Here is a 225,989-nt window from a genome sequence, read left to right on the forward strand (position 1 = left end):
AGCTTTTGGATTAAATGTACTTCAAGATACCAAAAGATGTCAAATGGGTTCTATAGAGGATGCAAGCGCCACCATCCTTACTTATAAACTTACTTACCGTCTTAGCAAGACCGGACTTTAAAAACGTTCTTTGTGTTTATAGAGTACAGCACAACAATTAATTAACCACTATTTTAGTATTGATAAGTTTATCAGTTAATTTTTGCTGTGAATATTGCAACAGGAGCAAATGAAAACTTTAGCGGAAGAATTACTAGAACAACTAATGCTGTTCAAACGTTTCAAACATCTTGATGATGAAGCATTAAAAAAGATCATGAATAATCCAGATTCAGTAAAGGAATTGAACAAAACCAACAGCGACAACCTCGCCGCCTAATATTGTCACTGACTTAATGAATTTTTTGTATAATTTATTTTTTACTGACTCTTTCATAGTTTTGTAGAATCTGGCATCAGAAAAAAACTGCACAAATTCTTCTCGCTGTTCTACCAAAAAAGTAGTTGAGTCAATATTATTGATCTGATGCTGCTGTATCTGTAATTTAATTTTTATAATCGCCTCCTCAATCGCTGCGTTAGGAGGTAATTTTTGTAGGTTTTTTAACGAGGACTTTAATTCAATAACGGACGCTGATTCTGGTTGTTTTGCTTGTTCTTGGCTGCTGATCATAAAATCTTTTAGTGCGATCGCCTTGTCGGTAAGCGCTTTATCTACAGTATCAATAACGGTTATTAGATGGATAGTTTTCTTGTTCTTGCAAAAATCCGAACCATACATTCCACGCTTCTTACAGTAAACCGGCATATAGGGCTTGTTATGGGCATACATCTTACCTCCGCAGTCGCCGCAAAACATTTGACCAGATAGTAAACCTTTACCAATTTCACTGTTACCCTTATAATTCCTTCCCCAGCGCCGACTATTTTCTGCTAATAGTGCAAGTATTTGCTCGTAAGTTTCATTGGTTATTAACGGTTCATGGGTGTTATATCTAATATCCCAATTTTCCGGATTTTTGCGATTCTTCTTCACGCCATACCTTGTATGACCTCTGAGTACCGGATTATGCAACCAATTCGTTAATCCCGTAGTAGAAAACTTGACATCGTATTCTTTTAAAAAATATTGAATTGTACCTCTAATACTGCTTTTATTGCCTAACAAATATTTGATAATCTCATGTGCGATCGCCCAATGAGTTTTACCTACTTTATGCAAAGATAAGTCAGGCGCGTATTTTTCATCAATTCTCTTATATCCAAAGGGTACGTGTGGAGAAGCTTTACCTTGTTCGCGAAGGTGATTGTATCCGTGCTTAACTCGGTTTTGAAGTAAATCTAGTTCAAATTCTGCTAATGCACCCATCTGGTTAAGCGAAAATTTAGCAAACGGATTTTGTAAATCATCAACGGGTGAATCCAGAATTATCAGCTTGATGCCCATTTCATTGAATAATGCGATCGCCTTATTAATTGTGACAATCGCCCTTGCTAATCGGTCAATTCGGGTAATAACTATCTCTGAAATATCGCCATTGCGACAAGCTTCTAAAAGTTTGTTAAATTCTGTGCGGTTATCGGATCTCCCAGACTTAACATCTGAGAAAATCATAGCAACACCTGCTTTTTTGATTCTCTCAGTTTGCTGAATCAACGCCTCCTCTTGTTCCCCTGTGGACACCCGAACATAGCCAACACGCATACGCCACACTCTCTGAAATCAAGTCTAGGGCTAGCATACCATAAATATATAGCGTTGTTCGTTCTTTCGGTGTAGGAATGGTGAGATTTTTGTTGTTGATGATTTTGTCAGCTAAGGTAGCGTATTCTTTAGCTTGCTTGCTGTCAGGAGCGTACTCGTTAACAGTCATACGACGCAATTCAGCGTGCTGTACAATGTTGTCGCGAGGTACGAAGTGAATCATTTGGGTGTTCAAACGTGCAGCCAAAGTTTCGATCAAGTCGGTTTCTCTATCAACGTTACGGCTGTTACAAATCAAGCCGCCCAAACGTACACCACCACTGTGGGCATACTTGAGAACACCACGAGCGATGTTGTTGGCTGCATACATCGCCATCATTTCACCAGAGGTAACGATGTAGATTTCTTGTGCTTTTCCTTCGCGGATAGGCATAGCGAATCCACCACATACAACGTCACCAAGTACGTCATAAGATACGAAATCTAAATCCTGGTAAGCGCCATTTTCTTCCAAGAAGTTAATGGAGGTAATAATACCACGACCTGCACAACCTACACCAGGCTCAGGACCACCGGATTCTACGCAGCGAACGCCGCGAAATCCTTCGAGCATTACTTCTTCAAGTTCTAAATCTTCTACTGCACCGCGCTCAGCAGCCAAGCTAAGTACGGTTGTTTGTGCTTTGGAGTGGAGCATCAAACGAGTGGAATCAGCTTTTGGATCGCAACCTACGATCATAATTCTTTTACCCATCTCAGCCATTGCTGCAAGAGTATTCTGAGATGTGGTGGACTTACCGATACCACCTTTTCCGTAAAAGGCTATCTGTCTGATATTTTCGTCAGTCATTTATTTTCTCCTGCGATTAATTGGTTTATTGAGTGGGTGCAGTGGTTGTTGCTAATTGTCACTCCTGTGAGGAGGGTGACTTGCTTATAGAACGTCGCGGGTGGCGCACGCTCTACAACTATTTGCTGTAGATTCATGTTTTAGTTGTTGCTTGTTAGTTATTAGTTATTAGTTATTAGTTATTAGTAGATATTTATCGATTTTCTACTATCTGTTAACTGCTTACTGATTCAACTGTAATGTTATCGCTGATACGTTCTTTTAATTTAGCTTCGATGGCATTTTTGAGAGTTGCCAAGCTGCTAGAACAGGAACCGCAAGCGCCTTGAAGTGTTACTTTTACGGTATCGCCTTCTACGTCGTAAAGTTCTACATCTCCCCCATCGGCGATCAAAATGGGTCTTATTTCTTCGTCCAATACTTTTTGTATAAGTGCTATTTTTTGCACTGGTGTTAGCGGTTTTTCGCTAATCTTGCCGTTTGTATTACCGTTGCTGGATGTTTCCTGAGCGGTAAAATGAGAATTTCTTTGGTTTTCGATAATTATGTCATCAATGGTTGCCAAACAAGTTCCACATCCGCCACCAGCTTTAATGAAGTTCGTAACTTCTTCTGCGGTTGTAAGCTTGTTTTCTTTTACAATACGTTTTATTTTAGGCTCGGTGATGCCGAAGCAGGTACAGATGATAGCTCCTTCGTCATCTTCATCATGAGCCGCAATCGGAATACCTTTATAGTTAGAGATTGCCGCTTCTAAGGCTTCTTGCCCCATTACCGAGCAGTGCATCTTTTCTTGAGGTAGTCCGCCTAAAAATTCTGCAATGTCTTTGTTAGAAATATTCAGGGCTTCATCTACAGTCTTGCCCTTTACTAATTCTACCAGAGCTTCCGAAGATGCGATCGCACTTGTGCAACCAAATGTTTGAAATCGAGCATCAAGGATTTTGTTTGTATCTTCGTCTACCTTGAGATGCAATCGCAAAGCGTCGCCACAAGCAATACTACCGACTTCTCCGACAGCAAGTTTAACTCCTGCTTCGCCTGTATCTTCTAGAACACCCTGATTTTTTGGATTGTAAAAGAATTCTAATACTTTATCTGTGTAGTCCCACATAGCTGTATTTTCGCTCCGGAGTAGTGAATTATGAATAATAAATCGTGAGGAGGTGGGAGTTTTAGGGAGAGTAGGATCAATTCTTTAACTCCTCACTCTTAACTCCTAAAACAAAACTTTTAATGTTGAGCCAATGCTTGTTCTTGATCTTTGAGCCAAGCCGCATCATCGTTTTTGAAGGGTGATAGCTCGCGCAGACGGCTTACGATGGAGGGTAATACTTCTAAGACTGCATCAATATCAGCATCTGTATTGTAACGAGAAAGGCTAAAGCGAATAGAACCGTGCAAAATTGTGTAGGGTATTCCCATCGATCTTAAGATGTGAGAGGGTTCTAAAGAACCGGAACTACAAGCAGAACCGCTTGAGGCACAAATCCCGTGCTGATTTAGTAATAGTAAGATTGCTTCGCCTTCGATATACTTAAAACCAATGTTGGAAGTGTTAGGTAATCTCTGCGTTCCGCCACCATTGATTTGACATTCACCAATTGACTCTATTATAGCATTTTCTAGGCGATCGCGTAAACTTTTTTGTCTTTTTCCGGCTGATTCTAAATGTAACAGTTCGAGTTCGGCAGCTTTACCTAAAGCTACGATTCCGGGTACGTTTTCGGTTCCCGCACGTCTGCCGCGCTCTTGCCCTCCGCCAATTACCAAAGGACGGAATCTGACTCCCTTTCGCACGTATAGTGCGCCAATTCCTTTGGGTGAATGCATTTTATGACCGGAAAGCGTGAGCATATCAATCGTGCTGTCTTTCATATTAACGGGAATTTTCCCTACAGCCTGGACTCCATCAACATGAAAGAGTGCGCCATATTTTTTAGCTCGCTTGCCAACTTCTTCTACCGGGAATATCACGCCGGTTTCGTTATTAGCATACATAACGCTTACCAAAACGGTATCATCAGTCAGCGCTTCTTCTAATTCATTTAAATCTAGCTGTCCCTGACGATTCACCGAAAGATAAGTGACTCTATAACCTTGCTTTTGCAGTAGTTTGCAAAGGTTAAGTACTGCGGGATGTTCTACCTGGGTTGTAATAATGTGTCGCTTATCAGGCTGTGCTTGGAGTGCAGCCCGGATAGCAGCGTTATCTCCTTCTGTTCCACCACTATTAAAGACAATTTCAGAGGGTTCTGCACCAAGCAAAGCTGCAACATTTTCTCTAGCTTGCTTTACTGCTCTACCGACTCCTCCTCCAAAGGTGTGCATACTCGAAGGATTGCCGTAATTTTCGCTTAAGTAGGGCAACATTGCCTCTACAACTTGCGGATCTACTTTAGTAGTAGCGTTATTATCTAAGTAAATACAGTCTTTTTGCATAATTTTAATATCTCTAAGAATACTTCAGAATAAACGGTGTTTTTTTTACTGTTTTATTAATAAGGGTAGAGGGGATAGAAGAAGGAGAAATAATTATTAATTTCTAACCTTTGATATGCAGACCTCTAACCTTTGACCTGACTCACCGCTCACTGTTAACTGTTAACTGTTTTATGTTCGGAGTATTTCTGGGAATAAGTCTTAAACCAGTTTTCCCAGTAATCAGTTTTATTAGTAACTTGTGATATTACATTTTTGTAATTTTTAAACCAGTTTTCCCAGTAATCGGATGTTATTTCTACGCAACCGTCAAATGTGGGGCAACCCGCTTTACATTGAGGTACTGAATAAATACTATCAACGCAGTTTGTACAAAGTTCGGGGTCAATCCACGGGCGATCGCCAACTATTTTAATTGCGTTGCTGGGACATATGGTTTTACACAAATCACAGGAAATACATTTGTTAGTAATTGTATAAGCCATTTTTTTCAGCTTTATTAATGTAATTGAATTGAGGTAATGGCATTGGGTAATGAATGATTTTGGATTTAAGATTTTGGATTGAATCCAAAATCCAAAATCTTAAATTATTAATTATCAGAAGAATTATTAATTGCTTCTTTTTTGTAAAACTCTAAAGCAACTTTATCAATTACGTCGTAAGCTTCAACAGCCTTTATTCCTGCTTTTTGAAGTTCTTCTTTGGGACAATCCCCAATTTTGGAAACCAATACTGCTCGACAATCAGCAAGTGTTTTAATGATATTTTCTAAAGTCGCTTCCTCACCGTATCCATCCTGACAGAAGTGGTCAACTTTGCGATGGCCGATGAATTCTGCTTTTCTACCATCAACTTCGTAAATTTGAAACTCTTTAGCGTGTCCAAAGTGTTGGTTAACTATACCACCACCTTTGGTTGCTACTGCTAGCAACATTTTTTCGCCAGTAAGTTCTAAATCGAAGGTTTCAAGTCCTTTTTTGGCTGCTTCGAGTTCTTGTATATTTTTCTCGATGCCTTGATGAACTTCTTGACGCTGCTCCAGATTATATTCTGGAGTCATTTCCATGAATTTTTCTTTGCTAAATTCTTGGCTGCGGTCTTCTCCTAATAATCCTACTGCGTCTGCACGACACTGGCGACAATGACGCATCATTTTCATGTTACCAGAACATTTGTCTTGTACTTCTTTTAATTCTTTGGAAGTAGGACCGCGTTGTCCGGTCAAACCAAAGTGAGTACCGTGTTCTGGAGCGCTAATCAAGGGCATAATATTGTGAATAAATGCGCCTCGTTCGCGTACAGCTTTGTTTACTTCGGGAAGATGATGGTCGTTAACTCCTGGAATCAATACAGAGTTAATTTTACAGAGAATATCTGCTTCGCGAAGGAGTTCTAAACCTTCCATCTGTCTTTCGTGCAGAATTCTTGCTCCTTCAACTCCTCTGTAACGCTTGCGCTTGTAGTGAACCCAAGGATAAATCTTTGCTCCGATTTCAGGGTCAACCATGTTTATTGTAATAGTCACATGGTCAACGTTTAATTCCTTGATCCGATCTACATAGTCCGGTAGCATCAAACCGTTGGTTGATAGACACAATTTAATGTCTGGTGCTTGAGCATGAATCTGCTCAAACGTGCTAAAAGTCTTATCCGGATTTGCTAAGGGGTCCCCAGGACCTGCGATTCCTAACACTGTCATTTGAGGAATCTTACCTGCAACTACCAGAACTTTTTGTGCTGCTTCTTCTGGTGAGAGTAATTCGCTAACTACTCCGGGACGACTTTCGTTAGCACAGTCGTACTTCCGGTTGCAGTAATTACACTGAATGTTGCAGGCAGGAGCTACTGCTACATGCATGCGAGCGTAGTGGTGGTGCGCCTCTTCGCTATAACAAGGGTGCTTTGCAATCCGCTCTTTTGTTCTCTGATCGATTTCGATGCTGGGGCTGCTATTATCGTCGCAGCCAGTTCCACAACCACCTTTTTTCGCTTTCGCTGGTGTAGCTGTAGATTCGCTTTCGGAAGGGGTGAAGATTCCTGTTGGTGTAGACGGTGATGTCATGAAGGTTTCGCGTTCAGTCACTGGACAAATTGCCTAGTGGGAGATGCCATCGCTACTGCTTGAACCCAGGAATCGAAGTAACGGCGGGTTTGAGCTTTACCCGAAAAACTCGCTATCGTTTTGGAGCGTGAGTTAATCGAGGGGTAAAATCCCGGTTTCTCGGCTGGTGTGTGTCAACGCTTGAGATAACTGGAATTACCTTTTTCGAGCTACTAACCGCCGCGACTTCTATTTACAGGGCATGGTGCTATCTCATCATCCCTCCACTCACCAACCGTGTCGAATGTGTGTTTGACTCGCTTGGTGTTTGGCGATGTCTAAGTTATATCAGGCGCTTTTTCGTTCGGTTAAAAATCTCGTCGCCTTGGATTTATTAAGTTGATTAATTTTGTACTCAAATCTTAGAACCCTTGCTCTCAAAGAGTTATGAAGTTTTAATTTTTTTTTTCGGGTAGGGGTACTGGTATTATTCCACTGGGGTTCTGGTATTAATGTAACGAGGTACTAGTACTGCTGCACTCGGTTCAAAACAAATACTAGCAAGAGTTTCAGCTATTTTCAGCATTCGTACCATCATCCACTTTACTGTACTCGAAACCGCTTTAATTACTTTTTGAAACGCTTCTACATATATAGAATTAAAAGTTGGAAATTCGGCTGATGAACGCAAAACTCAATTCTGTAACTAACATATCACTTTTTTTTGAACAGAAAACGCAAATACTATTTTCTTAACTTTTGCTTCATAAAGTCATCTGAATTGCCCCAGAAGTAGACTACACAAGAGATAAAGCCGAATCCCTTTTTTGCAGTTAGTGAGAATTATTTGCTATAAGTTGGGATTTCTTCTTATATTCTCATAGTTTGCTTGTTATTGCAATCGCTGTTCGGGAAGAAAAAATGTCAAACTAAATTTAGAGAAATATAGCTCACTCAGGGTGGTGGAACAATTATGAAAGCAGTAGTCATCTACGAATACGGTAGTGCCGATGTCTTGAAGTATGAAGAAGTAGAAGCACCAATCATCAAACCCGACGAATTGTTAGTGAAAGTTCATGCTGCGGGCGTTAATCCAGCTGATTGGAAGATTCGCAAGGGAATGCTCAAAGTAATCACCGGGAATAAATTTCCGATAATTCTGGGTTTTGATTTAGCTGGAGTTGTTTTGCAAGTGGGTTCTCAAGTCACTGGTTTCCAGGTGGGAGATGAGATTTATGGCTCGCTTGGCGTACCTGGAGGCGCTTATGCAGAAATTGCAGCAGTGCCGCAAAAAGTTGCTGCTGCTAAATCAAAAAATATCAGCTTTGAAGAAGCAGCGGCTTTACCCGTCGCAGCCCTTACCGCTTTACAGTCGCTACGAGATAAAGGCAACCTTAAGCCATCGCAAAGCGTACTTATTAATGGAGCTTCCGGTGGAGTGGGTATTTTTGCAGTCCAAATCGCTAAAGCTTTGGGAGCAGAAGTTACTGGAGTTTGCAGCAGTAAAAACCTAGATTTTGTTAAGTCACTTGGAGCCGATTTGACTATTGACTACACGACTCATGACTTTACCAAAAATCAGGTGCAGTACGATATTGTTTTCGATGCAGTTGGTAAGCAGACTTTTGATAACTGTAAAAAAGTCCTTAAATCCAACGGCATCTATATTACAACTTTGCCGAATTTACAAAATATTGTGGCGATCGCCCTAACAACAATCTTCGGCAGTCAAAAAGCTAAATTCATTCTTGCTCAACCCAACACTGCCGATTTACTTTATCTCAACGAATTAATTGATGCGGGTAAACTGCGAGTGGTTATTGACTGCACTTATCTTTTAAAAGAATTAGCAGCAGCTCATATATATAGTGAAAGCGAGAGAGCCAAAGGTAAGATTGTGATTCGTAATATCTCTTAAATTTTTAATCATCCATATCAGTTAATCCGTTTGAAATCAAAACGTTGATGTTGGGTTGAAGCCGCTTGTAAACTTTTCACATTAACATACATTATTTGTGTGCCTTTAACCCAACCTACGAGTTCTATTATTGTTAAGCATAAACAAAATCTAAAATAAATATAAATAAGTGGTTTGCTCTTATATTCTTCGCAATATAATAAGACGGTAACTGCATATACAAAAAGCTGCAATATGTAGCTTGACAATTGATATTTTTGAGTACATTTTAATTGCTGCTTTATAGTTACATATTTTTAATCAAAACCGCTTCAAACTATTGCTGCATAAAGGTATTGCTATGAGTACAAAAATAATTGTACCTTTAACTAATAAATACTAGAACCTGTTACCTATAAATACCAGTCCCCATACCCCTTAAATATATTGAAGTCATTTTAGAATAAGGGATAGAGCCTGGTGAGTACAAAATTAATAAAATTCAATAAATTCAATCGAGACTGCCACAACTAGTATTAACAATGTCATCTGATATAAGCAGAAAATAGCAGCTTAGCTTAAATAATTTAGATATTACCGATGCCAGAATCGGATGAACGTATCAGTAAATATCAATTCGCAGAAAACGCAGATGGTGCAAACACCTCTGTAAGCGAAAATCAATCTGAAGCAAATTTCATAACGCTTCTACGCCATGATTTTCGCATTATTTTCGAGCGCGATCCAGCAGCACGTAACTGGTTAGAGGTTTTATTCTGCTATCCAGGATTTCACGCTTTATGTTTGCATCGTTTAGCTCGTTGGCTATACCGTCGCAAAATTAGTTTGATTCCTCGTTTGATTTCCCATCTCGGACGATTTTTCAGTGGAATTGAAATTCACCCCGGCGCACAAATTGGCAAAGGTGTATTTATCGATCACGGTATGGGAGTAGTCATAGGTGAAACTGCTATCGTCGGAGACTACACGTTGATTTATCAAGGTGTTACTCTCGGTGGTACTGGTAAGCAATCGGGAAAACGCCATCCGACTATCGGTAAAAACGTTGTCGTCGGTGCTGGTGCTTCGGTTTTGGGCAACATTCACATTGGCGATCGCGTTCGTGTAGGAGCGGGTTCGGTTGTGTTGCGAGATGTTTCTTCAGGCTCTACGGTTATGGGAATACCAGGCCATCCAATTTCAAGAGAGCAGGATATTAGTCTGTCACCTTTGGAACATGGAAAGCTTCCAGATTTAGAGGCTACCGTAATTTGCTCGTTGGTGCAACGGGTAGAACAACTAGAGGATGGGTTGCAAAACTTAAATCAAAACCTGAATATTGATGCACCAAAAAAAGAAATTTTGACCAAGGAAGGTTGATAATGTTACCGCCCGATGGTTTTAATGTTCTGCATCAAATAGTCCACGTTCCCTATCATCAACGCTGGCAAATTTACCATCGCTTGCAAGAGTTAAATATTCCCTGCTGTTGTAGCGAGGATGGTTCGTTGCAAGTACAAATAAATAATTGGATTGCGGCAATTCTGCTTCATTCTACCGTGATTCAATTTACAGCATCGCGCCGGTCATTAATCAATTGGCTGGAAAGATGTTGGCATTATTAATTACTTTTTACCTACCTGGTTTATACTGTGACAAAAAATATAAACCATCTAGGAAAACCAAGTTTAGCGATGAAGGTTTCCTGAGATATAAAAGGTAGGTAACAAGGTTTCCATTTACGATAAAAATAGTCCGTTAAACTAAGCCGTGAATATATTAATTATAGAGGTTTGTTGTTCTATGATGCTAACACCTCACAGCGATACCAAATTTATCAATTTCTTAAAAAAGGAGCTTTTACTAACTAATTGTGATATTGCTGTAGCAGTGCGAAAAAGCAGGTTAGATAAAGGACCGTTACCAATGCTGCTTTGGCAGTATGGTTTAATTGATATAGAGCAGCTAGAAAAAATTTTTGATTGGTTAGATTCACAAAATTGAAATACTTATAACTCCGTTTAATCGTGTATTTACCGCAAACAGAAATAACTAAAAAAGAATATTATTTTTCAGTAATTACAAAATCTGTTTTAGAAAAAAGTTACATTTATCTGTAATTTTATTCATAAATCTAAGTATTTCGATTAATTTACCAATTACTCATTCCCCATTACCCATTACCAAATATTATGTTTACTACCTTAATTTATGGAATTAGTCTATTAATTTTTACCACATTAACGACAAATTACTGTAGCTCGATGTTACTCGAATAAATCCAAAATCTTCCGGGTGAATAAAATTGTTAGTTTATACCAAATTCTAGTTCTTTCTCATACAGAAAGACTCGGTTTATTGAGTAAGAATAATCAAGGATGAATGTGGAATGCCAGAAAATTATGATAATTATAATCATGATTTATCATATTTCATAATTTATCAAAATGATTCGTTCCTTGCCACTGCCGTTTACTAATATTTATTTTAAGTTAAAACCAAGATCGTTCAGGGGAGTTAAAAAAAATCCCATAGAGGTATTTTTCACAGATGAATCAACCAGCTGTCTTAATTAATGACACAACACTGCGCGATGGCGAACAAGCCGCAGGTGTTGCTTTCAATTTAGAAGAAAAAGTTGCGATCGCTAAGTTTCTTGATGCTGTTGGAGTACATGAAATAGAAGTCGGTATTCCAGCAATGGGCAAGGAAGAAACGCGGGCTATTAGAGCAATTGGTGAGTTGAATTTGCGAGCAAAACTCCTAGCTTGGAATCGTGCTGTAATCTCAGATATACAGGCTTCTATGGCTTGTGGATTGAAGCGGGTACATATTTGCATTCCTGTTTCCGGAGTTCAAATCAGCACTAAGTTTCAGGGGCAATGGCGCATTACTCTACAACAGCTTAGAGACAGCGTTAACTTCGCCTTAGATAATGGACTTTGGGTTTCAGTCGGTGGAGAAGATGCTTCGAGAGCCGATCATAATTTCCTATTAGATGTAGCTTTATTTGCTCAGGAATTGGGTGCTTCGAGGTTCCGTTTCTGCGATACGGTAGGAATTCTCGATCCTTTCGCTACCTATCATCGAGTTAAGAAGCTGGTAGAATCGCTATCGATTCCTGCGGAAATCCACACTCACAATGATTTTGGTTTAGCGACAGCTAACGCTCTTGCTGGTATCGAAGCAGGGTGTTTAACAGCGAATACCACGGTAAATGGCTTGGGAGAAAGGGCTGGAAATGCAGCTTTAGAAGAAGTTGTCATGGCTTTAAAACGCATTTACGGCTTGGATGTAGGTATCGATACTCGAAAATTGCTCGATTTATCTCGGCTGGTAGCAACTGCATCTTGTTCTAACGTACCACCTTGGAAAGCAATCGTCGGCGAAAATACTTTTGCACACGAATCAGGTATCCACGCTCATAGTGTATTGCAAAACCCAACAACTTACGAGCCATTCAGCCCCGAAGAAGTTGGTTGGGAAAGACGTGTAGTAGTAGGTAAACATTCTGGCAGACACGCGGTAACTCAAGTTTTAGGTGAGCATGGAATCAAGCTTAACTCAGAGGAAACCAAATCTGTTTTAGATGCAGTACGTCAAGAGTCGGTACAGAAAAAACGCAGCCTTACTACTCAAGAGGTATTAGATTTAGTACAAAGCGGTAGATATTCCCATGCCATCAGATGAAGAAGAATTAGAACTTGATTTACCACCAATTTACGAGCTTGCCGATAAAGTTAGAATTACCAGCCTAATTAAAAACGACGGTACTTATCCCGGTAAAAAATTAGGAGAAGTTTTAATTGATGTCGGAGAAGAGGGTTATGTGATAAGTATAGGCACCTATTTACAGAGAGCTTATATTTATGCAATCCGCTTCATGGATAAGGATATTGTCATAGGTTGTCGAAAAGAAGAATTAGAACTTATAGAAAGAGGGGATCAAAGTGAAAGTAATGCTACGTAAAAACGGTGCCGGTGTTTTAGTCGTATATGTTCCGAAAAAAGACTTAGAAGAAGAAGTTGTTAAGCAAGAAGATGGGGAAGGTGGTAAAGTTTTGACACTAGCAAACGGTTGGGAATTAGAATTTCCTGATATGCCAGATATGCAAGACTTACCTAAAACTGTAGAAGCGAAAAGACTTTCATCATAATTTTATTTAAAAGTAATTTTTATGAGAGATAAGGAGATAAGGGGAATCAGAGTTTCTAATTTCTAATATTAATTCCTAATTCCCGCACTCCTATTTTTTAAGTAGATTTTAGAATTAAATCAAAAATCTACCCTCATGTTGTAAATCCTAAAAAATGAAAATGCATAATCCAAAATCTAAAACAAAAGCATCCGTTGTTAAAATCCAAAATCCAAAATCGAAATGGTTGATAATTACCGAACTTTATCCGAATTTAATTTGAAAGGTGAATTTATTGGTTTTGATGGAGATAATCTGAAAAAGCCTAAATATTTAAAACTGATAACTCAGAATGGAGAAATCAAGCTTAAACTTCCGAAAATATTACGAGAATCAGCAGCTTCATTTTTACAACCTGGAAAACAAATAAATGTTTTCGGAGTTAACAAATTAAATTTACGTACAGGAAAAACAAAATTAAAAGTATATGGAATAAAACCAATAGAAACCTGTCCCAAACAAAACATGGAAACTAAAAGTAAACCCAAGATTTTAGTATGTAAAAAGTCGGGTTGCCGCAAAAGAAACAGTCAAAATGTATTACCAGAATTAGAAAAGATTTTGCGCGAAAAAGGACTTTATGACAAAGTTGCGATCGAGCATACTGGCTGTTTGAAATGTTGCAGTTCGTCTAATTGCGTATTGAAATTAGGTAAAAAAGAATATAGAAAGATTAATCCTGAAGCGATCGCTCAGATGTTAGAGAATCATTTAGGCTAAATTTAATCTAGAATTTTCTGCAAAAATAAATAGCTCATGTAGAGACGTAGCAGTGCTACGTCTTTTACAGTGTTTAAATATAATTGGTATACGGCAATGTGTTTTAACCGCATTCTCAACCGTACTGGTCATTTTTGGGAAAAGCGTTATCACAGTACGGGTTTTGCGAATACAGATACCAAAAGAGCTTTAAATACTTTGCGTTATATCCATGCAAACCCAAAAGCTGCGGGTGTCCAACAAGGGTTTTTTTATGATTTTAGTAATTATGGTAAGTAAGTCCGCAGAAATAAAACCAACTACAGCACTTCCCGGTGTTATGAGGTACACCTTACTTTAAGGCAGAAGGCAGAAGTCTAAAACTAAGAAGATTGGACTGTACCTCATAACAGAGGAAACCGCTGTATGTAACGAAAAGTAAAAAGCTCGAAACGGCTGGGATTGCTTCGTCGTGCCTCCTCGCAATGACAAAACACAGTTATGTTTAATTACGCTCACCTACTTACCCATGACAGATTAAGCGATGATGGCATTACCCAATGGCATCCAGCTTTTCTATCCTTGGGAAATACTTTAGAAGAATGTGCGAGGAAATATCGCGGTTTTTGCAAAAAATATCGTCCTAAACCTAAAGCAGAAAATCGCAACTCCTGGGGAAGCAAGTTACTAACAGGATTAAAAACAAAGGGAAAACGCAAAAAATCTTCCCCCTGACAAATGCGCTTACCTTGGGATAACTGGGAAGCTAAAAACGAAGAAGTCGAAGAAGTCGCAACCAAATTCATTTTTGCAAATTGCTATAACCAAAAAGTTGCAGGGGACATACTACAAAAACAAAAAACACCGATGGGCGATAATTCTAATTCCCGGTGCCAGGTATCGGAAACCCAGAACCCGCAAGACTTCGTGGAAAATGATTCGTTTACAAATATTAATAAAAATCTGTAACCCTTATATGTTACATTTTACAAGTCTCGACGCGAGAGAAGAAAAACACAAAATCAACCACCAAAAAACTCTATACTCTTCAAAAAACTCTCACATCCTCCCCACCTCCAATACAAAAATCCTAACCCTTCCCCTTCCCATAAACTCCCTCTCATTTCGATCTGCACCGGGAGGTGGGCTTCTGGTGCTGTCAGTGTAAAAGTAATATCATTATAGTGCAACCAGTTGTCCTCCTTTCTCCAACCTACGCGATCGCCGAAAGCTTCCCAAATTTTTTTGTCGTATTTTTTTGTTCCACCGAGGCTCTGATAAATGCGCTTCTGCACGCTAAATCCAAAGTGTCCATTGCTGTATTTTACCCATAGTTGGTCAATAGTGCGAAGGTCAGCGCAAGGAAAGTTATTAATTGAATTAACATCTAGGTAGCCAGCTTCTTCTCGGTTAGCGACTTTAAGCATTACTCTTTCTGTTTCTTGATCTGCTTCTCGCCAGTTTTTCGCTTTGAGTAAATTTCTCAATGGGGTATAATCTACGCCTTTTTCGGAAACTAAATCATCCTGATAATTATTCTTATATTTCTGTTTTAAAGAAGGAGGGTTAGGATTATTTTGGTTAATAATATTCAGCTTTTCATGTATTGGTTGAACATCTTGATCCCGTAGTTTAAGACTTTCCTGAAAGCGTTTTAAAATATTCCAACTTCCATCACTCAGAACAGGTTCATCTTCTAATGCTTCTAGCAAATTTTGCTCGTATTTTTGCAAACTTAATTGAAATTCTCTAATTGGCTGAAGAACTTCCTCTTCTACTGCTTTTGCTTCTTCTGGATTTAATGGAAATTCTTGTTGTTTAAAATTTAGATGGTTACGTGCAATTCTTTTAAAACGATTTTTTTCGAGTAAAAAAGCATCATTTTTAACGCAAAGCTCTACTTCCTGACGATATTTTAACTTGTTATCATCAACGGGAGCTTGAGCCAACTTAATTGTATAACCTTCCCGCACTGCGAAGATTTCCGGTTTCATCGCGGGTTTTGCTTCTTGGACCTTGCGTTTTGCATATTCATCTAGCTCCGCGACTGTAATTACACCATCATTATCTGTATCCGCTGCACCCTTTTCAATTCCCTCTACTAAATGACGAGTATAAATTCCTCCCCCAATTCCATCTTCAAAGGAAACTTGTGTCGCTGTAGAAGAAGTTAAAATCGCTCTACCTTCACCACCCAATTGTCCAGCAAGATCAACTGTTTCAATTTCTAAATCTTTTGCGCTCATCCCTTCCGCAAAAGCACCGCTAAAACAACAATCTAGAATTAACACCTGTCGTCCAGCTTGACTGCGGTTCATGCATTCTTCCTGAATAAATCTAGCAGATACCGCATCTAATACTTGATTTTGAGAATAAACTCTACTGTTGTTACTCAGAAAATATAAAAATCTATTTGCATCTCTCCAGCCATGTCCAGAAAAATATAGCAAAGCGATATCATCTTCCTGGCATTTTTCAATAAATAAACGCTGGATTGCTGACTGAATAGTTCCGCTATTTGGATCGGTTAAAAGCTCTACATCATTAAAGCCACCTATCTCAGGTTGCTGTAAAATCCGTTGCATTGCTTCAATGTCTTTACGGACACCAGGTAAGGAATTTATTTTGTTTGATTCATAATCGCTAACTCCGATGAGCAATGCGTATTTTGCCATCTTGCTTGCCGATACAAACGTTTATATCTAAATATACAATAATTTTACAGAATTCCTTTAGCTAGAGGTTTGGGAACTCCAACGTATATCGATGACATAGAGCAGATTAATCCAAAAATTTTATTACTTGCTCAAACGTAGCAATGACTATTTTAGCGTCACGCACCAACAAACAATTATAACAATATCGTAAGTCTTATGAATATGATTAGCTACTAAAGAATGTCCGACATAGGACTATATTCTCTTTAGTAATAAAAATTAGTAATTTGAATATGAAACAGTTCTTCTACACACTCTTCATAAGTGTATTTTGTTTCGTACTAGCTCAACCTAGTGTTGCTCAAGAAAATCTTACAGAGAAACAAATCGATCTCGATAAAAAAGAAAATTTGGTTTCTAAAAATACTGAAAAATTAACTTCAAATACTTCTCAATTAAATAATAACAAAGTCCAAGCAGCGCTAACAGAAATGTTCGCAAACAGCGATAGTAATTTCTTTAACTTAGGTTTAATCCCCTCTTCAGACATCGAACCCACCGTTACGGCACAAAAACTAACTCAAGAGCAGGAGCTACCCTTAAGTTCAACCGCGATTTCCGATGAGGAAGTCAGAGAGTTTTTAATCAATTATTTAGAAGAAATCGCTAAAAAAATTGCTAAATATAACTATTCGCCAAAGTATGAGCGGGGTAATGAGTTAAGTAACTATATTATTATGCAGGGATTGAATAACCCCAAATTTCTTACCCCTCAAGATAGAGTAGCTTTTTATATCGATGATATTCCAGTTGACTATAATAACCTCTTTCTTCTCTCTTCTCCTGAATTAGACAGAGTACAAGTACTGGGAACTCCTCAAAGTAGTATAATTGGTAAAAATAGTTCTGGGGGTGTAGTTAATGCTATTCCTCGTCAAGCGAATTCAGAACCAGAAGTTATAGTTGGCGCAAGCTATGGTAAATATAATAGCCGCGAACTGCAATTTTCTCTGAATGATGCTTTGGTTGAAGATAAACTAGCGTTGCGAATTGCTGGAGTTTATAAAGGGCAAAATGGATTTATTGAAAACATCGCTACAGATGAAAAAATAGGTGAAAGAGCGCGATTTGCAGCACGAGGACAGCTTTTATGGACACCTACATCAGATTGGAAAATATCTTTTAATAGCTACAACACCTTTATAGACGATGGGCATCCCGCTTTCAACAAACTTAATCCTTCCGAACCATTCGAGGTTGATATAAATACCGAGGGGTACAATAAGTACAGTACAAATACCCAAGCTTTGAAAGTTGGTTACAAAGGTAAAGGTTTTCGAGCAACATCAATTACAGCCCGTCGTTTTAGTCAGCAAGCATTTCTGCTTCCTGGAACTACAGGAGCGACACAGACTATTGATGATTTGACACTAAAATTATGGACGCAGGAATTACGCTTCCAATCTCCCGAAAGTGCTAAAAATTTTCAATGGTTATTAGGTGCTTACTACGAATATCAGGATTATATCGTTGATGATGCTCGAGTTGACCTTCCAGGAATGCCAAAAGTTCGACGTTTCGGAGAAGATTCTCGCCAAACTTATGCGGTATTTGGACAGTTAGATTACAAACCTATCGAGCCATTAACCCTGTCTGCTGGTTTGCGTTACGAATCTAGCAATGCATCTTTAGATAGTACTTATGATTTAGTAAATCCTGACGGTAGTTTGAGTCCAATTCGTTCAGATATTGAAGATGCAAAAGTCAGCGATGAGGAATTGATTCCTAGCTTCAGTTTGAAATATCAACTCAGTCCTAACATAATAGGATACGCTAATATTGCCAAAGGTTATAGACCGGGTGGATTAAATTACGGTGCCGATATTGAAGATACCCTACAATTTGCAGAAGAAAAAGCTTGGAGTTACGTAGTTGGTTTACAATCAATTTGGCTGAATGGTTATTTGATTGCTGGTTTGTCATTCTTCCACAAAGATATAAATGACTATCAAGTATTGCAGTTTGATCAAAACGGAATATTAGGTGATATTAATAATATTGATTTAAAAGCGACTGGAGTTCAATTTCAACTAATAGCAAAACCAACACCTGGACTTGATTTAATTGCATCAGCTGGTTATGCGAACAGTAAATACGAAAACTATATAAATACAGAAACTGGTATAGATTTAAGTGGTAATCGAGTTCCTTTTCTACCGGAATTTACCTATAATTTAGCCGCTCAATATCGTACTTCGGGAGGTTTATACGCACGTGCAGAATTGCGCGGTTATGGTCTGACTTACTTTGATGATGATAATACAATCAAGCAAGAACCATACGCTTTGGTAAATGCTCGTATCGGTTATGAAGCTGAAAAATACGGCATTTATCTATATGCAAATAACTTATTTGATACTCGCTACCTGACTTCGGGATATATATTCCCCGTACCAGATGGAACCGCAGAATTTGGCAACCCCGCGATGTATGGTATACAAATTAAAGCAAAATTTTAGTTTTATTTTTGTACTCTTTTATTTTTACCTACCCTTAAACATCAAAACTAATATTAATTCCTAAATCCTTGTTTGACAGGCTGTCGTTTGACACAGGTATTTAAGAAGTGAATAATACTACTTAAAGTATAGATTGTGGCATTGTGAATAATGCTGCAATTTCTTTTTGTCTATATTTATATATTTACTTATTTAGTGTTGTGTGAGGATGTTTTGAAGTTGAAATTTTGGTACGCAGGAATATTAGGTATATTTTTTTTAGTGCTATCTCAACCAGCTTTAGCACAAGTAGAGCAGACTAAGATAGATAACATTAAAGATAAAGCTTCTTCAAATATTCCTCTAAGTGAAATTCAATTTCCAAAAACCAGCGCTTCTTATCTGCTGACACAGGAAAATACAACTGCTGTAATTGTCCAGATAACGAGTGTAAGATTACAAACAACAGACAATGGTTTGGAAGTTATTTTAGAAACACCACAAGGAGATTTATTACCACCGACGACAAAAACAGAAGGTAATACTTTAATTGCAGATATTCCGAATGCGGTATTGATTCCCGATGGTGGATTTGGGGAAAATAATCCCGTAGAAGGGATTGCTTCAATTACCGTGAGGCAGTTAGATAATAAAGTACAAATACGAATAACTGGAGTAACAAATGCGCCAACTGCAAACTTTGTAAATGGCGATCGCCGACTAATTCTCAGCTTAGATTCTTCTCCCAGAGCGGATATCGAACTTACCGTTACAGCACAAAAACGACCGGAAGAAGAACAAGAAATTCCTTTGAGTTTGACTGTAATTCGTCAACAGCAAATCGAAGATGCTCAAATTGATTCTTTTCAAGATATTGCTGAAAATACCCCTAACTTTAGCTTTGCTCCCACATCTTCGGGTGGTACTGAATTTAGTAACTACAGTATGCGGGGAATAAATAATGCGAATTTTCTTACCGCTCAGGATAGCGTAGCTTTTTATATTGACGATATTCCAGTTGACTATAACGGCTTTTTAGACTTAGCTTTTACTGACTTAGAAAGGATAGAAGTACTCAGAGGATCTCAAAGTACTCTTTATGGTAAAAATAGTTCGGCTGGTGTAGTTAACGTTATTTCTCGTCAAGCAACTTTTGAACCAGAAGTCACATTTGGTTTGGGTTACGGAAAATATAACTATCGCGAATTAGAATTTTCTCTTAACGATGCTTTGGTTGAGGATAAATTAGCATTGCGAATTGCTGGAGCTTATAAGGGACAAGATGGATTTATTGAAAATCTGGCTACGGGTGAAAAAATAGGTGAAAGAGCGCGATTTGCAGGCAGAGCGCAACTTTCATGGACACCAACATTGGATTGGAAGGTATCTTTTAATAGCTATAACAGCTTTACGGATGATGGAAATCCGACTTACAACACCATTAATCCTGAATATCCATTCGAGGTTAATTTAGAGACTGAAGGTTTTAATAAGCTCAGTACTAATACTCAATCCGTGAAAATTGGATATGACGGTGAAGGTTTTCGAGCAACTTCAATTACAGCACGTCGTTATAGCCGTCAGGAAAACGTAGTTCCTGGAAACACGGGAGCGGTACAGATTATTGATGATATTAACTCAACAACATGGACGCAGGAATTACGCTTCCAATCTCCGGAAACAGCCGAGCGTTTTCAATGGTTATTAGGTGGTTACTACGAATCTCGCGACTTTAAAGTTGATGATGCTCAAACCGATTTTCCCGAATTTGGACGATTTCGACGTTTTGGAGACGATTCTCGGACAACCTATGCAGTATTTGGGCAGGTAGATTACAAACCCATCGAACCATTAACCGTATTTGCCGGTTTGCGTTACGAAACTTCCGATGCATCTTCAGATAGTAGCTATGAATCGATAGGTGCTAACGGTAGTTTAACTCCATTGCGTCCGGAATTTACAGATGAAAAAGTCAGTAATGATGAATTGATTCCCCGTTTTGGTTTGAAATATCAACTTAATCCCAACTTAATGGCTTATACCACAATTGCCAAAGGTTATAGACCTGGTGGATTAAATTACCGTGCTGGTAGTGAAGCAGAATTGCGATTTGGAGAAGAAAAAACCTGGAGTTACGAAGCGGGTTTAAAATCTTCTTGGTTGGATAATCGTTTGATTGCCAACTTATCGGTATTTCATAACGATGTAAATGACTATCAAGTATTGCAATTTGACGAAAGTGGATTTTTTGGAAGTGTGAGTAATATCGATCTCAAAGCCACTGGCGTTGAATTTGAATTAAAAGCAAAACCGGCTAGAGGATTAGATTTAATTGCATCAGTTGGTTATGTAGATAGCAAATACAAAAACTATTTAAACTCAGATACCGGAGTAGATTTAAGCGACAATCAAGTTCCTTTTGTACCGCAATTTACCTATAATTTAGCCGCACAATATCGCAGTCAAGGAGGCTTATTTGCTCGTGCTGGATTGAGCGGTTATGGTATCACTTATTTTGATGATGATAATCAAATCAAGCAAGAACCTTACCTTCTCGTAAATGCTCGTATTGGTTACGAAGCCGAAAAATACGGCATTTATTTATATGCCAATAACCTATTTGATACTCGCTATATTACCTCTGGCTTCTTATTTCCAGTACCAGACGGAACCGCAGGATTTGGAGATCCGGTTACATACGGAGTCCAATTTAAAGCGACATTGTAATATTCATTGTTTGTAGTAGCGCTTTAGCGCCTCATGATTCGGAATTCGGAGGCGCTAAAGCGCTACTACGAGCCTATTCGAGCTAAATTACGAATAATTATCTCCGTGCTGCCATGTTCTCTAAACTAATCCTTCTCGCTGCACTTTACACCGCTCAATTTATTCCCACAACCTTTTTTATTCAAACCGTACCTATTTTTATGCGACAGCAAAATATGTCGCTAGATGCAATCGGTTTCTTAAGTTTTCTGATTCTTCCTTCAGCATTAAAATTCCTTTGGTCTCCATTTATCGATCGTTATCGTTTACCTAAGTTAGGACATTATCGCGGCTGGATTATTGTTTTTCAATTATTGTTAGCAATTGTCACATTTGGATGTGCATTTATTGATATTGGGGAGAATTTCAATACTTTAGTTGTTTGTATGTTCCTCGCTTTTTTATTTTCCTCCAGTCAAGATATTGCCACCGATGCATTAGCAGTTAATTTACTCAAACCCCACGAACGCGGAATTGGTAATGCAGTTCAATCTGGAGGAAATGTTTTTGGAGCTATTATTGGCGGTGGTGGAGTATTAATTTTATTAGATAGAGTTGGTTGGAAATACAGTTTAATAATCATGTCAGTCACGATGTTGCTGACTTTAATTCCAGTAATTTTATATCAGGAAAATAATAAGAAAACCAATCGTAAACCCAAAAAATCAAACTTTTTTAAATCTTATTTTCGACCTTTTATTAGTTTTCTATCCCGTCCAAAAGCATTGCCGTGGCTTTTAGTTTTAGTGCTGTACATGGGAGGAGAAATGATGTCAGGTACAATGCTGCGTCCGCTTTTTGTTGACAGAGGCTTATCGCTGTCAGAGATTGGCGTGATGTTAGGAATTGTGAGCTATAGCGTTCGTATTATCAGCGCTTTAATTGCGGGAGTTTTAATTAGTCAATTAGGAAGAATCAATTCGTTAATTTTATTTGGTTTCGCAGCAAGTATTGCAACAGTTTTGTATATAATACCAGCAATTGGTGTCAGTAGTTTGCCCGTGCTATACGCAGTCACAATTACTGTTAATGCATTGCAAGGTATGGCATATACCGCTTTACTAAGCGCCATGATGGATAAATGCGATCGCCACACAGCCGCGACTGATTATACCCTGCAAGTTTCGGTAGTGTATATCGGTGGAGTTGCTGCTTCAATCCTCAGTGGTAAAATTGCCACCGCTACGGGATATGCTGGAATGTTTGTTATTAGTGCTGCGGTAAGTTTATTAAGCGTATTAGTAATTTTTCAATTCTTTGGTAGAGCAGCAGTTGAACATACATAAGTAAACCATTTGATTTCTATATTATCAATAAATTATGAGTTTTTCCGACATCACTGTAAAACAGCTAAACAAAGAAGCCAAAGCGTTAAAAACCTTTCTGGTTTACGGATTTGTTTTATCTCTAATGCTACATATTGGGATAATAGCTGCTGTTGTCTTCAACTTGCTATCTAAGAAAAATCAAGTTGAAGAGAAGCCAATTGAAATAACTTTTATTGATATGCCGATTCAGGAAGAAGTCAAGCCAGAAAATCCTAAATCAGATATTGAAGAAAAGCCTGTTAAACAAGAAGTAAAAATTAATGATGAATCAAATAGTTTAAATGAAACAAGAAATATTAATTTAGACAATATTCCTGTATTTAACTCAACGCCACAGCAGCAGAAGATTCAACAACCTTCCAAAAGAGATGATTCAGTTGCCAAAGCCCTAAAGAAAATTGAACTATCAATATCAAAACCATCCGTACAGCCCCATAAGAAAACCGTAACTTTTGACTCAATCGGAAGGAGTTTTTCAGTTTCGGAATTCATATCTATTTAATCGTCATATCTGGCAGCATTATTAACACCGTTCACAATTCCGCCTTGGAATAAATTCCCAGGCTCATAGTCAAAGTCTACTAAAGTAGACTGGGAAAATATTTTAGTGCGTTTTAACGTACTTTGTATATTAGCCTTGAAATTTATTTCAAGGTGATGATTTGGCTTACCGAGATTGTTATAACTCATAAATTACCGCAATCAACCCTAACATCCGATGGTGCGTTACGGCATCATTTAATTGATAATTAAAAATCAAAATTACGAGCGCCTTAACACACCCTACAAAATATTTTTAATCAAAAGATGCACCTAATATAGCCCACGCAGGTGGGCTTTGTTTCTGTAGCCCCACTCTTCGAGAGTGAGGGCGATTTAGCGAAAATCAACTAACTTCCCTACAAGCCCGATACAAATCTTTCCAATCATCTCTTTCTTTCACCACAGTTTCTAAATACTCTCGCCAAACAACTTTATCCTGCACTGGATCTTTTATCACTGCTCCAATGATTCCCGATGCAACATCTGAAGCGCTCAAACTACCGTCGCCGAAATGCGCTGCTAATGCCATTCCACTATTAACTACCGATATTGCTTCTGCGGTACTTAAGGTACTTGTAGGAGATTTAATTTTAGTTTTTCCATCTTCAGTTACCCCACTTCGTAATTCCCGAAATACCGTAACAATGCGACGAATTTCTTCTAAAGCTGGAGGCTCTGCTGGTAATTCTAATGCCCTTCCTAAGCTTTCTACACGCCTTTGCACAATATCGATTTCTTCTTCTACTGTCTTTGGTAAAGGTAAAACTACTGTATTAAAACGCCTTTTCAAAGCGCTGGATAAATCGTTAACTCCTTTATCGCGATTGTTAGCAGTTGCTATGACGCTAAAACCTTTATTAGCCTGTACCTCTTCCCCTAATTCAGGAATCGGCAGTGTTTTCTCGGAGAGGATTGTAATTAATGTATCTTGTACGTCTGCGGGAATTCGGGTTAATTCTTCCACCCGTGCCACTTTACCATCTTCCATTGCTCGCATCAACGGGCTGGCAACCAAAGCCCCCATCGAGGGGCCATCAGCCAGTAATTTCGCGTAATTCCAACCGTAGCGAATCGCTTCTTCACTGGTTCCCGCAGTACCTTGAATTAATAATTTAGAATCTCCAGAAATCGCCGCTGCTAAATGTTCGGAAACCCATGATTTTGCAGTACCCGGTACACCGATTAACAGCAAACCTCTGTCAGTTGTCAAAGTTGCGATCGCAATCTCTATAATTCTCTTTTCACCAATATACTTTGGCGACACCTCAAACCCGCTATCCAACTTCCCACCCATCAAATAAGTCATTACAGCCCAAGGTGATAAATTCCAATTTGGCGGGCGTTGACGCTTATCAACTTTGCCTAATTCTTCCAACTCTTCAGCAAACTGATTTTCAGCGTGTTCCCTGAGTAAATTTGTATTTTTATTTGTATTATCTTTCTTTTTAGCCATATTTTTCTCCTATGATTTCAAATTGCTCATACTGATTTACTATATTCTCTTGTGGTACGGGCATCCTTGCCCGTTTTAGCTGTAAAATTTAAACACGAATATTTAATTAATCTGTCTTATAACCTAAATTCTGGAGACGTAGCACTGCGGAGTCTCTACATTAATATTGCTTGTCTCATTTCAAATCTAAACTGTAACTGTGTTAAAAATTTATCAATAGCTTCAATCACAGATTTATGGATATTTTCAGATTCTTCAAATGTTAAACTCTCGGCGGCTTGATGATATATCGAAGGTGCAATTTTTACAGCAAAACGTCCTAAAGCTGAACCAAACTGCCAATTATTAACTTGATTATTGTTTTCAATACTGCTTTTTATCCTGGTTATGACTGCCTGACTAATTTCTTCATTCCAGGTATATGGAGTATGAATTAATAGTGGAAAAGCTGGGCTAGCAGAATTAAAAGGTGGTGTATTAGAGGATTGTTGCAAAACGTCTAAAGTTAAAGTTTCAACCTGAGATTTAGGTAATATTTTGAGAAAATTTACAATCGAATTATCGATATGATTTAATTTTTGATATAGCCTTACAGATGATTTCAGCAAAGCTTCAGCCCAAACGATATCTTTACTTCTAACTGTAGCCGTTGCCCAAGCTTCTAAAAATAATTTTTCCCATTTACTATCTTTTATAATTTTGATTAATTCACCAGGAGTCTTTTTCCAATCATAGCTCCATATACTCGGTGGAATACAACCAAGCATTTGTAATAGTAAACTGGCTTTTTCTCCCAAAGAAGGGATATATTTAGATTCATCAATCCCGTCTTGAATCATTTCTAAACTACACTTATTTGGTAATATAACTTCTATACCTTTGCTATCCAAACTTAATAAAGGGCGGACTCTTTCTACCATTCTTTGAACAAGCTTTGATTCGGGAATTTGTGCGAGCAATCGCGCAGCAACATCTCGTACCAGCTTGCTTTTATCTTGAAGCGCATCTTCTAAAAACGGCTCGTCGTCAATACTTAAACCAACTTCCAGCGCTTCTAATAAAATTGCTCTTTCTTGCGCTCTTTCCTTACTCCAAATATTTTGTAATTGAATACGCCCTTTTTCTGGTTCAAATTGACGTAATTCTTTTAACAAATTTTTCCTAACTTCCAAACTACCATTCTTCCAAATTTTATCTTCATCTTCACCACTTACATAATTCCATTCTGGATTTTGGGCTGCTAACCAAATTCCCCGTTTACCCAAAACAGGTAAAATATCCTTTCGTAAATGATTGTTCCTTTTTCCTAACGCCAACAATTCGGGTAAATACTTTGGCGAAACAACTTTTCTATTTTCAGCTAATAATTTTAACCACTCCGGTAAAAAAGCACTGTACTCACTATTAAACATCATTCCCAAATGTTGCTCTGATATTTGGCTGCAATATGGTAAATCATCTAATTCGCAAGTTTCTAAATTTTTACTATCAATTGCAGTTAATTGTCCAGCTTTTTGATAAAGAGAAATCACCCCAGCAGCCTTAAGTAAACTTCCTTCCTTATCATTAATATCCAGACAATTTAAAACCTCACCTAATTGATTATCTTGTTTAACGATTTTCAATTGTTGTCTTCGAGTACCGACAACCGCCGTTTTTACTAAATATTGCCAAATGTTCATTTGTAAAAAGAGGGAATTGGGAATTGGGCATTGGGCATTGGGAATTAGAAATTGGGAAAATATTTAATCCAAAATAAATACATCTGTTGTTAAAATCTTAAATCTTATAATTCGGAATTACTAACTTCTAACTCCTAATTCATAACTCCTAACAACTAACAAAGCTTTCGTCTATCCATAAACTCAAAGGTAAAAAGTATTCTCCATCCCATTCGCCGAAAATATCTATGGGATATCCGCCGCTAAATGCTAATAGCTGCCAGTTATTTTTAAATATTGATTTTAAAGGAAGTAAACGTTTTTCTTCATCGCGTACAAACCAGCTATCGTTTTGTTTAATTGGAATTACTCCACGTATTGGGGCAGGAAATTGTTCTATCCAAGGATTTTTGGCAAGGGCTTGAGAATATTCCCCCACCATAGTTGAGATATTACTATATCCCGGCATTGCATCTACTTGAGTGACTGCCTCTTGACGAGTTTTAACTATTGCTCGCAAAGGATAAGCGCTCTCAAAAAATACTAATTCTGCATTTATGCAACTTCCAGGTACAAGACTGGTATCTAATGGCTGACTACCATGAGCGAAGTTAAGAATTAATGCTTTTTGTTGCGTTTGTTTGCCCCAAAGCCAAGTACGCTGTATTTTTAAACGGTCTTCTTCTGTTAAACTTTGCCCTAAAATTAACCAACAATCATCAATTCCTTGTTGCGTTGACAATTCTTGTTGACTTTGAGAAAAACCAATTTGAGTACGAATATCTGTTTGCACTTGTTTAGGTAAAGTCTCCAAACGCTTGAAAGCTTCAGTTAAGAGAGATACCTGCCCTAATTGCGATAATAATCTTTCATGAGCGCCCGCACCCGAATGAGAAATACTTGCCATCTCCTTTACCAAACGTGCTACACCTGGTGCTTGTGCGTCTACTAACCGCGAGAAAGCATCATCCCAAAAACTGTAAGGTTTTTCCTGGGCTGCTGCCAACCCGTTACTTACCAAATCCCGCAGCCACACTTCTAAATCCTGCATTCCCGCAGTAACTTTATCTAAACGCTTAGCTGCACGTTTTGCTTGTGCGTCGGGGTTTGTCGCTGTTTTTGTACCTTCTGTTTTTACTTTTTCTGATTTTTCTTCCTTCTTAACTTGTCTTTGGCTGCGAGCTTCCAGCCATTGATTTACCCACTCCGGGGGAGAATTTTGAGTAAATAATTGTTTTTCGTTGGTGAATAAAAGAAACAGACCAATACCGTGTTTGCACGGAAACTTACGACTGGGACAACTGCATTTAAAAGCAGGCTCAGTCATATCTATTTCCGTTAAATAGGGATTTTTACCGCTTCCTTGACACTCACCCCAAGTAGCTTTTTCATTGCAACCCAATGATGACCACTTACGGGAAGTAGCCAAAGTTTTACCATTTTTGGCCGAACTTGCATCTGGTGCTAGCGCCAAAATTTGTTCCTGCGTCCAAGTTGCAGACATTAATGCAATTCTCAAGAAGGCAATTAAAACAAATTAGATGGGAATTTATACCCCAAACAATTGTACAGAGGGAAGAGGTAAGAGGGAAGAGCGAACACAGGAATCTTCTGGAAAAATATAACTACATACGGTGCTTTGTCCGAATCATTTCCTTTCTTTCTTCATAAAAACGGCAACCATCGCAGGGGCCATTAGGATTAACGGCACATCTGATATAACCCGAACGAGCATTGTATTCACAGGTAATGTCACCGACAAGATAACCCACCCCTTCCAAATAGTAGCGATCATCTTGGGCGCGGTTTTCGCCTTCGCCGCAGCCAAGCAGAGCCGGATTATCTATTCTATGGTTATGATTTTGGCTTCTTGCCTGTCTGGGATAACTTGTAACCGCAGCCCGTCGCAGAAGCGTGCGCGTTCTAGCTTTGTTTCTACGCATTAACCACAGGGAGAATAGAGACGGTAAAAAACCAATGGTAATTACCAAAAGTGTCTTTAACACGTTACTTGTTACCTCCGAATGTGTGTAATGGGTGTTAAAAAGGGTTTTGACTCTCCGTTTAGAAGCGGATCATTTACCCCAAAGCAATTATCTAATAATTACTACACTCTATGTAAAACAGGATAACTTCAATAATTAATTAGCGTGGATTTTACTCCAATTTTTATAATAATTTTTAGTATAAATTGCGTAATTGTCTCAAATTTTGTTTAATGCAGCCAAATTTATTTTATCCAAACCAGAAACAAGTATAGTAAGTAGAACTATTGTACTAAATACGGCAAATTATAATTTTGCAATATCAATTAGGTGTGGTTAAACGCTTTTTTTGTCATTCTCCATTCTTCCAAATCTCTTATCGAAACTGATTTAGTAGTCACATTTATATTATTTCCGCGCCAGTCGATTTCAGGATCTGTCGTAAAAACACCACATTTTAATTCTTCCACTTGAATATTCCAATACTGACCAAACCGGTTTTTTAAAGTTATCACCTGCTCAAAAACTTTATTTCGATGCTTATTTCTTCTTTTTCTTTCCGTTGCTCCCGATGCTGTCGTATCAATAAATTTAGTTTCAATTAAAAACAGCTTTCTATCCGCAGTTAAATATACAAAATCGCACTTACCCAAATCGGTATAATCAGCGATTGGAGACTTTTCAAACAATAGCAACTCCGAACAATTCGGAAACAATCTTTTAATATTTAAATGCAAATAAGCCTGTAACAGAAGTTCCTTGTCATAAGGAAATCCTATCACACCCTCGAAAAACCTTTTTATGTCTTCTGGACTTTGAGGTTGAATCATTTTGCAGTATGAAACAAACTGATCTAAACCCTCAAGCGTCATTAAATTTTTACTCCTCACCCTGCTTGCCGCTATAAAGAATATGGCATTAAAACATACCAGCTTTTCAAGCGAACTATCATCAGCAAAAGCAACCAAAAAACCATGAATGCCCTATTGCGGTAAGCCAAAATACTGTTGACGATTTGAATCATGCAAAGTAAAACAGTTAAACCGCGAAGTCTGTATTAATACATTAATACTTGGGTGGGACAAGGGGAGATGGGGAGAGGGGGTAGAGGGGGTAGAGGGGGGAGAAATCTAAAATCTCTTAAATTCTTCATTACCCGCTCACTACTCACTACTCCCTACTCCCTACTCCTAACTCCTAACTCCTAACTCGTTACTCCTCACTGGTAACTGTAAGCGGTTGAATGCGGGCATTGAATCTACCATTATGCAAAGCCATAATTGCGCTTCTGGAATCTTGCACCCAGTATTGTCTACCAAAGCGAACTAGTTGACGTGAATTTTCAGTTTTAATAATTCCGATAACGGGTATTTTCCCTTTTTCTTTTTCCCCCGATTGTTCTTTTAAATCTTTTAAAATTGTTCTCAAGCGATGATGTTCTTCGATGGTACCTGCTTGTTGAGGAGTCATTTCTATGGCGATTAATTCGATATTTTCTACTGGTTCTGCATCGTCAACTAATAATTGAGCTTGGTCATCTTTTTTATCAACTTTTCCCCAAATAATTAATTTAGCATCTACTTGCAAAATTTCGTTAATTCGCTCATAAGTTTTAGGAAAAACAACAGCTTCCCCCGTTGTAGTTAAATCCTCTATCTGTAATATTGCCATCGGATCGCCTTTTTTGGTTATCACCTTTTTGACGTTATTAAGCATGACAACCACGCAAACATTTGCTTCTTCTCGTTGATTTTTCAACTGTGCCATATTTACTGGGGAAAGAATCCGCATAGATTTACCTATGGATTTGAGCGGATGATCCGATACATAAAAACCTAAAAGTTCTTTCTCCATTCGCAGCTTTTCATGAGGAGGGAAATCTTCAACTTCTTTAGCTTTAGGAGGACTTAATATTGCATTTCCAGCTATATTATTTGCATTTGCATCGCCACTCCAAGCACCACCCAATAAGTCAAATAAATTTCCTTGCCCGCTTGCTCTATCCCTAGCACGGGATTGCGCCCAATCGTATACGAACTCTAAATCTTGAGTTAACTGATTGCGATTATTGTTAATTTTGTCGAAAGCTCCGCAATATATCAACGACTGTAAAGCTCGACGATTTACCGTACCCAAATCAACGCGATCGCAAAAATCAGCCAGCGAGTTAAATTTTTCTTCAACTCTTGCTTCTAAAATACAGTTTCTCGCGTTTTCTCCCACATTACGTATTGCTGACAAACCAAATAATATTTTCCCATTTGCAGGAGTAAAATCAAGTTCTGAAGAATTGATATCGGGTGATTCTATTTGAATACTCATATTCATACAGGTTGCAATATATTTTTGCACCTTATCTTTATCGCCGCTATTAGCAGTCAACAGCGCCGCCATATACTCCAAAGGATAATTGGCTTTTAAATAAGCAGTTTGATATGTTACATACCCGTAGGCTGTAGAGTGAGATTTATTAAAACAGTTAGAAGCAATTAAACCATCTTTAATCAAAAAATTATGGTCGCTTTCTAACCCAATATCATATACATTTTGAGTATTTAGAGCTTTTCGAGATACGATTTTAACCATAATTTCCACCCCAGCAAGTCAGCTAAGTAAGTTTAATCTATATAGTTTGATTTAGTGCAAATTGTTTTTACATAAATTGATAAAGGTAGGGAGCAGGGAACAGGGAGTAGGGAACAGGGAACAGTTAGGAGTTAAGAGTTAAAAATATTTTCTATACCAACTCTCAATCCAAAATCCAAAATAAAAACATCCGTTGTTAAAATCCGATGCCCAATTACCAATTATTAACAAGATGTACTAAAATCAAACATTTGAGTGATTTAGTAAATTGGGAGCAGTGATGCATGGCATCCATACGCGAATTGCACAATCAGTTAGTTAATAAAGAACGCTCTGCGGTTGAAATCGCACAAGTTGCTTTGAATCGCATCGAAAAATTGGAGCCGAAAGTTCACAGTTTCTTGCACGTAACCCAAGAAAAAGCCTTGGAGCAAGCGCGACTCGTGGATGCCAAAATCGCCGCAGGGGAAGAAATTGGTTTGCTCGCTGGAATTCCCATTGGTATCAAGGATAATATGTGTACCAAAGGAATTCGTACTACCTGCGCTTCAAAGTTTCTGGAAAATTTTATACCACCCTACGAATCAACCGTTACTCAAAAACTCATCGATGCAGGCGCTGTCATGGTGGGTAAAACCAACTTAGATGAATTTGCGATGGGTAGTTCTTGCGAAACTTCTGCCTATGGAACTACAGCGAACCCGTGGGATTTATCCAGGGTTCCCGGTGGTTCCTCTGGTGGTTCTGCGGCGGCTGTAGCGGCTCAAGAATGTACTGTTTCTTTAGGTTCCGATACCGGAGGTTCAATTCGTCTACCCGCATCTTTCTGCGGTGTAGTAGGAATGAAACCAACTTACGGGCTAGTTTCTCGTTATGGGTTAGTAGCCTTTGCTTCTTCCTTAGATCAAATCGGACCATTTTCTCGCACTGTAGAAGATGCAGCTATACTTTTAAGTGAAATTGCAGGACATGACCCCAAAGATTCTACTAGTTTAAAAGTTTCTATACCTAATTATACGGAAAGTTTAAGACCCGATCTAAAGCCCAGAGGAAAACTGCGAATCGGTATTATAAAAGAGACATTTGGTGAAGGATTAGACTCACAAGTTGAAGCAGCAGTCACCAAAGCCATAGATACCTTACAAGAATTGGGCGCAGAAATTCACATAATTTCCTGTCCTCGCTTCCGCTACGGTTTACCCAGTTACTACATAATTGCTCCATCCGAAGCATCAGCAAACCTGGCTCGTTACGATGGTGTTAAATATGGTTATCGCGCCGAAGAAGCAGATAATCTTTTATCCATGTATACTCGCACCCGCTCTACAGGCTTCGGTGCAGAAGTAAAACGCCGTATTATGATTGGTACTTATACATTGAGTGCGGGTTATTACGACGCTTATTATTTAAAAGCTCAAAAAGTTCGTACATTAATTAAACAAGACTTTGACAATGCTTTTAAACAAGTAGATGTATTAGCTTGTCCCACCGCACCAATCGCAGCATTTAAAACAGGGGAAAAAACATCAGATCCCCTCAATATGTACTTAACCGACTTAATGACAATTCCCGTAAACTTAGCTGGTTTACCAGGTATAAGCATTCCTTGCGGTTTCAACGACGAAGGAATACCAATCGGACTGCAATTAATCGGTAACGTACTTCGAGAAGATCAGCTATTTCAAGTCGCTTACGCATACGAACAAGCTACAGACTGGCATTTACGTACACCAGCTTTAATCAGTGAACAGTGAACAGTGAACAGTTAGGAGTTAGGGGTAATTAAGGTCAAAGGTTAAAGGTTAAAGGTTAAAATTCTCCTTGTCCCCTTGTCCCCTTGTCCCCCCATCTCCCCATCACCCCATCACCCCCTCTCCCTCACTCCCCACCGTTGGGTGTATAAGTAACTGTCTTAGGATTATTCGGGGAACCGAGGGGGACTGGTTCGTTTTGATTTACGGAAACAAGTACTGCACCTGCATTACCGGAACGTATTTCTAATTTTTCTTTGGCATTAAAGCTTTTTTTATCTCCTTTCTGCAATGTTCCTTCAAATACTTTTTTACCGTCGGTTATTACTCTTACCCACGATTCGTCTTTTACGTCTAAGCTAACTTTTACACCCTCAATGGGTTTTGGTGTTGGTGTTGGTTTTGATGTTGGTGTGGGTTTTAATGCTGCCTCTGTTGTCGAAGCTTTCGGTTTCGACTGGGTTTTTTGTTCCGAAGCGTTCGATGAATATTGACTTTGACTAACAGTTTGTTGTGCTGGTTTGGGACCTAATACGTAAAATAACCCCAAAGAAGCACCAATTATTAATAAAACGTAAGGTACTGCTAAAGGTATATATATATTTGATTTATTGCTTACATCGTTGTTGTCTTGAGGTTTTGGTGGAGGGCAAGCAATAGCCCCAAATTCTTGACTTATAGCCGTACCATCAATTCCTATAGCGTCTCCATAGCGACGGATGAATCCTTTAATGTAGACTGCTTCGGGTAATTCTTCAAATCTTCCTTCCTCTAAAGCATTTAAAAAAACAGGTCGGACAAGTATTTTGGCTGCTATTTGCTCTATGTCTATGCCTTTTTGTTCTCTTAACTGCTTTAATTTTGTAGTTATCTCTTTCAGTTTCTCCCCTTGTTCTTCGTTTAACAGATTCACTGTCTTCTCCCAGTAGTCTTTAATGTCTTATATTCAATAGAAAAATTACTGAACAAGATGTATTTAATACAACTTTTCACTCTAAATTATCAAAAATTATTTTTCAATAATACATTTTTATCGCCACGCTGCTTGCCTAAAAGCAGGTTGCGATCGCAGCATCCAAACTTTACATATCTTGCTTTTGCTCGCTTTTGCTCGAAATAGTTCTATGCCTTTGTGCCCAAGAAACTTAATTAAAAAACCTACACTTTACTTTGGACTAAAATACACTAATATGGCGATCGCCTGTTTTAATAATTTTTAATTTTCAATTGATAATCAACCAAAATTCAGAAACGCTTGTTGCAGTTAACTAAGAGATTATAGGTAGTTTGATAACTCAAATCTAATACAATTCTTAACAGATATAAGAATAAATTAATCCTAATGGTAGATGTCATTATAGCTTTTATTGGCTAATTTTTAAAATCAATTATCTCAACAATAGAAATCACATATTTTTTTAATATTTCAGGTAAGAAATGTTAGCTGAATTATCTAGCTAGCAATATAAACCAGATCATTTTCTAAGAAAAATTGTCATCCCTCTGAGGTAATACTTGTATCTAATATAAAACAATTTTCTTGAATAAACAATTTAGATGGTTATTTTTTCTAACTGCTTAGGATAATTTAACGTTCAATTAATAATCAATGGCTACATCAATCAGTTTTTCGATTCCTAGGTACAATAGAGAAATAAAATATACATTAAGCCTATTAATAAGGTAGAGATGGGTTTCTTGTAATGGTAGTAATTGCAATAATTGTGCAGAAATTGGGAACAAAAAAATACTTATGAAATCTAGACTATTAATGACGGATGATAGCAAAAAGCTTCTACTCTTAAGGTTATAATTTTTTTTTAAAGTATATAGGGTTTATACGCAACAATCCGGAAATGTCAATAAAAGTGAGAATAAATTACACAGGTAAAATTACGTTCTTGCTTAAGCACCCTTCATTTACTTTTGTAATTATGGTCATGACATCTATGTATTCTCTATCAGTTCCCGGACAATCCACAATTGAAATTTCTCAAGATGAATTGCGCTCGCTATTAAGTGAAATAGAAACAGAGCTACACAATAGTAAAGTTTATCGTCGTGCGATCGCGACAGTACAGAAGTTGCTCGGTCCTTCATCCGATCAAGCAAAGCTGCTGTTTAAAGCAATCGGCAGAGAAGCGATTGGTGTAGCTTTTCGTCAGCTTTCGTTACACAGTCAGACAGTTACAAATACAACTCCAGAAGTTGAAGAAGTTGAAGAAGAGATTGAAATAGAAATAACTTCGGAGCCACCAAGTAGCGATTTATCTAAATGTTTGACAACTGTCCCAGCATCGAATGCTACCGATATTGTCAAGCAAGAAGCTTGTTTCTCGAAGGAAACTGCAATAACAAGCACAATAGCAGCAAATCCTCAAATTAGCTCGAAAAAGAGTAATCCTTTAAATTGGCTCAAATCTGGAAAACCGAAACAAGCAGAAATTGCCAAGCAAGCTAGAGTTGAGCAGCGCTTAGAAAAGTTTCGCGAAATCGGTCAACAGTTAAAAAAAGGTAGAGAAGCGCGAGGACTTTGTATGAACGACCTGCAAATGTATACTCATATTCCGGTACGTCAGATGGAAGCTGTCGAAAAAGGTGACATGGAATCCTTACCAGCAGAAGTATATGTTCGCGGTTTCATTCGCGTTATGGGTAATGCTTTAGGATTTAACGGTACAGCAATAGCAGCATCTCTACCATCATCGGAAACACAAGAATCTCTGGTTCCTTCATTGTTTCAGTCCAATAAAACTCCAAAACTGGGATTAGATATCAGCCCGGTGCATTTGTATGTCGGTTATACAGCACTTGTAGCTGGTGCCGTTGGAGGATTATCTTTAGTACAACAAACCAAGGCTGAGAAACCAGTAGACAATCAGGTAACTCCTGCTTCCCAAGTCTCCGAATCATCCAAGCACAAAGAAATCAGTGCAAAACCAGGTATAAAGTCTAGTAATGCCGGGATAACTATTGGTTCTGATATTGCTCCACCAGAAGCTCTTTAATAGTTGGAAATTATTAGAACTTAATGGCGAATAATCCAACAGGTGATTGCGTGCGATCGTAGATTTAAAAATTTATGCTCAAAATTTATTCGTTCTACAGTCCACGCAATCTCAAATTACCGCGTTTTTTGCTTAATTTTTATGGTTAGTCGTCAAAGAGGCAATAGGGAACGGGGAACAGAGAAAAAAGGCGATATTAGTAATTGTCAGAGCGTTATTGAAGATAGCAATCGTTGTATACTAAGGGTTACAACCGTTTTGCTTCGATACTTCGGCATACTAAGTATTGCTATAAACTTATTTATTAATTTTAAAAAAATAGGACTTGCAATTCTATTGAAGTCGGCACAAATAAACGATATGTTACAAAATTTCAATTGACTGCAAAGCCTTACCTCTACTTTCTGTTCCCTATTCCCTGTTCCCTATTCCCTGTTCCCTTAATCTTAATTTATACCCAATTCACTATAACTCCCAAATTGTCATGCATCTTGGGAAGTATAAACTTGATCGTTATCGACGAAATTTACCGAAATATTAGTAATGCCTCTGGGGTGATAAAATTTGTTGAGGAATGTTTAATAATAACGCAGGTTTATCAAGAACAATCCTCATGCAACAAGCACCACCAGATAGAAATACATCCGAAGAAGAACGTTTTGAAGATGACTATTATTCATATTTAGAGTCACCTGAAAATACACCAAGATATAAACCCACAGTTTGTTTTTTAAATGACGCTTTTCCCCAAGAATCCTTCTCTTTATTAGATTTGGGATGCGGTAATGCAGCTTTGTGTAAATATTTGCCAGAACGCTGCGATTATTTAGGTATCGATCATAGCGATTTAGCAATTGAACGTTGTTCAAAGCTTTTTCCTCAAAATAAGTTTTTAGCTGCGGATTTATCGGTAATACTGCCTCAAATGGTTGAAAAAAACCAAAAATTTGATGCAATTGTTATGGCTGGTTTGTTATTTCACAGCACCGATAAAAATACTTTAGAAAAAAAAGACGACCAAGAAATCATTGAATTTTGCTTACAAAAGTTAGTCAGCGATCGAGGCTACTTAGTCATAATCGTGCCTTTTTGTTACGGCGATCATCCGAATCATACTTTATTTGCTCGCGCCGAGTTGTTGCAAAAATTGGTCAACTCAATGGTAGAAAAGGCTCAAGGAAACATGGTTTATGGGAATATTTCTTTGCTTACCGGCTTAGATGAAAGGGTTCGACAGCAGAAAACTACACCCGACTGGTTTGTAGCAGATAGCAATGCTGACTATGCCAATATCTATGTTGGAACATACATGGCAGCTTGGACATTTATCAGTTCGCTTCAAGCTGGGGTAAATCCTTATTCTTAATTCCTCAAGTAATGTAAGAGATATTGTAATTAAAGGAGAAAGATTTAAAATGCATAGCAGTACTGCACTTCCAATTACTGACATAAAAACGAAAGCAGCGATTAACTACGATAAAACCGAAAAACAATTGATCGAACTATTGTCAACGGAAGATTTAGATAATCGTTTAGAGGAACTGCATTCAGTAGTAAATAACGTCGAAAAAACCACAGACTTTGCCATAAAAGCAGCTTATCAAACAGCGTCGGGGGATGATGCTGCACATCTATTTTTGCAAAGGATACTTTATCGCATCAATCGTTTGAAGCTGTTTTGGTTCGATGATTTGCAAAGTTACGTAAACGAAGATTCCTTTTACCTGCAAAAGCTACGGTATCGAATTGAATCAGTTTGGCAACGATGGGAAATAGCTCAATTAGATGTAAAATCCTTTAAAGGAATAGATGTCAAAAAAGCATTGCACGAAAAAGTTGCAGCCGATATCGAACCACCTTTATCTGAAGATAATCTGTATTATCGCGACGAATTAACTATGGCTGGCTACCGTCGTTTGGTAGCAATTCATTCTCTCGATGGATTAGTGGAAGCGAGTCAAATTTCTCGGACTTTAGGTGGTGTAAGTAATGAAATCCACGCTGTATTGACGCGGTTGTTATTAGAAGAATACGGTGGCGGTCGTCTTGCTCGCAAGCATTCTTCTTACTTTATAACAATGCTGGAAAAATTGGGAATGGAAACTCAGCCAGAAGCATACTTTGATTTGGTTCCTTGGCAATTATTGGCAACAATCAATCATATGTTTGTGGTTACAGAACGAAAGAGCCATTTTCTACGCTACATCGGCGGACTTTTGTACGGAGAACTTTCCGTACCGTCGGGGTTACGTCCCTATCAAGGAGCCGCAAAGCGACTCGGATTATCAGCAGAAGAAACGAGTTACTGGGATATCCATATCAAAGTAGATGAACTACATGGAAAATGGATGTTAGATGATGCAGCCTTACCTTTAATTGATAAGTATCCGCAAGATGCTTGGGAAATACTGCTTGGCTACGAACAACAAAAGTTATTAGGTTCTCGCTCTCGTAAAGCCGTAACTCAAGCAGTGAGAGAAGCCGATAGGGAATAGGGAGATGGGGAGATGGGGTGATGGGGAGATGGGGTGATGGGGAGACAAGAAGACAAGGAGAATTATAACCTTTAACCTTAATGACTCCTAACTCCTAAGTCTCCATTCCCCACTTTCTTTCACAATGAAGTCATGATTTGAATTAGTTCAGAAGATAAATCAACCGTCGTTTGATTGCGAGTGAATAAAACTCCAGCCAAAAGATAGATGTTTTCTGAATAAAAAGCCAAACCTTTTTTCTGCATTTCCAAAATGGTGCTTTTGACTTTTGGTTCGGAACTGTAATAACCAAAGTTCAAGGGTGAAATCATAAAATTCCCAGTAGAATAACCCTGGGATATTGCATATTCAATCAAGCTTTGCGGATTAGAATAGCTAGACACCATCAGCAATACATTTTCATAACTCAAAGATAAAAGCTTTCTGGCAATTTCTGAACCATCGATACCACCATGCAATAATGGCTGATAAATATTATTATCTATTGCAGGAATATATGGTGGGTTTGATATCAGATACTCAGCATTCTTATTCAACGAACTAAAAAAGCTTTGATTTTTAACTATGTATTTACTATCTAGTTCGTGTTTGCGAACGTTAGATTTAGCTACTTCATAAGCTGATTCGTTTAATTCAAATCCATAGATTTTACCTTTGAAGTTCGTTTCAAGTAAAGAATTAATGACTGGAGTACCATCACCAGAACCAAATTCGACAAGAATTTCAGTGTTATTGCATTGTTTGAGTATTAGCTCTTTAATGCATTGAGAGTAGAATTCAGATTCTTCCGGGCAATAAAAGACTTCTTTTAAACTTTGTTGGGTAAGCATTAGAGCTATTAAAAAGCTACAAAAGATAATTTAATCTTTCATGAGTTATACTCACATCTACCCCAAGGAAGTTGTACCTATACATTAAAGAATAGAATTAGTAACTTAACAGAATATTTTTCTATATTTATTCAATAATACTGTTGCTAAATTGCACAAAATAATATATTTTAACTTGACTGTTGATTAACTATAAAAAATTTTAAAATTTTTAAAATTAATTAACCTAAATAAAAATCTTGTTCCCCGTACATTTAGTAATTTCAATTAAAAAACATTCTTTTCCCTCTGTTCCCCGTTCCCTATTCCCTGCTTTCTCTTTTCAAATCAGAACTAAATTATCCCGATGTACAACAGTTTCCGCACCTTGATAACCCAAAATTACGGGGATTTCACTCGAACGTTTTCCGCGTATTTTTTCTAGTTCGCTGCTACTGTAATTAACTAATCCTCGTGCGATTTCTTTACCATCGCGATCGCACAATTGTACGGCTTCGTTTTGCTCGAATTCTCCTTCTACTACTGTAATTCCCGCAGCTAACAGCGATTTTCCCCCACCAGAAATTGCTACTATCGCACCTGCATCCAAATATAATTTACCTTCTGGAACTAAGCCGTATGCTATCCACCGTTTGCGGGCTGAAGTTGGTTCCGGTTGCGGTTCAAACTGCGTACCTATCGATTTTCCCTGTATTATTTTTGGAATATTTGAGGGTTGTTTGCCATCGGTAATTACCGTTCTCACCCCGGCAGCAGTGGCAATTCTCGCAGCAGAAATCTTGGTTGCCATTCCACCCGTACCCCATTGAGAACCCGAAGATCCTGTTTCTACCTGTAATTTAGTCAATTCTTCAATGCTGCTCACCAAAGTTATCGGTTTAGCGTCAGGTACAGAGCGAGGATCGGCAGAATAAAGTCGATCTACATCCGTAAGTAAAAATAACCAATCTGCACGTACTAAACTAGCAACTAAAGCTGAAAGAGTATCGTTATCGCCGAATTTTAATTCTTCTACCGCTACGGTATCGTTTTCATTGACTACTGGAATAACGTCCAGCTTTAGTAATTCTTGAAAAGTATTGTAAACATTTAGATAGCGACTGCGCTGTACTAAATCGGTACGGGTAAGCAAAACTTGAGCTATGGGTTGTTGCAAACTGGTAAATAAATCGTCATAAACCCGGATTAATCTTCCTTGCCCAACTGCTGCAACCGCTTGTTTAACGCTAATAACTTTAGGGCGTTCGCTCAAACCCAGTCGCGCACAGCCTACACCCACAGCACCAGAAGAAACCAAAATTACTTTGTAATTATTTCGTCTTAAATTGCAAAGAGTTTCAGCCAAACTCGCAATTGTAGAAAGCGCTAACTGTCCGGTTTCAGGACGAGTCAAGCTAGAAGTGCCAATTTTAACAACAATTATTTTATTCATTTTTTACTATCATTTGTTACCCTGCGCTTTTTAGGAGTAATAGAGGCTCCCAAAATTTCGGATATCAAAACTTCAACATTACGTATGGGGTGAATACGCATAGCAGTATCGGGATGAATAATAGGTTCAACTAAAATAGAAAACATATCCAAACGATTCCCGACAACTACATCAGTAAAAAGGCGATCGCCAACCATTGCAACTCGATCTGCGGGTAAGTCCATCTGTTGAAGCGCTTGTCTAATCTTGCGTCGCGAAGGTTTCGCAGCACTAATATAGTAAGGTAAGTCAAGGGAACGAGCAATGGAGCCAATTCGGTTTTCGCTGATATTGTTACTTACCAGCCAAATTTTCACTAGAGGACGAATTTGATTTATCCATTCTTGTAGCTCATTAGAAGCAAAAGCTACAGTAACGGGTACAAGAGTTTCATCTACGTCTAACACTAATCCTTTGAGTTCATACTGCTGAATTATTTCTGGTGTCAGGTTTAAGATAGAACCTTCCAAAATCAAGTCGGGCTGCAAAAGTTTATTCCAATTCATAGCCAATATTTGACACATTAATGGCAATTATAGGGAATTAGTAATTATAAATGATTAATTACGATCGCAAAAAGAAACCAAAAAATAAAAATTTAAGATTAACTGCTCACTGTTCACTGTTCACTGTTAACTGTTCACTCTTCCACTGGTAAACCCAATACCACCAGAAAATCTTCATCGTATATTGCCTTATCCCAATTAGCTGCTGATTTAACTTGTTCTTCAGTTAAATTTTGAGCGTTGGTCAAATTAGTGCCGCTAAGGTTAGCATTCTTAATATTGACACCATCGAGGTTAGCATTGGTAAGGTTTGCATTTCTAAGGTCGGAACTATTAAGTTTTGCGTTGGTTAAATCCGCATTACTAAGGTCTGCATCTCTAAGATTTGCGTATCTAAGATTAGCATCCTTGAGGTCAGTATTAGGAGCAATTAAATAAGTTTTGAAACCAGTCATAGAGAAATTTTGAGGAAACTTAGTTTTCTCGTCGTACAAACAACCTTTAATGTATGCTCCTCTAAGGTCTGCACGAATCAAATTAGTACCCCTGAGATTGGCACTAACAAGATTAGCACCTCTAAGATCCGCGTCGCTAAGGTTGGAACCTCGCAGGTTTGCACGAGCTAAATTAGTATCTCTAAGGTTGGCGATCGTTAAATGGGCACCGCTTAGATGAGCATTCACCAAGTCAGCATCTTGAAGATTCGCATTAGGAGAAATCAGGTACATCAGATGATTGCCAGGTGTAAAATTCTTGGAAAACTTGGTTTTTTCGTTATATAAACAACCTTTAAGATTAGCACCAGCGAGTTTAGCATCTCTAAGATCCGCACCCCTAAGATTGGCACCAGCAAGTTTAGCATCTTTTAGATCCACACCTCTAAGGTCTGACTTTCTCAGATCCGCATTAGTTAAATCGGCACCGTTGAGATTTGCATTACTAAGGTTGGTATCCCTAAGATTGGCATCCCTAAGCTTGGCATGGGCAGAAATGCGATACATATTATAATCGTCGGGATTAAAATCTTCAGGAAATTTAGTATTTTCGTTGTATAAACTACCTTTAAGGTCGGCATCTTTAAAAATCGCGTTTTCTAAAAGAGCGCCTCTAAGACTAGTACTTCTAAGGTTGGCACTGCTGAAGTTTGCACCTCTAAGGTCTGCACTATTCAAATTTGCACCTTCAAGGTTAGCATTATTGAATTTAACGCCTTTAAAAATGGCATTACTTATATCAGCATCGCTAAGGTCAGCGTAACTCAGATTAGCTCCTCTAAATTTAGCTTCTCTAAGATCGGCACTACAAAGGTTAGCACTTTTCAAATTAACTTGACTCAGATTTATTTGTTGTAAATCTGTGTTTTCTAGATTTAATCTTTCTAAAGAAATCCCATAATCTTTTAAAAATTCTAAAGCTCGAATTCTTGCATAGCTTGTTGAAACTTTTGCTGCTGCGGCATGATCAATTACTTGCCAAGCTTCATATATTCTGGTTCTGATGCGTTCTGGGCTTTCTAAAACATACAAAAACGCTGCGGATAATATACTAAAACCTTGGACGTATTTTACTTGAACTACCGAAAATACTTGAGAACAAACTGATTGTGGATTATCACAATTAACAGCCTCCCAGTTTTCAAATCGATAAACTAATAACATTACTGCAAAAGCAATACTAAGAGCAAGTAATATACGCACGCAAACAGCTACAATTCTTCTTCCCCAAGAAAAAGATAATCCATCCATCCCTTAAAACTTCCCTACATTTCTACCCAGGCTCTAAATAAAGGTAATATATATTTATATATAATGTGTGTTGATTTACCTACAAATGCCCTTCGTATTTACAGTTTTATACTAATGGCAGGTTAAAGGTCAAAGGTCAAAGTTCAAAAGCCAAATAATAAACAACAGTTAGATTCTGATTGCTTTTGTATGTACGGCAATACTTTAATCAGTTATAAATCGTTAATAAACGTAATCTTTAAATCTGCTTTGATTGCTATAAAACTACGAAAATAATATATTATTCCCCATTACCAATTACCAATTACCAATTACCAATTACCTACACCAACCTTTTCTCGATAATGCGGCTCTAAAAGATTGGAAATATCGGGACCCAAAGGAATTATACCTCCCGGATTGAGCGGAAACAAATTTCCGTAATAATCTTGTTTGACGCTTTCCAAATCGCAAGTTTGAGCAACTCCTTTAAGCTGATATAAATCGCGTAAATAAGCTCCTAAATTTACATAATCCTGAATTCTACGGCGATTACATTTGAACAAACTGTAATATACTACATCAAAACGAAACAAGGTAGTAAATAAACGCACGTCAGCCAAAGTTAGCTGTTCGCCACATAGATATCTTTTATTTTCTAAACTTTTGTCAATCTCATCTAAAACAGTGAATAATTCATCGCAACATTTATCGTAAGCTTCCTGACTTTGAGCAAACCCGCAGCGATAAACACCATTATTTACAGCATGATATATTTTGTCATTCCACAGTTCTATTTCTTCTTTTAACTTCTCTGGGTAAAGATTGAATTCGGGATTGTTCGCAAACTGATTTAATTGAGAATTTAAGATTACGATAATCTCGGCACTTTCATTATTAACTATCGTGTTTGTTTGCTTGTCCCATAATATTGGAACCGTAGAGCGTCCTTGATAGCCCGGTTGAGCAACTTGATATAGTTCTGGAACGGTTTGACAATTTTCTTCTGGATTATTTAAAACCCAGATTCCTCGATCGGGAGAAGGATAAACAATCGATACTTCCACAGCATCTTCAAGTCCTTTCAAAGCTCTAACTACTAAAGTTCGATGCGCCCAAGGACATCCTAAACCAACATACAAGCGATAACGTCCCGCAGAAGGATAATAAAGATTATTTTCTTCCACACCTAGGTCATTGCGAAACTGACTTGAAGGGCGGATATATTCTCCTTTATTGTTACTAGGTGCCAGCTTGGACATCATAATCTGCCACATAGTAGTCCAGACAAATTTTCCCAGCTTAATAATTAACCCCGAAGGCAGCGATTTACCTTTTTTCTTAACTTCAAAAGTAGAGTTTTGAGACTTGTTCCGATCCACGTCTTCTTTTGGAGAAGTTATAGGCGCTGACATCGCAATATACCCTGAGTTAGATTTTTATTTATATTTTTTATTTTAATAATTTTCGGGAAGCTTAAACGTAAAATGTATTGAAAAACTATAATTTTTAATTTTAATTGACCGAAACTGCTCTTAATAATTCTTTCTACAGGCATAGAAACAAATCTTATCTGCGATGGAGTTTAAAACAAACGAAATGTAGTAATCTGGAATTGGACATTGATTGCTCAAAATTGAGTTAATTAATTCATCTGTAACTACATTAGGTCAAAAATTCAATGATAAATTTTAAAAATTTCTTAAAGCAATTAGGAGGAGTAGTTCTAAGCGGCGCCCTTGTAGTTACCATTTGGCTGGGAAGCGTACCTTCAGCCCAAGCAGCTATTTCCGGCAATTCAGTAGTACCCACCACTGAAAATAGCAGAATTCAGGCGATCGCCAGTTGCTTACCCGCAAAACTAACCATTCAAGAAAAAGACGCGGGCAATCGCATCGCCAATGCCTTGTCAGAAATGAAAAACGACCAGTTAGAAAGGATATACGACGTTACAGATAACCCTAAATTAAGTCAGTCAGAAATTGAATTCAAAAATTGTTTGCAGCAGAAAGGTTTTACACCCCAAGCAGATATTCAACGCTAGATCGATAAGTGGGAGATGGGGAGATGCGGGGGGACAAGGAGACAAGGATAATAAATAAAACCATTATCTTCATTCCTAACTCCTCATTTTCAATCCAAAATCTAAAAGAAACGCATCCGTTGTCAAAATCTAAAATTATTAACTCCTAACTCCTAACTCCTAACTATTCATTTGCATCGCTTGTCGCTACAATTTTCTGTGATGCAGAAATAAAAGGTTGGCTAAAGTTGCGGCAAGTCACAAGACGGCAAGAAAATCTAGCTGGATATCTTTTCCTCGCACCAGCTATTTTGGTTTTGGGAATTTTTGTGGTGCTACCCATACTTTATGCTGTATTGCTCTCTCTACAAAAAGTGCAGCTTCTGGGTGGTATTGAATATGAGTTTGTTGGTTTTCGTAATTTTAGTCAGTTAGTTGAAGATGAACGGGTGTGGATTGCTCTCAAGAATACAGCCGAATACGTGGCAATTGTCGTACCTTCGCAAACCATATTGGCTTTATTGTTAGCAGTTACTCTTAATTCTGGCATTCGCGGTAAAACTTGGTGGCGAGTTCTTTTCTTTCTACCTACAGTTACTTCTTCTGCGGTTTTAACGCTGATATTTATGTGGATTTACAACACCAACGGGCTGCTGAATGATTTTTTAAGCGCCATTGGGTTTCCGACATATAACTGGCTCGGAGATCCCGCAGTTGCTCTCAAAGCCATTATGATTATGAATATTTGGTCAACTGCACCGTTTTTCATGGTGATTTATTTAGCTGGTTTGCAAGACATACCTAAATATCTTTACGAAGCAGCAGAATTAGATGGTGCAAATGGATGGCACAAATTTATTCATATCACCATTCCCATGCTCAATCCAGTTACCTTTTTTGTGGTAGCAATGGGAATTATCGGTACATTTCAACTATTTGACCAATCTTACATATTTTCCCAAGGTACTGGCGGCCCAAATAATGCCACTTTAACCGTAGTTTTACTGATATATCAAGCCGTATTTCGGAACTTGCAAATGGGATATGCAGCGGCGATCGCTTTTCTTTTAGCAGTAGTAATTATAGCTATAACCTTGATTCAGCGACGACTCTTTGGAGGCGGAAGTTGAATAAAATCAGCAATATTGCTTGGTTAAAGGTACTGCTTTACTCAGTTTTAACTCTGTATGCAATTATTACTTTAATTCCTTTTCTGTGGGCGCTTTCAGCATCGTTTAAACCGTTAACAGAAATAGTTGCAGGAGAACCAAATTTTCTACCGAAGAACTTTACTCTCGATAATTACAAGCAAATCTTTATAGAAGAACCATTATTTTTACGTTGGTTTTTCAACAGCGTAATAATTGCTATTAGCGTCACCATATTAAACTTAATATTTAACTCAATGGCAGGTTACGCTTTAGCAAGACTGAGATTCCGGGGCAGACGCTTTTGGTTTTTTCTAATTTTGGCAATCTTAGCCGTACCAATACAAGTTACACTCATCCCCACATTTTTAATTTTAAAAACATTTGGCTGGTTAAACTCCTATCAAGGGATGATTATTCCCAACATGGTAAACGCCACATTTATTTTTATGATGCGGCAATTTTTTATTAACTTTCCCAGAGAATTAGAAGAAGCCGCAGCCTTAGATGGTTTAACTAGCTTGGGAATTTTCCGTTATATCGTACTTCCCCTAGCCAAACCAGCACTAGCAGCCCAAGCAGTATTTATCTTCATGAGCAGCTGGAATAACTTCTTGCTTCCCGTAGTTATATTATTCGATCCAGAAATGTTTACCCTACCCCTCGGACTAAACAGCTTCAAAGGTCAATATATCAGTTATTGGAACTATATAATGGCTGCCTCAATGGTATTTACCTTACCAGCCCTGCTCATTTACGCCTTCTTCAATCGCTACTTTATTCAAAGCGTCTCGTTTACAGGAAGTAAACAGTGAACAGTGAGCAGTGAACAGTTACCAGTTACCAGTTAGGTTTTATTCCCCTTGTCTCCCCCTCTCCCCATCTCCCCCTCTCCCCATTCCCCAACTGGCAACTTCAAAAAGTAGTTAGGGGAACAAATTGCACGCTTAGAGTGATAATTGTATTACAGCAGCGATTATCTTATTGTCTGAGTTAACGACCATTATGGGTTTTACAAGCCGGTGGAATCGCGGATATCACGGTTTATTACAGCTTAAAAAGGCTGAAATAGGCTTTCAAAGTACGTCTGGGTGGGAATAATTTACAAATATTTATAAAGTATTTATAAGTTCCTGCGTTATGACGTTTGAGAATACCGCAATTTATTTATTTTCTAATTTTTGTCTGAAAAATTCCCGCCGTATCGGTGCCTCGTTTTGAATTAAACCGAAGTTACCAATAATAAGCGGGTTAATAGCAAAAAACACTTTTTGTGTTGACTTTCAGCAATAAGAAATTAAGCATCGCTGTCTTAAGCTGTGTTGAGCATTAGAATCTTTGAGGGGAAACATGATAACGAGATTAATTAGCATTTTTATTGCTGGTGCGTTCCTAAGTTTTCAGTTGTTTGTCGGTAGCGCTTCAGCAGTAGAACTCGATCAAGCTACTCGCACGGTACCTTTGAACGAACAAGGCGATAACTATGTACTGAGCTTAAAAGAAGTTCAAAAAGGTAAACGCCTATTTAACGATACTTGTGCCCAGTGTCATGCCGGTGGTGTTACTAAGACAAACCAAAACGTCGGATTAGATCCTGAAACTTTGGCATTAGCAACTCCACCCCGCGATAACATCGAGGGTTTGGTGGACTATATGAAAAATCCCACTACTTATGATGGAGAAATCGAAATTTCTGAATTGCATCCTAGCTTAAAGAGTGCGGATATTTACAAAGAAATGCGTAATTTGACTGAGGAAGATTTAGAAGCGATCGCCGGTCATGTTCTCTTGCAACCTAAAATTGTCGGTAAGAAATGGGGTGGTGGTAAGATTTACTACTAAATCCATCGTAATTTTGTAGTCAGTACTTAGTCATTGTTCTGTAGTTGGTAAATCAAAACTGATGATTTGCTAACTATGGAGCAATGATTATTCCATTTTTGCTGACCTAATAAAGAGCAGGCAATAGGAAACAGGGAATAGGCAACAGAGAAAGAAGAGTGGATTAATTATTGTGATTATTCTTGCCGATAATCCTTGTATAAAATTCATCCCAACAGTTTTCGCGAATATTTATTTAAGCATCCCTTATACGGCTATAACCAAATAATTGATTCCTTGAAGTTTTTTTCACACTGTTCCCCATTCCCACACTTTATACAAATCGCGTTGTTTATTTACAAAAATTTTTATCTATGACATATTGTCGTATTTGGTCGCAATTTTATTTAAAATAGAAGAAAGATAATAAAAACTGTTGTTAGGAGAATTCAATGGAATTGATTGCATCCACTTTACGCCGTTTCGGCTTAGCTGCTCTGACTATGCTGTTAGTTGTCAGCAGTTTCGTGGCTTTTGCCCCTAGTGCTGCGGCTGAAACATTTACTGTAAAGTTAGGTAGCGACAAAGGTATGCTGGCGTTTGAACCATCTAAGTTATCAGTTAAACCGGGCGACACCATTAAATGGGTGAACAACAAAGTTCCTCCCCATAACGTTGTATTTGATGCTGCTCAAAACCCTGCAAAGAGCGCTGATTTGGCTAAACAACTTTCTCACAAGCAGTTGGTAATGAGTCCCGGACAAGAATTTACAAGCACTATTCCAGCAGATGCGCCTGCTGGTGAGTATACTTTCTACTGCGAACCTCACCGTGGTGCTGGTATGGTCGGTAAAGTTGTTGTTGAATAGAAAAGTTGAGCGTATTGCTCGCGCCCAAATTTTAATTTAGGTGGCGATAAAGATATAAAAAAGTAGAGACTTAGCATTGCTACGTCTCTACTTTTTTATCGCAGCGCTATTTTCCTTAATTGGAATTTTCTCTACGCTCTTGAATTTTACGTAGTCGCTCAATTAGCTTCTTAGAATCATCTGAAGATTCTTCTTTAACATTTCTCAGCCTTGAAGAAAGTGATGGTTTAGAAGTAGCTTGTGGTGCGGGTTCCTTGACGTTAACTCGCGCCTGGGACTTTGGTGTTGATGGTACCTTGGGCATTTCCTGACTGTTTCTCAGTCGCACTTCTACAGGTAGCTTGTCGTTGTTTTCCGATGCAGATTCGGGCTTCTTGGTTCTAATTTCAACTTGCGGCTTGATGTTGACTGGGGCTGAACTCTGAGTAGGAACAACTACGGCACCGGGAGACGGTTGTACATCAATTTTTACCGGAGCCGAACTTCTAGATAAATTTTCCGGCTTTTTCTGCGTTGGCTCATCTTTAGCATCCCGCAAGCGATCGACTAATTTATCTTGAGGCTTGGAAAATTCAACCGTATTACCTACGTCAGACTTGAAGTCAAGAGCAAAAGCGTATGCTTTAGGTGTACCATTTTTTCGGATGCTATCGCGATTTTCCTTAATATACTTTCGGAAATAATTTCTAGTTTCGTTGTCTAGCTTAGAGCCAACTGACCGATCGACATATTGAAAATAGTCAACTTTCCCGCGAGAATCAACAACTATAGTACCTTCTACTTTTCCTTCTTTTCCTGGCTTTGTCTTAATTACCTCAGAAATTGGTGGTTTGGTTTCAACGTTATCAAAACGTTGTTTAACTTCTGAAAACTGTTTTGCCAGAGCTAACTTTGATGGATTCTTAGGTGATAATTGGCTATTTTGAGGCGCTGTAGTTGTACTTGCATTTCCTGATGGTTGGTTTGGTAGCACAATTCTTCTGCTGGCAGATGAGTTTTGCCCCCATTGCTGCACGTTTTGTCCTGCGAAGGTTAGGTTATCGCCGGGTTTAGGAATATTTCTGTTAGTAGGAGCAATAAAATCTTCGGGACGAACTCTCCTCGGTTGATTTACAGCACCATTATTAACCCCTGGGTTAATTAGTGGATTAATCGCCACGCTATTACCAGTACTAATGCCGGGATTCTCCATTGGAGGAAGAGGTGGTGGTGCTGGCATATTAGCAAAATCTGGCACTGGTGCCGACTGTATCGCAGGTACGTTAGGAGGAGCCGCCGGGATTCTTGCGGGCGTGCTTCCTCTAGAAACCAATGGTGTCGGGTTTCCTAAGTTAATTTTTGGATTGTAAGGACGATTTTTAGCGTTAAATGAAGAGTTGAAATTTGGCCTCTGAAGTATCGGTAAAGAACCACTTCTAGGTAAAGCTGAAACATTCGGACTTGATGACTTAGGTAAAGGTGGTAACATCACCTTTGTAGAGTCAGGACTCACTGGTAGTTCTGTTAGCGGAGTCGGTTGAGTCGCAAAGTTTGGTAAAGGAATTCCAGGCTGTAAGGGAACTTGGGGTAAAGCTGAAATCTGAGGACGCTTTGTTTGAGGTAATCTATTTTGTTCTGCCTCAGATAACTCCAAGATTCCGACACTTGCCGTCTCTGGTTTTTGGTTTGGTTTGGAGTCAACGGGCATCAAAGGCAGGATGAAAGCAATAGCTCCGTGTATGCCGACGGATGCTATGGCTGCTATTCCAGCTGGTTGGCTGAGGAATTCGGGTATATTTTTGAGTACTGAGACGTAAGACATGGTTGTTATCGCTTACAAAGACGAAGGTTGCGGTTGACTAGCAATTTAATATATCAGGCAGTAATTTCAGGCAATAATTATTTGATTGCGGCAAGCCCTTTCAGATGCGTCCTTTTAAAAATAATAACTTTTTGTGGCAAGACTAATAATAGCAATATTGCCAGTTGCAGGAACGGTTGATTGATGCAAGCCGCGAAAGTGTATTAAAAAAATGCAAACCTATTGCCTCACAGGAGTAGTGATTGCGGTATTAAAGGATGAAAAAAAGGATCATCTTAAAACTATGCGAAAACTCTATCTTTCAGTTTGATGGTAAAATTAATCTAAGCATATATACTAGTTTTGATGAATTACATATATCTTTTTTTTACAAATTATCTACCAGATTCCGGAACTTTTTTCTTTATTTTTATCATGGATTACCTCTAGCTATTGTCTGTCAAAGAAAATTAATAATCTAACAGGCACTCTTTAGCTAATTTATAGCCAAAGCCGGACAAATTATCTTTTTCAGAACAGAAGTTGAAGCTACTATCTCAAAAAATACTTTTCAAGCAGTAAGGCTGAGACAATCATTAATTATAGATTATCTAGATCCATTAGCAATGTTCGCATAATACGGTAGGAGAAGTATCTACTTACGTATAAGTTATACCTAACCGTTTTTTTTTGGCAAGTATTAACTCTCAAATTACGATCCTAAAAGTACCACTATGCCTTTACCTATAGTTATTTTACCCGGATTTTTTGAAAGCGCCGAAGCTTACTATAAATTAGAAAAATCATTACAAAATTTAGGTTTTCCTACGGTTACGGTACCGCTGCAACGACGCGATTGGATAGCTACTTTAGGAGGAAGGGCTGTATCTCCGATTTTGCAACAGTTGGACTGCACGGTAGAGCATATTTTACAGCAAAAGGGTGTTTCTCAAATTAATTTAATCGGTCACTCCGCAGGAGGTTGGATATCGCGTATTTATTTGGGAGATGTACCTTATGGCAAAAGCAATCTTAATTTACTGACGTGGAAAGCTCATCCAAAAGTTGCCACTCTTGTAACTTTAGGTACACCTCATACTAGCTTGGAACGTTGGACTCGTTGGAATTTGGATTTTGTCAATAATAATTACCCCGGTGCATTTCATCTTCATGTTGATTACGTTTGTGTTGCCGGAAAAACAATTTTTGGTAAAAGAAAATTTGGAAACTGGCTGGCTTACAGCAGCTATAAATTAACTTGTGGCAACGGTAACACTTGGGGAGATGGAATTACGCCTATCGAAGCCGCTCATCTAGAAGGAGCAAGAAATTTAATTATTGAGAATGTGATGCATTCTCCTAGAAGTTCCTCTTGTTGGTATGGTTCGCCACAATCTTTATCAATTTGGTCGCAATACTTAGCATAAATGTATACTTTATTTTGAATATTTTAATATTTCTTAGTTAAAATTGTAATAAATGTAAATCTTTTTTAAGAAAGGAACATTCTATGCTTGCTCAAGAAAATCGATTTGATATTGTGATGCGACGGACGGCGACGATTCTATCAGTAGTGATTATTACTTTCAGTTTGATTGCTGCTAGTACGGGGATTCTGCTTTCTATTTATTACGAACCAGCTTCGGGTAGGGCTTATCAGTCATTAAAGATGATTACCGAAGAAATTCAATACGGCTGGTTATTCCGTAAAGCTCACCACATTGCTGGTAATGGAATAATTGTTGCTGCTTTGATTCAGATTGTAGTGATGTTTTTGGGTAGAAAATTTACTAAAAGCTGGTATACAGCCTGGGTTAGTGGAATATTCTTGACATTAACCGTAATCGGATTAAGCTGGACATCGATGATTTTGGGCTGGGATCAAGTTGGCTTTTGGCGCTTTAATATCGAATTAGGAACCATTGAAGTAATTCCTTTTATCGGTCAGCAGTTAAGAGAAATTCTGACTGGTGGTAGTGGCGTTAGTACCTTGACAGTTCAGCGTCTGTATACGATACACAGCTATATTCTCTCTACTGCTGCGATTATTTTGTCCGTAGTGCATTTAGTCAGCGTGCTGTGGGTTGAAAAACAAGTAAGCAGCCCGCAAGAGCTAGTTCAAGGTGTTGGCGCATCAGTAGCAGAAAGTTGAGATAATTTTGCAATGGGAATTTCTTCTACTTCTGGTAAATTTTCCAAAGAAAGACGAGTAGATTGATTACCACCAGACAAGCGTTTCAGCAGATCCGGTCTGGGATCGTGCAACAAATAGATTAGGCGATCGTCAATTTGCCAAGTTTCACCACTGGCAATCAGATTGATTTTATCGTCTCTTTCTACAAATAACGGTAGCAAGTCGCCAGTCCGGATCAATGCTTGTAATTGAATTTTTTGTAAAGAAAAGCCAGGATCTTTCAAAGTCATAGTTCCTAGTTTGACTTGTTCGTCATCGAGATGTTGATTCCAAATTTTGAGCTTGAAATCGGCAAGAAAGGCTTGAAGAACTTTACTGTTGTTTTTGGTACGAGTTCGAGGATCGCGAGGATAAATTGCTAAAACACGAGGTGGATCGAATTCTTCTGCGGCTCGTTGGGCTAGAACAAAATTAACTTCACCGTTTTTAGTCATAGCTAGAAAAGTACCCACCGAATCAAGTCCAGCTTCTTCTAAAACATTGGCATCTAAAGCACTGCTAGTCAAAACCCTTAGATTTTCCGCTTGTGCCTGCTGAGAAGCTTCTGGATCTGTATCAATCATGACTACAGTTTCACCGCGTTCTTGAAAGAAGCGGGCAATCAAAATACTTAAAGGATTGCAACCGACAATTACCGCTCCAGTTGCTTGTTTCAAGGTAATTTGCAACAATTTTGCAACCCAACCTGCTGTAAGTCCTTGACAAAATACCGTCATTAATATTGTCAAAAACACCAAAGCTTTAATTGCGTCACCACCGTTGATTCCGCGCTGCGTTAGCAAGATACCGAATAATGAAGCAACTGAGGCTGAAACAATACCCCTCGGTGCAACCCAACTTAAAAATATCTTTTGTCTCCAGTTGAGGTCGCTGTTCCAGGTACATAAAAGAATATTAATCGGTCGCACTACGAACATTAGCGCTAAAACGGTGAATAAACTACCCCAGCCCAAAGCGAATACACTGGCGATAGATAAATCCGCCGCGAGCAAAACAAATAATACCGATATGCAAAGAATCGTTAGCTGACCTTTAAAATGGCGCAACAACCGTTCTTCCGGTACCGATGAATTAGCAAAAACAGCTCCTGCCATTACAGTTGTCATTAGTCCCGATTCGCTGCGAATCATCTGCGCCAAAGTAAACAAGCCCCATACAGAGGCAAGTACTACCAGATTTTTTAGTTCAAATGACAAAATATTGGCTCGCTTGAAAAATAGCGCTAACAGCCACCCGCCTACTCCACCGATTAACGCGCCAATACCCAAACGCACAAACAAACCTGTAATAGCGTTTAAAGGATCTGCGTCGCCGTTCAAAATAGTATCGAGAACAACAACCGCAAGAATTGCTCCTACAGGATCGATTAGAATCCCTTCGCCTTCTAAAAGCGTCGAGACTTGCCGGTCTACTTTTATTTGTTTGAGCAGTGGAGTAACTACTGTCGGACCTGTTACCACCACAATCGAAGCGTAAAGAAAAGCGATTGGCCAAGGAAACTCTCCCAGCCAATGAGCCGCCATGCTTCCGCCCACCAATGTAATTAAGGTTCCTAACGTTACGAGCAATTGCAGGCTAGTAGAAACCTTGCCTAATTCTCGTAATTCTAGGTCTAGTCCGCCTTCAAACAGAATTATTGCCGTTGCTAGAGCAACAATTACTTCTAATCCAATGCCTAACAAATGGGGATGTAATAACCCAATGCCATCCGCTCCAAAAAAGATACCAAACAGCAGTAAAAAAACAATGCTAGGCACTTTAATGTAGGCAGCCAGCACTTGGGCGCTAATGCCTGCGACAACAGCAATCACCATTTGCAGGGTGATGTCAAAAGATGCTTCCATATTGGAGATTTTGAGCCTTGTATTTCAAAATCTATTGTTAAGAATAGTCGATATTAAATTTGATTGATCAAGGGTTTGTGCCCCTTAAAAGTTGTTGAATTAATAGTTTTTCCTAGAGTGGTTATATTACAGCATTTTCCTAGTATTTGTACAATAGCCGCGAAATGCATAGGCGTTTATTCAAGTGCTGCGGGCGGGAATTGTTGCAAAATTATTGAAAAATAATAGCCCATTATCTATGTTACTTTCCACCACTTTAACAACAACGATCGCAATATGGGGGAGTCAATCGCGCGTGAATATTTTTTTTTGAACACAGGTATTGACAAATCTCGCGAAAGTCGCTAAATTTATAAAAGTTAAGAACACAGGCCCCCATCGTCTAGAGGCCTAGGACACCTCCCTTTCACGGAGGCGACAGGGATTCGAATTCCCTTGGGGGTATTAATTATTTAGATATTTTGAAAATAAAAAGGGTAGCACTTAATAAGGCTAACCCTTTTAGTTGTCTAGCAATTTTCCTGTCAATTCTTCCACACGTTCGCGAACGGCTAAAAGATTTGACTGCATATCTTGAGAAAGACGAGGTTCGATAATTCTTATTGGCATAGTCAGTTTAGGCCAAACTTTTACCGTATAGCAAAGTAAGGTACCCGTCTTATCGTCTAAGACACAGTTATTTAAACGCCAGCTACCCGAGAAATCTTTGAAATCTCCTTCCACCATTTGAAAGCTAATCAGATCGGGAAAAGATTCTTCTAAATCTAGAACTACTCGTGCCGAAAAATTCAGCTTGAGCAAGCGTTGCGAACCAATTTGTTCTAAGCGGATACCTCCACTAGGATGTTCTAATTTCTTAGAAGAAGCTAGACTGGGAACAAAATCAGATAAAGCTTGATAATCGGTTAGCACCTGCCAAACTTTTTCTACTGGGTGAGGAATTTCAATTTTAGCCGTAATTTGTCGTTGACGTTCTGTGATTTTTTCGACTTCGACAGTTACGGCTTGTAAATTCGGATTTTTGCTGTTAAGCGTCGAATTTGAATCTTCTTGGGGAACGTTTTGTTGTTTAATCATGAAGTCTCCAAAGCTTCGCTATCATCAGAAAATTGTGGGAAAGTTAAAGTGAATTTTATTAGGCTTAACTCGGAATCTTCAATAGAAGTACTTTCTACGCTTATTTCTCCATTCAGATGCTGTATTAAAGACTTAACCAAAGCTAAACCTAAGCCAGTACCTGGTGTCCATCTACCTTTACCTCGACGGAATTTGTCAAATATAAAGGTCGCTTCTTCTTCAGATATACCACGTCCAACGTTGATGACCTGAATTTGTAATTGGTCAGTTTTAGTCTCTGTTTGGCAAATCTGGGAAACTAGCAACTCTACACAACTATCGCGTTCGGAATACTTACAGGTATTTGTGAGCAATTCTTGAAGAATGCGGTCAAAACTTTCAACTTCAGTTTGCAGTTTGAGCGGTTCTGATGGTAAGAGTAGGGCAATACTCAATCCTTTTTCTGCTAATTTTTTATCAAAAGCAGCTGCTGTATCTTGAATTTTAGTATTTAAATCAATTGTTTCAAACTGCGGACGTTCTTGATGAGTTTCCAACTTCTGGAGCGTAAGTAAGTCATTAATCAAATTAATTTCCTTAGTACATTCCTGCTCCAGAATATCCAAATATCTGGCTTGGCGATCTGCGTCGATTTGGGGTTGTCGTAAATTACGTATTGCCATACGCATATTAGTTAGAGGATAGCGCAGGCGATCGCTCATGTTGCTCAAAAACTCATCTTTGAGTTCGTTAAGTTCGCGCAACTGCTCGACGTATTGTCGCGTTCTTTCGTATAGCTTAGCTTGAACTTCCAAACTGCGCTGTAATTGAGCCGTGCGTTCGTCTACAAGAGTTTGTACTTGCTTGAGAGTTTGCGTCTGAATAATCGCATTGCTGATTTGAGCGCAAACCATTTCTACGATATTTAATTCAGCTTGCTGCCAATTGCGGCGTTGCTTCTGCTGTAATACCAAAAATCCTAAGACTTTACCTTGGCTTTCCAAAGGCATTAACAGCGCTGCTGGTAATTTGTCTAAAACAAACACGGGAGCAATTGTAGAAGTATCTTTACGCCGATCTGAATTATCATTTATGGCTACAGGCTTAGACGCTTTAAAGGCACGCTGGGATATACCGCAATCTGCCAGCGAGTAAGACTGTTCTAGAGATTGTAATTGCTCGCAAAGCCCAGATTCTTCCCTACACCATTCACTAACAACAGTAGCTTTAGCTTTGGGAATTTGCGTTTTAGCACGAATCCGGAATAAAGGATCTGAGTATTTTAATAAAATTAATAAACCGCGATCTGCCCCTAAAGCTTCTGCTGTAGAGGAAACAACCAACTGGAGCATTTGGTTAAACTCTAAGTTGCTGCGGTTGAGTATAGTTAATTGCTGAATCAAGCTTTGGTGCTGTTCGCTTTTTCGCACCTGCTGTTTTTGTAAAGAAATTGTCTGTGCTTGTGCGACTTGAGCAAAAGCAATGGCGCAGCAAGATTCCACAGTTCTTAAAAGTTCTTTCTCTGTATCGCTCCACTCATAAGGCTCGCATTTGATCAGACTAATTACGCCGTTATTTTCACCACCAAAGCGAGTCGGAATAGCTAATACAGCTTTTATTGGTAAAGGAAAATTTTGACACCCTATGACCAAACTTTCCTGAATTGTGGAAATATCCTCAATAGTAAATGGCTCCGCTGCACATTCGACTACTGGTAATTCCAATTGTTCTATTGAAAACGCTTCGTGCTGGTGGTTGGATAAACCAAGATAATCTTTTTGGGCACCCCAACTAGCACTCAGAACCTCTCCGAAATCTTGCGAGGTTACTAAACAGCAGTAATCGACCTCGAAAGCACTTCCCACTAACCGAGCAATTTCTTCCAGCATACGGTCGGGAGGCGTGCAAGAGGAAGCGATAATTTGATTGATTTCATATACCAATCGATGGGCAGGTGTAACAGGATGCTGCATCAGCTTAAATTGGTATTTTTCTAGGTCTTCTTGTTCATCCGGGCGCTGCTGCGGCGATGTTGTTATACGCTTTTTCATTTGTGGCAAACTCTTGGATAATGACCTCATTGTCGTTTTACCCAACCTCCTGGTACTTTATTTACCTTGTTTTCTGTAACTGCACCCTGATGAACCGTAAAGGGTTCTAAAAATCAATTCTTTCACCTGTTATAGCCCCTTTATTTAAAAATGACTTTCGTCACTGGTATATAAAAAATCTTTCCGCGAGCAAAGAAATATTATTAGTATACTGAATTGCTTATAATACTTTAGTAATTCACTTCGGATACCAGTCAGTATTTTTTGCTTTTCTCAGACCCAGAATATCCTCATCTACAGCCTCAGACAAACCGTATTTTCTCTAGAGTAGAGTCAAATAGTCGGCGAATATTATCCGCATTACCACTTAGGTGCAAAACTACAATATTACTATTTATTTTGACCCAAAGAAGCTCTTTAAAAGTAATTTTCTATCGGTCGTCAGATAATTTAATTTTGCTTGAGGACAGGTTAAGAAAAAAATATGCGTGACGGGATGGTTGATTAATTTTTGACTCCTATTCTTATCGGTCACTTACTTATTAGGCTCAAGGTTTGTATCTGTCAAGTACTGTCATACCCCCTATAAATCAAAAAATGCAACTCCCAACGGCTTTATAAGTTACATAAACCTCTTGACTAGAAGAATAAAGTGCAAACCATTAAATATATCGCGATCGCTTTTTATGTCACAAATTTTAATAATTATTTTAATAAAAATAAGGCTGCCCAATGATTGGGGAAAATGGAATCATTGGGCTGTGCTGTTTAAAGAAATAATTAGCCAGCTAAACTCTCTATACTTAGAGGAACCATATCCCCAGTTTTCGTAAGTCCTAGCAGCATTGGTTCCTGGGCTTGAATAACTTGTCCGGTAAGTACGCAGCGTTCTTCTTGCTGGGATGTCGCTGCTATACTTGCTCGAATATCAGCACGCGAAAATCGCGGCTTCCACTCACCTGATTTTTGCTGGACATAATTCCATAAAATATCTCGAATTAACGCTTGATATCCTTGATTGCCTGATAGTTCCTTCAACTTGTCTTTTAGCTCCCGTTCCAAGCGGATGCTAGTTACTTCCATTTCGGTGGTAGGTGTGCGAGCAATTGTATGCATGAAAATTCTCCTTAAAACTGTAGACAGGATAGTAATACAAGTGTAGTATGTTTATAGAAATGTTCAACAAGTCAAAAGTTCTTAGTTTCGTTTCAACTCCAAGAATGAATTCAGGAGCTTGTATTAAAGGCATTTGATCGATTTCAATTCTTGACTTCCAACATAGGTGAAATTTTCTGTGATATTTACAGCGTTCTACTCCACTTCCCTAGCTATTTCCAACTGTCCAGCCAGTTTGGAATCGGCTGACTCGGGAGTGGAGTATTTATTTATGGGCGGATGTAATTGGAGTCACGGGCAATCGGCACAAAATAATCGAGATTATGAATATATCAGAATCATTTATTTACTCAATCAACTGAAACCAGATAAAACAAGCGGGAGGTACTGGCAAGACAGATGTCGTACCACACATTAAATCAAAGACTTCAAGTCAACATTTAACCCCCGCCTCCTTGAACAAAGAAGCGGGGGTTTTTTATGAGGAGCCAAGCTGCTATGAGCATTATGCAAGTACTCGAAAAATCTGTAGTAGTGTTTTCGCAAAATTATTTGCCTCTGTGTCGCGTGAACATTAAGCGGGCAGTCGTGCTGTTAGTAACCGAGAAAGCAGAGCCATTAGATATTACTACGGAAAGCGGATGGCATATTAGCTCTCCCAGCTTGGTCGTTTACGTACCGAAGCATATCCGCTTAAAAATTGCTTCTCGCGAACGAATGTGGAAATTACCCCCAGTAAATCGCCGGGGAATTTTACGTAGAGACAGCCATAGCTGCCAATACTGCGGTACCACTAAAAACCTCACCCTAGACCACGTAATCCCCCGTTCTCGCGGTGGTCGTCATACCTGGGACAACGTTGTAGCTGCTTGCTCTGTGTGCAACTCTCGCAAAAGTAACCGCAGTCCCAAAGAAGCTGGGATGCCACTTCGTACAAAACCAAAAGCACCCGTACATCCAACCGTTTCTTTTGCGGAACAGTTTTGGAAAGGTATTGTGCAAGCAAACCTGGAATAACAGGAGAGCATGAAGAATGCTGAAATTAACTTATACAGAAAACAGTTTTTACTTAGAGCTTTTAACTGAGTCCGTTGAAGAATGGATACAAGCCCGAGTAATACTAACTTTACGAATCGGTCAAAGCTTGTGCGTCGAACCCAGCACGGCAACATTTTTGCTTCCTGTTAATTTACCAGGGCTGGCACAATTACACACTCAAGTTGAGCAACTGGATAACCGCGAAGTTATAGAATTATATGCTTGCGATACAGAATTTTTAGAAGTTTCTTTACGGGGTTATTGGCTATCAGCAAACGGGCAAAGCATGAGCGGTGGTTTTGTTACTACTATGAGTCAAAACACTGAATTCTTCCTCCACAATCTCTGGTTGGAAGCTCGTAAAAGCGCCTCCTTTGCAATCGAATGAACGCTTTAATACGTGATTAAAAGCTATTAGCTCCACCGCTGTTAGCTGTTAGCTGGCAATGTTCATTGGGGATTTAAACCCCAACTAATTGCTTGCACGCCAATTGACGGTGGGGTATTAAACCCAGAGACGGCTAAAAGCTAAAAGCTAATAGCTGAAAGCTGGATAATTAGGCAATCTAGACGAGGAAAAGTTTACTTATATAGGACTTAATAGCGCCCCCCAATTTAGCGGGGGGTTGGGGGGATCTTAAATGTCTGAAACACGCTCCTGCACCGTTGTGGTTGCGTAAGTCCTGTTATGTCTGGTCTGGTTTGTCTATTTATTTTGGATTTTAGATATTGGATTTTGGATTGCGAAATTTATAAAATAAGTTTTTTATAAAACCTCTTGACGCAACCTGTATTATAAATGTAGTATAAACCAATCAAGCGAAATACAAAAATTTGAAATTTAACAAGTTTGTGTTATAAAGTAGCCTGAATTGGCTAAAAATGGAAGTGTACCATGTCCGTTCAAATTTTAGAGATGATAGAGCAATTAAAATCGTTAAATTTAACTGAAACTTCTGAATTAGTTAAAAAAATAGACGATATTTTTAATATGAATGCTTGTCGTACTCAAGTTAATTTAACTGTTGTAATTAACCCAATTGCAGATGACGGAGAAGCTGAAAGTCAACAAACTGAATTTGATGCAATTTTAGAAAAACTTCCTTTTGATAAAAAGGTTGCCATTCTTGAATTACTACGAGGGATAACTGGTTTAGGATTGAAAGCAAAAGATGTTGATTCCGTACCTCAAGCTGTTTCTGGAATTACAATTGCTGAAGCCGAAGAGATTAAACAACAATTGGAAGCAGTAGAAGCGAAAGTTTTTCTAAAGTGATTGATGATGAGTGGTGAAAGTATTCGAGTTCGTCGGGTTGTGAGATTTGTGCTTGGGGAAGATATAGGGAATTAACCTCACCCCAACCCTCTCCTTAACAAGGAGAGGGAGTTATTTATTATTTTAGTCACACCAATATAAAAAAGATATTTTTAAGATTAAATGAATAACTAACATGCAAATTGCTTATTTTTCATGTTCAGTAAAAACACAATTGTCCCTATGATTATCCAAGAGTATCTTGAAAATAGATAGTTGTTAAATCAATTTTAAAGGGCTTGCCAAAAATGTCTTATCAAAAGAGTTCTTGGGACATCGAAATTGAACGTGAACTGAAACAAATGAAAGTAGAACTAAACCACAAAGGTAATATTTGCTCAAATGCAGGTGAAGGCTTAGAGGTTGTTCTAGATAAAATAAATAATCTTGTGGGTATGCAGAATGTGAAAGATGAGATGAAAACTCTTAGCAACTTTCTGAAAATCCAAAAATTAAGACAGGAAAAAGGACTAGGCAGTATTTCAGTCACTTTACATTCTGTATTTTGTGGTTCTCCCGGAACAGGAAAAACTACAGTTGCTCGTTTGATGGGTGAAGTATACAAAGAATTAGGAATACTTTCTAGTGGTCATTTAATTGAAACAGATAGGTCGGGTTTAGTTTCAGGTTATGTTGGTCAAAGTGCAATCAAAGTAGATAAGCTTGTAGAGTCAGCCCTAGATGGGGTACTTTTTATTGATGAGGCTTATGCACTTAAACCAGAAGGCTCGCGAACTGATTTTGGACAAGAAGCTATAGACACCTTACTTAAAAGAATGGAGGATTTTAGAGACAGATTAGTAGTAATAGTTGCTGGCTATAGCAACGAGATGAAGAGATTTATTGATGCAAATCCAGGTTTGGGGTCAAGATTTAATAAGTATTTCTATTTCGATGATTATAAACCAGAAGAATTAACAACGATATTTACAAATGTTTGTAATGATAATAATTTTAACATTACAAATGAAGCAAAAGAAAAACTATTGAATGAGTTTACTTGTTTATATACTAAGAAAGATAAAAACTTTGGAAATGGAAGATTAGTAAGAAATATCTTTGATAAGACTGCTGAGAAGCAAGCTAATAGATTAGTCAATATTTCTCAACTCACTAAGGAAATGATGATGAATATTCTACCTGAAGATATTCCTGAAAGCCAAGATTACCAATTTATTCTTTCCCGCTGCTTTTATTGATTTGACACGGTTACATATATACTACAAAAAAACTACATTGATAAATAATCTCCTCCTAACACAGATTCAAAATTAATCAATTACCTATAAATAGATTTATTTATAGCCTCGTAACTTTCCAAGAGAGGTGAAACATGAGCATATTTAAAGTCGAAGTAGTAAAAATTAGTAGCGTTGATTCTCATCCTAATGCCGATAGATTAGATATTATTTCCATCAGCGGAATGGGATATCAAATAATTTCAGCCAAAGGCAATTTTCAAACTGGAGATTTAGCTTTTTATTTTCCTATAGATAGCGTGATTCCCGAAAAGTATGTAGAAGAATTCGGCATAGGTTCTTATTATTCAAAAAGATTGCGTGCGGCAAAACTACGAGGAATATTTTCGGAAGGTTTGTTGATTCCGGTTGGTGAAGATTTTACAGGAAATATTGGAGATGACTACACAGAAAACTTCGTAATTACTAAATATGAATATCCAATTCCTAAAACAATGAATGGGGATATGGAAAATCATGTCGGACATTACAAATTCCCGGCTCCACAGCACCTCAAACGCTATCCAGATATGTTCGCAGAGGGAGAAGAAGTAGTAGTTACCGAGAAAATACATGGAACTAACTTTACTGTTTTAGCAGATGCTGATTCTACAGTTCGTATTGGCAGCCATAATTACTTCTGGAAAGATAATGAGACTAATAAAAATTTAGTTTACATTCGCGCTTATCACGAAAACGAAGCTTTGCAGAAACTTCCACCAGATACTCAAGTTTTTGGAGAAATATACGGCGTACAAGATATTAAGTATGGCTTAAAAAACGGCAAAATCGGTATTGCTTTATTTGCTGTACGTCGCGGTAAAGATTTCCTTAATTACAATGATTTCGTTGGTTTCTGCCAAGAATTTAATTTACCAACAGCACCTTTGCTTTACTTTGGTGCTTACAGTCAGGAAATAGTTTCTAATTTCAATAATAAAGATAGCGCACTTTCTTCAGATTGCATGATGGAAGGTGTAGTGATTCAACCCACTATAGAAAGAACTCATCCACTTTTTGGAAGAGTGACTTTGAAATTAATTAGCGATAGATATTTGCTTCGTAAAGGTGGAAGTGAGTTGCATTGATTTGATTGATAGTACCCTCAGACTGTAAGTCTGGGGCTACACAAACAAAGCCCACCTTACGGTGGGCTAATATAGCAGTTTTCAGTTGAGAAGAATACAATATGAGTGGGATGGACATCCTTGTCCGTCCGATTTGTACCAATTTACTCTGTATTCTACCCAAGTGAAAACCGCTATCTCCCAAATTTCATTTGAGTTAAGCACATTTTTGTGAGATGGGCATCCCTGCCCGTGTTAATTTGATCAACTTTGCGAATCTTTGTAATATCCAATATTTTAAATCTTATTAACTAAACTTTTAAAGGTATAATTTATAAACTATAATTATCCATCCTTTTGTTTTTCTTCGTTTAAAATCTAAAATCTAAAATCTAAAATCCTAAAATGGTATAAGCTTCCTAAAATAGAAAGCTGAAAACGTCCTTAAACCTGCAAATATGGAATTTGACTATTTCGGACAAGATAACTCTCGCGGTAACAATAATCGCCAAACTTTGCTGGCTAGCGGTTGGCGACCTTTTTATAGAGAATTAAATTGGGAATATTTGTGGCAATTATTATCTAATGATTCTCAGGAATTAACTCAAAAAACATTAAACTTAACTAGCAGCTTAACTGAGACGTTAGGAAGAAATCATTATGCTTGGTGGGCAAATTTAATGAGTCTTACTTCTGAAGATACTCGCTACGAAGTTGAGAAGTATTGGAATTATGTAACTCCAGATCCGTTGACACCAGACCATCGATATAAAGACGTTTTAAGTACAGAAACGCCGATAGTTCAATTTGTTAGCCGCAGCAGCATTCCAATTGATTATCTTTTAAATAGACTTCAAGAAATTGCCGTTTTTCGAGTTCTTAGCTTATTAGATGTTCCCGATCTAATTACTCAGTACTATCAGGAAAGAGATTTTTATTTGCCTATCGAAAAATTTAAAAGTTGGGAACGTTTGGAAGTTATCAATACGGTTTATGGTTACTGGTCAAAATACGATGTTTGGCTGCAAATTGAACCTTACGAAAGAGGAAGAAGACAATATACTTTAATGGCAAAGGATTTAACGCCATTAATTAACAAATCGATTTACGATTTAGCAGTAATGCTGAGTGGATATCAAAGTCGGGTAGGGAAAGTTAATACTCAGTTTTCTATAAACAGTTTTCCTGCGGATATTCAAAATTTTACTGATGACGTACAGCAAGCAGTTTTAAATCAAACTCAATTAGCAGTATTGGTACATGGGGAACCCGGTACTGGTAAAACAGTGTGGACTCAAGCAGTTGCCAAAGAGATTCTTGTACCTCTTGGATACGTGATTTTCATTTTAGATCGGGATGCTGTTTCTAACTTTGTTCCACCAAGCTATTTAGAACGGATTTGTATCATCATTAACGAAGCTGATAACTTAGCGCAAGATCGAGCTAGTGAAGTTGCACAATACGGCAATAAAACCGAACATATTTTAAGTTTGCTGGATGGAACCTTATATCAAAGCGTGATTGATGACTCTAGGTTTCAAATTCAGCAGCGCTTAGTTATATTAATGACTTGCAATACTACAGAAAGATTAGATCCGGCTATGTTGCGGAAAGGTAGAGTCGATTTAATCTATGAATTTAAGCATAAATATGTTTAAGTCAAAGGTTAAAGGTTAAAGGTCAAAAGTCAGAGATAATCAATTTATTCGGAATCTTGCTTTTAACTACTGTTGAAATTCTGAAAGTAAATTGTTTCTATAATTCATGCGAAAAACAAAGTCTTGTGGTGTTATTGTGATGAGAAAGCAACCCCAGATAGGCTTTCTCTTAATGCTTAAAAACCCTAAGTCTAAACACATCTATGATATCCCAAAAGGTCATATTGAGTTTGGGGAAGATGAAGTTAGTTGTGCTTTAAGAGAATTATCTGAAGAAACAGGAATTGCACTCAAAGATATAGATTTAGATACTAATTTTCGATATACCGAAAGTTATCACACTAGGTATAAACGATTTAAAGGAGAAAAAGTCGAGAAAACATTGGTGATATTTTTGGGATGGCTGAAGCACGAAGTTGATTTAAAACTTACCGAGCATAGCGGCTATCAATGGATGAATTGGAATCCACCACATAGGATTCAGAAAAAAACAATTAATCCTTTATTGGCGCACTTAGAGAAGTATTTGTTTATTTGATTATTTATTTGCTGATTTGCTTCTAAGTTCAAGATATAAATTATGAAACTTCATCGATTTGAAAATATCAGTCTATTTTATACGAAAGCAAAAGATTATTTATTGAATGATGAAGCATTACATAATTTACAGTTGGGAATTTGCAATAATTTAATTAATAATCCAGAAATATATAAAATTAAACCTTATTTAGCAGCAGTAGAACAAAATGGAAAGATTATTGCAGTTGCGATGATGACACCTGTTCATAAATTACTATTGTCAAAAATCAAAGATTAAACAGCAATAGGTATTATTATTCAAGATTTGCAGCAGGAATATGAATTATTAACGAATGTAAATGCACCTGTAGTTGAAGCACAAGCTTTTGCAGAAAAATGGTGGTTATAAACCTGTAGCTGATTGGAATAATTATTCTTTTTATTAAAGATTTCAACGTAGCGAATCTTGATTTTGTTTTACAGCATTTTCAAAAATCTCGATGTACTATAAATGGTGCGTTACGGCATTTTCAACATGGTAATTTCTAATCCAATATATTAGAGCCGTAACACACCCTACATTGATTGTTAATTTTACTGCGGTTCTTGAGGTATATTTAAACGTCTCCCGAATCTGTCATAAACTAAAACATCCCATTGTCCGTTCAAAGTATACTCAAACGCAATCCTGTTACCGTCGGCACTAATTGTTGGATTGCGGACTTCTGCTTGCAAATTACCCGTCAAATTGCGCGACTGACGAGTTTCCTTATCGTAAAGAAAAATATTGCTTCTTCCCTCGCGAGAAGCAGCAAACACAATATATCTAGCGTCTTGAGAAACCGAGGGATGACTGGCGATCGCATCAAATGAATTCAGCCCAGGTAAGTTAATCAAATTGCGAGTCATCCGATCGAACATATAAACATCTTGGCTGCCCCGGCGATCGCTCGTGTAAACAATATATCTATCAGAAATATGTGGATTTAACTCCGCAGCACCAGAATTAAGACCTCTACCACTATTATCAAATGGGTAACTTAATATACGCGGAGAACTACAAGCACCCAGCAAACTAAAACTGATAAATAAGCAAATTGAAATTAACTTTTTGGGCATTGGTAATTGGGCCGAAGGGCATTGTAAATTAGTAATCTGAAATTTATAATTTATAATTTATAACTCCTAACTCTTAACTCTACCCCCTCTCTCCTTGTCCCCTTGTCCCCTTGTCCCCCCATCTCCCTACTCCGGTGGCGTACTCACTGGCGCACCATTGGGAATATCTAACTCTACATTTGCTCCGCGATCGAGGACTTCAATATCCCACTGACCGCGAATTGTTGTTTCAAATACAACATACCTGCCATCAGGGCTGACGCTAGGGTTTCTTACCCAGCCGTTGTAAGTGGGGGTAAGGATTTGGGACTGTCCGACGGCGCGGTCGTAAAGCCCAACGACTGGTCTACCACGGTCGCTGGTGCTGTAAACTATGTAACGTCCGCTGTAGCTGAGGCTGGGACTTTCGGCGATCGCATTACGTCGATTCAAACGCGGTGTGGGAATCAACTTTTGCTGCTCTAAATCGTACAGTAATAATTGCTGAGTACTGCTACGATTTGATACAAAGGCTAAAAAGCGACCGTTTCCACTTAAAGCTGGTTGTTCTTCGGTGTTACGAGTATTTAAGGAATTAGAACCAATGGGAACGTCGTTGTAACTACAAGATACAAGTAAACTAACCAAACAAAGACAAAGACTCCAACGTATTTGTGATTGGAGCCGAAATAAACCGATAAATTTTTTCACCTTGAACTAATATTATCTGCTGCCAATACCAATTTTTAGCTATTCGTCATCCAATTTTACTTCCGGTGGTTCGTTCTCGTCTTCTAAACGAACAATTGGGTTGTATTCTTCATAATCGGTGGGTATCACCTCATCCATTCCCCCCCGTTCTCTTCTGGGATCTGAATTCCTGGGACGACGTTTTTTTGCAGTTCTTGGTTGGATAGGTTGGATAATATCTTCGTCGCTTTTTCTACGGGTAGTAGATGGTCTTTCGTTACTGCGACGAGGTGTTCTTCTTTCTTCAGTACGGGAATTATCCCAATCATCTACTGGTGGAGGATTTGAACCCCAATCACTTTCTTCAAGTCTTGGTGTGCTACGGGTGGTAGTGCGTCTGCTGGAAGTGGAACTGCGACGACGAGGTGGTCTGTCATCTTCAATTCTTTCTACATCGTTACGACGTTCCGGACGACGGGGGGCTGGATCTTCGTAGTATTCACTGCGAGATGGGCGAGTGTCCCTACTTCCTCGAATTTGAGGACGCGAGGTGGAACGTTCGTCTTCATAATATGGATCGTAAGGTAAAGGCTCCCGGTCATAATCTTCTACCTCAGCACCATACTTACCGCGATCGTCATAGTCGTAGCGATCACTGACATCTCGCTCGCGATCTACAATCGGAGTGCTGCGCTTGGCCTGCTGAGTAGCTATACCGCGCAGACGAATACTTTCATAAGCAAAATATACGGTAGTTCCCACCAAAAGCAACTGACCGAATTGCAAAATAGGGTCTAATCGCCAACCTTGAAAAATAAAAATAAAACCGCACAATAAGCCGACAGCGGCAAAAAATATATCTTGGTCCCGCGAAAGCTCCGGACGTACAGTACGAAGAAAATATAGTCCCGCTCCAGCAACAGCTAGAAAAATTCCTAAAATACTAGCCGGGTTAGTCCCTATATTTACCTGAGCCAGAACGCTGGCTGAGTTCAGCCCATAAGTTAGCATTGTTCTTTCATCCCGATATCAAATCTATATTAACGACTCGCAATTAAAATCTCTACAGCAAGCAAACACAAACATACAGCAAAGACGCGAATTGTCTGACTCCAAACCGGAGTTATTCAATACCGCGTCTTTACATTGTTGCTTAAAGTTCACAAGACTGGGCGTTTGTGTTAAGTATAACTTGTCCTCTGTGGGAGGAATAGTTAAAACCCGGTCAAGTTAATCATAAGCTGACCATAAATTGTTGTTATCTTCAAGAAACCGGCGTTGCCGTTGTTTTCTTAATCAATCCTAAAAACGTTGGATTTTATCTCTTTGACTGATGAAAATTAAAGCTACTGTTGCGGGGATAACAAAAATCGCAGCACCCCAGGCTAAGCTCCAAAGAAAATTTGCTAAAGAGGGAGTCATGGTTACAACCTTTTTTTTTACATAGTCCTTTCTAATATTTTAATACCATGAAACGAATCGCAATAAGTCTTAATCTTTAATTGGATGCTTATCATTTTATATCTAGTAGTTTGGCAGAATCGGGAGTAGAAAGGAGGGAGTAGGTATTAGAGATGCTTATTTTTGACGATTAAGATAGTATCTCTAACTTGGCTTCCGATAAAATAAGATAAAGACTTTACAAATCTTAAACATTTTCTTCAGATAAACAGTAAATTCAAACCATGAGTACCCTTAACGTTACCAATTTGATTCTCAGCCTTGTATTAGGGCTAATGACGTTTTTATTTATTTTCCGAATTATTTTGACTTGGTATCCCCAAGCCGAACTGAATCGTTTTCCCTTTAATACCATTGCTTTTCCAACAGAACCGTTTTTAGTAGTGCTGCGAAAGCTAGTACCTCCCATCGGTGGTGTGGACATTACGCCAATTATTTGGGTGGGTATATTCAGTTTGGCACGAGAAATCCTATTAGGTCAGCAGGGATTGCTGACCATGTTGGCTCGCACCAATTAAAGTGAATTTTTTATTTCCTCGATGAAATTGGTATAGACATTACCTTCCAAAAACTGCGGAATATCCATCACTTTTTGATGAAAGCCAACGGTGGTAGTCACTCCAGTAATCGCACATTCCCTTAAAGCTCGTTTCATCCGCTTGATTGCGGTAGGACGGTCGGGTGCCCAAACAATTAATTTTGCGATTAACGAATCGTAGTAAGGAGGTATCTGGTAATCGGTGTAAATGTGGGAATCGATCCGAACGCCGGGGCCTCCAGGGGGAAGATAGCCGCTGATACGTCCGGGACAAGGGCGAAAATCATGGTCGGGATCTTCTGCATTGATGCGACATTCTATTGCATGACCCCGCAAAACAACTTGGTCTTGAGTAACGCTGAGTTTTTCTCCCATCGCAACGCGGATTTGTTCGACAACCAAATCAATCCCGGTAATCATTTCCGTGACGGGATGCTCAACTTGAATCCGGGTATTCATTTCCATAAAGTAGAAATCACCTGATTTGTCCAGCAAAAACTCCACCGTACCCGCACCAGTATAATTAATGAACTTAGCGGCTTTTACAGCAGCTTCTCCCATTTTAGAGCGCAATTCGTCATTAAGCGCCGGACTTGGGGCTTCTTCCAAAAGCTTTTGATTGCGTCGCTGAATCGAACAATCGCGCTCGCCTAAATGAATTACATTGCCGTAATTATCAGCTAAAATTTGAAACTCGATATGACGGGGACGTTCGATAAATTTTTCTAAATAAACCCCACCATTGCCGAATGCAGCTTCCGCTTCCCCTTGTGCGGCTCGAAAAGATTTAGTGAATTCTTGAGGCGATCGCACTAATCGCATACCTCTTCCACCACCGCCAGCAGTGGCTTTAATCATCACCGGATAGCCGATTTCCGCAGCGCTTTTTAATCCTTCTTCCTCAGAACTCAGCAAACCATCGCTACCCGGTACTGTAGGAACACCCGCTTTTTGCATGGTTTCCTTCGCAGTGGATTTATCCCCCATAGAGCGAATTGCTTCGGGTGAAGCACCAATAAAAGCAATATGATGGTCGGCACAAATTTCAGCAAAACGGGCATTTTCAGCCAAAAACCCATAACCTGGATGAATCGCGCTGGCATTGCGCGTTAACGCAGCCGCAATAATATTAGGAATATTTAAATAGGATTTACTGCTTGCAGCATCACCGATACAAACCGCTTCATCAGCAAGCTGTACGTGAAGAGCATTACGGTCAATATTTGAATGTACTGCAACAGTAGCAATCCCCATTTCCTCACAAGCGCGGAGAACGCGAAGTGCTATTTCCCCTCGATTCGCAATTAATATTTTGTCAAAATTCATCTTGGTAATTTGTATATCGTTGCTGTTTATTGACATTTACCCTTACCAAATTTGGAAAAACACTTTCGCTATGTTTCAAAATTTGACAAGATATTTATACGCTTTGTTTGTAGAACCACTTGGCTAGAATGAACTACCCATAAGGCATTGTAAATATATTGTTTGCCTAAGTTGACGCAAGCACTATTAAGAAATAACTCAGCCGGTTAACAATTATACGCATCCCCGACCGAATTCGAGAAATTTAACTTGAGTTACCATAGTCGTGACCGTTTTTAATATGACTTGTGTTTTATTAAATTTCTGTCTGCCACTTATCCCAATCTGGCAATTATATGCAACTAAGATAATTATTTTAAGGCGGAATTTCGTAAGTTATTACTATATTTTTTTTGTTGTGCTATACTTCACTTCTAGATAAATAAAAATCTATCATGCGGATGTGGCGGAATTGGTATACGCGCACGCTTGAGGGGCGTGTGGCCTTGGCCTTGCGAGTTCGAGTCTCGCCATCCGCATTTTTTCATGGGAAAATTGGTATAAAATCAAAGGTTAAAGATTATTTCTACCCCCTCTTTCCCTCTCCTTGTCCCCCCATCCCTACTCCCTACTTCATATTTTGTGCTTTCATAGAAGTAGGTAAAGTATTGTAAAGAGCAGAGTTTTGACTGCAACTTTTTCAGAGAAAGAAGATTTTACTTTACCTTGCTCGTGGCATAGATTAGATGCTATTTGGCAGGGTGGAGAAGAGGTAGTTCAACAAGGTTTACCTCATAATAGGCTAGCTCCGAGTTGGCAGTTATTGCTGTTAGGTGATGGTTCTCCTACGCGACACTTGAAGTTATTGACAGGCGAACCAACGGAAGTAGATGTGATCGATATGTCATTAATTGGCATGGATTCCGATGACGCTCCCGATTTGATGCAGGTAGTACCGGGGCCGAGACTGCGGAGACAGGTTTGGTTGCGTACTCCTAGCGGTCAAATTTTGGCTTATGCAACTTCATGGTGGGAAGCGTCTCATGTGGATGAATATTTACAAAATCGTTCCTTACCGATTTGGGCAAGTTTAGCGCGTCTGCGTACTGAGTTGTATCGGGATGTTCAAGGAATTTACTACGGTTATTCTCCCGCTCTAGAATTAGGGTTTAACCAAAAAGGCCCTTTTTGGGGACGACACTATTTATTTTGGCATCATGGGCAGCCATTAACGTTGATTTATGAAGTGTTTTCGCCTTATTTAACTAAGTATTTGGGAAGTACTAAAGTTTAACGGTTGCCATCTTTTATTCTAGGTACAGACTTGAATTCTTTTTAGTTTTTGTATTTAGGACTAAAGTTGGCACGGGTTCTCAATTTTTAAATATAGAACTAAGTTCTGATTTGACGAAATACTAATTAGTTATTTTAAGTTGAGCTAATATGGCAATTTAGTAGGGGGTGTCGCCCCAGATTAAATAGTAGCGAGTCAGCAGTAATTTGGCGGCACTAAGGCGTGAGCTTAGTCTAACGACTCACTGCGTGTTCAGCGCGGCACGACCCGTTAGGGTAAGGCTTAACGGCAATGTTTATCAAGCATGATTTTTTCCCAAAAACTAGGTTATGGCTTTAAGATAGGGAAACTCGAAAAATATTTGCTCAAAAATTAATTATTCCAAATGTTAAAATGCCTGCAACTCTGCTTTTTTTGCGGAAGCTTGTATAATTCCTGAAATAGATAGAAAAGGTATGAAAATACTGGGAGTATGTCAAAACAGCATATCTAAGTAGCAGTGTTTTCGGTTATTTATAGTATCTTATCTAAGGTAGTGCAAAGGACTTTCCCCAGCATCGGAGTCTTGTACTTGCTTTAAAGACTTCGATCTAAAAATTAATTTTAATATGACTGAAAACATGATTTTCTAGGCATTCTAAACTATGGTTCGGCATCAAAATAAATCATCAAGCAACCGAGCAAGTCAATCCATATGGTAAGTAATTTTATCTGACATTTTTTCAATAGTGGTAGTGTTTGATTTTATAGATAGTGTTAAACTTGCTGCGGAGGTCGATTTAAAGCGTGGAATTACTACAGTTAAGGGAAACAATCGAGATTTGTACTTCTGACTACATTTTTTGTAGTTGAATACAGATAAAGCCTGCAAACAGAACAATAGTGGTTTGATTGTAAAAGTACTAATGCTATTAGTAAGATTAATTTTCGAGCGTGTAATCGGCAACCCTAAATATCAAGAAGAATATGCAGGTTAGCTGTCTCAATAAAGTAATTGAAAAGTTCCGTTTTATGAGGTATTGGTTTCAATGACACTGCCTGTCGTGTCTATTTCTGGTAAGAAAAAAAAGAAACCGTCTTTAGTTTTGACGCTTTCTGGAGCGGGTTTACTAATAGGTGGTGGGATAGCAGCTTACTGGCTTTTAACTCAGGGAAAACCTTTGTCCAGAGATTTACCTGTAGGTGCTAATATTATTCCCCAAGATGCCCTATTTACGGTTTCTTTAAGTACGGATTCTAGTCAATGGGAAAAATTGCGTTCTTTTGGAACTAAAGAAAGTCAAGCCGCATTAGATAAAAATTTAATTCAGTGGCGCGATCGCTTTCTTGCAAAAGAAGGTTTTGATTTCAAAAAAGATGTCAGCCCTTGGGTTGGAGATCAAGTAACTATTGCGATTTTAGCCCCTAAAGCCCCAGTAACTGCATCTAAACAAGTAGCTAGCGATGGAAAATTAGCCACCGTCGAACAGTCGCTGGTAATGGTTTTTCCAATTAAAGACCAAAACAAAATTAAAACAGCCTTTGCACAACCCAAAGCCCTGAAAGGAAAGTGGGATGAGCGAGAGTACGAAGGCATTACAATTAAAGAAGCACAAACAAATTCGGGAGAGAAATTATCTACAGCAATCATAGAAGAACGTTTTTTAGTTATTGCAGATAATCCCAAAGCTACAGAAAGAACGATTAAAGCTTACAAAGGTAAAGCAACTCTGGCTAACAGTAACGGTTTTGCCAAACACTTACCCAAAATAGCTACTTACCAGCCCCTTGCTCAATTTTACGTTAACGTTCCCTCTGCGGCCCAAATAGCAAGTACAACTTCTGCCAAACGTCGTTTACCAGCGCAAGTTTTAGCACAATTAAAGAACAATCAAGGTTTAGCGGGAACTGTCAGTTTAGAATCAGAAGGATTGCGTTTAAAAGGAGTATCTTGGTTAAAACCTAGCAGCCGAAAAGTTTTGGCGGTGGAAAATAAAGCTACTACCATGACAACTCGTTTACCAGCAGAAACTCTGATGATGTTTTCTGGTGGAAACCTGCGTAGAACCTGGGCTGATTACGTTTTAACTGCTCAGAAAAATCCCCTTTCGCCTGTTAAACCAGAAAACTTAAGAGATGGATTTAAGAACATCACTAGTCTTGATTTAGATCGGGATTTACTTAGCTGGATGGGAGGTGAATTTACAGTATCTGTTGTTCCTCAAATCCCTAACAAAGAATTTCCTCAAGATGTTCGCGCTGCTTTAGTATTTATGGTACAGGCTAGCGATCGCCTTAAAGCGGAAGCATCTTTAAAGCAGTTAGACGAAGCGATGAGAACTCAGTACCAGTTCAAAATTAAAGACGATAAAGTCGGCGAAATACCCGTTACGAGGTGGGTTGGGCCTTCAGGAACATTAACTGCTACTCACGGTTGGTTAGATGGAGATATTGCTTTTTTAACCTTGGGAACTCCCATAACCGATAAAATTATTCCCAAACCAAAAAATATTTTAGCTAAGGCTGCTTCATTTCAGAAAGCAGTACCATCAGAACTCGATCCGATAAATTCTCAGTTTTTCTTAGATATGGAAGGCGCGGCGAAAAGTTTGTCTTTACCAGCTTTATTTCCCGATCAGCAAAATTTTCTTAATGCACTAAATTCAGTAGGTGTAACAACTGCCGTTACCGATAGTCGTACTACTCGTTATGATATTTTACTGAAGCTCAAGAAAGGCGAGAAACCAGTGGTGCTTCCGACTCCCAAAGAAAAGAAAGAGTAGGAGAGTCGAAGACAAATAAAGATAAGCTAGAAGAGGGCGGAAATCTTAAAGCATTACTGCCTCTTCTGGGTAAGACTTGGAAAAACAGTAAGATAAAAAATTATAGTAATTTTAATGGGGATAACACTTTTATGGATTTAGTTGTACTCCAAAATTGGCTTGATAATGCTTCCTTCCTCGTCCTATTTCTCACCATGTTGATTTATTGGGTAGGAGCAGCTTTCCCTAATATCCCAATGTTGGCTGGTTTGGGAACTGCGGGAATGGCGATCGCTAATTTGTGCATGGCAACTTTGCTTGGTGCGAGATGGTTGGAAGGTGGATATTTCCCTCTGAGCAATTTATATGAGTCTTTGTTTTTCTTGGCTTGGGGAATCACCACGGTTCATTTAATTGCTGAATACAGCAGTCGCAGTCGTTTGGTAGGAGTTGCAACTTCCCCCGTAGCGATGGGAATTACAGCTTTTGCGGCTCTAACGCTTCCTTCAGATATGCAAGTTTCCGAACCATTAGTACCCGCACTCAAATCAAACTGGTTGATGATGCACGTCAGCGTGATGATGTTGAGTTATTCGGCTTTGATGGTAGGTTCTTTAATAGCCGTAGCATTTCTGATAGTTACAAAAGGGCAACCAGTGCAGCTTCAAGGTAGTTCCGTTGGTAACGGTGGCTATCGTACTAACGGTTATCGTTTACATAAGGCTGGTGAACTTGTTACCGAACCTAATGCATTTGCTTTTGAAAATAACGGCTTTTCTCCAGTTCAAACTAATAGTAACGGTAACGGTAAAACTGCGACAGCAGTTGCACAGCGGATAGAAACTTCTTCATCTAGTATAAATTCTGAAGAAACCCTTTCTCCACAACGGTTAAGTCTTGCCGAAACCTTAGATAACATCAGCTATCGCATTATTGGGTTGGGTTTTCCCCTCTTGACAATTGGCATCATAGCTGGTGCAGTTTGGGCGAATGAAGCATGGGGTTCTTATTGGAGTTGGGACCCCAAAGAAACCTGGGCATTGATTTGCTGGTTGGTATTTGCAGCTTATCTCCACGCTCGGATTACTAAGGGTTGGCAAGGTCGTCGTCCGGCAATTTTGGCTGCTACCGGGTTTGTGGCGGTTTGGGTTTGTTATTTAGGAGTGAATTTGTTGGGTAAGGGTTTGCATTCTTATGGGTGGTTTTTTTAGGATTGGGTAGGGCGGGCAGGGATGCCCACCCCACAAGATTATTTGGCGGTTGATTGTTTAATCCGGCGGTTGAAACCGCGTCTACACATAGCAAAACCCGCCTGCGCGGGTTAAGAAATTAATTTTAAATGCTCTTTTCCATAAGTTGGGAAGGAGTTTTTTTTATCGAAGTTAAAGAAAATCGTAGGTTGGGTTGAACGGAGTGTAAGCGAAGCTTTCTCGTAGAGTAACCCAACAAAGTCTTCATAATGTTGGGTTTCGTTCCTCAACCCAACCTACTAATGGTTGATCAAAATACTAAATTAAAATTTCTAAAGACATTGAGTAACGGTGATAACATTTAGTATCTTTAAAAATTATTTTTTATGTAAAAATACTAAAATACAAAATTCGTATGCAATCATAAACAGGAAAAGGAATTGTGTCAACTTTAAACTTAGACTCAGAATATAATTTTATTGATAAAATTATATCCAATATTTGTTTTGAGTTAGTAAATGAAGATGAAACAATCACAGGCTTGATGGCTAATAGTGGTTGTTCAGGTTGGGGATTTGATGATTATTATAGTGATTTAGAAGTTTGGCGAATCAGAACTAAAGCTGAATATTTTGGTTTTTTTGTTAACATACATTTATCGGGTACTCCAAATGATGAAACAGGAATTATTGCAACTTCAATGCTTGTAAAATTACAAGGAAAGTTTCTTAAAGACAAAGAAGCATATGGTTATGAAGAGAATGATGACTATAAAGTATTAAGCTATGAAGTTCTAGAAGCTGACTTAGATTTGCTTGATGATGACTATGATGACTATATAGATGCAATACTTTTTAATACTGAATTTAATAAAACTTTATGTAAGGAAATATCAAGTTTAAAAATATTGAATAATCTTGAAGTTTCAGACAACAATGCACAAAAAACGCTTAAAAAACAAATATATCTTGGTGCTATAACGTGCCTTGAAACTTATCTTTGTGATGCATTTATACATACTGTTTTATCAAATAGAAAATACCTCAAATGTTTTTTTTATAATTTTATAGATTTTCAAAAACAAACAATAAAAATGCGAGAGGTTTTTGATTATTCCGAAAATATAGAGGAAAAGGCGAAGGAAACAATGTCAGAAGTTATTTATCACAACTTAAGTAAAGTGAGCAAGATGTATCAAAGCATACTAAATATAAGCTTTCCTGGATTATCTAAAATTAGTAAATATATTTCAATCAGGCATGATTTAGTACACCGAAATGGAAAGAATAAAAAAGGTGAAGAAATGAAGCTTGATAAAAAAATAGTTAATGAAGTCATCGACGATATTCAAGTTTTTATTAATGAGATTGACGAAAAACTGATAAACAGCCAGTTGAATGATAGTTTTGGAGCATAAGTATTAACAGAACAATGCTTAGATGATTTTATGTTTAATTTGACAATTACTCCTCAACTTCCCAGAGTTTGTTTCTAGCACCAAACAGTAACCCTGCGTAGCTTCATCTCCAACTTGGATATCTGACAATATCAAATGCATTGCAATGGCGGCTTCAATATCGTCGAATCATTGATATAGCAAATTTAAAAACAGATATAGGAGTAGAAAACCTACTTGAAAGCTGAACTTGGTGATTTTCAAACCCCTCCTGCATTAATAGCTGAAATATTAAAATGTTTAAGTAAAAATAACAAATATTGGGAAAGAGTATTTGAACCCACTTGTGGAAGAGGGAATTTTATTTCTGGTTTATTAGCACTCGATCAACCTCCAAAAGAGATTCAAGCAATTGAATTTGATACAGAATATTTTCAAGCTGCAAAAAGCATTTATAAAAAGACTGATTCAACTCATGTTGTTATTCAACAAGCGAAAATATTTGATTTAGATTTAGGTCAAAGTTTGAAATGGAGTGCAAAAGGAAACTTATTAGTTATAGGTAATCCTCCTTGGGTAACAAATTCTCAACTTGGAAGCTTGGGAAGCAATAATCTGCCAATTAAAACGAATTTTAAAGGTTTAAAAGGACTTGAAGCTTTAACTGGAAGTTCCAACTTTGATATTACAGAATATATTTGGATAAAGCTGATTCAAGAACTTGTTTATGAGAAACCAACTATTGCATTACTTTGTAAAACTGCTGTAGCGCGTAACGTGCTGCAATTCGCTTTCGACGCTCAACTTAAAATTAGTAATGCATCAATTAGGTTAATTGATGCAAAAAAATGGTTTAAAGCTTCTGTAAGTGCTTGTTTGTTTTGTTTAGATATTGGTGTGGATAAACCAAGTTATCAAGCCGATGTTTATTCTAATTTGTCTGCAAATCAACCAGAATCAACGATTGGAATTATTGATAACAAATTGGTTGCAGATATTAAAGCTTATCAAAAATCAGCTTTTCTGAATGGAAGTAGTTCTTTAACCTGGCGACAAGGATTAAAACATGATGCAGCATCAGTAATCGAACTTACTTATATTGCGGAAGGTGTTTTTCAAAATAAATTTAAGCAAATAGTTGATGTTGAATCAGGTTATATTTACCCTTTACTAAAATCTACCGATTTATTTCATGGAAAAATAGAATCAAAGCGAGGTGTGATAGTAACTCAGAAAAGAATCGGTGAAGATACAAATATTTTGCAGCAATCAGCGCCGCGACTTTGGCAATATCTTGAAAGTCATTCAAAGCAATTCGATAAAAGAAAATCGTCTATTTACAAAAATAAACCCCCATTTTCGATATTTGGAATTGGTGATTATTCTTTTTCTCTTTACAAAGTGGCTATTTCTGGTTTACACAAGCAACCTAGATTTAGAGTTGTTCATCCAATCAATAATCGTCCGGTAATGCTGGATGATACTTGTTATTTTATTCCGTGTAATTCTATGGAAGAAGCAGTACTTTTAGCTTGCTTATTTAACAGCGATTTATGTTTAGACTTTATTAAAGCAATAACTTTTTTAGACGCAAAAAGACCTATTACAAAGAAATTACTCCAATCTATAGATTTGGATGCATTACTAAATAATATTCCGCAAGAACAGTTAATAGAGCAAGCAATTTCGGAATATCAACGCTTTAAAGCATATTCAGATAGAAAAATAGAATGGTTATCAACTTTAGAATTGCTATCCAAAAATATTTCTACAGTAAGCGCGTCAGTTCAAAGCCACAATAGACAACTGATAATTGTTAATTGATAATTGATAACTGATTCACAAAATCATTTCCTTAACCATCTGGGCAGTTGCAGGAGCCAACAAAACCCCATTGCGATAATGAGCGCTAGCTAATATAACGTTGTCATATCCTGGAAGTTGCTCGATAACTGGTGCCGGACGATTTTCCGGACGAGGACGCAAACCCGACCAGGTGCGGATTATTTCAGCTTTCGCTAACTCCGGACAAGTTGCGATCGCGCTCTTCAAAGTAGCGTCTAAAAGTTCTTTGTCGGCAAATATTTCACCACCATCTTGGGAAAATTCCACCGTCGCACCTACCCAATAATCCGTAGCTGGATACACCCCCGCACCACAAGGAACTATATAGGTATCGTTACTGGTTATTGCTGGTTGAAATTCTGATTTTCCTAAAGGATGCCCCAAACGAAAATGAATTGCTTGCCCTAATACCGGACGAATATCAACTTTTTGATTTAATTTTTCTGTAAGAAGAGATGAACCAAGTCCGGCTGAGATAATAAACTTGTCTGCTGAAATTACACCATCTGTTGTTTCTAATTCATAAGCTGAAAAACCTCTCTCCAAACCTCTCTCCTGCAAGGAGAGAGGCTTAAAATTCTCCCCATTCCCTGATAGGGAAGGGGGCTGGGGGGTTAGGTTTTCTAAATTCTCCCCATTCCCTGATAGGGAAGGGGGCTGGGGGGTTAGGTTTTTCGACTTCATCCCCAAAGCACTTACACCAAATTTAAAATCGACACCGTTGTGTTTTGCTGCTTCTACTAAAGCTAATGTAAACGCTGTTGGATCGATTTGCCTATCTTGGGGAGAATGAATTGCTCCGATATATTCTTGCGATTTAACATCTACCTGGGGACATATTTTCTCCAGTTGAGCCTTATCTAAAATCTCTAATTGCCAACCTTGATTTTGACGAGTTTCTCGAAGTTTTTCCCAGAAAACTAAATCGTCAGTTGTTACTTGAGGTGATGGTAACAACATTAAAATTCCTTGGCGGTTGAAAGGGATGCGTCGATTTGTTATCGCTTCTAATTCTGGAATTAAAGTTTCATAACGTTGGATGCTGGTTTGGCGCATCCGCCAAGCTTTACCCTTTACCTTGTGGCTGATAATCCCCATTAAAACGCCTAAAGCAGCACCTGTAGCGGCTTGTGCTGGGGTTTGCTTGTCAACAACCGTAATTTTTAATCCTTCAATTAAACTCAGTTCGTAAGCTAAGGTTGCTCCAATAATACCACAACCGATAATAACTATATGATTCATAGATTGGTGGAAACATATAATGTAGAGACGTTGCATTGCAACGTCTCCAAACATCAACAATTCAAACGTACAACATCAGATTTTAACCGCTAAATCTCAACTAAATTGTTTACCGATGACTGGAAAAGCGCTAATCCCATCAGATACAGTCTTTGCTGGGATTAAATCCAAAAATTGGTTAATATCAGCGAAAGCCGCATCATAAGCAGTTAAAGCTTTTCCGGAATTAGCTTCCTTCGCAGCTTGGTCAATTTTCACGAGATTATTAAACATATCTCGGACAATTTTGCGTGCTTGTTTTTGTTGCTCTGGCAAAAGGTTAGAAACAATAAAGTTCATATTCAACCTTGCCTCTGCCATCGGGCCATGTATAAAAGTATCAACATCCCCCCAATCATTGTTTTGAATAAGTTTTTGCAATTCAGAACCACGTTCTTGTACGGCTACGATATCGGGAACGTATTCCTGAATTTTCTCTATTTGCGATGGAGTATAGGTTGGAGGTGCTACAGCGACATTAGGACCGCCGCAACTGATAAGTAATGTTGCTAAAGATACTAGTATTAACGAAAAAACGGGGCGTAGACGCGACATATCGAACTTATTTATCTGGCAATTAACACAGTAATTTTAGCTTGCTAAGGTAATTTATCATTACCGATTACCGATAGATTTTGATAAATTTTTGTACTGTAATCTATTTTTTGAAAAGAACAAAGATTTTATTTTTGAGGTTTTCTAGGTACAATTGCCCCATCATCATTTTTTAACTCCTCACTCCTAACCCCTAACTTTAAAATAAAAAGTTGCATCTATTGTTGCTTTGATCGAAAAAGGCTTGATAAGCTGAACCATTAATAAGTCAGCCTTTTGGCTTTCAAAATAATCGTAATCTTCTTAACAATATCGCTGCTTTATTGCAAAGGGGAGTATTTTCGTGAACGCATCTGAAATGGCAACAAATTTGGAATATGCAAGTAAAATTGCTGCGGTAGTTAATTTATTTAAGTTTGAATTTCCTGACGCAAAGTCAGACTTAAAGCCTTGGAGAAGTGACGAACAAACAATGGAATTAGTAGATCCAGACTCTATAGATATCGGATTCCATTTTCCCGGTGTCAGTAAATCTTGGCAAAGTCGCAGTATATTGACTCAAATTCGTTTTTATCAAGATCCTGTTAATGGGTTGCGTCGTGCAATTGGTGTGGAAGTCGCTGGATTCGATCACCGGGGGGAACAGTGGAAGGTTTCTACGGTGGAAAATTGGAATTTTGTCGGCAAGCTTAAACCTTCTGAAGAAAAGAGAGACAAATTAAAAGATTTTTGTCGTCAAATTCTAGAAGTGTTTAATAGTGATTCGGAAGCAGAAAATAATTAGTTGGTGCTGCTAAATAGTTTTGCAATTTCCATCATTACAGTAAGAAGATTGATATGTACTATCGCGCTTGCCGAAAATTGTATAGCGGTTGTCGCGGATTTGTTCGTAGAATCTATCTCCAGCCCATTTTAATCCCGGTAAAGCGCGATAGGCATCAACAAATACACTACCTGCTGGTAATAACCGTCCAATTTCTTCTGCTGCTGCACTACCTTGCCAGCGTCTTTGGGGATTATCTGCATCAATCAAAATCATTCCTAATTCGCAATCGGTTGATGTAATATTCCACTTTTGCAGTGCTTGTTCATCCTGCATGGGAATGTAATTAAATAATTGTCCCTTGTCTAAATTCTCTAAAATTTGTACTAATGTCACGCAAAGATTGCAGTTGCCGTCGTAAATAACTTGGTAGGTCATAACTAAATAGAAATAGATAAATTAATAGGTTTCTAGTTTAAGTGTTTTAAACAATACCACCTTCCGATCTAATATAACTAGAAATTGCTTAAGGGGGATCGCATTTCTCGATCTGGATTAACTAGAACATATCAAAAAAGACTAACCACTATATCTTTTGCACATAACTTTTAAAATTCTTGTTCCCTCTATCAATAGAAAGTATTACCTTTTAAATAATTCAGTCGATAGAAAGTTTTAAAACTAAATGCATAACCCTAAACTAGAAATATACCGAACTTAAAGAGAGATGCATTATCATGGGCGACACAAACGGAAAACTCGCTTCACGTCTTTATCCGTCTCATATTGATATTCCTGCGAATGTGCGGAGCCAGGTTGTTACACTCCTCAACCAAAGCTTGGCTGCAACAGCAGATTTGAAAAGTCAAGTTAAACAAGCACACTGGAATGTGAAGGGAACTGACTTCTATCAGCTTCATGAGATGTTTGACGAAATTGCAGCCGAGATAGAAGAATACGTTGATATGGTAGCCGAGCGCGTTACCGCTTTGGCTGGATATGCTTGCGGTACAGTTCGTATGGCTGCTGCTGATTCCATATTGCCAGAATATCCTACCGATATTTTGAGTGGAATGGAACACGTAACTGCTTTAGTTGAGCGCTTTGCAGCATATGGCAAGCATTTGAGAGAAGCTATTGACAAAACTGACGAACTCAACGATCAAGACACCAACGATCTTTACGTTGAAATTTCTCGTACCATTGACAAGCGACTTTGGTTTTTAGAAGCTCATATCCAGGTTTCTGAAGTTAAAGCAGATGGTGGAATTAAACAGAAAGCTAGCGTTAACTAAATTTAGTTAATTGTTGAATTTTGTTTGTTATAACGTTCTGAAATAATTTTTTATCAATAATAAACCCGGTTTTTTTGAAAAACCGGGTTTATTAATATTTTAATCTTAAAAATAATGGCTCTTCATTACATAGTATGCTAAATTATGAGCAAGAAATCGCTGCAAAACTTACTATGCAAAGACTTTGACTATTATTTACTTGATTTCTTCCTAAAATCGTTTTTTTTCCCTTCTGCCTACAGCAAAGCTGCCTTCTGCCTTTTTACGATTATTTAGTTAGCATACCAAGTGCTGAAGAACCAAAATAATTTAGGATTTTTATAGGAACTTTTTGGTAAGTATCCTACTTTTAAGTGCGTACTTTTCATTTTATGGATGCATACTTTACTATTAAGTAGTAGCAAGTTAGAAAAGCTATTTTTGGTGGTTTAAATATTATTTTGACGGACAAAAAATAATGGTTAACTAAAACAGCAAATTTTTATAAGTAGGTAGGCGTAATTAAATCTAAAAGGTCATTGCGAGCAACGAAGCAACCTTAATTCACATCTTGCACCATTGTCAACACCACCGGGGGTTGCAAACCCCCAACTAATAGCAAAAGTCCTATAAATAGGACTGGGTAAGTGTTTCAGTCTACTTAAGTAGACTTTCGCTATTAGACTCGGAATTGATTCCGAGGCGGTTATGAAGGCTAATTGAAACTGGTACAAGATATCAGTTAAACAACTACTGCGATGAGCCGCAGCGCAGCACGAATGCTTCGTTCCTCGCAATGACACAGCATATTACATTTATTTGTACTCATCTACTTATAATCCAAAATCTAAAAGAAACGCATCCGTTGTTAAAATCCAAAATCCAAAATTAAAGTGAGGTAAATCTATGACTCAAGCTACTAAAACTCATCTTATTCATGACAGAAACGCTCGCGGTAGAACTCAAATAGGTTGGCTCGATAGTTCTCACAGCTTTTCTTTTGGTGGTTTTTACGATCCAAATCGTTTAGGATTTCGCTCTTTACGAGTAATAAACGATGATAGAGTTGCACCTGGGGCTGGTTTTCCTACCCACGGACATCGAGATATGGAAATCCTCACCTACGTTTTAGAAGGAGCGTTGGAACATAAAGATAGTTTGGGAACTGGTTCGGTAATTCGTCCCGGTGAAGCACAAATTATGAGTGCTGGTACTGGGATTATGCATAGCGAATTCAATTATTCCCAATCGGAACCCGTTCATCTTCTACAAATTTGGATTCTTCCAGATAAGAAAAATTTAAAACCTAGATACGAACAGAAAGCTTTTTCTAGTGAAGAAAGAACCGGACAATTACGTTTAATTGCCGCACATGATGCCAGAGATGGTGCTGTAAAAGTATATCAAGATGTGGATTTATATACTTCAATTTTGCAACCTGGAGACAAGATTAATTATCACGCTCAACCCCATCGTTACACTTGGCTGCACGTAGCTAAAGGTATTGTAAATCTAAACGGTGAAGAATTAAGAGCGGGTGATGGAGTTGAAATTAGTGGCGAAACACAATTGGAAATGACTACCAATGTAGGTGGAGAAATCTTACTTTTTGATTTGGGTTAATCTCAATCTTTAACTTTTTAAAGCTTTGTCAAAAACAGGTTTTATTAGCAACATCTCAATCGAATAAATCTGCATGATGCGTCAACATTACTGAGGCACCATGCAGATTTTTTGATTATACATAATTCATATACCATACATTGGCTATAATTACAACTGTCTTCAGATTGAAGAATAGATAATCATTTTCCACACCAATATCTTTCAATTTAATCAAAACAAGAAAATTTTCTGCAACAATTTAAAATTGAAAATACATTAATAAAACAGTATTGTAAACTGTTACTACTATTATCCTTTAGGTAGAGTAAGCATTTAAAATAAGGGTGTATATTAGTTAAAATGTATAAACATACGGATAAATGCTGAACCTAATTGTAATATAGGTGATTTATAGTATTTGCATAGGTTAAGTTACAAATCAAATTAATTTATTTTCGATCTGAAGTAAGTTGATTCCGAAGGGAAACGTAAGAGAATCTGTGAAGTAGTAAATATCCTTTTAGTTTAAAAAATCAGGTAAAAAATTGAACTATAAGAATACGATTAAAGCTTTATTTAAGGATTGTTTATCTTTGTGTAATTCCGTAGTTAATCATGACATCTCTACCACCAGAATCTCTACCGCCAGAATCTCTACCGCCAAAAAATCTAATTGTAGATGACGATAACAAACCAAAAGAAACTCCCGAACCACCTCGTAAAAAGCGGTGGTGGTTTTGGTTGTTACTTGCCGCACTGCTGTTAGGTGGTGGCGGCTTTTTCGCTTGGCGGATGATGTCTGGAGGAGAGCAAAAACCTGCCGGACAAAATCCTCAAAATCAAAAGGTACCAGTAAAATTAGCTACAGTAAACTCTGGGGTAATTGAAGATAGAGATGAATACATTGCTAGATTAGAATCGCGGCAATCGGTAACTCTTCAACCTCAAATACAGGGAAGAATTACGAAGATTTTCGTCAATTCAGGAGATGACGTGCAAACTGGTAATCCAATTATGCAGATTGATTCGAGGGAACAACAAGCAGCAGTTAACAGTGTTGATGCCGCCGCACAAGCTGCTCGATCTCAATTACAAAATGCGATCGCCACCCTAAAGTCTTTGCAAGCTGAGAGATTATCTAATGTTGCCGATGTTAATTTGAATCAGCAGGAATACGAAAGATATACAAGTTTGGCAGCCCAAGGAGCGGTATCGCAACAAACCAGTCAGCAATATGTGAATAGACTTGCGACAGCAAAGGCTAGGTTGAATGCAATTGATGCTCAAATACAAGCTCAGCAAGCTTCAATTAATCAAGCCGAAAAAGCATTACAACAGGCTCAAGCAAATACCAAACAACAACAAGTCCAGCTTCAGTACTATACTGTTTCTGCTCCGATTCCAGGTCAAGTTGGTGATTTGCTAGTTAAGCAGGGCGATGTTGTTAATACTTCTTCGCAGCTAACTAGTATTACCCAAAATAATCCTTTACAAGTTGAGATTTCAATACCTCAAGAGCGTGCAGCAGAATTACGTAAAGGAATGCCTGTAGAATTAGTTGACAATCAAGGTAAAATTTTGGGTAGGAGTCAGGTATTTTTTATATCTCCTAACGTCAATCAAAATACTCAGTCAATACTTATTAAAGCACTTTTTCAAAACTCTAATAATCAATTAAGAGCAGACGAATACGTTCGCGCCAGAGTAATTTGGCAGCGTCGTCCTGGTGTCTTAATTCCAGCAACATCAGTAGTACGTTTAGCTGGAGAAACTTTTGTATATGTTGCCAAAAAGCCAGATGATTCACAAGCAAACCCAGAATTTATAGCTAAACAAAAGCGCGTAAAATTAGGCAATATTCGCGGTAATAACTATCAAGTTTTAGAAGGATTGAGACAAGGGGAAAGAATTATAGTTTCCGGCATTCTTAATTTAAGAGATGGAGCGCCGATAATGCCTGAGTCTAAATGAATATGGGGAATTGGGCATGGGGGATAGGGCATAGTGAGTAGTTAGGAGTGAAGAGTTAATAGTTATAAATTAATAGTTGTTTCCAATTGATTTACGTAGTGGGGGCATCTTGCGGACATTGCGTCGAGGGAGCAAGATGCTCCCACTACTAACTGTTTTTTATTAAAAATAACTATATTGCTAACTCATAACTTTTAAATCCCAACTCCCAATTCCCAACTCCCAATGCCCAATGCCCAATTACCCATTCCTAACTCCTAACTCCTAACTCATTATTATGTTTGCCGACTTTTTTATTAAGCGACCTGTTTTTACTAGCGTCTGCGCGATTATTGTTCTGTTGGTAGGAGCTATTAGCATTCCAACGTTACCTACAGCAAGATATCCAGAGATTAGTCCGATTCAAATCAATGTTACTGCTAACTATGTTGGTGCGAATGCTGAAGTTGTTGAAAAGACGGTAACAACTGTTTTGGAACAGCAGCTAAATGGTGTGGAAGGGCTGAAGTATATGTCTTCGAGCAGTAGTAACAGCGGCACCAGTCAAATCACTGTGACTTTTGATTCGTCGCGTAATAAAGATATTGCCGCAGTTGACGTGCAAAATCGAGTTTCTTTGGCAGAACCGCAGTTGCCGGAAGCCGTACAGCGAACGGGAGTTATTGTTAGTAAGGAATCAAGTAACATTCTCTTGGCGATGGGGCTTTATAGCGAAAACCAAGAGTTTGAGAATGTATTTTTAAGTAATTATGCTGACCTTTATATCAGAGATAATCTACAGAAAATCGATGGTGTGAGTCGAGCGCAAATCTTTGGGGAACGTCGTTATGCTATGCGTTTGTGGCTCGATCCCAATCGTCTTGCTAGTCGCAATTTAACGGCTCAAGATGTAATTAATGCCCTCAACGAGCAAAACGTACAGGTGGGTGCGGGACAACTCGGACAGCAGCCGTCACCGCCAAACCAGATGTATCAAATTGATTTACGCGCTGTTAGTAGACTGCAAAATGTCTCGGAGTTTGAAGATATTATTATCAGAAGTGGGGAAAATGGCGTTTTAATCAAGTTGAAAGATGTAGGAAGGGCGGAGTTAGGAGCGGAAAATTACAACTCGTTTTTAAGATTTAAGGGTAATGAAGGGGTAGGTGTGGGAATATTCCCTACTCCTGGAAGTAATGCTTTGGAAGTTGCTGCTGCTGTTAAAGCGGAAATGGCTAATTTAGCTAAAGATTTTCCGCCGGGAATGCAGTATCAGGTGGCGTTTGACACGACTGCTTTTGTGGAAGAATCGCTTTCAGAAGTTATCAAAACGCTGTTGTTATCTATTGGTTTAGTTGTTTTAGTAATCTTTATTTTCTTACAAGATTGGCGAACAACAGTAGTACCAGTTATCACAATACCTTTGACGTTAATTGGTACTTTTGGTTTTGTGAAAATTTTTGGATTTTCAATTAATACCTTAACTTTATTTGGTTTAACTTTAGCAACGGGGATGGTTGTTGATGATGCAATTGTAGTGGTTGAAGATATTTCTCGCTTGATTAATCAAAAGGAAATGTCACCAAAACAAGCTGCTTCAGCAGCAATGCGTGAATTAACTGGAGCGGTAATTGCAACTTCTTTAGTATTGATGGCAGTATTTATTCCGGTAGCATTTTTCCCAGGTTCTACAGGTAAGATTTATCGTCAATTTGCCTTAACAATTGCCTTTGCTGTCGCGATTTCCACATTTTTAGCATTAACTTTGACTCCTGCTTTATCGGGATTATTATTTAGAAGAAAAACTAGAAGTAGCGGTTTTTTAAATAAAATTTTCGATGCTGTTAACTGGTTTTTGGATTCGTTGCGAGATGGATACGAATGGATTTTGCAACGTTTGACGCATCTTAAATTTTTAGTATTAGTGGTATTTGCTGCACTATTAGTAACTACTGGTTGGCTTTACACCATAGTTCCTCAAGCATTTTTACCGGAAGAAGACCAAGGTTATTTTATTACGATTATTCAAGGACCGGAAGGGGTTTCGCTTAATTATACGAGTAAAGTAATGCAACAGGTAGAACAGCAAATCCTGGAATTACCGGAAGTAGTGGGTACTTTTGCGATCGGTGGTTTTGGTTTTAGCGGCAGTACTGCTAACAACGGCGTAATTTTTACCACTTTAAAACCTTGGGGAGAAAGAACTGGAAAAGGGCAATCTTCTTTAGAAATTATTGGTAGATTAATGCAAAAGTTTGGTGGCATTACCGATGCAAGAGTTTTAGCAGTTAATCCCCCATCGATTCAAGGTTTGGGTAGTTTTAGCGGCTTTCAATTTCAATTGCAAGATAGAAGAGGAAACAGCAGCTTGAATGTAATGCTGCAAGAAATGGGAGAATTAATAGGAGCAGCCAGTCAAAGAGAAGAAATAGCAGCTGCTTTCAGTACTTTTTCGGCGAATATGCCGCAATTATTAATTGAAGTCGATCGCAATCGAGCCAAAGCATTGCAGGTAGATATTGACGATATTTTTAGTACTTTGCAGACTTATATAGGTTCGAGATACGTCAACGATTTCAATTTAGAACAGCGGACTTATCGAGTTTACGTGCAAGCAGATGCTCAATATCGTTCCAATCCAGAAGATATCGGTAAATTATACGTTCGCTCCCAAAATAATCAAATGATTCCTATGAATAACTTAGTAACAGTTACTTCAACCACTGGAGCGCAAACTATCAATCATTACAACCTATATCGTTCGATTGAAATTAACGGACAAACAGCACCAGGTTATAGTTCTGGACAAGCTTTAGACGCAATGGAAGAAGTTGCAAACCAAACCTTACCGAGAACTTTTGGTTACGAATGGGCCGGAATTTCAGCAGAAGAGAAGGAATCGGGGGGACAAGCACCGTTAATTTTTGGTTTGGGACTTGTTTTTGTATTCTTAGTATTAGCAGCGCAATACGAAAACTATATCGATCCTTTAATTATCATGCTTTCAGTTCCTTTAGCTATTTTGGGGGCGCTGTCGGCACAGTATTTAAGGGGTTTAGAAAATGATGTTTTTTGCCAAGTTGGTTTAGTAATGTTGATTGGTTTGGCTTCTAAAAACGCCATTTTAATTGTAGAATTTGCCAATCAATTAAGAGAAGAAGGACTTGCGATTAGTAAAGCAGCAGTACGTGCAGCAGAAGAAAGATTACGACCTATTTTGATGACAGCTTTATCAACTTTATTAGGAATTTTTCCTTTATTAATAGCGAAAGGTGCTGGTGCTGGTAGCCGTCAATCTTTGGGTACTGCTGTCTTCGGAGGAATGTTTGTTGCCACGTTTTTAAGTTTGTTTGTAGTTCCAGTTTTGTATATTGTAATTGTGTCTTTACGAGAGCAATTATTGCCTTCTAAAAAAGAAGATGAAACAGTGGAATCTGTGGAAACAAATGGTAAAGTCCCGGCAATTCGGGAATAGAATTGGGAGTCCGCAGTTAGGAGTTAACTTAAACAGCCCTGTTTCCTACTCCCGATTTCCTATTTTCTCTTAAATGTCAACCTGCAATTTATGTCAAATTTTGTTACGAGTGTGTAAGTTCTACAAACAAGTGTTTACCGCTTTGGGCTTTAATGACAATAATGGTTTTGTGGATATGTAAAACCCCATAAAAGCTCCCAACCTGACATGGAAGTTAATTAATGCAGTTCTCGCGGGCGATTGGTATTGCTAAATGGATTGCACCATGTCCATCAGCGCTAATTTTACGCCTTAGTGCTATCGCTTTGCACCAAGCATATATTTTTAGTTTGGGAGTTTTAGCAATTTACGTCTATTTATCGATGGCTCCAAAGTTTTACTTCAGTTAAGAGACTGCAAAAAATAACTTCCGGAGCGATTACCGCAATTTTTAATTATAGCAATTGGTATTTTACTAACTGCATCTGCTGTTTTCTTGAGGTTTAATTCATGAAAAGAACATTTTTTATTGTTGTACTAGCTATTTTCTTCACTTTCGATATATTTTTCGCTATATCAAGTGCTGTAGCGGAGAATCTTAAGGGTTCGTCAAATGTGGAAATTGTAAATCCCAGCGAAGGTACAAAAGCAATTTTTACAGATACTACTGACGATAATAGTCAAACCGAAGCAGGAGCGTTGATGCGTAACTAATAACCCTGCAAAGAGGGATACTTGTTAATTCCCGATTTCAAGAAATTTATATTGTGTTTCTCGCAAAAGCATTAATTTAGTTGATTAATTGATTATTTTCTGAAGAAAACACCGTTCTTAACTAGCAATCATAAAAGTTAAAAATACTACTATCGGTTTGCTTAATAAGGTTTTTGACTAAAAACTTGAACCTATTTACCAAACCGATATTATTTATGAACCTATCAATTGTTCGGAAGTCACAGATAAATATCAGAAAAAAAACTATTTTTTATCAGAAAATTTCAGCAATTTTTATTTAATCACCGAGTGATTTAGGAGATGGGGGACAAGGTGACAAGGAGAAATTAACTGATTACTGATAACTGCTCACTGATTACTGTTCACTGTTAACCGCATTATGGTAGTTTAAATTTAAACAATAAATAATTCTTATCCTTATGGCTGGAGTGAAATCTTGGGTGTAGAACTACGCAGTTATGTATATCTCGATAATTTGCAACCTCAACACGCAGCGTATATGGGAACGGTAGCCCAAGGTTTTTTACCACTGCCAGGAGACACTTCTTTATGGATTGAAATTTCTCCTGGGATCGAAATCAATCGAATTACCGATGTAGCGCTAAAATCTGCTTCGGTTCGTCCGGGGGTACAGATGGTAGAAAGGCTGTATGGTCTGCTGGAAGTACATTCTAGCTCTCAAGGAGAAACTCGCACTGCGGGACAAGCTATTTTAGCGGCTTTGGGAGTTAAAAGAGACGAAGGGCTTAAACCCAGGGTGGTTTCAAGTCAAATTATTCGCAATGTTGACGCTTATCAAACACAACTGATCAATCGAACTCGACGGGGACAGATGTTATTAGCGGGACAAACTTTGTATGTATTAGAAGTTGAACCTGCTGCTTTTGCTGCATTGGCTGCAAATGAAGCCGAGAAGGCTGCTGCAATAAATATCCTGGCTGTTAACGCTGTGGGTAGTTTTGGCAGACTTTATTTAGGGGGACAAGAACAGGATATACTTGCAGGTGCAGATGGAGCGTTAGCAGCAATTGAAAACGTAGCTGGTAGGGTAAATTCCCACAGTAAGCGTCAGCAGTAAAGATTAATTATGGCAAATTTAGAGCATCTAACTTTACTTAGAACTGGTACTTTTAAAGGGGATGAATGGAGAAAGAAAAATCCCCAAGTTGAATTAGATTTAAGTTCGGCAAATTTATATGGATACAACCTTGCAGGTGCAAATCTCCAAGGTGTGAATTTAAGCCATGTAAATTTGGAAAATGCTTGGTTAATACGAGCAAGTTTAATTGAAGCTAACTTTAATAGCGCTAATCTTAGCAATACAAATTTTCAAGAAGCTAATTTAATCAAAGCTAATTTTAGTTTAGCCAAACTAAATAATGCAAATCTTACAAAAGCTAATTTAAGTCTTGCTAATTTGATTGGGGTTGATTTAACTTCGGCGAATCTGCAAGATGCTTTTATGAGTGAAGCTAACTTGATTGGCACTAATTTAACAGGCGCTAATCTCAAAGGTGTAGATTTAGGGGGAGCAAAGCTAAACCGCGCTAATCTTTGGAGAGCAGCTTTACATGATGCTAACCTGATTGGTGCTGAACTGAGAAACGCCAATTTGTACGAGGTGGAAGCAACGGGCGCTTATTTCTATCAAGCTAATTTAAGCAAAGCAAATTTAACCAAAGCTCACCTCGGTGGTGCATATTTATTGCAAGCTGATTTGAGCGAAGCAGATTTGAGAGGTGCCGATTTAAGGTGGGCAAACCTTAAAGGCGCTAACTTTACAGGTGCAAATCTTAGGAATGCAAAACTTCAAGGTGCTAATTTGCTCGGTGCTAATTTTGATCGAGCAATAGTTGATAATTAGCAACAATAGCAAAAATAGCAAAAGCTCGATCAAAAGCTGACTGCTTTTGCTGCGGAATATAATGCTGTTTTAATAAAATCCGTATTAACACTATCAGTAAATGTTACATAGATAGGACTTACACAATCATAAATCGTCATTGCGACCGGAACGCGGTGTAGGGAAGCAATCCCAGCACATGGGAAGATTACTTCGCGCAGCGAATAATGACGCATTTACGTTACCTTTGCATAAATCCTAATAGAATCAAGATAAATATTAGCTATTACTTTTTATATTTTTTATAGAATATTTACTAACTATTTACCATTTTCTGTTCAACTGGAAATTATTAATAACCATAGAAATAATTTAATTTGACTAAATTTTGACTAAATTTTGACTAAATACTAAATTGGCTGAAAATTAAACTATTAATGTTATAAAATCTCTATTTATTGAAATTTTCTTTTAAAAATGAAATTTAAGCAAAAAAATCGGGAATACTAAATTTACCAAGATTATTTACAGGGAGCAAGCGGTCGATGCAAAAAAATAAATTGAATCCAAGTTTAAAAAATACACTTCCTTTACATATACCCACTGAATTTATCAAAATAGATCGAGAAGAGTGCGATCGCGCTATGCCAGAAGTTGATGAAGCTCTACAGGCAGAAGTTCCGTTTAAGGATGAAGAAGAGTCATTTGAAGCATCCGATTTGTTAAAGCAGGGAATTGAACAGCAACAAGCTGGAGACTTCAATGCTGCAATCAAAGCTTTACAGCACTCTAGTGCATTATTTCAAGCCTATGGAAATTTTGCGTCACAGGCTCAAGCACTTTTTTATTTAGCGCTAGTAGCTTATTGCTCTGGCGATTATAAAAGCGTTATATCTTACGCTCAACAATGCTTGTCTCTGGCTAAAGAGACTCAACAGGAACAGTTGCAGATACAAGCGCTTTCACATTTAGGCAACGCTTATCGTCATTTAAAACAACACTCTGAAGCTATTGAATTTTTACAAGAATGTTTGGAAAAAGCTCAAGAAATACAAGATAGTCGCTCTGAAATAGCAGCACTGAATAATTTAGGATTAGTTTATAAAGCTTTAAATAATCTTTCTCAGGCAATAGAATATCAAGAAAAAAGTTTAGAATTAGTGCGAGAACTTCAGGATAATTGGGGAGAAGAGCAAATATTAAAAAATTTAGGTAATGCTTGGTACGCTTTGATGAATTACTCTAAAGCAATTAATTACTACGAAGATTGTATAGTTGTATCTCGCTTACTAAAAAACAATCGCACTAGCATTCAAGTATTAAAAAATATTGGTAATGCTTGTTATGCTTTGGGTGAGTATAAAAAAACAATTATTTACCATCAAGAACGCTTTCAATTAGCAAAAGAAACTCAAGATACACGTGCCCAAGAACAATCTTTAGGTAGCTTGGGAGTTGCTTGTGAAGCTTTAGGAGATTACCAAGGGGCGATGTCTTATTATGAAGAACTTTTGCGAATAGCGAAAGAAATCAAAGATCGCCGCAGCCAAGATCAAGCTCGCGCTAGTCTGAAAACTGCTTGTTATGCTATTGGCGACTACGCTAGAGCAATGAAATACGATTAAAAGAGTAGTTAGGAGTTAGGAGTTAGGAGTTTTGATTAATTGATTCTCCTAATCCCTAATTTTCAATTCCCAATGCCCAATACCCAATGCCCTATTCCCCGTTCCCTCTTACTTCTTAACCGATTGCTGCTGAAGATATTCCAAAGCTTCTTGGGTTTCGATTTGAGGAAATTCTACATAGAAATTACTTACGCTTAAAAAGGATTCTGGTGCTGCTAAGGCAATAACTTGCTCGCCCCATTTATGCAGCCAAGGAATTAAACTTTGAGGTGCAACCGGAGTACACAACCAAATTTGTGAGGGATTTAATTTTCTCAGAGCGGTGGCTGCTGCTGCTATAGTCATACCCGTAGCAATGCCATCATCGACTAAGATAATAGTTGCTTTCTCAACCGTTACTTGAGAACAAGCAGGATTTAACTGTGCCTCTAACGATTTAGCACATTCTATTGCTGCATTTAAACTTGCCTGCCGTTTTTCTCGCGAGTAAAATTTGAAGCGAAACATCCGATTATCCGCCCAAATTACACTTCCTGAAGCAGTCACTGCACCGATGGCTAATTCCTCATTTTGCGGATGACTAATTTTTTTCGCGACTTCTATTTTTAAAGGACAATCAAGCAAACGCGCGACTGGCAAAGCAACTGGCAATCCCCCTCTAGGTAAAGCATAAACAATTGGTATTGGTTTTAATCCAGATTCAACCTGTTGTTTGTTTAACTGAGAACGAATTGCTTGCGCTAACTCCTCACCAGCAGTTTCGCGATTTTGAAAAAGTGGGTTGTATAACATGATTTACTAAACACTTTACAACGGCATTGGCTTGAATTTTGCTATCGTCTACTCGAATTAGCTGATATAATAAAGGGTTATAGATACAAGTATTACGCAAAAAAAGCGTACCCGAACCGATCTTTTTAAAGATTATTTTCTCAAAAGCAAGTTTAATTCAAATGAGCAGCGAAAATCAGTTAAGTCTTTTTGAGGACTCAACTCTTAATCAAAAAGATGCTATTCCAAAAGATGCTAAAGTTCCTATTCCTCCAGGTACTTATCAAACCATGAAGGAATTGGCAGAACATTGCAATAATTGTCAGCGTTGTGAACTTGGAAAGACTCGTCAAAACGCCGTGGTAGGAAGAGGAAATCTTCAAGCACCCATCATGATTATTGGAGAAGCACCCGGTCAAAATGAGGATGAAACCGGACTACCTTTTGTAGGAAGAGCGGGACAACTTCTTGAGAAAATCTTGGCTTCGGTAAAACTTGATAGCGAACAGGATATATATATAGCCAATATTAATAAATGTCGTCCTCCTGACAATCGCAATCCAACTGTTGAAGAAATCAAGGCTTGTAAACCATACCTTTTAGAACAAATTAGGCTGGTTGACCCGAAAATCATCCTTTTGACAGGTGCGACAGCCCTCAAAGGTTTACTCGCAGAAAAACGTGGAATTACCAAAATTCGCGGACAGTGGATAGATTGGGAAGGCCGTTTATGTATGCCTATTTTTCATCCTTCCTATTTGCTGCGTAATTCTTCTCGCGAAGTCGGTAGTCCCAAATGGCTGATGTGGCAAGATATTCAAGCTGTTAAGGCAAAATTTGACGAAATTCAGAAAAGTTAATTTTGTATATTGTTTCCTGAAATAGCGGAGACGTAGCAGTGCTACGTCTCTACATGATTGTTTTTCTAAAATCCAAAATCTAAAATCCGTCTTGAAAAGTTTGCTCAACGGGGGGAACCCCCGCACCGTAACTTTCCGCAAAATCCAAAATGTTAGATTTTTGTTCTATCAGTTAAAATCTCATATCCAGTTTCTGTAACTAATACAGTATGCTCAAACTGTGCTGAATAAGAATTATCTACAGTTACCGCAGTCCAACGATCGGATAAAGTTTTACAGAATTTAGAACCAGCATTTAAAATTGGTTCGATTGCTAATGTCATTCCCTTACGCAATTTGACATTAGGCATTTCACGGGTGCGGTAATTAAAAACGGAAGGTTCTTCATGCAAGTTTCTGCCAACACCATGTCCCGTAAAATCTTCAACTACGCTAAAACCATTAGCTTTTACATGGTCTTCAATCGCACCAGCAATATCCATTAAATAGTTGCCAGCTTTGACTTGCTCAATACCTTTGTAAAGAGATTCTTCAGCGATACGAATTAATTTAGCATCTTTATCACTGACCTGCTCAACGGCAATTGTGATACAGGAATCACCGTGAAATCCCTGGTAAAAAGCACCAGTATCAACCTTTAAAACATCTCCAGAACGAATCACTTTCTTCGCACTGGGAATACCATGTACCACTTCATTGTTGATGCTTGAACAAATAGAACCGGGGAAACCGTGATATCCCTTAAAGCTTGGTGTTGCACCCATTTCACGAATGCGTTTCTCAGCATATGCATCCAAATCCGCTGTAGTCATTCCTGGCTTTACCAACTCAGAAATTTCTTTTAATACAGTGGCAACAATTTTTGCCGATTCACGCATAATTTCAATTTCACGCGCTGATTTGATTTCAATTCCCCTACGCTGTCTTTTAGGGCGACTTTCTTTGGCTGGTTGAGAAAGCAGGTTACTTAAGATGTTCATAAAATTAAAATTATTCGCGTGTTGCCGCTTAAATGTAAATTGATTGGCGAGGTTAATTGAGAAACAATACTATATTTAAAGTTAACTTATTTTGTACCAATTGCCCCGTCAGGGGATGGGGAGAGGGGGGGGATGGGGGAATGGGACAGGGAGTTAGGAGTTAGGAGTTAGGAGTTAGGATTTATTAATTGATAACTGATAATTGACAACTGTTCACTGTTTTTGGTTTGCGAATACGAAAGGGCCTGCGGTAACAACTACAATTTTGTCTGGATGAAGTAATTCGCGTGCTGCTTGATTTACTTGTTCGGGGGTAACTACTTGAATTTTCTCTGTATAACTACGTAATTCTTCTGTATTTAAACCTAATACGTTATTTCTGATGATTCTATAGGTTAGTTCGTCGGGAGAAGCAAGGGAAACATTATAGTTGCCCGTTAAATTACGCTTGGCATTTTCAACTTCCGCAGCCGTTACACCCTTTTTATGTAAATCTTCTAGTAGTTGGCGCGTGCTGGCGATCGCCTTGGTGGTGTCTTCTGGACTGGTTTGCATTTCAATCAAAAACGTTCCAGAATTTTTACCAGCGAGGAAGTTACTATAAATACCATAGGTTAAACCCAAGCGATCGCGTATTTGAGAACCTAGTCTGCTCGATAAAGTATCGCCACCTAAGATATGATTTAAAACTGTTGCAGCATAATATCTGGGATCTTGACGATTAATCGCTTTGCTACCCATAAAGGTGATTGCTTGGACTTTACCAGGAACTACTGGGTTAAAGCGAACAATTGACTTGGGTAAATCTACGGCTGGATATTTGGCTTCGGGCGTTTCTCCTGAAACTTGCCAATCTCCAAATTCTTTTTCTATCAGCTTCTTAACTTGGGCTGGCTGAAAATCACCAACTAAAGCTAGTACTGTGGTATCAGGACGATAATGTTTTTGGTGAAAGTTAACTACATCGCCACGAGTAATTTGCTGCAAACTTGCTTGTGAAGGAAAACTATAATCCGGATGTGTTTTGGGAAAAACTGCTTGTGAAAAAGTTTTTTGGGCAACTTCTTCTGGATCGTCTAAATCTTGCTTGAGCGCCGTTAAAGCTTGTTGACGTGTTAGCTGCAATTGATTGCGGGGAAAAGTCGGATTTTTAATTACATCTCCTAAAGTTTTGACTAACACCGATAAATCGTCTGACAAGCTGTTACCTTCAAAGTACACGCCTTCGCGATAAGTTTTGATATCTAAACTTGCACCACAATCTTCTAAAGTTTTAGCGATACTTAAAACGTCTTTATCTTTAGTTCCGTTCATTAAATTATCTGCAACCAAAGACGCTAAACCTGCTTTGTGATTTGGATCGAATTCTGTACCAGCTTTGATATAGCTACCCAGAGTTACTGTAGAAGTGCTTTTATCTGGTAACAGCAGAATTTCTAAGCCATTAGGTAAAGTAAATTTTTCGGGTATTATCCGACTTGTTGAAGTGATAGTCGAATCTACTGGTGGTAGATACTGAACTAAATCGGCATTTCTAAGAGTGCTTTTAGAAAAATTCTGGCTGTTTTCTGTGAAAATTTCTTTATTATCGATTTTTTCTTTAGCTGCTAAATCGGTTGGTTTAAAAAAGCCTACTGTTTGCTTTTGCTGTTGTAAATATTTTTGAGCTACCTGTTGCACGTCTTCAACTGTGACTTTTTGGATGGCAGCTAAATAACGATCTGTATAAGTGTAATCGCCTGTAGTTGCTTCATCATTACCTAACTGCATTGCCAAAGAGGTAATATCGCGATTGCTTAAAATTACTGAAGCTTCTAATTGAGCTTTTGCTCTACTTAATTCTTCTGCTGTAATTTCTGATGAGGTTAAATTAGCAATCTCGCGATCGATTATCGATTTAATTTTAGATAAATTATCAGCGGAATTTGCCGTGACTAATAATTCGTACCAACCTGCATCTTGTAAGCTAATGACACTTGCCGACACATCACTAGCAATTCCTAAATTTACTAAAGCTTGATAAAGACGCGAATTTCGTCCTTCTGCCAAAATATAATCCATTACATCTAAAGCTGGTATATCCTGATGTTTTGCTGAAGGTAGGGGATATACAGCTTGAAATAATGGTGCAGAACCGGGTTGTTTTAATACAATTGGCTCGGAGAAATTAGAAACGTCTTTATTTATATTATTCTCGACATTCTCGACAACTTTATCTTTTAAATTTGTATGTTTATTTACTGGTATTTTGCCAAATATTTCTTTTACAGCCTCAAGAGTTTTGTTAGTTTCAATGTCACCGACAATTACTAACACTGCATTATCAGGGCTGTAAAAATTCTGGTAATACTGCTTGACTTGTTCTAGAGTAAACTTCTCGACATCTTGCTCGGTTCCACCAACAGGTAGTCCATAAGGATGATTGGGAAAAGCAGCCCGCATAACCGCTCGATTCAAACGATACTCCGGGCTATTTTCGTAACCCTTCAACTCAGAAATTACCACCCGCTTTTCACTATTTAACTGCTTCGTCTCAATAACAGCATTCTGCATTCTGTCTGCTTCTAAAGTCAAAAGCGCCTTTAACTTATTCCGTTCGGCAGTACCGTAATATACTGTTTGATCGTGACTGGTGAAAGCATTTGAATCGCTACCCAAAGCACTAAAAAGTTTGCCAAATTGTACGGGACGGCTTTTTGTGCCCTTGAACATCATATGTTCCAACTGGTGAGCAATACCATTTACACCCTGTTTCTCATTGCGGGTTCCGACTTTATACCACACCTGTACGCTTACCACTGGTGCGGTATGTACTTCCTTTGTTATTACTGTTAGACCATTTTTTAAAGTGGTTTTACGAACGTTTTCTGCTACCGTCAGTATTGTATTTTCTTTTGTCACTAATTCCTTGCGATTATTTACGCATTTTGAAGCAGCTAATAACTTGCTGCTATCCGATTCACCACCAAGAAATAGAAGTAGGATCGGTACTAGCCCTAAAAGTAAAGACGGAAAACGACAAATACGCAAAAATGTAAAATATACAGGCATTTATTTGCTTGATCTATCTGTAATTTTAATTACAAATTTTTATTTTGAATATAGTCTAATCTGCTATCGGAATCTGTCGCCTCGGCAACACTACAGAGAATGTTTATTCTACAGACAAAAGTAATTAATTACAACTATATAGATCCGTTTCGATTTCTAAGTAACTCGTAGGGAACGGGGAAAAGGGAACGGGGAATAGAAAAAAGCAATTCTAAATTTAGTCAATCGTTAAATTACGAATAAATTCCAACGGTAAATTATCTGTATCGGCGATGAAAGCAACTTCATAGATACAGTTGCCGATTTGCTGTTGAGTTGGTTCTAAAAGTACTTTCAGTGGTTGGATTATTTCAGGTTGCTTGTGGGATGCTTCGGCAAAATTTTCTTTTATGTTTTTTAACCAACTGGGTAAATCGGGTGCAGCCTCAGTGATATCGAAAGATAGATGATAATATCCCACATAATGTTCGTCATTGAATGCATCTGGAGCGGATTTCGGTTCGGGAATTTGAATTAACTCAATTCTTCCTCCCAATCCTTCCATCCAACAAGCCAGAGTATAGCCCGTCGTGAAGCGATCGCATACCGTAAAACCCAATTGTTCGTAGAAGGCGATCGCACGGTGGATATCCGCAGTACGAATAGAAGCGTGATGCATTTTTTATATTTTTTTTGCTAAATATTACTCAAATGTTTATAAACAAAGGTTAGGAGTTATAACACAGAAGACTCCTAACAAATTAATGATTAATCATAGTTACAACTATTCAAACAATCTAAAGTAAGGGTAGCGTACCGGAACGCCGGGTTCCTTATCTAAATCAAAATTTATTACTTCCCAGCAAGCATCGTCACTAGTTTCGGGACTAAAATCTACTGGTAAGCCGTACAATCGTGCAGAAGTAACTTCTGAATTTTGTCCCCCGCGCCACGGCGAACTACGTTCCAAATAACCGCCCATTAATTCCTGATAGCGGCGAGCAATAATCACTTTAGTAGCGCGATAGCCTTGAGTATATAGTTTATCAAGCGCCTCGTGAATTTCAAACCTGATTCCATCGGGATGAGTATGCTGACGATACCATTCATCCTTCCACCTCCGCCAATGTCGCCCAGATTGGAGGTGAATTAATTCGCTTGTTTTCGGATTCGCTTCAAAAGCTCCGTGGCGGGGACATAAATAAGTATCAGTTAATGTCAGTGCCGGAATAGTTTGACGACAATGAGGACATTGAATTTCTGGCCCAAACATGGGGTACTGCAAGCTTAGATTCATCATGAAGTGTATATAAACATCTTTATTCTGAATGGGATTATTTTGTTTAATTTTACACTTTCAATACAACTCATCTAAGTAGACGAACGCGCAAAATTTTAATTTATCGGACTTATATCGGATTTATCTCGGACTTATAAATTTGTTTTACTTAAAAACTATATTCATTAGTAGAACATAAGTGAGATAAATAAATCAGTTTTTTTTGGACATAAATTGGACATCAAAAGGGCGATTGATATTTCAGTTTTTATATTCCAACGATCGTTGAAATTTTGAAAAATCACCTAAACCTAATGATATTCTAGTTATACTTTAAGCTTCTATAGTCTCGAAGCAAGCTATGCAGTTCAAGATTTCATAATTAATATTCTATCGTGTCTAGCACTTCCTACTGGTCTTCTCCCGATATTTCAGCAGCAGCTTTCGTTGCAGCGAATGCTGTGGTAATGGGTTCGGTTAGCGTTGCAACAAAAGCAAGCATTTGGTATGGCGCGGTGGTCAGAGGTGACGTAGAGCGCATTGAAATTGGTGAATGTACCAACATACAAGACGGAGCAATTCTCCACGGCGACCCCGGTCAACCTACTATTTTAGAAGACTACGTTACCATTGGACATCGAGCCGTAGTGCATTCGGCATACATCGAACGCGGAAGTTTAATCGGTATTGGCGCAATAATACTTGATGGAGTCCGTGTAGGAGCAGGAAGCATAATTGGTGCAGGTGCGGTAGTAACCAAAGACGTACCTCCCTCATCTTTGGTAATTGGAGTTCCTGGTAAAGTAATACGTCAAAATTCCCCCCAAGAAGTAGCAGAACTAATCGAACACGCCAAACGCTACGAGAAATTAGCTTTAGTTCACGCTGGGAAAGGCACGGATTTGGGGTTTGTTTAAGGGTGAGGGATGGGGGGATGGGGTGACAACGGGACAAGGGGACAAGGGGCGATTCTTTAAGTAGCGAGTAGCGAGTAAAGAATGAATATTACCAATTACCAATGCCCAATGCCCAATGCCCAATTACCAATTACCAACTTCTAACTGTTCATTGATAACTGAATTTGTAAACATTCTTTACACGTAGGGGTAGAAAAATTTGCCTTCTTCAGCTAAGAATAAAAATGAGAGTAGTTGATAAAACTTAAAATTTTACGTAAAAGAGGAGTTCTAGATATGGGCATTGATACTCGTATATTGATCGTTGTAGCACCTTTAGCTATTGCTGCTGGTTGGGCATTATTCAATATCGGCGCTGCTGCAATACGACAGTTGCAAACTTTTTTAAATAGAGAAGCGTAAATTTTTCATAATTATCGCGCTAGGAACCGGCTGTTTTCCTTTACGGAACAGTCGGTTTGATTAATTTGGGCATTCGGGACGGGGGAGATGGGGAGATGGGGAGATGGGGGAGATGGGGGAGATGGGGAACTTAAGCTTTGACCTTACTAACTCCTAACTCCTAACTCCTAATTCTTAACCTTTAACCTTTGACCTTATCAAAATGGATATGGATATAGATTCTTTACTACAGCCTCGCAAACGCTTTGGCGTTCATTTGGGGTTGGAACGCATTGAGAAGCTTTTGGCGAATCTTGGTAATCCACACTATCAAGTTCCGATTATTCACGTTGCTGGGACGAATGGGAAGGGTTCTGTTTGTGCTTATTTATCTGCGGTTTTAACGCAGGCTGGATATACTACCGGACGCTATACTTCTCCTCATTTGATTGATTGGACGGAACGAATTTGCTTGAACGAACGGCAAATTTCAGAAACGGAACTTGGTAATTTATTGATTGAGGTGCAGGAGGCTATTAATCCTCAAGAAGAATCACCGACTCAGTTTGAAGTATTTACTGCTGCTGCTTGGCTGTATTTTGCTCGTTATGCGGTTGATGTGGCTGTGGTAGAAGTTGGACTGGGAGGGCGTTTAGATGCGACAAATGTTTGTGCAAAACCAATAGTAACTATTATTACTTCTATTAGCCGCGACCATTTGCAACAGTTAGGTTCTACTCTATCGGCGATCGCCAAAGAAAAAGCTGGTATTCTCAAGGCTGAATGTCCGGTAATTATTGGACAATTACCATTAGAAGCAGAACAAGTAGTACGGGAATATGCCTCGCAATTGCAATGTCCGATTATTAAACCCGAACCGGCAACAGAACTTGATGATAATTGGGCTTGCGTGCAGATAGGGAGAGAAGAGAAAACTATAAAATATTCTTTACCCCTGAAAGGTGAAATACAGTTAATTAATTCTGCTTTGGCTATAGCTGCTTTAGGAATTATCCAGGAGCAGGGTTGGCAAATATCTGAGAAAGCTATTGTTGAAGGTATAGCAAAAACCCAGTGGTTGGGAAGAATGCAGTGGACTACTTGGAATGGACGCAAATTACTACTTGATGGCGCTCATAATCCAGCCGCAGCAGAAGCATTACGAAATTATGTTGATACGTTAGTCGATGTGGAGGATCGAACTCAGGTTGGGGTGACTTGGGTGATGGGAATGCTTTCAACTAAAGAACACGATCGAGTTTTCCAAAGTTTATTACGACCAAATGATCGATTGCATTTGATACCTGTACCAGATCATAGTTCGGCTGACGAGCAGGAATTAGCGCAATTAGCGAAGAATATTTGTCCGGAATTAAGTCTGTGCGATACATATCCTGACTTATCAACAGCGCTTTCAACAGCTTTTAGTTCGGATCGTAATTTGGTTGTTTTATGTGGTTCGCTTTATTTAGTGGGGCATTTTTTGCAGAATCAACACTTAGAAATGTAGTTGAAAGTTTTACGTAACCTCACCCCGCCTAAAAGCACCGCCTCTCCTGATTTATGGCTAAGGTGTACAGATGAGTTTTCTAATGTTTTATAGCGTTTTGATTTCCCCTAGCCCCCCTTAAAAAGGGGGGAATTGGAATTAAAGTCCCCCTTAAAAAGGGGGATTTAGGGGGATCGGAATGTGTGTACACCGAAGTTACTAAGGAGAGGAGAAGGGTTGAGGTTTTAGTTATGTAGCTAATTTAAGAGAAAACACGTAGATAACAAAAATATATTTTATCTAGTTAGCAAAAATACTTATTCTGTGATGAGTTGATAAAAATTTGTAAATAAGTTACTTAATTATTTTTATTTTATTTAATTGCTAAATAATTGTTTGTGGTGAATTAGTAATCAAAACTCCGCAGAACTACTAACATATTTACAATATCTATACTTAAATCTTCATAATTATCAAATTCAATAGTCAAACATACTGACCTAGTTACCGCTGCAAACTTTGCTGTATATTTATGAATCCAGTGTTAGCACTGAGTACATTCATGATAGATAATTGTTTTAATTAATCGATGTTATAACTAATTAACTGCATGATGAAATATTGGGATATGTCATATTTATCGCTGAAAAAAGCATAATGTTTTTTACGTCTTTTATGAGAGTAAGGATTGCTTAAGTTGAGATTAAATGTTCTCTAGATAAGCATTTTGACCGATTAAATAAAGATTGACTTTTACGGTGATGGTTGTAGATAAGTGACATTAGTTATGCAAAATTAGCTGTCATACAAGTAACAGCTATTTGTTTGAACAAATGAATTTTAATAGCCATAGAAAATAATCTTGAACGGAAATCGGTGTGAGAAACGCTATGTAACATTTTTAAAGCAATTAAAGCAAACAGTAAAAATAACAACGATCATTTATCGCCAGATATCAAGAGCAGTTTTTAGTCACATTTGGACTTTGATTTTTTAGTATTTCTACGAGCAAAACAGTGGTGAAAGGCTTAAACAGTCTATTTGGTAAATCCAAAAGCGGGGTTGGCATCGAGCTTGCACCACAACGAGTGAATGTAGCTCAGTTACGCAAGCAGCGCCAAGGTTTGAAATTGGATGTTTTAACATCAGTGCCGGTTCCAGAGGGGATTTTTGTTGATGGGCAAATCGTAGATCCGCCAACCATGGCGCAAATCATCCAAGAGGCGCTTTTAGAAAGCAAAATAAAAGCGAATCGTGTTGTAACTGCGGTACCCGGACGAGGCTCTATTGTACGTCTCATTCCCGTACCGGCAGAATTAGACGATAAAGAATTACGGGAAATGGTACTAAACCATGAAGCAGGTTTATATCTACCTTATCCCCGTGAAGAAGCGGATGTGGATTATCAAAAGTTAGGATACTTTGTAGATGAAGATGGCATCGAAAAGGTACAAGTGCTTTTAGTTGCTACTCGTAAAGACATTACAGATACTTTCATAAGTACTTTTGAACAAGCAGGATTGCAGGTTGATGTTTTAGAGATTAGTAGTTTTTCTTTAATTCGCACAATCCGCGATCAATTACGTCAGTTCGGCCCCCAAGAGGCGGCGGTGCTGGTAAACATTGAATATGACAGTACCGAATTTGCCATCGTTGTTAACGGAGTTCCACAGTTTTCTCGTACCGTTCCCATTGGTACAGAGCAAATGCAAGCAGCTTTATCTAGAGCAATGAATTTACCTACATCTAGAGACATGGAACTATTGGAGGGAATGACTATTCCAACTTCCCCGATGGAAAATGGAAAAACAGGTGTTACAGAGGTGAATCCCGGTATGGCTGCGATGTTAAGAGTGTTAGGAGAACTTACCGATGAACTGCGTCGTTCCGTCGATTTCTATTTGAATCAGTCTGAAAATTTGGAGATAGCGCAGATATTGCTTGCAGGTTCCGGAGGTGGGCTGATACAGCTAGATGAGTTTTTTACCCAGCGTCTAAGCTTACCTACTACCCAAATAGATCCCGTACAGGCTTTATCGCTGCAAGTAGATGATGAAGATTATCCCTTTGTACAACGTCCTGGTTTGGGTACGGTACTTGGTTTAGGAATGAGGGCTTAAGCAAAATGTATAGCTTAGATATTAATTTTCTAAAAGATCGTCCGGGTGGCTCAGGCCCGAGTAAACCAGACGGAATCAAAAGGCCTCCAATTCCTCTTGGAAGTATGACACCGATTTATATTGGTGCTGCCGTAGCTGTAATTCTTCCTGCTTTATTAGGAGCAGGTTTGTTGTACGTGCAGGGTCAAAATGCCAGTATTGATGAGGATATTGCGAAATTAGAAGGTGAAAAAGCACAGTTAGAAGCTAAATTGGGCGATATCAAGCAAAAAGAAGCGCAAATTGCCGCAATTAAAACCGAAACCCAAGCCTTAGTTAGCGTTTTTGACCAAATTCGACCTTGGTCGGCAATGTTGCAAGTTTTGCGCGATCGCATTCCTCAAAGAGTGCGAATTGAGAACGTCAAACAAACCCCACCAGAAAATGGAGGGCAGGATGGCTCAACAGCAAGTTCCGCTGGTGGTATAGAAATCAGCGGTTATGCTCGCTCCTTTAACGATGTCAACGATTTCTTACTTTCCTTGCAACAATCTCCCTTTTTTAAATCCTCAACAGGAAAAATAGTTACAGCTCAATTAATTGATGGCCCATTACCTCGAAACATTCCAGATGGAGTAACAATAGAGCCTCCAAAAATAGTTAAATATACTATTGTGTCTCAGCTAAATGATGTTCCGGCTTCTGAATTAATGCGGGAATTGGAACAAAAAGGCACGGTGGGATTAGTAGCTAGAATTCGCAGTCTGCAAAGAACGGGAGTCTTTGAAAAATGACCTTTAGTGATGAGATGAATTTTGAAGGCTCAGAGCTTGAAGAAGAATCTTCGGCTTATCCCGTAGTCTTTGGTATCACTTTTACTCCTACCATCAGCGGTATTTTAATTGGGGTATTAGGAATTGCAGGAGCAGCTTATATGTTCTCAAGTTTCCTGAAGCCCGCTTGGGACACCTTTACAGAAAAACAAGGTACCAAAGCACAGCTAGAAACAGAGATTCAGAGTAAACAAGCTAGGCTGCAAAGCATCGATCAACTCAATGCAAAATTAGCGCAATCCAAAAGACAGCAATCCCAAGTATGGGCTGTATTTGCTAACGAAAAAACTTTGGATACCTTGTTGATAGATTTAAACCGCTTAGTTGAAGCAGGAAACGCTCAATTAAGTAGCAATGCAGTCAAAGCCAAATTACAGAAATTTGCTCCAGATTCTCAAGGGGCACAACCTGTTACCGATGGTTCTTTAGGTGCAGAAGTTAACGGAAAACTTAAACGTAGCAGCACCGATATTACAGTTAGCGGTACCTACGAACAAACACAATCAATTCTGCGAAACATAGAGCGTTTGCAGCCTTTATTAATAGTTAAAGATTATCAATCAACATTGGTAAACGAAACCATCGAAGAAGGCAAACCCGCCAGAGTTGGGCCAACACCAATAACTACATCATTCAAGTTAGAAGCGTTAGTCCCAATGAATCCACAAGAAGTTGCTGCTACTCAAAAAGAAGCTAAACAATAGTTAGTGGTTAGTGGTTAGTAGTTAGGAATATGAGATTCATCAACCATCAACTAAGAGGATGTTTTTAAAGTTTTTAAAGTCATATTTAATACCAACCTGGCGATTTAAATCGCGGCTACACAAGCAAAACCCACCTTCGTGGGTTAAAAATCTACTAGTCCACGGAGGTGGACTTCGCCTGTGTAGTAGCGGTTTTAACCGCCGAATACTTTTAAAACATCAACTACCAACTATCAACTACCAACTACCAACTAACAACTAACAACTAACAACTAACAACTAATAACTAATAACTAATAATTATTTAAAGTGAGGAATGAACTGTGAAACTTCACGGTAGTAGTTTTATATTTGGAACCGCTGTTTCTGTATTGTTGGTATCTCAGCCAGCTTGGGCGCAATCAACAACACAAATTACAGAAGTAAAATTAAATCAAGCTGATGGTGGAGTAAATTTAGTATTAAAAACTTCTGATGGCTCTCGTCCCCAGGTTTTTACCACTAAAAGAGGTAATGCTTTAGTCGCAGATATTATTAATACGCAGTTACGTTTACCACAAGGTAATAGTTTCCGTCAGGATAATCCCACAGATGGAATTGCTTCGGTTTCCATCGGTCAACTTGATGCAAATAGCGTTCGGGTGATAATAACCGGGAGCGGTAGCGCTCCAGATACCAAACCTGTAGAGCGAAAGCAAAACGGACTTACCTTTGCTTTGATGCCTTCAATGGGAAGCAGTGCGGATGCTGCAATGGAACAACCGGAGCCAGACGATCGAGTAGCCCAATCGGCTCCCGCACCCAACCCCGACGTTAACCTTGAAACTACCCCCGCACCACCTGCTGGCCCCGGACAATCGATGAATCAGGCTCCACCTTTCTTACCAAGAGCCGTAGCCCCTCCCGTAGGAGATATTTCTATATCTAATACTGATGCTTCACCGAGCGTCATCGATTTAGGAACTCAACAGCGCGTACCTCGCTTGGTTTTGAGAGATGCACCAGTACGCGAAGTTTTGTCACTTTTGGCACGGGCTGCTAATTTAAACTTGGCTTATACCGCAGGAGGTGGAGGTGCTGCTCCTGCGGCTGGTGGTGGCGATGGCCCAACAATTTCTTTAGATATTGAAAACGAGCCAGTCCAAGATGTGTTTAATTATGTCTTGCGTTTGAGCGGTTTAGAAGCGAACCGCAGCGGCAGAACTATTTTTGTCGGGACTAAATTACCGAATTCCACCCGCGATACGGTAATGCGGAGCTTGCGACTCAATCAAGTTGATGTGGGTGTGGCTCTTAACTTTTTAGTTGGTTTGGGTGCAGAAACTGCCGTCAGTAGGGAACGCCAAGTTACCAATGTTAACGCTGTACCTGTAGGTCAAGGAGCCGCTCCTATTACCCAAACACAAACCACTACAGAAACCAGAGTCGAAACTCAACGGATTGACTTTAAAGACTCCGCACCTTTACTTAGAGGTTTACAAGCATTAGGAGACGAGCGGACTAATTCTGTTACCTTAATTGGCGACCCAAGAACAATAGAGATAGCGATGGCTCAATTAATGCAGCTTGATATTCGCCGCCGTCAAGTAGCAGTTAACGTCAAGATTGTTGATGTAAACCTTCTAAAAACAAAAGACATTAATACAAGCTTTTCTTTTGGAGTTGCTGACAACTTCTTTAGCGTTGATGGTGGTTCGTTAGCTGCAAATACTGGCGGTGTAAATCCACCTTCTGCTTCACAGACGGCTAATAGTTTAAATACTCCAACAGTTATTCCAAATCCTTATACCGGAACGCCTTTTCTGGGAGATGGTTTTTTTAATCCTACAGGCAGACCATCGGCCAATTCTCCTTTAGATCCAGGTGGTAATCCTTTAAACCCAGGTATTACAGACTTTACTCCGCCTACTCCAGGTACTTTAGGTACTCCAGCAACAACTAGTCTTGAATCTGTCCCAGTTGAGTTCGATCCGACCACTGGTGAACCCACAAGGTTTGAAACTAGGCAAGTGATAACGCCTGGAACGGCTGCAACTCCTTCAACTCCAGCTACATATACATTCGGTCTTCCTTCTTTATTCCAATATCCCAAACGTTTCCTCGCTTCTTTACAAACTCAAGTCACCAACGGTAACGCTAAGATTTTGACCGATCCAACCTTAATTGTTCAAGAAGGTCAAACTGCTAACGTCAACTTAACTCAGGAAGTAGTAGGAAATTTCAACAGAGAAATAACTCGCGGTGATGGAACTTCCGTAGAAACAATTACCGTTGACAAAGAAAATGTAGGTTTAACTCTAGCTGTAAAAGTTGACCGAATTGACGACAACGGTTTCGTTTCTTTATCTGCGGCTCCTACTGTCAAAGCACCCCAAGCCCCAGCTAGTATTAGTTTAGGAAACGGTAGCAGTCAACAAATCTTCTTGGTATCCGAGCGATCGCTTAATTCCGGTTTAGTCCGCTTGCGCGATGGTCAAACTTTGGTTCTCTCCGGTATTATTCAGGAAACAGACCGAGTAAATGTGTCAAAAGTACCCATTTTGGGCGATATTCCCATCATTGGTTCTTTATTTAGAAGTACTAATAAGAATAGTCAGCGTAATGAGGTAATCGTGTTGCTGACACCTCAAGTTATGGATGATTCGCAAAATTCTTCCTACGGTTACAACTACAAACCCAGCCCTGAAGTACGCAGAATGTTGCAGAATCGCGGGTTGAAGTTGCCTCAGAGATAATCAACGGGGATTTGACAATTTATTTTCACCTTTGTAGAGACGCGATATATCGCGTCTCTACATTTTTTGTTGGATGGTGCAAATTTATTGTTATGGCGGTTGTCAGTTTGGTGCAGTGAATTCTTACCTCTCTCCAAACCTCTCTCCTACAAGGAGAGAGGCTTTGATTGAATCTTACTCCCCTTCCCTTGTAGGGAAGGGGTTGGGGGTTAGGTTTTTATTTAGCACAACTACAAACCTAATTAATATTATTCTCCGAACAAAAAATATTGTTTCAATCCAAATTTGCTGCCCAATATCCACAGCATCATATTAAAAGAACTCAAAACTTTACAAATCTTATAACTAAATCTGTTGTTTTTTCATTAATTAGATAAAGAATTTAAAACCTTTATTTGACAGCGATCAAAAGGAAAAACAAAATATTTGTCTGGATAAAAAAATAGTTGTACCAAGCTTATTGATATTATATTTATTGCCTCTATTGGCTCTCTAATCTTCTTTTTAGCTATTTATCCTACCTTCTTTTATCCCCCCATTACGAGTTGATGTTTTTTCCACTATTACCCTTGTGACAAGGCTTCGCAATTGAGTATTTTTTGCTTAGAGAAGAGTGTTTTGGGTGCAAATATCAAGCTTTGGATATGAAAAAACCTGAAAACTATATAAAATAATCGTTTCATGTATCCACTTATGGCTACAACGCCTTAGAATGATTCATTGAAAAGTCTAGCGGATGGGAGTTGTAGCGGTTTTAAGCATAAATACTCAAAAAGCAAGACTTTTGTAAATCCCTTTTCCAAGGATGCAAGTAAGGATACATCAGGGTGCCTGCACCCAACAAACAGTAAACCGACACGGAGTTTGATATGAATAAAGGTGAATTAGTTGATGCTGTATCTGAAAAGGCTAGCGTTACCAAAAAGCAAGCTGATGCAGTTTTGAGCGCTGCTTTAGAAACCATCGTTGAAGCAGTTTCTTCTGGTGATAAAGTAACGTTGGTAGGATTCGGTTCTTTTGAATCTCGCGAACGTAAAGCACGCGAAGGGCGCAACCCTAAAACCAATGAAAAAATGGAGATTCCAGCAACTAAGGTTCCTGCTTTCTCCGCAGGGAAGCTCTTTAGAGAAAGAGTTGCTCCCCCAAAAGAGTAGGCTTTTTTGAATTACCAGTTTTTTCGATGCGGCAACCGAGACACGGGGGAAACTTAGCTTGGGCAGCAGCAATAGCTGGTTGTCCCCCCGATGCTATTTTGGATTTTTCTGCCAGCATTAACCCCTTGGGGCCTCCCGATAGTACGGCTTCGGCTATCAATTCTCAATTGGGTAATATAAGGCACTATCCAGACCCAAATTATGGCGAACTAAAACAAGCTTTAGGTCGCTTTCATAAACTGCCATCTGAGTGGATTATGCCGGGTAACGGCTCGGCAGAATTACTGACTTGGGCAGGAAGGGAATTAGCAGAAGTTGCCGCGACAGTTCTCGTGACTCCAACCTTTGGCGATTATTATCGAGCCTTGGGGGCATTCAACGCTAAAGTGTTGGAGTTTCCTATGTCGTTAATCAATTCAATAAATCTCGATTTGTCAACGATTCTTGACAAGGGATTTACGACAAAGGATAAAGGACTATTGTTGAATAATCCCCATAATCCGACGGGAAAATTATTAACGCGGGATGCGATATTACCCTACCTAAAAGAATTTGCTTTGGTGGTAGTGGATGAAGCTTTTATGGACTTTCTGCACCCTTGTGAGGAACAAAGCCTAATTGATGTGGTACAGGAATATTCTAATTTGGTAATATTGCGTTCCTTGACTAAGTTTTACAGTCTTCCCGGCTTGCGCTTTGGGTACGTTATAGCTCATCCCCAACGCTTACAAAAATGGCAATCGTGGCGCGATCCTTGGGCGGTAAATTCCCTCGCAGCAGCAGCAGCAATTGCCGCCGTAGAGGACAAAAGATTTCAGCAACAAACCCTTGATTGGCTACCAAAAGCCAGAAATGACTTGTTTGAAGGTTTAGCCGACATTCCAGGCTTACAACCGCTCAAGGGCGCTGCTAATTTCTTACTAGTAGAATCAAAGCATTCCACTTCCGACTTACAGCAGAAATTGCTTCAACACCATCAAATCCTCATCCGCGACTGTTTGAGCTTCCCCGAATTAGGCGATCGCTATTTTCGCGTAGCCGTGCGATTGGAGTCGGATAATCGGCGCTTGGTGGAAGCCATTGGGGGGATGGGGTAGGCTGTTGACTCTGTACCTTTTTCAGTCTAAAAGTTCATCACAAATCCCTCTCCCCCTCCCCTCTCCCAAGCTTGGGAGAGGGGTGCCGGAGGCGGGGTGAGGGAAGTATGTTGCGTTTAATCTTATTTCCCAATCCCCAATTACCAATTACCTACTAACAACTAACAACTAACTCCTAACAACTAACAACTAACCACTAATAACTAATAATTAATGTCTGTTGATTACGATATCGTAATTGTTGGTGGCAGTCTTGCTGGGCGAGATGCTGCTTTGAAGGCTGTTCAACAAAGGGCTAAGGTGGCTTTGGTTGAACCGCTATTTCGTCACGATTTGATTCAACTTCAGGGGATAGGGGAGGTTGCTAAGCTTGTTGGGAAGGTTAACGATCTAACTCAGTTTGGTGTTTGTAATGGTGGTAATGAGGAAGAAAAATTTCAAGTATCTTTAGAAAAAACGCTGTTATGGGGTTCCGCTGTTGCTGCAAATCTTAACGAACAGCTTTCACCTGCTTTTTTAGCGGGGCAAGGTGTTGATGTAATTGTAGGCAAAGGTTATTTTCAAGCTTCCCCAGATTTGAGCTTTGTTGTTAATAATCGTAAGTTAGTAGCACGTAATTTTTTACTTGCTACGGGTTCAATTCCAGCAATTCCAAATATTGAGGGATTGCAGAAAACGGGGTTTTTGACTTTATCAAATATTTGGCAGGTTTTAAGAAGTTCTACACCACCGAAAAGCTGGGTAATTCTTGGTGGTACGCCGCAAAGTGTGGAAATCGCTCAGGCTTTAGCGAGATTGGGTTATAGCGTCACGTTTATAGTTAATAGCCCTCTTCTTATTTCTCCTGTTGACTGGGAAATTGCTCGGTTGTTGCAAGCGCAGTTAGAAGTAGAAGGAATACGTGTTTTTACGCAATCATCTGTAACTCAAATTCGATTAATTGAAGATAAAAAGTGGCTGCAAACGGGAAATATAGCAATTGAAACTGATGAAATATTAGTCGCTGTAGCCGAACAACCTTTTATAGAATCATTAAATTTAGCTGCTGTGGGAGTGAAGTATAATTCCCGTGGTTTATCAGTTAATAAAAAACTCCAAACAACCAATCATCGGATTTACGCTTGTGGAGAAGTAATTGGCGGTTACAATTTACCAAATATCGCTAGTTATGAAGCGAAAATTGCCATAAAAAATGCTTTGTTTTTCGCCAAATATAGAATTAACTATCGGGCTATTCCCTGGGGAATTTTGACTCAACCAACATTAGCGCAGGTTGGTTTAACAGAAAGACAAGCTAAAAATCGATACGAGAAAAATGATATTTTAGTTTTACGACAGTATTTTAAAACATTAGCATCTGCTCAATTCACAGACGAAACCACAGGTATTTGTAAAATAATAGTTCGTCGTAATGGTGAAATACTAGGAGCTGCTTTATTAGGAGCAGAAGCCAGAGAGTTAATTAATATAATTGCTTTAGCTATTAGTGAAAAAATCAAAATTAATAAATTAGCTAATTTAGCACCAGTTTATTCAAGCTTTTCAGAAATCATCGAGCAAACAGCATGGGAATGGAACAAGCAAAGATTTGAAAGCACACGTTTACAAGATTTTTGGGATGGGGTGTTTTACTTTCTGCGAAATAGGTAAATCAGTTATCAATTATCAATTGGGAATGGGGCATAGGGCATTGGGCATTGGGCATTGGTAATGAGTAATTGGTAATGGGTAATTGGTAGGAGTGGTAAATTAATAATAATTTCTCCCCCCATCTCCTTGTTTTCTTGTCTAGGCTGTTGACTTTGATAGAATTTCCGCGTGCTTCGTTCATACAACTTTCCCTCACCCCGCCCTGAAGGGCACCCCTCTCCCAAGCTTGGGAGAGGGGAAGGGGGAGAGGGCTTTATTTTAGGGCTTGCTGAATAAAATTATAAGTCTTGTGAGATAAGGCTTTCAAAGCTTTTTCTCCCTTTCTTGTGCAAGCTTATGTCATATACTAGTCCAAAATCCTTGCACTTAAAAAAAAAATTATTGCTTAAGTTTAGAATTCAAGCCGCGAAACCTACTATTTTTAAGCTCTGTAGGTTCTATTTTAGATTTCTAGGCTTTTTCAGCAAGCCCTATTTTAAATGGGAACACGTTTTTTCCATGATTTTTTACCCCCTCAAAATGCAGAAAGTCAACACCCTACCCCCCCCATCCCCCCATCTCCCCATCCCCCTATCTCCCCCTCTCCCCATCCCCTCTCTTCCTCTCCGGCAAAGAGGCGCTACCGATTCCTTGGAGTACACCGCGAACTATTAAACCGACTCCTCTACCGACTACTCGGGTAAGCACGAAAACTACGCCGTTACCTACAAAGGATACTAGCGACTGTATGCGGGGTGTGGCTGCATCCCGTAGTTCTAGTAGTAATGTGACTACTAATGGGATTCCTCCGAGTTGTGCTAATTCGTTGTTGCGGGATGCGTATACTAAGACTTTGGCTATGCCGCGAGGTGCAAGTACTAATAGTTCGTGACGACTTTCAAATATTTCTTGGGGTTCTCCTACATAATTTTGCCAGCGATATTTCCACGATAAATTGTTTCTAAAGCGTTCAATTTCTCTTGTGGAAATTAGTTGCCGATTGTAATAATCTTTTTTGAGAACTTCTACATTTGCTAATCTATTTAACAACGGCTGCATGACGGCATTGGCAATACTGATTAACATATTTTCTAAAATCATGGCAGCGTGTTCGTTGGCTTCGTAGCTAGCGGCTGCATAGGATGTATTATCTATATATAAGTCTGTTTGATATATTAAATAAGATAATAATTCGGTTGTTAAAACAATTTTATTAAGTATTTGTGTCTTGACAATTACTGCATCTTGCAACAATATATCGACAATTTCTACTTGAATATCTTCTATTTTTATCCGCGAAAACTTGCCAAAAAAATCTTTAGTTGCTGCTTCCCAAACATCTGCTAACAATATATAGCTAACTTCATTTAATCGATTTGTTTCTACTTCAGAATTACGCAATTCATCGAGAGAATCTGCAAATTTCTGTAGTAATAAATAAAGTAATTCTCGCTTTTTATCTTCTCGTAAAATATCTATTTCTAAAGGAATATCTGTTACATTTTGTAAGCTAAATTGAAGTTTATTAATACAAGATGCAAATAATGTAGCTTGTAAAGCTCTTGGACTAAGTAAAGGTGGAGAAAGAGGGTTTGTTGTAGGATTTGTGATGGTGAGAGTGCTATTTGCTGGTTTAGGTAATGGTAATTCATCAAAAGAGATAACAGGGTTTGGGGGAGTTTGTTGTTCTTCTGGTAGTAAATCGATTAAATTATCAAGCAACCATTGTGCAGCAATTAGTTCGCGTCGTCTTCCCGCTAAAATAGCTTTGTCTAGCACTGGTAATCCGGGAATTTGCAGTTGTCTGGTAACTTCTGTCAAGTTAGGTTGGATATAAGTAGTTCCACTTCCGCGCAAATTATTGCGTAACTTATTAATTAAAGAGTTTTGAGATTTGCGTTTTAGCAGCGATGGTTCCCCTATTATTTCACCTTCCCATGCTTTTAATTGTGAGGTTTGGTGAATCCAATAAGAATTTCCTGCCGCGATTTGCTGCATGGCCATAATTAATTCGGAAACGGGAGTACCTTTGGGACAATAACCATTTACTCCTTCAGCTTTTAAAGCTGCAAGCATTCCCGGTTGGAGAATGTGGCATAAAAGTAAAATAGGTAAATTTGGGTACTGCTTTTTCAACTGTCTAATTAGCTGTAAACCAAATTCCTGACGATTTGCAGAACGATTATTATCCGGTTCCAAAACTACTAAATTGACTAAATGAGGATCTTGCTGCGCCAATTCTGCTAAAATTTGCAACGCACTAGTGTAAGTTTCGGCTTCCGCTACAACTTGCAACTCCGGGAATTCCTCCAGAGTTTGACGCAATCCCAATCTAAAAATGGGATCGGAATCAATTAACAATAATTTTAGAGGGCGATCGCTCATAGTTCGTTTACTAATGATTCCTTGTGTAGATACACCTTTTAGGGAAGGGATGGGGAGAGGGGGGGATGGGGAGATGGGGGGATGGGGGACAAGGGGACAAGGAGAATTTTAACCTTTAACCTGTAACCTTAATAACTCCTAACCACTAACCACTAACTCCTAACTTCTAACTCCTGACCACTAACCACTAACCACTAACCACTAATTTAAAATGAATAATAATTGCCGTATACAGCCGTTAGTGAGTATCTAAATGAATTTGAGCATTCGGCATTGGTTGGTGGAAAATTATATCGAAATAAGTCACATAAAAGAGTGTTCGCAGGGACAAATGACAGGTGTTGCCTTGCGAATCATTCGAGATATGGAAGTTAGAAGCCCCTCACCTTTTGATATATGTACTTTAGCAGAAGTTCTGGAACTTCCTTTAAGGTTTGTTTGGCATGAAGTTGGTATATTTGCTCGGTTAACTGAAAGTATTTTAAGTTTGTTAGGACAAAATAAGCCTTTTAATCGCAATGAAGCTACTTGGTTGGCTTTTCAAGTTGCTTATTTACAAGCTTTAGAAGAAGTTTTGATTGAGGAGCAAAGCAGAGGGCGAGTTTGGCTGGAAAGATTGGTGGATTTGGGAGATGAAGAAAGAAAGGGACAAGGGGAAAATTTCAATTTATTTGCGAATGCTTCGGTGAAACCTCTGGGGGATAAGCGTTTACAAGCTTTGATAAAAATTGTCCGAGAGGAAAAACTCAGTGACGTGCAAGCGGAAGAAGCGCTGTTAACGGTTGCTGATTCTTATGCAGTAGAAAGAATTAATCGTATTGCTGTAGCTTGGCTGGTTGCTAATAGCGTTTTGGAAGCAGAAGCAGAATTAATTATTCAACGGTTAAAAAATAAACTTTTGGGACATTTGATTGTGGTTGTAAGTAAAAATGCAGCCACTTTAGTTCAGTTACAAAAATTTTTTAGATTGGGAAATTCTGTAGAATTCAAAACTACCAATGATATTAATTTTTATAGAGAAAAATATCGAGCAAGCTTAATTAGAAAACTTGGGGAACCGCTGTTAATAGAATCTTTTTCTCTCAAGGATATATATATTCCCCCTGCTGGTTTACCTTTTAAGGGAAATCATCAGCCAGTTGATTTAATGAAATGGGTGGTTTCGCAGTTGGATGATTTAGAAACCATTACTGTAATTGAGTCGGAATCTGGCTACGGGAAAACTAGTTTCTGTCAAATATTAGCTGCACGGATAGCGCACAAGCTATATCCAGAATGGATGCCCGTAAATATTTGTCTTGGTGAAGTAAAGTACGGCGGTAGTTTTCAAGAAACTTTGGAATCTGCTTTTATTAATAATTCTAATTCTGAAATAAATTTATCTAGTTGGCTCGAAGAATCCCAAACTAAATACTTACTAATCCTTGATGGATTAAACGAACTACCCAACTGCGCCGAAAACAAAATGGCGATCGCGATATTTTTACGACAGTTACTTGAATTCCAATCGCGATTTAACCACAAAATTATTTTAACCAGTCAAAGTTGGGCTTTAGAAGATGTTGTTAACAAAGCAGCATCACAATTACGTCGAATCAAAATTCAACCTTGGGGACAAGATGAGTGGAAGCAGTGGTTTACAAATTGGGCAAAAGTTCAATCTATAACGGTTTCTCAAAACTTATTTTCATTTCTGAAAAATAATAAGGCTTTTTCTCGCAAATCTCATTTTTTACTATCAGATTTAGTCCGTCAACCTTTGATGCTGTATTTATTAGCGGTATTGCATCGCGATGAACTAATTGATGATGAAATATTAGAATCTGCTACCAATCCTCAAATTACAAATACCGCTGTTGTCTTGTGGAAAATTTACGAACGTCTCAATCAATGGTTTTATGGTTATCCAGTTCGCAGCGTTAGTCAAAAAATATTAGCATCATCTATTAATACCCATATTCACCGCACTCCAGAAGCAGTTAATTCACTCATAAAAAATCAGCATCCTCAAGAATTAATTAATCAAATACAAGCAGTAGCATTGCAAATTTTATATTCGAGAAACAAAAACATAGATTTAAAAAGCGATTTTAATTCACATCTTGCACCATTCTCGTTAAGCCCGAATTCTCGCCTTGTAAGCCGGAGGCTTTCTAGCCCGCACGCTCCGCGTGAACGCAGAGAAATCAATTCCAAGGCTAATCATCAAAGTAGGTTGAAACGTACTGGAAGCCCTTCCCAGTCTGATTTATCAGACTTTGCTTATGAGCCTGGGAATTTATTCCAAGGTGGTTTTGAAAATGGTACAAGATGTAAGTTTAATCAACTACCAGCATTTTATTTTAAAAAAGAAATAGAAAGGGAAAAAGAATTTTTATCTCCAATGCCCAATGCCCTATGCCCAATTCCCCCCTCTAAAATAAAATTTTCCCATGCAAAATTCGGCGAATACCTTTGTGCTGCATCGATTGTAAATCAACTAAAAGCTTTAACTAAAAACAGCCGCAACGCTTACGGAGAAATGATTTTTGCTTACGATTCGACCTTATCTGTTGCCGAGCATCTTTATCAATTACTTGGTTACGGCATTCTGACGCGAGAAATTGAACAACTTATTATCGAAGGATTGCGACAAGAGCAAAAACATAAATTCTCCTTTCAACTATTGTGCGATCGCCTGCAATCTTTTTGGTACGCTTACAGTGGTGGTAAATGGTTGGATGAAGGAATAGCACATAAAGCTTGGTCTTATTTTAAACAACTGCAAAACCCTTTAAACGTAGAACAGGTAAATGCAGCAGTAGGCATAAATGTATTTTTATTGCTCAGCGCTTGCTACAAACAAACAAAACGGACTTTCTCACCTTGTACAAATCCATTTTCATTAACAGAATCTTATCCTCAAGCACTAACAAAATTGATTGCGAAAACAGCATTTTTTCACCCAGATATTACCAGACTAAGAATTAGTGAAAAATCTTTAACATTCCTCAATTTAGTCAAAGCCGATTTAACCCAAGCGATGTTAGCTGGAATCAACTTTACTAGTACAGACTTATCAAATGTCCAGTTAAAAGACGCTTGTTTAACAGGAGCAAATCTTGCTGATGTAAACCTGACTGGTGCTGACTTAACAGGTGCTAATTTAACAAACGCAAATCTAACAAACGCCAAACTAACAGGTGCTAATCTTACAGGAGCCAACCTTTTAGGAGTAAATCTCGATCTAGCCAATCTTTCCAACGCTTGTTTATTTCAAGCTATCATTGCGGAAGCTCAAAAAGAAACTGCGATCGCAAATGGTGCCGTATTTTCTTTAGATAAATTTGAGGAACTTAAACGTTTGCTGTCGTATCAATCACAAGCAGATGATACAGAAAAAGGTGAAATAACGGAGATTGCATATAACGACAATCCCTCCATAGAGGAAATCGAAAGTGCAGAAGGCGAACCAATTATGTCTTTAGACTTGGATGATGATATGGAAGATGAAACTGTTTTGGGAACTACAAATTTTTAAGAGCTAGGAGTTCTAATTAATTTACAACCGCCGTATCAATCAATTTCAAGGCTAATATATAAAGTACGTTAAAACGCACTATAATCACTTCAAAACCTTGCTCAGTCTGATTCATCAGACTTTGTTTATCAGCCTTGGAATAAATTCCAAGGCGGTTGTTGCGAGTAGTGTAAGATGTAATATTTGTATATTTTCAATTCCTAACTCCTAAATCCTAACTACCTAATTCCAATCCAAAATCCAAAACAAAAGCATCCGTTGTTAAAATCTAAAATCTAAAATCCCTCCACCTTTAACCTACTTTCTGCATTATATTTTTATTTTTAAACAAAATGATACGACTTTATCACGTATTGCTCGGTTTGATATTAGTTCCAATCGGAGTTACAACAGCAGCATCTTATTTCTCTGCTAATAAAAACTCACAAGCTTCGATGAAAACACCAACTCCTACTGTAGTTGCGACAAAATCCAATCAAGATAATATTTGGAACAATTTATTACAAGATACTCCGCTTCCAGCAGGTTGGAAAATCAATCCTTGTCAGGATAAAGATTCTCTATTGTGTGTTTCTGCGAATGGGAAACTTTTAGGTACGGTGGAAATGGGAATTTTACCTTTGGAAACCCAGCCTAATTTTCAAAAAATGCTGCTTAATACTGGTATTCCCATCGATCAAAACATAAATTATCAAAGTCCCAAATATATTACACTGGTAACAGCTGCACTTAATACTTGGGTAAAAGAGAGGTATGGTGTATTAGCTAAAAGCGGTAAATATGTTTATGACGATAAGTTAAAAACAGCTAAAACAGCGGATGGTATCTTATTTTCTGCTTATCCACTACAGCCAGCACGAGTTGGTAAACTTCAAGGAATACGTTACGGTTTTGCTGGAATCGAGCAAAAAGGTGGTGTACGCGAGCAGCATATAAGCTATGTCGCTTTTGATGGCAAAGCACTTTATTTAATTAATACTGCTTTCGATCCAGCTTCATCAGTTGTTAAATTTGAAAAATTGGAAAATCTGTCAGTATTTCAGCCTTATCTAAATGCATTTGTAGCGAATTTGAAATTGCCGAAGTAGGGAATAAGGAGTTAGGAGTTAGGAGTTATGAGTTGCAATGCATTACAAGCCAGAGGCTAGGAACGAGTTGACTTGCTACTCATTTCTAACTCCTAACTCCTAACTTTTAAACATAACTAACGTGATTCATAAAACCTGCCATTAAGTTGATTTCGGTGTGTACGCTGGAAAATTTATCTGCTAGTTCCTCGAAGGTGATTTCTTCGTTACCTTGAGTTCCTACTAATACTGCTTCATCACCCCATGTAACTGGCTCTGGAATGTCTGTAATATCTACTGTGGTGATGTTTAATGATACTCTTCCGACTACGGGGCAGCGATAACCTTTAATTAAAACAATACCTTTATTGAATAATGAGCGGGGATAACCTTCACCAAAACCTACTGGTAAGGATGCAATTAAACTATCCCGTTGGGTAGTAAATAAGCTGCCGTAACCGATGGTTTTGCCTTTGGGTATTTTCCTTACTTGGGCTACCCTGGTTTTTACTGACATTACTGGCTTTAGTTCGGGAGGATTTTCAAAATCCTGGGAGGTTCGCACGCCGTAACAAGCTGCTCCTACTCTGACTAATCGGTTGTGTTCGTTAGCTACACGTACTGTAGCCGCGCTGTTATGAGTGTGAGTTAGTACTTTATGGTCTACGTAATCTTTTAGGACTTCACGTGCTTGGTAAAAGTCTTCTATTTGTTTATGAGTAAACCCTAAATCTTTGCCATCGGAACTCGCAAAGTGAGTCATTATACCCACAATATCGATACCTGGTAGCCCGCAAACCTGTTTAAGTTCTTCTATTTGATTAGAGAAAAAACCGCTTCTACCCATTCCCGTATCGATGTTGATATGCACGGAAATCTTTTTTCCTTGCTTGAATCCTGCTTCGGAAAGGTAGTTAGCGGCCTCGATGGTTCCTATTTGTTCCTCTATGTTGAGACTCTCGATGGATTCCTGCAATTCTTCAGGTAAAGCCATCCGCAAACGCAACAGTTTTACGTTTAAACTTAAATCGCGAATAATTGTTGCTTCGGGGTTAGTACAAATACCTATATAGTCTGCACCTGCTGCAACTGCTGTAGGGGCTAATTGCTTCAAACCATGCCCGTAAGCGTTAGCTTTCATGACTACGCACAGTTGAGAAGGTTTAACTTGATTACGAATGTAACTAATATTATTTTTGAACTTATCTGCTGAAACCTTTACTTCAATATGATGCTGATTCATTGGGGCCAATTAAATTCTCTCCTACCGATTCTGAATCAATCAATCATATCTATTAACTGCTACATTTTTAGAGCGCAAATCAAACAATTAGCTGGTTATTTAATGCTTATATTTTACTTTTTAAAAAGAATTTTATTTATATTGAGAATTATCTTTTGATAAAAATTAATCGGTAATAAAAACTATTGCTAATTATCTAAAAACTATGAAACTAAAAAAAGTTCGTAGTCAGGGCTTGAGCCACTTAATCAGAGGACTAAAGTCCGGAGCTACGAACCATGAGAATTAAATTTCGGCTTCAGCTCGCTCGATCAAGCGTTTTGTAAGGGTTTGCGTACCTGTATGCTCAAAATAGTTGGTGCTGAGGTCGAGGAAAGCGGCGAGATAATCTAATTTATCATCGGCAAAATCAACGAAATTGCTCAACTTACTCGTAACTTTTTGAGGAGTTAAATCATTCTTCGATACGGTGTTGCTCATCCAGCCTTTTACTGAGTCAAAGCTGGAACCAATAAAGTTAAGTTTACCTTCAGAACTATCACCGGGTATTGCATCATTCATCTGCTTGAATGTAGAGTTATCTTCTAACTCTTTCGGACTCATTCCGTTGAGTGCAGATTGTGCTTGTTGAATAAAATCGGGGCCGAGGGGAACCAAACCATCAAGGCAGATTAATCCCACCATGCGGATGTAAGATTCACCGCTATATTCACCCAAAGAAGCGACAAAATCGCCAATGCTATCTCCAGGAATACCGTTGATGCTGCAAAAAGCTAGCAATTCGGCGATTAATTTCAAAGATAAATCAATAGTTTGTGCTTTATCAGCTTTGGGAGTAAATCTGTTTATTAAACCTCCGAACAAAGGAATTTTACCGCTGACTTTATTAGCCAAAGCCGCCGCACCCAAAGCTTTATCGGTGCTGTCAACGGTTTGGTAAAGCCATAAACCTTTTTGATATCCTTGAGAACGGTCATTGTAAAGATAAATTGCCCGTTCGCCAATGGCTTGTATCATATCTTCATCATCTTCGCCAGTTACCTCTTTAATGGTATTGACAAAACCGACTGTATTTTTCCAATGCCCTGGGGTAATACTATCTAACGCATTTAGCACCGAAACGGTAATACCGCTTGTTGGTAGTTCATCAACCAATTCAAAAACTGGTTTACTCATGATAGTAGGCTCCTTGATTATTTACTTTTTGCTGGGAAGATTGATTTTAGTTAGAAATTGTAGAGACGTAGCAGTGCTACGTCTGAACGGGAGTTAGGAGTTAGGAATTATGTATCTAACAACTAACCACTAACAACTACTAAGCTTTCACACGCGATAAACCGTTGAGGTCAAATTTCTTCAGCCAAGCTTCTCGATCTGCTGCTGTAAATGCATCAGCATCGCTGGAGATTATTTTTACTTGATAGCGATCGTCCACTAAAACCGCAGTCTGTTTTCCAAGTTCTACCGCTGGATAACCGGAGATTTTTTTGGGGCTGTTAGCAAATTTGGCTGCTGCCGAAGGGTTGCTGGTGGTATCGTTAATGGAAATTTTCGCTACTTCCTTGCCGTCTTTTTTCAGTTTCGCTTGAGCAAAGCCTTTTTTCTCTTGAGTAAAGACTCGCTGATAACCATCTGAAGCTGAAGGGAAAAACTTATTAAACTCACTGCCTTGAGTAGCATCTTTAGCAACAGCTTGTCCTCTCTTTTGCTGGGTGCTTTCCTGCTGCACTTGGTCAAAACGTCCTGGTGCTTTTTGAGCGCAGGCTGTTGTGAATAGCAAAATCGAAAGTAGTAAAGCCGCTAATATCCTGCGGGTGCGGGAAAAATTCATCTTTGACTCCTAATTGTATCTTGACCTTATTTTGACCGAACAAAGTATAAAGGATTAACAATTTATACTTTATGACTCATCCTTTATACTTCATTTGTCAATCAACAAAAATCTTTTTTGATAACTTTTAAGTATGTTTATCAACAGTTAAACGTTATTACTATTAGGACAAAGGAATCAACATTAATACGGTTTTCTTTAACCTTTGACCTTTGACCTTTAACCTTTAACTTTTATTAACTGTTAATTTCGGTGAGCTATAACAGCATAAAATGGGTCGCCACCTGCCGCACCTAACCACTGGAGGAAATTTGGTGCAGTTGATTGATTTTTGATTACTTCTGGAGGAGTAAATCCGGGAACCGATTGAAAGTAGCTTCTAACTAATTCGACTCTACCGGCTTCGCTACTATCGCGCCACGCTTGAATTGCTTTTTGAGAAAACATTCTGTTAGAAAAGCTGAAAATTGCTACACCACCAGGTTTGAGGATGCGATGAATTTCAGTAAATATTGCTTCCGGATACTGCAAATACTGTACTGAAACACAATTAAGAACAGCATCAAAATCTTGGTCTTTCAGCGGTAATTTAGGATTTTCGTTAAGATTTTGCACAAAATAATTATCAAAACGTGGATTGCGTGCTAATTCTTCTTGATTGAGTCCGTGTCCCTCAACATGACTAAACTGCATTTCTTGGGGTAAATGGGAAACCCAACTACTCATCATGTCAAAAATCCGCGTATTCGGTTCGAGACGTTGACGATACAAATCCGTAAGTTTTTGAATAAACCCATCATCTACATGAGTAACAAAACGGGGAAGCCCGTAAAACAATTTATCATCCGTATCATCCAACTTTATGCGTTGATTTGGTCGAAGCACCATAAAATCCCCCTTTAAATCAGTTATCAGTTATTAGTTGTTAGTTTTCACTAGGGAGCGAGACGCTCCCACTACTTCTTATACCTTTTAAATGACTGTAGCTCACTGTTCACTGCTCGCTGTTAACTGTTAACTGTTTAAATATGGTACATTTTGTATACCAATTTACATATTTTTAAACGAGATTTAACAATAAATTAGCTAAGCCTGTCATCTGCAATTCTTATTACTCAAATGCTATCCAAACTAAAGTTTTCTGTTGTTAAACAAAATCTAATAAACTGGGCAGGTTTTCCTTATTTAAGTTTATTAATTTGGATGCTTCCGCTATTGCTATTAGGTATAGGTGATAACAGCTTGATGGCTCATGATGAAGGACTTTACGCTGGGCGATCGCGCTTGATGTATGATTCGGGTGACTGGATAAATCCTTGGGGAACTCCACATCATAAAACACCGGGTTTTTATTGGTTAATTGCTGCTTTTTATAGTTTATTTGGAATCAGTGAAATTAGCGTTCGTTTACCAAGTATGATTGTTGGTATTTTGAGCGTGTTGCTTGTATATGAAATTGGCAAAATATTATTAAATAAAAAACTTGCTTGGTTGGCTGCTGCAATTCTCAGCGTAGAATTTCTTTGGCTGCAATATTCTCGTTTGGGAACTCCAGATGTTTCGATGGTTTTTCTGGTACTTCTAGGAATATTATCTTTATTAAAAGCTGAATTAAATTTCCAGCATCGTTATATTTGGGGTTTAATTGCTGGGTTTAGTTTTTCTTTTGGCTTCTTATTTAGAAGCTTCATGATTTTTATTCCGATCGTAGCTTTATCCCCTTATTTAATATTGCAGTATCGTCGTCACAATCATTTAGCAAACCCAATGTTATACGTGGGATTTTTATTCGGGTTGGCACCTACTATAATTTGGTTAAGGCTTAGTTACTTACGCTTTGGTAGCGATAGTGTTGCAAAGTTAATTAATTTTGTAACCAAACTTAATTCTAGCGAGCGTCATAATAATAACTGGATTTATTATTTTTGGAATGTCCCTATTATAGCTTTTCCTTGGTCGTTGTTTAGCTTCTTTGGTACGGGCTTATTAATTCGCGATTTGCTGTCCAAATATATTTATCAAAGTGAAGAGATTAACGATAAAACTTTAATATATAGTAATTATAAAAGTAAAGAACACAGCAATTACACAAGCGAGTTAGATAAAAATAATCTCAGCCAGAAACACGGCAATAAAAATAGCGAGGAAGATGCTCGCACTAAAAAAAAAGAAGAATTGAATTATTTAAAAGATATTTCAATTATAATAGGATTTCCGCTGATTTTCTTTGTTGAAATCAGTATTTTTTCAACTCGAACATCTCACTACAGTCTTTGCTTGTATCCTTTTATTGCTTTACTTGCTGCGGTAGCTTTAAGTTGGCTGGGAAAAATTTGGAATCAACAAAATAAAGAATTTAAAATCAAAAGTATACCTTTATTTTCTATTTCTTCAACTCGTATTCTAAAAACTTTAAACTATACTTTTGGTACCCTGGGAATGATACTTTTATTAACAGGTACGATTGTTTTCTTTATCAGCGATAGCGATGGAGAAATCCGCAATTATGCAATCATAGGTTTAGTATTAGGTTTGGGCTGGTTAACTCTACCCTTAATTTGGATTGCTCGCTGTCGCTTTGGTAAAAATATAATTACTGCACGCTATTGGATAGGTGCTTGGTTAATTTCTGCTTGGTTAACTTTAGCGGTAACTGGTAGTTTGGGTTTATTGAGCAATTACAATCCTGATTTCCAAGCATTTTTACAACAGCCAGAAATCAGTCAAACTTTGAAAAATCATCCGATAAATTTCGTTAACGTTGGCGGTAAAACTGGAGTTTTGATTAATTTTTATACTCCAAAACATGGGAAACGAATAAATATAAATGAACTTTCCCAACTTTCTGCTTCGAGTTACGCTTGGATACCTCAAAAACAAGCTTTAGAAATATCGCAACCTCATCGCGTAATTGGTGAAGTGCAAAAATATCAGTTGATTCATTTGGAATGAGGGGATGGGGCATTGGGCATTTAGATCCCCCCAACCCCCCTTAAAAAAGGGGGGCTTTTTTTACCTGATTAAAAACCCCAACCCTAATTATAAAAATCGGGGCTTTATTCCCTCCTTCTTAAGGAGGGTTAGGGAGGATCTTATGTAGCGCAATATCGAGTTTTCATCATTCAAACCTTTCTCTAAAAGCACCAACAACGCTTTCATCCTTCGTATTATCCAAAACCGCAAACACAACCTTTTCAAACAAACCGTTAAATTTCGGATTTTCTACAAGATGATAATGAAAATATCTCGCAACATCATTGGGATTATTTTTGAATACACCACAACCCCAAGCACCTAAAACTAAGACTTTATAATCATTTACTGCTGCAACCGACAATAACTTTTCTGTACGTTGCAACATCGTACTTTCAATTTTATTTATTTCTTGTTTTTTACCATTTTTTCTCACAGCACCAGCATTAACAGCAGGTACTGTCAAAATTGAAATTGAAAAAGGTTTATCCAATAATCTGTCGTAATCATCTCTAATAACCGGCACTTGCGGCGAATAAATCATATCATCGAGATAAAGACACGAATCGTAATTTCTGTTTTTCTCGTACATTTTCGTCATTTGAGAAATACAAGGATAAAGCCCGGTTGCTCTTGCTAAACTTTCTTCCTGTGCTTGACTACCATTAAGAAATCCACCGCCGGGGTTTTTGGCAGAAGCGAAATTTAAACATAATACTTTGTCAAAGCTTTCTTGATTTACCAATCTATTAGCAGCATCAAGAGTAGTTTCGTTATTTATTTTAAACTCTATTTGATTTTGATTTTCTCTGGCTTGCTTTTTACGTAATTGAGAAAATAATTTAAAAAAATCGTCTTCAGAATAATGAATAGAACCTTGAATGGCTAATTCTAAACTTTCTCGGATATTAATAGTTTCTTTTTGTTTATTTTGATAAAAACCTATTTCTAAAATATTAACAGTTTCTTGGGCGATCGCCGCACGTTGTTCTCTATTTTTACTCATATTCTAAAAATTATATAAAAACTCCGCGTTACTCTGCGTAAACCTTTGCGCGACTTTGCGTTAAATAAATTAAATTTTACTCAACCAACCCACTCAAAGCCTCAATCAATACCTTATTCTCCTCATCCGTACCAACAGCAATTCTTAACTTATCTTCCAACCCTTCCTGTTTAAAATATCGAATCAAAATACCTTGTTCTTTCAACTTCAAATATAAATATTCAGCATTCCCTTGGGGTGGCTGCACTAATAAAAAATTCGTCTGAGAATCCCAAACTTTAAAACCTAATTTTTTTAAATCTTCCGACAGCCTTCCCCGCGATATTTTAACCTTTTGGGCACAGCTATTTTTATAATTTTGGTCGCGCATGGCAGCAGCACCGATTGCACAAGCTATAGCATCAATGTTGTAGCTATCTTTAATTTTATACAAACCAGCTAATAACTTAGGATTGGCAATTCCGAATCCCAATCTAATCCCTGCCAGCGAATATCCCTTTGATAAAGTACGAATAGAAATTACATTTTCAAACTCTTTAACTACAGATAACGCATCGCCAGAAGCAAAATCACAATAAGCTTCATCAACAACCAAAACACCAGATAATCTTGATGCTAATTGTTGTAAATCTTCTACTGGTACAATATGTCCAGAAGGGCTGTTAGGAGTGGCTATAAAAGTGACAGCGCCATCAACTTTTACTAATTCTTCTATTGGTAATTTATAGTCTTCTGGATAATCAATTTCTACTGTCTGGGCTGGCTGCATTTCTACTAAAGTACGGTAAAGTACGTAAGTAGGCATAGGATAAACTACTTTTCTACTAGCATCAGTACAAGCCCGAATTACTAAATTCAGCACTTCATCGCTACCGTTACCTACTATTATCCAATCAGCAGGAACACTTAAAACATCACTAGCAGCATTGCGAAATTCCGTAGCAGAAGCATCCGGGTATCGTCGCAACCATTCCCAATCGAAGTTTTGCAAAACATTTTTTACTTTTGGGGAAGGAGGATAAGGATTTTCGTTGCTGTTTAATTTAATGATTTTACTATCAGATTTTGGCTGCTCTCCAGGGATATAGCCAGTCATTGCATCAACTTCAGCACGGAAGAAACTAGTCATACGATTTTGGATTTTGACAACGGATGCTTTTATTTTAGATTTTGGATTGACTTTAGCAGATAAAAATATTTTTTTGGATATGTGAGGTTAATTCAAAATATCAATTAAATCAAGCAAGATGCTCGCACTAAAAATAAACATAAATGAGTTTCTTCTTACTATTCCCTGTTCCCTATTCCCCGTTTCCTATTCCCTCTTAATCATACTATTTAATGCTAATCGTGAAATTTCAGGAAATAAATCCCAATCAGATGCATAAGCTTCATCGTCAGCAAAAACAACTAGAATATAAGTTTTTCCATCGGGTGTAGTGATAATTCCAGCATCGTTACGGGAATTAGAAGTCAAACCTGCTTTTCCCTTAAAATCAACATCATTTGGTAAAGATGCGCTCAAAAATCCTCTTACGGGATTAAATTCATCAGAATTCTCATCGTCTTTTTTTATATTCCTCTTTTGAGCATCTATTGTTAACCATTTTGCCATTTTTTTACTAGAATTTGATGATACAGATTGTTTTTTGTAAATTTCATATAGCAGTCTGGCAACCTGTTGAGTTGAGATTTGATTACGAATCAGATTTTCCCGATTTTCTCGCAATATTAATTCCGAACCTTCTGGTTGAGAAAGATTTGGTGATGAAATTGGAAATGTTTTCTGACTGACATTTATGTTGTCATATCCTGCTTGTTGAAAATATTGATTAACTTGTAATCTTTTCTTTTTCCAATTTCGAGATTCTTCTCCTTGAATATTTTCTTGGTATTCAGTGTGAGAAATTTTATCAACAATATAGCTAGCAGAGTCATTATCAGATTTTTTAATCATTTCATCTAGATATTGAGTAAAATCTGCTTCCGATAAAATCTCTTTTTCTATTTGAGCATAAAGGTAAACCATCCAAAATAGTTTAACTACACTTGCTGGGTATCTGAATTTTTCTTGTTGATATCCCGCAGTTTTGCCGGTTTTTATGTCAATTAATGTAATTGATAGTGGCTGAGTTGGTAAATTTTTCTCTTTAGCTAAATCAACAACTCGATTGACAATTTTCTCTAATTGTTTACTTTGAGTAAATTGAGGAGATGTTGTGATGTTATATGCTAATTTTGAAGTATCTATACTTTCTAATGATTTAGTTGGTGAAGCTGATGCTGTAGGTGTCGATCGCACAGCCGTGGATTGATTTACTTCTTTGGCACCTTTTTCGGTACTATCGGCATTTTGTTGTTTTAATAAGACTAAACCGATTGAAGCTATCGTTAAGGCAACTCCAATAACTATACTCGCAAATCGCAGCCGTAATAATTGAGCAGAGCGTTTTTTATCGCTGATTCTCATTGTTTATATGTTTATACTAAAAATAAACTTAAAATTTGCGATTGAGATAAAACAATACATTATTAATGAATACTAATAACGTCGATCGTTTTGTAATCAGAAATTTTTAAACTTCCATCTTCTAACTGTAAAGAATATCTAATTAATCTAGTATCAAATGAAGTATTTTCACCAGGAACTATTTCCCCACTCTGATAAAATATTCTGTCTTCAGTAACTACAATATCAATTGTTGCTCTATTATTACTAGCAATAAATTTTTCTACAGAATCAATTTTTTGTACTCCATATCGATAATAAGAATTATTGTTTTCTAACCACTCTAATGAACTATCAGTACCTACATTTTTTCTATATGCTTCACCTGTAGTTAATTCTGCCCCTAAATTGCGATCAAAAGGAGGTGCAAATAATTCTCGCTTTGCATCTTGCCATTGATTCAATACAGAAATAGCTGCTTCTCTTGTAATCGATGATGTCGCAGGTGTAAAGTTATTTGGATTAGAAGATTGCTGTGCTGGCTTATTTGCAGTTTGATTCAAATTTGTAGTATTAGAAGCATCACCCAGATTCGCTGATGGTTTGTTAATTATTGAGATACCACCGATCGCACATACCCCAATTACAGTGCCTATAATCGTAGCTTTTTGCCAGTCTTTCATTCCTCGATTAACTACAGTTGTTGGTGCCTGAGTTAGTGTCTGGGCTGCTGGTGTTGAAATTTCAGTCGGAGGTTGTGTCGATGGTGCAGGAATGTAAGGTACCGTGGGCGGAAGAGGAATTGCTTCAGTTTGCAATGCTTGTAACATTTCTTTAGCAGTAGCAAAGCGATCGCGCGAATGAGATTGAATCGCCTTATCAAAAACTGCGGCAAAGCTAGAGGTAATATTTGGAGCATATTCTCGCCAGATAATTTCACCTGTAGATGGATTATTTGGTAATTCTTGGGGTATTTTCCCCGTAAGTAAGTATATCGCAGTTAGTCCCAAACTATACAAATCGCTAGAATATACTGGTCTTCCGGCTGTTTGTTCGCTGGGCATAAATCCCGGTGTGCCAATCACAATCGACTTCGCGGAATTTTCGGAAACTGCTACTACTGTTTGCATGGTTTCCTTAACTGCACCAAAGTCGATTAAAACAGGTTTGCGATCGCTATGACGAATTAAAATATTATCGGGTTTAATATCTCGATGAACGATACGTTTACCGTGAATGTAGTCCAGTACGGGTAAAATATTAATTAAAATTTCTTTAACCGAAGCTTCGCTTAAAATTCCTTGTTGCTGCACCTTTTTTGTTAAGGTGTCTCCTTCTATATATTCTTGAATTAAGTAAAATTGCTCATCGTTCGTAAAATAAGCATATAGTTGGGGAATTTGATTTTTACCATCACTTAATTCTTCTAAAAGTGCGGCTTCTCGCTGAAATCTTTCTTGTACTAATTGATATATTTGCGGGTTGTGTTCTACTGGTTTAAGTTGTTTAATTACACATTTACGTTTAGAAGGCATTTGGGTATCTTCAGCCAAATAGGTTTCGCCAAATCCCCCCGAAGCTAAAACTTTAATTACTTGATAGCGATGGTTTAATTGTGTTGGTGTCATCATAGGTTCACACCCAATATTTATTAAACTATAGCCACAAATAATACATTTACCCACCAGAATATTACTTGAAAGAAATCAATAATATTTTCATAAAAACTTTACTTGAGCTAGCTTTATTAGCTGAAACCTCAAATAAAAAGGTATTAAATCGCTTCTCGTCTTTTTCCTCTGTTCCCTATTCCCTTAATTCAACTTACTTGAATCATCAAAGTTCCAGTTTTGCTGCGTCGCATTCCATACAAGATTGAACCTTTGAGCATCAGGAATTTCTCTCCCAGATTTCAGATAATATTTCATTTGTACTTCCACCGTTGCAGTATTAGAAGTTGTTGATAAAGTCCTTGCTCGTTCAACTTCAACTCGTTGAACTTTGTTCCACCAATTTGTATATTCGGAGTAATTATTATTAGATTTGTTTCTTTTAAATTTCGCAGAAAGTTGATTCCAGCTAGTTGTATAATTACGATTATTAATAGTGTTATAGTAATTAAGTACTGCTTGAGAAGCTGATAGTTGGGAATCTGTTTTAGGACTTTCTAGTTGAGAACCGTAAAAATAGTTTGGCGATGCATTTGCATCTTCACTTGCAAGGGCACAATAAGCATTTTGATTGCGTTGAACGTAATTTTTTAGTGACTCGATACAGTTTGTACGACTGCTAAATTTCGCAGCGAAAACTTGATGGTATGGATTATTAGATAAATTAGGATAATCTTGCAACCAAAATTTTCCAGCTTGGCTATAGCCAGCATTTTTTAATTCTGTAATTTGGTTGTTAGCATTATTAATTTCTCGAAATGCCGAATCTGCCAGAAAATAAAACTTTTGAGGTTGTTGTTTGGGAGGAGTAACAGCGGGTTTACTTGGTGTTGCTGTAGGCTTTGGCTGAACGGGATTAACGGAATTAGTTTGTTGCGATCGCTGTTTTTCTTGAACGAATATAAAAGCTAACAGCACGCATCCACCAATTAAACTACCCATTAACGCCGACGTGAACCAGTTTCCTGTTTTTCTTGGTTTTGCCACTGGTGTCGATGGCATAACTTGTACTGTTGGCTGCGGTTGTAGTGCATTAAGCATTTCTCTCGCAGAAGAAAAACGTTCTCTAACTTGAGAGCGAATTGCTCGATCTAAAACTGCGACAAAATTAGGGTTGATACCGTTTTTCTCCCAAATAATTTCACCGCTATAGGTATCTGTTTGCAATTCTTGCGGCATTTTAGCCGTCAGCAAATAAATAGCTACTAACCCCAAACTATACAAATCGCTGGCAAAAGTAGCCCTCCCAGTAGCTTGTTCGATTGGCATAAATCCTGGCGTACCGATGACAATCGAACTAGTAATACCCCCACGAGAATCAACTTGTGCAGCCATCGTCTCTCGCACCGCACCAAAATCGATTAAAACTGGTTGATTATCTGAAGAGCGGAGAATAATATTTTCTGGTTTGATGTCGCGGTGAACAATGCCTTTACTATGAACGTAGTCGAGGACATTTAACAAACTAATTAATATTTCTAGTACCCCAGACTCATTCAAACGCCCGCGATTTTGAATAATTTCGCTCAAAGTCAGCCCTTGAATATACTCCTGAGCTAAATAAAATTGCTGTCCTTCGCAAAAATATGCATATAATCTAGGAATCTGAGAGTTACCGTCACCGAGAGCTTCTAAAATCGCCGCTTCTCGCGCAAACCTCTGCTGCACGAGTTGATAGGTTTGAGGATTATCTTGAATTACTTTTAATTGTTTAATTACGCATTGGCGAGTCGAAGGTATCTGGGTGTCTTCTGCTAGAAAAGTTTCTCCAAATCCACCGCTTCCTAAAGTCCGAAGTATTCGATAGCGGTTGTTGAGCAGCATTTGAATAATTTAATTCTTGGGCTAGTAAGCTATAAGAAATACTGTCATATATTTTACTCAATTCTTAACCATAAATACTAGATAAATAACCTACAGAATCAAAACCCGCTAAGTAGGTAGGCTTAATTAAATATAAGATGATACCTCACCCTGCCTCCGGCTTCCCTCTCCTTCCACCAGGAGAGGGATTGAGAAGCCACTGCGTTGCGGAGGTTTCCTCCGTTGTAGCAAGTGGCGTGGTGAGGTTTTATATTTAATTTGACCTAGTTACTTATGACAGCGGGTTAAGAATTGATTATTTTAGCTGCTTTCTTGAGCTATCAACTTACCCAACTCAGAAAAACTCAGTCTTAATAAGTCGATATATTCTTGTGTTTGCTGATACTTACTAGTAACACTCACAGTAATACTATCGGGCTTGATAATATAGCCGATACCATAGCCATTATCTGCCACTTGACCAAAACAAAATAAATCCATACCCATTCCTGCGGCTAAACTACTTGTACAAATAGTTGACTCACCAAGAACTTTATAAGCTTTATCTTGGTAGATTTGTGGCATCATTCCTTGGGCACGCGCTAACCTTAATAGTGATTGTAAATGGCGGTCAACACCATATCCTTGCTGACAATCTTTCTGGCGAGATACATGAGCAGCTACAGCTTTCTTAAGGGCTGCATATTTTGCTTGATCTGAATCCTGTTCGGTAAAAGTACGAATCAATTCTACTGACTCAGGAGTAACCGAACGCATCGCCTCTGTACGTCCGTATGCGAATCGCCGAGTATGTACTGATTCATATACAGAATCGATTTTATTGCGTAACTTCACATAAGCAAGTTGAATTGCTAATTGAACCACAGCATCCGGACTCATACGGTAGTTTTTAATCGAATTTCCCCCGAATTCTTGGTATTCCAAAACCTTTATTTCATGTTCGGAAATAAAACCTTCAACTTCTGCTTCTGCTTGTTTAATTTCGGCTAAAATTTCTTCACTGAATTTCCACTGCAATTTTGTAGGTGGTTCTAACTCAACAGAAGTATTTTGCGCCGATTCCTGGTTTTGCTGTCGTTCTTTATTGACTTCATACAAATAACGCATGACAACAAAACCATCAATTCCCACATGCTCCACATTAATACCCGACCAGCCATTAGATGTAAAAATTAATTGTAGAGGCTTGTCAAACCAACGATTTTTTCCATCTCCATGTAGTACAGTTCCAGATGCTGCTTCTATATTTGCTGGTGCTGTATCATCTAAGCAAACTACAAATAAAGCACTATCTAATAAATCTAAAGAATGAGCATTTTCTGGATCTAAAGCTACCGTACCTTCACGAACAACAGCCCAAGAAGCCCTTTGCATCGCAGTTAATGCTCCTAAAGCTGGTTCCTCACAAGAAGTAGAAGAAGTATTTTCTAAAATCCAATTTATTTGTTGCTCTATTTCTCCTACTGGTGCAATTTTTTCCTGTTTGAGCGGTTGTAACGAGTAAAATTCATTTTGGTAAATAAGTACAACATTCTCTCGTTCTGGACTATGACGCATTTGATCGCGTTTAATACCAGGAATTCGATTCCAACCAAACAAATTCTCGTACTGAATCATACACATTGGTTGATTACCATTACGCGGTGAATCCCGATCTGGTTCTAGTTCGCGTCGTTTTATCTTGAGATAAAATTTCAACGTATCGACAATCCAATTTGCAGCGAGTTGCGCTTGGGGTAGTTCTGGTTGGGAAATTGGTGTGAGTATTCCGCCAAAGTTTTTATTGATAACTAAAGCCCCGCGATATTCCGAAAAACTTTCTTCTCGATAATCGTGAACGTAACTGGTTTTGGTAGCACGATTGATTATTTCTAACTGCTGCTGTAGTTTTTGACCGCTTTCTTGCTGAAATTCCTCAACTACTGCTTGAGTTCGATCTATTTCTTGTTCGCTTAATAACGGTGCAACTATCTGAAGATATAGTTTGCAGGTTTGTTCTAATGTTGGTAAAGGTAGCTTAGGAAGAGAATTTTGGAATTGGTACGTCATTGGTTGTTTAATTAATACTTTTAGGAATTAACAATATGATGTTCTTAAATTTTGATTTGATAGACTTACCGATCGTGCAAGATGTTTTCCTCTGTATCTTCGGCTTCTCTATAGTTTAATTATCAGTAATCTTTGAACGGGATAGAAGTAATCTTCAACACAAAGTCATATTAAAGACACTTTTTTAAAATTTCATTAGTGTCTCCTATGATAATCGCTGTTTGAGAAGTCATTAGACTGTAATTGTACATAATCAAATCAAGTGCAAAAATAGCAGGTATGTAATGGTTAGTAAACAACTTAAAAAAGCGCCGCTAAAAATTGAAGAAATTATAAATTTTCAGCAGTATCCCATTGCAGACCTATCTCAACAAAAATCGTTAGATTTAATTGCCGATTGTCGCCAACAGTTACAGCAAAGAGGATGCTGTGTATTAAAAAATTTTTTAACTACTAATGCACTTTTTTTAACTCAACAAGAATCTTTATTGCTAGAACATGAAGCATACTATTCAACACGAAAAACAAATATATTTAAAACAGATGATGACCCAACATTAGCACCCGAACATCCAGCACGATTTTTTCTTGAACGAACCAATGCTTTTGTTCCTCAAAGTAAATTTCAACCGCGATCGCTTTTCCTAATTATTTACCACGCAGCAATTTTTCAGAATTTTATTGCAGCTTGTTTGGCAACCGAAGTTATATATGAATATAACGATCCCTTAGCCGGATTAGTCTTAAATATTTTACGACAAGGCGCACAACATCCGTGGCATTACGATGATAATGATTTCAGTATTGTTTTGATGGTTCAAGCTGCCAGCGAAGGTGGAATTTTTGAATATGCTCCTAATATTAGAACACCATCAAGTGAGAATTTTGAATTAGTCAGTAAAGTTTTACATGGATGTTACGAAGGTGTTCAAACAAATAATTTACAACCGGGAGACTTACAGATATTTCAGGGTAAATTGTCTCTACACCGTGTAACAAAAGTAGTAGGAAATCAACAACGTTATACAGCTATATTTTCTTACACCAAAGAACAGCAGATCGCTCGAAAACTACAAGATAACGAGTTGTTATTTGGTCGAGCATCCTTAAAGGATGTTTCAAAATTATCCGACAACAGGTGCTAATGCCATCTCTTTATAAAGATAAAGATGCGCTTAAATCAGCCCATACAGGTGATTTAGCGCAGCCTAATACAGAATTGGTATAGTAGATCGGCTATTTTTTTGGTTTTAGAACTAAAATCATTGATTAGAACCTTAAAACTACGTTTAACACTTGAGAAAATTCTCAACTATTTATCTAAAACCTAAATACCTACCCTTGAAAGCCTTCAAAAGGGGGGCGCTATTAAGTCCTAATTGTATCAAACCATTAACTTTACTGTGTCGGCGGAAAACTTTGTCATGTGGGCAAATTTTCTCCACTTACCACAAAAAAAAATTTTTTTCCGATATTTTTTTTGTAGCTTCCTCATATTGACAAATTGGATGCTATATTAGTAAGGCTATTAGTGTGCGTACATATATAGATAGTTTTCTTAAAACCTGTGGCAAATTCAAGATCGGCTCTCAAACGTGTTTTAGTTGCAGAACGCAACAGACTACGTAATAAATCCTATAAATCGGCATTAAGAACGTTGATGAAGAAATACTTCACCACGTTGGATAAATATAAAGCCGAACCTTCGGAAGAATTAAAGAAAGAAGTATTAGATAGTATGTCTGCTGCTTACCAGAAGATAGATAAAGCAGTCAAACGGGGTGTTCTTCATCGTAATAATGGAGCCAGACAAAAATCTCGTTTAGCGAAACAACTAAACTCTGTGACTCAATAGCAGGGCTAGTTAGTTAGATTCATAAAGTCAGTAGCAATTACAAACGATAGCTGGCTTTCTTCCCAAGGATAAATCAATGCAGTTGATTGACACCCACGTTCATCTTAACTTTGACCAATTCCAGCCCGATTTGGAAGCGGTGCGCGATCGATGGCAAGAAGCGGGTGTAGTGCGTCTGGTGCATTCATGCGTTGAGCCATCGGAATTTTCAGGAATCGAGGCATTAGCCGATAGATTTCCTGAAATTAGTTTTGCCGTGGGGTTACATCCCTTAGATGCCCAGAAGTGGACATCCCAAACAGCCGACGAAATCGAATCCTTAGCATCTGCTGGGGATAAGATTGTCGCGATTGGCGAAATGGGGCTGGATTTTTATAAAGCTGATAATAACGAGCAGCAAATTCTAGTGCTGGAAAAGCAGTTGGAAATAGCAGCAAAGCTCGACTTGCCAGTAATTATTCACTGTAGAGATGCAGCATTGGAGATGAAGCAAGTGCTATCTCGTTTCAAAGAGCGGTATGGAGAAAAGGTGCGGGGAGTAATGCACTGCTGGGGTGGAACCCCTGAAGAAACCCAATGGTTTTTGGACTTAGGGTTTTATATCAGCTTCAGCGGAACCGTTACTTTCAAGAATGCCCATGCAATCAAAGAATCAGCTGTTATGGTGAATGGCGATCGCCTTCTCATTGAAACTGACTGTCCTTTTCTAGCCCCAGTTCCAAAACGAGGGCAAAAACGAAACGAGCCATCCTACGTTCGTTTCGTAGCCGAACAGGTAGCTAACTTGCGAGGAGAAACCTTAGAGTCAATTGCACAAACTACTACCAAGAATGCCTGCGATTTATTTGGTTTAAAGCTGTAAAAATCATTTGGGTGTGGATATATTTCAAGCTAATTCAGAAATCCTACTTTAGGAGGATGGGAAATATGATATAATTCATTCCTCCGATTATGTATGCTTAGGTCATAATAGTTGAGTGGCACTGGCAATATAATTAGCTGAATTATTAAAAACGCTCAAGTGAAAGCTGTTTCGTTGTTTCATGTATCTCCTGTAACGCAAATCCTTATGAAGGATAATTACGGTTTCAGTAAGGAAATATATGAGCTTCTAACTAGCTTACCCATTACGGCTGAATTATTTCATTTATAGAAAACTATTTAAGGTTCTGAAGCTCGGTATAGGAAGAATCTAGCTCGAAAACAAAGTCATTCGCCGAAAAGCTATCTTCCCAGCGCCTTCCATTAATTCCTTTAGTAATAGGATATCATCACTGCGACGGAATTATTGGCTGTTGGAATAGCGTTGATAAAACACGAAGACAGTATTGCTTGTTTGAATTAAAGCGCCAAAACGGAGGGGGAATGAGTAAAGAAAAACAGTTTCTTCTGGATCGGAAAGCCAGCGAAAGCGCGAACAAACTCAGGCAAATAATTAAGATGCTTTTTAATTTTACCTATCTGTAAGGAGAGGATTGATTTTTTGATGTTATATGCCATGTACTGGCTGTTATCCTCCATTGATGCATAAAATTGCTTTCACCACGACAGCAATATAATCGAAATTTTCTCAACGCAAAACAAATTTAACCCCTTTATAGATTTTAATATGGGCATGAATTACGACTCAATGACAGAACCGGGCTTCATGTTGCCCGATTTGATTGAAATTCAACGTTCTAGCTTCCGCTGGTTTTTAGAAGAAGGGTTAATAGAAGAGCTTGATTCCTTCAGTCCCATCACAGATTATACCGGCAAATTAGAACTGCACTTTTTAGGGCAAAATTATAAGCTCAAAGAACCTAAATATGGTGTAGATGAATCGAAGCGACGCGACAGCACCTACGCGGTGCAAATGTACGTACCTACACGTTTGATAAATAAAGAGACTGGGGAAATTAAAGAGCAAGAAGTATTTATTGGTGACTTGCCTTTGATGACCGAACGCGGCACATTTATTATTAACGGTGCAGAGCGAGTAATTGTCAACCAGATAGTTCGATCCCCAGGAGTATATTACAAATCCGAAATCGATAAAAACGGTCGTCGTACTTATTCTGCGAGTTTAATTCCCAACCGGGGAGCATGGCTAAAATTTGAAACAGACCGTAACGATCTAGTTTGGGTCAGAATTGATAAAACCCGCAAATTATCGGCTCAAGTGTTGCTCAAAGCTTTAGGGCTTACCAACAACGAAATTTTCGATGCAATGCGTCACCCGGAATACTTCCAAAAAACCATTGAAAAAGAAGGGGAGTTTTCGGAAGAAGAAGCCTTAATGGAATTGTATCGCAAGCTGCGTCCCGGCGAACCACCTACAGTCTTGGGCGGACAACAGCTTTTAGATTCGCGATTTTTCGACGCAAAACGTTACGATTTAGGTCGCGTCGGACGCTACAAGCTGAATAAAAAATTACGATTGCAAATTCCAGATACAGTGAGGGTGTTGACGGCTCCAGATATTTTGGCAGCAGTCGATTACCTAATTAACTTAGAATTTGATATTGGTAATATAGACGACATTGACCACCTGGGGAATCGCCGAGTCAGAAGTGTCGGCGAATTGTTACAAAACCAGGTTCGGGTAGGTTTGAACCGTTTGGAGCGGATTATCCGCGAACGTATGACGGTATCCGATTCCGAGTCTTTAACTCCTGCATCCTTGGTTAACCCCAAACCGTTGGTAGCAGCAATCAAAGAATTCTTTGGTTCCTCACAGCTATCTCAGTTCATGGATCAAACCAATCCTTTAGCAGAACTGACTCACAAACGAAGATTGTCAGCACTTGGTCCTGGTGGTTTAACTCGGGAACGTGCTGGTTTTGCCGTCCGAGATATTCACCCTTCTCACTACGGACGTATATGTCCGATTGAAACACCAGAAGGTCCAAACGCTGGACTAATTGGTTCTTTGGCGACTCACGCTAAGGTTAATTCATACGGCTTCTTGGAAACACCTTTCCGTCCTGTAGAAAACGGCAAAGTCATGTTTGAAAAGCAAGCGCTTTACATGACTGCTGATGAGGAAGATGATTTACGGGTTGCTCCCGGTGATACTCCCCTCGATACAAATGGCTACATTATTGGTACCCAAATACCAGTCCGCTACCGTCAAGATTGGGCAACTACCACACCCGAACAGGTAGATTATGTTGCGGTTTCTCCCGTGCAAATTGTTTCGGTAGCAACCAGTTTAATTCCATTCTTGGAACATGACGACGCTAACCGGGCATTGATGGGGTCGAATATGCAGCGGCAAGCGGTACCGTTGCTCAAACCAGAGCGTCCTTTGGTGGGAACTGGTTTAGAAGCTCAAGCTGCGAGAGACTCCGGGATGGTGATAGTATCTCGTACCGACGGTGACGTTACCTTTGTAGACGCTACAGAAATTCGCGTTCGTCCCGCACCAGACCAACCCGAAGAAAAATACGAAATCTCGAAATACCAGCGTTCCAACCAAGATACCTGTTTGAACCAAAGACCTTTGGTAAGGATAGGAGAAAAAGTTATTGCCGGACAAGTACTTGCAGATGGTTCTTCTACCGAAGGTGGCGAATTAGCGTTAGGACAAAACATTGTAGTAGCCTATATGCCTTGGGAAGGCTACAACTACGAAGATGCGATCTTAATTAGCGAACGCTTGGTACAAGATGATGTTTATACTTCAATTCACATTGAAAAGTATGAAATTGAGGCAAGACAAACCAAGCTGGGGCCAGAAGAAATCACCAGAGAAATTCCTAACGTTGGTGAAGACGCGCTGCGAAATTTAGACGAGCAGGGAATTATCCGCGTTGGTGCTTGGGTAGAAGCTGGAGATATCTTAGTAGGTAAAGTTACACCTAAAGGTGAATCCGACCAGCCACCAGAAGAGAAATTATTGCGAGCAATTTTTGGGGAAAAAGCCAGAGATGTAAGAGATAACTCCTTGAGAGTCCCCAACGGAGAGAAAGGAAGAGTCGTAGATGTCCGGATATTTACCCGCGAGCAAGGTGACGAACTTCCACCAGGAGCAAACATGGTGGTGCGAGTTTACGTAGCTCAAAAACGGAAAATTCAAGTCGGCGACAAAATGGCGGGAAGGCACGGTAATAAAGGAATTATTTCCAAGATATTACCTTTAGAAGATATGCCTTACTTACCAGACGGTTCTTGTGTGGATATCGTACTCAATCCTTTGGGCGTACCGAGCCGAATGAACGTAGGACAAGTGTTCGAGTGCTTATTGGGTTGGGCAGGTCATACCTTGGGAGTAAGATTTAAGATTACGCCTTTCGACGAAATGTATGGCGAAGAATCATCCAGGCAAATCGTTCATGGCAAGCTGCAAGAAGCAAGAGACGAAACCGGCAAAGACTGGGTATATAATCCCAACGATTCCGGAAAAATTCAAGTTTATGACGGTCGTACAGGCGAACCTTTCGACCGAGCAGTGACTATTGGCGTAGCTTATATGCTCAAATTAGTCCACTTGGTAGACGATAAAATTCACGCTCGTTCAACAGGTCCTTACTCGTTGGTTACACAACAGCCATTGGGTGGTAAAGCGCAGCAGGGTGGTCAGCGTTTCGGAGAAATGGAAGTATGGGCATTGGAAGCATTCGGTGCAGCTTATACCTTGCAAGAATTGCTTACCGTTAAATCCGACGATATGCAAGGACGTAACGAAGCCCTTAACGCCATTGTGAAAGGAAAAGCAATTCCTCGTCCGGGAACACCAGAATCATTCAAAGTATTGATGCGAGAGCTACAGTCATTGGGACTTGATATCGCCGTTCACAAAGTAGAAACTCAAAACGACGGTAGTTCCTTGGATGTAGAAGTTGACCTCATGGCAGACCAAAACTCTCGTCGTACACCACCCCGTCCGACTTACGAATCTCTTACCCGCGAGTCGATAGAAGAAGAACAATAATTGGTAACTGGTAATTGCGAATAGGTAATTGGGAATTGGGAACTGGAAATAAAATTATTACCCATTACCCATTACCTATTACCCATTACCCATTACTCACAACTAACTACTAACTACTAACTACTAACAACAAAGAGATGAGAAATTCTCAAAATAATCAGTTTGATTACGTAAAAATTGGCTTGGCTTCACCCGAACGTATTCGTCAGTGGGGAGAAAGGACTTTACCCAATTCTCAGGTAGTTGGAGAAGTAACTAAGCCGGAGACGATTAACTACCGTACTCTAAAGCCTGAGATGGATGGGCTTTTTTGCGAACGAATTTTTGGCCCCGCAAAAGATTGGGAATGCCACTGCGGTAAATACAAGCGAGTACGTCACAGAGGTATTGTTTGCGAGCGCTGCGGTGTAGAAGTCACCGAATCGAGAGTGCGCCGTCACCGCATGGGCTATATCAAATTGGCCGCGCCAGTAGCTCATGTTTGGTATCTCAAAGGTATTCCCAGCTATATTTCCATCCTTTTAGATATGCCTTTAAGGGATGTAGAACAAATAGTTTATTTCAATTCCTACGTTGTTCTGAGTGAAGGAAATGCGGAATCATTAAGCTATAAGCAGTTACTTACAGAAGATCAGTGGCTAGAAATTGAAGACCAGATTTACAGCGAAGACTCTACCCTAGAAGGTGTAGAAGTTGGTATTGGTGCTGAAGCTTTGCTGCGGTTGTTAGCCGATATCAACTTAGAGCCAGAAGCTGAAACATTGCGAGAGAATATTACTAACGCTAAAGGTCAAAAACGAGCTAAGTTAATTAAGCGCTTAAGGGTAATAGATAACTTTATCGCGACTGGCTCGAAGCCCGAATGGATGGTTATGACGGTGATTCCGGTAATTCCTCCAGATTTGCGCCCAATGGTACAGCTTGATGGTGGTCGTTTTGCTACCAGCGATTTAAATGACCTGTATCGTCGCGTGATTAACCGTAACAATCGTTTGGCGAGATTGCAAGAAATTCTGGCACCAGAGATTATCGTCCGTAATGAAAAACGGATGTTGCAAGAAGCAGTAGATGCTCTTATTGATAATGGTCGTCGGGGACGTACTGTTGTTGGTGCAAATAACCGTCCGTTGAAATCCTTATCCGACATTATTGAAGGTAAACAAGGACGTTTCCGTCAAAACTTGTTGGGTAAACGGGTAGACTATTCCGGAAGAAGCGTAATCGTAGTTGGTCCCAAACTTCAAATTCACCAGTGCGGATTGCCAAGGGAAATGGCGATCGAATTATTCCAGCCTTTTGTAATTAATCGATTAATTAGAGGCGGTATGGTAAATAATATCAAAGCTGCGAAGAAATTAATCGCTAGGTCAGATCCCCAAGTTTGGGATGTTCTCGAAGAAGTGATTGAAGGACACCCAGTCATGCTCAACCGTGCCCCAACCTTACACCGTTTGGGTATCCAAGCTTTTGAGCCAATTTTGGTAGAAGGAAGAGCAATTCAGCTGCATCCATTGGTATGTCCGGCATTTAACGCTGACTTCGACGGCGACCAAATGGCGGTACACGTACCTTTATCTTTGGAATCGCAATCGGAAGCAAGATTGTTGATGCTCGCTTCCAACAATATACTTTCACCTGCTACTGGTACGCCGATTATTACGCCCAGCCAAGATATGGTATTGGGAGCATATTATTTAACCGCAGAAAATCCTGATGCTAGTAAAGGAGCAGGCGGTTATTATTACTCTTTAGAAGACGTAGTAATGGCTTACGAGCAACAGCAAGTACACCTGCACTCTTACGTTTACGTCCGCTACGACGGCGAAGTAGAACAAGATGTAGAAGATAAAAAACCCTTAGAAGTCATAGACAACGAAGATGGTACCCGTACTCTACGCTACAAATTCCGTCGCGTTAGAGAAGATGCAACAGGAAATTTACTTTCTCAATATATATATACAACACCCGGTCGCGTTATTTACAACATGGCAATTCAGGAAGCGTTAGCGAGTTAGGGAATGGGGCATTGGGCATTGGGGATTGGTTCCACCGGAGTTTTAAATTATTTAATCTACCCCCTCTCCCCATTACCAACTACCTAAAATCTAAAATCTGTCTTAGAAAGTTTGATGGGGTTGGTTTCCGTCCCATCAACTTTCCGCAAAATCTAAAATTTAAAATTGAAATGAACGAAAACATGATTTTCCGCAACCGCGTAGTTGATAAAAAACAACTCAAAAAGTTGATTGCGTGGGGTTTCACAACTTTCGGTACCGCACGGACGGCGGTAATGGCGGATAAGTTAAAGGATTTGGGTTTCCGCTATGCAACAAAGGCTGGAGTTTCTATTAGTGTTGATGACCTAATGGTTCCACCTTCTAAGCGATCGCTACTTGAAGCTGCTGAAGAAGAAATTCGCGCTACTGAAAAACGTTACCAGCGCGGGGAAATTACTGAAGTAGAACGTTTTCAGAAGGTAATTGATACTTGGAACGGTACTTCTGAAGCTCTTAAGGATGAGGTGGTAAGTCACTTTAAGAGCAATAATCCCCTGAACTCAGTTTACATGATGGCGTTTAGTGGTGCTAGGGGTAATATTTCCCAGGTACGCCAGTTGGTGGGAATGCGGGGACTAATGGCAGATCCACAAGGAGAAATCATTGACTTACCAATCAAAACGAATTTCCGCGAAGGACTTACCGTTACCGAATATATTATTTCTTCTTACGGTGCCCGTAAAGGATTGGTGGATACTGCACTAAGAACCGCCGACAGTGGTTATTTAACCAGACGTTTGGTGGACGTATCCCAGGATGTGATTATCCGCGAAACCGACTGCGGTACTTCTCGTGGTATTCCCGTTGTGGCGATGATGGAGGGAAGTAAAACTTTAATTCCTATTTCCAGTCGTCTTTTGGGAAGAGCCGTTAACGAAGATGTGGTGCATCCGAAAACTGGGGAAGTACTTGCTACTCGCAATACTGCAATTACCGAAGAACTCGCAGACGAAATTGAAGCGGCTGGGATTACAAAGGTAGAAGTTCGTTCTCCCCTAACTTGCGAAGCCGCACGTAGTGTATGTCAGCATTGTTACGGCTGGAGTTTGGCACACGCTAAAATGGTAGATTTAGGCGAAGCTGTAGGTATTATTGCCGCTCAAAGTATTGGGGAACCCGGTACTCAGCTAACCATGCGTACCTTCCACACCGGGGGTGTATTTACTGGGGAAGTCGCGCAACAGGTACGAGCCAAAGCCGATGGTACGGTTCGCTTCAAGGGTAAAGTCCGCACCAGACCTTACCGTACTCGTCACGGTGAAGATGCTCTGTTTGTAGAGGCAAACGGTATCTTAACTTTAGAACCCCAAGGTAGTCCTAAATCGGCAGGAATGGAAATTGACGTAACTAAAGGTTCAACTTTATACGTTAATAATGGCTCTAAAATTAAGCAGGGTCAACTGTTGGCTGAGGTTGCTTTGGGTGCAAGAACAACCAGAATTAATACTGAGAAAGCTGTAAAAGATGTAGCTTCTGATATTGCCGGACAAGTCAGATTTGCCGATGTCGTTGCAGAACAAAAAACTGACCGTCAAGGCAATACCACCACTACAGCAGTGAGGGGTGGTTTGATTTGGATTCTTTCGGGAGAGGTATATAATTTACCACCCGGAGCAGAATTAATAGTTGAAAACGGCGATCGCATTGAAAGTAATGGTGTAATAGCCGAAACCCAGTTGAATTCTCAACATGGTGGTGGTGTACGTTTACCCGAAGCAACTCCGGGTAAAAGTACTCGCGAGATTGAGATTATGACTGCTTCGATAGTTTTGGATCGAGCGGAAGTTACGGTTCAAAGCAGTCAAGGGCGTAACAACTATTTAATTAGTACTGCCAACAATCAAGTATTTAACCTGAGAGCAACCCCCGGCACAAAAGTACAAAACTCTCAAGTAGTAGCAGAATTAATCGACGACCGCTATCGTACTGAAAGTGGAGGATTGTTGAAATTCTCTGGGGTGGAGGTGCAGAAGAAGGGTAAGGCAAAACAAGGTTATGAAGTTGTTCAGGGGGGTACCCTACTGTGGATACCCGAAGAAACTCACGAAGTTAATAAAGACATTTCCTTGTTAATTGTCGAAGACGGACAACTGGTAAACGTTGGCGATGAAGTCGTCAAAGATATCTACAGCCAGAGTACCGGGGTTGTAGAAGTCACTCAGAAAAACGATATTCTGCGGGAAGTGGTAATTAAACCGGGCGAACTGCTAATGGTTGACGATCCAGAAGCAGTGATGAGCAAAGACGGTACTTTTGTTCAAGCTGGTGAAGAATTTCTGGGTACTACCTTTACAGAACTACGCTATATCGAATACGTAGAGACACCAGAAGGCCCGGCAGTATTGAGCCGTCCGGTAGTTGAGTTTCCCATACCAACCAATCCAGACGTACCATCCACAACTTCAGGTACTGACGAGAATGGGCGTTCTATCCAGCTAAAAGCAGTACAAAAAATATCCTATAAAGACTCCGAGCGGATCAAGTCTGTAGAAGGTGTTGAACTGCTGCGAACTCAGCTAGTGTTGGAAATTGGGCAAGAAGGAGAAGAACACAGTACCTCTCCTCTGGCAGCAGATATCGAGCTTGTTACCGATGAAAACGACCCAGAAATTCAGCGCTTGCAATTGGTAATTTTAGAATCTTTGGTGATTCGTCGCGATATTGCCGCTGATGCAACTCAAGGATCGACTAGTACTAATTTAGAAGTAGAAGACGGGCAAACCATAGAACCTGGTGCTGTAGTAGCTCGTACCCAAATCTTGTGTAAAGAAGGAGGTACTATCCAAGGTGTGAAAGTAAGCACCGATGCACCTCGTCGCTGCTTGATATTGCGAACTGGCGATACCTTTACCATTAACGTTAATGAAGCTCCTACCTGTAAAGCTGGTGACTTGTTAGTAGAAGGTGCGGAAATTGCTCCTGGAATATTCGCAGAACAATCCGGACAAGTAGTTAAGGTAGGGAGTAGGGAGCAGAAAGTAGGGAGTAGTGATATAGAAGGAAGTATAGTCCCAAGCGATGAATCTTCAAGTCATTATATTACCTTGCGAATAGGTCGTCCCTATCGAGTCAGTCCCGGTGCCATACTACAAGTTGATGATACCGATTTGGTACAGCGCGGCGATAACTTAGTACTGTTGGTATTTGAACGTGCCAAAACCGGGGATATCATCCAAGGTTTACCTAGAATTGAAGAACTACTAGAAGCTCGCAAACCAAAAGAAGGCTGTATATTAGCTCGTAGAACCGGGGAAGTTAAACCAGTTTACGGCGATGGTGATGAGGCGATCGCCCTGAAGATTCTCGAAGCCGGAGGTGTAGTCACTGATTATGCCCTTGGTCCCGGACAAAATATGGTAGTTTCGGAAGGACAAACCGTAGAAACCGGACAACCGCTGACAGACGGGCCATCTAATCCTCATGAAATCTTGGAAGTATTCTTTAATCAAGGTTCCGACGAAGGAGTTTACGCTTGTGCCAGCCATGCCTTGCAAAAAGTGCAGAGCTTCTTGGTGAATGAAGTGCAGTCGGTATACCAATCCCAAGGTATTGATATTTCTGACAAACACATTGAAGTAATTGTACGTCAGATGACATCTAAAGTACGGATAGATGATGGCGGCGATACTACAATGCTTCCTGGGGAATTGATTGAATTGCGTCAAGTTGAGCAAGTCAACGAAGCAATGTCTATTACTGGTGGTGCCAAGGCGCAATATACTCCAGTATTGTTAGGTATTACCAAAGCATCATTGAACACAGATAGCTTTATCTCCGCTGCATCCTTCCAAGAAACAACTCGCGTCCTAACCGAAGCAGCAATTGAAGGTAAGTCCGACTGGCTGCGTGGTTTGAAAGAAAACGTAATTATCGGACGATTGATTCCTGCGGGTACGGGATTCAATGCTTTTGAAGAGATGGGTATAGTTGATGACTATGCTGCCGATATGAGCAACAGCGTACTGGATGAAGTTGACGATCCGTTGGATATGGTCTTAGATGACCGTACAGCCCGTACCTATAATTTGGATTCTCCAACCATGACTCCAGATTTTGGTAATAGAACTGGTTCATCATCAATATTGGAAGATAGTAGCGATGATTTAATTGCTGATAACGAAGCTATCAAGGATTTAAGCCCAGTCCAAGATAACAATGATGACTCGGATAACGATAGCGTTTTAAATGATTTGAAAGAATTTGGACTTGACAGCAATTTCTCAGATGATGAAGAATAGGTTTCTACTAGCACCATCTTGATTTTAATTTTATAAACAATCCCAGGTATTTCCTGGGATTTTTTTTGTTTAATTTTTAACAAGAGGGTTAGGGGGAAGGGGGAATAGAGGAGCGATTATAAGGCAACTAAATATCGTTCTATACACATTGTTCGTAGTAGCGCCGCCTTCGCCTCTCGATTCAGAATTATGAGGCGAAGACGGCGCGACTACAAACCTTATTACTTGTTTAAAACTAATAGGACAAACTACTTGAAGAAGGCAGACTGTTCCCCGTTTCCAGTGTCCCGTTCTCGATAACAATTAATTTAACTTGTTGCGGAGAATAATCGGAACCAAGCTTTTCACTACAAAATCCTACATCCCGTACTTGGTTGGGCTGTATAGTTTGCCCCCAATCATAAGGAGTAACGGTGTATTGACCTTTTTCTTGTTTAAAATCGGCATTCCAAGAGTTTTGAATCTTAGCTTGGTTCATCTTGAATTTAAGTTGCCAATTTTGAACTGGTTCATTGCGATTATTGGTAATTTTAAAACTGGTGCAAAACCCCGTTTGCCAATCCGAATAAATTTCAGTGGTTGCTTTTAATCTTGCCGAGCTTGATATAGAAGTAGCAGACTGAATTTGTTTTTTTGGTTTTTTCGGTTTTTTTGGTTTTACTGGTTCTCTTACTGTTGTAGGAAGCTTTTGGGTAAATTTAACCGGAAGTAGTTGAGAAATTAATTGCTGTTTTGGTAAATCCACATTTTTCCAATCATCCAAGAGAATCCCTCCTGTATCTTCACTGTTAGGATTCCAACTCCAAACAGCGAAACTGAGATTTTTCTCCTTAATGTATTTAACAAACTTACTCATCCAAATCGCTTCCCTGTTGTCAACTAAACGTCCACCAAACTCTCCTACAAAAATAGGAGCCTTCTGCTGACTAGCAATATAGTTAAAGCCAATTTGCCAGCGATAGAGGAGATTTTGAGGGAAATTATTGTCAGAAAAATAAGGCTGATCGTACACCCCTGGACCATATTCATGGGGAGAATAAACTAACTTATTCCGAACTGATAAACGTACCGGATAGCGCAAGACACCTTCTAAATTACCTCCTTGCCAATGATTAGCTAAATATTGTCCCGGAACATTGTTTTCTACTCCTTCCACAACAATTAACCAATCGGGGTTAATTTTGAAAATCGCATTAGCCGCACGCTCTGCTGCTAATCGCCAATCTGTAGCTAAATCGTCAGTACCCCAACTAGCTTTACCGTGGGGTTCGTTTTTTAAATCTGCTCCAATTACGTTAGTTTGATTTTTATATCTTTGAGCTAGCTGCAACCAGGTATTAATCCAATCAGCTTCGGAATAACCATCTCCATACCATAATTCGGGAATTCGTTTATCGTTGAGACGATGGGAGTCTAACAAAATCAATAAGCCTTGACGTTGTGCTTCCTCAACGATTGCGTCCATTATTTCTATAGGGGTTTTCTTTTCTAATTCTCGATTGTTGCCAATGCTGAAATCGATGCCGCTAACTTCCAGGGAGCGTAATCCTTCCACAGAATATGGCAAGCGAATCAAATTGTAGCCAAGATTCTTAATTTGCAGCAGCATATCTTTATAATCCCGCTTCCACAAACCGTGAGGAGCGTGAGTTTCGGTTTCCATACCAAACCAGTTGACACCTTGGAGTAATACCCTATTTCCTTTGGCATCAACGATATTCGCTCCACGGGTTGAAAGTGGTAGTTGCATAGTTGTTGTTGCTCTAGCAAGGTTCACTTGGTTAAAAGGTGGCGTGTTTGTAAAATTACTATTCAAACAAAGCACTAAACTGATGGCAAATATCAGTATTTTTACGGTTGTTTTTTGGTTAAATGTGTTTTTATTAGGGTATTTTTGATTTGGATGAAAACATTTCCCAGAAAACACGCTAAATAAATTGATTAAAAACTTTTTCAAGAAATTAATTGAAGATAAAAAAAGATTGAAAATACGCATAAGTACTGATGCCTGTTTTAATTACTTGCAGTATTGCTTTGATACCCGGTGAGATGATTTGTTTATTATTAGTTTTTGGATTAGTTCAAAAACTAATAAAGATTGATGAAATAAAGGTGATTAATAAAATAAATAAATTAACACTCCAGATAGAGATTTGCCACTTATAACTTATTACTTAAGTATGAGGAAGCGTCAATAGGTTTTGTTCCAGGCTAAGCTAAAACTTAAGCTTGATAAGCAAAAATCTGCTTTTACAGAAAAAAAGCGGAAAAAAAAATTTATAGAAAATTTATTAAATAAGCCAATTTCTTTATCTTTTTAGCCTTGCGGTCTAGGTATTTAGCGAATAGATTGGAAACTAATAGAAGAAAAATAATTCCTGCTTTAATTGCTGTAAAGCAAAATCATAAACGTAGTAATTGAAGCATCTGCCGTATTACTTGAATAACTAAACTTTTTAATATGTCTCTATCTGCATTAGCCAAATTTATTCTGCCTCCAGTTTTAGCTTCTGCGGCTGTTTTTTCAGCCATGACAGTACCGCTAGCTGCAATAGGTGATAAACAAATTAATATCAAGTTCCAAGAAGAAACACTTTTCTTTGGTAAACTCAGAGATGTCGCTTTGCCTTACGTAGTAGTTGCCACTGGACTTAGTTTAGGAGCCGGAATTTCTGCGATCGCCATATCTGGATGGCGCAATTCGTCTCGTAAATCAACTGAAGTTGAACAACAAGTATCCCAATTGGAACTGCAATTACAGCAAAAAGAGGAATTACTCAAGGAATTTAAACTATCAGAAACTCGACTACAAGTTTCTGGGCTAAATAGTTTTTTGGAGGAACAAGTATCATCTCCAGCAAGCAAGGGTTATCCCACTTTAAACCCCGTGAGCCATTCTCAACAAGTTGAGGCACAAATTCCCCCACAGCAAGCTCCAGCAAAAAGCCAAAATACAACTTCAGCCAATGCTGCCTCGGCTTTTGCTTCGGCTCAAAACTTTCTCGGATATACTCAATCAAAAAACGATATTAACCAAGAACTTGCTAACATATCTCAAGCAAATAAAACCAGCATAACACCAGCAGAGTTTGAGCAATTACAAGCACAACTCAGAGATATGATGTTGCAAATGCAGGCAATGCAAAACAATTTATCATCAACGCCTCAACCTACAAATACCCCTCAAAGGCAAGATTCAGAAACGATTAGTATTCATTACGATACTTACAAACCTCAAGAGGTGCAATTTGGTTAAAAATTCCAGGTTTGAGTACCAACCATAGCCTTAGAATAAGAATCTTTTTTTGTAGCAGTGATTTATCAATTACTGCTACTTTTCATGTTGTTATTAGATGGGATGGTGCGTTGCTCCTAATAACACACTCTACGGATTTTCATCCTCAATATAAGAAAGAGTTAAAACTCTTACTACAAACCTTTATTACCCCCGTTACCCATTCCCTATAAATAATAAAGCCCGCTATGATAACGGGCTTGATTACTAATTACCGCAAAAACTCAGAACTTAACGGGGGAGAATTAGTCTGCTGGGATTTGGCTAGGGGAGGTAAAGTAGCTGTAGAATCTTGCGCTACATTCGCTTTGAGTTGATATCGATTTCCCCAGCCATAATTAAAATTGTCCGCTTGTTGAGGTGGTGTTGTTTTACCTATAGGTAGGGAGATAGAGCGATACTGGCTTGCCTGTACGTATTTTTCACCTTCACTGGTAAACCGAAGCGATTTTCCTTCAAGCTGCTGGTATTGTGGGGTCAATTCTTGAGAATTTTCTCCATCTGAAACTGGTAATTGACCTACTGGGTTAAAAGTCGCAATAAAGCTGACTTCACTTTCAGGGGTTAATTTTGCGTAATTTTTATTTAACTGCCATGCTTCCTCGAAATTACCATTGGGCGCTACTTGCCAAAGATTTAAGTCTGCTTCCCATTTTCCCTGTTTGACTTCTACGATTTGGCGAGCCAAAATTGAACGGTTTATATTTTCATTATTATCGCCGACTATTTCTTCTCCGTTAACTTTAGCCGATGCTCGTAAATAACGAACTGCTGTAACGGCAATACGGCTGGATTCGGGTAAATTTGTTGTGCCTGCAACTTTGTATAAACCTTTGCTATCTTCCCGCTGTATGGCCTGTATTTCTAGCTGTACTTTGCTTTGCGATTGATTTACACAGCCACTTGCTAATAAAACCACGCTAGAAGCTATAACGGCACGTGCTGCTACGGGTGTTCTGGTTCTAAAGTTGGTAAAAAAACTAAAATGTTGCTGTTTCATAAAATTAGTGTTAATAAAAGCGGATGGAATGTGTAATAAACGCATTTTGATCTATTTTGCCCAAATTTATCTACAGATTGAGTACCTTTACGAATTCTTATTGTATTTTTACTGGCTTGACAAAATACGTATTATCCCCTCGATGATATCGTTTTTTTTTGTTAAAGTGGCGACATTATAGAACGCAAATATTTACTTATAGATTAATTGGGGTAATGAAGTCTAAAATACTACATAGTGAAATATATATTTTGATCGAAGAATTCCACAAATACAAACCTTGTGCCCTGTTTTGTGCTGCTTCTATCTCAATTTTATCGACTTTGAGTGTAAGCAATAGTTCGCAAGCTCAAACAAGATCCCCGCAGCAACAAGCAAATAAAGCTTCGCAGTCACTAGACTTGCTGCAAGTACCGCAATCAGCGATACCGAGTGGGAGAACAAAACTTAAATTAGAAACAGTTCCACCACCACCAAATGTGGGTTCTAATATTCGTGCTACTTTACCCAGTCAAAAAGTAGAACAGTATTTACCCCTAGAGAATATCAAGCAATTAGAAAACAGTTTTATCCAGGAACAGATAACTGGTAAAACTAAACGCCCCATAGAGCAATCTATAGCAGTGGAAAGGGATGCGAAATCTATAGGTGGGCCGCAAACAGGGATTTATGAAGCAAGGCAATTAAGCGCTCAAGCTGTTCCATTGCCAGCACCACCTGGTAGCAGTTTAGAATTTACTTCTCCTGACTTTAATTCGAGCGCGACTGTTGCTCCTTTACCACCACTCCCAGGTACTACTCCGCAGCAGCAGTCGAATACAGGGAATGTACCAACATTCAATCAGTTACTAAATTCTAGAACTAGCAATGTATCTCAATACCCTGTGAATGCTAGCGCTTCAAATGCACCAACATTTGAACAGATGCTTGATGCTTACCGCCGGGAGCAACCGTCAGTTTCTGTAACTTCAACACCTACTTTTAATACCCTATTAAATTCCCAAGGAGGGATGCGTCCATCTGCTCCACTGAATCGGGCCCCTATGCGATCGCCTATCAAGAGTTCTCAGGCTCCACTAGTTCCACAAAACAATGAATTAAACCCTTTAAGAAGCAGTGCGGCTTTAAGGGAATCTTCTTTAAGAGTCGAAGGTGTTTTTGTAACTCAAGGAGATAATACTTCAGCAAGAGCGAGACTTTCCGGAACTTATCCGCTCACCCCTCAAGTGTTGTTTGGTGCAACTTTGGATTTGACGAGTGAGGATAGCTCGTTTGATGATTCCCGACGGGAAGGTTTGAATATCAACGAACTTTATCTCGCAACATCTCTGACGGGTTTACCTAATTTACGATTTGCAGTTGGCCAGTTAGATTTAACATCTTATTTCGACCGCAATAGCTTTGCTAAAGATGGAGCCAGCCAGTTTTTTAATCCGGTATTTCAAACCAATCCAGCTTTAGCATCGACAGGAATAAGTTCAAAGCCTGGACTTTTAGTTAACTGGAGCGTGACGGACAATATTGACGCTAAAGCTGCTGTTTTTTCATCATCTGATGCTTTAAGCAACTTTAGTTTGGATGGATTTGCTGGTGAAGTTGGAGTTCGTTACGGTAATGCGATTATTCGCGGTACTTACAGTACTGCTAGAGATGGTGGAAATCGCGATTCTTTTCCACAAAGCTTTCAAATCGATCGCGGAAACGGTGAGTTTGGAGTTTTGGAGGACGATCGCGAAGAAGCATATGGTTTGAACGCTGAAGTTTTTATTCCCAAAATGAAACTAGGTTTATTTGGACGTTACGGACGTTACGAAAATAGAGATTTAGGAGAAGGTGCAGATACATACGTTTTCGGCGCTAGTTTCTTAGATTTATTTACCCCCGATGACAGATTGGGATTGGCTTACGGACGCGCTTTATCCAACGAAGATGAGCGTGAAGGAAAGCAGCTTGATGTATTAGAGCTTTATTACGATTTTCAGTTTCTTGACAATTTACGATTGGGTTTTTCCGTTCAGGGAAGAGACGACTTTAACGAAACAGTTCTCGGTGTGAGGATTAAATCAGAGTTTGATGTAACTCCAAGGGGGAGAATGACTCGATGAATCACAAATTCAACTTGAGCTTGTTCTACAAAGCTAATTTATCCCAACAAAAACGAACGCAAAGTAAAACCATTGTGGGAATTATTTTGCTACCTTTTCACTTATTTGTTTTTACTAGCCCAATCGTACTGGCAACTTTAAACAATATAAAACCCGTACAGGCTCAGTCATCTGGAGCCACGCAAGAGGGTTACAATTTGCTCAAAAAAGGATGGGTAGATGATGCGATTAAAGCCTTTCAACAAGCTTTGAGAAGCAATCCGCAATCTTTACAAGCCAAGCTAGGTTTAGCGATCGCTTATAACCGAGCAGGGCAAATTGAAGATGCGTTCCAAGCTTATCAACAAGTGTTAGCGTTAGATCCCAGCAATCAAGCAGCCTTAAGAATTGTGGGCATGATGGGTACTTATCGTCCGGAATGGAACAAACCCGGTATTAAGGCTCTCAATACTTTGCTCGAATTAAATCCCGATGATTTGCAAAGCCGCTATTACCGGGCTTTGCTTTATTCTTATCAAGGACAATTTAGCGAATCGGTTGCCGACTTTGAAATAGTGTTGGCAAATAATCCCACACCAGAAGCAATCATCGGAGCGGCTCAAACTTACAGCTACAGTGGTGATTATCAAAAAGCTAAGGAATTATTCAACCGCTATAAAGCCAGTGGCAAACAAATAACAGATTATGCTGCGGTTGCTTACGCTCTTACCTTACGCAAAACTGGTAATCCCCAAGAAGCGATCGCAATATTAGAAAGCCAGCTACAGCGTTCTGAAACTTTGGATCAGTTAGCGATACTTGCTCGCGCACAACTGTCTCAAGCATATATTGCAAATAAACAATCAGCCGAAGCTTTAGCGGTTTTAGATCCTTTAGAAGGTAGAGAAGACGCGATTTTACCTTTGGCTAGAGCGCTGAATGAAATTCGTAAAAATACCGATAATGCTTCCTTGGCGCAAAGAGTCACCAGTCTCTATCGTCAAGCTCTTGCTAATAACCCTAATCCTTCGCCCAGTCTGCTGCGAGAAATCGCCAATGTCTTTACTGGTTTACCTCAAGGAGAGGAAACAGCATTGCAAATTTATAGACGTTTAGCTTCTACCTTACCCAACGATAGAAGTTTGATGGTGCGTCAGTTCGGTTTGGAATATAAATTGGGAATGGTTTCCAAAACCGATTTGAAACAGCGCTTAGCAACAACATTGCAAAATTTACCTACAGATTCTGTAGAGTTGCAAGAGTTAGCTTTAGCATTAGCCGATATAGATGCTCCCTCACCTCAACTTCTACCCGTATATGAAAATATATTGCAGACGGGAGTTAACGCACCGTTTTTGAATTTTCGGGTAGCTCAGATGTATCTGGAACTCGAAAATACAATTCAAGCAAGACAGGCTTTAGCAGTTTATACGGCAACATCTCAAGGTGCTAATGACATGGCAACACAGTTGCTTGCAGCGGAAATCGAAAGAAGGGAAGGCAACTTAGAAGCCAGCGCTCAACGCTACTTTGCCATACTTAACGAAAACCCCCAAGAGGAAATTACTGATGGTGCTTTGCGCGGATTGGTAGGGGTAAGAGTCCAGCAAAAGCGTTTTGAGGAAGCTTTAGTTGTATACGAGCAAGTTATAAAACGCAATCCACAAGATATTACCGCTCAGTTGGGACAAACTAGCGTCGCTTATCAAGCCAAACGTATTTCCAAACCAGAAGCAGAAGCTGTTTTGGATAATTGGTTAGCAACTCAAAAAGCAACTAATACCCCACCAGAACTATACAGTTTGGTAACACAATTACCTACCGACCCCAATCGCGAAGCTCTGTATAATTACTTAGTGGAACTTGACCCTAGCAGCATTAGATTGCAGCAGCGCTTGCTCGAAACTATAGCTCAACGAAACCCCCCTGAAGCACGTTTGCGAATGAAGCAGTTGATTGCTAATGCTCCAGATAATGCTAATTCACAACAGAGAGTAGCTTTATTAGCTAAAGCTATTGGCGATTTTAAGACGGCTGGTAAAGCTTATGAAAATATTCTCAAAGAAGAACCAGATGATATAGACGCTTTGGCTGCTTTAGGCGGAATTCGCTTTGAGCAAAGACGATTTGGTTCGGCAGAACAAATTTATTCCACAGTGTTGGAACAAAACCCCCAAGATACACAAGCACGCCGCGCTCTGGCTGGACTGAATGCGATTTTTGACAAGCCTTTAGCAGCGATGAAAGCCTTAGAACAACTGCAAATTGAGCAAATTGCCAGCGGTGAAAAAGACCCAGAAATTTATAATCAGATGCAGCAGATACAAGAAGATTTTCTGCAAAGACGTGGTTTTCAACCACCTTGGGAAAGTTACGAGCGTCGGGGTAAAAATTAATAGTGAAACAAATTTTTGATGAAGAAAAATGTCTTAGTTAATTACACCCACCCTTCAAGGGAATAGTAAGACAAGAAGTTTCTCAAATATAAGTTTGAGGAAATTTACTGAGAATAATTAATACAAACGGCTATTAAGATGAACTATCTTCCAAAAGCAGTAGCTATATTGAGCATAATTACTTTGTGCGGCTGTAAAGGGGGTTCTTCAGCAACTAATATCGAAAAACCAGGCATACAATCTTTGGAATCACCACCTCAGCCATCTGTTATCGATGGTAATAGCGTTCAATTTTCGTCAGCCCTTCCAGCTTCGACTCCTAACAGAGAGTTATTGGTGGAAAGCTGGGATAGCTATCGTCGTCGTTTTATCCAGAGAGATGGAAGAGTGATTGATTACGAAGCTAGCGATCGTTCGACTAGTGAAGGTCAAGCCTATGCAATGTTGCGAGCAGTCCTGATCGATGACTCAGCAACCTTTGCTCTCACTTTAAATTGGGGAGAAAATAATTTACAAAGACTAAAAAATGGCAAACCTGTAGATAATTTATGGGCTTGGAAGTGGGGACGTACATCTGATGGTAACTGGGGTGCTATAGATAAGAACTTTGCTAGTGATGGGGATATAGATGCTATTACTGCCTTAATATTGGCATCAAGACGCTGGAATCGTCCGGAATACCTCAAAATAGCAAAAACTAAATTAGAAGATTTGTGGAAGTATTCAACTGTAGTTGGATCTGAAAACAAACGCTATCTACTGCCAGGTCCGAAAGCTGCATTTGTAAAGGATTCATCGATTATTCTCAATCCTTCCTACTTCGCTCCCTATGCTTTTCGGTTATTTGCTCAAGTTGACCCCGAACGAGATTGGTTGAGTTTGGTAGATACCAGCTATGAAGTATTGGAAGATTCCAGACAACTGAGTGCTGTAAATTTACCTAGTGACTGGGTTGCCCTGGATGCAGAAACTGGAAAATACCAACCCTTACCTGCCGATAGTCCGATCAAAAGCGTATATAGCTTTGATGCATATCGAGTTTGGTGGCGAATCGCATTAGATGCAAGCTGGTTTAATTCATCACGGGCGCGAAGCTATCTGGAAACATCCATTCAGTACCCGCTCAAATTGTGGCAAGAACAATCGAGCATACCAGCGCGGATAAACCTAGAAGGTAAAGCTTTAGTAAATTACGAAGCGACATCTCAATATGCCATGCTCTATGCAGCAACTAACCTGATACAGCCAGAATTGGCTCAAGAATTGCTAGAGAAAAAATTGCTACCTCAATACCAACAAGAAGTTTGGGATGATAACGAAGCTTATTACACTCAGAATCTAGCTTGGTTGGGGTTGCTATCTCCATCAGCAATTCCTCCAGAACTTTTGCAAAGTAATTAAAAAGTTATGGCGTTTTTATCTGGAAAGCGAATAAAATGTTGGCAGCAATACTTAAGTAATAAATCTTATTACTTAGCTCAAGCATTTACCGCAATCAAATAAACATTTTTAAACCAAAAACATACTCAACTTACCGGTGGAATTAAAAAAATTGTGTTATGAAGCATCTATTTAACTTTAAAGCGGTGAATAAAGCATTTCTTATATCTTTTTGTTTGCTATCGGCTTTACCAACTGCACAAGCTACTACTCAAAATCAATTACAAAACTCTGAAGGATTTTTATTAGCACAAGCAGCTAAAAGCTCGAAATCTTCCCCAACTAAATACGATGACAAATACGTTTTAGAATTCAATCGTAGTCCAATAGTTGGCAACCGAATGCGTTTGCGAGGAGTCTATTCTGAAGGTCGTTTGGCTTTTACTCGTCCTCGTGGTTGGGATGTAGGAGATGTCAAAGCTGAAATTCACTTTCAACATTCGCCAGCACTGTACGCGAATCGCTCTAACTTAACAGTACTAGTTAACGATCGCGCTGTAGGTAGCATCCCTCTAAATCGCAAACAATCCCAAGTCGGTCGAGTACTTTTAAACATCCCTCCAAAGCTGCTGCAAGAATATAACGAACTTAAGATTGTAGCCCAGCAGAATAATACAGAAGGATGTAGCAACCCCGGCGATCCAACTCTATGGACGGAGATTCTACCAGACTCAAAATTAATTTTTAGCTATAACCCTAAAGAAATTCCGCTCAACTTCAGCAACTATCCTTATCCCTTCTTTGATAACCTCAATTTAGACACTAACCGCATCGTTTACTTAAAGCCCCAAAGTACCAGTCAATCTTGGTTGGAGGGAGCAGCCCGAATACAGGCTTCATTAGGTAGACAAGCAGAATTTCGTCCCATAGAGACAGATTTAATCTCAGATATCTCTGATGTGTCAGCCGATCAAAGATTGGTCATCATCGGTACTCCTGCCGAACAACCAGCCCTAGCAGATTTAGATTTACCTCGTAAAATTACGGGTTCTCAAATTTTAAATGCTGATGGGACAGCAATACCAGAGGATACAGGAGTCTTAATCCTAACCACTACCAAAAAAGGTAAAGTTCCTGTTCTAGTTGCCACTGGAAATGGTGCAGTAGGAGTAGCTAAAGCTGCCAGGTTATTAGCACAGCCCTCTTCCCAGAAAATAGGCACCGGGCAAGTTGTTTTGGTCAATAAATTAGAAGAGGCTGACACACCAGGAAAGAGAGAATGGCCCAGCTATTTACCAGAATCGAATAACTTTCAGCTAAGCGAAATCAAAACTCAATTTAACGGTGATGCTTTCAGAGATGTTAGCGTCCGTGGTTCTGCTGCCCCACCAGTTGAAATAGACTTCCGTGCATTACCGGATGACAGATTTGTACGCGGTAGTTCGATGAACCTGGTTTACAGCTATAGTCCGCAGATGAATCCTAGAACCTCTGCTGTAGAAGTGTTACTGGATGGAGTTTTTATTGGTGGAGCGCGTCTAGATTCAGACGAAGGAGCAATACGTAAAAACCTGAAAGTAGATTTACCAGCTAAATTGGTTAAGCCTGATTCTAAGCTTCAAGTGTTTTTCCGGATGAATCCCAAAGAACCCTTTGATAAAGCAAACTGTATCAGTCCACCAGATCAACAGCTTTCAGGTACCGTTCATTCCGATACCAATTTTGATTTAAAACGGGAAAATTCCGTACAGCTACCCAATCTTCAATTAATGCAGTATGGCTTCCCCTTTGCTGCACCTCAAGATTTATCTGAAACAGCGATCGTACTTCCACAAGAACCGAGCAGTAGCGATGTCTTGACAATGCTTGCTTTTAGCGAACGTTTGGGAAGATTAAGTCGTGCAGATGCAGTCAAACTAGATGTCTATACCGCAAACACATTGCCCCCAGAAGTGCGTAACAAGGAACACTTAGTAGGAATTGGGACGCGAGAGAATTTCCCTTTACCTGACGTATTCAAATCTCCAGGCTTTAACTTAGGTAGGTCATTCGGTCGCGGTTCAGCCCAAGCCAGCGTTACAGTTCCTCAAGATAGACAAGGAATGATTAAGCAAATACTCTCTCCTTGGAATGGCGATCGCGTTGTGTTGGCTTTGACTGCTCAGACGGATACTGGGTTAGAAAGAGTACAGGAAGTATTAAGTAAAGACCCTTGGTTCTTCCAACTGAAGAAGGATACGGTATTAATTAGCAGCGACAAGGAAAACCCCGCAGCTTACGACCCAGATAGCTATCAGCTAGCATTTTTTGACAATGCTCCTTCAAGTCGTCGCATCGAAGATACCAGTCTTCTGAGCAAAATGACGCGGATGCTACAGGAAAACTGGCTGTTAGTACCTGCGGGTATCGTTGGTTTATCTCTGATTCTCTACGGAATTGTTCAGCTTTATTTGAAGCGGATTTCTGCTTCTAACAGAAGCTAGGAATAGTTAGTAATTGGTAATGGGTAATGGGTAATAGGTAATTGTTAAAGTTCCCCGTTCCCTATTCCCCGTTCCCCAATCCCTACTTCTGTAAAATCGCATCACCTTTAATTAAAAAAAATTAAAAACTTGCCATGTCCTCTTCAGTCAAAAACTCTCCAAAAAAAAGCCAGCGCTTTAACATAAGCAGATGGTTGATTGACTTAACACCCAGCTTTTTTGATAAAACCTTAGAAAAAGTCGGAATCAAACATTTTAAGTGGTTCATTTTACTGCTATTAGTATTATCAATTCCACTGATTGTTACACCGTTAGAAGTTTGGCAGCAAGGAGCCATCGCTGTTTTTCTGGTATTACTAGGTCAGCTAGTATTAGGAGCAGAAGAACAGGAATCTTCTACAGAAGTTGGTCAGTATTATCACCTGTTTATGGTGTGGCTGAGTCTGGTAACGACAATGCGGTATTTATATTATCGTCTGAGCTACACGCTCAACTTTGACGGATGGATAAATAGTATTGCTTGTTTGACACTACTAGGAGCAGAATTATATGCAATTTTCAGCTTAGTATTAGCGTACTTTCAAACCTTAAAAATTAAAGAGCGTAAACCCATTGATATTTCTACCATTCCCCAAGATGAATGGTTTAATGTTGATATTTATATTCCTACCTACAACGAAGACGTTGAGATTGTTCGTAAAACAGCATTAGCAGCTTTAACTTGCGATTACGCTCCCGGTAAAAAGAAGGTTTACGTTCTTGATGATGGTCGTCCTGAAAAGTATAAAGAAGACGACCCAAAAAGAGAAACTTTCCGCATCAGACGAGAAGAGTTGCAGCAAATGTGCGAAGAACTCGGCTGCATCCATATGGGACGAGATACCAACGACCATGCTAAAGCTGGTAACATTAACACTGCTTTTTATAAAACAGACGGCGATTTAGTTCTAATCTTAGACTGCGACCACGTTCCATCTCGGCAATTTCTTCTACACACGGTAGGTTTCTTTTACGACCCCAAAGTATCCTTCGTACAAACTCCACACTGGTTTTATAATCCAGATCCCTTCGAGCGCAACTTACTTACCGACGGAAAAATCCCTGTAGGTAACGAACTGTTTTACAAAGTACTGCAAAAAGGTAATGATTTTTGGAACGCATCATTTTTCTGCGGTTCAGCGGCAGTTATTCGTAAAACTCACGCTTTAGAAGTTGGAGGAATTGCGGTTGAAACGGTAACAGAAGATTGTCACACAGCATTACGTTTACACTCAAAAGGTTATAAATCCGTTTACTACGACAAAATCATGGTAGCGGGGTTAGCACCAGATACCTTTTCAGCTTATGTAGGTCAGCAAGTACGCTGGGCTAGGGGAATGGCTCAAATTCTTAGAATTGAAAACCCATTATTTAATACCAAGTTAAATCTAAATTTTGCTCAACGAATTTGTTATTTGAGCGCAACTTCCCACTTTTTATATGGTTTCCCCAGACTGATATACGCAATCATTCCTACCTTATTCTTATTATTTGGAATTAATCCCATCCAAGGTTTGGGTTTAGAAACTTTAGCATATGCCGTACCGCATATTCTTCTTTCCCTAGCTACCAACCACATTATTTATAAACACGTCCGATTTTCCTTCTGGAACGAAATTTTTGAATTCGTAATGTCTTTCCAAGCGGGTTGGGTAACATTATTAGCCTTGATTAATCCTGGAATGGGTACCTTTAACGTTACCGATAAAGGGATAAACGTTACCAAACGTACCTTTGACTGGGCATCAATGCGGGGTTTAATCATAGTAACAGTATTAGTAGTTAGCTCTTTACTAGCAGTTCCTTATTGGTTATTACTAAGACCAGAAGATACAGAAGCAGTATTAGTTAACACCTTATGGTCTGGCTTTAACTTGATTCTATTATCAGCAGCTTTACTTGTAGGATTTGAACAACCACAAATTCGTACCGCTCACCGCTTAGAAAGACAACTTCCGGTAGTAATTTCTAGCGACGAGCAAACCATCATGGGAGAAACGATTAACATTTCAGAAACTGGTGCTTTGATATCCTTAGAATCATGGTCAAATTTACCAGACGAAGTACAAATTGAAGTCATGGGAGATTTTGACGCTCGCGTTGTTATTACAGCAAGAGTTGTACGAATTACTCCGGTAAATGAAATAGAGACTCATTTGGGAGTAGACTTTGTTAATCTCAATCGTACCCAATTGGATGACTTATCCTTGGTTATGTTTTCCGACGTAAAAGAATGGTATTCACAAAACCGAGAAAACGCGGATAAACCATTTGCTTCTCTTGGTTTCTTAGCCACCAGTATCACTCGTTCTCTACGGGAACTTAAACCAACTACAAGCAAAAAAATACGCAGGCAGGTAAACACCAGCGCCCAACTATATTGGGATGGACATTTCTTTAGTGGAGTTGCTACCGAATTAGGAATAACAGGTTTACGGTTGGAATTAGATAGTAAAAAAGCTTTATCAAGTGATGATAGATTGCTTGGAAAACAAGATTTAGAAAAAATGCAAACGATGAAACCGTTAGTTGGTTTGCTGTTGAGTCAAAGCAAAAATTCTTCACCCACTAGATTTGTTGCTGAAATCAATATAGTTGAAGAAGAACGCGGTAAAGTTGCTATAGAGCTTAATTTCCCTGAAAAATTCCGTAACAAACAATCTCCAAAAATCAAGCAGTTTTTACGAAATAACTTAGAAGACAATTTTGGTAGGAGTGATATTGCCGCTTAAATATTTGATTTTAACTCAAAATTATTTGTAAGAATTTCAGATACTTAGAAACCCGATTTTTTCAAAAAACCGGGTTTCTGAATTTTTATAGTTAAAGTTTACAAAATAAAAATTATCATTCTGCAAATTCCGCCTTCCTCCGCGCTGAAAATGATTCAATCCAAAATATCAAATCTAAAATTAATTATCCTTTATATTGTTGTATTTTCCAAAAATAACTAGAAACCAAATTAGTTACCACATGAGCAACTATCGGAACTAATAAATTACCGCTCAAAAATGCACTGTATCCTAAAACTACTCCAACAATAGTTGCCCAAATCACATAAGCCCATTGCCCAGAACCACTAAGATGCAAAACTCCAAAGCAAATACTTGATACGATAACAGCAAAATGATCCAATCCTAAAGCCGGAAGCATAACTCCCCTAAAAAGCAATTCTTCACTCAAACCAGGTAACAGCCCCAGCCAAATTAAATCGGGTAATGCTAAAGGTTTTAATACGATTTCCAAGTAATAATCGGCGCTTTTACGGTATAAAGGGGAAAACCGATAAGCCAAACTACTAAAGCCGGTAATAGTTAAACCTAAACCCACTCCGATCAAGAATTCTTGTTGATGCCAACGCCAAGACATCAACGAAAAGTAACCAAGTTGTAACCACACTTTGGCAACTATCCATAAAATAATAGCTGTCACTCCCATTGCCATCAGCACTTGGGTACGTGTCAGGTATGGAATTTCTGGTTCATTCTTTTGCTGTTGCGCCACAGTTATTAAAATATTAAGAAACAGTTAATAGGGAAAGATTAAGAAACAACTAACAATTAACATCTAAACTAACGGCTGTAAAGAAAATATTGTAGAACTTAAAACAGATGGATTAACTCCTGCTTTATCAGCCGCCAATATTCCGATTGCTTCTAAGTAAGAGCTTGCCGATATTGTTTTTATTCCCAAGGGTTGAGGAGGAACTTGCATCTGAGTTTGATTTTCCTCTACAGTAATTATTTGACATTTATTTTGACTCAAACTCAACAAAGCACTGCTACCGCAAGCATTCGCTGGTACTACTACTGCATCAATTTGATTTACCCATATATCGCTATTGTGAGGAAATTGATTAGATTTCCCGGTAATAAATTGGGGTGCGCGACTCAATCCTACAAGTACACTTGGTAAAAAAGTATAACCCAATTCCTCCGCAGCAGAGCGCGGTGATAAATTTGCATCTAAAGGTGGTGGAGAAAATGTTGGAGAATGAGCGCAAGGAATCTGAAATTCTCGCACTATCAAATGGCTGATTACCGCTTCCGCACCAGCGATTAAGTCTACTCCGTTGCCTTCACGGTAGTTTTGCTCAGCCTCTTCATCAAGGTTATCGGGAAAACGCGCAACAACTGCGATCGCACTAGCACCTGCTTTATTTATCAACACTTCCGCAGCCCTTAACAAACTATCTGGATTGCCGATGGTGCCCCAACTTGCACCAGATTCCGCCGAGCCTAATTCTACATTTAAAGGAGCGTCCGTAACTACATAATCTGTTAAATTTAATCCTAGCGTTGCTCTAGCTGCATCTGCTGCCTGAATATTTCTCAAACGTAAATCTGGCTCAATTCCTTTGTCAAAAATCAAACCAATTTTATTTTGATGTACCGACTGTAAACCCCAACTTCCTGCCGCAAACTTGTCAATACCATAACCTTCAACATATAAAGTATTAGGTAGATTCCAGTACAGCATTGCCCCATTGAGGACATTCGGATGAGTTATCAAAACATCGCAAACTTCAGCCATAGCTTTGGCAACGGGTAATGCATCACCTGCATAACCTCCGATAGTTGCTCCAACACCAGTTGGAATAATTAAAATTGCAGTATATGGACGCATTTATTCAGTTATCAATTAACAATTATCAATTATCTAATAATTTGTCTTATTAATAATCAACAAAATGGGAACGAAAGCAGAGTTTTTACAAGTTGCTATAATAGCTCTCTTTATCTCTTTCCTCTGTCTTAAAAAGTTGTTCTCTGCGAGAAAGCCTCCGGCTCACATGGGGGAAACCCCCAAGACCACACACACTTTATGTCCTAACGGACACGCTCCGCTAACGCTGCGTTCTCTGTGTCTCTGCGGTTTTTTCTCTTAGTTATATACCCTGATATAAAATTCCTAATATATTCGCAAGTTCCTTAATATAGTAATTATTCAAATCAATAAATAAATTACTATCTTCCAATTTAATAAACTTCCAAATATCTCCTGTAGTTACTGCTCCATAAATAGTTTTGATACCATTATTTTGTTGCTGGTTAAATATCTGTGCTGCTAACATTGCCCCCGCACACTGCCCCAATCCATTTTTAATATTTTCGTTTTTCGCTTCAATAATAATCAAAACTGGTGCATTAATAAGTAGTTGTTCCTTTGAACGACTAATAATAAAATCACAATAACCATTTAAACCTTTTTCTATCTCAACATCAAAGTTAGTACCGGAGAATAAACTTATTTGATAATTAGCTCTACGTCTTATTTCCAGCAAAATAGGTAGAATAATCATTTCTGAACGTGCTTTTTCGGTATTGATTGCTAAAGCTAGTTCGGCGGTTTCCTTTAAATCGCTCTTTAATTTATCACTTGCTTCTAAAGGTTCAATATTCTTAAATAAATCGGCAACTTCGTGTATATGAATATCGAAATTATTTTTGAAGTTACTTAATGTTAAATCACTGTAAGCCATTGACCTATTCCTTGAATCATATAAAAAATGAAATAATAAATTTTGAAAGCATAAAATAAAGTTTTTGATTTATTTTAGTTAAGTTTTATTCTCGTAATTACCGCTTCCAAGGTAACTTTTTTTCTCTGAGAATCCACAGCAGTAATAGCCCAACGTAAAGGTTCACCATTCTTTCTTAATTCAGCTTCTATAGACTTATGTAGCTGGGCGGTATTTTCTTGTAAATCAATTTCTACGCTAATAAAATCAGTAATCATTATTTATTATTTTTCCTTAGTGTTCCTTGTTCCCTATTCCCTATTTTATGAAAACCGATAACAATCGACTGCCATTCAATAACAGTCGATCGCTAAACTAAAGTTAATAATTAATCCTTACCAAATTGATTTTGATAAACAGTATCTTCCTGCTCGGTTTCAATCTTCAAATCGGAACGAGGATAGGAAACGCAAAGCAGCGCAAAACCTTGATTTTGTAAATCTGGACTAACTCCCATGCCCTCGCTTTGCTCTACACTACCACCATTGACGATTTTGCCGGCACAGGTGGTACAAACACCAGCATTACATGAAGAAGGCAATTCCAAACCTGCTTCGTCAGCAACAGATAGAATTGTTTTGTCTTCGGGTACCTGTAATGTGTGTGTTTTACCTTGATGGATGAATTCAACAGTATAAGTTGTAGTCATATACAATATATGGTATGTGTCCGTATAATACTGAATATTTTATATTATTAATAAGCCTACAATTCAACCATTAAGCAATATATAATAATTCTCAATTAGATAAATTTGCCACCTTTGGCTATAAAGTAATAATTATAAGTCTTTGGCAGAAAAATTTTAACCGATTGTATCGATATGATTAATTTGTTATCAAAATTATTTCGATCAACTTCATTTATACACATAAACATTTAGCTTGTATTTGTGCGTTGAGTAATGGTTACAAATAATTTCAATTGTTTGTCAAAAACTGTTTGCGGAAGTTTTTTGCGGGATGCTCTGTATAGTGTAGAACAGGAAAACTGTAACAATTACTAATAATTCTATCTGTAGGTGAATCTTTATAGTTTTCAATAAAAGTTAATCTGAAAAGTAGATAATAAATATCCAATTATAAATTTTAAATTGTATTTATGGAGATGAAAATGCTGGAATCATATCGCAAACAGGCTGAAGAAAGAACTGCATTAGGGATTCCGCCCTTACCATTAGATGCCAAACAAACGTCGGAACTGTGTGAATTACTGAAAAATCCACCGGAAGGCGAAGCAGAATTTTTACTGCATTTGCTGCGAGAAAGAGTTTCCCCTGGAGTCGATCCGGCAGCTTATGTAAAGGCTGGATTCCTTACCGGGATTGCTAAAGAGGAAATTGATTGCCCTTTGATTTCACCCATTGAAGCAGTACAATTATTGGGTACTATGGTGGGCGGTTACAACGTCCAGTCTTTGATCGAACTGTTACAAACTGCTACCGTATGGGTATCCGACTCTTCCGAAACACCTTTGGTGATGGGTGGTGAAGGTAAAGAACCGATCGCAGCCAAAGCAGCAACGGCTTTAAGTAAAACGGTGTTGGTTTACGATGCCTTCCACGATGTTTTAGAACTTGCTGAAACTAATCCTTATGCTAAAAGGGTTGTTAATTCCTGGGCAGAAGCGGAATGGTTTACAATTCGTCCGGAAGTACCCGCAGAAATTACGGTTACGGTTTTCAAAGTTCCTGGCGAAACCAATACTGACGACTTATCACCCGCAACCCACGCTACCACGCGCCCTGATATTCCCCTGCACGCTTTAGCAATGTTGGAAAGTTCCATGCCCGACGGGTTGGCAACCATTGCTAAGTTAAAAGAAAAAGGGCATCCCGTGGCATATGTTGGGGATGTAGTGGGAACTGGCTCATCGCGTAAATCGGCGATTAATTCGGTATTGTGGCATTTGGGAAATGATATTCCTTACGTACCCAACAAGCGAGCCGGAGGATATATTTTAGGTAGCAGCATCGCGCCAATATTCTTTAACACCGCCGAAGATGCAGGTGCTTTACCCATCGAATGCGATGTCAGCAAGATGGAAACGGGTATGGTAATAACCATTCATCCCTACAAAGGTGAAATTACCAACGAAAAAGGCGAACTTATTTCCACATTTAAGCTAAAACCCGATACAATTTTTGATGAAGTACGCGCTGGTGGCAGAATTCCGTTACTTATCGGACGTGCGCTTACCGACAAAATCCGCGAAGCATTAAATTTAGAACCCAGTACTTTATTTATTCGTCCCCAAGCAACCGTAGATAGCGGTAAAGGTTTTAGTTTAGCTCAGAAAATGGTCGGAAAAGCTTGCGGTTTACCAGGAGTACGCCCCGGTATGTCTTGCGAGCCGCTCATGACTACTGTTGGTTCTCAGGATACCACTGGACCAATGACTCGCGACGAATTAAAAGAACTCGCTTGTTTGGGTTTCTCCGCTGACTTGGTAATGCAAAGCTTCTGTCACACCGCAGCTTATCCCAAACCCGTTGATGTAGAGACTCACAAAGAATTACCAGACTTTTTCGCTCAACGTGGTGGTGTGGCGTTACGTCCTGGTGATGGTATTATTCACTCGTGGTTAAACCGGATGCTGTTACCAGATACCGTGGGTACAGGTGGCGACTCCCATACTCGTTTTCCCTTGGGAATTTCATTTCCAGCAGGTTCCGGTTTGGTAGCGTTTGCAGCAGCTTTAGGCGTAATGCCTTTGGATATGCCGGAATCAGTCTTGGTCAAATTTAAAGGTGAATTGCAGCCCGGTGTTACTTTGCGAGATGTTGTTAACGCCATACCTTACGTCGCAATTCAAAACGGTTTGTTAACGGTAGAGAAACAGAACAAGAAAAACGTCTTCGCCGGAAGAATCATGGAAATCGAAGGCTTACCAGATTTAAAAGTAGAGCAAGCCTTTGAATTAACAGATGCCAGCGCCGAACGTTCTTGTGCTGGCTGTACGATTAAATTAAGCGAATCAACAGTTGCTGAATATCTGCGTTCTAACGTCGCTTTATTAAAGAATATGGCAGCGCGGGGTTACAAAGATGCTCGTACTATCATGCGTCGCGTCGCCAAAATGGAAGAATGGCTGGCAAATCCCGAATTAATGTCAGGTGATGAGAATGCAGAATATGCAGAAATCATTGAAATTGACTTAAACGAAATCAAAGAACCAATAGTAGCCGCACCAAACGATCCAGATAACGTAAAATTATTATCGGAAGTGGTAGGGAATAAAGTTGACGAAGTATTCATTGGTTCCTGCATGACAAATATTGGACACTACAGAGCAGCATCAAAAGTATTAGAAAATGCCGGAAAAGTTACAACTCAATTGTGGATTTGTCCTCCTACCCGCATGGATGAAAAACAATTGAAAGAAGAAGGTATTTACGAAGTATTTGAGGGTGCAAATGCGCGAACGGAAATGCCCGGTTGTAGCTTATGTATGGGCAACCAAGCAAGAGTAGAAGATGGCGCAACAGTGTTTTCTACATCTACTAGAAACTTCAACAATCGCATGGGTAAAGGAGCGCAAGTTTACCTTGGTTCTGCGGAGTTAGCAGCCGTTTGTGGATTGTTAGGAAAGCTGCCTTCGGTACAGGAATATATGGATATTGTGGCGAAGAAAATTCATCCTTTTGCTGATGATTTGTATAAGTATTTAAACTTTGACCAAATTCAAGGTTTTGAGGATGAAGGGAGAGTGATTCCGTTGGAAGAAATGCCGAAGATTGAGGATATTTTGGGGATGCCGAGTGGGGCTAAGTAATTAATTTGGGGTGGGCAATGCCCACCTTAAAGTTTATTTTTAAACGCAGAGGAGCGCGGAGGTTAACGCAGAGGGACGCAGATAATTTTAAATACAAGCAGCAAAAATGTAAAAAGCTTTTTTGAATTTATTTATAAATTCTCATGAACAAAATACCTGAAATTGGTGAATTCAATTATTATGGAGTATTTCAAATTTACGATTACCGTGATATAGAGTATTTACCTGAAAATGTTTTCAATGACCTAAGTATACGAAAACTATCTATTGCTGATTGTTATAAACTTAAAGAGTTGCCGGAAAGTGTCGGTAATTTAAGCTATCTTACTGAATTAGAGATTAAAGGTTGTATAGGGGATTTGAGTGATTTTAAGAAAATTCCTGATAGTATTGAAAAGCTTAAGTGTTTGAAACGCCTTACAATTTGTGGTACCGCAATACAATCATTACCCAATAATATTGGTAATCTTGAAAATTTAACAGAATTAGAAATCCAGAATAATTGGAATTTACATCAGTTGCCTGAAACTATTGGTAATTTGAAAAAATTAAAAACCTTGCGTCTTGAAGGTGGAAAATTAATGTCTTTACCAGAAAGTATTGGTGAATTAGAAAATCTTCAATATCTTAATATAGAAAAAAATGATTTAGAATATTTACCAAAAAGTATTGGTGAACTGCAAAGTCTTCAAGAACTGTATATGAAAGAAAATTATTTGAGATTTTTGCCCGATAGTATTGGGGAATTAAAAAATATTAAATATATAGATGTAAAATACAACTTGTTATAAACTTTACCAGAAAGTATTCGGGATTGGAAGAATATAGATTGGGATTGGAAGAATTACATATAGATGAAATTGTAGGTTGGGTAGAGCGATCGCAAAACCCAAAACAACATAATTGGATTATTCATAATAAGTTAGATGTTGGGTTACGGCACATAATTAATTATTCGTTTCATGTCAAGTATTCTCGTGTGCCTAACCCAACCTACAATTACTACCTTCTACGATTTCAATATTGTAAATAGGAAATTGGCACTCCCATCTCCCCCCACAACAATCGCTCTACATTTTTGATAAAACTTGCAAAAATAACCCCATGAACTCCCTAAAAAACTACACAATTGTTATTCGTCCTGACAACAACACTTTCGTCGCTTATGTCCCAGCAATTCCCGGTTGTCATGCTTGGGGACAAACCGATAATGAAGCTCGTGCTGAACTCGTCAACGTTTTTGAGATGATACAAGAAGAGTATGCTGAAGGACGTTTTTTACCTGAAGATGTTGAACGAAGAATTTGAACAACTGCGATAGTTCTCCAGAATTATTCATTTAAGCATTAAAATAGAAACACATATAATAAATTGCGTCTAAGCTCATGACGACTGTAATTGCTAGACCTTCATCAAAACTCGCCAGCATTAAAGTAGAAACGATAAATAATCTTTCCTTGTTCAAATTCAATGATGAACTGCAAGCAAGGATGGAAGAACTATTAGAACGTAAAAAAGCCGATTTGCTAACTCTTGAAGAAATTATCGAGCTTGAAGAAATTGGAGAACTAGATAAAATTTTCACTCATATAAATGCAATTTTGATAGCTCAAAAATGACTATTGATGATGCTACTAAAGAACTGGTACGTGCAAGAGCAAATTATTTGTGTGAATATTGCCATTCTCCAGAACGCATTAGTGCAACCAGATTTACGGTAGACCATTTGCTTCCTAAATCTATCGGTGGTTCTGATGATATTAATAATTTAGCTTTGGCTTGCCGACGTTGCAATGAGCGTCGCTACAATTTTATTGCTGGATTTGACTCGGAAACTGAAGCAATAGTACCTCTATTTAATTCTCGACAACAAATGTGGTCGGAACATTTTATTTGGTCAGCAAATGGTAAAAGAATTATTGGTGTTACACCTACAGGTAGAGCAACCTGCAAAAGGCTTGACCTTAATGATGAACGCTACCCAGAGAATGATTCTATCCAAAGTGCGCGAGGTTTTTGGGTTGAAGCTGGTTTACATCCTCCAAAACAAGATCCTCGACAATCAGCATAATATCCTTAGCTAAACTTAAGTCACAACCCTAACAAATAAATAAGAATGGATTTTTACACAGCAATATTAAGACAAAGCGCTGGCTATTGGATCATTTTATGCTTGGAAAATGGCATTGTAGGACAAGGTGATACTCAAGAAAATGGTATTAGTAAATTAAAAGAAGCAATAGAATCTTTTGAAGATGTTTATAACGCTGAATAAAATATTTATCAAGCATCTATTTCTATCGAAGAGCTACATGAATTTGAATAAATCGAAGAAATTCTTGAAGATTATATTTTGGTAAAATTGATGAAGGGAGTTGAAGGAGAAGAAAGACTATCTAAAGAAGAAGCTCTTAAGTATTTAGCTTCGTTAGAAACTGAAGATGTATAAGCTGAAAACTTTGAATATTAATATTAAGTAAAATATTAAACTCCTAAATACCGGATGTTGGGTTACGACGCATAATTAATTATTCGTTTCATATCAAAAGCTTCCATGCGTCTAACCCAACCTACAAATTACAAATAAAATATTTTTGAAATTATCTTCTTATATAAAATATCAGCCCACGCAGGTGGGCTTTGTTTGTGTAGCCCTAGACTTCCAGTCTAAAGGTATTTATTACATCAACCTTCTCCCAATAAGGAATCAAACTCCGATTTCAAAGCTTTCATATCCGCTACCCTTGCAACCAATACATTATCATCACCCGCATCAGTTAAACGGGATTTCCAATAACCAATACTCTCGGAATTATTCATCCAAAACTTAACTACTGTATCTACTACTTCATCCATATTCCAACCCCATTTTGAAGGTACTGGTTCCACTGTTTCGAGAAATGCATCTAAAGTACATTTATGAGTTCCTAAGTACTCTACACCCTGACTTTGCGGATTTTCTTCGCTAATTAGTTGATGGTTAAAAAAGTGCAAAATTGGAGATACACCTACAATATCGAAAGTATATTTCATCGGATTCCTCCAGGTTGTAAAAAAACTTTTGATTTTTAAAGATATGTTTTAGCGCTATACAGACAAATTATTAAATACAATCGAATTTACGATTGTTATTCTTTAAAGAAAAACTAGCAAAATACACAAAAAGTGCTATAATTACTCTCGTACAAAGTTAGCAGTTAATAATCGAGAGTGCTAATATTTGTCTCGTAAAAAATTAGCAGATAGCTTCATAGAGTGCTAATATTTATAACGCTATTTATATTAAAATATTAAAGTTTTTCACTAATTGAAAAGGGTCATTTACTCTTTTTAATATTTCTTAATATTTGGAATGACAAATTTTTCAGGGGAAGTAGCTGCTTTAGCTGCTGCTTGTTTATGGGCTGTAGCGTCTATAGTTTATGGTAAATTAGGTGCGCGTATTCCACCTTTACAGTTAAATCTGATCAAAGGAATAATTGCGATCGCGTTTTTTGTCTTCACAATTCTCGTTACTGGAGAGCTATTTCCTTCTATCACCATTTTACCGATGTGTCTGATACTACTAAGCGGTGTAATTGGTATTAGTTTGGGTGATACGGCATTCTTTACTACTATAAATACTTTGGGGCCGCGTCGAGCATTGCTGATGCAAACTCTGACTTCGCCAATTTCAGCGATTTTGGGTCTGATTTTTCTTCAAGAAAAGTTAAATACTCTGGCCGGATGCGGTATTTTATTGACAATCTTAGGTGTGGCTTGGGTTGTTAGCGAGCGTACTACCGATATAGGGCATATTTCTACAGCAGAATTTCGACGCGGTATAGTTTTTGGCTTATTGACGGCAGCTGCTGGTGCTGTTGGTGCGGTGCTTTCGCGTAGTGCGATCGCCAATACCCAAATTAGTCCTTTATGGGCAGCTTTATTAAGGTTGAGTGCTGGAATTTTAATTCTGCTGGTATGGGCATCTTTTAGACAGCAAAGTACTTTTCGATTAAGCAGCTTACGAAACTCCAAAGTAATTGCAGGAACACTTTTTGCAGCTTTTTGTGGAACTTATTTAGGAATTTGGCTGCAACAAACGGCGATTAAATTTACATCAGTGGGAATTGCTTCTACTCTTTTACAGACTAGCCCGATTTTCGTCATTCCTTTTGCGATTTGGATGGGAGAAAAAGTTAGTATTCGAGCGATTTTAGGTGTTGTTATTTCGATTGCTGGAATCGCACTACTGTTTTACCTTTAGTAGCTAATTCTCTTCCATCGTTTAGTAACTTAAATCAGTAAAATGAACAGGATAAGACGTATGTTTTTGATGAAAAACATCAAAATCTTTCTTATTCCCTGTTCGCTGTTCCCCATTCCCCATTCCCTTAATTAAACATTTACCAAAAATGCTCTTTCCAAAAAACACACTCTCTTTGTTTGGGGGTAAGATTTTTTGCTAACAACTGCAATTGTTCATCACTAAGGAAAGACGCACCGTAAGAATGATGCACTATCGGTTTTCTAGAGGTGTAATCAAAAAAGACTGAGTATCTATCTGAAGATACGGGTATTTTGCCTCTATGAAATATGCCACCAGTTGCAGCTAAAATAACTGTTCCAGCAATTCCCGTACAGGATTTAAAATGCGATGGAGATATTAATTTCTCCATTGTTTTATCTTGAACGTAGCCATGCGTATATTTTAAAGCAGAAATTATTTCAGAATTCCAAGATAATGGAATATATTCAAAAGGGCCACTATTCTCATCTACATCATTCAGATAAATCACTACTTTCAAAACTTTTCTATCTTCGGGATCTATATGCCATAGTCTTGACTTGATTTGAACCGGGTTAATATTATCTCTCCGAAAGTAGGCTCCGTGATAAGCCACTGGCAAGCCAATATAGTTCTCAATGATATTGATTAAACGTTGTTCTAAACCCCAAAGAAAAATTTCTTTATGTTCTAAAATTTGTTGTGGAGTTGCATGAACTACAAACTCATTTTTATTTTGAGAAATGCTTTGGGGTATTTTTGGTCTTAAGTTATTGGCTGCTTGAAGCATTACTTCGGTAGAAGGAATAGATAGAGCTTGTAATGAAGTCATCGCAACTCCTTCAGATCTCAATGTATCTATCAAATTCTGCTCATAATCCGAAATAACTGGTAACTTATCAAAATGCCTTTTCCGTGCAATTTGATAGTTAAGCTCACCTTGAGTACACAAAAACGGAAGTTGACGAGTATTTAGCGATACTTCGTTACGAATCTTGTAGACAATTTTTTTATACATATTTTACTCAGAATTACGGTATATAAATACGCAAAGGTTAAGAATTATCCAAAGCTATATGTGTATAAAATATTTTGGTTAAATCAAATATAGAATTACATATTTTTTAAAACATAAACTCATTAAAGCTTTTAATTTGTGAAAAATTTACTTTTAGGTGAGATTACTTAATACTGGCTTTATATTACATTGATAAGATGATTTGTATTAACTTTTATCTAGTCCTTCAGCTTGAAATTATATACTGAGTTAGTATATATTATCACATAATCACCAGGTTTTTCTACTAATACAGCAAAGCTTCAGAATTTAATCAAACTCTGAAGCTTTGCGTAGACACATTATGGATAAATGTCAAGTTTGTTCCGAAGATACTGTATACTTCTTCATCAAATTTTAATCTTTTATGCAATATAGGGTAGATTAAATCTATTAACTTCACATATCGCTGTTGTTGTAATTTTTAAGAGACAAGAGTAAAATTTCGGCAACAAGCTTTTGTAGATTTAAACTCGGAGAATAAGAATCAATTTCTAAATAAAGCTTTTCTGGATTTATAGAAATTTACGCTATCAAACGTACATTAGTAAGTAATAATTCTTCAAACTCCGTGACTGGTAAAGGATGACTTAACAGATAACCTTGTGTTTTATCGAATTTAAGCGCTCTTACAATATTTAATTCTGCTTTAGTTTCTACACCTTCAGCAACTACTTGTAGGTTGAGGTTATGAGCCATTTCAACAATTCCCTTAGTTATTACTGACTTTTGTCTATCTTTATCAATATTATGGATAAAGTAATGGTCTATTTTTAAAGTATCTATTGGCAGTTGCTTTAAATGAAGAAGAGAGCAACGACCAGTACCAAAATCATCAATAGAAAGTTTCAAGCCATGCGATCGCAATTCTTGCATTCTATTAATTGCTGTATTCATATCCTGTCCGATCATCCTTTCTGTAACTTCTAACTCTAGGGAAGACGGATGCAAATCATTTTCTACCAACGATTTAAGTAATTTTGAAACGAAATCTGGCTGAATTAATTGATTGACTGAGATATTTATCGTAGCATAGAAATTTTTATAACCGGCATCTTGCCATATTTTCGTTTGGTTACAGACATTGTGGATTAACCATTCTCCAATTGGAATAATTAAACCCGTCGATTCGGCTAAAGGAATTAATTCACCAGGAGAAATTAGACCTAATTCTGAACTTTGCCAACGAACTAAACTTTCAGCACCAACTATTAAGCCAGAACTAGTGTCAACAATTGGTTGATAATGAGCTTGGAATTCTCTTAATTTTCTATGCGCTAAAGTTCTAAGTAAGCAACTTTTTAAAATTTGAAGCTCTGGTAAAAAGCTATCAGACTTTTTCTGATTATTAGAGGTATATTTGATGTTATTTTTTTGCTTTTCTAATCGACTCTTGATTGCGCTTAAGAGTTCGGAGCGGGTAAATGGTTTGGTAAGATAGTCATCAGCACCCAAGTCCATACCTGTACGTACATCAGCCTTAGCAGTTCTAGCTGTCAGAAATATAAATGGAATAGTTGCTGTATTTGCTTGTAAGTTTAGTTTTTTTAGAACTTCATAACCATCAATATTTGGCATCATTAAATCGCACAAAATCAAATCAGGAACTTCAGAAACTGCTAAATCTAGACCAATTTTTCCGTTAGCCGCTGCTAGAGTTTCAAAACTTTCGGCTTCTAATAAATCCAAGATATTCTCACGTACTGATGCTTCGTCTTCAATTACTAATATTTTAGCCATGATTTTTTTGACAAATTGATTATTGTTTTTGCTTGATAACTGAAATTAATGATTAATACTTTCTTAGCTAAATTCTCTTAGCTAAATATTTATACCCAAAATCTTTAATTCATCATGGCATAAGGTTTTGATAAACTTGATTTCTCTTTATTTCTATTGTATTTAAACTTTAAAAAAATTGTAATGTTAATTCTTGTTAATATATATATTTTAACAGCAACTTTATAACGGAATTGCAACCGTAAACTTCGTACCTACTCCAATTTCGCTTTTGACACTTATCTCGCCTTGCAGCATATCTACACACTTTTTGACAATCGATAATCCCAATCCCGTACCCGAAATATTACTTACATTTTTGCATCTATGAAAAGAATTGAATAAGGATGATAACTCTTCTGAAGGAATACCTATACCTTGATCTTCAATTTCAAATATCGCTCGTTTGTTGTGAGAATAAAGAGTAAACTTAACAGTATTTCCAGCGTTTGAATATTTAATTGCATTGGAAAGCAAGTTATTCAAAATATGTCCAACTGTTCTTTCATCAATTAATCCGATTAATGTTGTATTATTAGTCAGAAAATTAATAGTTATATCTGGTTGTTGCTCAGAAGCATTTTTGATCAAGTCTCTCTTCATATTCTTGTCTCTCAAAATTAATTGTAGCTTGAGTATAAATGCTGAAAGATAGGTTTATTTTTTATACTAAATATATGGAAATTATCTAAATAGACAAGCACGGGCAATAGAAGAAGCAGAAAAAGTCGTAACAAAAAAACCGCAACCATTACTTGCTTTGCCTTACACGATGGTTGCGGTAAAAGTTGCTCGGTTACAAAAACCGTAACGAAGCATTCAAAACTAATTATCTATGCATTGCTAGGTTCTACCAAATTCTCAATTCCTTGAGTAACTTTGGCTGATTCGATTTTGTCTCCTTGCTTAATTTTTTCCAAAATTTCTTTACCTTCGGTGACATAACCAAAGACAGAATAACGTCCATCTAATAAGTTGCGTCCAGCAGGAGTAAGTTCGGGTTCAAACAGAAAGAAGAAAAATTGGGAAGAACCTCCGTTAACTTCAGTTTCAGGACGAGCCATTGCAACTGCACCGTAAGCAGAGAAAGGTAAAACTGGCATTTCGGTGTAAAGTCCAGCTTCTTCGAGAGTAATACCGTACATTGGTTCTTTATCTCCTTCCACAAGCACTTCCATCGGAATTGCGCGGTATTCCCCTGTTTTAGGGTCAATAAAACCTACATCTTTACCCGGTGGATCTCCAGCTTGCAGTACATAAAAATCTTCTGCACGTAAGAATTCTAAGCCATCGTAAAAACCTCGCTGCACCAAATCAACAAAGTTTCCAGCAGTAACAGGAGCGCTGTAACCATCTAAAACAACTTCAACATCTCCTTTAGTAGTTTTTACTTCTACGGTGGCACGTCCTTTTAATTGAGGTAAATTACTGTATTCTGCGGGAACTTCATAAGGAAAAGCCGTCACCATCGATTCTTCAAGCTTACTTACCAAATCCAAAAGCTTGGCTCGTTCGATCCAAGTATCATCTTTATCTTTAGTTTTCGCTACTTCTTGCAGCTTTTCCACACCAGTTTGCAATTCGTTAATCCAAACAGAAGCTTGCTGTTGATTTTCTTGGGGAACGCTTGCTAATATTTTCTCCGGTTTGCTAAGAACTCGCGAAGCCGTTTTTAAGTCATTCTTAATAGCTCTCCAGCGTCGGTTAGCTCTTAATTGGGTAGCAATATCTTCCAAGCTTTTCTGCAATTTCCGCACTGGTTCATTCTCTATTGGAAGCGCATACCGTAATAAAGCTTTACCATCGGTAATCGCATTTCCTGCCGGTAAAGCAGCAATACTGGAGGAAGTCCATCCAGTCGTACTTATCCCTATAAATACCGCTACCAGTAGCAACGTAATTAGACTATTCTTCAAAGAAGATTTTAATAAGTTGAGCATGGAATCTAATAATGCAACATCAATTTGTTTAGATTTTGTCGTAACCTATCAATAATCTTCCCACAGCAGAGTAAGCAGAGGAAGTGCACTCAGCAGAGCAAGCGAAAATGGTATCAAGTGTCTAAGATTAATAAAATGGACGTATATATTTGGGTAAAAGCCTATAACGAATATTAACTACCCATTAAAATTGATAATATTTGCCCAAAAACAAGTTCAAAATTGGAGTCTTAAAAAATCATCAATGAGCAACGATAAAAACAGTCAAGGTTACAAAGTAATTGCTGACAACCGTCAAGCCCGTTATTTATACGAAATACTGGAAACTTACGAAGCTGGAATTCAGCTAACGGGAACCGAAGTCAAGTCTATCCGCGCTGGTAAAGCCAACCTTCAAGATGGCTATGCACTAATTCGCGATAACGAAGCGTGGCTGCTAAACGTACATATTGCACCCTACAACGCTAGCGGACAATACTTTAATCACGAACCCCGTCGAAGCCGCAAACTTCTACTTCATCGCGACGAAATTCGCAAGCTGATTGGAAAAACCGAACAGCAAGGTTTGACTTTAGTACCTTTAAAAATGTACTTGAAAAGCGGTTGGGTAAAAATCAGTATAGCCCTTGGTAAAGGTAAGAAAATCCACGACAAGCGAGAAACCATCAAGAAACGTCAAGATCAGCGTGAAATGCAGCGTGCTATGAAGAATTATTAAGGTAGGGAGTAGGGAATGGGGAACAGGCAACAGGGAATAGGGAATGGGAAATGGGGTTAATAAGTGGGTGTACAAAATTATTTGTGTCATTGCGAGCGACAGGGGATCTTTCTCAAAATGTTGCGGTTGCTTCGTTTCACTCCGTTCAACTCGCAATGACAAATGCACAATTAATTTTGCCGAAGTACTTAATGAGAAGAATAATGTAGGTTTTGAATCTAAAATCTAAAATCTAAAACAAAAGCATCCGTTGTTAAAATCCCAAACAAAAACATCTGTTGTTAAAATCCAAAATCGGTTGAGCTATTCCACAAGATAGCTATGCCAAATTGATGTATCTTCATTACTCCCTGGAGGAAGCAGCAATCTCCAGCTTTTGCCTTCTTTTTGAAGTTGTAGGTAAATGTCAAATATTTTTTGCGGTTGCTCTATACTTCGTTTTGGCAATTTCAAATTTAAATCGTAAGTTCCTCGCATTCGGAAAGCTGGTAAATGCTCAACCGTCATCAGCTTCCGTTGCTTAATTGATAAATGATTGATTTCAAGTTCGCTAAAATCCAAATTTAACTTTTGGCTCAACTGCTGTTGCGTCTCCTGCAAAGAATACGCGATCGCCTTTTTGACTAAATGTTTATTCGGTGATGGCGTACCAAAACTGCAAGCCGTCAATAACACCAGTAAAATCATCGTTAAAACCAGTTTTACCATTTTATTTAGGAGTTCTGAGTTAAGAGTTAGGAGTTAAGTTGTATTTTACTAACGTCTAAGATGCCCGCACAAAAAGGTTTTCATTAAAATAAAATAATGAAAATAAAGATTTTTAGCTTATGAATTAGAACTTAAAAATCATATACCGCTACAAGTCCCCTTGTCTCCCCATCCCCCAATCTCCTTCACTGATAACTGATAACTGATAACTGAATTCCATGCAAATAAAAGAAATTGGCGAACAAGGACTTTTAAAAATATTGCAGCGCTTCTGTCCTCCAGATATTATCGGAGATGATGGAGCAGTATTACCAACCGCTGCCGAAAAATCTTTGGTAGTAACGACAGATGTATTAATTGATAAAGTTCACTTCAGCGAAACTACTACTTCTCCGTCAGATGTCGGTTGGCGAGCAGCGGCTGCAAATCTTTCCGACCTAGCTGCAATGGGAGCTTCACCGTTAGGTATTACCGTTGGCTTAGCACTTCCCGGAGATACTGCCGTTGATTGGGTAGAAAACTTATACCAAGGAATGACCCAATGCTTACAAGAACATAATACCCCGATTGTTGGCGGTGACATAGTGCGATCGCCAGTTATAACTGTAGCGATTACGGCTTTCGGAGAAGTTTCTCCACAGCATATTATTCGTCGCGATCGAGCCAAGGTGGGAAATGCAATTGTCATTACGGGTTGTCATGGGGCTTCTCGTGGAGGTTTGGAATTGTTGCTAAATCCCGATTTAAAAACAAGTCTGAGCGCATACGATCGGGAGGCTTTAATTAAAGCACATCAACGACCAAAACCACGCTTGGATGTTTTACCAATTCTCTGGGAAATCGTAGATTCCTATTCTGTCGTAAATATCTGTGGAATGGATAGCAGCGATGGTTTAGCAGATGCAATTTTACAAGTTTGCCAATGCAGTCAAGTTGGTGCAGTTATTGAAGCATCTGAGATTCCCTTACATAAAGCTTTTGAAAATTGGCTAACACCTGAACTTGCTTTAGAATATGCTCTTTATGGTGGCGAAGATTTTGAACTGCTCATGTGCTTACCCCAACAAGCGGCAAGTGCATTAGTACAAAAACTCGGTAATAGTGCAGCAGTAATTGGAACTATTACCGGCAGCGATCGAGTGTTGTTGCACGATAAATACAAGAAAATCCCCGACCAAGTTTTAAACTTAAATCGGGGATTTCAACATTTTACGGATTAAAAGCCAAAATTAGTTATTCCATTTCTGAGCAACCAATTCAGCCAAATCAACAACGCGCTGAGAGTAACCCCACTCGTTGTCGTACCAAGCCATAACCTTAACCATGTCGCCACCCAGAACCATTGTCAGGCTGGCATCTACAATCGAAGAGGTATCGCTACCTTTGTAATCGGATGATACTAAAGGCAAATCGCTATAACCTAAAAACCCTTTTAGTTCGTTTTCAGAAGCATTTTTGAAAGCTTGGTTGAGTTCTTCAGCAATGGTAGGTTTCTCAACTTGGACTACGAAATCTACCATCGAAACGTTAGGCGTAGGAACTCGCAATGCTACACCATTCAGTTTTCCTTTCAAGGCTGGTAAAACTAATGCTACTGCTTTTGCCGCACCAGTAGAAGTCGGTACAATATTCATTGCCGCTGCTCTTGCACGTCGCACATCTCGGTGAGAAGCGTCAAGTAAACGTTGATCTCCCGTGTAGCTGTGAGTGGTAGTCATAGTACCTTTGATGATACCAAACTTTTCATCTAACACTTTAGCTATAGGAGCCAAGCAGTTAGTGGTACAGCTAGCATTACTAACCACGTCATACTTGGAAGGATCGTAATCTTGGTGATTTACTCCCATTACGAAAGTACCAATGTTACCGCCCTTTCCAGGAGCCGTAATTAAAACTTTTTTAGCTCCAGCCTTAATGTGCTTTCTTGCCCCATCTTCAGTGACAAACACCCCTGTTGATTCGATCACAAGGTCAATATCCCACTCTTTCCAGGGCAAGTTTTCTGGATTACGGTCAGATACACATTTGATTGTTTTACCTTTTACTGTAATGGAGTTATCATCAGCTGAAATGTCAGCATTTTTTAAATTGCCTAGCATCGTGTCATACGTCAGCAAATGAGCATTGGTTCTGGGGTCTGAGGTATCGTTAATAGCAACAACTTCAAGGTTACTATTTTCTCTCGTCATCCAACAACGCATAAAATTACGTCCGATGCGACCGAAACCATTAATTGCAACTCTAACCACAGGTCTTGCCCTCTGTATTTATGTCTAAACAGCGCTTATTTATGACCTCGATCATATCGCAAAGGGGGAGTATTAATAACTATGGAGCGTTAGATTCCTAAAAAAATTGATAAATTATCCCGATTAGCTGCTGCAAACACCGAGATTAGCGATATGGGTTTTAACAAATTCCGCAACTAAGCTCTAAAACAAATTAGTAAATTAAACGTAAGTTACGAATATTACTTGACGGAACTCTTTCTAAAGGGGTATGTATTAATTGCCAGCACATGGTAATTACGCGAACGCCCAGTTGTTGCTCTAGTTGCTTGCGGATTGAGTCGGATTGAGTTATATTCACACCACTTGAGAATAGAACTGCACTTAGCAAATTACACGCGGAGTGTTAATTACGAGCGCCTGAAGAACGCAATGTTGGTTAGAAAAATACTACTAAGTGCGGTTTGATGATAGTTGTATTTAGATACAAAGAACTATTTTTTGGCTTGCTTAATAGTGGCAGTAGATAATTAAATTAATTGTTTGCTATCTGTAACGAAATACAAAAAGGGCACTATGATTTTAGTCGCTTATAAGAAGCAAAATCTATATCCGAATTTTCATTTAACTATAGTAGAGGTTATAAGTTAATCAGAATTCGGATACTTAAATTTCCTTTTTGCTCTGTAGATTAAAACAAAGTTGTTTCGACTACATAAAAATCTTTGTCTTTTATTCGTACTTCTTGTCAAAGTGATTTTTCTCAAATTCATATATATGAATTTTATCTAGATGCAAATCTTCTTTCACCTGCTTCAGGTAATATTGTAAACAATTACTTTTTCTAATTGACAATGATGTATTGTGAATTACAATTGTTTATTTCCAGATTGTGCTTCTATTCTCAGAAGAAACATAATAATAGTTTGGAAAGAGAAAAAAATGCCATCTGGGGTTAAAATCTTTTTGAACAACTTTCATTGAATGCAACAAATTCAATATTTAAGTATGAAGTAAAATATACAAGGTTATTATCAGTACGAGTACAATTAACTGTACGATTCGCGTGTTAAAAGTGTTAACGGTGTGGTGTGGTGTCAGAGGAAAATAAGATGGTAAATGCAGTAGATTTTAACGGTAGACCATTTCATTTCATTGGTGTAGGCGGTATAGGTATGTCAGCTTTGGCATATATACTTGCTCAAAAAGGCTTTTGTGTTAGTGGTTCAGATGTTCGTCCAAATCATATTACTCACAAGCTCGAATCGATTGGAGTTAGTTTTTTTGGTAGACAAGAAGCAGCTAATCTGGAATTTTTTAACGGAAAATATGTATCGGCAGAATTAACAAGCGGGGGCAAATATACGACACCCCAAGTAGTTTGTTCTACCGCAATTAATGCGAACAATTCTGAATATAAAGCAGCATTAGAAAAAGGCTGCCCAATATTCCACCGTTCTGATATATTGGCAGCATTAATATCCCAGTACAATAGTATTGCTGTTGCGGGAACTCATGGTAAAACAACCACTAGCAGCATGATTGGTTATATGCTGCTCAAAGCAGGTGTTGACCCAACAATTATTGTCGGTGGCGAAGTAAAAGCTTGGGAGGGTAATGCTCGCCTGGGACAAAGCCCTTATTTAGTTGCGGAAGCGGATGAATCAGATGGTTCTTTGGTTAAGCATTCCCCAGAGATTGGAATTATTACCAATATAGAATTAGATCATCCAGACCACTACGATACATTGGATCAAGTAATAGATATCTTTAAGACATTTACTAGCCAGTGCAAAACTTTAGTAGCTTGTATTGATTGCGAAACCGTGCGCGATCGCTTTCAACCCGATATCAGTTACAGTCTCTCGCCAGATAGCGGTGCCGATTACTATGCAACAAATATTGACTATCGTGCCGACGGTACTACAGCTCTAGTTTGGGAAAAAGGTATTGCTTTAGGAGTGTTGAACTTAAGCGTATTAGGTCATCATAACTTGAGTAACGCTTTAGCAGCAGTAGCCATAGGTAGACAGTTAGGTTTAGAGTTTGGCGAAATTGCTAGAGGCTTAGCTACTTTTGAAGGTGCCAGACGACGCTTCGAGTTTCGAGGAGAAGTTGACGGAATTACTTTTATAGATGATTACGCCCATCACCCTAGCGAACTCAGCGCCACATTAGCTGCTGCAAGATTGCAAGCAAGACCTGGACAACGAGTCGTTGCAATATTCCAACCTCATCGTTATAGCCGCACGCACAAATTTTTAGCTGAATTTGCAGCATCTTTTAGCCATGCGGATTTAGTCCTGTTGACCGATATCTATAGTGCAGGTGAACCAAATACTGGTTTAATCAGTGGCGAACAACTAACCGCACAAGTAGCGAAAAATCATTCTAATGTAGAGTATCGCCCAACTTTAGCCGGTGTTAGCGAGTACTTGGAGAAAAATTTGCGTCCGGGAGATTTAGCACTATTCCTCGGTGCTGGAAACTTGAACCAAACAATTCCCTTGGTTTTAGACTCTCTTCGGCAACCGGCACAAGCCACATCCTAATAAGAAAGACTAACCGACATAGGGTTCTTACTTTAAATATTCTCTGTGTCGGACAAGCGCTTAGTTGCTCAATTTTAAAGCCGTATGATTACGGTAGCCTCGCATTAAAATCTATTCAATACTGGCAAATATGATTATTTCCCAGGCGGCTGCGAATGTTCGTAAATCCAATGACACTACCAATCGAAGAGAAATGAAAGTGCAAGAGAAGAAAGAAGGAATCGCTTTAAAGGGTAATGACTGCATTATCAAGCCCAAAGTTTCTTTATCTTCCTACACATCCTATCGGGTTGGTGGCCCAGCAGAATGGTTTATTGCCCCCCGTTCGTTAGAATCTTTGCAAGCTAGCGTCGAATATGCAAAAGAACACGAACTAGCAATCACAGTACTTGGTGCTGGTTCTAACTTGTTAGTCAGCGATAAGGGCATACCGGGTTTGGTTATCGCTACTCGCCATATGCGTCATAGCTATTTTGAATCCGGAACTGGTAGGGTAACATTTGCGGCCGGAGAATCAATTCCTGCTTTAGCATCCGCAGTCGCAGAACATGGTTGGGAAGGTTTTGAATGGGCGGTTGGCATTCCAGGAACCATCGGTGGTGCCGTAGTCATGAATGCTGGAGCGCATAATAGCTGTATTGCAGATATCTTAGTCAGCGCTGAGGTACTAACTGAGGATGGTACTTTAAAAACTTTAACTTGTGAAGAATTAAACTACAGCTATCGTACTTCCGTACTGCAAGGAAGCAATTTAATAGTTACCCAAGCAACTTTGCAGCTTCAGCCCGGTGCAGATCCAGCATTAGTCATGGCAAAAACTAAGCAACACAAAAAACATCGGCTAGCTACCCAACCTTATCATTTACCTAGTTGTGGCAGCGTTTTTCGCAATCCTAAACCTCATTCCGCAGGTAAGTTAATTGAATCAACTGGTCTTAAAGGCTTTAAAATTGGTCAAGCACAGGTAGCGCAACTCCATGCTAACTTTATAGTTAATTGTGGTGGAGCTACTGCCAACGATGTTTTCAATCTTATTCGTCACGTCCAGCAGCAAGTACAAGAGCGCTGGTCAATTGGGTTACACCCAGAAGTCAAAATGTTGGGAGAGTTTCAAGTTGTTTAATTTAAGCAATTACTCGTAGATAGTTGGAAAATATGGATTATTGATTTAAGATTGAGTCAAAAAATCCTGAATATCCGATTTCCACCACACTTGGGGTGCATTACACCAATATAAAAAACTATCAAATTACACGACGCATCTATAATTGAATTTGATTTGTTATTCAAAGCACACGCTTACTATTTATTATGGCAGAAAAAGGACAAGGATTTGGCTTTGGTTTAGGAAAAATGAAGGAACTAGCTGAAGCCTTCAAAAAAGCCCAGCAAGTTCAAGAAGGAGCCAAACAACTCCAAGAAGAATTGGAGCAAATGGAAATCCAGGGGGAATCTGGTGGTGGAATGGTAAAAGTGATTCTTAGTGGAAACCAAGAACCCAAACGAGTAGAAATTTCTCCCGATGCGATGAATGAAGGAGCAGAAGTACTCTCCGATTTAGTTACAGCAGCAATGACAGATGCCTACAATAAGTCCACTGCCACCATGCGCGATCGCATGGAAGATTTGACCAGCGGACTGGAACTTCCCGGTTTTTGATTTTTGATCTTTGATCTTTGATTAAAGCTTGCATCGGCATTCTAAAATGCCAGAAACTGCAAAACTTTGAACGGGAATATTCGCGCTCATTATGGCTTATAAGCTGCTATTTGTCTGCTTGGGTAACATTTGTCGTTCGCCAACCGCAGAAAATGTGATGAATCACCTGGTAGAAAAAGCTGGTTTAAGTAATTCTATTGTGTGTGATTCTGCCGGAACATCAAGTTATCACATCGGTAGTCCCCCAGATGCTCGCATGAGTGCTGCTGCGAATAATCTTTTAGGATTTAAACTTCGCGGGAATGCACGAGCCTTTGAATCATCGGATTTTGAAAATTTCGATTTGATTTTGGCTATGGACAAGGAGAATTATCGCGATATTCTTTCTATGGATTCGAGCGGGGAATATCAAGACAAAGTGCGCTTGATGTGTGACTATTGCCGCAGTCACTCTCTTAAAGAAGTTCCAGATCCCTATTACGGTGGAACGGAAGGCTTTAATCAAGTTGTAAATTTGCTTGTTGATGCTTGTGGAGGTCTTTTAGAAGATGTCCGCACTACGTAAGTAAATTTGTAGCAAATCAAAATTAAATCTCAATTCATAGTTAAGAGTTATCAGTTATAACTCTTAACTTTTTAGTTTTTAGGGAATGGGGAGTTGGGAGTTAGGAATTAGGAATTGGTAATTGGAGTGCGTTAGCGCAGCGTGTCTCCTTGTCTCCCAATCTCCCAATCTCCCCATCTCCCCATCTTTCCATCTCCATATCTTCCTAAGTCAACAAACCATTAACTTCTTTAGCGCGTTCAACTAATGCTCTCCAAGTTTTTTGCTGTTGAAGCCGATCTTCTATTTGTGCAAATTCCGACCAAACTTTTAATGATTCTTTACGAAGAAAAATTCGCCATTCTAACTGTACGTTTTTAGCGCGAATCACTCGATCTACAAATTCTTCAACCATAAAATAAGCATCTGTAGAAGGTTCGCAAAGTATTTGATTTAAAGCTTGTTCGGATGTATCGGCTGCTTCTTGATGTAGTTTCTGTAATGTATTCAATATTTGTTCTTCAATCTTAAATTCACCTGTAGCTTCTTCAAATTGGTTATTATCTGGCTTAAGTTTATCAATATTAAGTCTCAGAAGACGGATTATTTTTCCAGCATTGGAAACGTCGAATTCATACAGCTTTTGAAAACCTCGTTTGAGATTGCTGGCACTATCGGGAAGAAGTTTATATATAATTTGGAGAAATTCGATTTCATGAGAATTTACAAGTTCTCCTAGATAAGATTTAATAATTTTTATAACTAAATATTTTCGGCTTTCTAATGAAAGCTGCATTGCTCTATCTAAAGATAGGAAATGTTCTAAAAAGTTAGTACGTATTTCATGTAAAAAATCGTTATAAGCGGTGTTGTAAGACCCAAACAGATGACGACGTTGTGCAATTTCTTCAGTGGTTGTAGGAATCCCTACATCCGTTCGACATCGTTGAATCGCATTTTTTACTCTTTCTTCAAATTCAATATCTAAGCTATTCCGATTTTGTTTTAACTCTGCTAATAATTTTTCTAAGTCGTTCGTTAATTTACGCCAAAACTGTTCAAAAAGTTGTTCAAATAATAAATCTCCATCACCATACCTAGTTAAAGCCGAACTAGCTTTGTCTAACTCAATACCGATATTTTGATGAAGTATATCTAGTTGTTGTTCGCACTCCCGTATATATTCTTTTTCAATTGACTCTACGTTCTCAACTAAATAATCGAGAATCGGCTCTAAAACTTCAGTAAAAGCTTCTTGAGAATCGGAACAATCGGCAATAATACACTTTGCAACTCGAATTGGTGTTTCTTTTAGTTCTGCCTGCAATTTCTGGCAACGGTAGCCGTTATCACCACCTTCCACACCGTGTTTGGTGCGATTGAGAATCATAAAAGAACATTTAGAAAGAGGAAAATTTGCTAAAGCATTACGAGCAATTTGATACAGTTTTAGATGTGCTTCTCCCCAAACAGCATTGGCTTCCGGTCTGCGAACGAATAAAATAAAATCGGCTGCTTCGGAGAGAATTTTAATTAATCGTTCTGCTTCGATTAAATTTGTATCTCCCAAACCGGGTAAATCTAATAAGGAAATCTGACCAATATCTTCGTAAGGAAAAGAACAAGATATTACACAGTCCTTAACTGCTAAATAATTAACGATTTTATCGCCGGTTTGATTTTTTGCATCTTGAGTAACATATTGCGGAATTTCTGATTCAGCAACTTCTATGGTGGGAGAATTAAGTAAATGCCGATATTTGGCAATGTTGGAATAATAATCCTTACGCAGATGTCCGTATCTAGCTTTGTCAAATTCGCTATCTTTTTTTTCTAAAGGTAGAGCAGGTGGAGGAGTGCGAGCAAATTCTTCGACAGTGATAGGTTTTTTACCCAAACCCAAAGTTTCGTAATAAGGAGCAAGTACTTGGTTTTGGAATTCCGAAGCTGAATAAAAATTAACGGCGGCTACTGCTTTTTGTAATCTTGGTTGATGAACAATTTTGCTTAAGGTACCCGTACAGTATCCTTCAGCACCATCAGGAATTACTTGGTTGCTGAGTCCTGTCAAACTTTGTAACAAGCGACTTTTACCTTGTCGAGCATAACCAACAACTGCAATATTTATTGTGCTGCGACTACACCGAGAGCGCAGTTTTTCCAGTAAATCTAAAAGATTATCGATTTGATTAATTATAGTAAAATCAATTTCTCTCAAACGTTTAGCAGATGTAGCGTCAACACCATTTTCTTGAAACTCAGATTGGTACTGTTTTAAATTAACCAGTGCTAACTTACAAACTTCTAGATTTGCTTTATCGCGTTCGATTCTACGAGCAAATCTTTGCCGTTGCTGAATAATTGCATTTATACGTTCAGTTCGGCGGATATCAATTTGAATTGTTTTCATATTTTGAAGGGGAACGGGGAACGGGGAACAGCGAAAAGCTTGGAGAAACTTCTTCAAATACTTAAATAGAAAGCATTAAATCTGATCAAAAAGGAACATTTTCTGTTGGTTTTTTGCTATTCCACGTTCCTCTCTCAAAAGTTATAGCTTTCATGAGGTCAAAATTATTAATGTCTTGGTGACGCTGGGGCTTTTGTAATGTGGAAAAAAATAAAAATTTTAAACATCAACTTGATAACAATACTCATTTGACACTCCCCATGTTTTAAAACAAAGGGATTCTTAACTCACAGGGAACCCGACGGTTTTACCCTCATTAAGCATCTTGACCGTATGCCCTACGGCTGCAAGTCCTCGAATTCTCACTACCTGAGCGGCTGCAATATCTCTATCAGTTGTATAGCCGCAATTATCACACGCATGAATACGGTTAGCTAATGTCTTTTTACCTGTTTCATATAAACAATTAGGACATATTTGAGAAGTTTTTCGGGCATCTACTTTTTGGAAATAAACTCCACGCTTAAAACAAATTTGTTCAAGAATATTGAAGAATTGACCAAACCCTGCATCTAAACAATGCTTGCCTAGCATTCCTCTAGACAACCCTATCAAGTTTAAATCTTCCACAAATATCATCCCTGCGTCATCACATAGTTTATGTGATAATTTCCTATGCCAATCTTTACGACAGTTAGCAACGTATTCATGCAGTTTTGCGACTTTCTTCTGTGCCTTTAGCCAATTGTTCGAACCTAATTGTTTTCTACTAACACGCTGTTGCAGCAATTTAAGCTTACGTTCGGCATCAACAAAAAACCTCGGACGCTTGTATAGGTGCCCATTAGAAGTAGCAACCATTGACGTTAAACCTACATCTATTCCTGCTCCCTCACCGTGTGGCATTGGTTGCGGCGGGTTTACATCCCATTGGACAGTTAGCATTACATACCAACCGGAAACACGTTTGAGTATACGTGCTTGTTTTATTTTCCCACCTGTAGGTATGTCCCGACTTTGGCGGAACTTCACCCAACCGATTTTAGGGAGATTAAGTATCGAGGGTTTTAACCTCTCCCCGTTCATTTGAGGGAAGACAAACGAACGCATCCGACCATGTTTCTTAAATCTTGGGAAACCAAAATTACGTTCCCACATTGAAACAAAAGCAACTTCTAATCGTTTTAATGTTTGCTGTAATACTTGAGACTGTACTGACTTTAATTCAGGATAATCTTTCTTAGCAGCAGTTAAAGATTTACACTGAGATGCGTATGTTGGGCGCGACGCATCGGCGGGGATAATGTAGCAATTGTGGAGGCTACAAGCGTTAATCCGACAACTCCGCGACTTGTACCAGTCTTTACGCTCACGCAAAGCATGGTTATAGACAAGTCGATTAATCTCTAGCCAACTTTCAAAAGTATTTATTTGTTCTTTGTTAGGCTTGAGCTTAAATTCATATGTCAGATTAAACATTGTTCTCACCTCCTTAATTAATTATATATAAATACTTAAAAATCAATATATTGATTTTTAAATATCCTGTTAGCTGCTAACGTAGCGTACCTATTTGTATTGCGTGACCGCCAGGTCATATAAATTTACTGTAAGCGTACATCCCTATAAATAGAATGGCGGGGCTTTGCTACAAAGATTTTCGGTAATCGAATCAAAGCAGTAAAACATCTGACCTAATTACGAAAATTGTCTCTAAATCTCTATAAATATTTCAATCGCAAGTTAGAAGCGGTAAAGCAGGAAAATTAGGTAATGTAATGCTGACGCTTTAAAATCCGGGAAAACTGCCGTGGTTCCAATTAGAGACAATAATCCGATTTCCATTACACCTTATGTTACTTATGGACTGATTGCCGTCAATGTCTTAGCTTTTCTATACGAATCGAGTTTGCCGCCTCAGTCTCTAGATGGGTTTCTTCATTTATTTGCTGTAGTACCGCGAGAATTAAGCTCCAGTTTTGGCGGAATTGCAGTTAATCAACCCGTTCCCGAATGGTTGACTTTGATTACTTCCCAATTTTTACACGGTGGTTTGTTGCACCTGGGGGGTAATATGTTATTTTTGTGGATTTTTGGTAACAACGTTGAAGAAAAATTAGGTTATATCAAATATTTAATTTTTTACTTAGGTTGCGGTGTATTGGCATCGTTGGCTCAGTGGTATTTTTCCCAAGGCTCCGCAATTCCTTCTTTAGGTGCTAGTGGTGCGATCGCCGGTGTAATGGGAGCATATATCATCCGTTTTCCAAAAGCAGAAGTTCTCGGTGTCGTACCTTTAGGCATCTTTTTTCCTACCTTCCGAGTTCCCGCTTACTTCTTTTTAGGATTTTGGTTTATTCAACAAGCTTTTTATGGTGTTTCTAGTTTAGGAATGCCTACTAATATTGGCATGGAAAATGGTGGAATTGCTTATTGGGCGCACGCTGGCGGCTTTGTGTTTGGAGCAATCCTCGGTCCCATATTAGGTTTGTTTAGCGATAAATCCCCAGAAGAATCTTGGTGATAAGGAGTTAGGAGTTAGGAGTTAGGAGTTAGGAGTTAGGAGTTGCAAGTTGCCAACAATATTTTTATTGTCATCTGTGCTGCTCAACCTTCCATTCCTACTCGATACTCGTTACTTATTACTCGCTACTTTTAGAATATCTCCTTGTCTCCCCATCCCCCCATCTCCCTATTCCCTGTTCCCTACTCCCTAAATTCTTATATTTATTTGCATCGTTGAAACACCACTAACTTCGCAACTGTAAGCCCTACAGGTTATAGTGCAGTTGTTACTCAAAAAAAATCAAAAACACCAGTGTTTCCTCTATACGACGAAAACCCAACGCGAATCACTCCTTTTATTACCTACGGTTTGATTGGCATGAATGTTTTAGTGTTTCTTCATGAATTTAGGTTGTCAGATGCACAATTAAATCAGTTTTTCCAACTGTATGCAGTGGTACCGCAACAGTTAACTGCTAGCTTTGCTGGTGGGGCGATCGCTCAACCTGTACCAGAATGGGCAACTTTGTTTTCGTCACAATTTTTACATGGTGGTTGGTGGCATCTAATTTCTAATATGGTGTTTCTTTGGGTTTTTGGTAATAATATTGAAGACCGTTTGGGTCATTTTAAATATATAATTTTCTACTTGGGTTGCGGGGCTTTAGCTGCTTTATGCCAATGGTTTATTGGAATGGATTCTACCATCCCTTCATTAGGTGCTTCTGGTGCGATTTCTGGAGTTTTGGGTGCCTACCTGATCCGCTTTCCTCAAACTTTAGTTAGAACTCTTATTTTCTTAGGTATTTTTATAACTACTCTCAGAGTTCCAGCATGGGTATTAATAGGAATTTACATTGTCCAGAATGTTATATCCGGTGTTGCCGATTTGCAAAGAGCCGCTAATATGACTATGGAAACAGGTGGAGTTGCTTATTGGGCGCACATTGGCGGTTTCGTATTTGGATTAGCTTTAGGCCCCTTACTTGGTTTATTTAACGACGATTAATAATAAGGGAATAGGGAATAGGGAATAGAAAAGAGGTCTAACTCCTAATTCCTTAATTCCTAATTCCTAATTCCTTAATTCCGATTCACTGCCGAATACTCCTCCGGATGTATATAATCTGAATCTTCTTCTTCAAAATGTGCTTGAGGTTCTTCAACATTCATGGCTACATCGGCACCATCAATAACTACTCCCAATAATCCCATTTCATTTTCAACTAATTCATCAAGGGCTTCACCGAAGATATTTTCTTGGGTGTAATTTGGTCGAGCTACCACAACCATACCGTCGCTGTAAGGATGAATTAGTAAGGCATCGTTTGATAAACCTAAAGGTTTTGTATCTAAAATTACTAAATCGAATCGTTCTCTAGCATCTTCCAATAGTCGCCGTAATTCGCTCGATTCAAGAACTGCGGCTGATTGCCGTAAAGGGCCGGGGCTAGGTACTATGTATAAGTTTTCTACGTCTGGAACAAGGTGGATGCATTCGCTGCTGCCGTAGTAGCGCAGAGGTTCAGTGTTGGAATCTGGGTCGATATTTACATTTAGCGATTCACAACGAGATGGCGAACGCAAATCTGTTTCGATGATTATTGTTCGTTTTCCGGCACGAGCGGAGGCAATTCCTAAGTTGTAAGCGCTTGTGGTTTTACCTTCTGAACTACCCGTACTAGTAACAAGTACGACTTTGACTTTTTTACCGCCAGATCGACGTACATTAGAGCGGAATTTTTCTAAAATTTCCATGTAGGCAGACTCGGCAGAAAGCACCACCGGAACAAGCTCTCGGTTGGTATCTCCAACTGGCATTATCGGCAATTCTGCAAGTAGCAAAACTTCTCGCTGCTTGAGTGCGTTGCGAATATCTTCTTTTGTTTTGAAAGTTCCTTCGAGAGAACCTAATAAGAAGATTACACCACCACCAATTAACAGCCCTAAGAAACCACCTATACCCAAAGTTACGGGTACGCTTTGAGCGGATGATTCTTGCGGTATTACTACTGGCGGTTGAGTAATGGTCAAAGTACTTACAGTTTCCGCTTCTGCTGTTCTAGCATCGGCTAATTTTGCCTGCATCTGGTCGTAGACGGCTTTTTTTAAACCTACCTGCTGCACTAAGCGCGATCGCTCTAATTGTTTGTTGGGAATGTCAGCATAATCCCGTTGTAGTTTGGCTTGTTCTTGCACCAAATCAATTAATTGTCTTTGCAAAGTTTCCCGTTGAGTTTGTAAAGCGACTAATTGATTTGCTAGCTGCTGTCGTGCTGGATCTAAATTACTTTGAGCGCGAACACCAGAAACGTTAGGAAGAGGAGCAGTATTATCGATTCCACCGACTACTTCAGCTGCGCGTTCTTGCAGCAGTTTTTCATAAGCATCTTTTTGACGCTGTAAAGTAATCATCGCTGGATAAGTAGAACGCACGTCTTTTCTCAAAACCTCCATCTGGGATTCAACTTGATAAATTTGGTTGCGTAAATTACCAATAATTGGATCGGCACTTAAAGCAGAAGAAGTATATGCTTGTTCAGCGCTCAACCCTAACCTATCTTGCAAACTGCGAATCTGAGCATCAATACCAGATACGGTTAGTTTAATTTGCCTTTGTTGATTTTGACTACCGGTGATGGTGTTGAGCAAACTACCATTTTCAGCAGCTAGAATTGCCGGACGTTCTTTCTTGTCGTATTGTTCTAATTTCTTTTCAGCTTCTTCTAGTTCAGTCGTAACCTTCGGCAGTCTTTCCTCAATTTTGTCAATAATTGCTTGTAATCGCCCGCTATTAATATCCCCGCTCAACTGTACCATTGCCTGCATCAAGGCAGACACTACCTCTCCGGCTCTTTTAGGCTCTGTATCTTGGTATTTAATAGTAATAATGCCAGCACTTAACTGACCATCTTCCCCTATTTGAGGTACGCTAACTGCAAGATTTGTACCAATCTTTTTCGGTTTTTCATTGACTTTTTGTGCTACAGCTTCAATTACTTTATCTTGTATTAAAACTTCTTTTGATAATGCTAAACCTTGTTGCTGAATTTCACTACCAGTAGCGGAAAAACTAACTGGCGGACGGGTGTAGGATAAGGCTCCATTGGCAGTGTATTGGCGTGGTGGTTCTGGTTGTACGGCTAATAAAGTTGAACCTGCTACAACTAAACCAAAACTCGCTAGTCCTATCCATTTGTATTTATCAAAAGCAATTAAATAGCGCTTAACAATTGGTGGAGTCATGGCAAAGGTACGTACAAACAGAATTGGCGGCGAACATAAGTGATATCAGTATTTTTAAATTGATACCTAAATTGATATCTAAAAAGTGAAGGCTTCAAAAAAGCGAAGAAAAGACTGAATATCAAGAAAAGGTCTAGCAACATTTGAAAGAACGTTGGTAATTTTACCAATCAGATTTCGACCTACAACAATAACATCGTTGTCTTGCAAAGGTACGTTTTGAGATGCATCTCCTCTAAGGGCACTTCTCGCATTTAGTTTTTGGGTAACTGCTTTACCTTGTTCCGAGTCAAAGCGCACTAAGGCAATATTTTTTAAATCGGAGCGAGGAATGCTGACACTTCCTAAAGCATCAATAAAATTACTGCCATTAGGTAAAGTTTGAGTAACGATTCCTCCAGAAGCGTAATTTAATACACGTACTCGAATTACAGGCTGTGCTAAAGATGAACGCGCAACGACATTCGTGTCATAACCATCATCCATAGCAACTTCACGGCGTGGAATAATTAGTGAATCGCCATCTTGTAACCGTAGAGACGGGAAAGTACCGCCATTTAACAACGGAGTATACAAGTCAATATTTTGCGAAACTACCGAACCATCTATTAGTTTGCGACGTACTTGAATTTGCCGCAAATCCGCCGTTTCAGTTGAACCCCCAGCCGTCCGCAGAACCTCAAGAATACCGGGTAGTGCCGGATTCACAGGATAAACCCCAGGTCTAAATATTTCTCCGGCGACATTTACTTGAATTGGTCGCGGTGATAATAAGGAAATCGTGACAACAGGATCTACTTGAACGCGCTGTAAACCCAAACGAATTTTTTCTTGGGCTTCTTCAAGAGTCAAACCTTGTACCGAAATTTTTCCCAGTCGGGGTACTGCAATATTACCTTCTACATCTACCCTCGTCTGAAAATTTAGAGGAGGACGTTGCGCGGCTAATGCTACGGTAACGCTTGGTTCGACTACAAAGCGATTTAAGGCAGCACGAATTTTTGTTTGGGCTTGTTCTAAGGTTAAACCTTGGAGGGATACAGTTCCGGCTAAAGGCACTACAACATTACCCTCTCGATTTATCGATGCTTGGAAGCTCAAATCGGGGAAACGTTGCACTATTACAGTAATTCCATCTCCTGCTCCTAAACGATAACGACCTTCGGGTGCATCCACAAATATGCCGATTACATCATCAGTGCCTAAAAGATATCTAGTAAATTGAGGTGATATCTCTCCATCGTCGTTCGAGGGAAGCGGAGCTAAAAAGTCCGCGTCAGGTGGAGGTGCAGGAAGCGGTCCTACAGGATCTTTTTGTAAAGGTATTTGTTCTTGAGGTATCTGAGCAAAAATAGGTTGGGAAGCTGTTGCCAAAAAAACACTTATTTGAAGACTAGCAACACAAAAGGCGTTGAATCCACGCATATGACGTAATCGAGTTCTAAACATCTGTGCTTCATAAACTTATTTAAGGAATAAAAACGGTAAAACGCCTATTTCTAGAAAACAGTTAACAGTTAAAATATTTTTTTACTTTTATGATGTATTTTTTTATACTCTGACTGTCTCCTTACGAAGAAAACACTGTTAAGGCAAAAAAAATATCTAAGTCTCTATCAATAATTCAAATTAACTGAGATTAACTAAAATTAACTAACATTAATTAATTTTAACTAAAGTTAAACAATCTAGTTTGCACCGTTTGACCAATAGACTTTATTTGTTCCCAGGTTGTTTCTACTTCCCCCAAAGGCTCTATTGGAATAAATAAACTAACGGCAACCCACGGAACGCGCTGCTTATGCCACTGTGCTAACTGGTCGGCCCAGAACCAATTTAAAGGCGAAAAATGTCCCGCGTTTGGCATTGCGTACCATTGCAAAACAGCGAAAGTTTGATTTTTGCTAGATCCACGGAAAAATCTCGCTCTTACCTGAGTTTTGTCTTTAAGTTGTGGCTCTTCAACCATAAACTGGGCTTCTCTATATTGAGCAACCTGCCACTCTCCCCACTGCATTCTTCCCCAACTATTAATCTCCGTCCATTCAACCTGGGGTTGGCTTTTAGGACCGTTTTGAGGTAACAACAACAATATCGCTGTTTGCTTAGAATCCTCATTTTCCATCAGTTGCAAAGACCATTTACCAGAACCCAGATTCTGCTCCTGCTGTTGAGTTATTTTCCAACCAGGTAACGTTAAACCTGTTTTACGCAGCTGCTTTATCTCTCCAAGCTTGATAATAGGTGGTGGTTCTTTCCATTGCCATTTTCCTTGGAAGTACCCTGGTAGTGCCCCTATCGCCAGTAGCAGCGCCAATAATAAAAGCGCTGCTATCTGCAAAAACTGACGTTCCTTAAAAAATCGGGAAAGGGAAATCATTGAATGAACTATTAACTACAAAAGACAAAATTGTACTTTTTATACTGGCACTATGAGTTCAGTAATTTCAACAGTGCTTTACCGATTGTGCAGTGTTGGCAACAGACAATTTACTGAATTTCATTCCCTGAGTTCTCAACCGAATCTTCTGAAAAATAGCTATCAATCCAATTAATCACTGGTATTAATAGTAGTAACATACAAGCCGAATACAGATCGCCACCCCAACTATCATGCAACCAATGAAAAGCACCATCCTGTCCGGTAGCATGAAAAAAGGTAAGTAAAGTATTGCGAATTATATTAGCGGTAACGCTGAGAATTACTGCTATTGATAAAAACCAAATGCTTTTACGCCTAGAAGATAATGTATCCGTCCAATAAAGCAGAATTAAACCAATATAGATGGTAGTAAACAGCATTTTTAAACCTGCACAGTAAGGTGCTACTTCTACAATGCGCTGATTTACGTATATATTAATTCCATCTACAACCACATCTAAACCAAACTGCTTGACAATAAAGCCAGCAGTTCCCGCAATAAAGCTTTGCAAAGGCAAAGTAAAAGGTGCAATCAAGTAGGGTAAAGAATTAGGAGTTGCCAGGAGAATTAATAGTAAAGGAAAACCTTGTAATTTTAAACCTTTAATTCCCTTTAACCATAAACATAATCCAGTTAATATTACCGGAAAAGAAAGGTTTACCCATTCACCGACACCGCTAAGATAAAAAACTCCTCCTATTGCTAATAATATGGCACCCGAGACATTACTATTATCCGGTAATCTCACCCATTGTTTGCGATTCATCCAAGCTAGATAAGCCGCAAATGGAAAACCAATGATACCGTGGCTAAAATATTCGTGTTCGATACTTATATTTTTGTTTATCCAGCCATCGTACCAAAACAGTATTAAGGGAGCATACAGTAGAACTAATATACCTAATATTGCATAATTAAATACTTGTGGTGGAATCGAACGTCTTACTTGATGTTGAGTTAACATAATTTTAATTAATTCATCTTGTATTTATTTGTTTTTAAATCAATCAAAAAATGCTAGGAGCTATTCGATTTTAGATTTTGAATTCAATCTATAGATTAATCTCTATAATTAATCACGATCCAAAAAGTTTTATCCAAAAAAATTATACTGTCTTAGACTCAAGTATTTTGAGCAAATCTAAAATTGGCTAATGCTTCTTAAATATGAAGCAATTTATATTGCCGTTCGCTAACTACTGATGCAATTGCTGTTGCCACAACATTTACTTGATTATTAGTTAAACCGGGATACATGGGTAAAGATAATATTTGATTTGCTAACTTTTCAGAATGAGGGAAATCTCCTATTTCATAACCTAAATCTTTAAAAGCAGGCTGAAGATGGCAGGGAATCGGATAGTGAATTCCAGTTTGAATTCCCATCGCAGCAAGTTTTTCTTGAATTTCCTCTCTTTGTAAAGGACAGGATTCATCCACTTTAATTACATAAAGATGATAGACGTGTCCGTCACCACTTTGATTCTGCATGGGAGTAATTCCCAATGACTTTAAAGGTGCTAGCTCGCGATCGTACTGCTGGGCTGTTTTCAAACGACTGGCATTCCATCCTGCTAAATGGGGCAACTTTTGATGCAGTACTGCTGCTTGCAAAGTGTCCAAACGGCTATTTGTGCCCATCTCGACATGGTAATATTTTTTAGATGCACCATAATTCCGCAAGCGCACCATTTTTTGCGCTACTTCCTTATCTGAAGTCACTAATATTCCACCATCACCAAATGCACCCAAATTCTTACTAGGATAAAAACTATAAGCTGCTGCTATTCCTAAAGAACCTGCTCTACATCCATCTCTGTGGGCTAAGTGTGCTTGGGCTGCATCCTCAAAAATCATCAAATTGTGTCTTTCGGCAAAATCTGTTAAGTCTTGAGGAGAAACTACTTGACCGTACAAATGTACTGGAACAATTGCTTTAGTTTTCGGTGTAATCGCATTTTCTGCTGCTGCTAAATCTATTAAAGCAGTGTTCGGGTCGCAATCGACAAAAATTGGTTTGGCACCCGCACGCAAAACTCCAATTAATGTTGCGACAAAAGTATTTGCAGGGAGAATCACCTCCGAGTCAGCACCTATATTACAAGCTTGCAAACCCAGCGCGATCGCATCGGTTCCACTAGCGACTCCAACGCCATATTCTGCACCCGAAGAAACAGCAAATTCTGTTTCAAAATCACTCAGCGCTTTACCTAAAATAAAATCTCCTCGTTCCAATACATCTTCAATTGCTTGCCGCATTTGTTTCTGAATTGGTTGATGCTGCAAACTTAAGTCTACAAAGGGAATTTTCACATTTACATCACTCATATAATTCGCAGCCTCTTTCAGTAAATATCATTCTTTTTTATACGCGCCTTATCTATTTATGACTAACTACTTAGAAATCAGCAAACAAATATTATGAAGGTTCTGTAAATTTTATATTAATTTTCTTTTCTTCTATTTTATCTTCAGCGACCTTCAATAATTTATTAACTTTTTGCTATTCTTTATCTAAGTTTGTCTTATTTTTATCACAATTATCTGAATATTTTTTTAAGTAGTTAATCAATTGTACTTTTGAACATTGCAAATTATCTGACACTTTATTGCCGCTGGATATATTGAAATTGATATCGCAATATGCAATCTACTATACAAAATACGGCGACTTAATTATATTTGTGACTATTTATTTATTTAATAGTTGAGTTTCGACAATAAACTAGATGAAAATACTCAAAACATTTTGAATATCTATGAATAGAATTGACTTTATTCGATAATTTATCTAATTACCATTGATAGTTTTTATAATCATAATGACAACAGTGTATTTACGATAAAAAAATACGAACTATAGAAAGTTCAGTAGACCCACGGGCATAATTTGATATGCCAATAAATCATCTTTCAGCTTTTGTTTGATGATGATTATTTTATCTATCAACATAAGACATGATAGATATAACTACTATTTAGAGCATCGACTAATTAACCGTTAAACTAGCCCTTTGGATGGTTGCAAATAATATAAATTACCCATTCAGGGAAAAAAATTCGAGCAATCTGTTTGTCTGAGGTGAATTTGGGGAATGCTTAAGAATAGTAAAGACGATAGATAGATAAGTAAATGAAATATAGTTTCCAAGAAAAATTAAGGTAACAGTGGTAATGGTAGAGCCTGAAAACAAAATGTTCGCCCATAAAGATGGTTGGGCAACACCTGAGAACAAAGAGCAGCAAAGACTTCAAGCTTTATTGAGGTTGGGTTTGCGGCAGCCAGAAACAATTCCGGTTTTTGAAGAAGCCACTCAAACTGCGGCCCACTTCCTCGAAGCACCTATTTCGATTCTGGGCTTTGTAGATAACGAGCGCCACTGGTTTAAGTCAGCGGTGGGTTTGTCCCGTTTGGGACTAATGAATCAATTAGCACAAACCCGTCAACTATCAAGACAAGAATCTTTCTGTACCCAGGTAGTAGAAAGTATGCAAATGGTAGTAATTAACGATACTCACAAGCTGGATCGAGCCGAACTAGTTTCCGGTAAGCTAGTTAAGGATTATGGAATTCGTGCCTATGTAGGAGTGCCACTTATTGATGCCCAAGGGTATTGTCTGGGCGCATTAGCGGTAATGGATTTAATACCGCGCAATTTCTCCACTAAGGATATCGAGTTTTTACAAATCATTGCTCGCTGGAGCATGAGTGAATTTGAGCGCAACCGATTGCTGCAAGAAGGAACAGCAAAAAGTATTTCTTCTAAGAAAACAAATAACTTTGAAGAATCTAGTACCTCGGAAATCAAAATCAGTGCGCCAGCTTTTCAAAATTCGGTTTTCACCAGTCAGTTGAAATTGCAGCTTTTAGGGCAGTTGACTCAGGAGTTACGTACTCCCTTAACATCAGTTCTAGGTATGGCTAGCGTTTTGGGACGCGAAATATACGGCCCTCTAACAACTAAGCAAAGAGAATATCTAGAAATTATTCAGCATAGCGGTAGATATTTACTTTCCTTAGTCAACGAGATTTCTGAGTTGGGAGCAATGGATGATACTAATACCGAACTAAATTTGGCTCCCGTGGATATTGAAATGCTTTGCCAGCAAGCTATCAATACTTTAGAAGAAACAGCAGCCCGTCGCGAGCAAGACATTCGTCTATCTATAGAACCCGGACGAAATCGTATTCTGCCACTAGACAAAGATAAAGTGCGGCAAATTTTGTATCACCTGATTTTCAGCGTGATTCAACTTTCTGCAACAGGTAGCGTTGTCAGGATTCATGTTTCTTATAAAGAAGATGCACTCTTACTTACCATTTGGGTTTCCCATCCTTGGTTAGGAGAAGGAATAACCGAAGTAGATCCCTATTTCCGCCTTTCTCAAATATCTTCGATGCAACTCGCATCTGATATAACTTCAGCCTTCACCACTCATCCCGACAGCAGACAAACACTCAATGGTATGGCTTCAAAGAACAATATTCCCATAAGTGAGAATATTTCTTCTGGTGGAATTGCTGTTGATTCATCCGACAATGAAAATAAATCGCAATCTGATGGTGTATCCCGCGAAACCTTGGGTTTATTGCTCAGCTGTCAGTTAGCAGAGTTACATGGAGGAGACATTACAATCCAAGGTTCCCAAGAATCAGGATATCGCTATGTACTTTCTTTACCTTTAGACCAAGGTAATACTAAAGCAGTTGGAGATGCATAAGGTTACATTTTGCTTCCTCCCCGAAGGTTTATTTGTTGCTTTCCCAACAATCTTTAATTAGCATCGATAGAAAATTTTCGGATTAGAGGTGATTTGTAATGATTGATGGGTAAGTGGTAATAGTTAAAGACAAAACTATTACCACCAGAGCAAAGTTGGAAATTTGATTAACAATTTAATTAATAATTTCCTAAATGCAGTCTAGATTATTACTTTTTTCGGACTAAGCACATTATTATTAGTCCATGATTTTCGCTCGATGCTAATTGACTAAGGCCCGAATTGTATGGATTTCTTTTGGCAACAGTTGACTTTATCTTCCGTCCCCCTAAAGCAGTATATTACTTCTAGCTACCTACACCGCCTTCTAGTTGGGTTTTTAAGCTCTTGGCGGCAGACTAGCATTTTACTTCGTTGGGGAGATGCAATTGCGGTTGCATTATTAAGTATTGTATATATTCTGGCTCCTTTCGTTTCCAATGGATTAATTGGTTTACTACTTGCAGCCTGTGTCGGATTTTGGTTGCTGCTGACTATTTCAGACGAACCAGCTAATTCCAATGCTACAGGGATTACACCAATACATTTAATGATTTTCCTTTACTGGGGAATCGCGACTGTAGCAACGGCACTATCGCCAGTTAAAAAAGCAGCATTTACTGGTTGGACAAAATTAACTTTATATTTATTGCTGTTTGCTCTTTGTGCGAGGTTACTCAAATCTTCTCGGATTCGTTCTTGGCTGATTGCCGTTTACCTACATATATCTTTAATTGTTAGCGTCAACGGATTGCGACAATGGTTTTTTGGTGCAAAAGCATTAGCGACTTGGGTAGATCCAGAATCTTCTTTATCTAAAACCACAAGAATATACAGTTATTTAGGTAATCCAAATTTACTTGCAGGCTATATTCTTCCTGCCGTAATTTTAAGTTTTATCGCTATTTTTGTATGGCGTAGTGGATTTACCAAAGCTTTAGCAATTACCATGTTTATTGTTAATAGCGCTTGTTTAATACTTACCTTTAGCCGTGGTGGTTGGATTGGTTTAGTAGCATCATTTTTAGTTCTTTTAGTATTATTATTGTACTGGTGGAGTATCGATATGCCTCCTTTTTGGCGTACTTGGTCGCTGCCAATTCTTTTAGTAAGTTTAGGAATAGTATCTGTTTTAGCAGTATTATTTGTTCCACCCGTGCGCGAAAGAGTTTTAAGTATTTTTGCTGGTAGAGGTGATAGCAGTAATAACTTCCGAATTAATGTTTGGATGGCTGCGATCGAAATGATTAAAGATCGTCCGGTAATTGGTATTGGCCCGGGTAATAGCGCATTTAATAAGATTTACCCTCTTTATCAACGTCCTAATTTTACAGCTTTGAGTGCTTATTCGATTTTTCTAGAAATCGCAGTTGAAACAGGTTTAATTGGTTTTGTTTGTTTTATTTGGCTGTTAGTTGTCACGTTTAATTCTGGTTTATTGCAGTTACGACGTTTGAGACAGCAACGAAATACACAAGGGTTGTGGTTAATTGCCGGAATTGTGGCTTTAGTCGGTATGCTCGGTCATGGTGTAGTAGATACTGTATGGTATCGTCCCCAGGTAAATACTTTATGGTGGTTGATGGTTGGTTTAGTTGCTAGCTACTGGAAACCATTACCCAAAACTCAAACAAATCCAATAAATTCTTCTCAACCAACTGTAAACTGGTAAGCCGTTTAATAATTAGAAAAAGTCTAGATACGTAAAATTAGATATGCAAAATTAGAGACGTAAAATTTTACGTCTCTACATCAAGCAAGCTACTCCACTAAATTATGTTCCATTGCAAAACGTACTAATTCTGCTCGGTTACTGGTATTAGTTTTTCTTAGCAAGCTACTGACGTATTTTTCTACAGTTCGTGGACTTAAATAAAGGCGATCGCCAATTTCAGCATTAGAAAGTCCATGAGTCAAAATTTCTAAAACTTCTTGTTCTCTGGTAGTAAGAGATTCATATAATTGAGTTTCTTTATGATTGAAAAAATCTGTTTCATTCCGAGAATCCGCTTTGTTGAGATTTTTTTGTAACGATAATTTATATTCAGTTTGAATAATCTGACTTCGTTCTAAAAGATTATTGATAGCAGCGGCTAATTCTTCAAGTTCAAAAGGCTTGGGTAAATACAAATCGCACCCAGATTGATAACCTAAAATTCTTTCTTGTGTTTGGGTTCTTGCCGTTAACAAAATGACGGGTAACAAGCGAAAATTAGCTTTTTGACGCACCTGACGCACTAATTCGTACCCATTCATTTGCGGCATAATTATATCGGTAACAATTAGATCGGGATGGTGCTTGTTCACCATAACCAAACCTTCTTGACCATCATTAGCTGTGACTACTTCGTACCCAGATAGTTCTAAATAGTCGCCGATCGACAGACGAGTACCTAAATCATCATCCACTACTAGGATTTTGAAGGGCATAGGCCTTACACCCCTAAAACTTCTTAACTTCAGTTCTTGACTTAAATGAGTACTATCGATATAAATTACCTCCCCCAACCGTACTCTCATGTTTCATACTATGACAGCATTAGCTGAAGGTCACTTCCCGCAAGACTGAATTTATTAAAAAAATATTTAATCGTCAGTATGATTTTTTTGTTAATAAATATTAATATTTTATAATATTATCGAATAAAAAATACGCTAAAAGATAAACAGAGCAAGAAATATATTCATTTTTTACAGTATACGTCTGTAATTCTAATCTTTAGTTAAATATGTCAGGATTTTAGCATATGTTTTATGACTATTTTTTTATATAAGCATAATTGCTCTGATAATAAAAGTGCAAAAATTTATGTTGACTAGAAGATGTTTTTTTTGAGTATTTATGCTCAGTTTAATACCGCACATAAGCTATACTAGTTTCAACAAGCATCTAAAAACTCAGCATGAGTCTCATTTTATGTAGCTGTTTTTATAATTTATATATAAAATTTTTAAGCCTACTAAAGAACCAAGTTTTGTTGTTGTATAACTGATTTGCAAGCAATAAAACGGATAAAATAACAGATAAGTTAATTTGTTAGTTCAAGGAATTATTAGAATCTAATCTTTCTCAGGATGCAGGTAATCCTGGAAATAAAATTGAGGGATTAACCAAAATTTGAGCCAAGCGAAAGCTGCTAAACTTAATAATCCTGTCAGCATTAAAGGTAAAGCGAGTTTAATTCTAAATGCATCAGGAAGAGTGGCAACAATTGAAATAATAATGGCAAAATATGCAACGAAAAATACTTGTAAGCCCTGTGAAATTTTCAAAGCTTTTCTACAGCTACTGCAATTTTGAGTATGTTGGGTGTAACGATCAAGTAATTCTTGACGGTTATCATTTATCGTCAATATAGAACTTTGTGGAACTTCAATTCCGACTTGATCCCAAGGTAATTTTCCTTGAGAATATTTATCAAACCAATTACGAAATTCAATTATTAAACGATCTGCACTGGTAGGTAGTTTATAAGCTGTTTTCCAAGTTTCCTGCGATTGTCTTTCTTGGAGAAAATGCTCTTGCTGATGCAAAAGAATCATATCACCGTCGAGGACTTGATTGCGGATTTTGATATGACTCCACCAACGCGGAATTATACGATTAAGATTTGTGGCAAAGTTGCGGGTAAACTGAGCGACAATTCTTGATTTACCTGGGTAAGTTGGTATGCAATAGGTGATAAGTCCAATTTGCTTGCCTTCGTTACCTATACGGATGGTATATTCCAAACGGCAAGGTGGTTCAAAAGTAATGGTAGTGTTAAATTTTCCTTCTGAATTGGCTTCAATTAAATTAGCTGTCGATCTAATAATTTCTAGAGCTATGGGTGAAGCTTGTTCCCGATTGCCCTGCACTCCATGATGTGTAAAAGGAACGTGACTTGGGTCGGCGACATTTTCTACCAAAGTTTGCCAATCATATTCTAAATCGCGGACGTAAGAAGACCAAACAAAACCTTTACTTGCATCAATTTGAGGTGAAAGAGGTAATGGAGTATCGGTTGCTAGCTGTGGTGAATTTGCATCGAGCCAAACCCACAATAAATCATTTTCTTGCCTTACAGGTAACGTAACAGCACAAAGATTTTTTGCATTTTTGGTAACAAGTTGTGGATTCTCAGCCTGGGGAATGCGGGTACAAGTTCCTTGAGCATCAAATTGCCAACCGTGATAGCTGCACATCAAATTACCCGTTTTCTCGTCAACCCTTCCCTCGCTCAAAGGTGCGAGACGATGAGGACATTTATCTAAAAATACTCGGTAATCGGATGATTTCGGCTTCCATATCACTAAACGAAGCCCTAAAACAGTTACTGGAGTTGGTTTATTGGGATCGATATCTTCAACGGGAGAAACCGGATACCAATGCTGAAAAAAGTTAAATTCAGATTGCATTTTAGAAAAAGCCAGCAGTGTGCAAGCGGTACAGTTAGATATCTACACAAAAAAACACATTATCCCAAAGTTAATCCAGACAACGTTAAAGTTCGTATTTATTTACCATTAAAGCATTTGTGAGCAGTTGTCTGAAGGCTTTTTATCGTAACCTAATATTTATATCGCCCCTTTAAAATGAAGTTTATAAAGGCTACGATTTATGGCTTATTCCTGGTTTAAAGCATTTCATCTTGTCGGTATTGTAGTTTGGTTTGCTGGGTTGTTTTACTTGGTACGTTTATTTATCTATCACGTAGAAGCTGAGCAAGAAGCCGAACCCGCACGCACGATATTGAAAAATCAATATCAAATTATGGAGAAACGTCTCTACAGCATTATTACCACACCAGGAATGTTAGTAACCATCGCGATGGCGATCGGTTTGCTATCAACGGAGCCGGAAGTTTTAAAACAACCTTGGTTACACGTCAAGCTGGCTTTTGTTGTTTTGTTAATTGGCTATCATCATTACTGCAAGCGGTTAATGAAGCAGTTAGCAGCAGGTGAATGTAAATGGGGTAGTCAGCAATTACGCGCTTTGAATGAAGCACCTACTGTAATGTTGGTAGTAATTGTGTTGTTAGCAGTGTTTAAAAATAATCTTCCCACCGATATTACAGCTTGGGGAATTTTCGGGTTAGTTATTGCGATGGCTGCAACCATTCAGCTTTACGCTAAAAAACGTCGTCAAGATAAAGAGAAATTGGAAGCACAAGTTTCTCAAGGATAAGCAATTTTGGATTGATGATTTCATTTCTCGTTACCATGCTCTGCATGGTAATGAAGTAATAAATGAGGCAAAAACCGAACACGCATTGGGAGACGTAGCATTGCTACGTCTCTAAATTTTTCGTTTCAAGTTTAAAAATGGCGGTATGGGACAATCTAATGTCATGGCGATCGCCCTCAATAAATCCTTTTCTTGGTGAGTAATTTTATTATCTACTAATACCGTATGAGCGCAGGCTTCAACTACGGCTTGTTTGAGTTTTGATGTGGCTTGACGGAGATTTGAAATACTTTCCTTTAGCTGTGAAAAATTACATTTGAGTGGTGCTTTTGGAAGTTGAAAAATACCGGAACTAAATGCGTAATTAAACTAAGGTGCGTCGCTATCTATAAACGCACCATATTGATTTGTCATTTACTAAAAAAACTGTGTTTATGGATAGTCAAATATTATTTAAAAACCGGGTTGCTGTACTCGCTACCATGCATAAAAAAGAGAGAGTTATCGCTCCCCTTTTTGAGAAAGAATTAGGTATTAAAGTAACCGTACCGCAATTTAATACCGATCAATTTGGCTCTTTTACAAGAGATATAGAGCGCTCCGGCAGTCAAATAGAAGCTGCAAGATTGAAAGCACAACAAGTACTTTTATTAACTGGTGAAAGTTTAGCAATAGCCAGCGAAGGAAGTTTTGCTCCTCACCCTTCTTTACTTTATGCTTCCTGCAATCGAGAAGTTGTGATTTTTATAGATAGAGAAAATGATTTAGAAATAATCGGGGAAGAATTATCCTTCGATACCAATCACAATCATTTAAAAGTTAGCGATATACAACAAGCTATCGATTTTGCCGAAAAAGTCGGCTTTCCCGAACATGGTTTAATTGTGATGTTGAACGATCATCCCAAAAATAGCGACGAGATAATCAAAGGAATTAATACAGAAGCAGCATTGATTCAAGCGATAAATAATAGCTTGAAAAAATCGGTAAATGGTACGGTACATCTCGAAACTGATATGCGAGCCATGTACAATCCAACACGAATGAAAAATATAGAAAAAGCTACTTATAACCTGATAGAAAAAATTAACTGTCTTTGTCCAAAATGTTCAACACCCGGTTTTGATATTAATCAACGAATTCCAGGATTACCCTGTGAATGGTGTAGCGCTCCAACTACCTTAACAAAGTGTGTAATTTATAAATGTCAAAAATGTGGTTTCAGGAAAGAACAATTATTTCCCGACGGTAAACAATTTGCTAACCCCGCTCAATGTATGTATTGCAATCCTTAAGAGGGAATAGGGAGTAGGGAGTAGGGAGTAGAGGAAGAAAATGCAAAAAGTAAATCATAGATACGCAATAATTATGGTAACTTATATGGCTATACATAATAAAAAACTCTCTAACCGTTTGCAGGAAAGAGAGCTTATAGTGTGTGGTGTGAGAAATGTTGTTGTATGCTGTCTATAACAAATTATACTTATAAAGTATGAAGTATATATTACCAAAGTATAAATATTGTGTGTGAATTAACTCTGAGGGGATAAAAATTAATTTAGAGCATTTTTTCTAGAAATTGTTGAGCGCGATCGCACTTTGGATGATTGAAGAAATCCTGTGGTGAAGCATCTTCTGCTAAATATCCGTTATCAAGGAAAATGATTCTACTCGCGACTTCTCTGGCAAAACCCATTTCATGAGTAACTATCGCCATTGTGATTCCGGTATTTGCTAAACTCCTCATCACCTCCAGTACATCTTTAACCATTTCTGGATCTAAAGCCGAAGTTGGTTCATCAAACAAAATCATTTCCGGTTCCATAGCTAAAGCACGAGCTATAGCCACACGCTGCTTTTGTCCCCCCGAAAGTTTAGCAGGATAAACATCAGCTTTTTCTGCTAAACCGACTTTTTCAAGTAATTCTAAAGCTTTGAACTGCGCTTGTTTCTTATCCAAACTTTTTACCTTAATAGGTGCATAAGTAACATTTTGCAGCACCGTCATATGGGGAAATAAATTAAAGTGTTGAAACACCATTACCAAACGCTGACGGATTTTAGCGATATTGGTTTTTTGTTGAGTAATTTCATCATCATGAAAATAAATTTTTCCTAAAGTAGGAATTTCTAATAAATTGATGCATCTTAGAAAAGTAGACTTACCAGAGCCAGAAGGGCCTAAAATAGCAACCACTTCACCTTTATAAATCTCTGTAGAAATATCTTTAAGTACATCAAGACTTCCAAATGATTTACACAACGATTCTGTACGGATAATTGATTTATTCATATTAGTTATTAGTTGTTAGTTGATAATTGTTGGTTATACCTCACCCTCGTTCCCTCTCCTTATCAAAGAGAGGGATGTCTGTAAAGACAGGGTGAGGTTTGTTTAAGGCTTCAATCGCTTCTTCTCAATTTTCTTTCCAAAGCAGAAGCAGCGAAGGATAAACCCATCACTAATACGTAATAAATCAATCCAGCAAACAATAAAGGTTCAAAATAAATATATTTATTTGCACCAACAATTTGAGCGCTACGTAAAATTTCTACTACACCAATTGTTGCGACTAAAGAAGAATCTTTTAATAATCCGATAGTTTCATTTACTAATGCAGGCAAAATGTTTTTTAAAGCTTGGGGTAATATAATATCCCACATCATCATCGGATAAGAAACACCCATAGACATTGCAGCTTCAAACTGTCCTTTATCTACAGCTTGAATACCACCGCGAATCGTTTCCGACATATAAGCACCGGAGTTTAAGGTAAAAGTAAATACTCCTGCCTGAAAAGCTGAAATATCGTATCCCGTTAATTGAGGTGTGGCAAAATAAACTAAAGATAGCTGTAAAAGCAATGGTGTACCTCGAAAAATAGAAGTATAAACATTTGCAAACCAGCCGAGTGGTTTAATACCTGAAATTTTGAAAAATGATAATGCAGTTCCCCAAAATAAGCCAAGAAATACTGAAGATAAAGTAAATGATAAAGTTAAAGGTATTCCTTTGAGAATAAAAGGTATATCCGGAATAATTCGTCTAAAATCTAAATTTAATCCTTTGGAAGCAGCCGGAGGTGAATTAGTAGATAAAGGCTCTTCAGTTAGATTTGCAGAAAACCACTTTTTACTCAACCTTTCCAATTCACCATTATTTTTCATTTTTTGCAGAACATCGTTAAATGGTTTAACTAACTGCGAACCTTTAGGAAAAGCAATAGCCGAACCCGATGCGTTTTCAATTGAAGGAATAACATTAAACTGTAAATCTGGGTTAGCTTTTACAAATCCCAACGCAACAGTATCTTCAACAATCGCCGCATCAATTCTTCCAGCTTTGATTTCCTGGACTATTTCCGGTACTTTATTTAATTGTTTTAACTTGATATTCGGTACTTTTTCGGCAATTTGTTTAGCATTTTGTTCTTGAATTGTCCCCAACTGTACCCCGACAATTTTACCTGACAAATCTTCCGGCTTAGTTAAATTACTACTTTTAGAAGCAACAATAGTATCCTGAGCTTCATAATAAATAATCGAAAAATCCACATTTTCGCGACGTTGTGGAGTTGGAGTCATCCCAGCCATGACAAAATCAGCGCGATTTGCTTGCAGTGCGGGAATCAAACCATTAAAATCCGATTGGGCAATCTTGAGCTTAAATCCCAATTCCTTTTTTATATAGTTAGCAATATCAATATCAAAACCAACTATTTTACGTTCCCCGTCTTTCGTTTCATAAAATTCGTAAGGAGGATAATCGGGGGAAGTAATCATTGTCAGCGTTTCCTTACCCACTGATGAAGCAATAGTAGAATGATAATCGCCAAAAAGAATCGCGATCGCCAATATTACCGTAAATAAAAATAATCTGCGTTTCTTCTGTTCCCTGTTAAGAGTTCCCCGTTGCCTTTTTTTACTGCTAAACATCATCAAAAGTATCAATACGTACAATTAAAATAAGTACCCGTTAGTGTACCTTGTTAATCTACGGAATCGCCAAGCATCGACTTGATGTTCTATGACAGTAAAGAATTCAAGGAAAAACTTATGATTCCAAGTCCCGTTCAAATCAAACAACCTACCGTAAAATTTGGTGCTTCTGGGGATTATGTCAAACAATTGCAAAAATTCTTAATTAAAAGAGTTCCTGATGTTCCAAGTTTGGTAATTGATGGTGAATTCGGAGAAATAACTTTATTAGCAGTAGAAGTCTTTCAGTATCGCACCTTTTTAAAGCAGGATGGCATTGTAGGAGTAGTAACTTGGGAAGCACTTTACATAGGTCAACGTCCCGATTTACCTTTGCTATATCCTGGTAGTTACTGCGATGATGTTGCTAAAGTCCAAAGCCTTCTGAAATTTTCTCCCTTCATTCAAGAAACTTTAGGCTTCGACGGGTATTACTTTGGAAAGATTGATGGTGTATTTGGATCTCAAACTCAAGAAGCAGTTCAGTCTTTTCAAAATGATAAAAAACTGGTCTTAGATGGAGTCATTGGTTCTCAAACTTGGGATTATCTGATGGAACTTGCAGCATTAATTAGTCATTTAGGTTTATAAATTTAGTCTTTACCGTAATATTCCAATTGATTTAAATAGAAGAATCAAATGCGTAATCTATGTAGAGACGTAGCAGTGCTACGTCTCCAACAATGTCAAATCATCGCTTTAAGTTTTAATATAGGTTAGGTTTAGCGATATAACCTAAAATCTAAAATCCAAAATCTAAAGTCTAAAATCCAAAATCCAAAAGAAACGCATCCGTTGTCAAAATCTAAAATCTAAAATCCGATGATTTCTTCTCAACTTCCTGATTCTTGGCAAACTGCACTTGCTGAAGAATTTGATAAACCCTATTTTAAAGAACTGGAAAATTTTATCGAAGAAGAACGAAAATCAAAAACTATTTATCCTCCACAAGAAGATGTATTTTCGGCTTTTGAACTTACACCATTAGAACAAGTAAATGTTTTAATCCTTGGACAAGATCCTTATCATGGTGAAAATCAAGCGCATGGCTTATGCTTTTCAGTAAAACCGGGTGTTAAAACTCCGCCGTCGCTAGTTAATATTTATAAAGAACTCAAAAACGATTTGGGGTTTGATATTCCCGATAGTGGATATCTTGTACCCTGGGCAAAACAAGGTATTTTAATGATTAATGCCGTACTAACTGTAGAAGCACATACTCCCAATTCTCATAAAAACAAAGGTTGGGAAACTTTCACAGATGCAGTTATTAGCAAAGTTAACCAAAAAGAATCTGTAATTTTTGTGCTTTGGGGTGGCTATGCAAAAAACAAGCTGAAATTAATAGATACCAATCGTCACACCGTCATTCAATCGGCGCATCCCTCCCCACTTTCTGCTCGTAACGGCTTTTTTGGTAGCAAACCTTTTTCAAAAATCAATTCTGCATTGTCTCAAGCAGAAAAATCAGTTATCAATTATCAATTAACAAATATCAGTGAGCAGTTAACAGTTATCAATTAATACAAATAGACCGATCCTATTATAATTTGCAAAAATTGAAGATGTTGAAAAACCGGGTTTCTGGATTCTCGCTATTTGCATGATTAACGATAATTGTTCATTGATAATTGATAATTGATTAAATGGTGTGGACTTCCTTACACGCAAACATACATCGTACTATTCGTTCCCGTGGTTTATTACAGCGCAATCAAAGGTTGTTAATTGCAGTATCTGGGGGACAAGATTCCCTATGCTTAACTCAATTAATGTTAGATTTGCAACCTAAATGGGGATGGCAGCTTGCTATTGCTCATTGCGACCACTGTTGGCGGGATGACTCGCAGGCAAACGCTAATTATGTGGAACAACTTGCAGGTGAATGGGGTATACCTTTTTACTTGGAAACTGCTTCTCAATCTTTGAAAAGTGAAGCCGCAGCAAGAGAATGGCGCTATCAAGTTTTACAGCAAATCGCCTTATCAAATAATTATCAGTGCATTTTAACGGGACATACTGCAACGGATAGGGCGGAAACTTTAGTTTATAATTTGATGCGCGGTAGCGGTGCGGATGGTTTGCAGGCTTTAACTTGGCAGCGTCCGCTTAACGATGAGATTATGCTTGTACGTCCGCTTTTGGAAGTTACTCGCAGTCAAACAGGTCAATTTTGTCAAGATTTTCAATTGCAAGTTTGGGAAGATTCGACAAATCAAGATTTGAAATATGCTCGCAATCGTATTCGTCAGGAGTTGATACCATATTTACAAGAAAAATTTAACCCGAAAGTAGAGTCAAATTTAGCTAGAACAGCAGAACTTTTACAAGCAGAAGTTGAATATTTGGAGCAAGCTGCTGGGGAATTGCGAGAAAAGGCTGAAGTTATTGATATAGATTATGTTGAAAATTCTTTAACGCTGTTACGCTTAAATCGTCAAGTATTGCAAAAAGCTCCGTTAGCATTGCAGCGTCGTGCTATACGTCAAGTGTTACAAAAAATAATGTTAATTGCTCCTAGTTTTGAGCATATTGAAAAAATAGTGGGTTTAATTAAGGCACCAAACCGATCGCAAACCGATCCATTTCCTGGAGGTACTGTAGCTTTCGTTTCGGGTGAATATATTTGTTTGCAAAAAAAAAAGATGAAGGATAAAGGATAAAACCATAGTTCATCCTTGATGCTTCATCTTTATTATTGAGCAATCAAGCTTTCGATAGAAGAACGCATATCTGTAATCGCTTGGAGTTGATAATCGCCGGTTTCCTGTACTTGCGTTAAAGCGTCACTGGTGCCTTGCAGTTTGTGCCGCATACTTTCCAAGGAATCTTGTATTGGCTGAAGCGTTTCTTCATAAAGATTGACTCTAGCCCAAAGTTGAGAATTTGTAATTTGCAATGCGGAGAAGTTTTCTTGCATCGCTTGCAATGCTTGACGCTTATTCACAATTTCTTCGGTTTGAACTGCGATCGCCTGCTGCGCTCGATCAATTTCATGACGCATTTGTTCGATTTGAGCTTCTAAGTTTTCCAATTGTTCGGAATACTTCTGTCGTCTTTGTTCAACTTGCTCTAGTATCAAACTTAAATCAACTTTGTTTTGTGAGGCAGCCTGTTGTTTTCGCTTAGCCAGAACAGTTTTATGTTGATCGAGCGATTCCTGACGTTCTACCAAACTACGACGCTGCCCAACTAAAGTTTCGTTGAGCATCTGGTAGCTGTCTTTTTCATCTGTAAGTTCTTCTTCTAATCCGCTACGTTCTTCTTGTGAAGCTGAACTTATCTTTTCTTGCAGTTCTTCTATCGTTCGTTGCTTGTAGTTAAGTTCTTGTTCTTGTTCCTCAACAAAACCCGAATCGATTTTTAACTTTTGCTGCAAGTCTTCAACTGTTTTTTGCAGTTGTTTTGTAGACAAGGATTTTAAAGCTTCCGCATCAAAGTCTAAAATAAATTCTTCTTCAGTCGAATTAGAAGTTTTATTAAATGAGTTCACCTGCTCTTGTAGCTGTTGTTGATACTGCAACTGTTCTTGCAGCATCCCCACATAATTTTGTTTGTCTACAAGACTAGCAGTGTTTAATTTCAACTCTGCTTTCTGTTCGTATAGCGAAACTTCAGCTTGCTGTAAAGAAGAATTAGCTTCTTGAAGTTCCTCAGACAACCGCTCTACTTGTGCTTGCTGCTCGTTAGCTTCGGCTTTTTGCTTTTCGAGTTGTCGAAAATGAGGACTTAAAACAGCTTGCTGATTGTCAACCATCTCGAATGCACAATCGAGATGTTCGCAAACGCTTGAAGGTTGAGTAATATTATTAGAGAGTTTTTCTAATAAATCGCTAATTACCTGGGCTTGTTCTTCATCTAAAACCGCTCCCTGCTTAACTTCCGACTGAAATTCTTCTAAGCGACGCTGTTCGCCTCGCAATTGCTCCCAAGCGCCTTCAAGCTCTTCACGGCTGCGTTGGATTTCCTCCTGCAAGCCTTGAATTTCCTGACGAGAACTTTCAACTTCCTGAATTTTTGCGTCTATGTTTTGCGCTTCTTCTTGGATTTGTCGGGCTTCTTCTTCCCGCGCTTCCAACTCCATTTCACGGCGGCTGATTTCCTGCCCTTGAAATGTCAGCGACTCTTTCCACTGGTCTATTTCTTCTTCTTTGAGTTTGAATTTTTCCAATTGACGGGAAAAATTCTGCAAAATTGTTACCAGCGGACGACTAGCTTCTTGCAGTCGCTGTACCTGACGATTTGCGTTAAGTTCAGCTAATACAAGCGCCCCATCATTTAATTTACTCGCTTCCTCAGCAGTAATTACTTCTTCACTTACCGTATTCCAACTCTGGTCATTGCGTTGACAAGCCAGCAGTTTTAATTCGGTTTTGGCTCCACTACCAAGCAAGCCACCTTTCTGTTTTTGTACTTCAGCTAAATACAGCACACCGCAAACCCTTATTGATGTACTTGAATAAGTGTTAATTTATACGATAGATTAAGACATTAATTTGCTTCATTTAACTTTGAGTGGAAAAATCAAGCAAGTAAAAATGTCCTATGCGCCCTGAATAATCGCATATTGATTTTTAATAATATTCCATCGCGTCTCTACATTTTGTACTTGTGAAGCTGGGGATGGCTACCGTATTATTACCAACACTTTAGGAATTTGGGGAACGCCGGATCTGGGAGTGGGGGAACTTCGGCATTCTGATGATTTGAACTTTACAAACATTCTCTACCCCTTACCCATTACCTCTTAGATTCCCCATTCCCCATTCCCTTTAACCTTTAACCTCTGACCTACTCCCTAATAAAAAAAATAAATCACTAAAAGCCTTATCCTGACAGCATTTATCTTTATTTTAAATTAATAATTTCATCAGGGAGTGTTAACTGTTGAAAAACTTGGGCACAATGAACAAAGAATGTAAAATGGATAACAAGGAGTGCCGAATTGCTAAATGCAGGGAAATTTAAGTGAAATTGATATACGCAGCATCCTGCAATTGATTGAGTTAGGACAGCGAACGGGGTTACTGTTTGTTGAAGCTTATACTGAGGAATCACTACCTCGGACTTGGTTTATCTTTTTTCTCAACGGTCAAATAGTTTACTCTCAAGAAGCCAATAGCAGTGTATTTCGTCTTCGCGATTATTTGCGATATTACCGAATTAATCTGCAAGGAGAAGAAACACTCCCAACCACCGATTCCGATAAATCGCTTTCTGCACCGGAGTATGGTTATTTATGGAGACTGTTGGAGCAAGATATTATTAATCCGATTCAGGCTCGTAGTATCATCCAAGGTTTGGTGCATGAAACTCTTTTCGATTTATTAAGTTTACGTGAAGGCAGTTTTATTTTTGAGTTGGACAAACCATTAACTCCGCAACTGACTACTTTAGAAATTGCTCCTCTACTCAACAAAGTTTTCAAACAGGTGCAAGAGTGGAAACTGCTATATCCCTATATTCAGTCTCCGGATCAATGTCCTGTATTGACCGATGTTGAGCGCCTGCGTTCCTCCTTGGCTTCTTCCACGGTGGAAAAATTGCAGCATTGGGCGGATGGTAAAACTTCCCTACGTCAGCTTGCTCGTTTCCTTAATCGAGATGTTTTGACACTCGCGAAAGCTATATATCCTTACGTACAGCAGGGTTTGATACACATAGTATCAATCGAGAACAAGTCATCTTTGACACATAATCATTCGAGTCAGCAGCATTCCCAAGAAAATCAATCGATAAAAGGCATAGTATGTATTGATGATGCACTAGCTATTTGCGAGACGGTGCAGTCTATTTTGCAAACGCAAGGCTATAATGCAATCGCCTTTACTAATCCTTTAGAGGCACTCAACCGAGTTTTTCAACTCCAACCGCATTTAATTTTATGCGATATTGTAATGCCCGATTTGGATGGCTACCAACTTTGTGCAATGTTGCGACACTCCAGCGCCTTCCGGCTCGTGCCGATTATTATGCTTAGCGCTAAAAGTAGCTATATTGATAGAGCCAAGGCGAATATGGTCGGAGCTACCGATTACTTAACAAAGCCTTTCGAGTCAACTGAACTGCTATTGTTAATTAAAAAATATCTCGATAAAAAATCGGGGCGATCGCCAATAAATGAAATGCGGTACTTGTTGATTTAAGCAAATATAGGCTAAAAAATATTATCACGAACTGGGATTTAAACAAATATCAAAATACTTAGTAATTCTGTGAATAAATAGTTTTTTTATACAAGATGATTCGGGGAGACAAGGGAATGTTCCTTCAAGGGACATCTACATCGGGAGGTAATGAGACATATATGAGTACAGTTCTGATTGTGGAAGATTCGATCGCTCAAAGGGAAATGATTACAGACCTCCTCAAAGCAAGTGGCTTGTCAGTCACTCATGCTTCGGATGGACTAGAGGCACTACAGACAATTCAAAGTATTTGTCCCGATTTAGTCGTCTTAGATATCGTCATGCCCCGAATGAATGGTTATGAAGTTTGCAGGAGGCTCAAGTCCGACCCAAAAACTCAAAACGTGCCGGTAGTAATGTGTTCTTCTAAAGGAGAAGAATTTGACCGCTACTGGGGAATGAAGCAAGGGGCTGATGCTTATATCGCCAAACCGTTTCAGCCAACTGAATTGGTAGGAACAGTCAAACAACTGCTGCGAGGATAAGGATGAGTTAGATATGCATAGCAAACCGGACTTTTTAGGAAGTGGCGGACAAGACGAGTTTCGTCCTGAATTGGAAGTGGAAAGTAAGGACGGTGAGTTACATCTAAGATTTTTCATCCCCTCGCATCAGGAGTTTGCACTTCCGGCAACTGGCATCAAGGAGGTAATTGAATTAAGTCCCGATCGAATTACCCCGATTCCTAATGCTTCTCCCTTACTTTTGGGTACCTTAAATCTACGAGGACGAGTAATTTGGGTAGCTGACTTGGGTCAGTTTCTGGGAGAAACAACTGCATTGAATACGGATAGAGCAGAAATTTCAGTGATTGCAATTGAAGAACAAGACACGATAGTGGGCTTGGCAGTGGAAGAAATCGGAGGTATGGATTGGCTTGATGTTCAGCATCTAAGTGCGCCTACCAATGTGCCAGATACTATGGCTCCTTTTTTAAGGGGAGAGTGGTCAAAAGATGCCGATATAGAACGGTGTTTGCGACTACTCGACCAGATGGCAATTTTACGGAGTGCCCGCTGGGCTGGATAACCGAAGGGAGGCAATAAATGGCACCTAGTATAGATTACGGACAAATGTATCAGCAGGCTTATAAAGCCTACGTGAATCAAAATTATGAAGAGGCTGCGAAACTTATAGATCAAGTAGTGCAGCATTCAACACAAGACCCAAATGCTGCTTTGCTAAAGGGTCACGTGTATTATGTATTACAAAAATTTGATATAGCTAAAGAAGCATATCAAACAGTATTGAATTTAACTAGCAACCAAGAACTTGTTGATTTTGCTCGCAACGGTTTAGAAAATATTAGTCATTATCAAATTGAATCAGATGCTCAAAGTTTTGAAGTTGATGGTGGAAGCAATGATAATGATATAGATTTATCGGATTCTGCTGACGAGGGAATAGCCTCTGTTGATAATTCATTTGATTTGAGTGGTAAAGGTAATTCCGATAGCAACAACTTTGCTTTTTCTTCGGATTCTTCTTTGGAGAACAATTCGGAATTGGAAGATGAAGAGCCTACGGAATTGTTAAACGAATCAGCTTCAAAAAGTCCATTTGATATAGGTTCTGATAGTCAAGTATTTGATGCTATACCAAATTTTGAAGAAGATAATATCAGTGAAGATAATCCTTTTGCTCAAAAAGAAGGTTTAGAAACAGATATTCATCAAAACGATGAAGGTGTCTCAAAACCAGAACTTGAGTTACCTTCTTTTTGGCAAGAGGAAATGTCGGACAATAATTCAAAACAGTCAACAGAAGCATCAAATTCCTTAAAGGGTGAAGAATACTCTCCTTTTTCAAACGGGGAAGCAGCTGATAATCCCGAACCCGAACTTAATCCTAAGCCAAATACATTTGCACAAAACGAATTGCCACCTAGCAGCAGTTTGCAAGAGGAAGATTTATTCTTCGAGGATAACAAGAGCGAAGATAGTGAAAGCTTTAGTTTGCCAAGCAATTTTTTTAGCGATGATTTTTCAGGAAATGATAGCCAAGCACAAACTTTTTCATCTCAAGCCAGGGATTTAGAAAATATCCCAGACAGTTTTTCGGAAGCGTCTTCGATTAAAGAAGACTTTTCTCAATTAGAATCTTCAGAGTCTTCAGAATTATCAGAAGAATCTGCGGTATCTCAAAATCAGCCAACCGATGACAGCTTTGACTTAGATGTATTTGAAGAAGTTTTCGGTGCTGAAGATTTTGCAAATAATAATCAAGATACGAGGAGTATTGCTAAAGCTGTTAATAGCAGCAGTAGCAGTACTGATAACAGCAATAACATCGAGTATTTAGATGACTTTGATGAATTTGATGATTTAGGAAACATTTCAGCGTTTGATTTATCGAATGGAAGTCCGCCATTTTCCGAAATGATGCCTAACTCTGGCTCGTTACGAACTAACGGTGCTTTGAGCGGTGAAAACATAGAAAGTTCCCACGACGAAATTAGTAGTGGTATTTCTGATGATGATTTCGGAGACAGTATAGATGATGCTCCCGCAGCAGAAAGGGATGCAGAACTGTTTAGTATTACCAATTCCCAAGAAGCTGTTCCAGTTTTCACTCAAAATGACGACAGCAAAGTTGAAGCCCAAGTAAATGTCGAGCAAGGAGCTTTTGCAGCTTTAGAAAATGCTCCGTTAAAAACTAAGCAATGGTTAACTGCTGGGATAGTAGGTGTTGTCTCTTCTGTAGCAGTCGCGGTTGTCAGTTTTGGAGCAACAAGTATATCTCCGGAAAATCAGCGGGAATCCATACGCAACACTGGTTGGATGATGGCATTAGCCGCAGGAGCAGCCGGTTTTGTGACTACGGGAGCAATGGGACACCTGACTCTAAGTCAAGTGCGCCGCACGACAAAGGATTTGGAAACTCAGTTTAACTCTGTACGTAAAGGTAATTTGAGCGCTCAAGCCACAGTTTATTCTGAAGATGAATTCGGACAATTAGCTGCTGGCTTTAATGAAATGGCACGGGTAATTTTTACTACAACCCATGAAGCTACACGCAAAGCGGCTGAGCAGGAAGAAGCCAAAGAGAATTTACAGCGTCAAGTGATTCGTTTGCTTGATGATGTGGAAGGAGCAGCCAGAGGAGATTTAACGGTACAGGCTGAAGTAACAGCCGACGTACTCGGAGCGGTTGCCGATGCTTTCAACTTAACAATTCAAAACCTCCGGGATATCGTCCAGCAGGTGAAAGTAGCAGCAAGAGAAGTTACAAAAGGAGCGACAAATTCCGAGACTTTTGCCCGCGCTCTATCTAGCGATGCTTTACGACAAGCGGAAGAATTAGCGGTAACGCTGAATTCCGTACAGGTGATGACTGATTCGATTCAAAGGGTAGCCGAAGCAGCTAGAGAAGCCGAAGCAGTAGCCCGCGATGCCAGCGAAATTGCTCTCAAAGGTGGCGAAGCGGTGGAAAATACTGTGGCAGGTATTCTCGAAATTAGAGAAACTGTTGCTGAAACAACTCGAAAAGTAAAACGATTGGCAGAATCTTCCCAGGAAATTTCCAAAATTGTTGCTTTAATTTCTCAGATTGCTTCGAGAACTAACTTATTAGCCCTTAACGCCAGCATTGAAGCTGCACGTGCGGGAGAATCGGGACGGGGATTTGCGATTGTTGCCGATGAGGTACGTCAGCTTGCCGATAAATCAGCCAAGTCTTTGAAGGAAATCGAACAAATTGTCATGCAAATTCAGAGCGAAACCGGCTCTGTAATGACTGCAATGGAAGAAGGAACGCAACAGGTTATCAAAGGTACGAAGTTAGCTGAAGAAGCAAAACGTTCTTTGGAAAACATTATTCAAGTTGCGAATCGGATCGATATACTTGTACGCTCTATTACTACAGATACTGTGGAACAAACGGAAACATCCCGTGCTGTTGCTCAGGTAATGCAATCGGTAGAATTAACCGCACAAGAAACTTCCCAAGAAGCGCAACGAGTATCTGGAGCCTTGCAGCACTTAGTGGGTGTATCCCGCGACTTGATTTCCTCCGTGGAACGTTTCCGAGTCGAAACTGCTGAATCACGATAAATAGTTAGGAGTGAGGAGTGATGAGTGAGGAATAAAAATTACAACTCATAGCTCATAACTCATAACTCATAACTCATAACTCATAACTTACAAAGACTGACGATTATGCTACCGGAACAACAACAGCGCATTTTAGGATACTTTATTGAGGAAGCCACAGACCACCTGAACACTATCGAGCAGGGGTTGTTAAATCTTCAAAGTACTCTTAATGACCCGGATTTAATTAACGAAGTTTTCCGGGCCGCTCACTCTATTAAGGGGGGAGCGGCGATGCTGGGTTTGAGTAGCATTCAACGTACCTCCCACCGTCTTGAAGACTGCTTCAAGGTTCTCAAGGATAATCCAGTTAAAATTGACCAAAAGCTGGAATCTTTGTTTCTTGGGGTGTCCGATACTCTCAAAGCGCTATTAGAACATTTAAGCGGGCCGTTTGGTTTGACGGAAGAAACCGCAGATACTTTGATGGCTGAAGCGGAACCAGTGTTTGGTTGGCTCAACGAACATTTGGATAAGCTTGTTAAAAAGTCTCCTAGTGAGAGTGGGACATTGGCGGTTGCTAAAAAACCAGCGCAACCAAACACGCAAAAAGCTGCATCGGGCGATAAAAATAATAGTCAACTGCAAGCAGAGGTGTTGAATAAGCTGCGGCAGATATTACAACTATTTAAGCAGCCTGCGACACCTGAAAATCGGCAAAGAATAGTTGAATGTACTGATTACTTAGCCGAATTGGGAGATAACCGTAATTTAGCTTGCTGGAGTCACTTGTGTCGTGCGGCTACCAGCGCGATCGCCAACGAAGAAAATACTTATTTGATTTTAGCCAAAATCGTTATAACTGAAATTAAACAAGCGCTTGAGTTGGTTTTAGCTAACAGAGAAAGCGAAATTGTTATCGGCGAGCAATTGTCTCTTTTATTACCAGTAGCAGAAATTGAGTTATTAGAAATAGGCGATTTAGAAGAAGTTGAAGAAGCTGAAGAAGAGGCTGATACAGAATTACTGCTAAAGCCAGAAGCCGACAATTATCAAGAAGCTGCTGCTGCTGAAGCTTCATTTTTAACAGATGTAGATGATGATCTCGATCGCGAAGCGGATAACCTTGAAGCCGAAAATAATATTGCAGCTTTATTTGAGCTATCGGATCAAATGAACGATGATAAAAATGTCGATCGCGATGAAGCTACAGTAATTCACGATTTAGATATTCATGGGCCAGAAGTTGGCATATCTGAGTTAAATACTCTTGCGGATTTATTTGAAGGCGAATCTCCAGAGCTTGATGCAAGTTGGCAACAAGAAGAAATTCTCGATCTAAAAGCGAATAAAGCACAGAGAAATGATGTAGAAGCCAATATTGAAAACTCTAAAAATGCTGATAGCGAATTTGAAGATTTTCTTTTGTTTGAAGAAGAAAGTAATCAAAATGACGAAACAGCTGTCAAAGAAGAAATGACAATAATGCAGTTGTTTGGCGAAGATTTTTCCGAGTTAGATTTAGAAAATTTAAAAGATACTGCAAGCAACAAGTTAAATACACAGGAAGTTAGCGACGAAGAAGCAATTAACGATTTACTCGAACTTGGTGTAGATGATGATAATAAGAATTCGGATCAAGTTGAATTAGATTCGCTTTTCGGTGAAACAGATAAAGAAAACGACCAATCCGATAATTATATCGCTGGTTTTGAAGACTTAAATCAAACGGGTAGTTTTGAGCTTTTGTTTGGAGAATCTTCTGAAGACGAGGAAAAAGAAAATGTAGAGCAGCAGGATAATTTAGATTTGCCCAGCTTTGAGGATGTCGGGTTAGATACGTTATTTGGAGATTTTGACAACCCGCTAACGGATGAAAAAGACAGCAATTTATTCGATGATTCCTCAGATACATCAGTAGAGGATTCGGATAATATCTGGGAAAAAACGAAAATTGTACCTCATGAAGATGTAGCAAAAGCATTAGAAGAGAATCTAATTGAAGCTACTAATTCTGAAGATATTTTTGCTGAAAATAGCTCATCTGAAGCCGATATTACAAATCCTGAATTAGGGGATTTAGATACTAATTTAGATTTAGCACCAGAGACGCAGCTAGATTCAATTTTCTCTGGGGATGCTGTAGATAATTTCTTGGAATCAGCGCTGAGTGGTGATGAAAGCGTTTTTGATAATACGAATTATGGTGAATTGTTTGATGTTGAGGTAGATGATTCACAGCAACAAGAATCTGTAGAATCTGAAGAAGATGATTTATTCACAATTTCTTCCGAACAAGATAATTTACCCGAATTAACTTCAGATGATTCCGAGCAAG

At 38.6% G+C, this 225,989-nt stretch carries 179 protein-coding genes and 2 tRNA genes; 106 read left to right on the top strand and 75 right to left on the bottom strand.

Translation table 11 applies throughout. The features are described from left to right. Positions 1–331: 331 nt before the first annotated feature. The 7 genes from xisF to ACM03V_RS04940 form a co-directional block, all read right to left on the bottom strand. Positions 332–1,705 carry a fdxN element excision recombinase XisF gene (gene xisF / locus ACM03V_RS04910; protein ID WP_414619639.1) on the bottom strand — a complete coding sequence of 458 codons (1,374 nt, stop codon included), beginning with the start codon at positions 1,703–1,705 and terminating at the stop codon, positions 332–334. Then, on the bottom strand, positions 1,641–2,555 hold the full coding sequence (nifH, locus tag ACM03V_RS04915) for a nitrogenase iron protein (protein ID WP_414619640.1): 915 nt from the start codon (positions 2,553–2,555) through the stop codon (positions 1,641–1,643). Before nifH ends, xisF begins: the two co-directional genes overlap by 65 nt. Before the next feature lie 214 nt (positions 2,556–2,769). Beyond that, a complete protein-coding gene (gene nifU, locus ACM03V_RS04920; protein ID WP_414619641.1) occupies positions 2,770–3,669 on the bottom strand; it encodes a Fe-S cluster assembly protein NifU in 900 nt (299 codons plus the stop codon). 119 nt (positions 3,670–3,788) lie between these two features. Continuing rightward, positions 3,789–4,997: a cysteine desulfurase NifS gene (nifS, locus tag ACM03V_RS04925; protein ID WP_414619642.1), complete on the bottom strand. Its 1,209-nt coding sequence runs from the start codon at positions 4,995–4,997 to the stop codon at positions 3,789–3,791. Between the two features lie 155 nt (positions 4,998–5,152). Continuing rightward, complete coding sequence (locus ACM03V_RS04930; protein WP_414619643.1) at positions 5,153–5,482, bottom strand: DUF362 domain-containing protein; 330 nt, start codon at positions 5,480–5,482, stop codon at positions 5,153–5,155. A 107-nt stretch (positions 5,483–5,589) separates the two neighbouring features. Next, on the bottom strand, positions 5,590–7,062 hold the full coding sequence (nifB, locus tag ACM03V_RS04935; RefSeq protein ID WP_414619812.1) for a nitrogenase cofactor biosynthesis protein NifB: 1,473 nt from the start codon (positions 7,060–7,062) through the stop codon (positions 5,590–5,592). 466 nt (positions 7,063–7,528) lie between these two features. Further along, a complete protein-coding gene (locus ACM03V_RS04940) occupies positions 7,529–7,732 on the bottom strand; it encodes a hypothetical protein (protein ID WP_414619644.1) in 204 nt (67 codons plus the stop codon). Positions 7,733–8,014: 282 nt separating this feature from the next. On the opposite strand from ACM03V_RS04940, the gene ACM03V_RS04945 reads away from it, so the two are divergent. From ACM03V_RS04945 to ACM03V_RS04995, 11 genes are all read left to right on the top strand, one after another. After that, a complete protein-coding gene (locus ACM03V_RS04945; RefSeq protein WP_414619645.1) occupies positions 8,015–8,959 on the top strand; it encodes an NAD(P)-dependent alcohol dehydrogenase in 945 nt (314 codons plus the stop codon). Positions 8,960–9,538: 579 nt separating this feature from the next. Continuing rightward, positions 9,539–10,318: a serine O-acetyltransferase gene (gene cysE / locus ACM03V_RS04950; RefSeq protein WP_414619646.1), complete on the top strand. Its 780-nt coding sequence runs from the start codon at positions 9,539–9,541 to the stop codon at positions 10,316–10,318. Positions 10,319–10,320: 2 nt separating this feature from the next. After that, a complete protein-coding gene (locus tag ACM03V_RS04955; protein ID WP_414619647.1) occupies positions 10,321–10,563 on the top strand; it encodes an Asr1405/Asl0597 family protein in 243 nt (80 codons plus the stop codon). Positions 10,564–10,741: 178 nt separating this feature from the next. Then, on the top strand, positions 10,742–10,942 hold the full coding sequence (locus tag ACM03V_RS04960; RefSeq protein WP_414619648.1) for a DUF2949 domain-containing protein: 201 nt from the start codon (positions 10,742–10,744) through the stop codon (positions 10,940–10,942). 546 nt (positions 10,943–11,488) lie between these two features. Continuing rightward, positions 11,489–12,628, top strand: coding sequence for a homocitrate synthase (nifV, locus tag ACM03V_RS04965; RefSeq protein ID WP_414619649.1), 1,140 nt, complete (start codon positions 11,489–11,491; stop codon positions 12,626–12,628). Then, positions 12,615–12,908 (top strand): nitrogen fixation protein NifZ, encoded by a 294-nt coding sequence (locus ACM03V_RS04970; RefSeq protein ID WP_414619650.1) that lies wholly within the window; start codon positions 12,615–12,617, stop codon positions 12,906–12,908. Before nifV ends, ACM03V_RS04970 begins: the two co-directional genes overlap by 14 nt. After that, positions 12,889–13,095: a putative nitrogen fixation protein NifT gene (nifT, locus tag ACM03V_RS04975; RefSeq protein ID WP_414619651.1), complete on the top strand. Its 207-nt coding sequence runs from the start codon at positions 12,889–12,891 to the stop codon at positions 13,093–13,095. Before ACM03V_RS04970 ends, nifT begins: the two co-directional genes overlap by 20 nt. Positions 13,096–13,317: 222 nt before the next feature. Further along, complete coding sequence (locus ACM03V_RS04980; protein ID WP_414619652.1) at positions 13,318–13,854, top strand: (2Fe-2S) ferredoxin domain-containing protein; 537 nt, start codon at positions 13,318–13,320, stop codon at positions 13,852–13,854. Between the two features lie 69 nt (positions 13,855–13,923). Then, positions 13,924–14,133 carry a hypothetical protein gene (locus ACM03V_RS04985; RefSeq protein WP_414619653.1) on the top strand — a complete coding sequence of 70 codons (210 nt, stop codon included), beginning with the start codon at positions 13,924–13,926 and terminating at the stop codon, positions 14,131–14,133. A gap of 201 nt (positions 14,134–14,334) precedes the next feature. Beyond that, positions 14,335–14,568, top strand: coding sequence for a hypothetical protein (locus ACM03V_RS04990; RefSeq protein WP_414619654.1), 234 nt, complete (start codon positions 14,335–14,337; stop codon positions 14,566–14,568). Positions 14,569–14,571: 3 nt separating this feature from the next. Then, positions 14,572–14,802, top strand: coding sequence for a hypothetical protein (locus ACM03V_RS04995; RefSeq protein ID WP_414619655.1), 231 nt, complete (start codon positions 14,572–14,574; stop codon positions 14,800–14,802). Positions 14,803–14,855: 53 nt separating this feature from the next. On the opposite strand, the gene ACM03V_RS05000 is transcribed toward ACM03V_RS04995, so the two are convergent. Then, entirely contained in the window at positions 14,856–16,508 is a 1,653-nt protein-coding gene (locus ACM03V_RS05000; protein WP_414619656.1) for a caspase, EACC1-associated type, read from the bottom strand. 275 nt (positions 16,509–16,783) lie between these two features. Here ACM03V_RS05000 and ACM03V_RS05005 point away from each other — a divergent pair, with 275 nt between their 5' ends. From ACM03V_RS05005 to ACM03V_RS05020, 4 genes are all read left to right on the top strand, one after another. Then, complete coding sequence (locus ACM03V_RS05005; RefSeq protein ID WP_414619657.1) at positions 16,784–19,009, top strand: TonB-dependent receptor; 2,226 nt, start codon at positions 16,784–16,786, stop codon at positions 19,007–19,009. A gap of 150 nt (positions 19,010–19,159) precedes the next feature. Then, positions 19,160–21,715, top strand: a complete 2,556-nt coding sequence (locus ACM03V_RS05010; RefSeq protein ID WP_414619658.1) for a TonB-dependent receptor domain-containing protein — start codon at positions 19,160–19,162, stop codon at positions 21,713–21,715. Between the two features lie 113 nt (positions 21,716–21,828). Next, on the top strand, positions 21,829–23,040 hold the full coding sequence (locus tag ACM03V_RS05015; RefSeq protein WP_414619659.1) for an MFS transporter: 1,212 nt from the start codon (positions 21,829–21,831) through the stop codon (positions 23,038–23,040). A gap of 34 nt (positions 23,041–23,074) precedes the next feature. Continuing rightward, positions 23,075–23,584, top strand: a complete 510-nt coding sequence (locus ACM03V_RS05020; RefSeq protein WP_414619660.1) for a hypothetical protein — start codon at positions 23,075–23,077, stop codon at positions 23,582–23,584. Positions 23,585–23,968: 384 nt separating this feature from the next. Here the strand turns inward: ACM03V_RS05020 and ACM03V_RS05025 are convergent, their stop codons facing one another. The 6 genes from ACM03V_RS05025 to ACM03V_RS05050 form a co-directional block, all read right to left on the bottom strand. After that, the gene (locus ACM03V_RS05025) at positions 23,969–25,078 is read right to left on the bottom strand and encodes an ATP-binding protein (protein ID WP_414619661.1); all 1,110 of its coding nucleotides are present in this window, start codon (positions 25,076–25,078) and stop codon (positions 23,969–23,971) included. Between the two features lie 155 nt (positions 25,079–25,233). Beyond that, positions 25,234–26,760, bottom strand: coding sequence for a DUF5691 domain-containing protein (locus ACM03V_RS05030; protein WP_414619662.1), 1,527 nt, complete (start codon positions 26,758–26,760; stop codon positions 25,234–25,236). A gap of 148 nt (positions 26,761–26,908) precedes the next feature. Continuing rightward, positions 26,909–28,243 (bottom strand): SWIM zinc finger family protein, encoded by a 1,335-nt coding sequence (locus ACM03V_RS05035; RefSeq protein ID WP_414619663.1) that lies wholly within the window; start codon positions 28,241–28,243, stop codon positions 26,909–26,911. A 121-nt stretch (positions 28,244–28,364) separates the two neighbouring features. Continuing rightward, a complete protein-coding gene (locus ACM03V_RS05040) occupies positions 28,365–28,745 on the bottom strand; it encodes a DUF6464 family protein (RefSeq protein WP_414619664.1) in 381 nt (126 codons plus the stop codon). Between the two features lie 305 nt (positions 28,746–29,050). Next, positions 29,051–29,596 carry a hypothetical protein gene (locus tag ACM03V_RS05045; protein ID WP_414619813.1) on the bottom strand — a complete coding sequence of 182 codons (546 nt, stop codon included), beginning with the start codon at positions 29,594–29,596 and terminating at the stop codon, positions 29,051–29,053. A 340-nt stretch (positions 29,597–29,936) separates the two neighbouring features. Beyond that, positions 29,937–31,310 carry an OB-fold nucleic acid binding domain-containing protein gene (locus ACM03V_RS05050; protein WP_414619665.1) on the bottom strand — a complete coding sequence of 458 codons (1,374 nt, stop codon included), beginning with the start codon at positions 31,308–31,310 and terminating at the stop codon, positions 29,937–29,939. Between the two features lie 284 nt (positions 31,311–31,594). On the opposite strand from ACM03V_RS05050, the gene gatA reads away from it, so the two are divergent. Then, positions 31,595–33,064, top strand: a complete 1,470-nt coding sequence (gatA, locus tag ACM03V_RS05055; RefSeq protein WP_414619666.1) for an Asp-tRNA(Asn)/Glu-tRNA(Gln) amidotransferase subunit GatA — start codon at positions 31,595–31,597, stop codon at positions 33,062–33,064. Positions 33,065–33,188: 124 nt separating this feature from the next. Here the strand turns inward: gatA and ACM03V_RS05060 are convergent, their stop codons facing one another. Further along, entirely contained in the window at positions 33,189–33,974 is a 786-nt protein-coding gene (locus ACM03V_RS05060) for a helix-turn-helix domain-containing protein (RefSeq protein ID WP_414619667.1), read from the bottom strand. Between the two features lie 1,027 nt (positions 33,975–35,001). Here ACM03V_RS05060 and ACM03V_RS05065 point away from each other — a divergent pair. The 3 genes from ACM03V_RS05065 to ACM03V_RS05075 all read left to right on the top strand — a co-directional run bounded on the left by ACM03V_RS05065 (position 35,002) and on the right by ACM03V_RS05075 (position 38,564). Continuing rightward, positions 35,002–36,069, top strand: a complete 1,068-nt coding sequence (locus ACM03V_RS05065; protein ID WP_414619668.1) for a helix-turn-helix domain-containing protein — start codon at positions 35,002–35,004, stop codon at positions 36,067–36,069. A 574-nt stretch (positions 36,070–36,643) separates the two neighbouring features. Further along, a complete protein-coding gene (locus tag ACM03V_RS05070; protein WP_414619669.1) occupies positions 36,644–37,435 on the top strand; it encodes a class I SAM-dependent methyltransferase in 792 nt (263 codons plus the stop codon). Positions 37,436–37,484: 49 nt separating this feature from the next. Beyond that, a complete protein-coding gene (locus ACM03V_RS05075) occupies positions 37,485–38,564 on the top strand; it encodes an iron-containing redox enzyme family protein (protein ID WP_414619670.1) in 1,080 nt (359 codons plus the stop codon). Positions 38,565–38,683: 119 nt separating this feature from the next. Here the strand turns inward: ACM03V_RS05075 and ACM03V_RS05080 are convergent, their stop codons facing one another. The 5 genes from ACM03V_RS05080 to ACM03V_RS05100 form a co-directional block, all read right to left on the bottom strand. Beyond that, a complete protein-coding gene (locus tag ACM03V_RS05080; RefSeq protein ID WP_414619671.1) occupies positions 38,684–39,394 on the bottom strand; it encodes a methyltransferase in 711 nt (236 codons plus the stop codon). A 322-nt stretch (positions 39,395–39,716) separates the two neighbouring features. Beyond that, positions 39,717–40,826: a glutamate 5-kinase gene (proB, locus tag ACM03V_RS05085; RefSeq protein ID WP_414619672.1), complete on the bottom strand. Its 1,110-nt coding sequence runs from the start codon at positions 40,824–40,826 to the stop codon at positions 39,717–39,719. Further along, on the bottom strand, positions 40,823–41,371 hold the full coding sequence (locus tag ACM03V_RS05090; RefSeq protein WP_414619673.1) for a YqeG family HAD IIIA-type phosphatase: 549 nt from the start codon (positions 41,369–41,371) through the stop codon (positions 40,823–40,825). The genes proB and ACM03V_RS05090 overlap by 4 nt, the downstream gene beginning before the upstream one ends. Before the next feature lie 134 nt (positions 41,372–41,505). Then, entirely contained in the window at positions 41,506–43,116 is a 1,611-nt protein-coding gene (locus ACM03V_RS05095) for a pentapeptide repeat-containing protein (protein ID WP_414619674.1), read from the bottom strand. Positions 43,117–43,427: 311 nt separating this feature from the next. Continuing rightward, positions 43,428–44,510 carry a glutathione S-transferase family protein gene (locus ACM03V_RS05100; protein ID WP_414619675.1) on the bottom strand — a complete coding sequence of 361 codons (1,083 nt, stop codon included), beginning with the start codon at positions 44,508–44,510 and terminating at the stop codon, positions 43,428–43,430. A 266-nt stretch (positions 44,511–44,776) separates the two neighbouring features. Here ACM03V_RS05100 and ACM03V_RS05105 point away from each other — a divergent pair, with 266 nt between their 5' ends. From ACM03V_RS05105 to petE, 5 genes are all read left to right on the top strand, one after another. Beyond that, positions 44,777–45,139: a hypothetical protein gene (locus ACM03V_RS05105; RefSeq protein ID WP_414619676.1), complete on the top strand. Its 363-nt coding sequence runs from the start codon at positions 44,777–44,779 to the stop codon at positions 45,137–45,139. Between the two features lie 227 nt (positions 45,140–45,366). Continuing rightward, positions 45,367–46,248, top strand: coding sequence for a carbohydrate ABC transporter permease (locus ACM03V_RS05110; RefSeq protein WP_414619677.1), 882 nt, complete (start codon positions 45,367–45,369; stop codon positions 46,246–46,248). Continuing rightward, the gene (locus ACM03V_RS05115; protein WP_414619678.1) at positions 46,245–47,081 is read left to right on the top strand and encodes a carbohydrate ABC transporter permease; all 837 of its coding nucleotides are present in this window, start codon (positions 46,245–46,247) and stop codon (positions 47,079–47,081) included. The genes ACM03V_RS05110 and ACM03V_RS05115 overlap by 4 nt, the downstream gene beginning before the upstream one ends. Before the next feature lie 535 nt (positions 47,082–47,616). Continuing rightward, a complete protein-coding gene (gene psbV / locus ACM03V_RS05120) occupies positions 47,617–48,108 on the top strand; it encodes a photosystem II cytochrome c-550 (RefSeq protein ID WP_414619679.1) in 492 nt (163 codons plus the stop codon). A 431-nt stretch (positions 48,109–48,539) separates the two neighbouring features. Next, a complete protein-coding gene (petE, locus tag ACM03V_RS05125) occupies positions 48,540–48,956 on the top strand; it encodes a plastocyanin (protein WP_414619680.1) in 417 nt (138 codons plus the stop codon). Between the two features lie 115 nt (positions 48,957–49,071). Here petE and ACM03V_RS05130 read toward each other — a convergent pair whose 3' ends face one another. Beyond that, positions 49,072–50,757: a hypothetical protein gene (locus tag ACM03V_RS05130; RefSeq protein ID WP_414619681.1), complete on the bottom strand. Its 1,686-nt coding sequence runs from the start codon at positions 50,755–50,757 to the stop codon at positions 49,072–49,074. Positions 50,758–51,470: 713 nt separating this feature from the next. Between ACM03V_RS05130 and ACM03V_RS05135 the strand changes: the two genes are divergently transcribed. Continuing rightward, on the top strand, positions 51,471–52,163 hold the full coding sequence (locus tag ACM03V_RS05135) for an esterase/lipase family protein (protein WP_414619682.1): 693 nt from the start codon (positions 51,471–51,473) through the stop codon (positions 52,161–52,163). Between the two features lie 83 nt (positions 52,164–52,246). Further along, complete coding sequence (locus ACM03V_RS05140; RefSeq protein WP_414619683.1) at positions 52,247–52,888, top strand: cytochrome b N-terminal domain-containing protein; 642 nt, start codon at positions 52,247–52,249, stop codon at positions 52,886–52,888. Here the strand turns inward: ACM03V_RS05140 and ACM03V_RS05145 are convergent. Further along, the gene (locus ACM03V_RS05145) at positions 52,855–54,774 is read right to left on the bottom strand and encodes a cation:proton antiporter (protein WP_414619684.1); all 1,920 of its coding nucleotides are present in this window, start codon (positions 54,772–54,774) and stop codon (positions 52,855–52,857) included. The two genes, ACM03V_RS05140 and ACM03V_RS05145, sit on opposite strands and share 34 nt — an antisense overlap. A 371-nt stretch (positions 54,775–55,145) precedes the next feature. Between ACM03V_RS05145 and ACM03V_RS05150 the strand changes: the two genes are divergently transcribed. After that, positions 55,146–55,218: transfer RNA gene (locus tag ACM03V_RS05150), tRNA-Glu, on the top strand. 57 nt (positions 55,219–55,275) lie between these two features. Here ACM03V_RS05150 and ACM03V_RS05155 read toward each other — a convergent pair. The 3 genes from ACM03V_RS05155 to ACM03V_RS05165 form a co-directional block, all read right to left on the bottom strand. Continuing rightward, complete coding sequence (locus ACM03V_RS05155) at positions 55,276–55,851, bottom strand: SRPBCC family protein (RefSeq protein ID WP_414619685.1); 576 nt, start codon at positions 55,849–55,851, stop codon at positions 55,276–55,278. Beyond that, positions 55,848–57,881 (bottom strand): GAF domain-containing protein, encoded by a 2,034-nt coding sequence (locus ACM03V_RS05160; RefSeq protein ID WP_414619686.1) that lies wholly within the window; start codon positions 57,879–57,881, stop codon positions 55,848–55,850. The genes ACM03V_RS05155 and ACM03V_RS05160 overlap by 4 nt, the downstream gene beginning before the upstream one ends. Positions 57,882–58,661: 780 nt before the next feature. Then, on the bottom strand, positions 58,662–58,997 hold the full coding sequence (locus tag ACM03V_RS05165) for a hypothetical protein (protein WP_414619687.1): 336 nt from the start codon (positions 58,995–58,997) through the stop codon (positions 58,662–58,664). 178 nt (positions 58,998–59,175) lie between these two features. On the opposite strand from ACM03V_RS05165, the gene ACM03V_RS05170 reads away from it, so the two are divergent. The 9 genes from ACM03V_RS05170 to ACM03V_RS05210 all read left to right on the top strand — a co-directional run bounded on the left by ACM03V_RS05170 (position 59,176) and on the right by ACM03V_RS05210 (position 66,130). After that, positions 59,176–59,415 carry a hypothetical protein gene (locus ACM03V_RS05170; RefSeq protein WP_414619688.1) on the top strand — a complete coding sequence of 80 codons (240 nt, stop codon included), beginning with the start codon at positions 59,176–59,178 and terminating at the stop codon, positions 59,413–59,415. A 62-nt stretch (positions 59,416–59,477) separates the two neighbouring features. After that, the gene (locus ACM03V_RS05175) at positions 59,478–60,014 is read left to right on the top strand and encodes an HNH endonuclease (protein WP_414619689.1); all 537 of its coding nucleotides are present in this window, start codon (positions 59,478–59,480) and stop codon (positions 60,012–60,014) included. Between the two features lie 16 nt (positions 60,015–60,030). Next, positions 60,031–60,423, top strand: a complete 393-nt coding sequence (locus ACM03V_RS05180) for an alr0857 family protein (RefSeq protein WP_414619690.1) — start codon at positions 60,031–60,033, stop codon at positions 60,421–60,423. A gap of 507 nt (positions 60,424–60,930) precedes the next feature. Beyond that, positions 60,931–61,311, top strand: a complete 381-nt coding sequence (locus ACM03V_RS05185; protein WP_414619691.1) for a ribosomal protein L7/L12 — start codon at positions 60,931–60,933, stop codon at positions 61,309–61,311. Positions 61,312–61,598: 287 nt separating this feature from the next. Next, the gene (locus ACM03V_RS05190; RefSeq protein WP_414619692.1) at positions 61,599–62,549 is read left to right on the top strand and encodes an AAA family ATPase; all 951 of its coding nucleotides are present in this window, start codon (positions 61,599–61,601) and stop codon (positions 62,547–62,549) included. A 134-nt stretch (positions 62,550–62,683) separates the two neighbouring features. After that, the gene (locus ACM03V_RS05195; RefSeq protein WP_414619693.1) at positions 62,684–63,676 is read left to right on the top strand and encodes an RNA ligase family protein; all 993 of its coding nucleotides are present in this window, start codon (positions 62,684–62,686) and stop codon (positions 63,674–63,676) included. A gap of 437 nt (positions 63,677–64,113) precedes the next feature. Then, positions 64,114–65,313, top strand: a complete 1,200-nt coding sequence (locus ACM03V_RS05200; protein ID WP_414619694.1) for an AAA family ATPase — start codon at positions 64,114–64,116, stop codon at positions 65,311–65,313. 106 nt (positions 65,314–65,419) lie between these two features. Then, complete coding sequence (locus ACM03V_RS05205) at positions 65,420–65,851, top strand: bis(5'-nucleosyl)-tetraphosphatase (RefSeq protein ID WP_414619695.1); 432 nt, start codon at positions 65,420–65,422, stop codon at positions 65,849–65,851. 42 nt (positions 65,852–65,893) lie between these two features. Further along, positions 65,894–66,130 (top strand): hypothetical protein, encoded by a 237-nt coding sequence (locus ACM03V_RS05210; RefSeq protein WP_414619696.1) that lies wholly within the window; start codon positions 65,894–65,896, stop codon positions 66,128–66,130. A gap of 296 nt (positions 66,131–66,426) precedes the next feature. Here the strand turns inward: ACM03V_RS05210 and ACM03V_RS05215 are convergent, their stop codons facing one another. The 4 genes from ACM03V_RS05215 to psbX all read right to left on the bottom strand — a co-directional run bounded on the left by ACM03V_RS05215 (position 66,427) and on the right by psbX (position 69,042). Beyond that, positions 66,427–66,951: a TolB family protein gene (locus tag ACM03V_RS05215; RefSeq protein WP_414619697.1), complete on the bottom strand. Its 525-nt coding sequence runs from the start codon at positions 66,949–66,951 to the stop codon at positions 66,427–66,429. 126 nt (positions 66,952–67,077) lie between these two features. After that, positions 67,078–67,641: a TolB family protein gene (locus tag ACM03V_RS05220; RefSeq protein WP_414619698.1), complete on the bottom strand. Its 564-nt coding sequence runs from the start codon at positions 67,639–67,641 to the stop codon at positions 67,078–67,080. A gap of 39 nt (positions 67,642–67,680) precedes the next feature. Next, positions 67,681–68,631, bottom strand: a complete 951-nt coding sequence (locus ACM03V_RS05225; protein WP_414619699.1) for a Ycf66 family protein — start codon at positions 68,629–68,631, stop codon at positions 67,681–67,683. A 291-nt stretch (positions 68,632–68,922) separates the two neighbouring features. Continuing rightward, entirely contained in the window at positions 68,923–69,042 is a 120-nt protein-coding gene (psbX, locus tag ACM03V_RS05230) for a photosystem II reaction center protein PsbX (RefSeq protein WP_414619700.1), read from the bottom strand. A gap of 263 nt (positions 69,043–69,305) precedes the next feature. Here psbX and ACM03V_RS05235 point away from each other — a divergent pair, with 263 nt between their 5' ends. Next, entirely contained in the window at positions 69,306–69,599 is a 294-nt protein-coding gene (locus tag ACM03V_RS05235) for a YggT family protein (protein WP_414619701.1), read from the top strand. Here ACM03V_RS05235 and accC read toward each other — a convergent pair. Beyond that, positions 69,596–70,945 carry an acetyl-CoA carboxylase biotin carboxylase subunit gene (gene accC / locus ACM03V_RS05240; RefSeq protein WP_414619814.1) on the bottom strand — a complete coding sequence of 450 codons (1,350 nt, stop codon included), beginning with the start codon at positions 70,943–70,945 and terminating at the stop codon, positions 69,596–69,598. The genes ACM03V_RS05235 and accC overlap by 4 nt on opposite strands. Positions 70,946–71,381: 436 nt before the next feature. Between accC and ACM03V_RS05245 the strand changes: the two genes are divergently transcribed. From ACM03V_RS05245 to ACM03V_RS05270, 6 genes are all read left to right on the top strand, one after another. Then, positions 71,382–71,463 (top strand) — tRNA-Leu (locus ACM03V_RS05245). 146 nt (positions 71,464–71,609) lie between these two features. After that, a complete protein-coding gene (locus ACM03V_RS05250; protein ID WP_414619702.1) occupies positions 71,610–72,218 on the top strand; it encodes a chorismate lyase in 609 nt (202 codons plus the stop codon). 1,028 nt (positions 72,219–73,246) lie between these two features. Continuing rightward, the gene (locus tag ACM03V_RS05255; protein ID WP_414619703.1) at positions 73,247–74,980 is read left to right on the top strand and encodes a DUF3352 domain-containing protein; all 1,734 of its coding nucleotides are present in this window, start codon (positions 73,247–73,249) and stop codon (positions 74,978–74,980) included. 131 nt (positions 74,981–75,111) lie between these two features. Continuing rightward, positions 75,112–76,170, top strand: a complete 1,059-nt coding sequence (gene ccsB, locus ACM03V_RS05260) for a c-type cytochrome biogenesis protein CcsB (protein ID WP_414619704.1) — start codon at positions 75,112–75,114, stop codon at positions 76,168–76,170. 421 nt (positions 76,171–76,591) lie between these two features. Then, positions 76,592–77,566 carry a HEPN domain-containing protein gene (locus tag ACM03V_RS05265; protein ID WP_414619705.1) on the top strand — a complete coding sequence of 325 codons (975 nt, stop codon included), beginning with the start codon at positions 76,592–76,594 and terminating at the stop codon, positions 77,564–77,566. A gap of 216 nt (positions 77,567–77,782) precedes the next feature. After that, positions 77,783–79,369, top strand: a complete 1,587-nt coding sequence (locus ACM03V_RS05270; RefSeq protein WP_414619706.1) for an SAM-dependent methyltransferase — start codon at positions 77,783–77,785, stop codon at positions 79,367–79,369. 15 nt (positions 79,370–79,384) lie between these two features. Here the strand turns inward: ACM03V_RS05270 and ACM03V_RS05275 are convergent, their stop codons facing one another. Beyond that, on the bottom strand, positions 79,385–80,632 hold the full coding sequence (locus tag ACM03V_RS05275; RefSeq protein ID WP_414619707.1) for an NAD(P)/FAD-dependent oxidoreductase: 1,248 nt from the start codon (positions 80,630–80,632) through the stop codon (positions 79,385–79,387). A 96-nt stretch (positions 80,633–80,728) separates the two neighbouring features. Beyond that, a complete protein-coding gene (gene psbQ / locus ACM03V_RS05280) occupies positions 80,729–81,226 on the bottom strand; it encodes a photosystem II protein PsbQ (RefSeq protein WP_414619708.1) in 498 nt (165 codons plus the stop codon). A gap of 343 nt (positions 81,227–81,569) precedes the next feature. Between psbQ and ACM03V_RS05285 the strand changes: the two genes are divergently transcribed. Continuing rightward, entirely contained in the window at positions 81,570–82,010 is a 441-nt protein-coding gene (locus tag ACM03V_RS05285) for a hypothetical protein (RefSeq protein WP_414619709.1), read from the top strand. 9 nt (positions 82,011–82,019) lie between these two features. Here ACM03V_RS05285 and ACM03V_RS05290 read toward each other — a convergent pair whose 3' ends face one another. Next, on the bottom strand, positions 82,020–82,427 hold the full coding sequence (locus ACM03V_RS05290; protein WP_414619710.1) for a thiol-disulfide oxidoreductase DCC family protein: 408 nt from the start codon (positions 82,425–82,427) through the stop codon (positions 82,020–82,022). 299 nt (positions 82,428–82,726) lie between these two features. Between ACM03V_RS05290 and dps the strand changes: the two genes are divergently transcribed. The 8 genes from dps to ACM03V_RS05330 all read left to right on the top strand — a co-directional run bounded on the left by dps (position 82,727) and on the right by ACM03V_RS05330 (position 94,475). Further along, positions 82,727–83,284: a DNA starvation/stationary phase protection protein Dps gene (gene dps / locus ACM03V_RS05295; protein ID WP_414619711.1), complete on the top strand. Its 558-nt coding sequence runs from the start codon at positions 82,727–82,729 to the stop codon at positions 83,282–83,284. An 885-nt stretch (positions 83,285–84,169) separates the two neighbouring features. Next, complete coding sequence (locus tag ACM03V_RS05300; protein ID WP_414619712.1) at positions 84,170–84,886, top strand: pirin family protein; 717 nt, start codon at positions 84,170–84,172, stop codon at positions 84,884–84,886. A 597-nt stretch (positions 84,887–85,483) separates the two neighbouring features. Continuing rightward, on the top strand, positions 85,484–86,839 hold the full coding sequence (locus ACM03V_RS05305; protein WP_414619713.1) for an efflux RND transporter periplasmic adaptor subunit: 1,356 nt from the start codon (positions 85,484–85,486) through the stop codon (positions 86,837–86,839). A gap of 277 nt (positions 86,840–87,116) precedes the next feature. Then, positions 87,117–90,293, top strand: coding sequence for an efflux RND transporter permease subunit (locus ACM03V_RS05310; protein WP_414619714.1), 3,177 nt, complete (start codon positions 87,117–87,119; stop codon positions 90,291–90,293). A gap of 489 nt (positions 90,294–90,782) precedes the next feature. After that, positions 90,783–90,986 carry a hypothetical protein gene (locus ACM03V_RS05315; protein WP_414619715.1) on the top strand — a complete coding sequence of 68 codons (204 nt, stop codon included), beginning with the start codon at positions 90,783–90,785 and terminating at the stop codon, positions 90,984–90,986. Between the two features lie 457 nt (positions 90,987–91,443). After that, positions 91,444–92,085, top strand: a complete 642-nt coding sequence (locus tag ACM03V_RS05320) for a hypothetical protein (protein ID WP_414619716.1) — start codon at positions 91,444–91,446, stop codon at positions 92,083–92,085. Positions 92,086–92,094: 9 nt separating this feature from the next. Further along, positions 92,095–92,871 (top strand): pentapeptide repeat-containing protein, encoded by a 777-nt coding sequence (locus ACM03V_RS05325; RefSeq protein ID WP_414619717.1) that lies wholly within the window; start codon positions 92,095–92,097, stop codon positions 92,869–92,871. Between the two features lie 524 nt (positions 92,872–93,395). After that, positions 93,396–94,475: a tetratricopeptide repeat protein gene (locus ACM03V_RS05330; protein ID WP_414619718.1), complete on the top strand. Its 1,080-nt coding sequence runs from the start codon at positions 93,396–93,398 to the stop codon at positions 94,473–94,475. Positions 94,476–94,583: 108 nt separating this feature from the next. On the opposite strand, the gene ACM03V_RS05335 is transcribed toward ACM03V_RS05330, so the two are convergent. Beyond that, positions 94,584–95,267 (bottom strand): phosphoribosyltransferase, encoded by a 684-nt coding sequence (locus ACM03V_RS05335; RefSeq protein WP_414619719.1) that lies wholly within the window; start codon positions 95,265–95,267, stop codon positions 94,584–94,586. 161 nt (positions 95,268–95,428) lie between these two features. Between ACM03V_RS05335 and ACM03V_RS05340 the strand changes: the two genes are divergently transcribed. Then, complete coding sequence (locus ACM03V_RS05340; RefSeq protein ID WP_414619720.1) at positions 95,429–96,106, top strand: uracil-DNA glycosylase; 678 nt, start codon at positions 95,429–95,431, stop codon at positions 96,104–96,106. A gap of 152 nt (positions 96,107–96,258) precedes the next feature. On the opposite strand, the gene map is transcribed toward ACM03V_RS05340, so the two are convergent. From map to ACM03V_RS05360, 4 genes are all read right to left on the bottom strand, one after another. Continuing rightward, positions 96,259–97,086 carry a type I methionyl aminopeptidase gene (map, locus tag ACM03V_RS05345; protein ID WP_414619721.1) on the bottom strand — a complete coding sequence of 276 codons (828 nt, stop codon included), beginning with the start codon at positions 97,084–97,086 and terminating at the stop codon, positions 96,259–96,261. 213 nt (positions 97,087–97,299) lie between these two features. Further along, entirely contained in the window at positions 97,300–100,137 is a 2,838-nt protein-coding gene (locus tag ACM03V_RS05350; RefSeq protein ID WP_414619722.1) for a M16 family metallopeptidase, read from the bottom strand. A 217-nt stretch (positions 100,138–100,354) separates the two neighbouring features. Then, positions 100,355–100,795, bottom strand: a complete 441-nt coding sequence (locus ACM03V_RS05355) for a VOC family protein (RefSeq protein WP_414619723.1) — start codon at positions 100,793–100,795, stop codon at positions 100,355–100,357. 105 nt (positions 100,796–100,900) lie between these two features. Further along, a complete protein-coding gene (locus ACM03V_RS05360; protein WP_414619724.1) occupies positions 100,901–101,416 on the bottom strand; it encodes a TIGR02652 family protein in 516 nt (171 codons plus the stop codon). 374 nt (positions 101,417–101,790) lie between these two features. On the opposite strand from ACM03V_RS05360, the gene ACM03V_RS05365 reads away from it, so the two are divergent. The 10 genes from ACM03V_RS05365 (at position 101,791) to ACM03V_RS05410 (ending at position 114,454) form a co-directional block, all read left to right on the top strand. After that, positions 101,791–102,312, top strand: coding sequence for a gamma carbonic anhydrase family protein (locus ACM03V_RS05365; RefSeq protein ID WP_414619725.1), 522 nt, complete (start codon positions 101,791–101,793; stop codon positions 102,310–102,312). A gap of 276 nt (positions 102,313–102,588) precedes the next feature. Next, positions 102,589–102,714 carry a photosystem II protein Y gene (locus tag ACM03V_RS05370; protein ID WP_414619726.1) on the top strand — a complete coding sequence of 42 codons (126 nt, stop codon included), beginning with the start codon at positions 102,589–102,591 and terminating at the stop codon, positions 102,712–102,714. 208 nt (positions 102,715–102,922) lie between these two features. Further along, complete coding sequence (locus ACM03V_RS05375) at positions 102,923–104,203, top strand: bifunctional folylpolyglutamate synthase/dihydrofolate synthase (protein WP_414619727.1); 1,281 nt, start codon at positions 102,923–102,925, stop codon at positions 104,201–104,203. Positions 104,204–105,198: 995 nt separating this feature from the next. Beyond that, on the top strand, positions 105,199–106,302 hold the full coding sequence (gene pilM, locus ACM03V_RS05380) for a type IV pilus assembly protein PilM (RefSeq protein WP_414619728.1): 1,104 nt from the start codon (positions 105,199–105,201) through the stop codon (positions 106,300–106,302). Between the two features lie 5 nt (positions 106,303–106,307). After that, the gene (locus tag ACM03V_RS05385; protein ID WP_414619729.1) at positions 106,308–107,075 is read left to right on the top strand and encodes a PilN domain-containing protein; all 768 of its coding nucleotides are present in this window, start codon (positions 106,308–106,310) and stop codon (positions 107,073–107,075) included. Continuing rightward, complete coding sequence (locus tag ACM03V_RS05390; RefSeq protein WP_414619730.1) at positions 107,072–107,818, top strand: GspMb/PilO family protein; 747 nt, start codon at positions 107,072–107,074, stop codon at positions 107,816–107,818. Before ACM03V_RS05385 ends, ACM03V_RS05390 begins: the two co-directional genes overlap by 4 nt. A gap of 323 nt (positions 107,819–108,141) precedes the next feature. Further along, a complete protein-coding gene (locus tag ACM03V_RS05395; protein WP_414619731.1) occupies positions 108,142–110,553 on the top strand; it encodes an AMIN domain-containing protein in 2,412 nt (803 codons plus the stop codon). Positions 110,554–111,422: 869 nt separating this feature from the next. Beyond that, complete coding sequence (locus ACM03V_RS05400) at positions 111,423–111,707, top strand: HU family DNA-binding protein (RefSeq protein WP_193925038.1); 285 nt, start codon at positions 111,423–111,425, stop codon at positions 111,705–111,707. Positions 111,708–111,733: 26 nt separating this feature from the next. Further along, a complete protein-coding gene (gene cobD / locus ACM03V_RS05405; RefSeq protein WP_414619732.1) occupies positions 111,734–112,804 on the top strand; it encodes a threonine-phosphate decarboxylase CobD in 1,071 nt (356 codons plus the stop codon). A 213-nt stretch (positions 112,805–113,017) separates the two neighbouring features. After that, positions 113,018–114,454: a dihydrolipoyl dehydrogenase family protein gene (locus ACM03V_RS05410; RefSeq protein WP_414619733.1), complete on the top strand. Its 1,437-nt coding sequence runs from the start codon at positions 113,018–113,020 to the stop codon at positions 114,452–114,454. 570 nt (positions 114,455–115,024) lie between these two features. Here the strand turns inward: ACM03V_RS05410 and ACM03V_RS05415 are convergent. Continuing rightward, positions 115,025–116,818, bottom strand: coding sequence for a DUF3685 domain-containing protein (locus ACM03V_RS05415; RefSeq protein ID WP_414619734.1), 1,794 nt, complete (start codon positions 116,816–116,818; stop codon positions 115,025–115,027). Between the two features lie 253 nt (positions 116,819–117,071). On the opposite strand from ACM03V_RS05415, the gene ACM03V_RS05420 reads away from it, so the two are divergent. Both ACM03V_RS05420 and ACM03V_RS05425 read left to right on the top strand, forming a co-directional pair. Beyond that, complete coding sequence (locus ACM03V_RS05420; RefSeq protein WP_414619735.1) at positions 117,072–120,338, top strand: pentapeptide repeat-containing protein; 3,267 nt, start codon at positions 117,072–117,074, stop codon at positions 120,336–120,338. A gap of 332 nt (positions 120,339–120,670) precedes the next feature. Further along, entirely contained in the window at positions 120,671–121,426 is a 756-nt protein-coding gene (locus tag ACM03V_RS05425; RefSeq protein WP_414619736.1) for a hypothetical protein, read from the top strand. A 106-nt stretch (positions 121,427–121,532) separates the two neighbouring features. Here ACM03V_RS05425 and alr read toward each other — a convergent pair whose 3' ends face one another. The 4 genes from alr to ACM03V_RS05445 all read right to left on the bottom strand — a co-directional run bounded on the left by alr (position 121,533) and on the right by ACM03V_RS05445 (position 125,367). Then, positions 121,533–122,648 (bottom strand): alanine racemase, encoded by a 1,116-nt coding sequence (alr, locus tag ACM03V_RS05430; RefSeq protein WP_414619737.1) that lies wholly within the window; start codon positions 122,646–122,648, stop codon positions 121,533–121,535. A gap of 285 nt (positions 122,649–122,933) precedes the next feature. Further along, positions 122,934–123,824: a hypothetical protein gene (locus ACM03V_RS05435; protein WP_414619738.1), complete on the bottom strand. Its 891-nt coding sequence runs from the start codon at positions 123,822–123,824 to the stop codon at positions 122,934–122,936. 139 nt (positions 123,825–123,963) lie between these two features. Further along, positions 123,964–124,479, bottom strand: coding sequence for a hypothetical protein (locus ACM03V_RS05440; protein WP_414619739.1), 516 nt, complete (start codon positions 124,477–124,479; stop codon positions 123,964–123,966). Positions 124,480–124,722: 243 nt separating this feature from the next. Beyond that, entirely contained in the window at positions 124,723–125,367 is a 645-nt protein-coding gene (locus tag ACM03V_RS05445; RefSeq protein WP_414619740.1) for a class I SAM-dependent methyltransferase, read from the bottom strand. Positions 125,368–125,598: 231 nt separating this feature from the next. Between ACM03V_RS05445 and ACM03V_RS05450 the strand changes: the two genes are divergently transcribed. Beyond that, complete coding sequence (locus ACM03V_RS05450; RefSeq protein WP_414619741.1) at positions 125,599–127,431, top strand: ArnT family glycosyltransferase; 1,833 nt, start codon at positions 125,599–125,601, stop codon at positions 127,429–127,431. A gap of 166 nt (positions 127,432–127,597) precedes the next feature. Here ACM03V_RS05450 and ACM03V_RS05455 read toward each other — a convergent pair whose 3' ends face one another. The 6 genes from ACM03V_RS05455 to ACM03V_RS05480 all read right to left on the bottom strand — a co-directional run bounded on the left by ACM03V_RS05455 (position 127,598) and on the right by ACM03V_RS05480 (position 136,450). Continuing rightward, entirely contained in the window at positions 127,598–128,458 is an 861-nt protein-coding gene (locus ACM03V_RS05455; RefSeq protein WP_414619742.1) for a TIGR02452 family protein, read from the bottom strand. A 76-nt stretch (positions 128,459–128,534) separates the two neighbouring features. After that, entirely contained in the window at positions 128,535–129,587 is a 1,053-nt protein-coding gene (gene hisC, locus ACM03V_RS05460) for a histidinol-phosphate transaminase (protein ID WP_414619743.1), read from the bottom strand. Positions 129,588–129,773: 186 nt separating this feature from the next. Then, the gene (locus ACM03V_RS05465) at positions 129,774–130,928 is read right to left on the bottom strand and encodes a serine hydrolase (protein WP_414619744.1); all 1,155 of its coding nucleotides are present in this window, start codon (positions 130,926–130,928) and stop codon (positions 129,774–129,776) included. Positions 130,929–130,990: 62 nt separating this feature from the next. Continuing rightward, complete coding sequence (locus tag ACM03V_RS05470; protein WP_414619745.1) at positions 130,991–132,538, bottom strand: protein kinase domain-containing protein; 1,548 nt, start codon at positions 132,536–132,538, stop codon at positions 130,991–130,993. Positions 132,539–132,721: 183 nt separating this feature from the next. Beyond that, complete coding sequence (locus ACM03V_RS05475; RefSeq protein ID WP_414619746.1) at positions 132,722–134,401, bottom strand: protein kinase domain-containing protein; 1,680 nt, start codon at positions 134,399–134,401, stop codon at positions 132,722–132,724. Between the two features lie 300 nt (positions 134,402–134,701). Then, positions 134,702–136,450: a choline/carnitine O-acyltransferase gene (locus tag ACM03V_RS05480; RefSeq protein ID WP_414619747.1), complete on the bottom strand. Its 1,749-nt coding sequence runs from the start codon at positions 136,448–136,450 to the stop codon at positions 134,702–134,704. 284 nt (positions 136,451–136,734) lie between these two features. Here ACM03V_RS05480 and ACM03V_RS05485 point away from each other — a divergent pair, with 284 nt between their 5' ends. The 6 genes from ACM03V_RS05485 (at position 136,735) to ACM03V_RS05510 (ending at position 149,515) form a co-directional block, all read left to right on the top strand. Beyond that, positions 136,735–137,595, top strand: a complete 861-nt coding sequence (locus tag ACM03V_RS05485; RefSeq protein ID WP_414619748.1) for a hypothetical protein — start codon at positions 136,735–136,737, stop codon at positions 137,593–137,595. 422 nt (positions 137,596–138,017) lie between these two features. Further along, a complete protein-coding gene (rpsT, locus tag ACM03V_RS05490; RefSeq protein WP_414619749.1) occupies positions 138,018–138,305 on the top strand; it encodes a 30S ribosomal protein S20 in 288 nt (95 codons plus the stop codon). Positions 138,306–138,381: 76 nt separating this feature from the next. Then, positions 138,382–139,167 (top strand): TatD family hydrolase, encoded by a 786-nt coding sequence (locus ACM03V_RS05495; protein WP_414619750.1) that lies wholly within the window; start codon positions 138,382–138,384, stop codon positions 139,165–139,167. 753 nt (positions 139,168–139,920) lie between these two features. Continuing rightward, positions 139,921–143,220 carry a DNA-directed RNA polymerase subunit beta gene (rpoB, locus tag ACM03V_RS05500; RefSeq protein ID WP_414619751.1) on the top strand — a complete coding sequence of 1,100 codons (3,300 nt, stop codon included), beginning with the start codon at positions 139,921–139,923 and terminating at the stop codon, positions 143,218–143,220. Between the two features lie 137 nt (positions 143,221–143,357). Then, the gene (locus ACM03V_RS05505; RefSeq protein WP_414619752.1) at positions 143,358–145,235 is read left to right on the top strand and encodes a DNA-directed RNA polymerase subunit gamma; all 1,878 of its coding nucleotides are present in this window, start codon (positions 143,358–143,360) and stop codon (positions 145,233–145,235) included. Positions 145,236–145,405: 170 nt separating this feature from the next. Beyond that, positions 145,406–149,515, top strand: coding sequence for a DNA-directed RNA polymerase subunit beta' (locus tag ACM03V_RS05510; protein WP_414619753.1), 4,110 nt, complete (start codon positions 145,406–145,408; stop codon positions 149,513–149,515). 235 nt (positions 149,516–149,750) lie between these two features. Here ACM03V_RS05510 and ACM03V_RS05515 read toward each other — a convergent pair whose 3' ends face one another. Then, positions 149,751–151,265 carry a cellulase family glycosylhydrolase gene (locus tag ACM03V_RS05515; protein ID WP_414619754.1) on the bottom strand — a complete coding sequence of 505 codons (1,515 nt, stop codon included), beginning with the start codon at positions 151,263–151,265 and terminating at the stop codon, positions 149,751–149,753. A gap of 711 nt (positions 151,266–151,976) precedes the next feature. Here ACM03V_RS05515 and ACM03V_RS05520 point away from each other — a divergent pair. Next, positions 151,977–152,771 carry a hypothetical protein gene (locus ACM03V_RS05520; protein ID WP_414619755.1) on the top strand — a complete coding sequence of 265 codons (795 nt, stop codon included), beginning with the start codon at positions 151,977–151,979 and terminating at the stop codon, positions 152,769–152,771. Positions 152,772–153,021: 250 nt separating this feature from the next. Here ACM03V_RS05520 and ACM03V_RS05525 read toward each other — a convergent pair whose 3' ends face one another. Further along, positions 153,022–153,810 (bottom strand): hypothetical protein, encoded by a 789-nt coding sequence (locus ACM03V_RS05525; RefSeq protein ID WP_414619756.1) that lies wholly within the window; start codon positions 153,808–153,810, stop codon positions 153,022–153,024. A gap of 215 nt (positions 153,811–154,025) precedes the next feature. Between ACM03V_RS05525 and ACM03V_RS05530 the strand changes: the two genes are divergently transcribed. The 5 genes from ACM03V_RS05530 (at position 154,026) to bcsA (ending at position 164,924) form a co-directional block, all read left to right on the top strand. Beyond that, entirely contained in the window at positions 154,026–155,915 is a 1,890-nt protein-coding gene (locus ACM03V_RS05530; protein ID WP_414619757.1) for a carbohydrate porin, read from the top strand. After that, positions 155,912–158,290, top strand: a complete 2,379-nt coding sequence (locus tag ACM03V_RS05535) for a tetratricopeptide repeat protein (protein WP_414619758.1) — start codon at positions 155,912–155,914, stop codon at positions 158,288–158,290. The genes ACM03V_RS05530 and ACM03V_RS05535 overlap by 4 nt, the downstream gene beginning before the upstream one ends. A 138-nt stretch (positions 158,291–158,428) precedes the next feature. Beyond that, positions 158,429–159,691 (top strand): glycosyl hydrolase family 8, encoded by a 1,263-nt coding sequence (locus ACM03V_RS05540; protein WP_414619759.1) that lies wholly within the window; start codon positions 158,429–158,431, stop codon positions 159,689–159,691. A gap of 158 nt (positions 159,692–159,849) precedes the next feature. Further along, positions 159,850–162,153 carry a cellulose biosynthesis cyclic di-GMP-binding regulatory protein BcsB gene (locus ACM03V_RS05545; protein WP_414619760.1) on the top strand — a complete coding sequence of 768 codons (2,304 nt, stop codon included), beginning with the start codon at positions 159,850–159,852 and terminating at the stop codon, positions 162,151–162,153. Between the two features lie 134 nt (positions 162,154–162,287). Next, entirely contained in the window at positions 162,288–164,924 is a 2,637-nt protein-coding gene (bcsA, locus tag ACM03V_RS05550; RefSeq protein ID WP_414619761.1) for a UDP-forming cellulose synthase catalytic subunit, read from the top strand. A 184-nt stretch (positions 164,925–165,108) separates the two neighbouring features. Here the strand turns inward: bcsA and ACM03V_RS05555 are convergent, their stop codons facing one another. From ACM03V_RS05555 to ACM03V_RS05575, 5 genes are all read right to left on the bottom strand, one after another. Further along, positions 165,109–165,696 carry a CPBP family intramembrane glutamic endopeptidase gene (locus ACM03V_RS05555; protein ID WP_414619762.1) on the bottom strand — a complete coding sequence of 196 codons (588 nt, stop codon included), beginning with the start codon at positions 165,694–165,696 and terminating at the stop codon, positions 165,109–165,111. Positions 165,697–165,759: 63 nt separating this feature from the next. Beyond that, positions 165,760–166,818, bottom strand: coding sequence for a DUF3326 domain-containing protein (locus ACM03V_RS05560; RefSeq protein ID WP_414619763.1), 1,059 nt, complete (start codon positions 166,816–166,818; stop codon positions 165,760–165,762). 262 nt (positions 166,819–167,080) lie between these two features. Beyond that, positions 167,081–167,674, bottom strand: coding sequence for a hypothetical protein (locus ACM03V_RS05565; RefSeq protein WP_414619764.1), 594 nt, complete (start codon positions 167,672–167,674; stop codon positions 167,081–167,083). 74 nt (positions 167,675–167,748) lie between these two features. Continuing rightward, on the bottom strand, positions 167,749–167,931 hold the full coding sequence (locus tag ACM03V_RS05570) for a hypothetical protein (RefSeq protein WP_414619765.1): 183 nt from the start codon (positions 167,929–167,931) through the stop codon (positions 167,749–167,751). A 110-nt stretch (positions 167,932–168,041) separates the two neighbouring features. Next, on the bottom strand, positions 168,042–168,362 hold the full coding sequence (locus tag ACM03V_RS05575) for a 2Fe-2S iron-sulfur cluster-binding protein (RefSeq protein WP_414619766.1): 321 nt from the start codon (positions 168,360–168,362) through the stop codon (positions 168,042–168,044). Positions 168,363–168,826: 464 nt separating this feature from the next. On the opposite strand from ACM03V_RS05575, the gene acnB reads away from it, so the two are divergent. From acnB to ACM03V_RS05610, 7 genes are all read left to right on the top strand, one after another. Beyond that, entirely contained in the window at positions 168,827–171,487 is a 2,661-nt protein-coding gene (gene acnB, locus ACM03V_RS05580; RefSeq protein ID WP_414619767.1) for a bifunctional aconitate hydratase 2/2-methylisocitrate dehydratase, read from the top strand. Positions 171,488–171,630: 143 nt separating this feature from the next. Next, complete coding sequence (locus tag ACM03V_RS05585) at positions 171,631–172,278, top strand: leucine-rich repeat domain-containing protein (RefSeq protein WP_414619768.1); 648 nt, start codon at positions 171,631–171,633, stop codon at positions 172,276–172,278. Between the two features lie 313 nt (positions 172,279–172,591). Then, the gene (locus ACM03V_RS05590) at positions 172,592–172,795 is read left to right on the top strand and encodes a type II toxin-antitoxin system HicB family antitoxin (protein ID WP_414619769.1); all 204 of its coding nucleotides are present in this window, start codon (positions 172,592–172,594) and stop codon (positions 172,793–172,795) included. 77 nt (positions 172,796–172,872) lie between these two features. Beyond that, a complete protein-coding gene (locus tag ACM03V_RS05595; protein WP_414619770.1) occupies positions 172,873–173,106 on the top strand; it encodes a hypothetical protein in 234 nt (77 codons plus the stop codon). Next, entirely contained in the window at positions 173,103–173,558 is a 456-nt protein-coding gene (locus tag ACM03V_RS05600; protein ID WP_414619771.1) for an HNH endonuclease, read from the top strand. Before ACM03V_RS05595 ends, ACM03V_RS05600 begins: the two co-directional genes overlap by 4 nt. A gap of 45 nt (positions 173,559–173,603) precedes the next feature. Beyond that, on the top strand, positions 173,604–173,762 hold the full coding sequence (locus tag ACM03V_RS05605; protein ID WP_414619772.1) for a type II toxin-antitoxin system HicB family antitoxin: 159 nt from the start codon (positions 173,604–173,606) through the stop codon (positions 173,760–173,762). A 60-nt stretch (positions 173,763–173,822) separates the two neighbouring features. After that, complete coding sequence (locus ACM03V_RS05610) at positions 173,823–173,936, top strand: hypothetical protein (protein WP_414619815.1); 114 nt, start codon at positions 173,823–173,825, stop codon at positions 173,934–173,936. Positions 173,937–174,172: 236 nt separating this feature from the next. Here ACM03V_RS05610 and ACM03V_RS05615 read toward each other — a convergent pair whose 3' ends face one another. After that, positions 174,173–174,520, bottom strand: a complete 348-nt coding sequence (locus ACM03V_RS05615; protein WP_414619773.1) for a hypothetical protein — start codon at positions 174,518–174,520, stop codon at positions 174,173–174,175. Positions 174,521–174,839: 319 nt separating this feature from the next. Here ACM03V_RS05615 and ACM03V_RS05620 point away from each other — a divergent pair, with 319 nt between their 5' ends. Then, complete coding sequence (locus ACM03V_RS05620) at positions 174,840–175,733, top strand: DMT family transporter (protein WP_414619774.1); 894 nt, start codon at positions 174,840–174,842, stop codon at positions 175,731–175,733. A gap of 139 nt (positions 175,734–175,872) precedes the next feature. On the opposite strand, the gene ACM03V_RS05625 is transcribed toward ACM03V_RS05620, so the two are convergent. From ACM03V_RS05625 to ACM03V_RS05640, 4 genes are all read right to left on the bottom strand, one after another. Further along, positions 175,873–176,772: a 2OG-Fe(II) oxygenase gene (locus ACM03V_RS05625; RefSeq protein ID WP_414619775.1), complete on the bottom strand. Its 900-nt coding sequence runs from the start codon at positions 176,770–176,772 to the stop codon at positions 175,873–175,875. Between the two features lie 564 nt (positions 176,773–177,336). Further along, positions 177,337–178,551 (bottom strand): EAL domain-containing protein, encoded by a 1,215-nt coding sequence (locus tag ACM03V_RS05630; protein WP_414619776.1) that lies wholly within the window; start codon positions 178,549–178,551, stop codon positions 177,337–177,339. Positions 178,552–178,773: 222 nt separating this feature from the next. After that, positions 178,774–179,193, bottom strand: coding sequence for a sensor histidine kinase (locus ACM03V_RS05635; protein WP_414619777.1), 420 nt, complete (start codon positions 179,191–179,193; stop codon positions 178,774–178,776). Positions 179,194–179,423: 230 nt separating this feature from the next. Further along, positions 179,424–180,530, bottom strand: coding sequence for a peptidylprolyl isomerase (locus tag ACM03V_RS05640; RefSeq protein WP_414619778.1), 1,107 nt, complete (start codon positions 180,528–180,530; stop codon positions 179,424–179,426). A gap of 244 nt (positions 180,531–180,774) precedes the next feature. Between ACM03V_RS05640 and smpB the strand changes: the two genes are divergently transcribed. Then, positions 180,775–181,248: an SsrA-binding protein SmpB gene (smpB, locus tag ACM03V_RS05645; RefSeq protein WP_414619779.1), complete on the top strand. Its 474-nt coding sequence runs from the start codon at positions 180,775–180,777 to the stop codon at positions 181,246–181,248. 303 nt (positions 181,249–181,551) lie between these two features. Here smpB and ACM03V_RS05650 read toward each other — a convergent pair whose 3' ends face one another. After that, positions 181,552–181,956 carry a hypothetical protein gene (locus tag ACM03V_RS05650; RefSeq protein WP_414619780.1) on the bottom strand — a complete coding sequence of 135 codons (405 nt, stop codon included), beginning with the start codon at positions 181,954–181,956 and terminating at the stop codon, positions 181,552–181,554. A gap of 218 nt (positions 181,957–182,174) precedes the next feature. Between ACM03V_RS05650 and thiL the strand changes: the two genes are divergently transcribed. Further along, positions 182,175–183,176: a thiamine-phosphate kinase gene (thiL, locus tag ACM03V_RS05655; protein WP_414619781.1), complete on the top strand. Its 1,002-nt coding sequence runs from the start codon at positions 182,175–182,177 to the stop codon at positions 183,174–183,176. Between the two features lie 9 nt (positions 183,177–183,185). On the opposite strand, the gene ACM03V_RS05660 is transcribed toward thiL, so the two are convergent. Then, a complete protein-coding gene (locus ACM03V_RS05660; protein ID WP_414619782.1) occupies positions 183,186–184,205 on the bottom strand; it encodes a type I glyceraldehyde-3-phosphate dehydrogenase in 1,020 nt (339 codons plus the stop codon). Between the two features lie 1,091 nt (positions 184,206–185,296). Here ACM03V_RS05660 and murC point away from each other — a divergent pair. The 4 genes from murC to ACM03V_RS05680 all read left to right on the top strand — a co-directional run bounded on the left by murC (position 185,297) and on the right by ACM03V_RS05680 (position 188,960). Next, positions 185,297–186,736 (top strand): UDP-N-acetylmuramate--L-alanine ligase, encoded by a 1,440-nt coding sequence (murC, locus tag ACM03V_RS05665; protein WP_414619783.1) that lies wholly within the window; start codon positions 185,297–185,299, stop codon positions 186,734–186,736. Between the two features lie 130 nt (positions 186,737–186,866). Then, positions 186,867–187,859 (top strand): UDP-N-acetylmuramate dehydrogenase, encoded by a 993-nt coding sequence (gene murB, locus ACM03V_RS05670; RefSeq protein ID WP_414619784.1) that lies wholly within the window; start codon positions 186,867–186,869, stop codon positions 187,857–187,859. Between the two features lie 188 nt (positions 187,860–188,047). Beyond that, positions 188,048–188,395: a YbaB/EbfC family nucleoid-associated protein gene (locus ACM03V_RS05675; RefSeq protein WP_414619785.1), complete on the top strand. Its 348-nt coding sequence runs from the start codon at positions 188,048–188,050 to the stop codon at positions 188,393–188,395. Between the two features lie 91 nt (positions 188,396–188,486). Continuing rightward, complete coding sequence (locus ACM03V_RS05680) at positions 188,487–188,960, top strand: low molecular weight protein-tyrosine-phosphatase (RefSeq protein WP_414619786.1); 474 nt, start codon at positions 188,487–188,489, stop codon at positions 188,958–188,960. A 205-nt stretch (positions 188,961–189,165) separates the two neighbouring features. Here the strand turns inward: ACM03V_RS05680 and ACM03V_RS05685 are convergent, their stop codons facing one another. Continuing rightward, positions 189,166–191,349, bottom strand: a complete 2,184-nt coding sequence (locus ACM03V_RS05685; protein WP_414619787.1) for a dynamin family protein — start codon at positions 191,347–191,349, stop codon at positions 189,166–189,168. A gap of 282 nt (positions 191,350–191,631) precedes the next feature. After that, positions 191,632–192,828: an RNA-guided endonuclease InsQ/TnpB family protein gene (locus ACM03V_RS05690; protein ID WP_414619788.1), complete on the bottom strand. Its 1,197-nt coding sequence runs from the start codon at positions 192,826–192,828 to the stop codon at positions 191,632–191,634. A gap of 331 nt (positions 192,829–193,159) precedes the next feature. Between ACM03V_RS05690 and ACM03V_RS05695 the strand changes: the two genes are divergently transcribed. Further along, positions 193,160–193,873, top strand: a complete 714-nt coding sequence (locus ACM03V_RS05695) for a rhomboid family intramembrane serine protease (RefSeq protein ID WP_414619789.1) — start codon at positions 193,160–193,162, stop codon at positions 193,871–193,873. A 294-nt stretch (positions 193,874–194,167) separates the two neighbouring features. Further along, positions 194,168–194,863: a rhomboid family intramembrane serine protease gene (locus tag ACM03V_RS05700; protein WP_414619790.1), complete on the top strand. Its 696-nt coding sequence runs from the start codon at positions 194,168–194,170 to the stop codon at positions 194,861–194,863. A 74-nt stretch (positions 194,864–194,937) separates the two neighbouring features. On the opposite strand, the gene ACM03V_RS05705 is transcribed toward ACM03V_RS05700, so the two are convergent. From ACM03V_RS05705 to ACM03V_RS05725, 5 genes are all read right to left on the bottom strand, one after another. Further along, positions 194,938–197,100, bottom strand: coding sequence for a GumC family protein (locus ACM03V_RS05705; RefSeq protein ID WP_414619791.1), 2,163 nt, complete (start codon positions 197,098–197,100; stop codon positions 194,938–194,940). 78 nt (positions 197,101–197,178) lie between these two features. Continuing rightward, the gene (locus tag ACM03V_RS05710; protein ID WP_414619792.1) at positions 197,179–198,549 is read right to left on the bottom strand and encodes a polysaccharide biosynthesis/export family protein; all 1,371 of its coding nucleotides are present in this window, start codon (positions 198,547–198,549) and stop codon (positions 197,179–197,181) included. A gap of 220 nt (positions 198,550–198,769) precedes the next feature. Further along, positions 198,770–199,480: a cyanoexosortase B system-associated protein gene (locus tag ACM03V_RS05715; RefSeq protein WP_414619793.1), complete on the bottom strand. Its 711-nt coding sequence runs from the start codon at positions 199,478–199,480 to the stop codon at positions 198,770–198,772. Between the two features lie 110 nt (positions 199,481–199,590). Beyond that, a complete protein-coding gene (gene crtB / locus ACM03V_RS05720; protein ID WP_414619794.1) occupies positions 199,591–200,487 on the bottom strand; it encodes a cyanoexosortase B in 897 nt (298 codons plus the stop codon). Positions 200,488–200,684: 197 nt separating this feature from the next. Next, complete coding sequence (locus tag ACM03V_RS05725) at positions 200,685–201,851, bottom strand: DegT/DnrJ/EryC1/StrS family aminotransferase (protein ID WP_414619795.1); 1,167 nt, start codon at positions 201,849–201,851, stop codon at positions 200,685–200,687. A gap of 846 nt (positions 201,852–202,697) precedes the next feature. On the opposite strand from ACM03V_RS05725, the gene ACM03V_RS05730 reads away from it, so the two are divergent. Together ACM03V_RS05730 and ACM03V_RS05735 are read left to right on the top strand one after the other, a co-directional pair. Continuing rightward, complete coding sequence (locus ACM03V_RS05730) at positions 202,698–204,245, top strand: histidine kinase dimerization/phospho-acceptor domain-containing protein (protein WP_414619796.1); 1,548 nt, start codon at positions 202,698–202,700, stop codon at positions 204,243–204,245. Positions 204,246–204,531: 286 nt separating this feature from the next. Next, positions 204,532–205,956, top strand: a complete 1,425-nt coding sequence (locus ACM03V_RS05735; protein WP_414619797.1) for an IctB family putative bicarbonate transporter — start codon at positions 204,532–204,534, stop codon at positions 205,954–205,956. Positions 205,957–206,045: 89 nt separating this feature from the next. On the opposite strand, the gene ACM03V_RS05740 is transcribed toward ACM03V_RS05735, so the two are convergent. Both ACM03V_RS05740 and ACM03V_RS05745 read right to left on the bottom strand, forming a co-directional pair. Then, complete coding sequence (locus ACM03V_RS05740) at positions 206,046–206,714, bottom strand: response regulator transcription factor (RefSeq protein ID WP_414619798.1); 669 nt, start codon at positions 206,712–206,714, stop codon at positions 206,046–206,048. A 630-nt stretch (positions 206,715–207,344) separates the two neighbouring features. After that, entirely contained in the window at positions 207,345–208,682 is a 1,338-nt protein-coding gene (locus tag ACM03V_RS05745) for a Rieske 2Fe-2S domain-containing protein (protein WP_414619799.1), read from the bottom strand. A gap of 202 nt (positions 208,683–208,884) precedes the next feature. Between ACM03V_RS05745 and hemJ the strand changes: the two genes are divergently transcribed. Together hemJ and ACM03V_RS05755 are read left to right on the top strand one after the other, a co-directional pair. Further along, positions 208,885–209,454, top strand: coding sequence for a protoporphyrinogen oxidase HemJ (hemJ, locus tag ACM03V_RS05750; RefSeq protein WP_414619800.1), 570 nt, complete (start codon positions 208,885–208,887; stop codon positions 209,452–209,454). Between the two features lie 434 nt (positions 209,455–209,888). After that, the gene (locus ACM03V_RS05755; RefSeq protein ID WP_414619801.1) at positions 209,889–210,749 is read left to right on the top strand and encodes a DUF6671 family protein; all 861 of its coding nucleotides are present in this window, start codon (positions 209,889–209,891) and stop codon (positions 210,747–210,749) included. A 263-nt stretch (positions 210,750–211,012) separates the two neighbouring features. Here the strand turns inward: ACM03V_RS05755 and ACM03V_RS05760 are convergent, their stop codons facing one another. Both ACM03V_RS05760 and ACM03V_RS05765 read right to left on the bottom strand, forming a co-directional pair. After that, a complete protein-coding gene (locus ACM03V_RS05760; RefSeq protein ID WP_414619802.1) occupies positions 211,013–211,747 on the bottom strand; it encodes an amino acid ABC transporter ATP-binding protein in 735 nt (244 codons plus the stop codon). A gap of 110 nt (positions 211,748–211,857) precedes the next feature. Continuing rightward, on the bottom strand, positions 211,858–213,393 hold the full coding sequence (locus tag ACM03V_RS05765) for an ABC transporter substrate-binding protein/permease (RefSeq protein ID WP_414619803.1): 1,536 nt from the start codon (positions 213,391–213,393) through the stop codon (positions 211,858–211,860). Positions 213,394–213,510: 117 nt separating this feature from the next. Between ACM03V_RS05765 and ACM03V_RS05770 the strand changes: the two genes are divergently transcribed. The 3 genes from ACM03V_RS05770 to tilS all read left to right on the top strand — a co-directional run bounded on the left by ACM03V_RS05770 (position 213,511) and on the right by tilS (position 216,095). After that, entirely contained in the window at positions 213,511–214,023 is a 513-nt protein-coding gene (locus ACM03V_RS05770; RefSeq protein WP_414619804.1) for a peptidoglycan-binding domain-containing protein, read from the top strand. A gap of 231 nt (positions 214,024–214,254) precedes the next feature. Continuing rightward, complete coding sequence (gene ung / locus ACM03V_RS05775) at positions 214,255–214,956, top strand: uracil-DNA glycosylase (protein WP_414619805.1); 702 nt, start codon at positions 214,255–214,257, stop codon at positions 214,954–214,956. A gap of 122 nt (positions 214,957–215,078) precedes the next feature. Further along, entirely contained in the window at positions 215,079–216,095 is a 1,017-nt protein-coding gene (gene tilS, locus ACM03V_RS05780; RefSeq protein ID WP_414619806.1) for a tRNA lysidine(34) synthetase TilS, read from the top strand. Between the two features lie 32 nt (positions 216,096–216,127). Here tilS and hmpF read toward each other — a convergent pair whose 3' ends face one another. Then, positions 216,128–217,864, bottom strand: coding sequence for a pilus motility taxis protein HmpF (gene hmpF / locus ACM03V_RS05785; RefSeq protein WP_414619807.1), 1,737 nt, complete (start codon positions 217,862–217,864; stop codon positions 216,128–216,130). Positions 217,865–218,384: 520 nt separating this feature from the next. Here hmpF and ACM03V_RS05790 point away from each other — a divergent pair. The 5 genes from ACM03V_RS05790 to ACM03V_RS05810 all read left to right on the top strand — a co-directional run. Further along, entirely contained in the window at positions 218,385–219,578 is a 1,194-nt protein-coding gene (locus tag ACM03V_RS05790) for a response regulator (protein ID WP_414619808.1), read from the top strand. Positions 219,579–219,739: 161 nt separating this feature from the next. After that, positions 219,740–220,105, top strand: coding sequence for a response regulator transcription factor (locus ACM03V_RS05795; protein ID WP_015116941.1), 366 nt, complete (start codon positions 219,740–219,742; stop codon positions 220,103–220,105). Positions 220,106–220,118: 13 nt separating this feature from the next. Next, positions 220,119–220,649 carry a chemotaxis protein CheW gene (locus ACM03V_RS05800; RefSeq protein WP_414619809.1) on the top strand — a complete coding sequence of 177 codons (531 nt, stop codon included), beginning with the start codon at positions 220,119–220,121 and terminating at the stop codon, positions 220,647–220,649. A 17-nt stretch (positions 220,650–220,666) separates the two neighbouring features. Continuing rightward, the gene (locus ACM03V_RS05805) at positions 220,667–223,672 is read left to right on the top strand and encodes a methyl-accepting chemotaxis protein (RefSeq protein ID WP_414619810.1); all 3,006 of its coding nucleotides are present in this window, start codon (positions 220,667–220,669) and stop codon (positions 223,670–223,672) included. Between the two features lie 105 nt (positions 223,673–223,777). Further along, positions 223,778–225,989, top strand: a 2,212-nt coding sequence (locus ACM03V_RS05810) for an Hpt domain-containing protein (RefSeq protein WP_414619811.1), incomplete at its 3' end; no start/stop codon positions are given.

The sequence above is a fragment of the Calothrix sp. CCY 0018 genome (genome assembly GCF_963920925.1).
Lineage (GTDB): Bacteria > Cyanobacteriota > Cyanobacteriia > Cyanobacteriales > Nostocaceae > Rivularia.

What these genes read in the sequence shown, in the direction of transcription:
- xisF (WP_414619639.1), bottom strand. Translation starts at nt 1,705, where the DNA reads ATGCGTGTTGGCTATGTTCGGGTGTCCACAGGGGAACAAGAGGAGGCG.
- nifH (WP_414619640.1), bottom strand. Translation starts at nt 2,555, where the DNA reads ATGACTGACGAAAATATCAGACAGATAGCCTTTTACGGAAAAGGTGGT.
- nifU (WP_414619641.1), bottom strand. Translation starts at nt 3,669, where the DNA reads ATGTGGGACTACACAGATAAAGTATTAGAATTCTTTTACAATCCAAAA.
- nifS (WP_414619642.1), bottom strand. Translation starts at nt 4,997, where the DNA reads ATGCAAAAAGACTGTATTTACTTAGATAATAACGCTACTACTAAAGTA.
- ACM03V_RS04930 (WP_414619643.1), bottom strand. Translation starts at nt 5,482, where the DNA reads ATGGCTTATACAATTACTAACAAATGTATTTCCTGTGATTTGTGTAAA.
- nifB (WP_414619812.1), bottom strand. Translation starts at nt 7,062, where the DNA reads ATGACATCACCGTCTACACCAACAGGAATCTTCACCCCTTCCGAAAGC.
- ACM03V_RS04945 (WP_414619645.1), top strand. Translation starts at nt 8,015, where the DNA reads ATGAAAGCAGTAGTCATCTACGAATACGGTAGTGCCGATGTCTTGAAG.
- cysE (WP_414619646.1), top strand. Translation starts at nt 9,539, where the DNA reads ATGCCAGAATCGGATGAACGTATCAGTAAATATCAATTCGCAGAAAAC.
- ACM03V_RS04955 (WP_414619647.1), top strand. Translation starts at nt 10,321, where the DNA reads ATGTTACCGCCCGATGGTTTTAATGTTCTGCATCAAATAGTCCACGTT.
- ACM03V_RS04960 (WP_414619648.1), top strand. Translation starts at nt 10,742, where the DNA reads ATGATGCTAACACCTCACAGCGATACCAAATTTATCAATTTCTTAAAA.
- nifV (WP_414619649.1), top strand. Translation starts at nt 11,489, where the DNA reads ATGAATCAACCAGCTGTCTTAATTAATGACACAACACTGCGCGATGGC.
- ACM03V_RS04970 (WP_414619650.1), top strand. Translation starts at nt 12,615, where the DNA reads ATGCCATCAGATGAAGAAGAATTAGAACTTGATTTACCACCAATTTAC.
- ACM03V_RS04980 (WP_414619652.1), top strand. Translation starts at nt 13,318, where the DNA reads ATGGTTGATAATTACCGAACTTTATCCGAATTTAATTTGAAAGGTGAA.
- ACM03V_RS04990 (WP_414619654.1), top strand. Translation starts at nt 14,335, where the DNA reads ATGTTTAATTACGCTCACCTACTTACCCATGACAGATTAAGCGATGAT.
- ACM03V_RS04995 (WP_414619655.1), top strand. Translation starts at nt 14,572, where the DNA reads ATGCGCTTACCTTGGGATAACTGGGAAGCTAAAAACGAAGAAGTCGAA.
- ACM03V_RS05000 (WP_414619656.1), bottom strand. Translation starts at nt 16,508, where the DNA reads ATGGCAAAATACGCATTGCTCATCGGAGTTAGCGATTATGAATCAAAC.
- ACM03V_RS05005 (WP_414619657.1), top strand. Translation starts at nt 16,784, where the DNA reads ATGAAACAGTTCTTCTACACACTCTTCATAAGTGTATTTTGTTTCGTA.
- ACM03V_RS05010 (WP_414619658.1), top strand. Translation starts at nt 19,160, where the DNA reads ATGCTGCAATTTCTTTTTGTCTATATTTATATATTTACTTATTTAGTG.
- ACM03V_RS05015 (WP_414619659.1), top strand. Translation starts at nt 21,829, where the DNA reads ATGTTCTCTAAACTAATCCTTCTCGCTGCACTTTACACCGCTCAATTT.
- ACM03V_RS05020 (WP_414619660.1), top strand. Translation starts at nt 23,075, where the DNA reads ATGAGTTTTTCCGACATCACTGTAAAACAGCTAAACAAAGAAGCCAAA.
- ACM03V_RS05025 (WP_414619661.1), bottom strand. Translation starts at nt 25,078, where the DNA reads ATGGCTAAAAAGAAAGATAATACAAATAAAAATACAAATTTACTCAGG.
- ACM03V_RS05030 (WP_414619662.1), bottom strand. Translation starts at nt 26,760, where the DNA reads ATGAACATTTGGCAATATTTAGTAAAAACGGCGGTTGTCGGTACTCGA.
- ACM03V_RS05035 (WP_414619663.1), bottom strand. Translation starts at nt 28,243, where the DNA reads ATGTCTGCAACTTGGACGCAGGAACAAATTTTGGCGCTAGCACCAGAT.
- ACM03V_RS05045 (WP_414619813.1), bottom strand. Translation starts at nt 29,596, where the DNA reads ATGACGCTTGAGGGTTTAGATCAGTTTGTTTCATACTGCAAAATGATT.
- ACM03V_RS05050 (WP_414619665.1), bottom strand. Translation starts at nt 31,310, where the DNA reads ATGGTTAAAATCGTATCTCGAAAAGCTCTAAATACTCAAAATGTATAT.
- gatA (WP_414619666.1), top strand. Translation starts at nt 31,595, where the DNA reads ATGGCATCCATACGCGAATTGCACAATCAGTTAGTTAATAAAGAACGC.
- ACM03V_RS05065 (WP_414619668.1), top strand. Translation starts at nt 35,002, where the DNA reads ATGACATCTATGTATTCTCTATCAGTTCCCGGACAATCCACAATTGAA.
- ACM03V_RS05070 (WP_414619669.1), top strand. Translation starts at nt 36,644, where the DNA reads ATGTTTAATAATAACGCAGGTTTATCAAGAACAATCCTCATGCAACAA.
- ACM03V_RS05075 (WP_414619670.1), top strand. Translation starts at nt 37,485, where the DNA reads ATGCATAGCAGTACTGCACTTCCAATTACTGACATAAAAACGAAAGCA.
- ACM03V_RS05080 (WP_414619671.1), bottom strand. Translation starts at nt 39,394, where the DNA reads ATGCTTACCCAACAAAGTTTAAAAGAAGTCTTTTATTGCCCGGAAGAA.
- proB (WP_414619672.1), bottom strand. Translation starts at nt 40,826, where the DNA reads ATGAATAAAATAATTGTTGTTAAAATTGGCACTTCTAGCTTGACTCGT.
- ACM03V_RS05090 (WP_414619673.1), bottom strand. Translation starts at nt 41,371, where the DNA reads ATGAATTGGAATAAACTTTTGCAGCCCGACTTGATTTTGGAAGGTTCT.
- ACM03V_RS05095 (WP_414619674.1), bottom strand. Translation starts at nt 43,116, where the DNA reads ATGGATGGATTATCTTTTTCTTGGGGAAGAAGAATTGTAGCTGTTTGC.
- ACM03V_RS05100 (WP_414619675.1), bottom strand. Translation starts at nt 44,510, where the DNA reads ATGTCAGCGCCTATAACTTCTCCAAAAGAAGACGTGGATCGGAACAAG.
- ACM03V_RS05105 (WP_414619676.1), top strand. Translation starts at nt 44,777, where the DNA reads ATGATAAATTTTAAAAATTTCTTAAAGCAATTAGGAGGAGTAGTTCTA.
- psbV (WP_414619679.1), top strand. Translation starts at nt 47,617, where the DNA reads ATGATAACGAGATTAATTAGCATTTTTATTGCTGGTGCGTTCCTAAGT.
- petE (WP_414619680.1), top strand. Translation starts at nt 48,540, where the DNA reads ATGGAATTGATTGCATCCACTTTACGCCGTTTCGGCTTAGCTGCTCTG.
- ACM03V_RS05130 (WP_414619681.1), bottom strand. Translation starts at nt 50,757, where the DNA reads ATGTCTTACGTCTCAGTACTCAAAAATATACCCGAATTCCTCAGCCAA.
- ACM03V_RS05135 (WP_414619682.1), top strand. Translation starts at nt 51,471, where the DNA reads ATGCCTTTACCTATAGTTATTTTACCCGGATTTTTTGAAAGCGCCGAA.
- ACM03V_RS05140 (WP_414619683.1), top strand. Translation starts at nt 52,247, where the DNA reads ATGCTTGCTCAAGAAAATCGATTTGATATTGTGATGCGACGGACGGCG.
- ACM03V_RS05145 (WP_414619684.1), bottom strand. Translation starts at nt 54,774, where the DNA reads ATGGAAGCATCTTTTGACATCACCCTGCAAATGGTGATTGCTGTTGTC.
- ACM03V_RS05155 (WP_414619685.1), bottom strand. Translation starts at nt 55,851, where the DNA reads ATGATTAAACAACAAAACGTTCCCCAAGAAGATTCAAATTCGACGCTT.
- ACM03V_RS05160 (WP_414619686.1), bottom strand. Translation starts at nt 57,881, where the DNA reads ATGAAAAAGCGTATAACAACATCGCCGCAGCAGCGCCCGGATGAACAA.
- ACM03V_RS05165 (WP_414619687.1), bottom strand. Translation starts at nt 58,997, where the DNA reads ATGCATACAATTGCTCGCACACCTACCACCGAAATGGAAGTAACTAGC.
- ACM03V_RS05175 (WP_414619689.1), top strand. Translation starts at nt 59,478, where the DNA reads ATGAGGAGCCAAGCTGCTATGAGCATTATGCAAGTACTCGAAAAATCT.
- ACM03V_RS05180 (WP_414619690.1), top strand. Translation starts at nt 60,031, where the DNA reads ATGCTGAAATTAACTTATACAGAAAACAGTTTTTACTTAGAGCTTTTA.
- ACM03V_RS05185 (WP_414619691.1), top strand. Translation starts at nt 60,931, where the DNA reads ATGTCCGTTCAAATTTTAGAGATGATAGAGCAATTAAAATCGTTAAAT.
- ACM03V_RS05190 (WP_414619692.1), top strand. Translation starts at nt 61,599, where the DNA reads ATGTCTTATCAAAAGAGTTCTTGGGACATCGAAATTGAACGTGAACTG.
- ACM03V_RS05195 (WP_414619693.1), top strand. Translation starts at nt 62,684, where the DNA reads ATGAGCATATTTAAAGTCGAAGTAGTAAAAATTAGTAGCGTTGATTCT.
- ACM03V_RS05200 (WP_414619694.1), top strand. Translation starts at nt 64,114, where the DNA reads ATGGAATTTGACTATTTCGGACAAGATAACTCTCGCGGTAACAATAAT.
- ACM03V_RS05205 (WP_414619695.1), top strand. Translation starts at nt 65,420, where the DNA reads ATGCGAAAAACAAAGTCTTGTGGTGTTATTGTGATGAGAAAGCAACCC.
- ACM03V_RS05210 (WP_414619696.1), top strand. Translation starts at nt 65,894, where the DNA reads ATGAAACTTCATCGATTTGAAAATATCAGTCTATTTTATACGAAAGCA.
- ACM03V_RS05215 (WP_414619697.1), bottom strand. Translation starts at nt 66,951, where the DNA reads ATGCCCAAAAAGTTAATTTCAATTTGCTTATTTATCAGTTTTAGTTTG.
- ACM03V_RS05225 (WP_414619699.1), bottom strand. Translation starts at nt 68,631, where the DNA reads ATGCTAACTTATGGGCTGAACTCAGCCAGCGTTCTGGCTCAGGTAAAT.
- psbX (WP_414619700.1), bottom strand. Translation starts at nt 69,042, where the DNA reads ATGACTCCCTCTTTAGCAAATTTTCTTTGGAGCTTAGCCTGGGGTGCT.
- ACM03V_RS05235 (WP_414619701.1), top strand. Translation starts at nt 69,306, where the DNA reads ATGAGTACCCTTAACGTTACCAATTTGATTCTCAGCCTTGTATTAGGG.
- accC (WP_414619814.1), bottom strand. Translation starts at nt 70,945, where the DNA reads ATGAATTTTGACAAAATATTAATTGCGAATCGAGGGGAAATAGCACTT.
- ACM03V_RS05255 (WP_414619703.1), top strand. Translation starts at nt 73,247, where the DNA reads ATGACACTGCCTGTCGTGTCTATTTCTGGTAAGAAAAAAAAGAAACCG.
- ccsB (WP_414619704.1), top strand. Translation starts at nt 75,112, where the DNA reads ATGGATTTAGTTGTACTCCAAAATTGGCTTGATAATGCTTCCTTCCTC.
- ACM03V_RS05275 (WP_414619707.1), bottom strand. Translation starts at nt 80,632, where the DNA reads ATGAATCATATAGTTATTATCGGTTGTGGTATTATTGGAGCAACCTTA.
- psbQ (WP_414619708.1), bottom strand. Translation starts at nt 81,226, where the DNA reads ATGTCGCGTCTACGCCCCGTTTTTTCGTTAATACTAGTATCTTTAGCA.
- ACM03V_RS05290 (WP_414619710.1), bottom strand. Translation starts at nt 82,427, where the DNA reads ATGACCTACCAAGTTATTTACGACGGCAACTGCAATCTTTGCGTGACA.
- dps (WP_414619711.1), top strand. Translation starts at nt 82,727, where the DNA reads ATGGGCGACACAAACGGAAAACTCGCTTCACGTCTTTATCCGTCTCAT.
- ACM03V_RS05300 (WP_414619712.1), top strand. Translation starts at nt 84,170, where the DNA reads ATGACTCAAGCTACTAAAACTCATCTTATTCATGACAGAAACGCTCGC.
- ACM03V_RS05305 (WP_414619713.1), top strand. Translation starts at nt 85,484, where the DNA reads ATGACATCTCTACCACCAGAATCTCTACCGCCAGAATCTCTACCGCCA.
- ACM03V_RS05310 (WP_414619714.1), top strand. Translation starts at nt 87,117, where the DNA reads ATGTTTGCCGACTTTTTTATTAAGCGACCTGTTTTTACTAGCGTCTGC.
- ACM03V_RS05315 (WP_414619715.1), top strand. Translation starts at nt 90,783, where the DNA reads ATGAAAAGAACATTTTTTATTGTTGTACTAGCTATTTTCTTCACTTTC.
- ACM03V_RS05325 (WP_414619717.1), top strand. Translation starts at nt 92,095, where the DNA reads ATGGCAAATTTAGAGCATCTAACTTTACTTAGAACTGGTACTTTTAAA.
- ACM03V_RS05330 (WP_414619718.1), top strand. Translation starts at nt 93,396, where the DNA reads ATGCAAAAAAATAAATTGAATCCAAGTTTAAAAAATACACTTCCTTTA.
- ACM03V_RS05335 (WP_414619719.1), bottom strand. Translation starts at nt 95,267, where the DNA reads ATGTTATACAACCCACTTTTTCAAAATCGCGAAACTGCTGGTGAGGAG.
- ACM03V_RS05340 (WP_414619720.1), top strand. Translation starts at nt 95,429, where the DNA reads ATGAGCAGCGAAAATCAGTTAAGTCTTTTTGAGGACTCAACTCTTAAT.
- map (WP_414619721.1), bottom strand. Translation starts at nt 97,086, where the DNA reads ATGAACATCTTAAGTAACCTGCTTTCTCAACCAGCCAAAGAAAGTCGC.
- ACM03V_RS05350 (WP_414619722.1), bottom strand. Translation starts at nt 100,137, where the DNA reads ATGCCTGTATATTTTACATTTTTGCGTATTTGTCGTTTTCCGTCTTTA.
- ACM03V_RS05355 (WP_414619723.1), bottom strand. Translation starts at nt 100,795, where the DNA reads ATGCATCACGCTTCTATTCGTACTGCGGATATCCACCGTGCGATCGCC.
- ACM03V_RS05360 (WP_414619724.1), bottom strand. Translation starts at nt 101,416, where the DNA reads ATGATGAATCTAAGCTTGCAGTACCCCATGTTTGGGCCAGAAATTCAA.
- ACM03V_RS05370 (WP_414619726.1), top strand. Translation starts at nt 102,589, where the DNA reads ATGGGCATTGATACTCGTATATTGATCGTTGTAGCACCTTTAGCTATT.
- ACM03V_RS05375 (WP_414619727.1), top strand. Translation starts at nt 102,923, where the DNA reads ATGGATATAGATTCTTTACTACAGCCTCGCAAACGCTTTGGCGTTCAT.
- ACM03V_RS05385 (WP_414619729.1), top strand. Translation starts at nt 106,308, where the DNA reads ATGTATAGCTTAGATATTAATTTTCTAAAAGATCGTCCGGGTGGCTCA.
- ACM03V_RS05390 (WP_414619730.1), top strand. Translation starts at nt 107,072, where the DNA reads ATGACCTTTAGTGATGAGATGAATTTTGAAGGCTCAGAGCTTGAAGAA.
- ACM03V_RS05400 (WP_193925038.1), top strand. Translation starts at nt 111,423, where the DNA reads ATGAATAAAGGTGAATTAGTTGATGCTGTATCTGAAAAGGCTAGCGTT.
- cobD (WP_414619732.1), top strand. Translation starts at nt 111,734, where the DNA reads ATGCGGCAACCGAGACACGGGGGAAACTTAGCTTGGGCAGCAGCAATA.
- ACM03V_RS05410 (WP_414619733.1), top strand. Translation starts at nt 113,018, where the DNA reads ATGTCTGTTGATTACGATATCGTAATTGTTGGTGGCAGTCTTGCTGGG.
- ACM03V_RS05415 (WP_414619734.1), bottom strand. Translation starts at nt 116,818, where the DNA reads ATGAGCGATCGCCCTCTAAAATTATTGTTAATTGATTCCGATCCCATT.
- ACM03V_RS05420 (WP_414619735.1), top strand. Translation starts at nt 117,072, where the DNA reads ATGAATTTGAGCATTCGGCATTGGTTGGTGGAAAATTATATCGAAATA.
- ACM03V_RS05425 (WP_414619736.1), top strand. Translation starts at nt 120,671, where the DNA reads ATGATACGACTTTATCACGTATTGCTCGGTTTGATATTAGTTCCAATC.
- alr (WP_414619737.1), bottom strand. Translation starts at nt 122,648, where the DNA reads ATGAATCAGCATCATATTGAAGTAAAGGTTTCAGCAGATAAGTTCAAA.
- ACM03V_RS05435 (WP_414619738.1), bottom strand. Translation starts at nt 123,824, where the DNA reads ATGAGTAAACCAGTTTTTGAATTGGTTGATGAACTACCAACAAGCGGT.
- ACM03V_RS05440 (WP_414619739.1), bottom strand. Translation starts at nt 124,479, where the DNA reads ATGAATTTTTCCCGCACCCGCAGGATATTAGCGGCTTTACTACTTTCG.
- ACM03V_RS05445 (WP_414619740.1), bottom strand. Translation starts at nt 125,367, where the DNA reads ATGGTGCTTCGACCAAATCAACGCATAAAGTTGGATGATACGGATGAT.
- ACM03V_RS05450 (WP_414619741.1), top strand. Translation starts at nt 125,599, where the DNA reads ATGCTATCCAAACTAAAGTTTTCTGTTGTTAAACAAAATCTAATAAAC.
- ACM03V_RS05455 (WP_414619742.1), bottom strand. Translation starts at nt 128,458, where the DNA reads ATGAGTAAAAATAGAGAACAACGTGCGGCGATCGCCCAAGAAACTGTT.
- hisC (WP_414619743.1), bottom strand. Translation starts at nt 129,587, where the DNA reads ATGACTAGTTTCTTCCGTGCTGAAGTTGATGCAATGACTGGCTATATC.
- ACM03V_RS05465 (WP_414619744.1), bottom strand. Translation starts at nt 130,928, where the DNA reads ATGAGAATCAGCGATAAAAAACGCTCTGCTCAATTATTACGGCTGCGA.
- ACM03V_RS05470 (WP_414619745.1), bottom strand. Translation starts at nt 132,538, where the DNA reads ATGATGACACCAACACAATTAAACCATCGCTATCAAGTAATTAAAGTT.
- ACM03V_RS05475 (WP_414619746.1), bottom strand. Translation starts at nt 134,401, where the DNA reads ATGCTGCTCAACAACCGCTATCGAATACTTCGGACTTTAGGAAGCGGT.
- ACM03V_RS05480 (WP_414619747.1), bottom strand. Translation starts at nt 136,450, where the DNA reads ATGACGTACCAATTCCAAAATTCTCTTCCTAAGCTACCTTTACCAACA.
- ACM03V_RS05485 (WP_414619748.1), top strand. Translation starts at nt 136,735, where the DNA reads ATGGTTAGTAAACAACTTAAAAAAGCGCCGCTAAAAATTGAAGAAATT.
- ACM03V_RS05495 (WP_414619750.1), top strand. Translation starts at nt 138,382, where the DNA reads ATGCAGTTGATTGACACCCACGTTCATCTTAACTTTGACCAATTCCAG.
- rpoB (WP_414619751.1), top strand. Translation starts at nt 139,921, where the DNA reads ATGAATTACGACTCAATGACAGAACCGGGCTTCATGTTGCCCGATTTG.
- ACM03V_RS05505 (WP_414619752.1), top strand. Translation starts at nt 143,358, where the DNA reads ATGAGAAATTCTCAAAATAATCAGTTTGATTACGTAAAAATTGGCTTG.
- ACM03V_RS05510 (WP_414619753.1), top strand. Translation starts at nt 145,406, where the DNA reads ATGAACGAAAACATGATTTTCCGCAACCGCGTAGTTGATAAAAAACAA.
- ACM03V_RS05515 (WP_414619754.1), bottom strand. Translation starts at nt 151,265, where the DNA reads ATGCAACTACCACTTTCAACCCGTGGAGCGAATATCGTTGATGCCAAA.
- ACM03V_RS05520 (WP_414619755.1), top strand. Translation starts at nt 151,977, where the DNA reads ATGTCTCTATCTGCATTAGCCAAATTTATTCTGCCTCCAGTTTTAGCT.
- ACM03V_RS05525 (WP_414619756.1), bottom strand. Translation starts at nt 153,810, where the DNA reads ATGAAACAGCAACATTTTAGTTTTTTTACCAACTTTAGAACCAGAACA.
- ACM03V_RS05530 (WP_414619757.1), top strand. Translation starts at nt 154,026, where the DNA reads ATGAAGTCTAAAATACTACATAGTGAAATATATATTTTGATCGAAGAA.
- ACM03V_RS05535 (WP_414619758.1), top strand. Translation starts at nt 155,912, where the DNA reads ATGAATCACAAATTCAACTTGAGCTTGTTCTACAAAGCTAATTTATCC.
- ACM03V_RS05540 (WP_414619759.1), top strand. Translation starts at nt 158,429, where the DNA reads ATGAACTATCTTCCAAAAGCAGTAGCTATATTGAGCATAATTACTTTG.
- ACM03V_RS05545 (WP_414619760.1), top strand. Translation starts at nt 159,850, where the DNA reads ATGAAGCATCTATTTAACTTTAAAGCGGTGAATAAAGCATTTCTTATA.
- bcsA (WP_414619761.1), top strand. Translation starts at nt 162,288, where the DNA reads ATGTCCTCTTCAGTCAAAAACTCTCCAAAAAAAAGCCAGCGCTTTAAC.
- ACM03V_RS05560 (WP_414619763.1), bottom strand. Translation starts at nt 166,818, where the DNA reads ATGCGTCCATATACTGCAATTTTAATTATTCCAACTGGTGTTGGAGCA.
- ACM03V_RS05565 (WP_414619764.1), bottom strand. Translation starts at nt 167,674, where the DNA reads ATGGCTTACAGTGATTTAACATTAAGTAACTTCAAAAATAATTTCGAT.
- ACM03V_RS05570 (WP_414619765.1), bottom strand. Translation starts at nt 167,931, where the DNA reads ATGATTACTGATTTTATTAGCGTAGAAATTGATTTACAAGAAAATACC.
- ACM03V_RS05575 (WP_414619766.1), bottom strand. Translation starts at nt 168,362, where the DNA reads ATGACTACAACTTATACTGTTGAATTCATCCATCAAGGTAAAACACAC.
- acnB (WP_414619767.1), top strand. Translation starts at nt 168,827, where the DNA reads ATGCTGGAATCATATCGCAAACAGGCTGAAGAAAGAACTGCATTAGGG.
- ACM03V_RS05585 (WP_414619768.1), top strand. Translation starts at nt 171,631, where the DNA reads ATGAACAAAATACCTGAAATTGGTGAATTCAATTATTATGGAGTATTT.
- ACM03V_RS05590 (WP_414619769.1), top strand. Translation starts at nt 172,592, where the DNA reads ATGAACTCCCTAAAAAACTACACAATTGTTATTCGTCCTGACAACAAC.
- ACM03V_RS05595 (WP_414619770.1), top strand. Translation starts at nt 172,873, where the DNA reads ATGACGACTGTAATTGCTAGACCTTCATCAAAACTCGCCAGCATTAAA.
- ACM03V_RS05600 (WP_414619771.1), top strand. Translation starts at nt 173,103, where the DNA reads ATGACTATTGATGATGCTACTAAAGAACTGGTACGTGCAAGAGCAAAT.
- ACM03V_RS05605 (WP_414619772.1), top strand. Translation starts at nt 173,604, where the DNA reads ATGGATTTTTACACAGCAATATTAAGACAAAGCGCTGGCTATTGGATC.
- ACM03V_RS05615 (WP_414619773.1), bottom strand. Translation starts at nt 174,520, where the DNA reads ATGAAATATACTTTCGATATTGTAGGTGTATCTCCAATTTTGCACTTT.
- ACM03V_RS05620 (WP_414619774.1), top strand. Translation starts at nt 174,840, where the DNA reads ATGACAAATTTTTCAGGGGAAGTAGCTGCTTTAGCTGCTGCTTGTTTA.
- ACM03V_RS05625 (WP_414619775.1), bottom strand. Translation starts at nt 176,772, where the DNA reads ATGTATAAAAAAATTGTCTACAAGATTCGTAACGAAGTATCGCTAAAT.
- ACM03V_RS05630 (WP_414619776.1), bottom strand. Translation starts at nt 178,551, where the DNA reads ATGGCTAAAATATTAGTAATTGAAGACGAAGCATCAGTACGTGAGAAT.
- ACM03V_RS05635 (WP_414619777.1), bottom strand. Translation starts at nt 179,193, where the DNA reads ATGAAGAGAGACTTGATCAAAAATGCTTCTGAGCAACAACCAGATATA.
- ACM03V_RS05640 (WP_414619778.1), bottom strand. Translation starts at nt 180,530, where the DNA reads ATGCTCAACTTATTAAAATCTTCTTTGAAGAATAGTCTAATTACGTTG.
- smpB (WP_414619779.1), top strand. Translation starts at nt 180,775, where the DNA reads ATGAGCAACGATAAAAACAGTCAAGGTTACAAAGTAATTGCTGACAAC.
- ACM03V_RS05650 (WP_414619780.1), bottom strand. Translation starts at nt 181,956, where the DNA reads ATGGTAAAACTGGTTTTAACGATGATTTTACTGGTGTTATTGACGGCT.
- thiL (WP_414619781.1), top strand. Translation starts at nt 182,175, where the DNA reads ATGCAAATAAAAGAAATTGGCGAACAAGGACTTTTAAAAATATTGCAG.
- murC (WP_414619783.1), top strand. Translation starts at nt 185,297, where the DNA reads ATGGTAAATGCAGTAGATTTTAACGGTAGACCATTTCATTTCATTGGT.
- murB (WP_414619784.1), top strand. Translation starts at nt 186,867, where the DNA reads ATGATTATTTCCCAGGCGGCTGCGAATGTTCGTAAATCCAATGACACT.
- ACM03V_RS05675 (WP_414619785.1), top strand. Translation starts at nt 188,048, where the DNA reads ATGGCAGAAAAAGGACAAGGATTTGGCTTTGGTTTAGGAAAAATGAAG.
- ACM03V_RS05680 (WP_414619786.1), top strand. Translation starts at nt 188,487, where the DNA reads ATGGCTTATAAGCTGCTATTTGTCTGCTTGGGTAACATTTGTCGTTCG.
- ACM03V_RS05685 (WP_414619787.1), bottom strand. Translation starts at nt 191,349, where the DNA reads ATGAAAACAATTCAAATTGATATCCGCCGAACTGAACGTATAAATGCA.
- ACM03V_RS05690 (WP_414619788.1), bottom strand. Translation starts at nt 192,828, where the DNA reads ATGTTTAATCTGACATATGAATTTAAGCTCAAGCCTAACAAAGAACAA.
- ACM03V_RS05705 (WP_414619791.1), bottom strand. Translation starts at nt 197,100, where the DNA reads ATGACTCCACCAATTGTTAAGCGCTATTTAATTGCTTTTGATAAATAC.
- ACM03V_RS05710 (WP_414619792.1), bottom strand. Translation starts at nt 198,549, where the DNA reads ATGTTTAGAACTCGATTACGTCATATGCGTGGATTCAACGCCTTTTGT.
- ACM03V_RS05715 (WP_414619793.1), bottom strand. Translation starts at nt 199,480, where the DNA reads ATGATTTCCCTTTCCCGATTTTTTAAGGAACGTCAGTTTTTGCAGATA.
- crtB (WP_414619794.1), bottom strand. Translation starts at nt 200,487, where the DNA reads ATGTTAACTCAACATCAAGTAAGACGTTCGATTCCACCACAAGTATTT.
- ACM03V_RS05725 (WP_414619795.1), bottom strand. Translation starts at nt 201,851, where the DNA reads ATGAGTGATGTAAATGTGAAAATTCCCTTTGTAGACTTAAGTTTGCAG.
- ACM03V_RS05730 (WP_414619796.1), top strand. Translation starts at nt 202,698, where the DNA reads ATGGTAGAGCCTGAAAACAAAATGTTCGCCCATAAAGATGGTTGGGCA.
- ACM03V_RS05735 (WP_414619797.1), top strand. Translation starts at nt 204,532, where the DNA reads ATGGATTTCTTTTGGCAACAGTTGACTTTATCTTCCGTCCCCCTAAAG.
- ACM03V_RS05740 (WP_414619798.1), bottom strand. Translation starts at nt 206,714, where the DNA reads ATGCCCTTCAAAATCCTAGTAGTGGATGATGATTTAGGTACTCGTCTG.
- ACM03V_RS05745 (WP_414619799.1), bottom strand. Translation starts at nt 208,682, where the DNA reads ATGCAATCTGAATTTAACTTTTTTCAGCATTGGTATCCGGTTTCTCCC.
- hemJ (WP_414619800.1), top strand. Translation starts at nt 208,885, where the DNA reads ATGGCTTATTCCTGGTTTAAAGCATTTCATCTTGTCGGTATTGTAGTT.
- ACM03V_RS05755 (WP_414619801.1), top strand. Translation starts at nt 209,889, where the DNA reads ATGGATAGTCAAATATTATTTAAAAACCGGGTTGCTGTACTCGCTACC.
- ACM03V_RS05760 (WP_414619802.1), bottom strand. Translation starts at nt 211,747, where the DNA reads ATGAATAAATCAATTATCCGTACAGAATCGTTGTGTAAATCATTTGGA.
- ACM03V_RS05765 (WP_414619803.1), bottom strand. Translation starts at nt 213,393, where the DNA reads ATGATGTTTAGCAGTAAAAAAAGGCAACGGGGAACTCTTAACAGGGAA.
- ACM03V_RS05770 (WP_414619804.1), top strand. Translation starts at nt 213,511, where the DNA reads ATGATTCCAAGTCCCGTTCAAATCAAACAACCTACCGTAAAATTTGGT.
- ung (WP_414619805.1), top strand. Translation starts at nt 214,255, where the DNA reads ATGATTTCTTCTCAACTTCCTGATTCTTGGCAAACTGCACTTGCTGAA.
- tilS (WP_414619806.1), top strand. Translation starts at nt 215,079, where the DNA reads ATGGTGTGGACTTCCTTACACGCAAACATACATCGTACTATTCGTTCC.
- ACM03V_RS05790 (WP_414619808.1), top strand. Translation starts at nt 218,385, where the DNA reads ATGCAGGGAAATTTAAGTGAAATTGATATACGCAGCATCCTGCAATTG.
- ACM03V_RS05795 (WP_015116941.1), top strand. Translation starts at nt 219,740, where the DNA reads ATGAGTACAGTTCTGATTGTGGAAGATTCGATCGCTCAAAGGGAAATG.
- ACM03V_RS05800 (WP_414619809.1), top strand. Translation starts at nt 220,119, where the DNA reads ATGCATAGCAAACCGGACTTTTTAGGAAGTGGCGGACAAGACGAGTTT.
- ACM03V_RS05805 (WP_414619810.1), top strand. Translation starts at nt 220,667, where the DNA reads ATGGCACCTAGTATAGATTACGGACAAATGTATCAGCAGGCTTATAAA.